Origin of the sequence: Shewanella intestini (assembly GCF_018221465.1) — a bacterium.
Taxonomy (GTDB): Bacteria; Pseudomonadota; Gammaproteobacteria; order Enterobacterales; family Shewanellaceae; genus Shewanella; species Shewanella intestini.
Map to the genome: position 1 here is coordinate 1 of NZ_JAAIKR010000005.1, position 199,776 is coordinate 199,776.

At 39.5% G+C, this 199,776-nt stretch carries 179 protein-coding genes, 4 tRNA genes and 1 pseudogene; 105 read left to right on the forward strand and 79 right to left on the reverse strand.

Annotated features, from left to right (window positions below; genetic code table 11):
• Window positions 1–291: 291 nt before the first annotated feature.
• The 3 genes from G3R48_RS07075 (at window position 292) to G3R48_RS07085 (ending at window position 1,793) form a co-directional block, all read left to right on the forward strand.
• Window positions 292–675: a hypothetical protein gene (locus G3R48_RS07075; RefSeq protein ID WP_153663859.1), complete on the forward strand. Its 384-nt coding sequence runs from the start codon at window positions 292–294 to the stop codon at window positions 673–675.
• A 93-nt stretch (window positions 676–768) separates the two neighbouring features.
• Window positions 769–1,074, forward strand: a complete 306-nt coding sequence (locus tag G3R48_RS07080; protein WP_153663857.1) for a hypothetical protein — start codon at window positions 769–771, stop codon at window positions 1,072–1,074.
• A 239-nt stretch (window positions 1,075–1,313) separates the two neighbouring features.
• The gene (locus G3R48_RS07085; protein ID WP_153663855.1) at window positions 1,314–1,793 is read left to right on the forward strand and encodes a CreA family protein; all 480 of its coding nucleotides are present in this window, start codon (window positions 1,314–1,316) and stop codon (window positions 1,791–1,793) included.
• Window positions 1,794–1,985: 192 nt separating this feature from the next.
• Here G3R48_RS07085 and G3R48_RS07090 read toward each other — a convergent pair whose 3' ends face one another.
• Both G3R48_RS07090 and G3R48_RS07095 read right to left on the reverse strand, forming a co-directional pair.
• Window positions 1,986–3,185, reverse strand: a complete 1,200-nt coding sequence (locus G3R48_RS07090) for a cystathionine beta-lyase (RefSeq protein WP_153663853.1) — start codon at window positions 3,183–3,185, stop codon at window positions 1,986–1,988.
• A gap of 93 nt (window positions 3,186–3,278) precedes the next feature.
• Complete coding sequence (locus G3R48_RS07095) at window positions 3,279–3,485, reverse strand: histidine kinase (RefSeq protein ID WP_153663851.1); 207 nt, start codon at window positions 3,483–3,485, stop codon at window positions 3,279–3,281.
• A gap of 308 nt (window positions 3,486–3,793) precedes the next feature.
• Here G3R48_RS07095 and G3R48_RS07100 point away from each other — a divergent pair, with 308 nt between their 5' ends.
• Window positions 3,794–4,030 carry an OmpA family protein gene (locus tag G3R48_RS07100; protein WP_380713657.1) on the forward strand — a complete coding sequence of 79 codons (237 nt, stop codon included), beginning with the start codon at window positions 3,794–3,796 and terminating at the stop codon, window positions 4,028–4,030.
• 239 nt (window positions 4,031–4,269) lie between these two features.
• On the opposite strand, the gene G3R48_RS07105 is transcribed toward G3R48_RS07100, so the two are convergent.
• The 3 genes from G3R48_RS07105 to G3R48_RS07115 form a co-directional block, all read right to left on the reverse strand.
• Window positions 4,270–5,295: a GGDEF domain-containing protein gene (locus G3R48_RS07105; protein ID WP_153663847.1), complete on the reverse strand. Its 1,026-nt coding sequence runs from the start codon at window positions 5,293–5,295 to the stop codon at window positions 4,270–4,272.
• Between the two features lie 364 nt (window positions 5,296–5,659).
• Window positions 5,660–6,553 (reverse strand): hypothetical protein, encoded by an 894-nt coding sequence (locus tag G3R48_RS07110; protein WP_153663845.1) that lies wholly within the window; start codon window positions 6,551–6,553, stop codon window positions 5,660–5,662.
• 430 nt (window positions 6,554–6,983) lie between these two features.
• Window positions 6,984–7,364: a diacylglycerol kinase gene (locus tag G3R48_RS07115; protein WP_153663843.1), complete on the reverse strand. Its 381-nt coding sequence runs from the start codon at window positions 7,362–7,364 to the stop codon at window positions 6,984–6,986.
• A 114-nt stretch (window positions 7,365–7,478) separates the two neighbouring features.
• Between G3R48_RS07115 and G3R48_RS07120 the strand changes: the two genes are divergently transcribed.
• Together G3R48_RS07120 and G3R48_RS07125 are read left to right on the forward strand one after the other, a co-directional pair.
• Window positions 7,479–8,294, forward strand: coding sequence for a DNA ligase (locus G3R48_RS07120; RefSeq protein ID WP_153663841.1), 816 nt, complete (start codon window positions 7,479–7,481; stop codon window positions 8,292–8,294).
• Between the two features lie 99 nt (window positions 8,295–8,393).
• Window positions 8,394–8,873: a low molecular weight protein-tyrosine-phosphatase gene (locus tag G3R48_RS07125; RefSeq protein WP_153663839.1), complete on the forward strand. Its 480-nt coding sequence runs from the start codon at window positions 8,394–8,396 to the stop codon at window positions 8,871–8,873.
• Between the two features lie 184 nt (window positions 8,874–9,057).
• On the opposite strand, the gene ylqF is transcribed toward G3R48_RS07125, so the two are convergent.
• Complete coding sequence (gene ylqF / locus G3R48_RS07130) at window positions 9,058–9,996, reverse strand: ribosome biogenesis GTPase YlqF (protein WP_153663837.1); 939 nt, start codon at window positions 9,994–9,996, stop codon at window positions 9,058–9,060.
• A gap of 360 nt (window positions 9,997–10,356) precedes the next feature.
• Here ylqF and G3R48_RS07135 point away from each other — a divergent pair, with 360 nt between their 5' ends.
• Entirely contained in the window at window positions 10,357–11,286 is a 930-nt protein-coding gene (locus G3R48_RS07135; RefSeq protein ID WP_153663835.1) for a bifunctional methionine sulfoxide reductase B/A protein, read from the forward strand.
• Between the two features lie 234 nt (window positions 11,287–11,520).
• On the opposite strand, the gene G3R48_RS07140 is transcribed toward G3R48_RS07135, so the two are convergent.
• Window positions 11,521–13,077 (reverse strand): SulP family inorganic anion transporter, encoded by a 1,557-nt coding sequence (locus G3R48_RS07140; protein WP_153663833.1) that lies wholly within the window; start codon window positions 13,075–13,077, stop codon window positions 11,521–11,523.
• A 219-nt stretch (window positions 13,078–13,296) separates the two neighbouring features.
• Window positions 13,297–16,566, reverse strand: a complete 3,270-nt coding sequence (gene rne / locus G3R48_RS07145) for a ribonuclease E (RefSeq protein ID WP_153663831.1) — start codon at window positions 16,564–16,566, stop codon at window positions 13,297–13,299.
• A 592-nt stretch (window positions 16,567–17,158) separates the two neighbouring features.
• Here rne and rluC point away from each other — a divergent pair.
• Together rluC and G3R48_RS07155 are read left to right on the forward strand one after the other, a co-directional pair.
• Entirely contained in the window at window positions 17,159–18,115 is a 957-nt protein-coding gene (gene rluC / locus G3R48_RS07150) for a 23S rRNA pseudouridine(955/2504/2580) synthase RluC (RefSeq protein ID WP_153663829.1), read from the forward strand.
• A 15-nt stretch (window positions 18,116–18,130) separates the two neighbouring features.
• Window positions 18,131–18,772: an HAD family hydrolase gene (locus G3R48_RS07155; protein ID WP_153663827.1), complete on the forward strand. Its 642-nt coding sequence runs from the start codon at window positions 18,131–18,133 to the stop codon at window positions 18,770–18,772.
• A gap of 298 nt (window positions 18,773–19,070) precedes the next feature.
• Here the strand turns inward: G3R48_RS07155 and G3R48_RS07160 are convergent, their stop codons facing one another.
• Window positions 19,071–19,682 carry a Maf family protein gene (locus G3R48_RS07160; RefSeq protein ID WP_153663825.1) on the reverse strand — a complete coding sequence of 204 codons (612 nt, stop codon included), beginning with the start codon at window positions 19,680–19,682 and terminating at the stop codon, window positions 19,071–19,073.
• Window positions 19,683–19,922: 240 nt separating this feature from the next.
• Here G3R48_RS07160 and yceD point away from each other — a divergent pair, with 240 nt between their 5' ends.
• The 10 genes from yceD to G3R48_RS07210 all read left to right on the forward strand — a co-directional run bounded on the left by yceD (window position 19,923) and on the right by G3R48_RS07210 (window position 27,615).
• Window positions 19,923–20,447, forward strand: coding sequence for a 23S rRNA accumulation protein YceD (yceD, locus tag G3R48_RS07165; protein WP_153663823.1), 525 nt, complete (start codon window positions 19,923–19,925; stop codon window positions 20,445–20,447).
• A 17-nt stretch (window positions 20,448–20,464) separates the two neighbouring features.
• The gene (gene rpmF / locus G3R48_RS07170; protein WP_153663821.1) at window positions 20,465–20,635 is read left to right on the forward strand and encodes a 50S ribosomal protein L32; all 171 of its coding nucleotides are present in this window, start codon (window positions 20,465–20,467) and stop codon (window positions 20,633–20,635) included.
• 15 nt (window positions 20,636–20,650) lie between these two features.
• Window positions 20,651–21,679 (forward strand): phosphate acyltransferase PlsX, encoded by a 1,029-nt coding sequence (plsX, locus tag G3R48_RS07175; RefSeq protein ID WP_153663819.1) that lies wholly within the window; start codon window positions 20,651–20,653, stop codon window positions 21,677–21,679.
• 9 nt (window positions 21,680–21,688) lie between these two features.
• Window positions 21,689–22,648, forward strand: a complete 960-nt coding sequence (locus G3R48_RS07180; protein ID WP_153663817.1) for a beta-ketoacyl-ACP synthase III — start codon at window positions 21,689–21,691, stop codon at window positions 22,646–22,648.
• Window positions 22,649–22,692: 44 nt separating this feature from the next.
• Window positions 22,693–23,619, forward strand: coding sequence for an ACP S-malonyltransferase (gene fabD, locus G3R48_RS07185; protein ID WP_153663815.1), 927 nt, complete (start codon window positions 22,693–22,695; stop codon window positions 23,617–23,619).
• A 10-nt stretch (window positions 23,620–23,629) separates the two neighbouring features.
• Window positions 23,630–24,370: a 3-oxoacyl-ACP reductase FabG gene (gene fabG / locus G3R48_RS07190; RefSeq protein WP_153663813.1), complete on the forward strand. Its 741-nt coding sequence runs from the start codon at window positions 23,630–23,632 to the stop codon at window positions 24,368–24,370.
• A gap of 160 nt (window positions 24,371–24,530) precedes the next feature.
• Window positions 24,531–24,764, forward strand: a complete 234-nt coding sequence (gene acpP, locus G3R48_RS07195) for an acyl carrier protein (RefSeq protein ID WP_011496723.1) — start codon at window positions 24,531–24,533, stop codon at window positions 24,762–24,764.
• 134 nt (window positions 24,765–24,898) lie between these two features.
• Window positions 24,899–26,140: a beta-ketoacyl-ACP synthase II gene (gene fabF, locus G3R48_RS07200; protein WP_153663811.1), complete on the forward strand. Its 1,242-nt coding sequence runs from the start codon at window positions 24,899–24,901 to the stop codon at window positions 26,138–26,140.
• Window positions 26,141–26,237: 97 nt separating this feature from the next.
• On the forward strand, window positions 26,238–26,726 hold the full coding sequence (locus G3R48_RS07205; RefSeq protein ID WP_153663809.1) for an acyl-CoA thioesterase: 489 nt from the start codon (window positions 26,238–26,240) through the stop codon (window positions 26,724–26,726).
• A 13-nt stretch (window positions 26,727–26,739) separates the two neighbouring features.
• Window positions 26,740–27,615: an NAD(P)-dependent oxidoreductase gene (locus tag G3R48_RS07210; protein WP_153663808.1), complete on the forward strand. Its 876-nt coding sequence runs from the start codon at window positions 26,740–26,742 to the stop codon at window positions 27,613–27,615.
• Window positions 27,616–27,747: 132 nt separating this feature from the next.
• On the opposite strand, the gene cdd is transcribed toward G3R48_RS07210, so the two are convergent.
• Window positions 27,748–28,638 (reverse strand): cytidine deaminase, encoded by an 891-nt coding sequence (gene cdd / locus G3R48_RS07215; RefSeq protein WP_153663807.1) that lies wholly within the window; start codon window positions 28,636–28,638, stop codon window positions 27,748–27,750.
• Window positions 28,639–28,667: 29 nt separating this feature from the next.
• Complete coding sequence (gene sbcB / locus G3R48_RS07220; RefSeq protein ID WP_153663805.1) at window positions 28,668–30,083, reverse strand: exodeoxyribonuclease I; 1,416 nt, start codon at window positions 30,081–30,083, stop codon at window positions 28,668–28,670.
• Between the two features lie 438 nt (window positions 30,084–30,521).
• Between sbcB and G3R48_RS07225 the strand changes: the two are divergent.
• Window positions 30,522–30,704: pseudogene (locus G3R48_RS07225) on the forward strand (hypothetical protein); the annotation flags it as partial.
• A gap of 262 nt (window positions 30,705–30,966) precedes the next feature.
• Here the strand turns inward: G3R48_RS07225 and G3R48_RS07230 are convergent.
• Together G3R48_RS07230 and G3R48_RS07235 are read right to left on the reverse strand one after the other, a co-directional pair.
• Window positions 30,967–32,235 carry a carbohydrate porin gene (locus G3R48_RS07230; protein ID WP_153663803.1) on the reverse strand — a complete coding sequence of 423 codons (1,269 nt, stop codon included), beginning with the start codon at window positions 32,233–32,235 and terminating at the stop codon, window positions 30,967–30,969.
• Window positions 32,236–32,324: 89 nt separating this feature from the next.
• Complete coding sequence (locus tag G3R48_RS07235) at window positions 32,325–32,915, reverse strand: YybH family protein (RefSeq protein WP_153663801.1); 591 nt, start codon at window positions 32,913–32,915, stop codon at window positions 32,325–32,327.
• 459 nt (window positions 32,916–33,374) lie between these two features.
• On the opposite strand from G3R48_RS07235, the gene G3R48_RS07240 reads away from it, so the two are divergent.
• From G3R48_RS07240 to G3R48_RS07270, 7 genes are all read left to right on the forward strand, one after another.
• Window positions 33,375–33,902, forward strand: coding sequence for a cytochrome c3 family protein (locus tag G3R48_RS07240; RefSeq protein ID WP_153663799.1), 528 nt, complete (start codon window positions 33,375–33,377; stop codon window positions 33,900–33,902).
• A gap of 180 nt (window positions 33,903–34,082) precedes the next feature.
• Complete coding sequence (locus G3R48_RS07245) at window positions 34,083–35,630, forward strand: FAD-dependent oxidoreductase (protein WP_194823872.1); 1,548 nt, start codon at window positions 34,083–34,085, stop codon at window positions 35,628–35,630.
• Between the two features lie 957 nt (window positions 35,631–36,587).
• A complete protein-coding gene (locus G3R48_RS07250; protein WP_153663795.1) occupies window positions 36,588–37,310 on the forward strand; it encodes a TetR/AcrR family transcriptional regulator in 723 nt (240 codons plus the stop codon).
• A 411-nt stretch (window positions 37,311–37,721) separates the two neighbouring features.
• The gene (locus G3R48_RS07255; RefSeq protein ID WP_194823871.1) at window positions 37,722–38,240 is read left to right on the forward strand and encodes a GNAT family N-acetyltransferase; all 519 of its coding nucleotides are present in this window, start codon (window positions 37,722–37,724) and stop codon (window positions 38,238–38,240) included.
• Window positions 38,241–38,495: 255 nt separating this feature from the next.
• Entirely contained in the window at window positions 38,496–39,332 is an 837-nt protein-coding gene (locus tag G3R48_RS07260; RefSeq protein WP_153663793.1) for a hypothetical protein, read from the forward strand.
• Window positions 39,333–39,342: 10 nt separating this feature from the next.
• Window positions 39,343–40,164, forward strand: coding sequence for a 23S rRNA (guanine(745)-N(1))-methyltransferase (gene rlmA, locus G3R48_RS07265; RefSeq protein WP_153663791.1), 822 nt, complete (start codon window positions 39,343–39,345; stop codon window positions 40,162–40,164).
• 259 nt (window positions 40,165–40,423) lie between these two features.
• Window positions 40,424–40,633 carry a cold-shock protein gene (locus tag G3R48_RS07270; protein ID WP_153663789.1) on the forward strand — a complete coding sequence of 70 codons (210 nt, stop codon included), beginning with the start codon at window positions 40,424–40,426 and terminating at the stop codon, window positions 40,631–40,633.
• Between the two features lie 45 nt (window positions 40,634–40,678).
• Here the strand turns inward: G3R48_RS07270 and G3R48_RS07275 are convergent, their stop codons facing one another.
• The 5 genes from G3R48_RS07275 to G3R48_RS07295 form a co-directional block, all read right to left on the reverse strand.
• Window positions 40,679–40,873, reverse strand: a complete 195-nt coding sequence (locus G3R48_RS07275) for a hypothetical protein (RefSeq protein ID WP_212593256.1) — start codon at window positions 40,871–40,873, stop codon at window positions 40,679–40,681.
• A 363-nt stretch (window positions 40,874–41,236) separates the two neighbouring features.
• Complete coding sequence (locus G3R48_RS07280; RefSeq protein ID WP_212593267.1) at window positions 41,237–42,139, reverse strand: ABC transporter ATP-binding protein; 903 nt, start codon at window positions 42,137–42,139, stop codon at window positions 41,237–41,239.
• Window positions 42,136–42,966: an ABC transporter permease subunit gene (locus tag G3R48_RS07285; RefSeq protein WP_153663783.1), complete on the reverse strand. Its 831-nt coding sequence runs from the start codon at window positions 42,964–42,966 to the stop codon at window positions 42,136–42,138. The genes G3R48_RS07280 and G3R48_RS07285 overlap by 4 nt, the downstream gene beginning before the upstream one ends.
• 36 nt (window positions 42,967–43,002) lie before the next feature.
• Window positions 43,003–43,656, reverse strand: a complete 654-nt coding sequence (locus G3R48_RS07290) for a YceH family protein (protein WP_153663781.1) — start codon at window positions 43,654–43,656, stop codon at window positions 43,003–43,005.
• A 92-nt stretch (window positions 43,657–43,748) separates the two neighbouring features.
• Window positions 43,749–44,579 carry a CvfB family protein gene (locus G3R48_RS07295; RefSeq protein WP_153663779.1) on the reverse strand — a complete coding sequence of 277 codons (831 nt, stop codon included), beginning with the start codon at window positions 44,577–44,579 and terminating at the stop codon, window positions 43,749–43,751.
• Window positions 44,580–45,004: 425 nt separating this feature from the next.
• Here G3R48_RS07295 and speA point away from each other — a divergent pair, with 425 nt between their 5' ends.
• From speA to G3R48_RS07335, 8 genes are all read left to right on the forward strand, one after another.
• Window positions 45,005–46,918, forward strand: coding sequence for a biosynthetic arginine decarboxylase (gene speA / locus G3R48_RS07300; protein WP_153663938.1), 1,914 nt, complete (start codon window positions 45,005–45,007; stop codon window positions 46,916–46,918).
• A gap of 55 nt (window positions 46,919–46,973) precedes the next feature.
• Entirely contained in the window at window positions 46,974–47,900 is a 927-nt protein-coding gene (locus G3R48_RS07305; RefSeq protein WP_153663764.1) for an adenosylmethionine decarboxylase, read from the forward strand.
• Between the two features lie 21 nt (window positions 47,901–47,921).
• Window positions 47,922–48,860, forward strand: a complete 939-nt coding sequence (gene speB / locus G3R48_RS07310) for an agmatinase (RefSeq protein ID WP_153663762.1) — start codon at window positions 47,922–47,924, stop codon at window positions 48,858–48,860.
• 90 nt (window positions 48,861–48,950) lie between these two features.
• Entirely contained in the window at window positions 48,951–49,589 is a 639-nt protein-coding gene (gene pdxH / locus G3R48_RS07315; RefSeq protein WP_153663760.1) for a pyridoxamine 5'-phosphate oxidase, read from the forward strand.
• A 10-nt stretch (window positions 49,590–49,599) separates the two neighbouring features.
• Window positions 49,600–50,055, forward strand: a complete 456-nt coding sequence (locus tag G3R48_RS07320) for a YaiI/YqxD family protein (RefSeq protein ID WP_153663758.1) — start codon at window positions 49,600–49,602, stop codon at window positions 50,053–50,055.
• A gap of 86 nt (window positions 50,056–50,141) precedes the next feature.
• The gene (locus G3R48_RS07325; RefSeq protein ID WP_228497396.1) at window positions 50,142–50,717 is read left to right on the forward strand and encodes a YceI family protein; all 576 of its coding nucleotides are present in this window, start codon (window positions 50,142–50,144) and stop codon (window positions 50,715–50,717) included.
• Window positions 50,718–50,803: 86 nt separating this feature from the next.
• Window positions 50,804–51,154: a DUF3802 family protein gene (locus tag G3R48_RS07330; protein WP_153663756.1), complete on the forward strand. Its 351-nt coding sequence runs from the start codon at window positions 50,804–50,806 to the stop codon at window positions 51,152–51,154.
• Between the two features lie 39 nt (window positions 51,155–51,193).
• On the forward strand, window positions 51,194–52,066 hold the full coding sequence (locus G3R48_RS07335) for a putative ATP-dependent zinc protease (protein WP_153663754.1): 873 nt from the start codon (window positions 51,194–51,196) through the stop codon (window positions 52,064–52,066).
• Between the two features lie 89 nt (window positions 52,067–52,155).
• Here G3R48_RS07335 and ilvN read toward each other — a convergent pair whose 3' ends face one another.
• The 3 genes from ilvN to G3R48_RS07350 all read right to left on the reverse strand — a co-directional run bounded on the left by ilvN (window position 52,156) and on the right by G3R48_RS07350 (window position 55,813).
• Window positions 52,156–52,650, reverse strand: coding sequence for an acetolactate synthase small subunit (gene ilvN / locus G3R48_RS07340; protein WP_153663752.1), 495 nt, complete (start codon window positions 52,648–52,650; stop codon window positions 52,156–52,158).
• Window positions 52,650–54,368 (reverse strand): acetolactate synthase 3 large subunit, encoded by a 1,719-nt coding sequence (locus G3R48_RS07345; protein WP_153663750.1) that lies wholly within the window; start codon window positions 54,366–54,368, stop codon window positions 52,650–52,652. Before G3R48_RS07345 ends, ilvN begins: the two co-directional genes overlap by 1 nt.
• Before the next feature lie 305 nt (window positions 54,369–54,673).
• Window positions 54,674–55,813 (reverse strand): multidrug effflux MFS transporter, encoded by a 1,140-nt coding sequence (locus tag G3R48_RS07350; RefSeq protein WP_153663934.1) that lies wholly within the window; start codon window positions 55,811–55,813, stop codon window positions 54,674–54,676.
• Window positions 55,814–56,218: 405 nt separating this feature from the next.
• Here G3R48_RS07350 and G3R48_RS07355 point away from each other — a divergent pair, with 405 nt between their 5' ends.
• Window positions 56,219–56,821, forward strand: coding sequence for a GNAT family N-acetyltransferase (locus G3R48_RS07355; protein ID WP_153663748.1), 603 nt, complete (start codon window positions 56,219–56,221; stop codon window positions 56,819–56,821).
• A 108-nt stretch (window positions 56,822–56,929) separates the two neighbouring features.
• Complete coding sequence (locus G3R48_RS07360; RefSeq protein ID WP_153663746.1) at window positions 56,930–57,325, forward strand: hypothetical protein; 396 nt, start codon at window positions 56,930–56,932, stop codon at window positions 57,323–57,325.
• Between the two features lie 102 nt (window positions 57,326–57,427).
• Here G3R48_RS07360 and G3R48_RS07365 read toward each other — a convergent pair whose 3' ends face one another.
• From G3R48_RS07365 to ppsR, 10 genes are all read right to left on the reverse strand, one after another.
• Window positions 57,428–57,652, reverse strand: a complete 225-nt coding sequence (locus G3R48_RS07365) for a YnbE family lipoprotein (RefSeq protein ID WP_153663744.1) — start codon at window positions 57,650–57,652, stop codon at window positions 57,428–57,430.
• A gap of 12 nt (window positions 57,653–57,664) precedes the next feature.
• On the reverse strand, window positions 57,665–60,922 hold the full coding sequence (locus tag G3R48_RS07370; protein ID WP_212593257.1) for an intermembrane phospholipid transport protein YdbH family protein: 3,258 nt from the start codon (window positions 60,920–60,922) through the stop codon (window positions 57,665–57,667).
• A 175-nt stretch (window positions 60,923–61,097) separates the two neighbouring features.
• Window positions 61,098–61,955, reverse strand: a complete 858-nt coding sequence (locus tag G3R48_RS07375) for a D-hexose-6-phosphate mutarotase (RefSeq protein WP_153663734.1) — start codon at window positions 61,953–61,955, stop codon at window positions 61,098–61,100.
• A 29-nt stretch (window positions 61,956–61,984) separates the two neighbouring features.
• On the reverse strand, window positions 61,985–62,593 hold the full coding sequence (locus G3R48_RS07380) for a DUF938 domain-containing protein (RefSeq protein WP_153663732.1): 609 nt from the start codon (window positions 62,591–62,593) through the stop codon (window positions 61,985–61,987).
• Window positions 62,594–62,595: 2 nt separating this feature from the next.
• Entirely contained in the window at window positions 62,596–63,255 is a 660-nt protein-coding gene (locus G3R48_RS07385) for a response regulator (protein WP_153663730.1), read from the reverse strand.
• A 274-nt stretch (window positions 63,256–63,529) separates the two neighbouring features.
• On the reverse strand, window positions 63,530–63,943 hold the full coding sequence (locus tag G3R48_RS07390) for an acyl-CoA thioesterase (RefSeq protein WP_153663728.1): 414 nt from the start codon (window positions 63,941–63,943) through the stop codon (window positions 63,530–63,532).
• Window positions 63,944–64,180: 237 nt separating this feature from the next.
• Window positions 64,181–64,900, reverse strand: coding sequence for an SIMPL domain-containing protein (locus G3R48_RS07395; protein ID WP_153663726.1), 720 nt, complete (start codon window positions 64,898–64,900; stop codon window positions 64,181–64,183).
• A 306-nt stretch (window positions 64,901–65,206) separates the two neighbouring features.
• On the reverse strand, window positions 65,207–65,521 hold the full coding sequence (gene sugE, locus G3R48_RS07400) for a quaternary ammonium compound efflux SMR transporter SugE (RefSeq protein WP_153663724.1): 315 nt from the start codon (window positions 65,519–65,521) through the stop codon (window positions 65,207–65,209).
• A gap of 166 nt (window positions 65,522–65,687) precedes the next feature.
• Window positions 65,688–66,752, reverse strand: a complete 1,065-nt coding sequence (locus G3R48_RS07405) for a 3-deoxy-7-phosphoheptulonate synthase (RefSeq protein ID WP_153663722.1) — start codon at window positions 66,750–66,752, stop codon at window positions 65,688–65,690.
• Window positions 66,753–66,983: 231 nt separating this feature from the next.
• Window positions 66,984–67,796: a posphoenolpyruvate synthetase regulatory kinase/phosphorylase PpsR gene (gene ppsR, locus G3R48_RS07410; protein ID WP_153663720.1), complete on the reverse strand. Its 813-nt coding sequence runs from the start codon at window positions 67,794–67,796 to the stop codon at window positions 66,984–66,986.
• Window positions 67,797–67,920: 124 nt separating this feature from the next.
• Here ppsR and ppsA point away from each other — a divergent pair, with 124 nt between their 5' ends.
• The 6 genes from ppsA to G3R48_RS07440 all read left to right on the forward strand — a co-directional run bounded on the left by ppsA (window position 67,921) and on the right by G3R48_RS07440 (window position 77,969).
• Window positions 67,921–70,290: a phosphoenolpyruvate synthase gene (ppsA, locus tag G3R48_RS07415; RefSeq protein WP_212593258.1), complete on the forward strand. Its 2,370-nt coding sequence runs from the start codon at window positions 67,921–67,923 to the stop codon at window positions 70,288–70,290.
• A gap of 556 nt (window positions 70,291–70,846) precedes the next feature.
• Complete coding sequence (locus G3R48_RS07420; RefSeq protein WP_153663718.1) at window positions 70,847–71,140, forward strand: hypothetical protein; 294 nt, start codon at window positions 70,847–70,849, stop codon at window positions 71,138–71,140.
• A gap of 61 nt (window positions 71,141–71,201) precedes the next feature.
• Window positions 71,202–73,277 (forward strand): TonB-dependent receptor domain-containing protein, encoded by a 2,076-nt coding sequence (locus tag G3R48_RS07425; protein ID WP_153663716.1) that lies wholly within the window; start codon window positions 71,202–71,204, stop codon window positions 73,275–73,277.
• 345 nt (window positions 73,278–73,622) lie between these two features.
• Complete coding sequence (ydiJ, locus tag G3R48_RS07430; protein WP_153663714.1) at window positions 73,623–76,688, forward strand: D-2-hydroxyglutarate dehydrogenase YdiJ; 3,066 nt, start codon at window positions 73,623–73,625, stop codon at window positions 76,686–76,688.
• A 224-nt stretch (window positions 76,689–76,912) separates the two neighbouring features.
• On the forward strand, window positions 76,913–77,398 hold the full coding sequence (locus G3R48_RS07435; RefSeq protein ID WP_228497394.1) for a DUF1285 domain-containing protein: 486 nt from the start codon (window positions 76,913–76,915) through the stop codon (window positions 77,396–77,398).
• Between the two features lie 148 nt (window positions 77,399–77,546).
• Window positions 77,547–77,969: a MarR family winged helix-turn-helix transcriptional regulator gene (locus tag G3R48_RS07440; protein ID WP_153663712.1), complete on the forward strand. Its 423-nt coding sequence runs from the start codon at window positions 77,547–77,549 to the stop codon at window positions 77,967–77,969.
• A 150-nt stretch (window positions 77,970–78,119) separates the two neighbouring features.
• On the opposite strand, the gene G3R48_RS07445 is transcribed toward G3R48_RS07440, so the two are convergent.
• The 3 genes from G3R48_RS07445 to G3R48_RS07455 all read right to left on the reverse strand — a co-directional run bounded on the left by G3R48_RS07445 (window position 78,120) and on the right by G3R48_RS07455 (window position 80,703).
• Complete coding sequence (locus G3R48_RS07445) at window positions 78,120–78,464, reverse strand: hypothetical protein (protein ID WP_153663710.1); 345 nt, start codon at window positions 78,462–78,464, stop codon at window positions 78,120–78,122.
• Window positions 78,465–78,971: 507 nt separating this feature from the next.
• Window positions 78,972–79,412, reverse strand: coding sequence for a CBS domain-containing protein (locus G3R48_RS07450; protein WP_153663708.1), 441 nt, complete (start codon window positions 79,410–79,412; stop codon window positions 78,972–78,974).
• Window positions 79,413–79,671: 259 nt separating this feature from the next.
• Window positions 79,672–80,703 carry a Leu/Phe/Val dehydrogenase gene (locus G3R48_RS07455; RefSeq protein ID WP_212593259.1) on the reverse strand — a complete coding sequence of 344 codons (1,032 nt, stop codon included), beginning with the start codon at window positions 80,701–80,703 and terminating at the stop codon, window positions 79,672–79,674.
• Window positions 80,704–80,967: 264 nt separating this feature from the next.
• On the opposite strand from G3R48_RS07455, the gene G3R48_RS07460 reads away from it, so the two are divergent.
• A complete protein-coding gene (locus G3R48_RS07460; protein WP_153663706.1) occupies window positions 80,968–81,408 on the forward strand; it encodes a DUF4826 family protein in 441 nt (146 codons plus the stop codon).
• An 86-nt stretch (window positions 81,409–81,494) separates the two neighbouring features.
• On the opposite strand, the gene G3R48_RS07465 is transcribed toward G3R48_RS07460, so the two are convergent.
• The 6 genes from G3R48_RS07465 to G3R48_RS07490 all read right to left on the reverse strand — a co-directional run bounded on the left by G3R48_RS07465 (window position 81,495) and on the right by G3R48_RS07490 (window position 87,212).
• On the reverse strand, window positions 81,495–82,628 hold the full coding sequence (locus tag G3R48_RS07465; RefSeq protein ID WP_153663704.1) for a cupin domain-containing protein: 1,134 nt from the start codon (window positions 82,626–82,628) through the stop codon (window positions 81,495–81,497).
• Between the two features lie 100 nt (window positions 82,629–82,728).
• Window positions 82,729–84,099, reverse strand: a complete 1,371-nt coding sequence (purB, locus tag G3R48_RS07470) for an adenylosuccinate lyase (RefSeq protein ID WP_153663702.1) — start codon at window positions 84,097–84,099, stop codon at window positions 82,729–82,731.
• Between the two features lie 37 nt (window positions 84,100–84,136).
• Window positions 84,137–84,772 (reverse strand): high frequency lysogenization protein HflD, encoded by a 636-nt coding sequence (gene hflD / locus G3R48_RS07475; RefSeq protein WP_153663700.1) that lies wholly within the window; start codon window positions 84,770–84,772, stop codon window positions 84,137–84,139.
• A gap of 2 nt (window positions 84,773–84,774) precedes the next feature.
• Complete coding sequence (gene mnmA, locus G3R48_RS07480; protein WP_153663698.1) at window positions 84,775–85,890, reverse strand: tRNA 2-thiouridine(34) synthase MnmA; 1,116 nt, start codon at window positions 85,888–85,890, stop codon at window positions 84,775–84,777.
• 165 nt (window positions 85,891–86,055) lie between these two features.
• Window positions 86,056–86,511: an NUDIX hydrolase gene (locus G3R48_RS07485; protein ID WP_153663696.1), complete on the reverse strand. Its 456-nt coding sequence runs from the start codon at window positions 86,509–86,511 to the stop codon at window positions 86,056–86,058.
• Window positions 86,512–86,528: 17 nt separating this feature from the next.
• Complete coding sequence (locus G3R48_RS07490; RefSeq protein WP_153663694.1) at window positions 86,529–87,212, reverse strand: pseudouridine synthase; 684 nt, start codon at window positions 87,210–87,212, stop codon at window positions 86,529–86,531.
• Window positions 87,213–87,797: 585 nt separating this feature from the next.
• On the opposite strand from G3R48_RS07490, the gene G3R48_RS07495 reads away from it, so the two are divergent.
• Window positions 87,798–90,023 (forward strand): NADP-dependent isocitrate dehydrogenase, encoded by a 2,226-nt coding sequence (locus G3R48_RS07495; RefSeq protein ID WP_153663692.1) that lies wholly within the window; start codon window positions 87,798–87,800, stop codon window positions 90,021–90,023.
• Window positions 90,024–90,350: 327 nt separating this feature from the next.
• Here the strand turns inward: G3R48_RS07495 and cspD are convergent, their stop codons facing one another.
• Window positions 90,351–90,557, reverse strand: coding sequence for a cold shock domain-containing protein CspD (gene cspD, locus G3R48_RS07500; RefSeq protein ID WP_153663690.1), 207 nt, complete (start codon window positions 90,555–90,557; stop codon window positions 90,351–90,353).
• Between the two features lie 195 nt (window positions 90,558–90,752).
• Here cspD and clpS point away from each other — a divergent pair, with 195 nt between their 5' ends.
• Both clpS and clpA read left to right on the forward strand, forming a co-directional pair.
• Window positions 90,753–91,061: an ATP-dependent Clp protease adapter ClpS gene (gene clpS / locus G3R48_RS07505; RefSeq protein ID WP_153663688.1), complete on the forward strand. Its 309-nt coding sequence runs from the start codon at window positions 90,753–90,755 to the stop codon at window positions 91,059–91,061.
• A gap of 47 nt (window positions 91,062–91,108) precedes the next feature.
• Window positions 91,109–93,367 (forward strand): ATP-dependent Clp protease ATP-binding subunit ClpA, encoded by a 2,259-nt coding sequence (gene clpA / locus G3R48_RS07510; protein WP_153663686.1) that lies wholly within the window; start codon window positions 91,109–91,111, stop codon window positions 93,365–93,367.
• Window positions 93,368–93,474: 107 nt separating this feature from the next.
• Here clpA and infA read toward each other — a convergent pair whose 3' ends face one another.
• The 3 genes from infA to aat form a co-directional block, all read right to left on the reverse strand.
• Window positions 93,475–93,693: a translation initiation factor IF-1 gene (gene infA, locus G3R48_RS07515; RefSeq protein WP_011496276.1), complete on the reverse strand. Its 219-nt coding sequence runs from the start codon at window positions 93,691–93,693 to the stop codon at window positions 93,475–93,477.
• An 89-nt stretch (window positions 93,694–93,782) separates the two neighbouring features.
• Window positions 93,783–94,535 (reverse strand): arginyltransferase, encoded by a 753-nt coding sequence (locus tag G3R48_RS07520; RefSeq protein ID WP_153663928.1) that lies wholly within the window; start codon window positions 94,533–94,535, stop codon window positions 93,783–93,785.
• Window positions 94,480–95,187 (reverse strand): leucyl/phenylalanyl-tRNA--protein transferase, encoded by a 708-nt coding sequence (aat, locus tag G3R48_RS07525; RefSeq protein ID WP_212593260.1) that lies wholly within the window; start codon window positions 95,185–95,187, stop codon window positions 94,480–94,482. Before aat ends, G3R48_RS07520 begins: the two co-directional genes overlap by 56 nt.
• A gap of 45 nt (window positions 95,188–95,232) precedes the next feature.
• Here aat and G3R48_RS07530 point away from each other — a divergent pair, with 45 nt between their 5' ends.
• The gene (locus G3R48_RS07530; RefSeq protein ID WP_153663684.1) at window positions 95,233–95,727 is read left to right on the forward strand and encodes an outer membrane lipoprotein; all 495 of its coding nucleotides are present in this window, start codon (window positions 95,233–95,235) and stop codon (window positions 95,725–95,727) included.
• Window positions 95,728–95,826: 99 nt separating this feature from the next.
• Here the strand turns inward: G3R48_RS07530 and G3R48_RS07535 are convergent, their stop codons facing one another.
• The gene (locus tag G3R48_RS07535; RefSeq protein ID WP_153663682.1) at window positions 95,827–96,183 is read right to left on the reverse strand and encodes a hypothetical protein; all 357 of its coding nucleotides are present in this window, start codon (window positions 96,181–96,183) and stop codon (window positions 95,827–95,829) included.
• A 186-nt stretch (window positions 96,184–96,369) separates the two neighbouring features.
• Here G3R48_RS07535 and G3R48_RS07540 point away from each other — a divergent pair, with 186 nt between their 5' ends.
• Window positions 96,370–97,128, forward strand: coding sequence for a Nif3-like dinuclear metal center hexameric protein (locus tag G3R48_RS07540; protein ID WP_153663680.1), 759 nt, complete (start codon window positions 96,370–96,372; stop codon window positions 97,126–97,128).
• Window positions 97,129–97,192: 64 nt separating this feature from the next.
• Here G3R48_RS07540 and metG read toward each other — a convergent pair whose 3' ends face one another.
• Complete coding sequence (gene metG, locus G3R48_RS07545; protein ID WP_153663678.1) at window positions 97,193–99,226, reverse strand: methionine--tRNA ligase; 2,034 nt, start codon at window positions 99,224–99,226, stop codon at window positions 97,193–97,195.
• A gap of 157 nt (window positions 99,227–99,383) precedes the next feature.
• Between metG and apbC the strand changes: the two genes are divergently transcribed.
• The 8 genes from apbC (at window position 99,384) to G3R48_RS07585 (ending at window position 106,070) form a co-directional block, all read left to right on the forward strand.
• Window positions 99,384–100,499 carry an iron-sulfur cluster carrier protein ApbC gene (apbC, locus tag G3R48_RS07550; protein ID WP_153663676.1) on the forward strand — a complete coding sequence of 372 codons (1,116 nt, stop codon included), beginning with the start codon at window positions 99,384–99,386 and terminating at the stop codon, window positions 100,497–100,499.
• Between the two features lie 9 nt (window positions 100,500–100,508).
• Entirely contained in the window at window positions 100,509–101,147 is a 639-nt protein-coding gene (udk, locus tag G3R48_RS07555; protein ID WP_153663674.1) for a uridine kinase, read from the forward strand.
• Window positions 101,148–101,236: 89 nt separating this feature from the next.
• A complete protein-coding gene (pabC, locus tag G3R48_RS07560; protein ID WP_153663672.1) occupies window positions 101,237–102,061 on the forward strand; it encodes an aminodeoxychorismate lyase in 825 nt (274 codons plus the stop codon).
• Between the two features lie 198 nt (window positions 102,062–102,259).
• Window positions 102,260–103,270, forward strand: a complete 1,011-nt coding sequence (gene mltG / locus G3R48_RS07565; RefSeq protein ID WP_153663924.1) for an endolytic transglycosylase MltG — start codon at window positions 102,260–102,262, stop codon at window positions 103,268–103,270.
• Window positions 103,267–103,899, forward strand: a complete 633-nt coding sequence (tmk, locus tag G3R48_RS07570; RefSeq protein ID WP_153663670.1) for a dTMP kinase — start codon at window positions 103,267–103,269, stop codon at window positions 103,897–103,899. The genes mltG and tmk overlap by 4 nt, the downstream gene beginning before the upstream one ends.
• A gap of 23 nt (window positions 103,900–103,922) precedes the next feature.
• Window positions 103,923–104,882, forward strand: a complete 960-nt coding sequence (gene holB / locus G3R48_RS07575) for a DNA polymerase III subunit delta' (RefSeq protein WP_153663668.1) — start codon at window positions 103,923–103,925, stop codon at window positions 104,880–104,882.
• A gap of 29 nt (window positions 104,883–104,911) precedes the next feature.
• On the forward strand, window positions 104,912–105,238 hold the full coding sequence (locus G3R48_RS07580) for a PilZ domain-containing protein (protein ID WP_153663666.1): 327 nt from the start codon (window positions 104,912–104,914) through the stop codon (window positions 105,236–105,238).
• A 43-nt stretch (window positions 105,239–105,281) separates the two neighbouring features.
• Window positions 105,282–106,070, forward strand: coding sequence for a TatD family hydrolase (locus G3R48_RS07585; protein WP_153663664.1), 789 nt, complete (start codon window positions 105,282–105,284; stop codon window positions 106,068–106,070).
• A 278-nt stretch (window positions 106,071–106,348) separates the two neighbouring features.
• On the opposite strand, the gene rsmF is transcribed toward G3R48_RS07585, so the two are convergent.
• Complete coding sequence (gene rsmF, locus G3R48_RS07590; protein WP_153663662.1) at window positions 106,349–107,800, reverse strand: 16S rRNA (cytosine(1407)-C(5))-methyltransferase RsmF; 1,452 nt, start codon at window positions 107,798–107,800, stop codon at window positions 106,349–106,351.
• 120 nt (window positions 107,801–107,920) lie between these two features.
• Between rsmF and G3R48_RS07595 the strand changes: the two genes are divergently transcribed.
• Window positions 107,921–109,147 (forward strand): nucleoside recognition domain-containing protein, encoded by a 1,227-nt coding sequence (locus tag G3R48_RS07595; RefSeq protein WP_212593261.1) that lies wholly within the window; start codon window positions 107,921–107,923, stop codon window positions 109,145–109,147.
• A 361-nt stretch (window positions 109,148–109,508) separates the two neighbouring features.
• Here G3R48_RS07595 and G3R48_RS07600 read toward each other — a convergent pair whose 3' ends face one another.
• Genes G3R48_RS07600 through G3R48_RS07610 form a run of 3 tightly spaced genes read right to left on the reverse strand, consistent with a single transcriptional unit; the run spans window position 109,509 to window position 113,419 of the window.
• Window positions 109,509–112,151, reverse strand: a complete 2,643-nt coding sequence (locus G3R48_RS07600; protein WP_153663660.1) for an MlaD family protein — start codon at window positions 112,149–112,151, stop codon at window positions 109,509–109,511.
• The gene (locus G3R48_RS07605) at window positions 112,138–112,800 is read right to left on the reverse strand and encodes a paraquat-inducible protein A (protein ID WP_153663658.1); all 663 of its coding nucleotides are present in this window, start codon (window positions 112,798–112,800) and stop codon (window positions 112,138–112,140) included. The genes G3R48_RS07600 and G3R48_RS07605 overlap by 14 nt, the downstream gene beginning before the upstream one ends.
• Window positions 112,793–113,419 (reverse strand): paraquat-inducible protein A, encoded by a 627-nt coding sequence (locus tag G3R48_RS07610; protein WP_153663656.1) that lies wholly within the window; start codon window positions 113,417–113,419, stop codon window positions 112,793–112,795. Before G3R48_RS07610 ends, G3R48_RS07605 begins: the two co-directional genes overlap by 8 nt.
• A 169-nt stretch (window positions 113,420–113,588) precedes the next feature.
• Here G3R48_RS07610 and G3R48_RS07615 point away from each other — a divergent pair, with 169 nt between their 5' ends.
• The 13 genes from G3R48_RS07615 (at window position 113,589) to G3R48_RS07675 (ending at window position 134,265) form a co-directional block, all read left to right on the forward strand.
• Entirely contained in the window at window positions 113,589–113,867 is a 279-nt protein-coding gene (locus G3R48_RS07615; protein ID WP_153663654.1) for a YebG family protein, read from the forward strand.
• Window positions 113,868–113,898: 31 nt separating this feature from the next.
• The gene (locus G3R48_RS07620; RefSeq protein WP_153663652.1) at window positions 113,899–114,357 is read left to right on the forward strand and encodes a GAF domain-containing protein; all 459 of its coding nucleotides are present in this window, start codon (window positions 113,899–113,901) and stop codon (window positions 114,355–114,357) included.
• A 252-nt stretch (window positions 114,358–114,609) separates the two neighbouring features.
• Window positions 114,610–115,242: an RNA chaperone ProQ gene (proQ, locus tag G3R48_RS07625; RefSeq protein WP_153663650.1), complete on the forward strand. Its 633-nt coding sequence runs from the start codon at window positions 114,610–114,612 to the stop codon at window positions 115,240–115,242.
• 19 nt (window positions 115,243–115,261) lie between these two features.
• The gene (gene prc / locus G3R48_RS07630) at window positions 115,262–117,310 is read left to right on the forward strand and encodes a carboxy terminal-processing peptidase (RefSeq protein ID WP_153663648.1); all 2,049 of its coding nucleotides are present in this window, start codon (window positions 115,262–115,264) and stop codon (window positions 117,308–117,310) included.
• A gap of 67 nt (window positions 117,311–117,377) precedes the next feature.
• Entirely contained in the window at window positions 117,378–119,939 is a 2,562-nt protein-coding gene (pepN, locus tag G3R48_RS07635) for an aminopeptidase N (protein ID WP_153663646.1), read from the forward strand.
• Between the two features lie 62 nt (window positions 119,940–120,001).
• Complete coding sequence (locus G3R48_RS07640; RefSeq protein WP_153663644.1) at window positions 120,002–120,217, forward strand: DUF2835 family protein; 216 nt, start codon at window positions 120,002–120,004, stop codon at window positions 120,215–120,217.
• Window positions 120,218–120,528: 311 nt separating this feature from the next.
• Window positions 120,529–122,565 carry a DUF1302 domain-containing protein gene (locus G3R48_RS07645; RefSeq protein WP_153663642.1) on the forward strand — a complete coding sequence of 679 codons (2,037 nt, stop codon included), beginning with the start codon at window positions 120,529–120,531 and terminating at the stop codon, window positions 122,563–122,565.
• Between the two features lie 14 nt (window positions 122,566–122,579).
• Complete coding sequence (locus G3R48_RS07650; RefSeq protein ID WP_153663640.1) at window positions 122,580–123,944, forward strand: DUF1329 domain-containing protein; 1,365 nt, start codon at window positions 122,580–122,582, stop codon at window positions 123,942–123,944.
• Window positions 123,945–124,000: 56 nt separating this feature from the next.
• Window positions 124,001–125,002: a YCF48-related protein gene (locus G3R48_RS07655; RefSeq protein ID WP_153663638.1), complete on the forward strand. Its 1,002-nt coding sequence runs from the start codon at window positions 124,001–124,003 to the stop codon at window positions 125,000–125,002.
• A 43-nt stretch (window positions 125,003–125,045) separates the two neighbouring features.
• Window positions 125,046–127,355: an efflux RND transporter permease subunit gene (locus G3R48_RS07660; protein ID WP_153663636.1), complete on the forward strand. Its 2,310-nt coding sequence runs from the start codon at window positions 125,046–125,048 to the stop codon at window positions 127,353–127,355.
• A gap of 278 nt (window positions 127,356–127,633) precedes the next feature.
• Window positions 127,634–132,478 carry an NAD-glutamate dehydrogenase gene (locus G3R48_RS07665; RefSeq protein ID WP_153663634.1) on the forward strand — a complete coding sequence of 1,615 codons (4,845 nt, stop codon included), beginning with the start codon at window positions 127,634–127,636 and terminating at the stop codon, window positions 132,476–132,478.
• A gap of 61 nt (window positions 132,479–132,539) precedes the next feature.
• Window positions 132,540–133,559 carry a quinone-dependent dihydroorotate dehydrogenase gene (pyrD, locus tag G3R48_RS07670; protein WP_153663633.1) on the forward strand — a complete coding sequence of 340 codons (1,020 nt, stop codon included), beginning with the start codon at window positions 132,540–132,542 and terminating at the stop codon, window positions 133,557–133,559.
• Between the two features lie 166 nt (window positions 133,560–133,725).
• Window positions 133,726–134,265 (forward strand): cell division protein ZapC, encoded by a 540-nt coding sequence (locus tag G3R48_RS07675; RefSeq protein ID WP_153663631.1) that lies wholly within the window; start codon window positions 133,726–133,728, stop codon window positions 134,263–134,265.
• A gap of 302 nt (window positions 134,266–134,567) precedes the next feature.
• Here the strand turns inward: G3R48_RS07675 and G3R48_RS07680 are convergent, their stop codons facing one another.
• On the reverse strand, window positions 134,568–134,882 hold the full coding sequence (locus tag G3R48_RS07680) for a hypothetical protein (protein WP_153663629.1): 315 nt from the start codon (window positions 134,880–134,882) through the stop codon (window positions 134,568–134,570).
• A gap of 122 nt (window positions 134,883–135,004) precedes the next feature.
• Between G3R48_RS07680 and G3R48_RS07685 the strand changes: the two genes are divergently transcribed.
• Window positions 135,005–135,499, forward strand: a complete 495-nt coding sequence (locus G3R48_RS07685) for a putative 4-hydroxy-4-methyl-2-oxoglutarate aldolase (protein WP_153663627.1) — start codon at window positions 135,005–135,007, stop codon at window positions 135,497–135,499.
• Window positions 135,500–135,532: 33 nt separating this feature from the next.
• A complete protein-coding gene (locus G3R48_RS07690) occupies window positions 135,533–137,368 on the forward strand; it encodes an AsmA family protein (RefSeq protein WP_153663625.1) in 1,836 nt (611 codons plus the stop codon).
• A 69-nt stretch (window positions 137,369–137,437) separates the two neighbouring features.
• Here the strand turns inward: G3R48_RS07690 and G3R48_RS07695 are convergent, their stop codons facing one another.
• The gene (locus G3R48_RS07695) at window positions 137,438–138,976 is read right to left on the reverse strand and encodes a lytic transglycosylase (RefSeq protein ID WP_153663623.1); all 1,539 of its coding nucleotides are present in this window, start codon (window positions 138,974–138,976) and stop codon (window positions 137,438–137,440) included.
• Between the two features lie 141 nt (window positions 138,977–139,117).
• Window positions 139,118–139,903, reverse strand: coding sequence for a hydroxyacylglutathione hydrolase (gene gloB, locus G3R48_RS07700; protein WP_153663621.1), 786 nt, complete (start codon window positions 139,901–139,903; stop codon window positions 139,118–139,120).
• A gap of 83 nt (window positions 139,904–139,986) precedes the next feature.
• Between gloB and G3R48_RS07705 the strand changes: the two genes are divergently transcribed.
• Window positions 139,987–140,739 (forward strand): methyltransferase domain-containing protein, encoded by a 753-nt coding sequence (locus tag G3R48_RS07705; protein WP_380713612.1) that lies wholly within the window; start codon window positions 139,987–139,989, stop codon window positions 140,737–140,739.
• Here G3R48_RS07705 and rnhA read toward each other — a convergent pair.
• Complete coding sequence (gene rnhA, locus G3R48_RS07710) at window positions 140,736–141,212, reverse strand: ribonuclease HI (RefSeq protein WP_153663619.1); 477 nt, start codon at window positions 141,210–141,212, stop codon at window positions 140,736–140,738. The two genes, G3R48_RS07705 and rnhA, sit on opposite strands and share 4 nt — an antisense overlap.
• A 74-nt stretch (window positions 141,213–141,286) precedes the next feature.
• Between rnhA and dnaQ the strand changes: the two genes are divergently transcribed.
• The 6 genes from dnaQ to G3R48_RS07740 all read left to right on the forward strand — a co-directional run bounded on the left by dnaQ (window position 141,287) and on the right by G3R48_RS07740 (window position 145,827).
• Window positions 141,287–142,015, forward strand: a complete 729-nt coding sequence (dnaQ, locus tag G3R48_RS07715) for a DNA polymerase III subunit epsilon (RefSeq protein ID WP_153663617.1) — start codon at window positions 141,287–141,289, stop codon at window positions 142,013–142,015.
• A gap of 10 nt (window positions 142,016–142,025) precedes the next feature.
• Entirely contained in the window at window positions 142,026–143,369 is a 1,344-nt protein-coding gene (locus G3R48_RS07720; RefSeq protein WP_246504615.1) for a TIGR03503 family protein, read from the forward strand.
• A gap of 102 nt (window positions 143,370–143,471) precedes the next feature.
• Window positions 143,472–143,548 (forward strand) — tRNA-Asp (locus tag G3R48_RS07725).
• 44 nt (window positions 143,549–143,592) lie between these two features.
• Window positions 143,593–143,669 (forward strand) — tRNA-Asp (locus G3R48_RS07730).
• A 659-nt stretch (window positions 143,670–144,328) separates the two neighbouring features.
• Entirely contained in the window at window positions 144,329–144,598 is a 270-nt protein-coding gene (locus G3R48_RS07735; protein ID WP_153663615.1) for a chemotaxis protein, read from the forward strand.
• Between the two features lie 2 nt (window positions 144,599–144,600).
• Entirely contained in the window at window positions 144,601–145,827 is a 1,227-nt protein-coding gene (locus G3R48_RS07740; RefSeq protein WP_153663613.1) for a putative metalloprotease CJM1_0395 family protein, read from the forward strand.
• A 149-nt stretch (window positions 145,828–145,976) separates the two neighbouring features.
• Here the strand turns inward: G3R48_RS07740 and G3R48_RS07745 are convergent, their stop codons facing one another.
• From G3R48_RS07745 to cmoA, 7 genes are read right to left on the reverse strand one after another with little or no spacing between them, the layout of a single operon-like run.
• The gene (locus G3R48_RS07745; protein WP_228497388.1) at window positions 145,977–147,074 is read right to left on the reverse strand and encodes a DUF3541 domain-containing protein; all 1,098 of its coding nucleotides are present in this window, start codon (window positions 147,072–147,074) and stop codon (window positions 145,977–145,979) included.
• Window positions 147,064–148,833, reverse strand: a complete 1,770-nt coding sequence (locus G3R48_RS07750; RefSeq protein WP_153663611.1) for a hypothetical protein — start codon at window positions 148,831–148,833, stop codon at window positions 147,064–147,066. Before G3R48_RS07750 ends, G3R48_RS07745 begins: the two co-directional genes overlap by 11 nt.
• Window positions 148,796–149,752: an alpha-L-glutamate ligase-like protein gene (locus tag G3R48_RS07755; protein WP_153663609.1), complete on the reverse strand. Its 957-nt coding sequence runs from the start codon at window positions 149,750–149,752 to the stop codon at window positions 148,796–148,798. The genes G3R48_RS07750 and G3R48_RS07755 overlap by 38 nt, the downstream gene beginning before the upstream one ends.
• Window positions 149,752–151,263 carry a UUP1 family membrane protein gene (locus G3R48_RS07760; protein WP_153663607.1) on the reverse strand — a complete coding sequence of 504 codons (1,512 nt, stop codon included), beginning with the start codon at window positions 151,261–151,263 and terminating at the stop codon, window positions 149,752–149,754. The genes G3R48_RS07755 and G3R48_RS07760 overlap by 1 nt, the downstream gene beginning before the upstream one ends.
• Before the next feature lie 28 nt (window positions 151,264–151,291).
• Window positions 151,292–152,026, reverse strand: a complete 735-nt coding sequence (locus tag G3R48_RS07765) for an ATP-dependent zinc protease family protein (protein WP_153663605.1) — start codon at window positions 152,024–152,026, stop codon at window positions 151,292–151,294.
• A gap of 8 nt (window positions 152,027–152,034) precedes the next feature.
• Window positions 152,035–153,027, reverse strand: coding sequence for a tRNA 5-methoxyuridine(34)/uridine 5-oxyacetic acid(34) synthase CmoB (cmoB, locus tag G3R48_RS07770; RefSeq protein WP_212593262.1), 993 nt, complete (start codon window positions 153,025–153,027; stop codon window positions 152,035–152,037).
• Window positions 153,024–153,755: a carboxy-S-adenosyl-L-methionine synthase CmoA gene (cmoA, locus tag G3R48_RS07775; protein WP_153663601.1), complete on the reverse strand. Its 732-nt coding sequence runs from the start codon at window positions 153,753–153,755 to the stop codon at window positions 153,024–153,026. The genes cmoB and cmoA overlap by 4 nt, the downstream gene beginning before the upstream one ends.
• Window positions 153,756–154,051: 296 nt before the next feature.
• Between cmoA and G3R48_RS07780 the strand changes: the two genes are divergently transcribed.
• The 6 genes from G3R48_RS07780 (at window position 154,052) to ruvB (ending at window position 162,106) form a co-directional block, all read left to right on the forward strand.
• Window positions 154,052–156,832, forward strand: coding sequence for a diguanylate cyclase domain-containing protein (locus G3R48_RS07780; protein WP_194823869.1), 2,781 nt, complete (start codon window positions 154,052–154,054; stop codon window positions 156,830–156,832).
• Between the two features lie 416 nt (window positions 156,833–157,248).
• Entirely contained in the window at window positions 157,249–159,024 is a 1,776-nt protein-coding gene (aspS, locus tag G3R48_RS07785) for an aspartate--tRNA ligase (protein ID WP_153663597.1), read from the forward strand.
• 164 nt (window positions 159,025–159,188) lie between these two features.
• Window positions 159,189–159,941 carry a YebC/PmpR family DNA-binding transcriptional regulator gene (locus G3R48_RS07790; RefSeq protein WP_153663595.1) on the forward strand — a complete coding sequence of 251 codons (753 nt, stop codon included), beginning with the start codon at window positions 159,189–159,191 and terminating at the stop codon, window positions 159,939–159,941.
• Window positions 159,942–159,947: 6 nt separating this feature from the next.
• On the forward strand, window positions 159,948–160,469 hold the full coding sequence (gene ruvC / locus G3R48_RS07795) for a crossover junction endodeoxyribonuclease RuvC (RefSeq protein WP_153663593.1): 522 nt from the start codon (window positions 159,948–159,950) through the stop codon (window positions 160,467–160,469).
• Window positions 160,466–161,083 (forward strand): Holliday junction branch migration protein RuvA, encoded by a 618-nt coding sequence (ruvA, locus tag G3R48_RS07800; RefSeq protein ID WP_153663591.1) that lies wholly within the window; start codon window positions 160,466–160,468, stop codon window positions 161,081–161,083. The genes ruvC and ruvA overlap by 4 nt, the downstream gene beginning before the upstream one ends.
• 18 nt (window positions 161,084–161,101) lie before the next feature.
• Entirely contained in the window at window positions 161,102–162,106 is a 1,005-nt protein-coding gene (gene ruvB, locus G3R48_RS07805) for a Holliday junction branch migration DNA helicase RuvB (RefSeq protein ID WP_153663589.1), read from the forward strand.
• A gap of 332 nt (window positions 162,107–162,438) precedes the next feature.
• Here the strand turns inward: ruvB and pyk are convergent, their stop codons facing one another.
• On the reverse strand, window positions 162,439–163,878 hold the full coding sequence (gene pyk / locus G3R48_RS07810) for a pyruvate kinase (RefSeq protein WP_153663587.1): 1,440 nt from the start codon (window positions 163,876–163,878) through the stop codon (window positions 162,439–162,441).
• A gap of 296 nt (window positions 163,879–164,174) precedes the next feature.
• Window positions 164,175–165,029 carry a MurR/RpiR family transcriptional regulator gene (locus tag G3R48_RS07815; RefSeq protein WP_153663585.1) on the reverse strand — a complete coding sequence of 285 codons (855 nt, stop codon included), beginning with the start codon at window positions 165,027–165,029 and terminating at the stop codon, window positions 164,175–164,177.
• A gap of 330 nt (window positions 165,030–165,359) precedes the next feature.
• Here G3R48_RS07815 and zwf point away from each other — a divergent pair, with 330 nt between their 5' ends.
• The 4 genes from zwf to G3R48_RS07835 are packed head-to-tail and all read left to right on the forward strand — an operon-like array spanning window position 165,360 to window position 170,033.
• Entirely contained in the window at window positions 165,360–166,829 is a 1,470-nt protein-coding gene (gene zwf, locus G3R48_RS07820) for a glucose-6-phosphate dehydrogenase (RefSeq protein WP_153663583.1), read from the forward strand.
• 8 nt (window positions 166,830–166,837) lie between these two features.
• A complete protein-coding gene (pgl, locus tag G3R48_RS07825) occupies window positions 166,838–167,536 on the forward strand; it encodes a 6-phosphogluconolactonase (RefSeq protein WP_153663581.1) in 699 nt (232 codons plus the stop codon).
• 12 nt (window positions 167,537–167,548) lie between these two features.
• On the forward strand, window positions 167,549–169,378 hold the full coding sequence (gene edd / locus G3R48_RS07830) for a phosphogluconate dehydratase (RefSeq protein WP_153663579.1): 1,830 nt from the start codon (window positions 167,549–167,551) through the stop codon (window positions 169,376–169,378).
• 13 nt (window positions 169,379–169,391) lie between these two features.
• A complete protein-coding gene (locus G3R48_RS07835; RefSeq protein WP_153663577.1) occupies window positions 169,392–170,033 on the forward strand; it encodes a bifunctional 4-hydroxy-2-oxoglutarate aldolase/2-dehydro-3-deoxy-phosphogluconate aldolase in 642 nt (213 codons plus the stop codon).
• Window positions 170,034–170,247: 214 nt separating this feature from the next.
• Here G3R48_RS07835 and G3R48_RS07840 read toward each other — a convergent pair whose 3' ends face one another.
• Window positions 170,248–171,564, reverse strand: a complete 1,317-nt coding sequence (locus G3R48_RS07840) for an anti-phage deoxyguanosine triphosphatase (RefSeq protein WP_246504620.1) — start codon at window positions 171,562–171,564, stop codon at window positions 170,248–170,250.
• A gap of 454 nt (window positions 171,565–172,018) precedes the next feature.
• On the opposite strand from G3R48_RS07840, the gene G3R48_RS17335 reads away from it, so the two are divergent.
• On the forward strand, window positions 172,019–172,147 hold the full coding sequence (locus G3R48_RS17335) for a hypothetical protein (RefSeq protein WP_281414535.1): 129 nt from the start codon (window positions 172,019–172,021) through the stop codon (window positions 172,145–172,147).
• Window positions 172,148–172,367: 220 nt separating this feature from the next.
• On the opposite strand, the gene G3R48_RS07845 is transcribed toward G3R48_RS17335, so the two are convergent.
• The 7 genes from G3R48_RS07845 to G3R48_RS07875 all read right to left on the reverse strand — a co-directional run bounded on the left by G3R48_RS07845 (window position 172,368) and on the right by G3R48_RS07875 (window position 177,646).
• Window positions 172,368–173,582 (reverse strand): pyridoxal phosphate-dependent aminotransferase, encoded by a 1,215-nt coding sequence (locus G3R48_RS07845; RefSeq protein ID WP_153663573.1) that lies wholly within the window; start codon window positions 173,580–173,582, stop codon window positions 172,368–172,370.
• A gap of 233 nt (window positions 173,583–173,815) precedes the next feature.
• The gene (gene efp / locus G3R48_RS07850; protein ID WP_153663571.1) at window positions 173,816–174,376 is read right to left on the reverse strand and encodes an elongation factor P; all 561 of its coding nucleotides are present in this window, start codon (window positions 174,374–174,376) and stop codon (window positions 173,816–173,818) included.
• Between the two features lie 42 nt (window positions 174,377–174,418).
• Complete coding sequence (gene earP / locus G3R48_RS07855; RefSeq protein ID WP_153663569.1) at window positions 174,419–175,606, reverse strand: elongation factor P maturation arginine rhamnosyltransferase EarP; 1,188 nt, start codon at window positions 175,604–175,606, stop codon at window positions 174,419–174,421.
• A gap of 75 nt (window positions 175,607–175,681) precedes the next feature.
• On the reverse strand, window positions 175,682–176,209 hold the full coding sequence (gene fldA / locus G3R48_RS07860) for a flavodoxin FldA (protein ID WP_153663567.1): 528 nt from the start codon (window positions 176,207–176,209) through the stop codon (window positions 175,682–175,684).
• Window positions 176,210–176,259: 50 nt separating this feature from the next.
• Window positions 176,260–176,532 (reverse strand): LexA regulated protein, encoded by a 273-nt coding sequence (gene ybfE / locus G3R48_RS07865; RefSeq protein ID WP_153663565.1) that lies wholly within the window; start codon window positions 176,530–176,532, stop codon window positions 176,260–176,262.
• Between the two features lie 7 nt (window positions 176,533–176,539).
• Window positions 176,540–176,761, reverse strand: coding sequence for a DUF2788 domain-containing protein (locus G3R48_RS07870; RefSeq protein ID WP_153663563.1), 222 nt, complete (start codon window positions 176,759–176,761; stop codon window positions 176,540–176,542).
• Window positions 176,762–176,857: 96 nt separating this feature from the next.
• On the reverse strand, window positions 176,858–177,646 hold the full coding sequence (locus G3R48_RS07875) for an alpha/beta fold hydrolase (RefSeq protein ID WP_153663561.1): 789 nt from the start codon (window positions 177,644–177,646) through the stop codon (window positions 176,858–176,860).
• A 252-nt stretch (window positions 177,647–177,898) separates the two neighbouring features.
• Between G3R48_RS07875 and seqA the strand changes: the two genes are divergently transcribed.
• Complete coding sequence (gene seqA / locus G3R48_RS07880; RefSeq protein ID WP_153663914.1) at window positions 177,899–178,564, forward strand: replication initiation negative regulator SeqA; 666 nt, start codon at window positions 177,899–177,901, stop codon at window positions 178,562–178,564.
• 14 nt (window positions 178,565–178,578) lie between these two features.
• Window positions 178,579–180,225, forward strand: coding sequence for a phosphoglucomutase (alpha-D-glucose-1,6-bisphosphate-dependent) (gene pgm / locus G3R48_RS07885; RefSeq protein ID WP_212593263.1), 1,647 nt, complete (start codon window positions 178,579–178,581; stop codon window positions 180,223–180,225).
• Between the two features lie 255 nt (window positions 180,226–180,480).
• Here pgm and G3R48_RS07890 read toward each other — a convergent pair.
• From G3R48_RS07890 to G3R48_RS07900, 3 genes are all read right to left on the reverse strand, one after another.
• A tRNA-Val gene (locus G3R48_RS07890) sits at window positions 180,481–180,557 on the reverse strand.
• Window positions 180,558–180,583: 26 nt separating this feature from the next.
• Window positions 180,584–180,660 (reverse strand) — tRNA-Val (locus G3R48_RS07895).
• Window positions 180,661–180,788: 128 nt separating this feature from the next.
• On the reverse strand, window positions 180,789–182,150 hold the full coding sequence (locus G3R48_RS07900) for an MATE family efflux transporter (RefSeq protein ID WP_153663559.1): 1,362 nt from the start codon (window positions 182,148–182,150) through the stop codon (window positions 180,789–180,791).
• Between the two features lie 26 nt (window positions 182,151–182,176).
• Between G3R48_RS07900 and G3R48_RS07905 the strand changes: the two genes are divergently transcribed.
• Entirely contained in the window at window positions 182,177–182,818 is a 642-nt protein-coding gene (locus tag G3R48_RS07905) for a riboflavin synthase subunit alpha (protein WP_153663557.1), read from the forward strand.
• On the opposite strand, the gene G3R48_RS07910 is transcribed toward G3R48_RS07905, so the two are convergent.
• Entirely contained in the window at window positions 182,815–183,015 is a 201-nt protein-coding gene (locus G3R48_RS07910) for a CPXCG motif-containing cysteine-rich protein (protein ID WP_153663555.1), read from the reverse strand. The two genes, G3R48_RS07905 and G3R48_RS07910, sit on opposite strands and share 4 nt — an antisense overlap.
• Before the next feature lie 656 nt (window positions 183,016–183,671).
• Here G3R48_RS07910 and thrS point away from each other — a divergent pair.
• From thrS to G3R48_RS07935, 5 genes are all read left to right on the forward strand, one after another.
• The gene (gene thrS, locus G3R48_RS07915; RefSeq protein WP_153663553.1) at window positions 183,672–185,600 is read left to right on the forward strand and encodes a threonine--tRNA ligase; all 1,929 of its coding nucleotides are present in this window, start codon (window positions 183,672–183,674) and stop codon (window positions 185,598–185,600) included.
• A gap of 3 nt (window positions 185,601–185,603) precedes the next feature.
• Window positions 185,604–186,146, forward strand: coding sequence for a translation initiation factor IF-3 (gene infC / locus G3R48_RS07920; RefSeq protein WP_323741262.1), 543 nt, complete (start codon window positions 185,604–185,606; stop codon window positions 186,144–186,146).
• An 88-nt stretch (window positions 186,147–186,234) separates the two neighbouring features.
• Window positions 186,235–186,429 carry a 50S ribosomal protein L35 gene (gene rpmI, locus G3R48_RS07925; protein WP_055023949.1) on the forward strand — a complete coding sequence of 65 codons (195 nt, stop codon included), beginning with the start codon at window positions 186,235–186,237 and terminating at the stop codon, window positions 186,427–186,429.
• An 18-nt stretch (window positions 186,430–186,447) separates the two neighbouring features.
• Window positions 186,448–186,807 (forward strand): 50S ribosomal protein L20, encoded by a 360-nt coding sequence (gene rplT, locus G3R48_RS07930; RefSeq protein WP_012155496.1) that lies wholly within the window; start codon window positions 186,448–186,450, stop codon window positions 186,805–186,807.
• 160 nt (window positions 186,808–186,967) lie between these two features.
• Window positions 186,968–187,504, forward strand: coding sequence for a GNAT family N-acetyltransferase (locus G3R48_RS07935; protein ID WP_281414537.1), 537 nt, complete (start codon window positions 186,968–186,970; stop codon window positions 187,502–187,504).
• A gap of 97 nt (window positions 187,505–187,601) precedes the next feature.
• Here G3R48_RS07935 and trxB read toward each other — a convergent pair whose 3' ends face one another.
• Together trxB and msrA are read right to left on the reverse strand one after the other, a co-directional pair.
• Window positions 187,602–188,552 carry a thioredoxin-disulfide reductase gene (trxB, locus tag G3R48_RS07940; protein WP_153663549.1) on the reverse strand — a complete coding sequence of 317 codons (951 nt, stop codon included), beginning with the start codon at window positions 188,550–188,552 and terminating at the stop codon, window positions 187,602–187,604.
• 228 nt (window positions 188,553–188,780) lie between these two features.
• A complete protein-coding gene (msrA, locus tag G3R48_RS07945) occupies window positions 188,781–189,260 on the reverse strand; it encodes a peptide-methionine (S)-S-oxide reductase MsrA (RefSeq protein WP_153663547.1) in 480 nt (159 codons plus the stop codon).
• A 166-nt stretch (window positions 189,261–189,426) separates the two neighbouring features.
• Here msrA and astE point away from each other — a divergent pair, with 166 nt between their 5' ends.
• From astE to nadA, 5 genes are all read left to right on the forward strand, one after another.
• Window positions 189,427–190,455, forward strand: coding sequence for a succinylglutamate desuccinylase (astE, locus tag G3R48_RS07950; RefSeq protein WP_212593264.1), 1,029 nt, complete (start codon window positions 189,427–189,429; stop codon window positions 190,453–190,455).
• Window positions 190,456–190,608: 153 nt separating this feature from the next.
• Complete coding sequence (locus G3R48_RS07955) at window positions 190,609–191,787, forward strand: thiamine pyrophosphate-dependent dehydrogenase E1 component subunit alpha (RefSeq protein WP_153663545.1); 1,179 nt, start codon at window positions 190,609–190,611, stop codon at window positions 191,785–191,787.
• Between the two features lie 2 nt (window positions 191,788–191,789).
• On the forward strand, window positions 191,790–192,767 hold the full coding sequence (locus tag G3R48_RS07960; protein WP_212593265.1) for a transketolase C-terminal domain-containing protein: 978 nt from the start codon (window positions 191,790–191,792) through the stop codon (window positions 192,765–192,767).
• 9 nt (window positions 192,768–192,776) lie between these two features.
• Complete coding sequence (locus tag G3R48_RS07965) at window positions 192,777–194,330, forward strand: dihydrolipoyllysine-residue acetyltransferase (protein WP_153663543.1); 1,554 nt, start codon at window positions 192,777–192,779, stop codon at window positions 194,328–194,330.
• A gap of 100 nt (window positions 194,331–194,430) precedes the next feature.
• Window positions 194,431–195,498 carry a quinolinate synthase NadA gene (gene nadA, locus G3R48_RS07970; RefSeq protein ID WP_153663541.1) on the forward strand — a complete coding sequence of 356 codons (1,068 nt, stop codon included), beginning with the start codon at window positions 194,431–194,433 and terminating at the stop codon, window positions 195,496–195,498.
• Between the two features lie 281 nt (window positions 195,499–195,779).
• Here nadA and gap read toward each other — a convergent pair whose 3' ends face one another.
• Together gap and G3R48_RS07980 are read right to left on the reverse strand one after the other, a co-directional pair.
• Window positions 195,780–196,790 carry a type I glyceraldehyde-3-phosphate dehydrogenase gene (gene gap / locus G3R48_RS07975; RefSeq protein ID WP_153663539.1) on the reverse strand — a complete coding sequence of 337 codons (1,011 nt, stop codon included), beginning with the start codon at window positions 196,788–196,790 and terminating at the stop codon, window positions 195,780–195,782.
• Between the two features lie 197 nt (window positions 196,791–196,987).
• Entirely contained in the window at window positions 196,988–197,824 is an 837-nt protein-coding gene (locus tag G3R48_RS07980) for a DUF2989 domain-containing protein (RefSeq protein ID WP_153663537.1), read from the reverse strand.
• A 202-nt stretch (window positions 197,825–198,026) separates the two neighbouring features.
• Here G3R48_RS07980 and G3R48_RS07985 point away from each other — a divergent pair, with 202 nt between their 5' ends.
• Complete coding sequence (locus tag G3R48_RS07985; protein WP_153663535.1) at window positions 198,027–199,460, forward strand: glyceraldehyde-3-phosphate dehydrogenase; 1,434 nt, start codon at window positions 198,027–198,029, stop codon at window positions 199,458–199,460.
• Window positions 199,461–199,776: the final 316 nt, after the last annotated feature.

Sequence of the window (199,776 nt, forward strand, 5' to 3'; positions counted from 1 at the left end):
TCTAAACTCACGAGGGTTTGTCTTGGTCTAGCCATCTTCAAATACCGTTTAATAAGGGTAAATAAAGCCTATTTCAGCGTTGAATATTTGACCAACTGGAATGGGTGGCCATATTATTCATTATTAAGTTAATTCTCAGATTGGTCTATTACAATTTGTTGTTTATTGCTGATCTCCATTTTTAGTTTATTTGACAAAACTATTATGGTTCTGGCTTCCAACTAACCCACGATGAAATGGAGAGCAGCACCTTGGTGGGGAGTCATTATGTCTATATGCCTAAGGATAGTTATGAACGAAACTGAAATATTGTGGAAGCAATACGATCAACATATCACTACGTACAAGTTCTACTTGGATATGCTGATCAAATTAATGACCATGTACTTTGCGGTATCAGGTGCAATGCTTTCGTTCTACTTTACTAAAACAGAAATATCGGACGCCAAGCTAGCGTTGTATTTACCATGGCTAATGAGCATTGGGCTCTTTGTCTTTTTCTCGGTAGGTGCGTACTTATCCACTATCACCCGTGAAGACGTCTTCAATATTAGAGATAAACTTGATTTAGAGGTTTCTCCTGAATTAGGTATCCTCACAATTCTATTGGGTATCTTTTCAGTTGTCACATTGCTGTGTGCTATAGGTCTTGGGTATGTGCTCTGGTTTCAGTAGGCATATAACAAAGCCATTAAAAACCGAGCTTACAGCGCTGGACTCGCAACAAGTTACTCGCCTTTTATGGCGGCGTTAAATTTTGGGAGAGATATGGCATTCGATCTATATATCAAGGATGAGAGGGCATCGATCGAACATTATGAGGAAGGAATGTTTGATCTCACTGCTCGGGATGAAAGTTTTCCTCAGCTAAACTTAATCTTTCAAAGGTTCTACGATGATCCACGTATTGAGCCTCATCAATCTAACGATCTCGTTCATGAGCTGATTGCGCTTAGATCAGAAGTTGTTTCTGAAAATGATTACAAATATATTGTGCAAGTTATCGACAGGTTGCTCCCTTTTTTCAGTAAGGCATATAAAACTGGTCAAGCAATTAATTGTTCAAGCGACTGAAAATAAGCATAAATTTAACAAGTGGCAGCAGAGCGGGGCGCTAATTACTATATTTCCATACTTTCTCTAACCCGAAACCCCTTCGAACAAGTGAATGCTCTAACAAGCTTTTGTCCAAAAGTGAGTTTGGAAGTGATCAATCTTTATTATGGTCGTACATTGATGATATGCGAAGATAGTTAGTGCAAGTAAAAGCATGAATATGCCAATCTCAAGGTAAATTTAAAAGGATAGAAATAATGAAATTAACCAAACTTACTGTTGCAGCAGTTTGTGCCATCGCATTTGGGCTAACAGGCTGCGGTGATGAAGTTGGCGATGTCAGCTTAGGTTTATTTACCACCAAAGATATTAAGCTTAACCAAATGAATGACCCTATTGTCACCGGAGTAACTTGTCATGTTGCCAGTATTGAAGCGAATTTAGATTTATCTGACCCATCAGATTCATCTATTTCATGTCGTCAAACCGGTGCAATTACCAAAGACATGATAGCGGCAATTGACAAAAGTAGTTCGGGTGAAGTGGTATTTAAAAAATCCAAAAGTATATTCTTTAAAACCATGAAAGTACGACGTATTTTTGATGCTGAAAATCAAACGTTAATGTATGTTTCTTACTCAACTAAAGAAACCTCAGGCAGCTATAAACACAGTTTATCAACAGTGCCATTGTGGGGAACACAGGCCTATATCGATAAAAAATCGGCTGTTAATTAATTCATCAATTAATGACTGATTAATGGTGGCATAACAGTATTGAAAGCGTAAAAAAGGCTTTGCTGTTTCAGCAAAGCCTTTTTTGTTGCTTAACCCTTTAACCATATAAGGTTTTCATTTGTGAGCGGGTAAAGCCATGACGTTAATTTAAATATTGTTACGGGCCATTGCTAAAACAGGCACAAATTCGTATTACTTCGTATTGGCGTTTAGCTTGGAATTAAAACGGGCAAATGCTTGCTCAAGATCTGCTATTAAATCATCGGTATCTTCTAAACCAATATGCAGGCGAATTAACGGCTTACTGCTATCCCAATGGGTTGCAGTGCGGATTTTATCTAAACCAAAATAACCCAAAACTAAACTTTCAAAGCCCCCCCATGAAAAACCCATTTTGAAATGTTTCATATCTTCAACAAAGGCTGTTACAGACGCTAAGTTGCCTTGTTTAAGCACAAACGAAAATAAACCATTACCGCTGATAAAGTCGCGTTCAAAAAATTCATGGCCAGGACAAGTGTCAAAAGCGGGGTGACGCACATGATCAACTTCAGGGCGATTAGCCAACCAATTAGCCACTTTTAAGGCATTTTTATTATGCTGAGCAAGACGAACCCCAAGGGTACGCAGGCCACGGTTAGCAAGGTAAACATCGTCAGGCGAGGTTGTTAATCCCATTAAGTAGCTGTGTTCACGTAAACGCGGCCAATGTGTCTCATTGGCGGTGGCAGTGCCAATCATGACATCAGAATGACCAACAATATATTTAGTCGCCGCCTGAATTGAAATATCTATTCCCATTTCAAATGGGCGGCAATTAATTGGTGATGCCCATGTGTTATCAAGCATGGTGATAATATTGTGCTGCTTTGCAATACGACAAATAGCGGGTACATCTTGAATTTCCATAGTGATAGAACCAGGAGACTCAAGGAAAATGACCTTGGTATTAGGGCGAATTAGCTTGCTGATGTCTGCGCCAATGAGAGGGTCATAATACGTGGTTTCTACGCCGTAACCGGCAAGTAATTTGTCACATAAATCTCGGGTTGGCTCGTAAACAGAGTCAACCATTAATAAGTGGTCGCCTTGAGATAAAAATGACAACAATGCCCCGCTGATTGCCCCCGCGCCAGATGGATACAGCGCAGTACCAAAGCCTCCTTCAAGCTCACTAATGGCTTGCTGAAATGCGAAGTGGGTTGGCGTACCTCGGCGACCATAAAACATTTCGCCATTGGTTTTGTTTTTAATGGCGTAGCGCATTTCATCCATGGTATTAAATACAACCGTAGAAGCTCGAAAAACAGGCGGATTAATGATGCCTTTGGTGTATTTTTTGTCTCGACCTGTGCTGACAATTTGGGTCGCTAATTGATCCTTGTTACTCATGGGCGGCGTGCTCCTGTTCTGTGAGTGCGCAAAAACTGCACGTTAATAATGCTATGAATGCGATAGGTTTTAGCTATCTTAACATCTAGATGGCTAAAATAAAGGTTTATCTGTTAACGGTAAGCTGACGCATAGTTCAACTCCAGATAAATTATCGATAATTACGTTTTCTGCTTTGATGTCGCCATCATGAAAACGATAAATTAGACGCGCAATATACAAACCTAAGCCTACATGTGGTTTAGTGCCGCTACTTTGTGAGCGAATAGATACCATAGATTCAAAGATTTGATTATCCATATTACTTGACAATGCCGGCGCTATATTGGCAAATCTGTTGGTGATAAGTCGCAGTTAACTTTGCAACAGACATTATTAACTGAGCAACAAACAAGGCTTGAACATAAAAGTGCCATTTATTTGCGATGCGAAAGAAAAATCAATCGTTAACAAAAATGACTGATGATTATGCTCAGGCTGAGCAATAATTAGTGGATATTAAAGCAACGCAACAGCAAATTTTAGATGAATTAAGTTTAGGTATGAACGTACAATTTAAAACTGGCTCAAGCTAAATAGAATCTATCTTTCAAGGTCAGTTAGATAATGTGGCTTATATGATGAATATCTCACCAGAATTAACCCTTGATTTAACAGGATATGCCGACAGAAGAGGTGATAGTGGCTATAACCAAGCTTTGTCTGAGCAACGCTTAGTTGAAGTTAAAAACTACATAGAATCTCAAGGAGTTCGCAATAGCGTTTACAAGGGCAAGCTTATGATGCCACAGCTGTACTCTATGAAGCACAGAATGTTGAAAGTGACTTTTTTGATCGCCGCGTGACCCTAAAACTTGGAGCAATACATGCTGCCATTGCCGCTAATTAACTTATGGCCGCAGTTAACAACTGATTTGAAATAAACTTATTGCACTAAAAAGAAGTGTCACTCACTGACAAAAGACGTATTTATATACAAGATGATGTTGAGGGTACGCGTGAGTAATTAGCTAGGAGAGGATGATTACTCACGCCTACAATAGTTCAATCATGCACTGTTGTAGGCGTTAATTTACCGTGTTTATCAGTTAGCAATTGGCATTACGCGATTACGGCCAAGCCTTTTAGCTTCATAAAGTAACTTATCTGCTGCGCTGATAACTTGGGCAACGCTTTCTTTGGGTTTTGCTTCGTATACCCCAAATGATGCGGTGATGGAATCAATGACTTTATCTGAGCGTCTATCTTTAACTGACAGTTTTTCAACCGCTCGGCGGATCCCTTCAGCAAGTTGTCTGGCAACTCTCAATGGGCAATTAGGCGAAATAATGGCAAATTCTTCGCCACCAATTCGATATAATTTTGCCCCATCTCTACAAGCTTCTTGTACGCGTTTAGCAACGGTTTTTAAGACTAAATCACCAAGTTGATGTCCAAAGGTGTCGTTGAAGTTTTTAAAATGATCGATATCAATCATGATTAAGCTGCAAGGCAATTGTTGGTGAGCAATCATGCTGTCAAAATCATCATCAAATGCGCGGCGGTTTAATACATTGGTCAGGCTGTCGAATAAGACGTCTTTTTCTGATTCAGCTAAGCGATTTTTTAGCGTTTCAATTTCGGTTTGCGCTTTAAGTAATTGCTCAGTAAAACTGACGGTACTTGAGCGAATATTGCTCGATTCTTTAACGATATTTCTCACTACAGCAATAATTTGATCTAATGAGAAGCCACTGGTTTCCAGTTCACTTAACTTAGAAAAGTCTTTATCAATGTTATCTTGGAAAACTTGGGTGTCAGCGTTGGTGTCTTTTAATGATTGGGATAACTCAACAATCATGGCATCTAAATTTTGGCGCATTGAGCGAACATCAACTTCAGCAGGGTCTGATACATGCTTACGAAACAACAATTCGCTAGTGATTGGCGAGTAACTTTGATTTTGTTTTATTGCTTGGTCAAGTTCTTGATTTAAAGCTGGGTTTTGCTCCCCGACATAGGCATACCATAAAGCATAATTTGTGGGGGTTGTAGGTATTTTATACTTAAGCATCAACGGGACGGCTTTTTTTAGGTTAGCAGCAGCAGTTTTAAGAAGTGTAATGGGCATTAATATTTCCACCTAGCATGTATGAAACACAAATACATAAAGCGATGCTTAAATATAGCAATTTATGTCGTATTTGCATGGTTGCGTTGAACAAATAGATACTTTCAAACGATGTAAAAAACGAATAATGACAGATTGTTAGTCTTTTTATCTTTTAAATATTGTTCATTTTAACGCTAAAAAATCAGCGTTAGGTAGCTGGTTAAGAATATAAATAAAAGCGTAGGTGACAAAGTGCGTAATAATTTAAGTGTTGTGCGCTATTATCAACGCGGCATAAACGCATCTGTTGTTTAAATAAGTGAGATAATTTGAAGCACAAGCCATGTGTTATGAGTAGAGCAATGAGTACATAAAACTAAGATTAAAACTCATACATTAGGCTGAACATTGGGCCAGTAAAACTGTAGTTTAAGTTATAATCTGCAATGTGGAAGTCATTGGTGTCGTAAGCGACTTTTTGAGCATAATCCACATCAACTTCGTAGTAATTATATCCCAGCGTTAAATACCAATTTTCACAAATCATTGCTTCTACCGAGGCGCGTATGTCAATTAAAGCGCCTTCAACATCATCGTAAGAAATTGCAAAGTATTGTGCGTGAGCGGCAAGTGTCCAATCAGTGAAAAATTCAAAACTGCCGTACACGCCAAAGTCTGGAAGTGGCGCGGTAATGCTTTCATCAATCACTTGTGGTGTTGCAACAATATCTGTGCAAGCTGAGCTAGCCATCAATTCTTGCCCACATAAACCAATTGTGCCTTCAAAAGCCGTTTTGATAAACATGGTATGCAAACCAATAGAAACGCCGACAGTAAAGTCGTCATCTTGAATAATGTCATAACCATAACCTATGCGCATGATATCGATATCTAAGGTTGTTTTTAACTGGGCGCCAGTTTCTACGATATAGGTTTTGTCATCATTAGGATTAGTAAATACCCAACTGTTCTCAATATAAGGGGTGTCTGCGGTGCGATGTAATGACTTCCAATCAGCATAAACATGGTGGCGGTCATTAAAGTGCCAGGAAAATTCAAAAAAGGGCAGGAATTGTTCTTCGTCTAAAAGTAAATCGTCTTCAAAATCTAATGGGTAAATCCCACCATTTGTCGGGTCGGTTACATTCATATATGAATCAGAGTTGGCGTAAAAAGCGCCAACTTTGATAGTGAATTTATCTTTGGCAGTCGTGCCTGCTTGTACGCATGTAGACAGCAAACATAAAGATAAAAATGTAATAACGGCTTTCAGCATGGTTTGTATTAGCTCATTTATTTTTATTGTTATCAGCAACGTGTTGTTGAATATTTATTAATCCCAATACTAATTGATCAAATGATTGTTAACTATGAGTAAAAATGCAACAACAAAGATACTAGCACTTTAGCGCTAAATGTGAAGTATTTGTTGTGCTTAAGTATGAGTTAAATCATCTTTTTACCTATTTATACTGACGGTTTAAGTTTGTCTGATTTCAAAGCTCGGCTGAGGCGCAAATCATAAGATAAAAAGCTGACACATTTTGATTTATTGACGCCCTATGGCAGCCATTGTAAGTAAGGATATCAATCCGTTTCATGGGATGGATTTTGGGGGGGATGTTAATTGTTTGTTGATAACCGCCGTGGGCGATAAGCGCAGCTAGAAGATAAATTATTTTACGTTGACAACGACTGCATGCTTCTTACAAATATGCGCTGACAAGTGGGAATAATATGCTCGCCCAAGTGATGCCGCAAACGATTAAACTGAGGAACACCGCAGCAGAGGCGGTATCTTTTGCTTGGCCACTTAATGGGTGCTGCTCACTACTAATCCTGTCGACGACAGCCTCAATTGCTGAGTTAATTAATTCAACAATTAATACTAACAATACCGTTAAGCACAGTAATATTTTCTCGACTACACTCACAGGCATTAACATAGCGAGGGGTAGCAAGATAAGCGCTAATACAGATTCTTGTCTGAACGCTGCTTCATTAATCCAAGCGGCTTTAATCCCGTTTAATGAAAAGCCTGTGGCCCGAATAATTCGTTTAATTCCAACGTTATTTACTGGCTTCATATTTAAATATTTTCAACTAAGTCGATGGCATAATGTATGCTCGCATTATGCCACCGTTTACATCTTATCAACAAGCAAGGAGTGCTGCAGATGAGGAACTGTATAAAAAATTTAATGACATTTTGCTGTGTGTTATTGCTAATCAGTGGTGGTTTAAGTGCTAAGCCGTTGCCGCTCCAATTAGCTAAACATTATCAAGATGGTATTGAAATTGAGCATTATTTGGTGAGTGAGAAACTTGATGGAGTAAGAGGTTACTGGGACACAAAACAGTTGCTTACCCGTAATGGCAATGTCATTGCTGCGCCAGCTTGGTTTATTGCGCAACTGCCAAATAAAGCGGTTGAAGGTGAATTATGGCTTGGTCGTGGCCAGTTTGAGGAAATTTCAGCATTAGTTAGAACCAAACAAAGCTCGCAAGAGCGATGGCGACAGGTAAAATTTATGCTCTTTGATGCGCCGAATATGCCACTGCCTTTTAAGTCTCGTTATCAATACTTGCAACAAATTAGTCAACACAGCCCCAATGTTAAGGCGATTACGCAGCGCCAATTTACTGATCGTGATGGTCTATTTGATTACTTTGATAAAGTAGTTGCACACGGCGGTGAAGGATTAATGCTGCATCATCAAGATGCACATTACAGCGTTGGACGCAGTCCTCATATTGTCAAATTGAAACCAAAATATGATGATGAAGCCAGAGTGATAGGTTACACCAAAGGCAAGGGGAAGTATGTCGGCAAAGTCGGGGCGTTGGTGGTAAAGCATGCCGACGGGAAAATTATTTTATTAGGTTCTGGTTTAACGGATGCTTTGCGGGAAAACCCTCCGCGTATTGGCCAGCTAATTACCTATGAATATTCAGGCTTAACTCAGTCAGGTATGCCAAGATTTGCCCGATTTAAACGCGTTAGAAACTCACTATAATGAACTTTGTCGTTGGTATTCAGAGTGTATCTAAAACTAAATGCGTTAGTATAAGGGTGCTGCATTATTAGTTATTCATAAGTATAAAAAGGAAGTTGTATGACAGCTGTTATCAACTCGGTATTATTTGTTTGTATGGGCAATATCTGCCGCTCTCCGACGGCTGAAGCCGTTTTTCGTCAACAAGCACAGCAGTTGAAATTGAATTTACGCATTGATTCAGCTGGGACAATTGCCTACCACCAAGGTAACCGCCCTGATCCGCGTGCTATTGCAGCGGGCCAGAAGCGGGGATTAAATTTTGATAATATGTTAGCCCGACAAATTGTTGCAGAAGACTTTGAACGCTTTGACCTTATTCTCGCGGCAGATAATGCCAATATGGCTGATTTAATAAAGCTGTGTCCTTCACATCAACAACATAAATTACAAATGATGTTGTCGTTTGCCGATACTGGAGAAAGTGAAGTTCCCGATCCTTATTACGGACAAGGCGATGGCTTTGAATATGTACTGGACTTATTAGAAACCAGTCTGAGTGAATTAGCTAAGCTCGAATGTATGGTAAAGCGGAAGTAAAGACAGACAATTAACTGATGAGTGCCTACCTAAAACGGTTAATTTAAGTCAACATTTTCATTCATAAATCCGGCGTAGTTGAAGCTGTCAACTCACGCCGGCATTAATATGCAGCGCTATCATTAATTTCAGCAAGCTGCTGACTTTAAAGTGCGTGCAGGACATTAGATTAAGCAATTATAAACTAACTGTGGCGTTTGCCTGAATGCTTTAATTTCTCTTGTGCTAATTTCTCTTGCTTGATGGCTTCTTTTGCCGCAAGTGCCTCAGCAACTTTCTGTTTCTCTGCTTCGGCCATTTTTGGGGTTTCTAAGGTGAGTAACCCAACTTTACCAGAGCGGTATTCGTGAAGCAGCAATTCAGACACTTTATGATAGTCAATGCGTCCACCTTGGCTTAACGCGCCGCGAGAACGACCAATAGCTTCTAGTAATTCTATGTCAGATTCTGGCAATGATTTTAATTTATAACGCGCCATAATTTCTTCAGGATAAGCCGTTAAAAAATAATCGGCAGCAAACATCGCCACATCATCGTATTCCATTGCGGTGTCTTTTATCGCGCCGGTGACTGCAAGGCGATAACTGCTGGCTTCATTGTCCACCTTTGGCCATAAAATACCTGGCGTGTCAGATAGCACAATCCCATTACGTAAGTTAATCCGTTGCTGGTTTTTAGTTACAGCGGGTTCATTACCGGTTTTGGCAATGACACGACCTGCCAAGGTATTGATAATGGTTGATTTACCCACATTAGGGATTCCCATAATCATGGTGCGAATATCTTTTTCAGTGACATCACGATGCGGAACTAATTTGCGGCATATATCAGGAATACGCTTAACCATTCCCGGTTGTAAAGTGGTGATAGCAGAAGCTTTTACTCCTTGTTCTTGTTCAAGGTATTCAATCCACTGTTCAGTAACCCCAGGGTCTGCTAAATCAGATTTGTTGAGTAATTTAATGCACGGGCGATCGCCACGTAGCTCTTTAATCATTGGATTTTCACTGCTATAAGGAATGCGCGCATCGAGCACTTCAATAACAAGATCGACTTGAGGCATTGCCTTTTCAATCTCTTTACGTGCTTTGTGCATGTGTCCTGGGAACCACTGAATAGCCATGATATTGCCTTTTTAATCACTCAAAAATCGAATGCGTATTCTACCTTGTTCAATGATTAAATACATAAAAAAAGCGCCTGATATGGCGATTTGTTGGTCTATAACGTTGATTTTATTTTAAGTTAAAATGACCGCTTTTGAAATACCTTCTTAGCAGTGTTTAATTTAATTTTGTATTAAACAACACCGCAGTCTGCTTTTCGGACGCTGCATAACAACCGCTACAGTAAATTATGTTACTCGCGTTTAATCACTTTATCTATTTTTAGCGTATTGGTTTTTTAGTGGTGAGTATTGGTAATATGATTACAATTAAAACATGCTTATATCAGCTTCAATGACGTTAAAGGGAAGTCGCCAATGAAAATACTGTCTGAATTTGAAAAGTTTGTCATTGAACAAAAGGGCACTGAGCGGCCGTATTCTGGGGAATATAACGACCATAATGCAGCAGGGGTTTATCATTGTAAAAAATGCGATGCACCGCTGTACTTAAGTGAGCATAAGTTTGTCGCACATTGCGGTTGGCCTGCGTTTGACAATGAAATTAATAGCGCAGTAACGCGTGTACCTGATCTTGATGGTTCACGAACTGAAATTACTTGTAGCCATTGTGATGCTCATTTAGGCCATGTCTTTGAAGGCGAGCAGCTTACCGTTAATAATATTAGGCATTGCGTTAACTCAATTTCGATGACATTTAAGGCGACGAAACAAGAGGTTAATGATGATGACCGCGCTGTGACATTAGCATTGGCCACCTTCGGCGGGGGGTGTTTTTGGTGCTTAGAAGCCGTTTTTAGTCAATTAAATGGTGTCGAGGCTGTGTCATCAGGTTATAGCGGCGGCAATGCAGATGATGCTAATTACCATGCTGTATGCCAGGGCATAACCGCTCATGTAGAGGTGGTACAAGTCAGCTTTGATGCGAGCATCATCACATATGAAACCTTATTAGCGGTATTCTTTAGTGCGCACGACCCAACCACACTAAACCGACAAGGCAACGATGTCGGCCCGCAATATCGCTCAGCCATTTTTGTACACGACCAACAACAAGCCGAAGCCGTGAAAACTTGTATTGATGCGTTAACTCAACAATGTGTTTTTGATACGCCAATTGTTACTCAAGTAACCGCTTATGAACGGTTTTATCCAGCAGAAGCAAATCATGACAATTACTATGCTAATAACCAACAGCAACCATATTGTCAATTTGTGGTGCGGCCAAAAGTGGACAAAATTAAGCAGTTGTTTGCCCAAGCATTAAAATCGCAAAGTGCAACTTAGATTACCTTATTGTTTCACGTTACTTGTTGATAATGGGATAAAAATTAAGGTGAATAAGTTGACTGCTATTGGTGTTAACCGTTTCATCCTACTGAGTTGAGAGTTGACCGTATCGAACAAGGGTAAGTGAAGTTAGCTGGTCATTAATTGCAAATGACACACTTACTAGCTTGAAATAAAACAGCGCGATGTTGAATCGCGCTGTTTAGGTTTATAGCTTAAGTAATAGCAATATTAATCAAGCTTATCATCTGCCACTTTGTAAGATGGATCTTCAATTAAATTAACTTCAACTAAATTACCCGCTTTGTGTAATAAGGCTTGGCAATCTTGGCTCAAGTGCCTTAAATGCAAGGTCTTTCCTGCATTAACATAACGTTCAGCTAAAGTATCTATCGCATCAAGGGCTGAGTGATCTGCCACTCGTGAGTTTTGAAAATCAATAATGACATCTTGTGGATCATCTTTTGCTGTGAATAGTTCTAAAAAACTCGCTGCTGAACCAAAGAATAACGGTCCATTTAATCGATAAATTTTCCAGCCATTTGCATCGACTGAAGTCTCCACATTAATGTGTTTCGCATGTTCCCACGCAAATACTAATGCAGATACAATAACACCCACAAATACGGCAAATGCTAAATCAGTAAACACAGTCACCGTCGTCACTAATACAATCACAAAAGCATCGTGTTTAGGTACTTTTCGCATCACTTTAAAGCTGGCCCATTCAAAAGTCCCTAATACAACAATAAACATCACACCGACAAGTGCCGCTAAAGGGATAATTTCAATGAATGCGGCGCCAAATAAAATAAAGGCTAATAGCGCTAATGCAGCAGTGATACCTGATAGACGCCCTCGACCACCAGAATTAATGTTGATCATTGATTGGCCAATCATTGCACAGCCACCCATTGCACCAAAGAAACCACTGGTAATGTTACCCACACCTTGGCCAACACATTCCTTATTACCTTTACCGCGGCTGTTGGTCATTTCATCAATAACCGTCAGCGTTAATAAAGACTCAATTAAGCCAACCGCTGCTAAAATGCAGGCATAAGGTAAAATGATATATAAGGTTTCAAAATTAAATGGCACACTCGGAATTGAGAATGAAGGTAATGTGCCTGCGATTGTGGCGGCTTCGTCACCACTCATGGTTTTAAGGAAATCTAATACATTGCGAGTGTCTAGGTCGAATCCCACGACAATGCCCGTTACCGTCAAAATTGCCACCAAAGAAGATGGAATTGCCGTGGTTAACTTAGGTAGAAAATGAATAATGGCCATTGTGAGTGCGATTAAACCCAACATAAGCATTAATGGTGTTGATTCCATCCAAACCATGTTGCCTGCACCATCCTTGACTTTAAATTGTCCAAGTTGTGCCAAGAAGATAACAATCGCTAAGCCATTCACAAAGCCTATCATCACCGGATAGGGCACGATTCGAATAAACTTACCGAGTTTACATACACCCGCTAAAATCTGAATCCCCCCAGCTAACACCACCGCGGCAAATAAATACTCAACACCATGTTCGACAACTAAAGACACCATGACAACAGCCATTGCCCCAGTTGCGCCAGAAATCATTCCAGGTCTGCCACCAATTAATGCGGTAATTAACCCCATAATAAAGGCGGCATATAATCCCACCATTGGTTCTACGTGGGCGACAAATGCAAAAGCCACAGCTTCGGGGATTAGGGCTAGTGCCACTGTTAATCCCGACAAAATATCGGCTTTGCTACTGCTTGTTTTATGGCGAAGGAGATCGAACATTGAACCTCTGAAATAATTTAATATATATTGTTGAAATTTGTGAGCATGTTAACAAAAAATCGCAAATCACTAAACATTTATTAAACAAATAAGTGTTGAAAAATGGAATATATATTTAGCAAAGTTAAACATGATTAAATGATTGTTGTTAATGTTTATCGGTTGGATCTAAGCCATAAAAAAGCCACGCATCGCGTGGCTTTTTTGCATTGCTAGCGGTTATTCGCCAGGGCGAACCATTCCTGAAGAGGCGCTATCAGCTTTTGCCGTTTTAGGCTTGCTGGCTTCTGTTGAGGCTGCATAAACTTTACCTTGTGGTGTTTGTTGCTGCTGGCGAACTTCAACTTTAGGCTTAGTTGTATCAGACCCCACCATTGAACCAAAGCGGCTTGCAGCTTTAGGCTTTGCAACTGCAGCTTTAACAGTAGCCTTAGGTTCAGTCGTGACTGTTGGCGCAACGGGTGGCATGATGGCAGCAGGTTTTGCCATAGGCGCAGATGCATTTGAACCTGAGCTTACTTGCTTAGGTTTGGCAGCACTAGTTGATGCTTGATTAGCCGTCGGTTTTTCTGCCTTTTCAATTGCCTTTTCTACTTTAGCAACCGGTGTGGCTTCTTGAACGGCTATTGGAGCTTCTTCTCGTGTTGGCTGAGGTTTAACTTCTGCTGTAACAGCTGCAACCTTCACTTCAGTTATCACTGCAGTTGGTGTTGGCTCAGTTGTCACTTCAGCTTTCACTGGCTCAGCTTCCATTGGTTCTGTTGTTGCAGTCGCATTGGCGGTTTCAGTTACTGGCGTTGTCGCTTGAACATCGCTAGTCGTTGCGGCCGCTTCTGTTGTGACAGAAACATTCGCTTCAGCATTTAACTGTTTTTCTAACTCATCAACGGGTGTGAAGACAGCAGCTTGGTTAGTATCATCGTCATCACGGCGACGACGTTGACCTGCAGCTCGAAGGTGGCGAGGGCTGCGGCGGCTACGACGTTGTCCTTCGCGTTTACCTTCTTCAGCACTATCAGCTTCATTTACTTGCGCTGCAGGAGCTGCTTCTGCTGTTTCAGGAGCGGAAACAACTTGCGGAGCTTCAACAACAACTTCTGGGGCGACATCTTCTTTCACAACACTGGCGGTTGCAGTCACTTCCATTGTCGGTGCTTCGGTTGTAGGTGTTACTGCAGCAGGAGTGACGGTTTCAACCGGTGCTTGTTCAATTTCAGCTGTGGTGACCGTTTCTTTAGTTTGAGCTGGTTTGCTTTGCTCTTGACGATCTTTGCGAGGCTGGCGACGACTACGAGCCGGTTTCGCTTCTGGGTTTTTCTTGTCTTTCACTGCTTCAGCATTAACAGGTTTCGCTGTTGCTTCGACCTGTACTTCTTCTGTAGCTAACGCGACATTTTGTTTTTCAGCAGTTTCGTTTTCAATACGCACTTTTCTGCGCATGTTACGACGTTGGCGACGTTCACGTGCAGCTTCTTGCTTCGGTGTTTTCTCAACGTTAGTGTCACGTTTATCTTTGTTGGTACGTGGCGCTTTGTCAGCAGATGGTTTAGCACGTTTTGCATTTTCATCTAAATCACGAGATGACTTGTTACGGTCATTGTTTTTATTGCGCGAGCGTGTGTCGGTTGAATCTTTAATAGATTCACCGTCATTACGTTTGCGTCGCTTATCATTACGGTTGTCTGGACGGTCATTACGGTCATTACGGTCATTACGGCGATTACGACGATTTTGTTGACCATTTTTTTGCTTGTTAGCTGCGTTGTCTTTTTTGCTTTGCTCTGTTGTTTCTTCCGTTGAGAAGAAAGAGCCGATAGCAGTGAAAATACGACTTAACAAACCAGGCTTTTCTGCAGTTGCTTTGGCAGCTGGTTTCGTTGTTGCTTCAAGCGCTTTTTTAGGTGCGCCGAAGCCTTTAATTGCAGGTTCAGGCGCAGCAACGCGTTCTAATTTGCGGGGCTCATATAAGGTTGAGGCGGGTTCTTCAACGCGTTTATAGCTGGTTTCAGAGACTTCATCATCAGTTTTACGTCGCACAACACGGTATTCAGGTGTCTCCATGTTTCTATCTGGAATAATATAGACTTCAACGTTGTGACGTTCTTCTGTAATGCGAATCGCTTTGCGTTTTTCATTAAGTAAGAATGCTGCAACATCAACAGGTACAACAGCTTCAATTTGCTTGGTGTTTTCTTTAATGGCTTCTTCTTCCATTAAACGCAAAATTGATAATGCAAGAGACTCTGTGCCTCTAATTGTGCCTTGTCCGTGACAACGTGGACATAAATGACCAGCAGACTCTTCAAGTGAAGGGCGTAAGCGTTGGCGAGACATTTCCATCAACCCAAAGCGCGATATGCGTCCAAGTTGGACACGAGCTCGGTCACTATGAACAGCATCGCGCATACGGTTTTCGACTTCACGCTGATGTCTTACTGGTGACATATCGATAAAGTCGATAACAACTAGACCACCTAAATCGCGAAGACGTAATTGACGGGCAATTTCATCTGCAGCTTCAAGGTTAGTATTTAATGCTGTTTCTTCAATATCTCCGCCTTTTGTTGCTCGGGCAGAGTTAATATCAATCGAAGTTAGCGCTTCTGTAGGGTCAATAACAATTGAGCCACCAGAAGGCAGACGCACTTCACGTTGGAATGCAGATTCAATTTGCGATTCAATTTGGAAGTGAGTAAATAAAGGGACTTCTGATTCATAGCGTTTAACTCGCTCGACAAAATCAGGACGTACTAAACCAATGTGTAGTTTCGCTTCTTCATAAATGCGCGGGTGATCTATTAAAATCTCTCCTACATCTCGGCGTAAATAATCGCGAATAGCGCGAACAATGACATTACTTTCTTGATGGATTAAGAATGGGGCTGGTTTGCTGCCAGCGGCTTCTAGAATGGCATCCCAATGACGTTGCAGAACTTTTAAGTCCCACTTTAATTCATTAGCTTCTTTACCTACACCTGCAGTACGAACAATTAAGCCCATACCGTGTGGGATTTCAAGTTCAGCCATTGCAGCTTTTAGTTCAGTGCGTTCATCGCCTTCAATACGGCGTGAAATTCCACCTGCACGCGGGTTATTTGGCATTAATACTAAATAAGAGCCCGCAAGAGAAATAAAGGTCGTAAGTGCTGCGCCTTTGTTGCCACGTTCTTCTTTATCAATTTGAACGATAACTTCTTGTCCTTCAGACACCACTTCCTTGATATTCGGGCGGCCTTGGAAAGAGTATCCTTTTGGAAAATACTCTCGAGCAATTTCTTTTAAAGGAAGAAAACCGTGGCGTTCAGCACCATAGTCAACAAATGCAGCTTCTAATGAAGGTTCTACGCGGGTAATTTTACCTTTGTAAATATTTGATTTCTTTTGTTCATGACCTGGGCTTTCAATATCTAGATCATAAAGTTGTTGCCCATCTACTAGGGCAACACGCAACTCTTCTGATTGAGTTGCATTGATTAACATGCGTTTCATGATGACATCATTCTTCTAATAATGGTCACCAAACAGTCGATTTTTTGCATTACGGGCCTGAATATGGGTAGAGCCTTCGCGGCTGGTATCAGGCGGTGAGGTGCGCATTGCTGTAAGACGCAGTCGCTGCGTGTCGCATCCTATTTATGGCTTATTTTTTAATTACTACAAAAACAAGGAATCCGTTTATCAACGAACCCCATAAATTAATTATCTATTCCGTGAATGCCCTAGTCGAATCGAGTTGTTTGATGACAAGCTAAAATATGGTTCGATTTGGGGCGACTTTAGCCAATAAAACCTAAGGAAAATTAGTGGTTACTTACGGTTTAACTGTAATAGCACAAAAGGCTATATCTAAATTTTTACAGTTTGCAAATCAATGGTTTGCTACCGACAAAGTAAACTTGTTTTATGGGTTATTCATCGCGAGGCGGGGGATTTGTGAACACTTTATCCACTGTTTATCCTTAACCTGAGCGCAAATATAACAACAAACATATAAATCAGCAATCAAAACTACCGATTCTTATTCTATCAATTAGTCTAAAAGATACGTTACAATGGCGCGGTAATCACAGTATGGCATATCATGAAAACAGAAATCACACCTAAAGTTCAGCTCGTCACCATCGATGAAGATCATTTTGAACAACGCATAGACAATTTTCTCCTAACTAAATTAAAAGGCGTGCCAAAGAGCATGATCTATCGAATTGTTCGTAAAGGCGAAGTTAGGGTTAATAAAAAACGCATAAAACCAGAATACAAACTGCAAATTGGCGATATCGTTAGAATTCCCCCGGTTAGAATGGCAGAAAAAGATTATCGTACTGCACCGTCACCAAAATTAGCCCAAGTGTCACAACTTGAAGAACGCATCATTCATGAAGATAAGCATATTATTGTTCTCAATAAACCTGCTGGTATTGCTGTGCATGGTGGCAGCGGGGTAAATTTTGGTGTGATTGAAGGCTTACGTTCATTACGACCACAACAGAAGTTTTTAGAGCTTGTTCATCGCCTTGACCGCGACACATCTGGTGTTTTACTGATAGCTAAAAAACGCAGTGCGTTAAAGCATTTGCATGAGCAATTGCGCAGCAAGACAATGCAAAAAGATTATCTGGCGTTAGTCCGTGGTGATTGGCAAGCAAAAGATAAAGTCGTTAAAGCACCTTTATTAAAAATCACCCTAAAATCGGGCGAGCGCATTGTAAGAGTGAATAAAGAAGGTAAAGAGTCTGAAACTCGCTTTAAAATTATGCAGCGTTACCAAGGAGCTACGCTAGTTAAAGCAAGTCCGGTTACTGGACGTACGCATCAAATACGTGTCCATACCCAATATACTGGCCATGCGATTGCTTGTGATGATAAATACAGTACCCAACAATTTGACGACAGCATGAAATCGATAGGTTTGAATCGGTTATTTTTGCATGCCGCAGAACTTAAATTTACTCATCCTGAAGATGACACCACTCGCATCGTAAAAGCGCCGTTAGATGACATATTGGTTGCCACATTAGATAAATTGAAAAAAGCGTAAATGAGGAAGCAAAAGATGAAGCAGTATAAGTTAGTTATTTTTGACTGGGATGGCACCTTAATGGATACCATCGGCAAAATAGTTGACTGTATGCAAAGTGTGGCGCTTGAGCTGAAACTGCCAATTCCGAGTGAGCTGCAAGTGCGTGATATTATCGGTTTATCGATTTTACCAGCAATGGAACAGCTGTTTCCTGATTTTGAAGATAATTATGATACGTTGCTTGCTGCATATAAAAATCATTATTTGCATCTTAATTTAACTCCTACGCCACTATTTGATGGTGTAGAGTCTTTATTAAATCAACTACAACAGTCGGGTAAAATTTTAGCTGTAGCAACAGGTAAACGCAGAGAAGGATTAGATCGCCTATTAAATGAAACGGGGTTCAGTAAATATTTTAGTGCGACGCGCTCTGCTGATGAAGCGGCATCTAAACCACATCCGTCGATGATCACATCTTTGTTAGCTCAATTAAACATTGCACCTGAACAGGCCATAATGATTGGTGACTCAAAGTTAGATATCGCAATGGCTAATAATGCTGGTGTCGATAGCATCGGTGTAACTTATGGCGCGCATAGTTTACAAGACTTATTGACGCAACACCCGACTGTCACGGTTGATAGCCCAGCTGAAATGCTAATGCACTTATAAACATTAGTCGTTTTGATAAATGAGCTGTGCTATTGCTGCTTTCATTAAATATTAACTTAGCTTTCAATCATTTTTGTTGATGATTAGCCGATGAATTATTCATCGGCTTTTTCGTTCTTAGCGTATGTTTGCGATGGGGCAGAAGAAGTGAGGTTAGAAGTGAGGTTATTAAAGCATTAATATGTTTGGCGCTTTATCGTTCTAATGTTGTCTCACATAGCTCCATTAAATCACCTTATTATAGATATACACTTTGCTCCCCTTACAACCAGTGACTTACCCGATAACGGCCACCAAGCTATAACACATTGACATCAAATTGTTTAAGCATTGTGATTAATTTGATTAACGGTAAACCAATGAGTGTATTTGGGTCATCTCCTTGTAGCTTTTCAAACAGTGCAATCCCTAAGCCTTCAGCTTTAAAGCTACCAGCACAATATAAAGGTTGCTCTAATTCAACATAACGGCAGATTTCTGCAGTAGTTAATTCTCTAAAGTGCACAGTAAAGGGGTCAATTAAACTCATTGCTTGTTGAGTTTGGCTATGGACAACACTTAAGCCAGTATAAAAAGTAATGGCTTTTCCTGAGGCTTGTTGCAGTTGTTTGATCGCTTTTTCAGCTGTGTGGGGTTTACCAATAATTTGATTATCGATCACGGCAACCTGATCAGAACCAATCACAATGGCAGGGGGACAAGCGACGGAATTTACATGTTCAGCTTGATATAAAGCGACGCCGGCTTTAGCTTTTTCTTGTGCTAGGCGTAATACCAATGATGATGCATTTTCATTTGTTAGTGGCGTTTCATCAATATTGGGCGAAATACACTCAAAAGGTAACTGTAATTTTTGCAATATCTGCTGACGGTAAACAGAGGTTGAAGCCAAGATGATTTTGGTTGTCATTGTGGGTGTTTCAAGTATTTAGATATTTATGCCTATAATAAGTCAAAATTAGGTTTAAATGCAGTAAATTTAGTCGGATCGCGCTTGTGATCGCTAACGGTCACAGGTAAAATTTCGCTTCGTTCAATTTTTATGTTGGCGTTTTAGTAAATCATTCAATATCACGGGTTAAGCAATTAACCACAATTTGAATAAATTTTCTTTGACTCTAGCGTTTTCAAACTATAATATGCGCGCCTTATGCAAACAGTAAAGATACCAGTATCAATTGATCCTATTCGAGCTTCGACCAGCGGTCTTCGTTATGAAGGCACTGTGCCTAGTAAACAGAATAAGCGATTAAACGAATTATGTGCTGGCGATTGTTCCGATGTGACAGTGTCATTAGAATGTGGCGTCGATATTCAGGGGATAGTCTACCTTAAGGGGAAGGCTGTGACGGAGCTCACTCTGCTATGTCAACGTTGCATGACACCATATACCACAAAGGTTACGGTCGAGTTCTCTTTTAGTCCGTGTAAGACTAAAGAAGAAATCGATGAGCTCCCGGATGCGTATGAGCCGATTGAGTGCAATGAAATTGGTGAAGTTCGTCTACATCAGTTGATTGAAGATGAATTGATAATCGCTATGCCAATTATTCCTATGCATCAGAATGCTGATTGCAATTTAGGAACAAGTGACATAGCTGTAGGCGAAATCGAGCCCTCTCAAGAGGAGCGTCCAAATCCGTTTGCAGTGTTAGAAAAACTGAAGAGCAAGTAATCTAGGAGACAAGTCAAATGGCTGTACAACAGAATAAAAAATCACGTTCAAAGCGCGGCATGCGCCGTTCACATGATGCATTGGGTACTGCTCAATTATCAGTAGACGCGACTAGCGGTGAATTACATCTACGTCACAATGTGACTGCTGATGGTTTTTACCGCGGTAAAAAGGTTATTAATAAGTAATTTGTTGCTAATCTTATGAAAAATCTGACGCTTGCGTTAGATGCGATGGGGGGCGATCATGGCCCCTACATCACAGTGCCTGCCGCCGTGCAGGCATTAAAATCTCATCCTAATCTCCACTTTATTTTGGTTGGTGATAAAACCGAAATAAATCGTTACTTATCTGCACATACCGAAGACTTTCTTCATCGCATTGAAATTGTTCACACTACCGAAGTCGTAGCAATGAACGATCGGCCTATCCATGCGCTGCGATTTAAAAAGAATAGTTCAATGCGTTTAGCCTTAGAACTTGTCAAAGATGGCCGTGCTCAAGCATGTGTTAGTGCCGGAAACACCGGTGCTTTAATGGCAATGTCAAAGGTCATTTTAAAAACGCTTCCCGGTATTGACCGCCCTGCATTGGTTTCTTGTTTACCAGCGGTGACTGGCGAACCTGTTTATTTACTTGATTTAGGTGCTAACGTCGCCTGCGACTCAGAAACGTTATTTCAGTTTGCAGTTATGGGGTCGGTATTATGTGAAGCCATTCACCAAAAAGCACACCCTAAAGTCGCTTTACTCAATGTCGGTATTGAAGAGAATAAAGGCAATGGTCAAGTACAAGAAGCAGGGCAGATACTGCAACACACCGATCAAATTAACTATGTTGGATTTGTTGAAGGTGATGAACTCTATACCGGAAAAGTAGATGTTATTGTTTGCGACGGTTTTGTCGGTAATATCACTTTAAAAACTTCTGAAGGTATAGCCAAATTATTGGTTCATCAATTAAAAACTGGCCTTAAAGATGGCTTTGTTGTTCGTTTATTATCCAAACTCATCGCGCCTCGCATTCAAAATGTCCTCAGTAAGATGAACCCCGACCACTATAACGGTGCAAGTCTGATAGGATTGCGCGGAATAGTAGTAAAGAGTCATGGAAACGCCGACGAAGCTGCATTTTTGCAAGCCATTAACTTAGCAGCCACAGAAGCGAAACGTCGCCTACCAGAAATGATCAATGATCGTCTGGAGTCGATTCTTTTAGACATCAATAGCTGATCCTTAATTATGCACACTAAAATTCTCGGAACAGGCAGTTATCTGCCGGTACAAGTACGTACCAATCAAGATCTTGAAAAAATGGTCGAAACAACTGATCAATGGATCGTTGAACGCACGGGTATATCTGAACGTCGTATTGCTGCTGCAGATGAGTCAGTGTCAACGATGGGATATCAAGCGGCGTTAAAAGCCATCGAAATGGCCGGTATTGAGCCTGAAGAACTTGATATGATTGTGTGCGGAACCACGAGCGCACCCAATGCTTTTCCTGCTGCGGCATGTGAAATACAAGCAATGTTGGGCATCAAAAATATTCCTGCATTTGACATAGCTGCCGCTTGTTCAGGCTTTGTTTATGCATTATCTGTTGCCGATCAGTTCGTTAAAACGGGTAACGCAAAAAAGATCCTCGTTATTGGTGCAGATGTATTGTCGCGTTTATGTGAACCAGAGGACCGTACAACCGTAATCTTATTTGGTGACGGTGCGGGAGCCGCTGTTATTGGGGCAAGCTCAACACCTGGTATTATCAATACCCATATTTATGCCGATGGCAGCCATGCTGACTTACTTAAATGCGGATTCCCGCCTCGCGCTAACCAAAGCTCTGAAGCGGTGGGTTATATGACGATGAAAGGCAACGATGTATTTAAAGTCGCGGTCACGCAACTCTCTAATGTTGTGACTGAAACCTTGTCAATTAATAAGATTGATAAGTCAGAAATTGATTGGTTAGTGCCGCATCAAGCAAACTTTAGAATCATTAAAGCAACCGCGAAAAAGCTCGACATGAGTCTAGATAAAGTTGTGTTAACGTTAGCTAAACATGGAAATACCTCTGCAGCATCAGTGCCTATTGCATTAGATGAAGCCGTGAGAGATGGGCGTATTAAACGTGGGCAATTGTTATTACTAGAAGCCTTTGGTGCAGGTTTTGCCTGGGGCAGTGCATTAGTTAGATTTTAAATTTAAAAGCATTTGTAGAATAAGAATAAATAGGTAATAAACACATGGAAAAATTAGCATTTGTTTTCCCAGGTCAAGGTTCTCAAGCTGTGGGTATGTTGGCAGAGCTTGCTCAGTCTCAACCACTGGTGAGTGCCACATTTGACCAAGCAAGCCAAGTATTGGGTTATGACTTATGGGCATTAGTGGAACATGGCCCTGTAGAAGCGTTAAACCAAACAGATAAAACACAACCTGCATTGTTGACAGCAAGTGTTGCTATTTGGCGTGCTTATACCGCAATGAATAAAACCATGCCTTCGGTACTCGCTGGGCATAGTCTTGGTGAATATTCAGCGTTAGTTTGTGCAGGTGTCATCAAGTTCGCTGATGCCGTCAAACTTGTTGAGCTGCGCGGTCAATTAATGCAACAAGCTGTTCCAGCGGGCACTGGTGCAATGTACGCCATTATCGGTCTTGATAATGAAGCAATCGCTACAGCGTGTGAAAGTGCGGCGCAAGGTGATGTTGTCAGCCCTGTTAACTTTAACAGTCCAGGACAAGTTGTTATTGCCGGTGAAAAAAATGCAGTAGAGCGCGCCGCTCAAGCGTGTAAAGACGCTGGCGCTAAAATGGCAGTTGCGTTACCTGTTAGCGTGCCTTCTCATTGTGCACTAATGAAGCCCGCTGCAGATAAACTAGCACTTGCATTAGCTGATATTGAATTTTCAACACCACAAATTCCCGTAATCAACAACGTTGACGTTGAAATTGTTACAGATACTCAGGCCATTAAAGCTGCATTGGTTCGCCAATTATATTGCCCTGTACGCTGGAGTGAAACCGTGGCGCTAATGGCACAACAAGGTGTCACTCAAATGGCTGAATGTGGTCCAGGTAAAGTCTTAGCTGGCCTTGCAAAAAGAATAGATAAATCGATTAAAGCTAAGCCTGTAAATGATGATGCTTCATTTGCAGCATTAACTGAATAAAGGAATACACATGTTATTGTCTCTTGAAGGCAAAATTGCACTGGTAACCGGTGCAAGCCGCGGTATTGGCCGTGCAATTGCTGAAACGTTACAAAATGCTGGTGCAACAGTTATTGGTACTGCGACGAGTGAAAAGGGTGCGCAAGCCATTCAACAGTATCTTGGTGATACTGGGTTTGGTTTAGTACTCAATGTCACACAGAGTGAGTCTGTTAAAGATTTATATGCTCAGATCAAAGACAAAGCGGGTGAAGTTGATATTCTAGTCAACAACGCAGGTATTACTCGCGATAACTTAATGATGCGTATGAAAGACGATGAGTGGCAAGATATCATCGACACTAATTTAACCTCATTATTTAAGTTGTCTAAACCGGTAATGCGCCCTATGATGAAAAAGCGTCATGGCCGTATTATCAGTATTGGTTCTGTGGTCGGAACGATGGGCAATGCTGGTCAAGTAAACTACTCGGCAGCAAAAGCTGGTTTGATAGGTTTTACTAAGTCGCTTGCAAGAGAAGTTGCTTCTCGTCATATTACAGTCAATGCTATTGCGCCCGGCTTTATTCAGACTGATATGACAGATGAGCTGACACCAGAGCAGCAACAGGCTATTATGTCGCAAGTACCTATGGAAAGGTTAGGACAAGCGCAAGAAATTGCCAACGCAGTATTATTTTTAGCATCTGATTCCGCTTCTTACATTACAGGGGAAACCTTGCATGTAAATGGCGGTATGTATATGGTTTAAAGCGATTGGCAGTTAAATGCCAAATTTTTTGAGTAACTAGTAACATTAAATGTTTGAAATTGTGGTTAGACCACAAAATCTATACTTGCAATGTTATCTAAATCTAATAAACTACTCGCAATCTTACGCAAGTGCGTAATTTGAATAGGAAAGAGAACTAATGAGCAACATCGAAGAACGTGTAAAGAAAATCATCATCGAGCAACTAGGTGTTAAAGAAGAAGACGTTAAATCAGCAGCTTCTTTCGTGGACGATTTAGGTGCAGATTCTCTAGACACCGTGGAATTGGTTATGGCTCTTGAAGAAGAGTTTGACACTGAAATCCCTGATGAAGAAGCTGAAAAGATCACGACTGTTCAAGCAGCGATCGATTACGTTTCTAAAAATCAGTAATCACGAATTTACAAAAACAGGCGGCATTATTGCCGCCTGTTTTTGTTTAAGCTAAATAAAAAACCGCTAATGTAATATTCACTGCTTATTTTCTTCCATTATATTACGTTGGTTACAATCTTAAGGTAATTAACATGTCTAAACGTCGCGTCGTTATTACTGGTTTGGGACTCATTACACCTGTCGGTAATGATGTTGAAACTTCTTGGAATGCATTGCTTGCTGGTAAAAGTGGAATTGAAGCGATTACCAAGTTTGATGCCAGCGAATTTACCACTCGCTTTAGCGGCTCAGTAAAGCAATTTGATGTTGAACAGTATCTAACTAAAAAAGATGCACGTAAAATGGATTTATTTATCCAATATGGCGTTGCAGCAAGTATTCAAGCAATGACCGATTCAGGTCTTGATATGGACAGCCTTGACCCACGCCGTGTGGGTACTGCAATGGGTGCTGGTATGGGGGGGATGCACTTAATCGAGCAAAACCACAGCGCACTTATTAAAGGCGGGCCACGTAAAGTTTCTCCATTTTTTGTTCCAAGCACCATTATTAATATGATAGCAGGCCATGTGTCGATTAAATACGGCATGACAGGCCCTAACTTTGCAGTGACAACTGCGTGTACCACTGGGGTGCACAATATCGGTTTTGCGGCACGTACCATTGCTTATGGTGACGCTGATGTCATGGTTGCAGGTGGTGCTGAAGATGTAACAAGTCCATTAGGTGTGGGAGGCTTTGCTTCAGCAAAAGCCTTATCAACGCGTAATGATGATCCACAAGCGGCAAGTCGCCCTTGGGATAAAGACCGTGACGGTTTTGTCATTGGTGACGGTGCAGGCATGATGGTCGTAGAAGAATATGAACATGCAAAAGCTCGCGGCGCTAAAATTTATGCAGAATTAGTTGGCTTTGGTATGAGTGGTGATGCATTTCATATGACATCGCCTCCAGCAGACGGAGCCGGTGCTGCAGCTGCAATGGAAAATGCCATTAACGATGCTGGTATTACTAAAGAAGCAGTGGGGTATATTAATGCTCACGGTACTTCAACTCCAGCAGGTGATAAAGCAGAAACAGCAGCAGTTAAGTCCGTTTTTGATGAGCATGCATATAAGCTTTTAGTGAGCTCTACAAAATCTATGACGGGTCATTTATTAGGCGCAGCTGGTGCAGTTGAAGCCATTATTACTGTACTTGCATTGCGTGACCAACACGTTCCACCAACAATTAACTTAGATAATCCTGATGAAGGCTGCGATTTAGATTTTGTCGCACATAAATCGCGTCAACATGCGTTTGACTATGCTTTATGTAATTCATTTGGCTTTGGTGGAACTAACGGGTCATTATTATTTAAAAAACTAGATTAATGGTTTAATCAACTTTCTTAAAAAAGCGCTATTTAGCGCTTTTTTTGTTTTCAGTCTCAGTGTATCGTGCATAAATACCTGATAAATGGAGTCGATTATGGCTGGTACACAACGAGAACTCACATTACGCTTTTTAGCTGAACCTGCCGACGTTAATTTTGGTGGTAAAGTACACGGCGGCGCAGTGATGAAATGGATTGATTTAGCGGCCTATGCGACTGCTGCTGGTTGGAGTGGTAAGTATTGTATTACAGCCTATGCGGGCGGAATTAGATTTGTAAAACCGATTCACGTTGGCAATATTGTCGAAGTCACCGGCAAAGTGATTTATACCGGCTCAACATCAATGCATGTTGCGATTGATGTTAAGGCTGGCGACCCTAAAGACGACGCTCGACAATTAACCACGCATTGTATTGTTATCATGGTGGCGGTTGATGATGAAGGTAAACCCACGCCGATACCTGAATGGCAGCCAACAACAAAAGAAGATATTCATTTACGCGATACTGCGCTTAGATTGATGGAAATGCGCAAAAAAATCGGTGCAGAAATGGAAGCACATGTTAAACCACAAATTGATTAATAAAGGGGAATCCATGGCAAAAGTAGCATTTATTGGGCTAGGGGTAATGGGCTACCCAATGGCAGGTTTTTTACAAAATAATGGCCATGAAGTGACTGTTTTTAATCGAACTCAATCAAAAGCGCTGCAATGGGTGAAGCAATATGGCGGCGAGTCAGCTGTGACACCGAAAGCGGCAGCAACGGGCAAAGACATCGTATTTACTTGTGTGGGTAATGATGATGATTTACGTCAAGTGGTGGTTGGTGATGACGGTGTTATCCACTCAATGAGCGCGGGAAGTATTTTAGTTGACCATACTACAGCCTCTGCCGATGTCGCGCGTGAATTAGCTGCAACCTTACAGCTCTCGGGCGTGCATTTTATGGATGCGCCTATTTCTGGTGGTCAAGCAGGTGCTGAAAATGGCGTCTTAACGGTGATGATGGGTGGCAGTGAACAAGACTTTAATGCGGTGAAACCTGTCATTAGCGTTTATAGCCGCTGCGCGCAATTGCTTGGGGATGTGGGCGCGGGTCAATTAACCAAAATGGTTAATCAAATTTGTATTGCTGGCGCGGTGCAAGGGTTGGCAGAAGGACTTCATTTTGCCAGAAGTGCAGGGCTTGATGGCCCTAAAGTAGTGGATGTTATCAGTAAAGGAGCTGCGCAAAGCTGGCAAATGGAAAACCGTTATCAAACCATGTGGGACGGTGAGTATGACTTTGGTTTTGCAATTGATTGGATGCGTAAAGATTTAGGCATTGCACTAACAGAAGCGCGAAAAAATGGCAGTCATTTACCTATTACCGCCTTAGTTGATCAGTTTTATTCAGAATTGCAATCAATGGATGCTAACCGATGGGACACTTCAAGCCTATTAGCAAGACTTGAAAAAACGCGCAAATAGCGCTTTGCGTTAAATAAAGTCGCCAGCCTATAACTGGGGCCAATAGATAATAAAAAAGACAGCTTAGCTGTCTTTTTTGGTTAAATTCAATTAAACCGGAGAGAAAGGATTTTTAGCAACAAGTCACTATGGTTATTCAGGGGTTAACTGCAAATGTTCAAGCTCAATTGCACAAACAGCATTAAGCGCATTTTTCGCCGCGAGTAAATTACTGACTTTACCCGCTGCTGATTCAACTAATAGCGCGCGTTTTATGTCTGTGTAATCATAATTGTGGCGCAGTAAGCTACTAAAAGCCATTTGCATAGGCTGCATTGAAGGGTTGAAGGCAGCGTTTTCTGCATAACGACCACTGATCAATGTGTCATCATGCATTTGTAGCACAACGGCTGAGTAATTTTGGGTATAAGGCGCGTAGCTTAAACAAAGCTGCTTAACCGCTTCTTGGCATAAACTGTCATCAGCTTGTACTGTAAATGGCTGTGAATGTTGGGTGAGTAATGGCTCACTGACTTGTAGATCGCTTGGGCCAAATGCGTAAGGTAAATAATGCGACAATGCTTGGGTGTCTTGTCCGGGCAAATGTACCTTTATCTGTTGGCCATCCACTAATTCATTCATGAATTGACGGCAATGACCACAAGGACTGAAGTTAACCACAATATCAACAATTCGCTGCTCACCCATTAACCAAGCATGGCCAATAGCGCTTTGTTCAGCATGTACCGTATGGAATAGCGCTTCTGCAGGCAGCTCTAAATTCGCTCCCATGTAAATATCACCGGTTTCGCCAACGGCGATTGCGCCAACATAAAACTCACTGAGTTTAGGGCTCGCCAATGCCGCAGCAATAGGTAATAACTCAATTAACAGCTGCGATTCAGCTAAGTTGGTTTGCTTGATTAATGCTTGCTTGGCTTGTGCACTTATGAAACCAGAAAAAGACCCCTTTAGAAGCGGCGTAATGGCCGCAGATAAGGTATCAGAAAGCTGTGACAGTGCATGAATAAATCTGGGTTGCATCTGCAATTCCTTGTTTTGTTTAAGCGACATTATAACGACTGCAAATATTGATAAAGTGCTTTAAGCAGTTTTTGTTTATGTTCATTTTGACTGGTTTGTTCAACTAAGTTTTCAAGGTTAATCACATAATCAGGGTCTGATAAGCGCTGTTGACAAAATTCGCGCCATTTTAATGATTCTGACTCAGATAGTGTTTCAGGGTAATTTCGTGCTCGAAAACGAAATAACATTTCATTTATGCGTTCATCTTCAAATTGTAAATCAATTGCCGCAAGGTGCTCTGGAGATGTCTGTCTAATAATGTCCATTTTGGCTTTATCAGCATGACTAAAGAAACCGCCACTATAAAGCATTAAATCAGGGTCGGTAATTGCAGGTCTGTCAGACTCTAATTCAAATACGGCATTGAGTTTTTCGCGTATTTCAGGGTGCTGCTTTAATAATTTATATTGCGAACGAGCAAAGTTAATATCAAAACCAATTCGTTCACACACACTATCGTCAAGCAGTTTTGGTGAACCAATAAATGGGCATTTATTAGCGTGGATAAGCTTAATGGCGATAGGTAATTCTGAATCGCTTAAATCTGCTTTTTTAGTATACATCCGCGCGGATATTTCATCAGCTGATAGCGTTAATAACGGCGATAAATCCATGGCTAAATTCACGCATATTATCGCATTCTTATTCGTTGGATGATAAGCCACAGGCGCAATTAAGGTTGTGCAGCCTTGGAGTGAGCTAATTTTACTGCTCACGTGTACCAACGGTTGCATTTTTAATACATCAATTTGTGCTGTGACAGCTTGTTTGCGGCGTAAATTAAAGTAGTAATCAAACAACTTAGGTTGTTTTTGTTTGATTAATTTTGCCATTGCAATGGTGGCGTAAACATCTGACATGGCGTCATGCGCTTTTTCATGACTTAGGCCATTTGCTTGGGTTAATAATTCTAATTTAAAGCTGGGTTTACCTTCTTCATTTACTGGCCAATTAATACCATCTGGCCTAAATGCATAACAAGCACGGACTAAATCGATAATATCCCAACGCGAATTACCTTGTTGCCATTCACGTGCATAAGGATCAATAAAATTACGGTAAAAACCATACCGACTGACTTCATCATCAAAGCGTAAGGAGTTATAGCCGGCTACGCAGGTATTAGGCTCACTAAACAACTCATTAATATACTGCATGAATTGAGCTTCAGGGATGCCTTTTAAATTAGCTAATTGTGGGGTGATACCGGTGATTAGAATCGCTTCTGGTGAAGGCAAATAATCAGGTGCAACTTTACAGTAAAACGTTTCAGGCTGACCAATGATGTTGAGGTCTAGATCGGTACGAATACCAGCAAATTGTGATGCTCTATCTTTAGCCGGAGTGGCACCAAAGGTTTCATAATCGTGCCAGAAGATCGTTGGCTGTTTTATTTGATTCATATTCGTATTTATTTTTCCAGAATACTACGCGGTTATTGGGTTTTAGCTCTGTTTAGTGTCCAGTTGGTCTCGGTTTGATTTAGATATGATTGTTATCGTTAATCATTACTGCGCACACTAGTGTGTGCATGCAAAAATGAGGTGTGTACATAAAGTATGGGTATAACTAATTCTCAATTAACAAAACTTCTTAATAAAATACATGATAAGCCTTTTGAGCTTTTAGATCGAGATTCTTTAGAAATCAGAGCCTCTGCAAAAGGTAAGATTGCCTAGCGGTATCACTTTAGGAACAATGGGAAATTTGACTGAGTAATTCTAGGTTTCTGCAAACTTGTACTCGACCCAAATGACTCAATTGTTAAAGGCGCTCAAGGTATGAATGTGGGCAAACAAACTATGGGTAAATGGGTTCGACAATTAAGAGTTGAACATCACTTTATAGAAGCAAAGAATGAAATTACATGATACATAATTGGATATAATTGTCAGTTTCGCCTGCACCAATATAATGGGGGGCTGTCGCCCAATGAATCAGAGCGATTTTACTGGTTAAACGCTAAGATCGTGGCCAATATTTTTTGTCCACGACAAAGCAAACGTGCATGCTGTGTTGGCTGATGTATTGAGCTGAAGTAAGTTGTTGTCAATATATTTTAAATAGTGAACGTTATTTGATTTGATGAGTGTCGCACTTGACAATTAAATTTGGTAATTCGTCGTTTAATCGTCATTACTAAGATAATTACACTGTTTTTTGTTGGGACGTTATATCACAGCGTAAGTGATGGGGTATGGGGGATGGGTAAAATGACAATGTGTCAACTGACTAGAAATAACAAAAGCCACTTTTGCTAATAAAAGTGGCTTTTGATTAATGTCTTTAGAACATCACAGTGTAACGTACAGTCGTGATGAAGTTAGATGAAACAAGGTTTTTTTCAGGTAATGGGATATTTGCAGATGTACCACCATCTGTAAACATTGGATTTTTAATATATGAAAGAATGACAGAAAGGTTGTCATATCGACTTAAATTATATTTATAAAAACCTTCCAAAAGTTGTTCATTTTTATCACTCACGCTTTGGAATATTTTGGCAGGTTTTGAGTAAGAGTAACCTAAACCAATTGTATCTTGTGCGCGATTAAATATATGAGCAGGGGCAAGGAAACCGGCTGTTATTGCAAAATCTGCTTTTGAATATCTAGCTACGCCTAGTCGACTGAAAAGTTTTATACCATTTGATATTTCATAGTCGCCTTGAATCCCAAGTCCTTGAGTGCGGTTGGTCGTTTTCCCCGTTGGGTTACGATCATCTTGGAAATAGAAACTCTTATTTATATCATATAATGTGAACTTAACTGCAGCACTCCCTTCACCAGTTCTTTTGTTTCCATAAGCAAATTCGATTGCTTTCCAGAGATCACCTTTATATAAGTTTTTATAACCTGGGCCTGTATTAAAGTTACCTGAAGCATCTGTCGCAACAAAACGGACATAATTAAGTTTGTCTTTTGTAAAATTATAGGTATATGACACGCCTACGCCAGGGTAAGGGGGCTGTAACCATGTTGATCCAGATAATTGAAAACTCATGAAGTTAAAGAACTGATGTCCACCACTCCAGCCAACAACTTCAATAGTGGGATCCATACGGCCAACTTTTAATGAGTTATTACCGTAATCTAAGGTAAAGTAAACTTGTTTTAACTGACTTTTCCAACGTTGATCTAGGGTGCCTGATAGCGGATCCGTTAAGGATGATGTAGAACTGCCTGAAAGGTAACCAGTATATTCGCCATTAATTGAAATATTTAAATCGTCATTGTGATAAAAATCCCAGCCGCCTAACCCGACAAATTGAGTGGTGAAGGCTTCATCACTCATTTCTGGACTAACTGGAAAGTGACGATACATTTTTTTAGACGATTTTTGATAAAAAGAACTTACAATACCGCCAAAATGAATCCCATAATTTTTTTGTAAATCAGGTTTTATGCTGCCGATACTGGTTAAAGCGCTATGATAGAAATTTTCATCTGATTGCGTGTTATTTTCGTTCGCTTCTACGCTTGTTGAGCTCACTAAGGAACCAAAGCTACAGAGTGTAAATAACATGGGCGCCAAACGTTTGTATTTAGTTTGCATTTTATTATTGCCTTTATTCTTATAGCAGATAGAAGATATTGAAGTGAATAGGTTTAGTATTCACTTCATATATTTTGTTAGTGTTTAAACTAATCTAAATCAATATGTTGTCTGCCTGTATCTGGGTAACCCATTGGGCCTGCAAGCTTCCCATGCCATAAAGAAAAGTGTTCATGTACAATTTTCCAAGAACCTTCAGATTGCATCCAAATAAAAGATAAACGCATCGCGCTATCAATTAACTCTCCACTTGTTAATCTTGTTTTATTGTCAATAATAAGTGTTGTTAGCACAATGTCATCTGAAAGTCGTACAGAATGAACATCCCTAGTTAAAAACTTTTGCTTGTCTACAACACCATTAAATATTTTACCTAGCCAAACTTTGTAATTATCCCAGCCTTTATGGAATGGGCCATCTGCATCTGCGAATCTTAATTCAGGGTCTTGGTTATAATAAGACTTAACTTTATTAATGTTCATTTTACCAAAGCCGTTAGCGACTAGGTCAATGACCATGCTTTTAAAAAAATCTTGTTGTTTTTTATCTAAACTAAAGTCATGTTTTAACTGGCTAGCAACATTTATAGGTTTTGTGACTGGCTTTGCGTATGAACCAAAGCTAACAAAACTAACGCTGGTGAAAACTGCAGCAAGTAAAATCTTATTTATACATTTCATAATAACCTCTTATATTGTTTAAATTTGATAGAGTGGATATGTTTACTAGAGTGTTTAATTTGTTTTAACCTCCGAAATTAAAATAAATTAAAATAAATTAAAATAATTGTTAATTAGCCGTTAAACTTGGTACTAAGTCATAGATGTCATGTTTTGCAATCAATTAATCAATTAATCAATTAATCAATTAATCAACTAATCACATTATCGTGTCAGCTATTTCGTTTTGGCTTATTGTGTGAAGGATTGTCTAATAAGAATCGAGGGTAAACTTAGGCTTGGGTCACTCTATTGAGGTAATAATATTACTGAAAATAAAAAATATGCTTAGTAATATTATTACAGGGTATTTGTGATGCTTGTGGTTTTATCTTATATTTTTTTTGATAGACTTATTTTCGAACTCAGTATTCGTACGTTTAATTTATATTGGCGTATATTATTTATTTGGTCGTATATATGAAAAATAACATTGTTAAAATATCCGTTGTATCCCTTATTTTATTATTGTGTTTAGCCTGTATAGTTATTTTTGTTGTTCCTACTTTGTCAGGTAATAATAACGGAATAGCTAAATGTTCAAATTTATCCAATTTTGCAAATAGTTTTGCTGATAAGACGCTATTAGTTGGCCAGCATCAAATAGCGGTTAACGGTAAATGTGAAGCATGCCACGCAGATAAAGACAATTCAGAGAGTCTTTTTGCTTCTTGCCCAACAAAAAATGAAGTACCCAAAGTGTCACGAGATAATTGTTTATCTTGTCATAATGACCCATCTAAAGTTAAAGAAGTTTTCTCTGTCACAGTCGATAAAATCAAATTTGTTGATGGTGATAAAGTCTTTAAGTTACATGATAATCACACTGGCGAAAAAGAATGTGCTAGTTGCCATAAAGGGCACGGCAAGTCTTATGTGTTGTGTGCTGAATGTCATAACGCTAAATGGATCATGGATTTAAAAAAGAAAGGTTGGGCTATTGAGTAGGTAACGCTACTTAGTGAGTTCAATTGTCATGTCAGTAATTAAATACATTTATTAGGTGATTTTATGTCAAATATACACAAAGACGTTGCCGACAATTCACGTCGTTTATTTCTCAAAGCCGGTGTTGTAACTGGGGCAACTAGTTTAAGTGCGGTAGCGTTATCTGCATGTAATCCTGCAATGAAAGATTGCCCAACAACTGAAGTTGGTGAAAAAGGAGCTAAAAAATGGAGCTGGGAAACAGTACCTGCGCCCATTCCAGAATCTAAAATTGTCAAAACAATCAAATCTGAAATTGTAGTGATTGGAGCAGGTATCGCTGGATTAGCTGCTGCAGCGCGTGCTAGTGAATTGGGCGGAAAAGTTGCCGTTGTGGAAAAACACACTGATGTACGCATCTGTGGTCTAATGTTTGGTGCGACTAATTCTAAATTAATGCAAAAAAATAATATTAAGTGTGACAAGGAACAAGTCGTTGTTGACTGGCTTAAAACATGTGGCGACCGCCCACAAGAAGAGTTAGTCAGACTATATGTTGATAGAAGTCCAGAAGTTATTGACTGGTTGATTGAAAAAGCAGAAGGGCATGGTTGTCCGGTGCATTTATACAACGGTCAATATAAAGGTAAGAATCACTTTGAACATATGGGAACACATATTTTTGAATACAACTTCTTCCCAGGCCAAGGTATTAACCATGCTCCGGGATGGATGCTAAAAATGCAATGTGAAGAGGCTAAAGATGTAGACTTTTATTTTGAAAATCACGTTGAACAACTCCTTAAAAAAGATGGCAAAATTATTGGTTGTGTTGCTAAGACTAAAGAAGGCTATGTTAAATATTTAGGTAGTAAAGGTGTACTTTTAGCCACAGGTGATATTTCCCATGATCGCGAGATGCTTGAGTGTTTTGCGCCTGTAGGCTTATTGCCTAAAAAAGTCATTTACCCACCAAAACCATTGAATACGGGTGATGGACATAAAATGGGTTTTTGGGTTGGTGCACAACCTGATTTAGGTGATTGGCCAACGATGTTGCACCCATTAGCTTATAGCTGGCAACAGTTTGGTTTTATTCATGTCAATACCCAGGGTAATCGTTTCATGAATGAGGATACTTGGATTCAAGCAAAATCGATTAAAATCTTAACTCAACCAGGCAATAAAGATTACGCTTTCACCGTTTTTGATAGTAATTGGAAAGAACAACTTGCTAGGACAATTCCTGTTGGGGGGGGGCAATTTTGGGATGGTATGGAGAGAAATATCACTCAGGAATGGACTCCTGATCTCGATGTAAAACGATTGGAAAATGACATTGAATCAGGTATTGCGTTTAAGGCTGATACATTAGAAGAGCTAGCAGATCTTATTGGTGTCGACAAAAAAATATTCTCGAGCACAATTAAACGTTATAACGAACTTAGTGACGCTGGAGTTGATAGCGACTATGGCAAAAACCCTATTATGTTGAATAGTATCAAAGAAGGTCCATTTTATGCGACTAAACATGGTCCTGCGTTACTTGCCGTCACTGGTGGCCTGTTAGTAAATAATAAAATTCAAGTTCTTGATGAAAATCATCAGCCAATACCTGGACTTTATGCAGCAGGTAATGTTTCTGGTGGACGTTATGGCGTTGACTATCCTGTCACAATCAATGGTACAAGTTTGATGACCGCAACGATGTGGGGCTATATTGCTTCTGAAACAATGCTAAACGCTTAATAGCATGGATGATAAGCCCAATAACTTTCCTATTGGGCTTTTTTTATTTTAATTTAGATGACGATTTATTGTTTTTTTCAATTAAATCATTGCTAATGTTATGCCAGTGATTACTGGTATAAGTATTCCTTAATTCAACTCACCAGTGCGATATTTGTCAAACCAAATAATCATCATTGTTTGATTAAAAATATCTAATGCTAAATTGAGCACGAAACATTTTTTATCTCGATGTTTACTTCTTAAGAATATAAATACAATACCAGCAGCTATCTACGTCCCTAATTCTGTTCGTTTTTTTATGTGCTGGTGCAATAAGCCGTCATCATTCTCATTTGCACTATACTGACAAGAGCGTTATGGATGAGCAAAATATACCTTTGCTTCTATAGCTTGTAGTATCACACTTATTACATGGGTAATCTGTTCTTGGGATCCGTTTTTTTCTATCAATAAATTATTACATTTCACTCGTTAAGATAATAGCCTCTTTTTATAGCTAGACTTGCTCGTCATCACTCTAGAGAATAGTTAATTGATGAGATTTTAAAGGACATGCAATGTCAGCAATTGAAACCCACCCTCTAAAGGGCTGAAGTCTGATAACTTCTGCCTTTAGTTAACTGCAGATAACTTATTACCATACCATTTTATTTTGGGCGGAAAAGCAAACGAGGTTAACCAGTTAACAACTTCTTTACCGCGCTAAATTGTCGTCGTTCTGATATTCATTTAGGTTATATATATTTGTTATTTTTTATATTATTAATATAGGATATATTGATTTTAATACGTTGTTAACCTTACTTTTGTTTTTGCTGTCAAATGTGTTTTTCTCATGACCAACCGTTTGTTGTATATCAAAAGTATGACGGAGGTTACAAATTTAAGTTTAGCATTTTACACCATTGCTAAAAAGAATATAATTTTTTTGCCTTATATGTTGATGTGGTTACTATGCAAATTGATAAATTAAACTCTATTTTAAATAGTGCGGAAGCCTTAATATTAAAACAAGGTATTATGTCATTTAAAATATCAGAATTGGCAAAATTAGCAAAATGCTCTAATGCAACACTGTATTCTGAATTTAACAATAAAGAAGAGATTGTTTACACTCTTTACTTAAGGGCAACAAAAAATAAGGTAAAAAGAATAACTAACATTGTCGAGATGGATGGTGTTAGTAATAAGGATAAAATCATTATCATTAGTATGCTTGATATTTTCCAGTCTTTTGTTAAAACACTAAACTTATCAATCCTAAGTAATCTTCCTAATAATGAAAATTTATCAATAACAACGAAAGGAAGTTGCGTGAAGGAGTTTTATAAGCTGAAAGAGATTTATGATAAATTATGGCGGGAAGCGATTGATAATAAAGAATTATTAAGTACTAAAGAAGATGTTATCGCGTTAAGTTATGAGCTAATTATATATCATAAAGGTGTGATTGAATTTATAAATGATTATAACTTAAATAAAATCGGATGGAATATGACACCTGAAATGTTCTTTGAATATATAGTGAAAAAAATAAATTCTTTAGATTGGGTTGATCATTCAACAATAGATTATCAATCAACGTGTAGTTTAATGCATAATGAATTATTGACCAGCTCATTTCATAAAACTAAAAACTCAAACGAGAATGTTTTTGAGTCAGAAATGGATATATAGTTGGAAAAAATACTGCATCTTCGACTTATTTAGTCAACAAAGCAGTTTGACCGTTTTAACACATAGAAGGCATCTTTCGATGCCTTCTATGTGTAATGTGGCATGTCTTGTGATTAACGCCACTGTTTCAATATCTAGCTCAGTGTCTGTGTTTTCTTTTTTGAACAATATCGCCGCCCATTGTGATCACAATGTCCTACCCACCAACATATACTCAACGTTCTACCATGTCTGAGCGCTCATTTATTGATGCTGCTTATATTAATGATAAGTAACAAGTTTAACTCACATTTTTGTTTGAGGTGATAAAGAATCAAACATGGTATTGGCCCCCATTGCTTTGAATTAGGTTTGTATTAGTCACTTAGAGATGGTATCAAAAACGGTCTATGAACAAGGAAAGAGCAGAGCATGAAAATTGATACGAATAGATTAAACATGGTTCAAATCATTGCTAAAAATTGGGCTTTTTATCAATCAATAAACCGTGACCCCGATGTTATTAGCTTATGTTTTGATGAACCCTCATTGGAGGAAATTAAGGCAAGTTTTGAATCGCGTCTGCCAGTCTGGGACAAGGCTTCTGAACAATGGCTGTGCTTGACTATTACGTTGAATGAAACTGATGAAATGATCGGTATTACAGGTTTTCGTGTACAAAATGGTATTGCTGAAGTTGGGTTTATGATTCAACCTAAATATCATGGGTTAGGGTATGGAACTGAATCGCTAAAAGCTTTGATTAAGTGGGCATACGAAAACCATGGGATACAATGTTTTAATGCGGTTGTCACTGAGGGCAACATTGGGTCAGAGAAGGTGCTAATAAAATGTGGCTTTTCACTCAAAGATGTTATCCCAAATAGCTATAACATTGGTGGTAAATTGTATGCAGATCATATTTACCAATACCAAAAAATTACTTTATAACAAAGCCGATAAATGACATTGATAGTTGATAATTTACGCTAACCAAACTTTTAATGCTACCTGCTACTTTAATTGCTGCCCGTTCGCTAAACTTTCCCTAATGCCATTAATCTGCTTCATTAACATGTTCTGTCTATTTAACTGCAAGGTCAAAATAAGAATAAATAAAGTATTTATCATCAACAGTCGCTTATTTGAGTGACCTTGGTAATTTTGAGCGTTACAATTATCGGCTTAGCAAAATAAGGCGGCTTCATGAATCGACATACACATACATTGCCGAAATTATTCGAGTTGCATAACCATTGCAAGCTTGTCATTTCTATTGCACCACAGCTTGATGATTTAGCTATGTTAGCTCAAATCGGTAACCCATTTTTAGAACTAATTGTTAATGATATCAGTTGCGGCCAAGCTAAATTATTAATTAAACAAGCACCAATAGTGGATGTTGAATTGGTGTCGCATGAAGCAAACCGCGCCAGTATGTTAAAGCAAAATGGTGATGATTCTGACAACATCATCACGAGGACGTTAGGCCAAGGCTTTCGCCTTTATGCTAAATTAGGCTCCGATCCGCGCAATCAAATAAGTGCATTAAAGCAGGGGATTACATTATCAATTGTTGTTAATGAAACACTTGAGCTTAGCAATAACAGCGACGCTAAATTTCAATGGATTGCATTAGAGCATGACTTTAGGCAGCAAAAAGACATTGATGTGTTAACTAAAGCCCATGCCATTATTGCCAGAGGCTTTGCCGCTGAGCAAACCTCTAACGCTCTTGCGCTGCAAATTACTGAACTTGAACAAGTGCGCAGGGAAATCAACACCCTGTTAAAGCAGCAACAAGGCTGCGCTTATCAAAATTTATATGAGGAAATGGATAAACTTGATCATTTACTCCACAATAAACGCCAATGGTTATTTAGGGTTTACCAACAGTCACTTGAAAGAAATAACCTGCAACACTCAGCAAATCAACATCCTGTAGATATTGAAGCATTGCAACATAAGTTGGATTGCTATGCTTTATTGTCGCCTAAAAGTGTGGTTGATATGGTTGAAAACCTATCTGAAGAATTTAATTAATTGAGGCTCCATGTCTTATATCTGTCCAATATGCTCATTGCCACTGACGTTATCGCAAACTTCGTGGGGCTGTGAAAACCGACACCAATTTGATCAGGCAAAAGAAGGTTACGTTAACCTATTGCCTGTTCAAAAGAAGAAAACTAAAGACCCAGGTGATAGTAAAGAAATGATGATGGCCAGAAGAGGCTTTTTATCACAAGGGTTTTATCAGCAGCTAAGCGACCGTGTTAATCAATTAGCGCTGACCTACATTAAACCGCAAATGAATGTGTTAGATATCGGTTGTGGTGAAGGTTATTACACGCACCGATTAACAGACGTGATTAGTCAGCAAGCTGATATCAATATTTATGGGATTGATATTTCCAAAGCGGCGGTTCGTTATGGTGCTAAACGTTACCCTAAGATAAATTTTAGTGTTGCAAGTGTGTTTGAAATGCCTTTTGCCGATAACAGCTTTGATATGGCGATTAGAATTTATGCGCCATCAAAACCACAAGAGTTACAAAGGGTGATGAAAGATAACGGCATTATTATTACGGTGTCACCTGGGCCTAAACATCATTACGCATTAAAAGAAATCATTTACGATAAGCCTAAGCTTCACCCTGAAGACAAATTATTGATAGAAGGCTTTGATTACCTACACCAAGAAAATTTGTGTTACCAGCTCCAGTTAACGGATAAACAAGACCTTGAAAACTTTTTAAATATGACTCCTTATGCTTGGAAGTTGTCAGATTTTCAAAAGCAAAGGCTGATAGAAAAAGGGCTTAACTGTGAACTGGATTTTAAAATTGAAATCCATAAAAGAGAGGCTCAATGTTAGCAGTACGCTGCTCTGTTTACCGATTAATTTTTGAGGTTAAATTTATGTTCAAAAGCTGGGAAAAAACTTTATTGATATAGGTTTATGTATGTTGACTTATGCTGAGAATGGTTTATAGTCATCTCAGCTTGAAGGTTGGGCTTATAGTTATGTGTTTCAATACGACCAGTTTCGTCCTGTAACATAAGTAATAGTAATACCGGCATTTTCAGCTTTACCGCCGTTAAGGCTTTTAAAATATATTTACAGGATTTATATCATGTCTCAAGTAACTGGTGTTGTTAAGTGGTTCAACTCTGACAAAGGTTTCGGATTTATCGAGCAAGAGTCTGGTCCAGACGTATTTGTTCACTTCCGCGCAATCGTTGCAGACGGTTTCAAAACTCTTGACGAAGGTCAGAAAGTTTCTTTCACTGTGACTCAAGGTCAAAAAGGTCCTCAAGCTGAAAACGTTTCTGTTGTTAGCTAATTAATTGCTAGCTTAAGCTAGTAATTAGGACTAAGAAGCTGTGGTTTATACCGCAGCTTTTTTATATCTGAAATTTGAGGTTATTGTAATATTCTGCCAAACCAAACCAAACCAAACCAAACCAAACCAAACCAAACCAAACCAAACCAAACCAAACCAAACCAAACCAAACCAAACCAAACCAAACCAATCCAAACCAATCCAAACCAATCCAAACCAATCCAAACCAATCCAAACCAAATCAAGCTAAACCAAATCAAGCTAAACCAATCCAAACCAAATCAAGCTAAACCAAACCAAATTATTGCTCTTATTTGTACTAGCTCTTACTTGTGTCAATCCATTAAGAGTATTTGGGCACTCACTCATGTTGGTATTTTATGTGTAATCACAACCCCTTAAAAATTAATGCCGCTAAACTTAATTGATACTCAGTTCATTACCCCTAATTAAGTCTATCTCGGTGTTTTTACTTTGACGTTAATCCATAGTAGAGCAACTCAGTTGCCGTACTTTTAGTGCTGTTTGTTTAGTAATGGTATTAATTTAAGGTATAAAAAACTGACTATGAATAGTCAGTTTTAATTAAACCCAATGTCCAGCTTAGTTAGAAAATAACGTATCTTCTAAGGTTCTGCCTTTGAGGATTGATTTATATTGCCATTGATTTTGTTCAAATAAATCTAATAATGCGCGTTCAATATAGTAGGGCAATGACTTGTTATGCTCAATGAGTAATTGATCGTGGCTTATCGGTTTCACATTAATAACCGAGTCAATCGCACCTATTGTAGATTGTAGTTGCTCAAAATCTGCTTGTTGTAGTGTCAAAGTGATGTATTCAGTCGATTGCTCTGATTGCATCGAGACTGACTGTTGCAATTGACCACTTTCTAAATAAAGCACAGTATCACAAAGTTTTTCCAACTCGTCTAAATTGTGTGAACTAATTATAAAGGTGCTATTAATAGACTGATTTTGAACAATTTCACGGATCTTTTTGGCGTTTGCCGGATCTAACCCCGCGGTCGGTTCATCTAATAAAACCACCTCAGGTTGTCCAATTAGCGCTTGCGCTATTGCCACTCGTTTACTCATTCCATGGCTTAAACTTATGGGCTTTAAATTGGCTGCTTCGGTCATATCGACTAACTCAAGCACACGTTTAGTTTCAATTTTTGCTGCTTTGGCGGTCATACCTTGTAACTGGGCAAAAAAGCTTAACTGAGTAATAATACTAAAGTTAGGATCGAGTAATGCATCTTGCGGCAGAGCGGCCACACGGCCTTGTAATTCGCGGCTGCCAGGTTGTTGACCTAGGATGTTAACTTTGCCTTTGCTTGGCAAAATATAGCCGCACAAAATACTAAACAGGGTGGTTTTACCTGCACCATTAGGGCCAACAAGCGCAATAGGTGTGCCAGCTTCTAGCGTGAAACTCACCTCATTTAAGGCTTTTTTATCACCAAAATTTTTGGTTAAATTCTGACATGAAATCAACATTATAGGGCACTCCTTTGGATGATGACTTTGCCAAGGAACAGCAGAATAATGGTTTGGATAATAGGAATAGGCGCAAAAGTTAACGCACTTAATCCTAGAGAGTTAATCATGCTAGAAATTTGCGAACCAGGCAGTATGTAATGTAAAAATGCGAGGTTTGGATATTGGGTATTAATAATGGAAATAATGATTGAGGTGATTGTCCATAAAACAATGGCAAACGTACTGGCTTGACGTGCAGTTTTTGCAATAAGCGAGAACACCGCCATCACGGCCACATAAGGCAGCAGCACAATAATCAAATTAATCAGCATAAAAAAAGCGGCTGACATTGAAGGCAACAGCAAGCTACTGTCACGCGTTAACACCAAAAAGAAAGTGGCTAATAGCGCAATAATAATCAGTACTGCTTGAATAAGCATTTGGCCAATAAAGCGACCGAAAAATAACTGTTCACGTGAGACTCTTAATGTTAAAAAACGAAATGTACCTCGTTGTTTATCTGAACAAAATTGATCGGCGCTAATAAATAAACTAAACATTGGAAACACATATAATGCAATACACCAGAGTACGGCATATTCAGCAACAGGTGCGGCAAATAATTGATTAAAGGTTTCAGGGCCCGCTAAGTTATTGACTAATTCTTTGAAAGAAGGGTTCATCAATAAACTAGATGCTCTTTCAACAGGGAATAAGATGATTAATGCCCAAACTAATGTAAATGCCGCTAGGGCAAACATACCACCGCGGTTAATAAATCGTTTAGTCATTTCAAATTGGGTTATTAAGCCAATTTGTCGCATTGTGGATGGTATGTTGTGATCCATTGATTATCCTAATGTTTGAATAGATAGCAGTGAAGCTTATTTAAGTAATGACTCAAGCTCATCAATTCGCTTGCTCAATTCGACAACAGTTAACTCTAATTGTTCTAAACGCGATGTTTGTGATATTTGCTCACTCACTTCATCGCTCAAAGTAATCTCATTGCCACTTAACACATTTTCTATTTGTTCGTGTGTGCTAAATAGTTGCATATATTGATGATCGCGACGATTGGGCTGCTTGGCCAGTTGTGCGATGAGTGGTTTATTCCGTTTTGATAATGACACCAGTTCTGACTCAACTTGTAACGGCGTTTCAAAAGGGTACATTCTTTGGCAGCGCTGTTTAAGCTCACCAGGTGTTTGTGGGCCGCGTAACATTAATACACAGATTAATGCCAATTGTTCTGCGCTAAATTGATTTTCACTAAACTCGGTATTGCAAAACCGATGTTGGTATTTTACAACTCTTGAGCCAAAACCTGATTGTTCACTGATAAGCCTTAACTTGTTTAATGACGCTATCGTGTCTAATACTTCTTGTTCCGTTAAGCTCAGTACAGGTTCACGACTACTTTTTTGGTTACATGCGAGTGTCAGCGCATTTAGTGATAGTGGGTACTGTTCGGGAGTGGTGACTTCTTTTTCTAATAAACAACCTAGCACCCGGGTTTGCAGCGAATTTAGTTCCATATCGTTCTCATTATAAAAAAACAGCTTGCCACTGTTATAACAGAGGCAAGCTGTTTATCAAAGATTTACAGGACTAATGTAAACGCTTGTGACTATTTTAGATAAATACCGTCAGGTTTGATGACTATATCACCCGATTTAAACAAGCCGCCAATCGACTTTTTAAAGGCTTTTTTGCTCATACTTAACTGCTCATAAATAATATCAGCATTGGTTTTATCATTTAGTGGTAAAAAACCTTGTGCTTTATTTAGCTTGTTCATAATTAAATTAGCATGCTTATCAAGCTCTGTTTTAGAGCCTTTTTGTAGAACCAGATCAATTTTACCGTCGCTACGAACTTGTTTGATAAAGCCAGTTAATTTTTGTCCTAAACGTAACTTTCTAAAGACTTCATTTTTGTAAATGACGCCCCAATGCTGATTATTCACAATGGCTTTATAACCAAGATCAGTTTGTCCGCCAATGATTAATGAGACTTCTTCGCCTTGTTGATAATGTGGCTCCGTTTTATCAAGGAACTTATCGATTTTATTTGAGGCAACAATGCGGTCATCGACATGGTTTGTGTGGATATAAACTAAATATGAAAAACCTTCTTCTGCAGGACGTTTTTGTTCACCAAAAGGTAAAAAGAGATCTTTATCTAATCCCCAGTCTAAAAAAGCACCAACATGGTTGGTCGCAACCGCTTTTAAAAAAGCAAACTCACCAACTTGTGCCAATGATTTTTGCGTAGTCGCAATGACGACATCGTCAGAGTCTAGATATAGAAATACATCTACTTTACTACCGACTTCGCAATTATCAGGGACATATTTTTTAGGCAAAAGAATTTGGCCTAACTCGTCTGCATTAAGGTAAACCCCAAAACTGACCTCTTTAACCACTTCAAGGGGGTAGCGCTTTCCAATCTGGATCATATTTAACTCTATTTTTACTGACGTTCATTACCGAATTAGCGCCAATTATACACGCCTTTACCTATTTCACCCTGATTAAGTGTGGTTATCGCTATAATTATTATCCGAGATGATTAATGCGATGATAAAAGTGGTTTATTCCACAAGCATTTGAGTGTTTTTACTTGCAACAACTTGATGCTCTAAGGTAAATTGCGCCGTTTTGTTTTAAGTTATTTTCAATGCGAAGCATTGATGTTGGTTGGCTTTAAATAAAAGGCATAATCCAATGGACAAAATTAAACCCGCTTGAATAAAAACTATTAATGATAGGCGTTAAATAATGACAAGCTTTTGGTTTAAGGCGCATCTATATCTTGAAATAAACCCTAAAATACCGCAGTGTTGTTGGTAATGAATTTGGCATGTTAAATCGGAAAAAAACAATGGCAGACTGGTCAATTGAAGATGCTCGTGCATCGTATAATGTTACTCATTGGAGCCAAAATTTTTTTGGTATTTGCGAAAACGGTGAAGTAACAGTCTCACCTGATTTACAAAATCCACAATATAAAATTGGTCTTAACGAATTAGCCAAAGATATGGTTAAAGCTGGGGTGTCGTTACCTGTTTTGGTTCGTTTCCCACAAATTTTACATTATCGAGTTGAAAGCCTTTGCGAAGCCTTTAATGAAGCGATAAAAAAATACGAATATGAAAATCAATATTTGTTGGTTTATCCGATTAAAGTTAACCAGCAACAAACGGTTGTAGAAGAAATCCTCGCGAGCCAAAAGTCAAAAGAAGTGCCCCAGCTTGGTCTTGAAGCTGGCAGTAAACCTGAATTAATGGCTGTTTTAGCGATGGCGCAAAAAGCCAGTTCAGTTATTGTTTGTAACGGTTATAAAGATAAAGAATATGTTCGCCTTGCATTAATTGGTGAAAAGCTTGGGCATAAGGTTTATATCGTTCTCGAAAAAATGTCAGAACTTAAACTGGTATTGGAAGAGGCAAAAAATTTAGGTGTAACTCCACGCTTAGGGCTGCGAGCGCGTTTAGCGTTTCAAGGTAAAGGCAATTGGCAAGCCAGCGGTGGCGAAAAATCTAAATTTGGTTTGTCTGCTGCGCAAGTGCTTAATGTTGTTGAACAACTTAGCAAAGCCGGTATGCTCGATTCATTGCAATTATTGCATTTCCACTTAGGTTCGCAGATTGCCAATATTCGCGACATCCGGCAAGGCGTGAGTGAAGCGGGACGTTTTTATTGTGAATTACGTCAATTAGGCGCTCAAATTGATTGTTTTGACGTTGGCGGTGGTTTAGCTGTTGATTATGATGGCACTCGCAGTCAAAGTCGCAATTCAATGAACTACGGCTTAGTTGAGTATGCAAATAATATTGTCAATGTGATGACTGACTTATGTAACGAGTACCAACAGCCAATGCCGTTGATTATTTCTGAGTCTGGACGGCATTTAACGGCGCATCATGCGGTGCTTATTACCGATGTGATCGGTACAGAGGCTTATAAACCCGAAGAGATCACTCCGCCAGAAGAAGACTCTCCGCAGTTACTGCACAATATGTGGCAGTCATGGGATGAAGTAAAAGGGCGTTTAGATCAACGCGCGTTAATTGAAGTTTATCATGATACTCAAAATGACATTGCCGAGGCTAACTCACTGTTTGCTTTAGGTCAGTTGAGCTTAATGCAGCGCGCTTGGGCTGAGCAAACCAATTTGCGGGTTTGCTATGAACTTAAAGGACTGCTGAGTAATAATAATCGCTTTCACAGACCCGTCATTGATGAGTTAAATACCAAGTTGGCTGACAAGTTTTTTGTTAACTTTTCATTGTTTCAATCGTTACCCGATGCCTGGGGAATTGACCAAGTGTTCCCTGTGTTGCCATTAACAGGCTTAGATAAAGCGCCAGAGCGCCGTGCGGTGATGCTTGATATTACCTGTGATTCTGACGGTATTGTCGATCAATATGTTGACGGCCAAGGCATTGAAACAACTTTACCTGTGCCTGCGTGGAGCGCTGAAAGCCCGTATTTAATTGGCTTTTTTATGGTGGGGGCTTATCAAGAAATTTTAGGTGATATCCATAACTTATTTGGCGACACCAATTCTGCCGTTGTGCGTTTGGATGATCAAGGTTTAGCAAACATTGAGTCAGTATTAGAAGGGGATACTGTTGCCGATGTATTACGTTATGTAAACCTCGATGCCGTTGATTTCATGCGAACTTACGAAGAGTTAGTCAACAAGCACATTGTTGAACATGAACGCGCCTCTATTTTAGAAGAGTTGCAGTTAGGTTTGAAAGGTTACACCTATTTAGAAGACTTTTCTTAATTAAAACAACCCTCTTGTAGTCAACACATTCGTTAGTAGTGTCAATTGGAAAAGCATGTTTTTTGAAGGCTCAGAAAAAAAGTTCGAAGTGCATATTAACCCTGCACATGGTTCATTACGTTGTTTACTCTCTGATGTTAAGCAGCAGTTAGTCGCTCAGGCCGGGGCAGATATTCTGTCATCGATAAAGAGTGAGCATTGTGAAGCATATGTATTGAGTGAGTCGAGTTTATTTATTTGGGATAATAAACTTATCATGCTGACTTGTGGGCAATCAACGCTGATTGAATCGGCTTTGTTTTGTATCGAAACCATTGGTGTCGAACATATAACTGCTTTTAGTTATCAGCGTAAAAATGAATGTTTTGCGCAGTTGCAACCCAGTACATTTTTAGATGACGTTAAGCGGTTAAATCAGCTTATTGCTGGGCAAGCACGGCGCATTGGCAAGCTTGATGGTCATCATCATTATGTTTTTAGTGCAAACCACAATTTCACGCCGACTGCTGTAGATAATACGACAGAGTTGATGATGTACCATATATCTGGGCCGACAGCTGATTACTTAGCAGGAAGTGAACAACATATACCAACGATAAATCAGCAACTTAACCTCAGGAGGTTATTTGCTGATTTTACGCTAGATCAATATGCGTTTAAGCCATACGGGTATTCGGTAAATGGTATTTTTGAGCAATATTATTTTACAATCCACATTACACCGCAGCCGCATAATTCATATGTCAGTTTAGAAACGAATCTTGACCTAAAAAATAATCATGTTATTAGTGAATTACTTGCTATTTTGCAGCCAAGTCATTGGGATTTTGTTGGGTTTAATCGACAATTGCCCATCACCTTAAGCCAAGCACAATACTGCACTGCGCAAGCATTGATAGACACAGAGCAAGGTTACACTATTGAAGTGAAACAATTTCAAGCTCACCAAACAGAAACATTGACGATTGAACACTTGAATTAAGCAATCGCATTTGGAGATACCATGACAACTTTTGCAGAAAAACCTGATTATTCTTTATATTCCAATGCGTTTGGGTATTTACGTCAGCCATTAGACTTTAACCCGTTAGCCTCAAATGCTGATGTTGTTGTAATGGGGTTACCATTTGATATGGCCACAACAGGGCGCTCTGGTGGACGTATGGGACCTGATGCTATTCGTCGTGCATCAGTTAATTTAGCGTGGGAAGACACCCGTTGGCCTTGGCATTTTAAACTTAGCGAAACCATTAAAGTAGTTGATGCAGGAGATCTCGTATTTAATTGCGGCGATCAAGCCGACTTTACTGGTCGACTAGAGGCCTTCGCGACAAAAATTGTTGAATCTGATAAAGCATTATTAAGCTTTGGTGGTGACCATTTTGTTACCTTGCCTTTATTAAGGGCGCACCATAAAAAGTATGGAAAAATGGCTTTGCTTCACTTTGATGCCCATACTGACACGTACAGCGAAGGCAGTAAATATGATCACGGTACGATGTTTTACCATGCGCCAAATGAAGGCTTAATTGATGTAGAGCATTCAATTCAAATAGGTATCCGCACTGAGTACAACCCTAAAGGTCATGGCTTTAAAGTCATCGATGCAGCAACGGCGAATGAGTTAACTGCTGATAATATCGTTGAACAAATTAAACACCGTGTGGGGAATATGCCACTATATGTCACTTTTGATATCGATTGTTTAGACCCCGCTTATGCGCCCGGTACTGGCACTCCGGTATGTGGTGGTTTAACAAGTGATAAAGCCATGAAAATTATTCGTGGCTTACAAGGGCTCAATATTGTTGGGATGGATGTCGTTGAAGTTGCGCCTTCTTATGATCACGCTGATGTCACCGCACTCGCTGCAGCAACGCTAGGACTAGACATGCTGCACGCATGGGCGGTGGGCAAGCAATTAGCACCAACGCAGGATTAACCTGTCAGTAAGTTGATAATTTTATAAAAGCAAAACGTGCTTCAATGTGAAACAGTTAACACTGGCCATGTTTGCTATTAAGGAAACCCGATGACTGATATCAGTGATATTCGCCGTGAATACTCAAAAGGTGGTTTGCGACGTGAGAATTTGCCAGATAACCCGATGGCATTATTTAAACAATGGTTAGAACAAGCGAAAGAGGCAAATTTAACTGACCCGACGGCGATGAGTGTTGCAACGGTTGATGAACAAGGTCAGCCATTTCAACGTATTGTTTTACTCAAGCAATTTAGTGATAAAGGGTTTGTGTTTTTCACCAACCTTGAAAGCAGAAAGTCTCAGCATATTGCCCTAAATAGCCGTGTAAGCTTGTTATTTCCTTGGAATAGCCTTGAGCGCCAAGTTGGCGTGACGGGGGTTGCGAAACCTTTGTCTATGCTAGAAGTTAGCCGTTATTTCATGTCGCGCCCTAAAGACAGTCAAATCGCAGCTTGGGTATCAAAACAGTCCAGTAAAATTAGCGCTAGACAAGCTCTAGTAGGCAAATTCAATGAAATGAAAGCCAAATTTGCGGAAGGTGAAGTGCCTTTACCTAAATTTTGGGGCGGTTATTTAGTTGAACCACAAAGCATTGAGTTTTGGCAAGGTGGTGAGAGCCGATTACACGACCGATTTATATATCAACAACAACTCGGCAATTGGCAAATCGACCGATTAGCTCCGTAGCAGGAAATACATGCAAAAACCAATGATCTGGGTCGACGCAGACGCATGCCCAAACCCAGTAAAAGAGATGTTATTTCGTGCCAGTGAGCGAAAAAGTATTCAATTGCGCTTAGTGGCCAACCAATTAATCAGTTATCCGCCTTCGCCTTTTATTAAGGCTATTCGAGTGAGTAGCGGTTTTGATGAAGCTGATAATTATATTGTTGAACACGTTAATCCAAATGATTTGGTGATTACTGCCGATATTCCTTTAGCGGCTGAGGCTGTTGAAAAGGGCGCGTTAGTGGTTAACCCCCGGGGAATGGTCTATACCCCAGCCAATATAAAGCAAACATTAACTATGCGTGATTTTATGGAAGAAATGCGCAGTAGTGGGGTGCAAACGCAAGGGCCTAATAAGTTTTCTCAAGCAGATAAACATGCATTTGCTAAAGCGCTTGATCAATGGTTGGCGAAGCTCAGCTAACGCATTGTGTCATAAAGGAGATATTTAGCTATACTCACTTATTAAGGTATGGCTAAATGATGATTACATTGAAAAGGACTTATATAATGAACAAATCACTGATTTTATTACCAATGTGTTTAATGGCCTTTGCCGCTAACAGTGCTGACTGGTCAATTAACAACACCCTTTCCAAAGTCAGCTTTATTTCAACCAAAAAAGTGAATATCGCCGAGGTACATTCATTTAACGCTGTGTCTGGGACATTATCCTCAAAAGGCGAATTTGAACTGACTATTCCACTCAATACAGTTTCTACTGGCATTGAAATTCGCAATCAACGAATGCAAACCATGCTATTTGAAGTGAACAAATTCCCACAACTTGTTCTTAAAGCTAAAGTGAATCCACAGTTGATTGATAGTCTGTCGCAGGGGGAAACCTTAATTACTCAAGTTAACGCCAATATTAACCTTCATGGAATACAAGCTGATAAAGAAATTAATGTTGTCGTTACTAAGTTATCTGACTCTCAAATGCAAGTCACCAGCTTCCAACCCATCATTGTTAATGCCAATGACTTTGGTTTAGCAAAAGGTATTGAAAAACTGCAACAAGTTGCCGGTTTAAGTAGTATCAGCTTGGCGGTGCCAGTTTCCTTTGTGTTATCATTGTCTAAGTAAAAACGGCAGTTAATTATTCAATAAAGATTTCTTTTTTGGTGGGCATAAACAAGGCTTTATGTCCTTTGATAGGTGTGGGAGTACAAATGGTTACTGATAAAGACGGGTATGTTCATTTAGTTCAATATTTAACTGAGCATCTTGGACTTTTCGAGTCGACTGGTATGAGTGCAGATTCAACAGATACTGTTATGGAGTTATTTGAAGAACAGCTTTCAGCGCAAATAATCATGGTTTGTGGACAAAACCCACAATTGTCATTTGCCCAGCGTAACATGGTCATTAGAGAAATTGATGCCATTGTCTATGACTTAGAAGAAATTTTAGGCTCTATTGGCAATCACCGAGCCACCGCACAGCAAAGTATTTTTGTCACTGAGTTTTCAGGTTTAATCAAAAACTTATTTGACCAAGAAATTGATCGCTTGTTAAATTAACCCTTCTGTGAACATATTTTCACCATTATAGGGAAAGCCATGTATTACCGTTCTATTTTGATGTTGTTATGTTTTTTAGTGCCGTTTTCATCACAAGCTAAACAAACGCTTAAATCAGTTGAGAAAATGTGTGTAGTGGGGTCTGGTTTATGTTATGCCGCCAGAATGGATACCGGAGCTAGTCACTCCTCGCTCAATGCTACTGATATTACCATTGTGGGCAAAGCTCATAAAAAAATGAGTAAGAATATTGGTAAAATGGTGCGCTTTACTACATTTGATGAGCAAGGTCGCTCAACGAACATGGAAGCTAAGATTATTGATACCTCAACGGTAAAGAACTCTCAAGGTACTGAGAGCCGTTATACTGTTGAACTTGAAATCAGCTTTCATCACAAACAACAAAAAGTGAAAGTAAACCTACGTGACCGTTCGCATATGGATTATAAATTGCTAATTGGCCGTAGTTTCTTAAAGAAACACTATTTAGTTGATGTGTCTGATAAAAAAATTATTGGACCAACGGCTAAGTTATCAATTGTAGAGTCAGGTTTGTTATTTAATACTCGTATTGATACCGGCGCTGTCGAGAATTCACTCCATGCTGTCAATATCAAAATAGATAATGAAGACAAGCTTGATATGGAAAATAATATCGGCAAAATGGTGACTTTTGTCACTGAAAATGAAAAGGGCATTAAAGCGACGGTAAGAACAAGGATTAGTAACACCTCATTGATTCGAAATGCACAAGGCAGTGAAATTCGTTATATGGTGAAGTTGAATGTTGGCGAACCTGGTAGTGAATTTCTTGTTGACGTCAATTTGCGTGACCGAACTAAAATGTCAAATAAACTATTGATTGGTCGTAACTGGTTACAAGGACATTATATTGTGGATGTTGATTTGTAATATGGATTGATTACATCTATTGAAAGCCGAATTAAAAAGCCGCATCAGCGGCTTTTTTAGTAAAACGGTTAAAAGGTCTTGGGAAAATATTAAGCTTTCATGGCTTTTTCACCGCGAGACAGCCCAACAATCCCTGAGCGTGACACCTCAACCACTTTAGTGACTTCGGCTAAATTACTGATAAATGCGTCAACCTTTTCAGCGGTGCCAACCATTTGTATGGTGTACAAATGCGATGTCACATCTACAATTTGACCTCTAAAAATATCGGCTGTTCGTTTCACTTCTTCACGCAGTAAACCTTGTGCTTTCACTTTCACTAGCGCAATTTCTCTTTCAATATATGCGCCGTCAGTGATATTGGTGACTTTGAGAATATCGATCAGTTTATGAAGTTGCTTTTCTATTTGTTCAAGTACATTAGCGTCAGCTTTAACAGTAATGTTAAGGCGTGACAATGTCAGGTCTTCTGTTGGCGCAACGGTTAAGTTTTCAATGTTATAACCACGCTGAGAAAATAGCCCAACAACTCGAGATAATGCGCCAGGTTGGTTTTCAAGTAATACTGAGATAATTCGACGCATTAGCTTTTCTCCGTTTTGCTTAGCCACATTTCATTCATTGCACCGCCTCTAATTAGCATTGGGTAAACATGTTCTGTTTCATCAACACTGATATCGACAAACACTAATTTATCTTTCATTGCTAATGCTTGGGTGAGTTTTGCTTCTAATTCGTTTGGATCGCTAATAGTCATACCAACATGACCATAAGCTTCGGCAATTTTGGCGAAATTAGGGACTGAGTCCATGTATGAGTGCGAATGACGACCAGAATAAATCATGTCTTGCCACTGTTTAACCATGCCTAAAAAACGGTTATTTAAGTTGATGATTTTGACCGGTGTGTCGTATTGCAATGCCGTTGAGAGCTCTTGAATGTTCATTTGAATAGAGCCGTCACCAGTAATACAGACCACGGTTTCATCAGGAAATGCCATTTTCACACCCATTGCCGCAGGTAGGCCAAAGCCCATGGTGCCGAGGCCGCCGGAGTTAATCCAACGTCTTGGTTTATCAAATGGATAATATAACGCAGCAAACATTTGGTGTTGACCAACATCAGATGACACGTATGCATCACCGCTAGTGAGTTTATGTAATGTTTCGATGACCTGTTGCGGTTTGATGCGCTCTGAATTGCGGTCAAACTCTAAACATTGCTTGCTGCGCCATTGGGCAATTTGTTGCCACCACTGAGTCAGTGCTTCAGTGTCGTTGTGTTTATCTGAAGCATTTAATAAATCCAGCATGTTGTTTAAAATATTTTTAGCACAACCAACAATCGGAATGTCTACCCGCACTGTTTTTGAAATGGAGGCAGGATCGATATCAATATGTAAAATCTTGGCATTAGGGCAGTACTTTTCAACATTGTTGGTAGTGCGGTCGTCAAAGCGTACACCGATACCGAAAATTAAATCACAATGATGCATTGCCATGTTGGCTTCATATAATCCATGCATACCTAACATACCGAGACATTGTTTATGTGTGCCAGGAAATGCTCCTAAACCCATTAAGGTATTAATTACTGGAATATTAAGGGTTTCTGCAAGGGATAAAATCTGTTGATCACATTCTGAAATAATCGCGCCACCACCCACATAGAGTACGGGTTTTTTAGCTTGTAAAAGGGCATCTAACCCCCGTTTTATTTGGCCTTTGTGTCCCGTAGTTGTTGGATTATAAGAGCGTAATTTTACTGCTTCAGGATAGACATAATCGTGGAGAATATCGGAGTTTAAACAATCTTTTGGTAAGTCAATTACCACCGGCCCGGGACGCCCAGAAGCGGCAATATAAAATGCTTTTTTTATAATGGCTGGGATATCAGTGGCATTGGTAACTAAAAAACTGTGCTTAACCACCGGGCGAGAAATACCAATCATGTCACATTCTTGGAATGCATCATTACCAATTAGGTTACTCGGTACTTGTCCTGATAGTACAACAAGTGGAATTGAGTCCATATATGCAGTAGCAATACCGGTTATTGCGTTAGTGGCACCTGGGCCTGAGGTGACAAGTACAACACCCACTTTCCCCGTGGAGCGAGCATAGCCATCAGCCATATGAACAGCAGCTTGTTCATGTCTAACTAGTACATGTTCAACGCCTGCCATTTTGTGAAGTGAATCGTAAATATCGAGGACGGATCCTCCTGGGTAACCAAAGATATGACTGACGCCCTCATCAATCAAAGAGCGCACAACCATACTTGCACCAGAAAGCTTTTCCATAAAATCATCCTTTGTAGTTACCGTATGGTAAACAGTATCTCGAATACAACGACGGTAATCGTTTGAATTAAAAGAGCGAATGGTAATTCACTCTATTCGTTAAACTTAGCTACTTTTTAGCCAGTTCAATATTCATACTATGTAAATTAAAATTTACTGCAATAGGTAATATTAAAATATTTGTAAAGTTGAATTTTTTTCAACTCTCGACTTTGTAGAAAAGTTAGGCTAGGAAGGCGTGGACTCATTGACAAAATTGTCAATGAATCGGAATTAACAATGAGTAGTTATGAGGGAGAGGGTTATTAACGTGTTTTTCGTCGTTGCAATAGTTGACAAACAAGGACTAATAAAACGGCGATAAACATAAGCATTGAAAATGGCAGAGCATTTCCGGTATAGAATAAGGCTAATAAAGGGCCTGCTAATGCGCCAAAACCAAAACGAAGCGTACCGATGACGGCGGTGGCGGTACCGGTTTCTTGTTTAAATTTCATCAAAACAATAGCATCAGCATTGACGGACATAATCCCTAATGAGCCCATTAACGGGATAAGCATTAATACCGTAAAGTGATAGCTTAATTGTAGCCAGTTTGCCACTAAGAGTCCTAAAGCAAACACGGTTCCACAAAATGTTGCTACAACTAACATACGTTTAGAGCCATATCGGCCCACAATGCGAGAATTAAGGATATTTGCTAGCATTAATGCGCCGACATTAGAGCTAAATAAAATCGCGAAGTATTCTTTACTTAAGTTAAACACTTCCATATAAACGAAAGGTGCTGCGGTTAAATAGCAAAAAAAAGCAAAAGATGTCAGTACGCCACTTGCAAGATTAAGCTTGACTCCCCGGCGAGAAAATACGGTGTAATAAGCTTTTAAGAAAGAATGTGTACTGCGACTTTGTTGATTGTCGCTGGGCATTTTAAGTTTTGCGCACACGAAAATCAGTAAACAAAAGGCATACACCGACTGAATAATAAAGATGATATGCCAATTGCCCAACCCTAAAATTAAACTGCCGACACTTGGTGCAATTAACGGGGCTAACATCATGATTAAACTGACATAAGACATGCCTTTTGCCGTATTGTTGCCATAAACTTCTTTGATATAACCTGGCACAACTACCGTTGCGCCAGCACCAATAAAAGCTTGAATAAAGCGCAAAGTGAGAAAGGCTTCAATCGATTGCGTCATCGCAATACAAGCACTAGTGAGAGAGAATCCAAGTAATCCCATTAAAACTAATGGCCGGCGACCAAACTTATCAGCCAATGGGCCAAAAGTTAACATTCCACAAGCATATCCAGCCAAATAGACACTTAACGATTGCTGTACAGTGGTCATGCTAGTGTCAAAGCTATCAGCAAGCATCGACATTGCAGGTAAATACATATCAATAGCAAGTGGGGTGATAGCAACAATCGCAGCCAGCATGGGGATCAATAATATCAAGTTAGGGACAAAAGGGGCATGTTGGGTGCTTTTTATTGGGGAGTGGGTGCTCAATACTGCCTCATTATCACATGTTTTAAGGTTATTATTTTACCATGTGTATGCATTGATTAGGTTGTTAAATTATAAAAAGTCTAATTTAGGTAGCCTTGATGTTGATGCCGATAAGTAATAACGATAACAAATCGTTATGTATTTTAATAAACCGTTAATCTGCGGGTAGGAAGCCTCCTTGCCGTGATGTTTATTGTGCGAGTAAGTGTTAATCACTGCAAATGTGTCGATATGTAAAAACCATCATGTTTTATGGGATGATAAATTGTGATTTAACTCACACTAAGATATTGTAATGTGTCGTGAGTCATTAAAAATGAAAAGGAGTTTTATTTGCCTCAGATTGATCCAAGTTTGTGCTTAAATGGGGACTTAGTGATCCTTGAGCCTTTGAGTTTAGACCATGTTGCAGCTTTAACTTTAGCGGCAAGTGATGGCCGACTTTGGGAGTTATGGGTGACCAATGTGCCAGATAAGTCAGGCATGAAGCAGTATGTTAAGGATGCAATAGCCAGTGAACAACGCGGTGAAACCTTAGCATTTGCCGTCAGAGATAAAGTGTCAGGTAATGTGGTTGGTTCAACACGGATATGTCACTGGGATCAAGCTAATCGCCGCTTAGAAATTGGCTACACATGGTATGCCAAACAGGCACAACGAACCGGTATTAATACCCAAGTAAAACAGTTGTTATTAACTTATGCGTTTAATAACTTAGATTGCATTGCTGTTGAATTTAGAACGCATTGGCATAATAAAGCTTCTCGCACGGCCATTTTACGATTAGGCGCAAAACAAGACGGTGTTTTGCGACATCATAAAATTCAAAAAGATGGCACGATACGCGACACCGTTGTGTATTCAATTATTGCCAGTGAATGGCCGCAAGTAGAACAACATTTAAAGCAACTACAATTACAATATGTATCTGCCTAATATTTTCCGTTAACAATACTGCTCAGATTAAGTCCATTGTAGGTCGTCATTGAGACTGTAATTAATACGTAATGGACATAAATCAGCTAGCAACAACAAGGAGTGATGATGAAATTAAGGATTTTTGCACTGGTATTTGGCATAGGAAGTAGTTTTGCTTTGCAGGCCCAAGATAAAGCTGTTGAAGGTTTTACTGCAGAGTTAATTGAATGTGCGTCATATTATCAAATCAGCTCCGATGCGATTGCTGGCATGAATGCGCCGCAAATGCAGGCCGTTGGTCAACGATTAGCAGCATCAGCTGATACCGCAATTGAAATTAGCTCACAATATATGTCAAAAGAAGCACTGACAAAGGCGTTGCACACTCAAAAGCAGGCGCATATGGAAAAAATTGCCAATGCTAACGTAGGCGTGCTGATGCGTGAATATAAAGAAAGCTGCAAGAAGATTGTCGATAACCCACAAAAAAGGCTCGATTACTGGGTGATGTCAACAATGTAAAGCTGTGGTGATTAATTTAAGCCTTTATCTAATCGTTTTTCTTGTGGTTTACTGTAAATTACCCTCAAAAAGAGACTAAATTTTTTAGTCTCTTTTTTGTTGTTAATGTGTATTCGTTTCGACTAGATCTGACACTTCACTTGCCTCTTTTTTAACTTCGCTAGGAACAATCAGTGCAGAGGTTTTCTGGTCGACGTTAATAGAAATTTGATGATCTATTTTTACATTTAAATTAATTTCAATGGGTTGTTCTGGTGGCGCTAGATTAACCGTAGGCGTACAGGCTGTGAGCAATAGTGTCACCACGCTTATAAAGTAAGGTTTCATTGTCTTTCCTATCTATTGGTTTCGTTGCAAATGATTGTCTATTTGCTGCTCTAGCATTTGCGGTACTTGAATACTTTGGTACAGATGATAAAGGTTTTCTTGATGTTGATATTGAAGGTGGATTGGCCGTGAAATATCATCGGCTGTGCCTTTAATCGCCAGTTTCCATATGGCGTTCCCCTGTTGTGTCATGTCAAAACTGCCAGATAAGTGTTGATACGATAATTTTTCAAGTGCTTTCATTGGCGTTTCTAATTGTTGATGAATTCGAATGGTTTCATCAATTGCCGCATTCGGGTGAATACTTAATATTCCACCTGATTGACGCGCGGCTATTTTGCCACCAGAGATTGAAAGCTTACCTTGATCCAATTGCGCGGGTAACACGCCATCAAAAATGCCGGTTAAACTGACATTGGTTAATGGCTGCTGCTTAAGTAAAGATTCGGCTTTAATGCCTTGCACAATAATATAGCCTGCAGAGTTATCATGTAATTTAATATTGGCATCAGGAATTAAAAATGTCCCACCTAAAAATTTTCCGCTTGCAGCGATGTTTACATCGGATTGACTTAGTCCTGTTAACTGTTGCAGCCAATTAGTAGCAGGCGTTTGGCTGTCTTTGGTTAAGTTGATATCGGCATTGAGGTTAAAGTCATCAATATCGATACCTAAATGGGTGTGCTCAACAGTAAACTGGGTGTCTAAACATTGCAGCTGACTCACAGCCTTGAAATGCTGAGATTGTAGTGGGTTACGTGATAACCAATCAAATTGACAATTTGCATTAAGTTGGCCGCCTTGAAAGTAAAAAGGCGCAAAGTTGATGGTTGCGGAATCAATTTTCTGGGCAAGCAATAACTGTAATTGGCTGTCATTATCGTGTTGTGTCACGGCAAAATTTGCTTCTACTTCATATTGTCCTGAGACACTATCTGATTCAAAAAATGGCTTGGGTATTAATGTATTGAGTGTGGTGGCAATTGGGGCGCTTAACTTCCATTGTCCTGCAACTGTCGGGTTACGATGAATATTAACCCAATGACGTGACGTTGGAGCTATGTTATCTATTTGCCATTGTTCAGTGGAGTGCCAAACGTTATTGGTTGTCATTATGTGTTGTCTAAGTTTGATATCAGCAATGTAGATGAGTGGCGTAAGTTTGTTGCCAAGTTGATTATTAATACTGAGCTGTTGCAGATGCCATTTAAGCTCAGTATCAGTTGAGAATATTGAACCAGCAAGCATGGCGCTATGTTGCTGCGGGTGGCTAATAGATAATTGTTGTATATGGTAAAACCGACTTTGTTGTTCTGCAGAGATATGCTGCATATTGATTTCATTTAAAGAAAGTTTTAATGCTGGCAAAGTAAACGCATGAGCCGCATGTTTAGTGGTGGGATTTAATGTAAGTTGATGTGACCAATTAGCACCAAACCCCAAGTCGACGGATTTTACGTTGGCTGACATTGCAGCGTTATTTAAGCCAACTTTTTCTGCACTAATGTAGCTGTTATCGAGCAAGGCAATCTTTAGTACATGAGGTGTTAATTTAGGGGCGAGTGGTTCAGAATGCATTGCTGATTTTTGCAACATCGAATTATCAGAAACTAGCTGGTTTTCAATATGTTTAGTTGGTAACTGAAGTGGTTGATTCCATGCGATGCTCCCAAATAAGCCACCATCGAGACGTTCAAGTTGAGATAAGTGTAGCTGTTCATTGTTTGTTTGTTGCTTTCGCCCTAAAAGTGAGTTGATAAATCCCTTAATAACCGAGTTTTGCGCTAACTGATGCAATGAGAAATCTATATCAAAGCGAGAGTGTAATGTTGGCGCTAACGCATTTGTTGAACGCTGACGACTTGTTGCGTGTAAATCCGATACTTTAACAGTGACTTGCTGATTGTTGTCATCTGTAAATTTAACCGAGGCATTGTTAATGAACAGGTCACTTAAGCGCTCAGTTAATGGTGATTTGTTGGTCATGTTCGGGCCGTAAGCCCATTGGTTGAATGTAAGTGTTGATGTCTGCAGTTGTGCGCGGCTAAAAAACTCACTGAATAACGGCCCTAATGTAGTGGTTAGTTTGATTGAATCTTTAAGTGACGGTGAAAGAGCATCTTGTAGTAGTGCCGAAAAAGCTTGAGTCTTCATTGATATATTAATGGGTGCTAGTTTGAGCTGTAAATTTGCCTCAGGCTTGACTGCACTGGTGTTTTTCATTTTATTTGGGCGAATTAATGGCTGAAAACGTGACAAAGTCGTCAACATAATGGGCGTTTTGGCATTGAGTATTATGTTGTTTGAATTGTGCTTTTCAGATTGATATGGGCTAGCAGTGATACCTTTTAAATTTAGGCTATTTAAAGCCATATTGTCGTCGGTTAGCGTCTTGGTGCTCGAAGTGACAAAAACGTGTTGGTCTGATGTAAGTGTGACTGAACTCAGGCGCAGTTGACTCAAGCTAGATTGGCTCATCAGATGTTGGCTTTGAGCTTTATAGTCCAGTTGGGTGGTAAAATTACCCGTTAATTTCGCATCAGGAATATGTGTATGAATAAATGTGCTAAAAGTACGAAGTGGACTATAGATATGTTTGATTTTTGCAGTAATGGGCACTGTTAGATGTTGTTTTGAATAGGCATCTAGATAGTGTTCAACAGCCGTTATATGCCCGATCAAATGGCTTAAGTCATAGTTTATATTTAATTGAGCAGTTTGTTCCCCGCTATTTAACTCACCACTGAAATCAATTAATGGCTGCTGATTCAGTTGCAAATGAGCACTAAAGCGACCTTGAAATTGATGATGCACATTTTTGGCCGCTAGCGTCATTGTTGGAGCGTTTTCTACTGTGGGAAGACGTAAGTAAAACTGACCAATATTGATGCTGGGTAACTGCATCGCAGCGTCGAAAAGTGCGTTTATTGTGAGAGTCGCTGTTGTTGATTGAGGCGCGGGGGGCTGTGATGGATTATCAATATTTAAATAGATTTGATCTGCACTTATGTTGTCAATGTTCTTCATTCCAAGCTGAGTGTTTAGCAACATTGAAAAACCGTCAACAAGGTCGATTTTTAATTCTTGAATAGCCATTATATGCTGCTGATATTGAATGACTAACCTTGGAATATGTAGCTGGTTTAATGTGAGTTTCTCAGAATCAAAATTGAGCACTTTTATTTGGTAGGGCTCAAGTAAAGTATTGATGATTTTTACCGTGACATTACCAGATGTTGAGTCCGTGCTAGATTTTGGCTGCAGGTACAAAAAAGTTGCCATAGCTAAAAAGCAAACACAAAGCATTACTATTATGCGGGTTTTAACCATGGTCGCTATTTAGTCTCATTGTTAACGATGTTCTCTTGTTAAACTCATAGTGACAACTGTTAATGGCTACATATTGGCATGTAAAATTGATATTTTACACAAATACCTGTGCAGATTAATTCACTTCATCTTGCCAAAAAATTTCAGTAATAAGCGTATGTGAATCACCCGGTTGTAATAACACTTTATCATCTAGGACATTGGCGGCTTCTAAGCAAAGCATTGATAAATAGTCGTTGTCATTAAAACGAGACAGTCGCTGTGATTTAGCAATCCACGGATTCCAGAGCACGGCAGAGTGACTGTTGTCGCGATTAACAATGATATTACCTTCAGGGGTACTAATGATTTGCTGAGGTTGTAAATTGGTATACACCCGATCAGTTTCTTTAGTGAAAGCCACTTGATTATGTGGTTGTTTAAATGGCCCTTGGCCAAACTCAATATATTGTGAGCCCGCTAATCCATCCACTTGGGTATTGTGAATATCAGAGGTTGGGAAATAGGTGTGTAACGCTTGAGTCAATTGCACTGGGTAATCGGCATTATTGGTATTGACCAAGCTAACCTTTAAACGTGTACCTAATTCAAAAACGACTTTAAGTTGAGTGTCATGTGGCCAATATTGTTTATCGGCATGGTTAATAGGCAAAGACAATGTAATGATCGCTAATTGATTTTGCATATTCACCGAGGAAAGTGACCAGGTTCGAGTGCGAGCAAAACCATGTTGTGGAAAGTCTGCTATTTCACTTTGGCCAAACCATGGCCAACAAATTGGGATACCGCCTCTAATTCCGTTACCTACTTGATAATCATCAGCCGCAGAGACCCAAAGTAAAGGCGATTGCCCTTTTGGCTGGAATTGATCGATTTGTGCCCCTTGAAGAAAAATACGTGCTTGGCAAAGCTCGGTATCAACTTCAACATATTGAAGCCCATTGGCCATGCTCTTAGTGGTGACTGAGCCCATTGTGTGTTCCTTAAATAACTGTGTTGAATTTAACTAATACGATAAAATTTAAGTAATTGATTATTCGCCGGCATTGAAATATCTTCAACAAGCTCAAAGCCTTGTTTGAGCGCAAGTTCAGATATCCATTCAATATCACGTATGCCACTACCTGAATATTGCTGCTGTAACCACAGCTCAAAATTTGCATTTGATGGGCTTGTAAATTGGTCATTATATTTAAAAGGCCCATAAATGATCAGCTGAGATATTGTTGAGCTTAAATGTTGCCCAATGCGCTTAAAAAACACTTCAACAATGGGCTTAGGCATAATATGTAAGGTATTAGCGGTAAATACAGTGTCAATCATATTTAGCACTGTTGGCCAAGGTTTGTTGACATCAAGCTCAATAGCCGTCGATAAATTATTAAGTTGCGCTTGATGAATACGGGTATTTAGATGCGGTAAATGGACGAGTTGATCACTGGGTTGCCAGCTTAGGTGAGGCAAATTCTGGCTGAAATAGACGCAGTGTTGACCGGTGCCACTGCCAATTTCGAGTACCCCATGCTTATCTTTGAGCCAAGGCGTAATTGTATCAAGGATAGGTTGTTTATTATTTTCACATGCTTGAGAAAACGGAAGTTGGCTGCCCATAATTATAAATCTACCTTTTCCATTTCTAGTTGTTGCAGTGCAATTACCGCTTGAGTACGGTTTCTTACAGCCAGCTTTCTAAAAATTGCAGTTGCATGGGCTTTAATTGTGGCTTCTGACACCCCAAAATCATAAGCAATTTGTTTATTAAGTAAGCCTTCAGCAAACATTTTCAACACGCGATATTGCTGCGGTGTTAATTCGGATAAGCGCGATGCAATTTGTTCTGCTTGTGTCTCATCAATTTCGACTAATTGGGTATTGTCTGGTAACCAAATATCCCCTAAAAGCACCGTGTTTAGTGCTTCCCCTAAAGCATCCATGGAGGCCGATTTAGGAATAAAGCCGCTGCTACCGTAATGAATGGCGCGGCTAATAGTATTGATATCTTCATGCGCCGAGATAACCACGACTGGGATTTCAGGGTGATGATTACGAAGGTGAATTAATGTGGAATAACCATGAGAACCAGGCATTTGCAGGTCAAGCAGAATTAAATCACAATGTATTTGCCGGTCATCAATTATGTGTTGCAGTGCGTCGGCACTGTCAGCCTCAAACCAAGATGTATTAACAAAACTTGGTGTAAGCGCTTGTCGTAATGCATTTCTAAATAATGGGTGATCGTCTGCAATGATAATATTCAAATTTTCGAGCTTCATGGCTATTTTATTCTTTGGGCACGTGAAGGTTATCCCAATGTAACAAATGGCATGTGGACATTCTATTGCTATTGTACGATATCATATAAATTGATTAATTATTCAGCGCAAATTAGACTTAGGTCTAATGCTCTGTCGTACATGAATGTCGATGATATTTATACAAAAAAACAGCTATTTTATTAGGTTAATTATGAGGGAACACCGTTGCTGTTAGTAAATGGGGCACTGAGTTTAAACTCAAGTGTGTGCATGGTTCCATTGACGCTTAACATCACAATACGGTTGTCGGTTTTCGGTGCTCATCGATGGCAACTAACGTAAATACACCACGAATAGCGTGCTCTCGGTGTTCTGTATACATGTCTTCGAGGTAAATGTTAACTTCAACTTTAAGCGAAGTATTACCCACACTGACAACACGTGCGATTAATTCTGCAAGATGACCTGCAGGAATGGCTTTTTTAAAGTCAATGCGGTCTGAACTGACCGTGACTAATGTTTTACGGCAAAATCGAGTTGCCGCAATAAAGGCTGTTTCGTCCATCCAAGCAAGGGCATCTCCACCAAATAACGTGTTGTGGTGGTTGGTGTTAGATGGAAATATTGCTTTGAAAACTCGAGCTTCTGACGCATTGATGCGTTGTTTAATTACATCATCACTTAATTTTGAACCGTTTGCTGGCATGGTTGAACCTAATATTGGTGATAGGCGAGTTTGCGTGCATTATACGTGCTAAAGCGGTTATGTAATAGCGGTAAAACGTGACCTAAAATGACTTTAAGGATAGGTAAATTAGCGTATTACATATGAATGTTGAGGGCAAAGAGGGTGATTAAAATTATGCTAACACGTAAGATGTTTTAATGGATATTTCCCCGGTACATGGACTAAGCTGCACCGGGGACGGGATAATGGCACTAACTAATCAGCTAAGTAATATTCAATGGTTGAAACCACCCGTACTTTTTTGATGTAAGGTGTGGTTTGGTCGCGATTGTAAATGCTGAACTGACCTTGGGTCGCGCGTTTTATTTTACCTAAACGACTGTCAGAATCTTTAGCAAATTTTTGCGCAACTAAACGCGCATTTTTAGTTGCTTGCTCAATCATCTCCGGTTTTATTTGGTTTAACTGACTAAAAATATATTCAGTTTTTAAATCGTAATTGGCCGTGGTAAATACAATACCTTGTTTGCCCAGTAGCGATAAATTTTTCATTGCCGCGCGAGCTTTATCTATTTGTTTTGAATAGACAGTGACAACTTCAAATGCAGTATAACGAAACTCAACATTTCCTTGAGAACCATATTGCTGTGCTAGCTTATCAGTGACAGTTGGCGCAGCCATGCTGATTTCCGACTCTGCTATTCCTTGATCAAGTAAGAACTGTTTTACCAATTTACTCTGGCTTTCTAATTGCGAATAAATGGCATCAAGGTCGTTACTGGCAGCACTAAATTGAATCGGCCAAATAACAATGTCGGCTGGATATTCATTTTCAGCCAGGCCTTTTACCGTGACGGTTCGGTCTAATGCTTTTACATCAGTGGCCGTTTGTTGGATTTGGTAGCCAAAGACCGTAATAGCTGCAAAAAATAAGCAACCTAGAATGGTCGCGCTTGTTTTAGATGATGGATTCATAGTCGTCCTATTCATTAATATGGGGTTATTTTTTGGGGCTGAAATGATGTTATAAAAAAGCGAATCAATGATAGATTGATATTATGTCAATTTCCCTTAACTTTCACTGTGTGATTAAAAACGCTATTTGTAAAACTTACCTCGCTAGGCGCTTTATGTCACTCAATCTTATCAATGCGCTAATCGTTCACTTTTAACCTCGTGCTTATCATTCACTTTTAACTTCGTGCTTATCATTTTGCTTATGTAAAAGGCGCATAATGTTGCCAATTAACCTGAGTGCAGGTATTGACTATGGGTCAGGTTTTAATGTGATATTTTGAGTCCCACAATACCGATAATGATCAAACTCAAACTAACGATTTTTAATGGTGAAATAGACTCATTTAACACCATGATGCCAAAAATACTTGTCCCTAAAATGCCGATCCCAACCCAAATTATATAAGCAATACTTAATGGAATGGCGCGCATAGCAAAAGCCAACAGCGAAAAACTGATCGCTAACGCGCTAAGTGTAATGATAGTGGGGGAAAGTTTAGTAAATCCGTGGGTATATTTAAGGCCAATAGCCCAAATGACCTCCAATAATCCAGCGATTAACAGTGCAGCCCAATACATAGTGACCTTCAAGTCTTAATTGGGTCGTCCCATTAGTATTAACGAAGTGAGGTCGTCCTCATATCGCTGGTTTAAGCAGTCAATTTAAAGCGCTAAAGAATTAAATTATATTTAAACAATCAATCCTAAGCAAAGGATTGATTGTTTAAATAATAATGTTGGTTGTTTATTTAGCAAGCTTGTCCATTCTGTGCCTTGATGCTGTTGCAAGTTGGCGTAATAGTGTTTCTGAGTCATCCCAGTGTAAACAGGCATCGGTGATACTTTGGCCATAAGTTAATGGCTGACCGGCAACGACTTTTTGGTTGCCTTCAACGATGAAACTTTCAGCCATTATGCCGGCAATACTGGTGCAGCCTGCTTGCATTTGTTCAATGATACTATCGGCAACATTAAGTTGATTTTTATGTTTTTTCTGACTATTGCCGTGGCTAAAGTCGACAACCATACGCTGAGTGACACCGACTTTTTCAAGTTGAGCACGTACAGTTTGAATATCTTGGGCACTATAATTAGGTTGTTTACCACCACGTAAAATAATATGTCCATATGGATTACCGTGAGTTCGGTAAACAGCCATAGCGCCATCTTTATCGGGGGAGTAAAAAATATGCGGTGCTTGAGCCGCTCTAACTGCGTCAACAGCAATATTAATATTGCCGTCAGTACCATTTTTAAAACCAACTGGGCAAGACAGAGCCGATGCCATTTCACGGTGAATTTGACTTTCTGTGGTACGCGCACCAATTGCGCCCCAAGTAATCAAGTCGGCAATATATTGACCATTGACCATGTCTAAAAATTCAGTCGCGATTGGCAATTTTAATTCAGTAATTTGCTGTAATAAATGACGTGCTAAGCGTAAGCCTTTATTTGGACTGAAACTGCCGTCTAAATCAGGGTCTGAAATGAGGCCTTTCCAACCAACAATTGTGCGAGGTTTTTCGAAATATACACGCATTAAAATACATAAATCGTCTTTTAATTCATGGTGTAATTTTGCAAGGCGTTCAGCATAATCTAACGCGGCTTTTGTGTCATGAATTGAGCAAGGACCAATGATTACTAATAAGCGCTGATCTTTACCTGAAATAATCGCTTCAACTTCATGACGTTGCTGAACTAAATAATCTGCAGCATCTTGGGTTAATGGATATTCTGATTCAAGTTGTGCGGGTGAAATCACTTTCGATAAAAGCGATGTACGTAGTTCGTCTGTCTTAGTGGTCATTCAAAGTACCGATAGAAATAGGGTGATGGGTTACCATCAAATTACGTAAGATTATAACGAATAAGTAATCGTTAAACACGGCTAAAAGTCGATAATTAGCTAGATTTGATTAAATTTAATTAAGATTTATTCAATCTATTACACTTTTTAGGTAAAGCAACCAACTCATATACTTACAGGTTAAGTTGGTTGCGATGATTCACTCACTACGATTCGCCGAAGTCAGTATATTTAGAACATGTGACGCTTAAGTCCGGTTTTATCCAAAATTTTAGCTGCAATTTCTTCAACAGAATGATTGGTTGCATTAACAAATGGAATTTTTTCTTTCTTAAATAGCATTTCGACTTCTTTAACCTCTATTCGGCATTGTCGCAATGATGAATATCGACTGTTCTCAAGTCTACTTTGACGTATTTCATGCAAGCGTTGTGGATCAATGGTTAAACCAAACAGTTTAGATTTATTTTTTTTCAGCTCAGATGGGAGCTTAAGGTTGTCCATGTCATCTTCAGTAAAAGGGTAGTTTGCTGCCTTTATTCCAAACTGCATAGATAGATACAAACTCGACGGGGTTTTACCACAACGAGAAACACCTAATAAGATGATATCGGCTTTGTCCATATTTTTCATTGTTTGGCCATCGTCGTTATCTAAGGTGTAATTAATGGCATCAATCCTATTTTCGTATGATTCTTTCGCTTTACCATGTGTGCGGTTGATCACAGGTTGAGCTTTTACTCCCAGTTGTTGTTCTAGTGGCGAAACAAAGGTGTTCAAAAAGTCGTAATCAAGGGCCTCGCTGGCGAAGATAATGTCTCTAATTTCCGCATTTACGATGGAATGAAACACGATAGGGCGCACTTGTGTTGTAATAAAACAATCATTAATTTGCTGTTTAACTTTCTCAGCTTTCTCAATTGCGTCAATAAATGGAATTGTAAGTGCCTCAAATTCAATAGGAAATTGTGAAAGTACGGCGTGACCAAATATTTCTGCAGTAATCGCTGTTCCGTCTGAAATATAAAAAACTTTTGGTGTCATTTCGGCCTCTTGTAGTAATAAAATTACAAATAAAATTATACATTTACGGGTGTGGTGAGGGAGTGTAGAATGCCGCTGCCCTCGTGTGAAGGGGCCATTGAAATAAACTTGTGGAGAGATAACTGTGCAGCAATACATACTCTGGTATCAAGAATTAGGCATGGGCGATGTAAACAAGGTTGGCGGTAAGAACGCTTCTCTTGGTGAAATGATCAGTAACCTGTCAAATGCCGGTGTTCAAGTCCCTGGTGGATTTGCAACTACTTCTCATGCGTTTAATGAGTTTCTAGAGCAAAGTGGTGTTAACCAGAAGATTTTCGACATTCTAGCAACCTTAGATGTTGATGACGTAAATGAACTAGCGAAAGTTGGTGCACAGATCAGACAATGGGTTATCGAAACCCCATTCCAACCAGAATTCGAAGCCGCTATTCGTGAAGCTTACAATAAACTGTCAAGTGAAACATTAGATGCTTCTTTTGCCGTGCGTTCGTCAGCGACCGCTGAAGATATGCCAGATGCCTCTTTTGCTGGCCAACAAGAAACATTCTTAAACGTTAAAGGTTATGAATCCGTTTTATTGGCGGTTAAGCATGTATTTGCTTCATTATTTAATGACCGTGCGATTTCTTATCGTGTTCACCAGGGTTATGAGCATCAAGGTGTTGCATTATCTGCTGGTATCCAACGTATGGTACGTTCGGATAAATCTGCTTCTGGTGTCATGTTCACAATGGACACGGAGTCAGGTAATAACGACGTTGTATTTATCACTTCATCATTTGGTCTTGGTGAAATGGTTGTCCAGGGCGCGGTTAACCCTGATGAATTTTATGTTCACAAACCAATTTTAGCGCAAGGGCACCAAGCCGTTGTGCGTCGTAATATTGGTAGCAAACTGATTCAAATGGTTTATTCAAGCGATGAAGCGCATGGTAAGCAAGTTAAAATTGAAGATGTTGCTGCTGATAAGAGTAAACAATTCTCTATCAACGATGACGAAGTCATGGAGCTTGCAAAGCAAGCATGTGTGATTGAGAAACATTATGGTCGTCCAATGGACATTGAATGGGCCAAAGATGGTAATGACGGCAAACTGTATATTGTTCAGGCTCGTCCTGAAACAGTTCGAAGCCGTGAAGATGTCCAATTAATTGAACGTTATCACCTTAAAACAAAAGGCGATGTTGTCGCTGAAGGTCGTGCGATTGGTCATAAAATTGGATCAGGTGTCGCAAAAGTGCTTTCATCAATCGCTGATATGGATCAAATCGAGCCCGGCGATGTACTGGTTACTGATATGACTGACCCAGATTGGGAACCTATCATGAAGCGTGCAAGTGCAATTGTTACCAACCGTGGTGGCCGAACTTGTCACGCTGCAATTATCGCGCGTGAATTAGGTGTTCCTGCTGTTGTGGGGTGTGGCGATGTGACTGACCATATTAGCAATGGTCAATTAGTGACGGTTTCTTGTTCTGAAGGCGACACAGGTTTTATCTACGAAGGTAAACAAGAGTTTGATGTGGTGACTAACCGTGTTGACACGTTGCCTGAACTGCCAATGAAAGTGATGATGAACGTGGGTAACCCTGACAGAGCATTTGACTTTGCCCGTTTACCAAACAAAGGCGTTGGTTTAGCTCGTCTTGAGTTCATTATTAATCGCATGATCGGTATTCATCCTAAAGCGTTACTTGAATTTGATGCGCAACCGGCAGAGTTACAAGCTGAGATCCAAGACATGATCGCAGGTTATGATTCTCCAGTTGAATATTATGTTGCTCGTCTTGTTGAAGGCGTTGCGTCAATTGCTAGTGCGTTCTACCCTAAGAAAGTTATTGTTCGTATGTCAGACTTTAAGTCTAACGAATACGCAAACTTAGTTGGTGGTGATCGCTACGAACCTGAAGAAGAAAACCCAATGTTGGGATTTCGCGGTGCAAGTCGTTATATTTCAGAGGCGTTTCGTGACTGTTTTGCGCTTGAGTGTGAAGCAATCAAACGTGTTCGTAATGACATGGGCTTGAAGAACGTTGAAATCATGATCCCATTCGTGCGTACGGTTGAAGAAGCTCGACAAGTTATTGAGTTACTAAAAGAGCAAGGACTTGAACGTGGAGTTGATGGTCTGCGTGTGATTATGATGTGTGAATTACCATCTAATGCACTCCTTGCTGACCAATTCTTAGAATATTTTGATGGTTTCTCTATTGGTTCTAACGATTTAACTCAGCTTACTTTAGGGCTTGATCGCGACTCAGGTATTATTAGTCACTTATTTGATGAACGTAATGAAGCGGTAAAAGTACTTCTATCAATGGCAATTAAAGCGGCAAAAGCTAAAGGCGCTTATGTGGGGATCTGTGGTCAAGGCCCATCAGACCATGCAGACTTTGCACAATGGTTAGTTGAACAAGGTATTGATACTGTATCATTAAATCCTGATACCGTGATTGATACTTGGTTATATCTTGCTAAAGAGCACGCATAACTCAAGCCATTCTAGGTAGCTTGTAATAAACAAGGCTACTATATAAAAAACCGCATTTATGCGGTTTTTTTATGCCTGTGATTTAATCAATCTGATGACGGTTTATCCGTTGGTATGCATCTCAAAAAACTTGATGAAGCGCGCAAGCGAAGGCATAAATTTTATCAAGATAAGCCCTAACGTGATTGACTAAATTAATTAGCTCTGATTGTAGCGGCTCTTTTAATAAGAAAAATGAGCATCATGAGAAAAGACATCATTTAGTGGTTTTAATTTGATTTTTAATTTTTTAATAACGACACCAAGTTAAAAATGTCACAGTAAAAGTTGTGACCTCGAGCACGAAATCACCCGAAAACGGTCAATTTAGTGTCTCTATGTTATCCAAAATAAGCGAAAACGGGATACATTAATTGTTAAATGTTGCATAATGTATCGTTTATTGCGGTTTATAACATTCGTTTGGTCGGTGTTTTATTTAACTACCGCGATAAGTAAATTAGCCATGGCGCTTATCCATTTTATATTTTAATCCATTAACGATTGGGGGGAGAACATGCAAAAAAACACTCTTCACCAATTAAGAAACGCTGGATTAATGTTGTTCGGTTTGTGGTTGATTGTTTTACAATCTATCACGTTATCTCACGCCGCCGAACATGCACTTGAAGCTGATCATTCACATTGTTTATACAGCAATGTGTACCATGTACAAAGTGCAGGAAGCATCTCTAATGCTGCTCCAATCACTCAGTTTTTACTGACAGAAGTCACCCCTCCAAAGCAGATTTACTTACAACCTCTTTTAATTTGGCAACGTAACTTACAAGTGCGTGCTCCGCCATTTTAGATTTAGCAATTGACACATTTATTTATTTTATTATTTGCTTACTCTAGTAAAGGAAAGTTGTATGAAACTTACACTATCATGTGTAGCGCTAGCTGTTGCTAGCACAATGAACCCAGTCATGGCTGCGCAAGCTGCCACTCAATCAAACAATAACACTGCTGATCAAAATAACATTGAAAGAATTGTTGTTACAGCATCTCCTTTTGTGCGTTCAAGTATGGAAAGCACAACACCAGTGAGTGTGATGACTGAAGATCAATTAAAGCTAAATATTGAACCAACATTAGGTGACACGCTTGAGAAATTACCTGGTGTTCAAGCATCGCACTTTGGTGCTGGTGCAAGTCGTCCAATTATCCGTGGCATGGACGGCCCACGTGTGGTTGTTTTAGAAAACGGTTTATCAGTAGGTGATGCATCAACCGTTTCTGCCGATCACGCAGTGACCTCTGAAGCAGGAACAGCCCAACAAGTTGAAATCCTTCGTGGTCCAGGCTCACTACTTTATGGTAATGCTGCGATTGGTGGTGTTGTTAACGTGGTAAATAACCGTGTTCATGAACAATCTGTCGACGAATTAAGCGGAAATTTTGGCAGTCATTATGTTTCAGGTAGTGATGGCCGCACTGTAAATGGTGAATTGAATGGTGGTAATGGCGCATTCAACTGGCATGTTGATGGTACACATCGTCGTACAGGTGACTATGATATTCCAGGTAACGCTGTTAAAGGCTTAAGTCACACGAATGGTAGTGTTGAAAATAGCCAAGTCACACTTGACGATTTTGCTGGTAGTGTTGGTTATACTGGCGATGATAGCTTTGTAAGTGTGTCTGGCTCACGTACTAAATCTAACTACGGTATTCCAAGCAAAGGCGTCATTGGTGATCCTGCTATAACCATTGATTTAGAAAAACAAGCGTGGCAATTTCACGCGGGCAAAGCGAACCCTTTTGCTGGTGTGAGTAAAATTCGCTTAGATGTAGGTTACACCGATTACCAACATGGCGAACAAGAAGATGGCGATGCAGATACTTTCTTCTTTAATAAACAAACCGAAGCACGTTTAAGTGTGAATAACACCGCTTGGGCTGGCTGGGAAGGGGTTGTGGGCTTACACGCTATACATAGAGATTTCTCTGTGCAAGGCGAAGAAGCATTAACACCTAACTCTATTACTGACACGTTAGCTGCCTTTATTGTACAAGAACACCAATTTGGCGATTTTCGCGTGCAATTAGGTGGTCGAGTTGAACATTATGACCTAGATCCAGAATCAATGAGCCTAGAAGAACAAGGACCTGCTTATCAACCAGAAGCGGTAACGGATAACAATGTGACGTTATCAGCGGGTACTGTTTGGGACTTCACTGAAGGGTATAACTTAGGTGTGTCACTTGAACGTGCTGAACGTTCAGCTACAGCAGAAGAGCTATACAGTTATGGCGAACATGATGCGACTCAAAGTTTTGAATTAGGCGCATTGTTTGATATTAACAATGGGGTAGTAACACCTAAAACTGAAGCAACAGAAAAAGAAATCGCTAATAACCTTGATATTACATTACGTAAATTAGATGGTGCATGGACGGGTTCTTTAAGCGCTGCATACAATCGAGTTAATAACTTCTTCTATGAAAAAGACACCGGTTTAAGCGCTGCTGATATCGGCGGTGATGATGCTGATTTACCTGTGTATCAATTTACCCAAGGTGATGCAGAATTATATTCATTAGAAGCTCAAGCTAACATTGCGTTTAATGACACTTGGTCTTTAGACTTATTAAGTGACTTTACGCGCGGTAAATTAGTCGATGGTGGCAATATTCCACGTATTGCGCCATTAAGAGCGGGTACAACACTTAACTTTGACCAACAAGATTGGCATGCTGAGCTAGGTGTAATGGGTTATGCAAAACAAAGTAAAACCGCTGAGAATGAAACCGAAACAGCAGGTTATGCATTAGTACATACAGCGGTAACTTATCACCTAACCACAGATGCAGGTGATTTGATGCTTTACGTGAAAGGTAATAACTTACTTGATCAAGATGCAAGGCCTCATACTTCATTACTTAAAGACTACTCACCATTAATGGGTAGAAGCGTTATGGTTGGTGTTAACTACGATTTCTAATACTTAGGTATCAATAATTATCTGCTAAAAGGCGAAGTGACTCACTTCGCCTTTTTTATTTGCTGTTTTATTATCAATTAACAAAGTAAGAAAATACACACATACTGCGGGTTTGTTGATCATGTATCGAAAACAGGCTTACTGAGTAGATGACTCATTAAGCGTTACGAGATAACACTGATACTTACTGGTTGAAATGAATGTCAATTGAACAATAGGTGATTCTTCTTAAAATTAACGCTTGAACGCAAGTGAATTATTTACATTCATTTAGAAAAATATCCGCTTTTTAGTCACAATTTTTTGTTTATAATGATAAACATAAATCGATAACTATAAAGTGCCATGCTACCTTTACTTTCACACCAACAAACACTGCAACCTGTCTATATTGCTTATTTAGATGCGCTCTCACAAAGTGCTTTTGAAGGCGATATTGATACGCGATATAGTGCCAGAATGGTGCAGGCAACGGATAACTCTGTTTATCAATTTTTACCACAAGCCGTTGTTTATCCTGCTCACCAACAAGATGTTGAACTATTACTTGCATTAGCTAACACCGATAAATTCAAGCAGGTTACGTTCAGCGCTAGAGGTGGTGGGACTGGGACAAATGGTCAGTCACTCACTCACGGCTTAATTATTGATATGTCGCGCCACATGACTAATGTGCTTGAAGTGAATGTCGAACAAGGCTGGGTGAAAGTTGAAGCGGGTGTCGTTAAAGATGCCCTGAATGATGTGTTGCGTCCCCATGGTTATTTCTTTAGTCCCGATTTATCGACATCTAATCGCGCCACCATTGGCGGAATGATTAATACCGACGCATCTGGTGCTGGCTCATTGGTATACGGTAAAACATCGGATCATGTCTTAGGACTCACGAGTGTATTGATTGATGGCAGTGTGTTAGCGTCTGCGCCAATGATTGATAGCAAGATTTCTCAACTTGATAACAGCCTAGCAAGTCAATTGATCCAGAATGTGGCTCAGGTTTGTCAGCAAAAAAGACAAACTATTTTGAGTCAATTTCCAAAATTGAACCGTTTTTTAACGGGATATGACTTAAAGCATGTGTGGAATGACCAACTCAATCAATTTGATATTTCACGAATTCTTACTGGCTCAGAGGGCACGCTTGCCGTTATCACACAAGCTAAGTTAAATATTACGCCATTGCCGCAATCGAGAGTGATGGTCAATATTAAATATGACTCGTTCGAGTCTGCACTCCGGCACGCGCCATCGTTAGTCGTAGCCAATGCGACAGTCGTTGAAACCATCGACTCTAAAGTGCTCAATCTTGCCCGTGAAGACATCATTTGGCACTCGGTGTCGGAATTTATTACTGATGTGCCTAATAAAGTGATTGAAGGGCTTAATATGGTTGAGTTTGCCGGTGACGAGCAAACGGTGAACCAAAAAGTTGCCATGTTACAGCAACAACTAACAGAGCAACTTACAGCACAACAATTTGGGCTAGTTGGCTTTCAATCCACAGCAGATACAAACAGCATTACCCAAATTTATGCCATGCGCAAGAAAGCAGTTGGGTTACTGGGCGCGGTAAAAGGGACTCGTAAACCACTAGCATTTGCAGAAGATACTGCTGTACCGCCTGAAAACTTGGCAGACTTTATCATGGATTTTAGGGCATTACTTGATAGGCATCATTTGCAATATGGCATGTTTGGTCATGTCGATGCTGGCGTGTTACATGTTAGGCCTGCACTAGATATGTGCGATCCACAAGATGAAGCATTACTTAAAAGCCTATCAGACCAAGTGGCTAAGCTTACCTTGAAATACGGTGGTTTAATGTGGGGTGAGCATGGAAAAGGAGTACGCGGCGAATACGGTGTTGATGTTTTTGGCGCACAATTGTATGGCGTGTTACAGCAAATTAAAGGCTGGTTTGACCCAGATAACCGTTTAAATCCAGGCAAGTTAGTCACACCACCTGATTTTGGTGAACTGCAATTTAATGTAGACAGTATTAAGCGCGGCACATTTGATCGCCAAATTCCGGTGAATGTCAAAGCTGCATTTCCTGATGTGATGGATTGTAACGGCAATGGATTGTGTTTTAACTACAGTCCAAATTCACCAATGTGTCCATCATTTAAGGTGACAGGTGACAGAATTCAATCCCCTAAAGGGCGAGCTGGCCTAATGCGTGAATGGCTTCGCTTGCTTGAGTCAGAAGGCGTTGATGTGTCACAGCTTGTGCAATCAAAACCGTTAGGCATTATGCAGCGCCTGCAAAATACCATTAATAGTAAACGCGATTATGATTACTCACATGAAGTGATGGCGTCATTAAAGGGATGTTTAGCCTGTAAAGCCTGCTCAAGTCAGTGCCCTGTAAAAGTCGACGTTCCCAAGTTTCGTGCGCAATTTTTTAATATTTATTACAAACGTTACATGAGACCTGCAAAAGATTATTTAGTGGGTGGAATTGAAGATGGTTTACCCTTGATGGCGAGTATGCCTAAACTGATGAATTTTGCTTCTCAAAATCGGTTAAGCCAATGGGTGATTAAGAAAACCATTGGGTATGTTGACTCACCGAAGTTATCTGTACCAACATTAAAACAACGGTTAGATGGTCACGCTAGCCGAGGTTATGACTTAGAGGCATTGCAAGCTTTATCGACAACTGAACGCTCGCAACATGTATTGGTGGTGCAAGATCCTTTTAATAGCTTTTATGATGCCGGTTTGGTGTATCGCTTTATACAATTAATTGAAAAATTAGGTTACAACCCCGTATTACTACCTTATAAGCCCAACGGGAAGCCTGCACATATAAAAGGCTTTTTAGATAAATTTGCCAATATGGCAAAAGACAGTGCTGACTTTTTCAACCAATTACATCAATTAAATATGCCATTGGTGGGGTTAGACCCTGCATTAGTGTTGTGTTATCGCGACGAATATAAAGAAGTATTAGCAGAGCAGAGGGGGGATTTTAACGTATTGTTGTCTAATGAGTGGTTAACTCAAGTACTTTCTCAGGATAAATCGCCAGTCAGTAGAGCATGTGGGCTGAGCAACTTAAAAAAACCGCCCCAATATACTTGGTTTAGCCATTGTACTGAATCAACGGCGAAACCCACGACAGCGAAAGAGTGGCAAACTATCTTTAACTATTTTGGCGCTGAGTTTAAAAGTATCAACATTGGTTGTTGTGGTATGGCAGGGACTTATGGCCATGAAGTTGACAATTTAGCGCGTTCAAAAGCCTTGTATGACATGTCATGGAAAAATCAAATTAAGCAATATGCAGACAAAGGCCACCTATTAGTATCAGGTTATTCTTGTCGTAGTCAGGTTAACCGCTTTGATGGTTTTAAACCTAAACATCCGATTGAAGCGTTGTTAACCTTAATCGATTCAAGTAACTAATAAGGCTTTGCACTGACACGGAACTAGCGGTTAAGTTTTAAATGGGCTATTTATTAATGCGCTATTTAATCTGAGGTGGTTTTCAAAGGTTGGAAGAGGTATTGCGAATGACATAGCTGATGCTGTTTACTCAATAGCGCGATATAACAATATCAACCAGTTTAAGGTAAGGGTGTTATTTATCGCAAGGTACTAGGCTGACTATATTCATGGAATTAAAGTAGATGCAAACTGACGATACAAAAGCCATTGAACAGCTTAATACCACTATGGGTGAAGTGCCTTTATGTTCAGGCGATGTAGTATTTCACATTTTGGATAATGGCGACTGGCTTTACCAACAAAGTCCGTTACCAACAAAGTTTGCTAAATTATTTGCCAGCATTTTGCATCGAAACAACAAAGAATATTCTCTCATCACGCCCGTCGAGAAAGTCAAAGTAGACGTTGCAGAGCATGCTTTTTTACTGGTGGATTATACGGTTGAGTCAACTGTTCTCACCACAGCACATACATTAGTTCGACAAGGTAATGGCGATAATCAACAATCGATAGTATTTGAATCATCAATTGGGAGTCAATTCACTGTGTTTAAGGCCGATGTTATGGTGTGCGAGCAATCTATTGTAGTGAAACTGCCTCGGGGATTAACCGCAAAATTGAATCGCAATTGTTACTATCGGTATATCGATGAGATGTTATCTGACTAAAAATCACATTTTTAACGTATAAACTGATATGGTTAATTGACCTTGGTCATTTTGCTCATGCAGTAGTTTTCGTGTCTTACATGTCATGTTGTCCTTGGTGAATCAGTTTATTGTTATTTTATGGGAACACCTCAACTAAGGAGGCGCTATGAAGCGTTATGAAAGCCTCAACTATCTAATTTCGCATTTAAATATCTCTTTGCAACAACAACTTGATGAACGTTTGAAACGTTACCAATTAGACATTAAATTGTGGCCGGTTTTATTCGCTTTGTGGGAAAAGGAAGGACGGAGTCAAACTGAGCTATCGAAATGCTGTGATGTTGCCAACTACACCATGACACGTTTACTTGACCAACTGCAGGTTCAAGGGTTAATCACCCGTCATCAAGAAGCTGATAACCGCCGTGCTTTTCAAATATTCCTAACGGATGATGCCAAAGCGCTTGAACAAGACTTAGTAACAGAAGCTGAGTGGGTTAATCAACAATCGATGGCGTTGTTAACAGCACAAGAGCAACATCAACTTGTCACATTATTAAATAAAATCAATGGCTTTAAGCATAGTTAGTACAATCGATTTTAATGCTGCCGTTTGGCGGTTTTATAAAAGATAATTTATGCATTGCAGCTAACTACTTATTGCTAGCTTAATAAAGACGAAAAAGGTCAAATTTATTCACTCAAGATTAGTTATGGTCAACTCAAATAGCGGCTAAACTCACATTAAATACAATATTCCGATTAAGCTTAACGAACATAATAAGCTGCCTATCTCTAAATAACGTTTACTTTCTAATAAATGCTTTTTACCTTCTTTTAACGTTATCATCAGTTTTTCTTGGTTATATACTCGACAAGTGAGTAAGTTAGATTTAGCATCAATAAATAATTGTAGTTTACATAATTTGCCATTTCTAAGGGCAACGTTATGAATGCTAAACGCGCCAAAATTAAATTTACGTGAAACCAACTTACCATTTAAAAATACTGATTCTAATCCGCACCAGTTGCTGATTTTGAGAACGATAAGATTATGATTTATACGATAATTAAATGTAATCATTTCTAAACCTTCGCATTTTTTTAGCTCAATCGGTAACTAATTTTGGTTGAAATTAACTAAAGTACAAGCAACCAAAATGATATTTTTTGTATGTTGTTGCTAAGACAAGTAATTTATATTTTTGTCTATTTCCCTTGAAAAATAACGCTAAATCATCTTCTCTATCATTATTAATGGTCTAAATGATAATCTGAATTATTACCATTTATATTGAGGCGTTAAATCTTAATTAATCCAGTCATATGTGTTTAATGTATTCGTATCAAAATTGGTGGCGAACTGAGGAGGAAGTGATTAAATATTGGTAAAAGGGAAATTGTAACTCCATTCGGTTGATATTCTATGAGCGGCAGGGTGTTAGCAAAAGCCTATCTCAGTTTTTAAACTATTTCTGTACATAATCTGACAGCAATTAACGCCAGAACTAACTTACGATAGTTAACAAAATAAAATTAAAAAAGAATGAGTGCATTATGACAAGTACTTATTTAACGTAATTGAACAGAGTTAAGCAGTTGCAATCGCTAAGTTTTTGTAGGCAATTAATACATCCTTCCATGTGATTATTCCTGTGACTTGGTTATTTTCTATAACAGGTAAACAGTCAATGTTGTTTGCAAGGATCAATTCACTGGCTTGAATTAAATTTTGATCGGCTGAAATGGTTTGTGGGAAATGTTTCATCACTTGATGAACCCGCTTATTTAAGGTCTCAGTGTCGCGAGTATACTCAGCTGCTGTACCAATTCTTGGGCTAAGTGCAGCAAGGTATTCACGATATGAGAGCACGCCGACTAAGGTATCTGCATCTAACACTATCAAATGGTGAAATGAAACATGATCAAAAATGTTTTTAACTTCTACCAGGCGATCATCCATTGCAATAGTGACAACTGGTGTTGTCATAATGTCAGCAACTTTGATGTTTATTGCATTGTGCGAATTCATATCAATCACCTAAAAAGTTAATCATCTTGACACCATTTAAGCATAGAATGAATATTACTCAATAGGCATCTGATTTAATTGCGTTAAATAATGCTAGCGTTACTTAACATTACCTAGTGCGATTGGCGAGACAGAAACACCGAAATGCGTTTACACGGTTGACGAAGTCGCACCCAAATTGGCAAATAAAAAGAGGCCATTTGGCCTCTTAATGCATACGCTTTGTAAATTTAGTGAGCTAATAAATGGCAAAAATTAATTATTTTGCTGCATCAATTATTTTTTTAGCCATTTCATCTGCTACATCGGCAGTCGTGCGGTTTTGTGCATCTGCCTGGGCAAAGATTTCAGTTAACGTGTGGTAAATATTTTCTACTTTAGCTGTGGATTTCGCTTTATCGTAGTCATCATCAAATGAAACATTAATGATGCCGCCAGCATTAATGACATAATCAGGGGCATATAATACACCGAGTTCTTTGAGCATTTCTCCATGTCGCGTTTCTGCAAGTTGATTATTTGCACATCCCGCAACAATTGTCGCTTTTAATAACGGAATTGTTGTGTCATTTATCGTCGCGCCAAGCGCACAAGGTGCATATACATCAACATCTTGTTGATAAATATCATTAGGTGCAACAACGGTTGCGCCAAACTCTGCCTCAACTTTATCAAGTGATTGCTGGTGGATATCTGTAACGATCAAATTAACACCAGCTTCATGTAAATGCTTACATAAGTAATATCCAACATGGCCAACGCCTTGAACAGATACTGTCATCCCTTCAAGGCTATCAATACCGCGCTGATGTTTGATAGCGGCTTTGATGCCCAAGTAAGTACCTAAAGCAGTAAACGGAGAAGGGTCACCTGATTTGCCTTCTAAGCCAGCCACAAAATCAGTTTCTCTATTGGCAATCATAATATCAGCGGTTGATACCCCAACATCTTCAGCTGAGAAATATGTTCCACCTAAATTATTAATAAAGCGGCCAAAGGCAAGGAAAAGTGCTTCACGGTCAGTGGTTTTTGGATCCGCTAAAATAACTGCTTTTCCGCCACCCATACTTAATCCAGCTAATGCATTTTTATAGGTCATTCCACGAGACAAGCGCAGCACATCTGTTAATGCTGCCTCATCAGAATCATAATTCCACATTCTACAACCACCTACAGCTGGCCCAAGGTTGGTATTATGAACTGCGATAATCGCTTTTAACCCACTTTGTTTATCATGACAGAACACGACATTTTCGTGTTCGTCGAACGAGACATGATTAAATACCGTCACGTGCTATCTCCGCTTGCGATAAAATTCTGTTAGCGCGATGCTAACACCTACTTGTTATATTTATTGCAGCACGATAGCATTTAGCCATATGCTCAACAAAGTTTGTTAGGGTTATTTTTGTGATCTATCTGGCAATTTTGCTTGCCACATTACGTAAACGTAAGGTTAATGTGTCGATTGCAAAATAATGACAATAATAATATTCATGATCAGTAAAAGTGCTCTGCTGTATTTTTACCATATAACAATAATATAGGATGTATTATGACGGAAGAAGTAGTTGAAATGACCGCCGAGCAAGCTAAACAACAAGATGCGCAGAGGGAGCAATGGGTAAGGGAGCATTTCCAAAAAGCCAATCAGTTTTTGGCCCAAAAGGGGGTGATCCCAACCAAAGTACATAATGAAGAAAGCCGTTACTTAGCCCCTTATTTAGCCATTTGGAAAATGGAAGCAAAACTCCCTAAAAAACAAACATTTTGGGTCATGACTGGGGATTTACCTTCAGATCATGTTGATGTAAAAGTGGCAGCAACAGCACGCGATGCATTACGTCATTTTTCTATGATGTGGCAGTTAAAAGCTGAAAACCTTCACAATTCAGGCTTAACAAAGGATAAAACCCAATTAGAGTTCGCTAACTTGTTGGTGTCACGCGCTGAAAGTTTGTATCAATTACAAAGCGACGATAAATTGTGGGGCTAAGACTCACGCTGCACTGTGATAGGGCGTGTTAGAGAGCATTAAATAAAGGCACCTTGGTGCCTTTATTGGTTTGAACGTTAACACCACTATTCACTCAAATAGTAGTAACCTTGCTTGAGCATTGAGACAAAATAGTCAACACAATCAATGGATTGGCTTATCAAGTCAGTTGCTTGCTGAGCAGTAAAGCTCACTTGTTGTGTTAATGTGTTCAATATATCAGTTTGAGAATTAGGCATTGTCATCATCTCACCATTAACAAACAATCTAGATTGATTATCGCCTTCTAAACACAATACTTTTAACCCGCCAATACGTAATAACTGTGCACCATGTTCTAATGCATCGATTAATGTTTCGGCGTCCATTTCTGCATCGATTTCACAAACATCTAATTCAAAGCGATTTTTACTGAGTAATTTTCCCAACATTGTTTGATAAGCTTGTGGATCATTGGCCAGTGAAGCTAATAACGCCATAATACCTTGTTGATGCGACGTTGGTACTACACCGGCCATTTCAGGTTCTTGTGTTGATGTGAATCGTTGTTGACCTTCATTGTTATCAATAAAATAGTCTGCTAATTCGGTTAACACTTCTTGTTGACTTGGTGCTCTAAAGCCCATTGAGTAACTGATAGCTGTGGTTAATGTTTCACCGCAATGTGGAAAGCCTGGTGGAATATATAAAATGTCACCGGTTTCTAAAATGTCATCAATGATAGGTACGAAATCTTCAATTAATGGCGAATTTGGATTATTGTCACGTTGCTGATACTGACCTAAGTCACCAACGCGCCAGCGACGACGGCCTTCACCTTGAATGATAAAGACATCATAATTATCGATATGCGGCCCTACACCACCGTTAGGGGTTGCAAAAGACACCATTAAGTCATCAAAACGCCAATCTGGAATAAATCTAAAGGCTTCAACCATGGGTTGAGATTCAGGATACCAATGATTTACAGCTTGGACGAGTAATTGCCAATGTTGTTCACCGTATTGGCTGTAATCTTCAAATGGCCCATGAATGACATCCCATCCTTCAGGTTTAGTTACCACGATACGTGATGAAACTTCTTCTTCAAAAGCAAGACCTGCTAATTCGTCTGCGCTAATTGGGTCTTGAAAATTTTTGAAAGCACCTTTTAATATGACCGGCTTTTTTTGCCAAGTAGTTTTTAAAAATTCTGCTTTATCAAACGTTAACTGGTACATATTTGCTCTCAAATGGATGAAATAAATTGCGTTAAGAAATAAAAAAGCGATGCCGTAACTAAGGTTAGGGCACCGCTGTTTACTTTGTTATTGAACGAACCTATATAAGGTCGTCAACAAATGCTTCAGCACGGCCAATATAATTTGCCGGTGTCATCAGTTTTAGCTCTGTTTTAACGTGCTCTGGCAGTGCTAGGCCATCAATAAATGTGGCTAGTTGCTCACCATTAATGCGTTTACCACGCGTGAGTTCTTTTAACTTCTCGTATGGCTTTTCAATACCGTAACGACGCATAACAGTTTGAACAGGTTCTGCTAATACTTCCCAGTTACCGTCTAACTCATTAAGTAATTGTGCTTGGTTAACTTCTAACTTACTGATGCCTTTTAATGTTGCTTGATAAGCAATTAAAGAGTGCGCCATACCTACGCCTAAGTTACGCAGTACAGTTGAGTCAGTTAAGTCACGTTGCCAGCGAGAGACTGGCAGTTTAGCCGCTAAGTGCTGCATTAAGGCGTTAGCAATGCCTAAGTTGCCTTCTGAGTTTTCAAAGTCAATTGGGTTAACTTTATGCGGCATGGTTGAAGAACCAATTTCACCGTCAACGGTACGTTGTTTGAAGTGGCCTAATGCAATGTAGCCCCAAATATCACGATCAAAATCAATTAAGATGGTATTGAAACGGGCGATAGCATCAAACAACTCAGCAATGTAATCATGTGGCTCAATTTGAGTTGTGTATGGGTTCCAGGTAATACCTAGGCTGGTTACAAAACGTTGAGACAGTTCATGCCAGTTCACTTCAGGGTATGCAGACAAGTGAGCGTTGTAATTGCCCACTGCACCATTGATTTTACCCATGATTTCTACAGCGTTAATTTGCTTTACTTGACGCTCAAGACGAACTGCCACGTTAGCCATTTCTTTACCTAGTGTTGAAGGTGAAGCTGGTTGACCATGGGTACGAGACATCATTGGTACAGATTTGTTGTCGCGGGCAAGTTGCTTAATGCCATCAACAATTTGTTGGCAATAAGGCACTAATACTTGCGTACGCGCTTCAGTCAGCATTAAAGCATGTGATAGGTTGTTGATATCTTCAGAAGTACATGCAAAGTGAACGAATTCATCAATGGCAACTAACTCAGCATTATCTGCAATTTGTTCTTTAATAAAGTACTCAACGGCTTTTACGTCGTGGTTAGTGGTGCTTTCAATGGCTTTAACTCTTAGTGCATCTTGTTCAGAAAAGTTATCTTTAATGCTGTCTAAAAGTGTTAATGCTTCCTCGCTAAATGGAGGGACTTCTTCAATCTCTGGGCAACTTGATAACAGCTTCAACCAGTTAATTTCAACTTGAACTCGGTATTTGGTTAAACCGAATTCGCTGAAAATCTCTCGTAAAGAGGCGGTTTTACTACCGTAACGACCGTCTACTGGAGAGATAGCTGTTAGTGCGGAAAGATCCATTGTAAGCTCCTTGATGAACTTTTGTAGTAGGGTGATATTAGTGATTATTTTGGATTTTTTTGGCCATTTCAAATATGGCTCTTCGAGCGAAAACTAAGTGACGACGTTTGCCGCCAAGTTGTCGCCATAATACGGCACTTCGCATTGCAGCAAGGAGCAACGCTCTAATTTTATGCTGCACATGGGTTTGTTTTAAAAATGCAGGATTACCTGAAATTTGTAATTTAGGGCCTAACGCGCTGATGATGTCACTGTAGATACTAGCGAAATTAGACAACACTTGTTCGTCAGTAATCTCAAAGTGATGCAATTGGCGGTGTACTTGATTAATTCGTTCACCTAGCATGCCTAAGCCGTCAGCAGAGCGCGTTAGTTTACGCTCAAGTGCTAAAATACCGACTAAATAGCGCGTGGTTTCAACATCTTTATTATTGCCATCGCCTAATTGATTTTGAATAAGTTGATAGCCTTTATTCAACATGGCTTGGTCGGGGTATATATCTGCGATCGAATCTGGGTCGGTCACGATGATGGTTTTTAAGCTGGCCGCTAATGCATCCGTGTCGCTTTCGCCATGGCGGGCAAGATATTGTACTTGCCCAATTGCATGCAAAATACCTGCAAATGCCATGGTTCGCTCAAATAAATTTGTGTCAGAGGCGTTCTTGCCCATGATTATCCTCTAATTAAACTGTCAATGATCCCGCCACCTAAACAGACTTCGCCATCATAAAATACGGCAGATTGACCGGGTGTTACAGCTGCAACAGGTTGCTCAAAAGTAACCTTGATCGTGTCATCATTTTGGTATTGTATTTGGCAAATTACATCTTGCTGACGATAACGGGTTTTTACGGTGATATTGCTGTTGTCAGCAGGTCCTTGCTTATCAACCCAGTGTAATTGGTTAACAATCATGCCATGTGACATTAAGCGAGGGTGGTTACCGCCTTGTGCAACAATAAGAATATTATTAATCAGATCTTTTTCAACCACGTACCATGGATCTTCATTGGCATTTTTAAGTCCGCCAATACCAAGTCCTTTACGTTGGCCTAACGTGTGGTACATCAAACCTTGGTGAGTACCGATAACGTCACCTTCACTGGTTTGAATATCACCCGGTTGCGCTGGTAAATAGGTACCTAAGAAATCGGTGAATTTACGCTCACCAATAAAACAAATACCAGTGCTGTCCTTTTTATCATGAGTGATTAAACCCATTTCTTTGGCAATTTCACGCACTTGGTATTTTTCTAGCTCACCTACAGGGAATAAGCTTTTTGCGACCTGTTGATGGTTTAGCGTATATAAAAAATAACTTTGATCTTTATTGCTATCAACACCACGAAGCATTTGCGTGCTGCCATCAGCGTTGTTACGACGGCGAACATAATGTCCCATGGCGATATAATCAGCATCCAGAATTTCATCTGCAAATTCTAAAAATGCTTTAAATTTGATTTCTTTATTGCACATGATGTCAGGGTTAGGCGTTCTGCCTGCTTTATATTCAGCAAGGAAATGTTCGAAAACATTATCCCAATATTCAGCGGCGAAATTAACCGTGTGCAATTTAATACCTAGCTTGTCGCAAACTGCTTGCGCATCTTTTAAATCTTCTGCGGCTAGGCAGTATTCATCGGTATCGTCTTCTTCCCAGTTTTTCATAAAAAGGCCTTCTACCTGATAGCCTTGCTGCATGAGCAAGTATGCTGATACAGATGAATCTACACCGCCGGACATACCGACAATGACCTTTTTATCTTGATTGGTAGTAGTTGAAGTCATATTTCCAGAACCGTTGAATTACAAAAAGTAAGTGCATCAAATAGCGGTTGTTGAATTAAGGTCAATGCTGCTATTTCTGCGGCGCGTATTCTACCACGCATTATGACTGTCGGCTATGATTGAGAAAGTGGATTGAGTTTTTGCAAATTATGGTTAACAACTTGTTTAAAAACAGCGGCTATCTAGGGTAGATAAAGGCAATAAAGCTCTCGCTGAATTAAAGTAATCATTGATTGAATTCAACACTAATGGGCTTCTTAATTGGCCATTAAGCGCCTTAATTTGGTCTAAATTAAGCCAGTGAAGATGCTTTATCACCGGGTCAATGGGAGTCGATTTTACCATTGATGTTAATTCTGCAACAAATGTGAACCTAATAAATGCCGTATTGTCAGTTGCTGTAAACTGATAAATTTTGAGTAAACCACTTAGTTCAACGGTTAAACCCGTCTCTTCTTTTACTTCGCGTAAACAGGCTTGCACCAATGTTTCATTGGCTTCTAAATGACCCGCAGGCTGATTAAAGCGAGGTTTATTATTGATTAACTCTTCAACTAATAAAAAATGGCCATCGCAGTGGATAACACATGCCACTGTGGTATTGGGTTTATAGCGCTGCAATGACAATCCTCTTTGAGTTATTTACGCGGTAAATTAATTAATTGATATTGGCCATTATCGATATCGTCTAATTGCCATTGGCCAATTTTATACCTAATTAAACGCAATGTAGGATAACCAACATGAGCGGTCATTCTTCTTACCTGACGGTTACGACCTTCACATATTTGAATTTCAAGCCAGGTGGTTGGAATTGACTTACGCTCTCGTACTGCTGGCACCCTTGGCCAAATAGTGGGTGTAGGTATTATTTTTACTTTAGCTGGCAGTGTAGGACCATCTTTTAATTCAACACCATTAATTAATGCATTGATTGCTGCGGTGTCTGGTTCACCTTCCACCTGCACCCAATAGCCTTTGAAAGTTTTCTTATTGGGTTGAGTAATTTGAGCCTGAAGTTTACCGTCATTGGTGAGTAACAATAAACCTTCGCTGTCGCGGTCTAATCGACCAGCAGCATAAACCTCTGGGACATCAATAAAGTCTTTTAATGTTTGTCTGCCTGCCTCATCGGTAAATTGACATAAAACATCAAAAGGCTTATTAAAAAGTACAATTTTGGGGTCTCGGACTGGGGTCTTAGGCTTGGATTTTTTATACGTAACTCTTGAACTGTCACTGCGTTGAAAAGCATTTTTACCATTAGCTGGAGGACGTTTTGTTGGGTGTTTAGAAAATGAACGCTTAACTTTAGCTGACATATTAATAGAGAAAAGAGTGACTGAAGTGACATAGTAGCAGAATTAAATGGATAATTAAAAATCAGCAAGCTGTGACAACACCACAGCTTGATAAGTCATCCACAAATTGATATTTCACTATGATCTACTTCTGCCGAATTTAGTATTTAAACAAACTCATTCCCCCCCTCCAGTTACAAGTAAGTACAAATTTGGTTAAAATTACTTACCAATTTTAAGTCCAGTAAAAACAAATAATTACGATCTGTATTGATGTTATTATCGCCAAACTTGTAAAAAATGTGGGTTGTAAACTCGCTTAATGTAATGTTTTGGGTATATTATGTTGCCAATAAAATGTGATCTGTACCTAATTTTTACCCATCCTCTAGTGACTTATTTGTTGCGTCATTTTAGGGCTGGAAATGATAAAGCACTCAGGAATAGGGATGTCACATCGTCGCTTAGCCCATGGCATAAAAACGTACCTGGCTTAAGCATCATGTTTTTGATTCTATTGTTGAGGTGTTCTTACATTGCTCGAAGAAGCGATGAGTAAACATAATTATTCTAAAAAATTATTATATAAATAATGTAGGAATCAACATGAAAGATAACGCTCCAACGATCATCTATACCGAAACTGACGAAGCACCCGCATTGGCAACTTTGTCTTTACTCCCTATCATTCGTAAATTTACTCAAGCAGCTGATGTAAAAGTTGAAACGCGTGATATTTCTTTATCAGGCCGCGTGATCGCAAACTTTCCAGAACAGTTGACTGAAACTCAAAAGATAACCGATGCATTGACTGAACTTGGTCAACTCGCAAAAACACCGCAAGCCAATATTATTAAACTGCCAAACATTAGTGCGTCGATTCCACAATTAAAAGCCTGTATTGCTGAATTGCAATCTAGCGGTTATCAAGTACCTAATTATCCTGATGAGCCTAAAAATGACGTTGAGAAAGAAGTTAAATCGCGTTATGACAAAATTAAAGGCAGTGCGGTAAACCCAGTTCTGCGTGAAGGTAACTCTGATCGCCGCGCGCCATTATCGGTTAAAAATTATGCCAAGAAAAACCCACATTCAATGGGCAAATGGGCTGCGGATTCAAAATCTCACGTTGCACACATGTCCGAAGGTGACTTTTATGGCAGTGAACAGTCCGTTACCTTATCTGCGCCAGATGTCGTCAATGTCATTTTGACGCAACAAAATGGTCAACAAACGATACTAAAGAGCGACTTAGCATTGCACTCTGGTGAAGTGATTGACACCGCAGTGATGAGCAACAAAGCATTAATAGAATTTTATAGCCGTGAAATTGCCGCTGCTAAATCAGAAGATGTTTTATTGTCGTTGCACTTAAAAGCCACCATGATGAAAGTGTCTGATCCAATATTGTTTGGTCATGCTGTAAAAGTGTTCTTTAAAGATGTGTTTACTAAGCATCAGGCGCTGTTTGATGAATTAGGCGTTGATGTCAACAATGGCTTTGGTGACGTGTATGCAAAAATTAATACATTGGCTGATGCACAGCGTGAAGAAATAGAAGCTGATATTGCAGCCGTTTATGCTAGTCGTCCTGCATTAGCAATGGTTGATTCAGACAAAGGCATCACTAATTTACATGTTCCTAGTGATATTATTATTGATGCTTCAATGCCTGCTGCTATTCGTTCTTCCGGTAAAATGTGGGGCCCAGATGGGCAACTTAAAGACACCAAAGCGATGATCCCAGATCGCTGTTATGCTGGTGTTTACCAAGAGACTATCGCATTTTGTAAAACCCACGGTGCATTTGACCCAACCACAATGGGCAGTGTTCCTAATGTCGGCTTAATGGCACAAAAAGCTGAAGAATATGGCTCGCATGATAAAACATTTGAAATCCCTGCAGCTGGCACTGTGACAGTTGTCAATCAAGCGGGCCAAGTGTTGATGAGTCATGACGTTGAAGCTAATGATATTTACCGCATGTGTCAGGTTAAAGACGCGCCAATTAAGGATTGGGTAAAACTTGCAGTTAAGCGTTCACGTTTAAGCAATACTCCAGCAGTATTTTGGTTAGACAGCAAGCGTGCTCATGATGCCCAATTAATTAAAAAAGTTGAACAATATTTACCTGAACATGACACCAATGGATTAGATATTCGCGTATTGTCACCTGTTGACGCTACCCGTTTTACGCTTGAGCGTATTATTAAAGGCGAAGATACTATTTCTGTAACAGGTAATGTTTTACGTGATTACTTAACAGATTTATTCCCTATTTTAGAGTTAGGCACCAGTGCCAAAATGCTTTCTATTGTTCCGTTAATGAATGGTGGCGGCTTATTTGAAACCGGTGCTGGTGGTAGTGCACCAAAGCATGTTCAACAAGTTGAGAAAGAAAACCACCTGCGTTGGGATTCATTAGGTGAATTTCTTGCACTAGCGGCATCTTTAGAACACTTAAGTCAAACTGCAGGCGTTGCAAAAGCACAAGTGCTAGCTGATACGCTTGATACTGCAATTGGACAGTTCCTTGATTGCAATAAGTCACCATCTCGACGTGTCGGCGAAATCGATAACCGAGGTAGTCATTTCTACTTAGCACTCTATTGGGCGCAAGCATTAGCACTGCAACAAGCAGACAATGACTTAGCCAAAGAGTTTGGCATGCTTGCAGAGTCTTTAGCATCAAACGAACAGGCCATTTTGGCGCAATTAAATGACGCGCAAGGGCCAAGTGTCGATTTAGGTGGATACTATCGTCTTGATGCGACAAAAGCGGTCAATGCAATGCGCCCAAGTGCATTATTAAATACACTGTTAGACGCTTGAGTTAGACGCTTGAGTTAGACGCTTGAGTTAGACGCTTGAGTTAGACGCTTGAGTTAGACGCTTGAGTTAGACGCTTGAGTTAGACGCTTGAGTTAGACGCTTGAGTTAGACGCTGAAATGCCCAACTTAGGTTGGGCTGTTTAACAACAGTTCTAGGGCTCATCATTGACGCAATAATTTCAGTAGGGATGTCTTTTTTCATTACTGCTGTTGATTGAATATGTGAATGTTTAACTAGTTTGTGTGAAAAATGAGCATAAAAAAAGACAGGGATTACACTCCCTGTCTTTTTGTTTTATAGTTTCATCAACAATCGTATTAAATATACTAAATTGTTGGTGAAATGGCTGAAGCGTGCATCCCTTTGGGGCCTTGCTCCACTTCAAAAGAAACTGGTTGACCCGCTTTTAACGTGCGGTAACCTTCCATCTCGATTGTTGAATAATGTGCAAAAACATCTTCGCCACCTTGATCTGGGCAAATAAACCCGAATCCTTTGGCGTTGTTGAACCACTTAACAGTTCCGCTTGCCATACTTCCACTTCCTTCTGTTGTCTACTTACCAGTAAGATAGTAAAACTTATAATCTAGCGGTCTCATTTCGCCGCCTGTCAAACAGAATGAAATTTGTACGAAAAGAAGTCAAGTGTAAATTAACAATTTATCAACATTTAATTAATTTAATATTATCAAGTGGTATGTCACTAAACGAGAGGCTAGTATTAACTCATGGCAAAAATAGGTAGTGTAGAACACACGAAAGAAACGGTTGGCACGGATCTTCAACCTCCTAGTATGTATAAAGTTGTTTTAAATAATGACGATTACACACCAATGGATTTTGTCGTGGAAGTACTTCAACGATTTTTTAATAAAAATGAACAACAAGCCACAGACATTATGTTAGCAATTCATCATAAAGGTAAGGGATTGTGTGGTGTATACCCATTTGGAATAGCTGAAACAAAAGTGATACAAGTCAATGAGTGTGCTAAACAAAACCAACATCCATTATTGTGCTCGTTAGAAAAAGCGTAACAATTAAACAAACTCTATGCCATCGTGATTAATTATTGGGGGTGCTTATGCTGAATAAAGATCTTGAGGTGACCTTAAACCTTGCTTTTCAGCAAGCAAGAGATTCACGTCATGAATACATGACCGTTGAACATTTATTATTAGCATTGATAGACAATCCAGCCGCATATGAAGCGCTTATTGCTTGTGGGGCAGACATTAATAAACTGCGCGATGAAGTTGCAACGTTTATTGAACAAACAACACCATTAATTGCCGAGCCTGTTGAAGACAAAGAAACACAACCCACGCTGGGTTTTCAACGTGTTTTACAACGCGCAGTGTTTCACGTGCAATCGTCTGGTAGAAATGAAGTCAATGGCGCCAATGTGTTAGTTGCCATTTTTAGTGAACAAGAATCTCAAGCGGTATACCTACTGCGTCGCTGTGACATCACTCGTTTAGATGTGGTGAATTATATTTCCCATGGTTTTGCCAAAGATGAGCAAGTGAATGACGGCAGCGATGGTGAAATAAATGAAGACTCGGCCGAAACGGCTGAAACTCGCACCATGTTAGAGCAGTTTGCTGCTGATCTGAATAAAATGGCCACTGAGGGTAACATTGATCCATTAATTGGTCGTGATGAAGAAGTTGAGCGGGCTATTCAAACCTTATGTCGACGCCGTAAAAACAATCCGCTACTTGTCGGTGAGGCGGGGGTAGGCAAAACAGCTATTGCAGAAGGGTTAGCGTATCGAATCGTTAATAACCAAGTTCCAGATGTGATGACAAAAGCGCAAGTTTTCTCACTAGATATGGGCGCGTTATTAGCCGGCACTAAATATCGTGGCGATTTTGAAAAACGCTTTAAAAGTTTATTAAAAGAACTGTCAGCAAATGAACATGCCATTCTTTTTATTGATGAAATCCACACTATTATCGGTGCTGGTGCAGCATCTGGCGGTGTCATGGATGCCTCTAATTTACTGAAGCCGTTATTATCCAGTGGACAACTTCGTTGTATGGGATCGACCACCTTTCAAGAATATCAAAGTATCTTTGAAAAAGACCGTGCATTAGCAAGGCGCTTTCAAAAAATTGATATTAATGAGCCCAGTGTGGCTGAAACAACCAAGATTCTCATGGGCTTAAAATCAAAATACGAAGAGCATCATGGTGTACGTTATACCCAAGCAGCAATCAGCTGTGCTGCAAGTTTGTCTGACAAACACATTAACGATCGCCATTTACCAGATAAAGCCATTGACGTCATTGATGAAGCTGGCGCACGCATGGTAATGATGCCGCAAAGCAAACGCAAAAAGACCATTGGTCAAAATGAAATTGAACAAATCATTGCTAAGCTAGCGCGTATACCAGAAAAGTCGGTGTCATCTACCGACAAAGATTTACTTAAAAACCTTGAACGTAATCTTAAAATGGTGGTGTTTGGGCAAGATAAAGCCATTGAGAGCCTAAGCTCGGCAATACGTTTGTCTCGCAGTGGATTAGGCACTGACAAAAAGCCTGTTGGTAGCTTCTTGTTTGCAGGGCCAACGGGTGTGGGTAAAACAGAGGTGACTAATCAACTGGCGGCATGTTTAAACCTTAAACTTATCCGTTTTGACATGTCTGAGTATATGGAGCGCCACACTGTTTCTCGTTTAATCGGCGCGCCTCCAGGATACGTAGGCTACGACCAAGGTGGACTATTAACTGATGCGGTAATTAAGAACCCACATTGTGTGATATTACTGGATGAAATAGAAAAAGCTCACCCTGATGTTTATAACTTACTTCTTCAAGTAATGGATCACGGTACTTTGACCGACAATAATGGTCGTAAAGCTGATTTTCGTCATGTTACCTTAGTGATGACCACTAATGCAGGGGTACAAGAGACGGTTCGTAAGTCTATTGGCTTTAGGCAGCAAGATCATACTCAAGATGCCATGGCTGAAATTAATAAGGTTTTCTCACCAGAGTTTCGTAATCGCTTAGATTCTATTGTGTGGTTTAATCATTTAGACATGACGGTTATTGCAAAAGTGGTTGATAAGTTCTTAGTTGAACTACAAGCGCAGCTAGATGATAAACGCGTCACTTTAGATGTTAGTGATGAGGCAAGAACATTATTAGCTGAGAAAGGCTATGACAAAGCCATGGGCGCGCGTCCGATGAGCCGTATTGTCACTGAACTGATCAAGCGACCTTTAGCTGACGAAATTCTGTTTGGTAAACTTGAGTCAGGTGGGGTAGCAGTGATTGATGTTGTAAATAACGAAATCAATATCGATTGCCAGCAATCCGAGAAAGTGTCTTAATTAGGTTTCAAATGAAATAAAAAGCCACTCACTGAGTGGCTTTATTTTTTGGACGCGCATTAACAAAAAAACCGACATGACGTCGGTTTTTATAATAAGGCTATCGATTAACGAGCACGGAAGACAATGCGTCCTTTAGATAAATCGTAAGGAGTCAACTGAACAGTGACTTTGTCACCCGTTAGAATACGGATGTAGTTTTTGCGCATCTTGCCAGAGATGTGGGCTATCACCACATGTCCATTTTCAAGCTCAACGCGGAACATTGTATTTGGCAAGGTCTCAAGGATAGTGCCCTGCATTTCAATGTTGTCTTCTTTAGCCATTAATTAGTTATCCCATTAGCCTTTAAATATAAAAATCGGGCGTATCATGCCGTAAATTCTACAGTCTGTAAAGACTAGAATGCAGAAAGTCAGCTAAGTTGTTGATGAATTTGCCAACCTGATGCAGTTAATAACTGATATGGACGATATTGTCTTTTATAACGCATCTTTATATTGTCATCTATTTGGTAACCTAAATAGACAAATTGCTTGCCCATCTCCTTAGCAAGTTCACACTGCAGTAAGATCATCAGTGATCCTAATGAGTTTTTTTCATAATCAGGGTCAAAATAACTGTATATTGCCGACAAGCTATTTGGCAGCATATCCGTTACCGCGACACCAATGAGTTTTTCACCGTCAAACAGTTCAATAAAAGTGGGTTCTAGCCAGTCACAATCAAGAAACTCATTATATTGCTGACTTGTTGGCGGAAACATCGGGCCGTCGTTATGGCGCTGGTTAATATAACGGCAATATAAAGGGAAGTGATGTTCGCTTGCTTGATGACTTACTTGCCAGTGAATATGTTGATTTGCTTTTAGGGTTCTTTTTTGGCGTTTAGAAGGGATGAAATCTAATGCTGGCACCCTTATTGATACACATTGTTGGCATGCACCGCAATGTGGTTTATATATTGCGTTACCGTTACGGCGAAAGCCCATGGCCAACAGTTGCTCAAACAAATGATCATTTAACTGGTTTTCTTGTATCACTAAAAGCCGTTCTTGATTACCTGGAATATAACTACACTCAAAGGTTTTAGTCACGGCAACATTTAAGGTGTTAGAGCTCAAGGGGTATTTCTCCTTGTTGCCACATAGATTGTGGCATAACAGCATTTCTATTTTGTTGTAAATGATGAATAAATTCATTTCTAGTGATTGCTTTTGCACCAAGACTCACTAAATGTGAATTCATAAGCTGGGCATCAATCAAGGTGAATTGATGATTGTAAAGCCAGTGATTTAATGCGGTAAATGCCCCTTTTGAAGCGTTAGTTTGAGTGTGAAACATCGATTCACCACAAAATACATTACCAACAGCAATGCCATAAAGTCCGCCAATCAGCTCGCCCAAGTGCCACACTTCCACACTATGGGCTTTACCTAAATGATGCAAATTAATATAGGCCTGCTCAATTTCATTGGTTATCCAAGTTCCATCTTGCGTTTTCCTTGGACTAGCGCAGCCTTTAATCACTTGTTCAAAAGCACTATTGACGGTGTAGGTCCAATCTTGCTTCTTTAAAAATTTAGCCAAGCTACGACTTGCAGGTGTTAACGTTGGGGTAAACACCGCTCTTGGATCTGGGCTCCACCATAGAATAGGGTCGTCGTCATTAAACCAAGGAAAGATACCGCAATAATAAGCCTGTAGTAGCTGTTTTGGTGCTAGGCATCCTCCTACAGCAAGTAGCCCATTAGGTTCAGTAAGGGCGTGTTGTGGGTCAGGAAAGTCATCAAATGGATTTAAATAAGACAGAGAGTTCACAAGTGCGTATATTTAGAAGTAACCATGATGATAATTTAGCGGAAAATGCTTATGTTTCATATAAAGAAAAAACAAATCACGGCGATATTAAGCACTATTTTAATTGTAATGAGTGTAATGACACCCGCTCAAGCTAAGTATGATCGTAATACCGCACAACAAGTTGAAAAGGTTACTTTTGGCACAGTAGAGTCAGTTAAACATGTGACTGAGCAACAATTAATAGAAGATCAGAACCAAGGTTGGCGCACTTTTGGTGGTGCATTAATTGGTGGGCTTATTGGTAATCAATTTGGTGGTGGTCATGGGCGCAATGTCGCGACAGTGCTTGGCGCAATTGCAGGAGGGGCAATGGCAAGACAGTATCATCAATCGCCACAGTATATTGAGTATAAAATTATTGAATTGATGATAAAAAATGATGATGGCACCCAAGTCATGGTGATTCAAGATGAAGATCCATCAATGGCCTTTAATGCTGGAGATGATGTCCGGGTTGTCTATTTAAAAGGTTATGTACGAGTTGACCTTGCGATGTAAATTAGCTGCAATATTGGAATTTTCATGGCAAAACAAAAAAGGAGCATAATGCTCCTTTTTTGTTGTAACAATAAGCTGACTTATGTTGTGGTGTTAAAATTAAAAACCACGAGGCAAAGTGTTATTGCCTTTTTTAGCCAGTTTAGCACGCCATAACTCTTTAGGGGTTAGACCCGCGTTTTGTGGGGTCAGTGCCGTGGTTACTTTTTTAACAGGTGCTTTAGCAGCCGCCTTTTTAGCTGGTTTTGCAGCTTGCGCTTTAGGCGAAGCAGATGCTGAAGCACCATTGGCTCCAAATTCAGCTAACATCGTTTCAAGTTCACTGAAACGAACAGATTTTCCACCATCAATTTTATACCAACTACCAGATTGCTCGATTGATACCGCTTGTCCTGATTGCTTCTCTAGCGCAGCAGACAACGCGCTGATGACTTCTTCTTTGCTTAGTGCAGTCATATTATATATAACCTATTAGTTTTATCGTTAATTTAAGGTTGCGGCTAATTCTAATGGGGAATGGACTAAAAAGTCCAATTTGATGCTAAAAAGTGATGTTTTTAGGCTTAAAATGCACCATTGTCTAATGCAAGCCCGACTATGCTCACGTACAATATTAAAAAAATCATCTACAAAGATCCATTTATGACAATTTCTTCTAAAGCACTGGCCTTGTACCTCAATGACTTTTTACAAGTAGGGCAATATAAAGACTATGCACCCAACGGATTGCAGGTTGAAGGTAAAGCTGAAATTAACCGTATAGTGACAGGTGTGACCGCTTGCCAAGGGTTGATTGAAAAAGCAATTGTACTGAAAGCCGACGCTATTTTGGTGCATCATGGTTTTTTTTGGAAAAATGAACCAGAAGTGATTACAGGCATGAAATACAAGCGTATAAGTCGTTTAATTAAACATGATATAAACCTGTTTGGTTATCACTTACCGTTAGATGGCCATGAAACCCTGGGTAACAACGTCCAACTTGCAAAGCAGCTCGGCATTGAAGATGTTGAAATTTGCGTCAATGTGTCACAAAATTTGTTATGGCAAGGTAAGCTTAATTCGCCCTTATCAGGAGAGCAATTAACCAACTTGTTAACCGAAAAGCTTGCCCATAAGCCATTACATATTGAGGGTGGTGAAGATAAAATCTCAACACTTGCTTGGTGTACAGGTGGTGCACAAGATTATATTGATATTGCTGCGCAACTTGGCGTAGATGCCTTTATCAGTGGGGAAGTATCCGAGCGCACATTCCATAATGCAACGGAGCAAGGGATTCATTATTTTGCTGCTGGGCATCATGCAACCGAGCGTTTTGGAATTCAGGCCCTGGGTGAGCACCTCGCACAAAAATTTGGTATTGAGCACCAATTTGTAGATATTTATAATCCAGTTTAAGTATATTGCATCGATAGCAATAAAAAAGGCAGCTTTGGCTGCCTTTTTTAATTAACATATCAAATTACATGACACGCATACCGGGTTTAGCGCCAGCATGTGGCTCTAATATCCAGATATCTTTGCCACCTGGGCCTGCTGCTAATACCATGCCTTCAGATTCACCAAACTTCATTTTACGCGGCGCAAGGTTGGCAACCATAACGGTGTGCTTTCCGATAAGATCTTCAGGAGCATAAGCTGATTTAATACCAGCAAACACTTGGCGAGTTTCACTGCCTAAATCTAGCTCTAAACGAAGCAGTTTGTTGGCTTTTTCAATGTGTTCCGCTTTAGCAATTAACGCAATGCGTAAATCAATTTTAGCAAAATCATCAAAGTTAATTTGTTCAGCGATAGGCTCTTTTTCAAGTTCAGACTTTTCAACGACAGGCTTTACTTGAGCAGGTTGTAAGTTCTCTGTTGAGTCAGAAATAATGGCTTCAATGCTTTTCATTTCAATGCGCTGCATTAACGCTTTAAATTTAGCGATTTCATGTCCACCTAGTGCTTGGGATAAGTTGTCCCAAGTTAGTTCTAACTGCAAGAAAGTTTCAACGCTTTGCGCTAATTGCGGTAGAACAGGTTTCAAGTAAGTCACTAGAATACGGAACAAATTAAGTGCGTTACTGCATACTTGATGCGCTTGTGCTTGTTTTGCTTCATCTTTAACTAGTTGCCATGGGGCTTGCTCTGCAACATAGGCATTGGCTAAATCAGCTAACGCCATAATTTCACGCATTGCCTTACCAAATTCGCGTGTTTCATATAATTGCGCAATGGTATCTTGTTTAGCTAAAAATGCTTCGGTGAGCGTTTTGTCTTCAATGGTGGCCAATTTTCCATCAAAACGCTTACTAATAAAACCTGCAGTACGTGAAGCAAGGTTGACTAACTTACCGACTAAATCTGAGTTAACACGCTGGGCGAAATCTTCTAGGTTTAAATCTAAGTCATCAACGCGGTTATTTAATTTTGCCGCGTAGTAATAACGTAGGTATTCAGGGTTGAGATTATCCAAATAGGTACGCGCTTTAATAAACGTGCCTTTCGATTTAGACATTTTAGCGCCGTTTACCGTGACGTAACCGTGGGCAAAAATACCGGTTGGTTTGCGAATTCCTGCGCCATCTAATACCGCAGGCCAAAACAAGCCATGAAAGTTAACAATATCTTTACCAATGAAGTGATATAGCTCAGCTTTTGAATTAAGGCTCCAAAAATCATCAAAATTAATGTCATCGCGGCGATCACATAAGTTTTTAAACGAACCCATATAGCCAATAGGTGCATCTAACCAAACGTAGAAGAACTTGCCTGGTTGATCGGGTATCTCAAAACCGAAATACGGCGCATCGCGTGAGATGTCCCATTGTTGCAAGCCTTGCTCAAACCACTCTTTTAATTTATTGGCAATTTCAGGTTGCATTGAACCAGATGACAGCCATTCACCTAGCATGGTTTCAAATGCAGGCAAGTCAAAGAAGAAATGCTCACTGTCTTTCATAACAGGTGTGGCGCCTGATACTGCTGAGTATGGATTAAGTAAATCAGTGGTACTGTAAGTTGCGCCACAATTATCACAGTTATCGCCGTATTGGTCTTCGCTCTTACATTTAGGGCAAGTACCTTTGACAAAGCGGTCTGGTAAAAACATTTCTTTTTCAGGGTCAAAAAGCTGTGAAATGGTTTTGGTTTTTATATATCCAGAGTCACGCAGTTTTAAATAGATGTCACTGGCTAACTCGCGGTTTTCAGGGCAATGGGTGCTATGAAAATTGTCAAATTGAATATGAAAATCAGCAAAATCTTGTTGATGCTCTTGTTGAACTTGGGCAATCATTTCTTCTGGGGTAATACCTAATTGCTGCGCTTTAAGCATAATAGGTGTGCCGTGTGCATCATCTGCACATATATAATGGCATTCATGGCCACGTAACTTTTGGTAACGAGACCAAATATCAGTCTGAATATATTCAAGCATGTGTCCTAGGTGAATAGGACCATTTGCATAAGGGAGGGCGCTGGTAACCAAAATTTTACGTTTTGAATTCGTCATTTTGTCTCTACATCGATTCACTTCAAAAATATTGCCAAGATACTAACCGATTAGCGCCACTTTTTCATTATTTGAAGCGACAAAATCGACAATAAACAGCTAAACCTAATTGAAGTTCTGATACAATTAGACAAAATTAATCTGAGGAGTCACACTTTTGTCTAATGCGCAAACAGATTATCAGTTATCTGATGAATTATTACCCCAAGTACTTTCCATTCTCGATAATTACCAAGATCCTTATTTATTAAAAGGATTAGTCACCGCAGGTTGTGTAAGCAAGTTAGCAATTGAAGGCAAGCGTTTACAGCTTGGATTAGTTTATCCTTATCCATGTATGACCCAATATCGTGATACTGTCATGGCAGTGACTAATAAATTGGCCGTTTTGGATGCAATTGATGAAGTTGAGTGTGAAATTGATTTTCAGCCTCACACTTATTCAGCAATTACCTCTGTTCCCCCAATCCCAAATGTTAAGCAAGTCATTGCCGTTGCGTCAGGTAAAGGTGGCGTTGGTAAATCAACAACTGCAGTGAATTTAGCACTTGCTTTAAAAGCTGAAGGGGCTGAAGTGGGGGTTTTAGATGCTGATATCTATGGTCCATCTATTCCATTAATGCTTGGTATTGAAAATTTCAGACCACAATCGCCTGACGGCAAAATGATGACTGCAGCGAGTGCACATGGTATTGCAGCGCAATCAATTGGTTTTATGTTAGCCGATGATGAAGCTGCTGTATGGCGTGGGCCAATGGCAGCAGGTGCATTAGCCCAGTTGTTAAATGAAACCCAGTGGCCAGAACTGGATTACTTAGTCATAGATATGCCACCTGGAACTGGGGATATCCAATTGACGTTATCGCAAAAATTCCCGGTTAGTGGTGCCGTTATTGTGACGACTCCGCAGGATATTGCTTTAGCGGATGCCAAAAAAGGCATTAGCATGTTCAATAAAGTCAGTATTCCTGTCATGGGAATTATTGAAAACATGAGTTTTCATTTGTGTCCTGAGTGTGGCCATAAAGAACATCCTTTTGGGACTCATGGTGGCAGTAAAATAGCTGAAAAATACAACGTGCCATTATTAGGTGCGTTACCGTTAAATATTGCTATTCGCGAATCAATGGATGTGGGCGCACCATGTGTGGTAAGCGAACCTGACAGTGAAGTCGCTGATATTTATCGTTCTATAGCACGCAAATTAGGTGCAGAACTTGCGCTACAACAAGTTCAATCAAGTGTTTCAATCAGTATTTCAGACGACGAATAAAGGTTAGGTATGAATTCACAGCAATGTGTCATTATTGGGATTGCTGGCGCGTCTGCGTCTGGCAAAAGTTTAATTGCGAACACAATTTTACATGAATTATGTCGTGATTTAGGAACCAATCAAATTGGTGTCATCAATGAAGATGCATATTATCGCGATCAAAGTCATTTGAGCATGGAAGAGCGTGTCAAAACCAATTATGACCACCCAAAGGCGCTCGACCATGAGTTATTAGCGACGCACTTAGCGGCGCTAAAAAGCGGTAACGCGGTGGATATTCCAACCTACAGTTATACCGAACACACACGGATGCCAAAAACGCAGCAAATGAGCGTCAAACGCGTCATTATTCTTGAGGGTATCTTGCTGTTAACCGATCCTAAACTACGTAAGCTAATGGATGCGAGTGTGTTTATGGATACACCATTAGATATTTGCTTTTTAAGACGATTACAACGTGATGTGCAAGAACGTGGACGCACAATGGCGTCAGTAATCAGTCAATATAAAGCCACAGTTAGGCCAATGTTTTTGCAATTTATTGAGCCGTCTAAACAATATGCAGATATTATTGTGCCTCGTGGGGGAAAAAATCGGATCGCGATTGATATTTTAAAAGCACGTATGCAGCATTTGCTGGCAAAATAACTGTAATTGTATGGTTAATCGCAATGAAAAGAGTCGTTATGCAATTAACGACTCTTTTATTATCTACTTTAAATTGAGATAAATGATTGATGGATAATGTTTGGGTTACGCCAAAACTGGATACTGCGATCAGTCCTTTTGATCGTGGGTTAACCTATGGTGACGGCCTGTTTGCCACTATGCGAAGCCATAATGGCGTGATTTTATTTTTAGATACTCATTTTTCTCGATTACAACAAGGTGCGAGAAGACTGGGATTTTACTGGCATCCAGATAGGCAATTTTTAACTAAATTAACTGAAGTGGCAAAGTTAAATCCAAATCATTGTATTAAGTTACTGATTACAAAAGGAGTGGGGGGACGCGGTTATGCCTCCCCTAACATGAGTAAACCTACCAGTGTATTAAGTGTATCAACAATCCCCAGTCATTATGCTCAATGGCAGCGACAAGGCATTTCTTTATCTGTGTCACCGGTTCAATTAGCGACTCAACCATTACTCGCAGGTATAAAGCATTTAAACCGTCTCGAACAAGTGTTGATAAAGTCGCAACCATTAGCCGAAAATGCAGATGATTGGCTTGTTCTTGATATACACAATCGAGTGATCGGTGCTTCAATGGCGAATATTTTTGCCGTTTTTGGCAACAATATTTGTACGCCGTCGATGTCTTATGCCGGGATTAGCGGGGTGACGCGAGGAAAAATTATTGAACAGCTACTCGACATGGGGTTTAACGTAGATGTTTGCAATATAACACTACTTGATATAGCCAATGCAGACGCCGTATTTATGTCCAATAGTTTATTACATGTAGTGGATGTATTAAATATTGATCAATTGCCGTTTACGCCTTGGTCTAAAAGCGAAGCGTTAAGATGTGAATTACTAAAAAGCGATAAAAATCAGTAAGTCATTTAAATTATTTCAATAGTTAAGGTTATAATTGTTTAAATCTATTGAAGTTAATTGCTCTATCGGCTTCAGTCTTACAAAGACAACAAAGACAACAAAGACAACAAAGACAACAAAGACAACAAAGACAACAAAGACAACAAAGACAACAAAGACAACAAAGACAACAAAGACAACAAAGACAACAAACCCTATATGACTAAATTATTTTTAAAAATTTTCACAGCACTAATTTCTATCATCACCATTACGCTTATTGTCGGTTATTGGTTTATGCAGCAACTACTTATTTACCCACAGCAGCATGTAAATTTAACGAGTTCAACAACAATAACAGTGGCACGCGGTAATACTGCGATAGGTATTGTGCATAAGCTTGAAAAACAGGGCTTAATTTCAGATGCTTGGAAATTTAAATATTTAGTTAAAATCGAGCCTCAATGGGCACAAATTAAAACAGGTCTTTATGACGTATTTCCGTCAGACACACTGGCAGATGTTTTACAACGGATTAATCGTGGAGAAGAGAAGTCTTTTGCGTTGACATTAATTGAAGGTAAAACCATAAAAGAGTGGCTGCACACGCTATCAACAACACCACAGCTTAGTTTTAGTGACGATGTGTTTAATCAAATATTGATTGAAAACGGCGATGACTCGGGTTTACCAGAAGGTAAATTCTTGCCAGAAACCTATCATTATCACGCGGGTGATACTGCAAAAGCGGTGTTGTCACGTAGTTATAAGATGATGCAACAAGACTTGCAACAAGCATGGCAAAACCGTGATGCGGATTTACGCTTAAAATCACCCTATGAACTGCTTATTATTGCATCTATTATTGAAAAAGAAACCAGCCAAGCGACTGAGCGCAATTGGGTCGCCGCGGTGTTTAATAATCGCCTTAAAAAAGGTATGCGTTTACAAACTGACCCAACGGTTATATATGGTATGGGTGAGCGCTATAAAGGCAATATCACCCGTAAAGATTTACGCGAAAAGACTGCGTTTAATACATATAGAATTAATGGTTTACCGCCGACGCCAATCGCGGCGCCGAGTAAAGCGTCACTGTTTGCGGCTGCAAACCCCGCTAAAGTAGATTATTTATATTTTGTATCTCGAAATGACGGCACGCATGTATTTTCAACTAATTTACGTGATCATAATAACGCGGTTAACAAGTATCAGAGAAACCAAAAATGAGCGTTGGAAAATTTATTGTTATTGAAGGGTTGGAAGGTGCGGGAAAGTCGTCTGCAATTGCCTTAGTCAAAAAAATTATAACTGAGCATACCGAGGCTGAGCCAGTATGTACCCGCGAGCCTGGCGGCACGCCACTGGCTGAAAAAATACGTGACTTAGTCAAAGTCGCTGACGATAGCGATCCATTGTGTGATGAAGCCGAGTGTTTACTTTTTTATGCAGCGCGTACTCAGTTAGTGGCGAATGTCATTAAGCCTGCTTTGGCTAAAGGGCAATGGGTATTGGGCGATCGCCATAACTTATCTTCATTAGCTTATCAAGGTGGTGGACGGGGGTTAATGACGCTAGTTAAATCGATTAGCGATATTAGCCTAAATGGGTTTAAACCTGACTTAACATTGTACTTGGATATTGACCCTCGCATCGGACTGACACGTGCCGCTGCAAGAGGTGAACTTGATCGAATAGAAACACAAAAAATCGCATTTTTTGATAGAGCAAGAGAAACGTTTTTATCGTTTGCAGATAATGATGAATCCATTATCATGATTGATGCCTCTGCGCCAATAGAACAAGTTAATCAAGCAATTACTGAGCAACTGGCTAAGCACTTAAGCCGTTTAAAATAATTATCTTTAAGTAGGACGACTTGATGCAAAATGCGTATCAGCTCGAACAATTGCCATGGCTTACTGGTGTTTATCACCGTTTTAACGAACAAGTTGTCGCCAAGTCATACAGCCATGCTTCGTTGCTAAATATTAGCCGTGCAATGGGTGGAGAACTGTTGGCAAACACAATGGCTAAAGATGTATTGTGTGACAATATTTCTCAACATGGAGCCTGTGGTCAATGTAAAAATTGCTTATTGATTTCTGCTGGAAATCATCCTGATTTACATACTATTGTGCCAGACGGTCATCAAATTAAAGTTGATCAAATTAGGCAACTTTGTCAGCAATTAACCCAAACAGCCCAGCAAGGTGGCAGAAGGGTTGCGTTAATTTTTAGCGCGGAAAAACTCAATTTAGCAGCAGCAAATGCGCTGTTAAAAACCTTGGAAGAACCTGGTAAAGACACGTTATTAGTTTTGCAGGTGAATCATGGCGGAAGATTATTACCCACCATTACTAGTCGCTGTCAAAACATGGCGTTTACCGCGCCTAGTCGGCAAGCTATTCAGCAATGGTTAATTAGTCAATCTATTGCTTTACCGGTTAACTCACAACAAAAAGCGGTAGATGTAACTTGGTGCTTGAGTGTCGTAGGTGGACCGTTAGAGTTAGCGAAAAGCTTGCAAAATGGTCATTATCAGCGGCTATTAAATTATCGCCAAGATTGGATCAAGAGCGTAAATGAAGGTTTTTTAAGTGGCAGTTTACTGAGTCTTTCAGAAGACCAAATAATTGATGCTCTTAATGTTTTTTATTTGTTCTTACGACAATATATGTTAAAAGATAAAAAGACATCTCCGTTTATTCAAGCTAACATTGTAAAGCTGGCGGGCGAAGTCATGCATATGTGCCAAAAGCTTTCAAATATGCCCAGCGTCAATACAGCCGCGTTATGCCAGCAATATGTATTATCCTTTAGACAACTTGCTTTGTCTTAACTGTTTAATTTGGAGTTATTCAACTCACTATGGTCGATTTAGTAGTTAACTACGATACATTACATCAACTTTACCGTGCTTATATGCCATTCATTAAGCCAGCCGGGTTGTTTGTTGCCACCACTGAAAGCCATTTTTTAGGGCAAGAACTGACTATTTCATATCGTTTACCGGGCGCTTTACAATCAAGTGAATTTCAAGGTACGGTTGTGTGGATTAACCCATTAGGTGCATCAGGTGGACGTCCTGCCGGTATTGGTTTAAAAATTAATACAGAAGCAGAGAGTCATAAACATCATATAGAAAAGCTGTTATCACATGAGTTAGCTTCTGGTGATTTGACCTGCACTATGTAGGTCGGTATCCTCTGCGCATTATCCCTTTTTTTGAACTATTCACATGTTAATTGATTCTCATTGTCACCTTGACAGGCTTAATGCTGCACCCGATCAAGCAAGCCTTAATCAAATAATGGCCCAAGCAAAGTCACAGGGAGTGGATTATCTTCTTTGCGTGAATGTCCGTCAGCAAGGCTTTGAGGCTATGCGAGATAAGGTTGCCAATTTTGATAATGTCTTTTTATCATCTGGTGTACACCCATTAGATGTGCAAGAAGGGTTAGACGTTGAGCAAATACGCAGTTATGCAAGCGATCCTAAAGTGGTTGCTATTGGTGAAACTGGGCTTGATTATTTTTATGCAAATGAGACTAAAACGCTACAACAACAGTGTTTTGAACAACAAATTCAACTTGCTGTGGAAGTGAAAAAACCACTCATTGTCCATACTCGAGATGCCCGTGAAGATACCATTAATCGTTTAAAGCAAGGCCATGCAGACAAAGTGGGTGGGGTGCTTCATTGCTTTACTGAAAACTGGGAAATGGCAAAAGCAGCGATTGATTTAGGGTTTTATATATCAGTTTCAGGCATTGTTACTTTTAAAAACGCGGGTGAATTACGTTCAGTTATCCGAAAAGTGCCTAAAGAGAGATTGTTGGTTGAGACTGATTCGCCTTATTTGGCACCGGTGCCTCATCGTGGTAAAGAAAACCAACCTGCTTATGTCCGCGATGTCGCTGAGTTTGTTGCGCAATTACGCGGTGAAAGCTATCAAGATTTGGCACAATATACTTCAGCTAATTTCTTTAATTTATTCACGCAAGCAGCGGTAATTGCCAATAAGTAAGATTTAGTTTGATATTTTAATGCGGACGCAGAATGTGTGCTTGTGTTTGTTAACACCGAGCGCATTTTTTTGGATAAAAAAAGACCCAAAACTATCCAATTGTTCTGGGTCTAGGGGAATGGCTCTTCATAGAGCCGTGCGCTAGCTGGATAAAGTGTGTTAGTCACACCCAAACGAGTTGGTTAAATTATAGCCAACTTGTAATGGTTTGCTTATTTTTTACTATGGATAATCTGTTTAATTAACAGGCTGAAGCTAAGCGTTTGAAAGTTAGCTCCTTACATACATGCGTTATCATTAACTAATTCTCTTGGTAAACCATTTTTTAGTCGATGTCCAAGGTATTTGACCATCCCGAGCGTGGCACCACTGTGTAATACACGCATTTCTCCATGAACTTGCGCTTGTAAATAGTGTTGTTGCTCAATAGATAAATCAGTTACGGCAATATCTCGACCCTTTAAGAAGTTGACTGCTGAGTTGGCATCTAATTCAATACTGGGTTCACCAGTAAAATTATCTGTCGTGAGAGCGATAAGCGCTTCATGCTTAATTTTGAAGCCTTTTTTTAGTATGTCAGCTAATTTTATCCCAATACGTTGGTAACGCATTTTGCCGATTAATGGCATTATCGATTGTGGGAACAACCAACATTCTTTATCGCGTACCTTAATTTGGCTATTTTGGGGTAAGCTAATTTGATATTGCTTCAATAAATAGTGGCTTAATATCTGTAAGTCTTTTGCTGGAATATCAGTGAATGGAAATACTTTTTGTGGTTTTGGCTGTTTTTTAAGACGCGCAACTGAAGCAAGCTTTTTAATTTTAGCGACAAAGAAGCCTTCACTATCGTACGTTTGTGGCCACACGTGTAAAAAGCCTTCAGGGGTGCATGCTTTATCTGCGCCATTGAATAATTTGTCTAAGGGTACAAACTCGACTTCATTAGGGTATTGTTGTTTTAAAAATTGACATATTTGTTGGTTTTCTAACTGACTTAATGTGCAGGTTGAATACACCATCTCAGCGCCGGGTTTTAACGCGAGGAAAGCAGAAGTAATTAACTCCTGTTGTGTTTCAGCAATAGCGATAACATCTTCTAACTGCCAATTTTTTAATGCGTTGCTATCTTTGCGGATAGTACCTTCACCGCCACAAGGTGCATCAAGTAAAATTGCATCAAACTGTTCATACATGTATTCACCAAACACTCGGCCGTCAAAGTGGGTCAAGGCAGTATTATATACGCCCATTCGCAACATATTTGCATGCAAAACTTTGACCCGGCTTGATGAATATTCGTTTGCAACTAAAAGCCCGTTGTTTTGCATCATGGCTGCCATTTGGGTTGACTTTGAACCAGGGGCTGACGCGACATCTAAAATCGTTGGATGAGTGAGGCTAAGATTATCGAATAGTGCTATTGGCGGTAACATTGAACTGGCTTCTTGGACATAAAATAGCCCTTGAATATGTTCAATTAAATTGCCAATGACAGGTTCTTGCTCAAAGGTCACCCAAAATCCGTCGTTACACCATGGTATCGCTTCAAAATGCCAACCTTTAGGCTGCATTAGTGCTTGGAAGTCGGTGGCGGATATTTTTAACGTGTTAACCCTAATCGATTTTCGTAATGGTTTGAGGCAATAATCAATAAATTCATCTAAATGAAGCCCATTGGGCAGCTCTTGTTGAATATGTTTGATAAAATTAGGGTTTATTTGTGCCATGCTATTTCACGCCATAGAATTGATCATACGATCATAACTTAAAAAGTGGCGTTTATCTGTATCTCAGCGTTCGCATCGTGACAAATACTCTATTTTATATGGCTTTTTATTGGGGCGAATGTGTTAAATCGAGTCTGGTTAATCTTCTTTGTGGTCGCACTTGTGGCTATTATTTGTCAACTATTGGGCGGCAATGCGCAGGTATTGTCCGACAGTGTTAATGGCTTATTTAGTAGTGCGAAATTAGCTGCTGAAATTTCATTAGGGTTGATTGGTGTGCTCGCTTTATGGATGGGCTTAATGCAAGTGGGTGAAAAAGCCGGAGTCGTCGGCTTTTTTGCGAAACTGTTTGAGCCTTTGCTGAGCAAATTAATGCCAGAAGTGCCTCGTGGACATGCCGCTTATGGCAGTATGAGTATGAATATTACTGCAAACATGCTTGGGCTTGATAATGCCGCTACGCCGCTGGGGCTTAAAGCGATGAGAGATTTGCAATCATTAAACCCGACCAAAGCTGTTGCTACCAATGCACAAATTCTGTTTTTGGTGTTAAACACTTCCTCAGTAACCTTAGTCCCAGTGACGGTATTTTTATATCGTGCTCAACAAGGGGCGACTAATCCGGCCGATGTATTTTTGCCTATTTTAATTGCAACGAGTTGTTCCACGTTAGCGGGTTTATTGATTGTCGCTTTGGTGCAACGTATCTCGTTACTAAACACAGTGGTAATGGCTTATGGATTGGTGGTGTTATCTGTTATTTGTGCAGGTATTTGGTCGTTAATCGGTTTATCTGCGCAGGCTATTGGTAATGTTTCTACTATTATGGGCAATGGGGTGTTACTCGTGCTCATTTTCAGTTTTATATTAGTTGCAGGCATGCGCAAAGTAGCGATTTATGATGAGTTTATCGTTGGCGCGAAACAAGGCTTTGAACAAGCTGTGCAATTAATTCCCTATTTATTAGCCATGCTGGTGGCAATCGGCTTGTTAAGAAACTCAGGCGCGCTTGATTATGCATTGCAATTGTTAAGCGCAGCGGTGGCCACAATGGGTGTTGATAATCGCTTCATCGATGCAATGCCAACGGCATTTATGAAACCTTTTAGTGGCTCTGGTGCACGAGCGATGATGCTTGAAACAATGGAGCATAATGGTGTTGATTCTTTTGCTGGTCGGTTAGCGGCTGTTTTACAAGGCAGTACAGAAACAACCTTTTATGTGCTTGCTGTTTATTTCGGCTCAGTAGGAATTAAGCACGGGAGACATGCGCTAGGGTGCGGCTTAGCCGCTGACATTGCAGGTATTTTAGCGGCAATTAGTGTGTGCTATTGGTTTTATGGTTAAGAAGATATTTTGCCACATTAGCGCTTATTAATGATAATAAAAATCATGTTATTCCAGCTATAAATTAGGTCTATAGTTTATAAACATAGGCTCGAACAATCGAGTTGAGATTAAGATGATTATTTTACTCGATATCACATTATTGCGGACTTCTTGGCGTTGAATATTACTGAAGACTTGTTGTATAGAAACGGCTGCGCTTTTAAAGTGTCTCAATTATCCATTTTTTCAGCGGATGCGAAATGTCTGACTAAGAGTTGATAGTTACTTTGAAATAATGCAGCTAAAACATCATATTGCTGAGTAAAATGGTGACAACATCCACCATTTTACTTGCGTAATATAATTAGTTTAAGGCAAATTATTCGTTTTGTATTGGTTCCCAAGAACGCCACTTCTTATCCATTTTGTCATGCAGAATAAATCGTGAACCATTTTCTAAGCTATTATCTGGGGTAGTTTTCTCCTCAGTGATAACCGAAATACCACCTGATATGAGGCTTTCTAATGAACCAGTTTCAATTTGCGCACCTGAGAACAATCCGACCTCAAGCTTAATTCCTGATGCATCCCAGAACTCACTGGTTTGGTTGATTAAGGACGAATATTGCTTAAGTATGTGGCCTAAAATTTCAACTTTAGTCCCCGCTTTATTCAGTCTATAACCGTCAATCTTACCAATGCTAACACCACGATAAAAAATGGGGGTACCTTGTTTGATTGAGCCTAATTGCTTATTTTCTAGGACTAAACTAAGGACATCCTTTGGTTGCTGAACGTCAAATAGAGATTCATGTTCTACCGTGAATGCATGCTGAACTTGTTCAGCCGTTCCTGGCGTTGCACTAATATAAGGGCCCGTTAATAAGGTTTCAGGTGCTTTAATACCCGCTAATGAAATACTGGCGTCGACGATATAAAACTTACTGTCAGTTTTAGTAAAATGATCTGCATATTGACCATATAAATAGGCCGTTGCTTGGGTATTGTGAAGGTCTTGGGTTAATTTTACATGCTTAATAAAGCCTATTTTGTAGCCTTGATAACGGATAGGGCTGTTGTCGGTTAGTCTTACCGAAGTTGGTAAGGTTAGCTTAACCAGCTGTGCCTGTTTCATTGCTAGTGTTTTATTAGCAAATAAGGTAGTACTAGCTTTATTAATGACATTGGTTTGGTTAATTAATCCAAGTGAAATGCTGCCTTTAATGACCCCAGCTAATGGCGCGACATTAATATCGACCCCAGCAAGTGAAGCATTGATATTGACGGTATCGTTACGCCAAAAAACGGTATTAGTGTTCAGTAATGATTTGTATTTAGGATCAATTAATAAGCTAAATTCAAATGAATCATTTGCTGATGACCAATCAATACTTGCAACATGGCCAATGGCCATTTTTTTATAATAAATAGGTGCATTAACCGATAAACCTGCACCATCTGGTGCTGTTAATAGCACTTTTTGCATATTATTTCGTTTTGCATTTTCTAGTGCTTCATTCATTGAATTGAATAAGGGTAACGTGTCAGTTGCACCGATAAGTGGATTATTAGGGGCTCGTATTAAACTTATTGCCCCATTCATTAATGTGTTTAAGTCACGGGTTTTAACTGAAATTCCATCGAGTGATGCATTTATATCAAGGGCTGATTCATGGATGAAATAGCTGCCTTTAGTCAATAAACTTTTATATTCAGGGTAGATTTCAATTTGGTAATTCACTTGTTCTAAATCAGCTGAGAGCCCAACATGAGTAACATTACCTATCGGTAATTGTTTATATCTAACTTGTGCTTGCTCACTGATACCTGTGTTGATATCCGAGGTGAGTGTTAAACTCAGTTTAGCGGCTTTTAATAAATCAGGTGCATGTGAAGCCAGTTTGTATTCCTTTGGTAAGGCCGAAGTGGATGAGCCTGGTAATACATTGATGACTGCGCCAGTAACAAGCCTTGATAAGTGGTTAACTTTGGTAAACGATACTTGTGCCCCTTCGAGCCAAAATTGACTATCGGCAGTCAATAAATCGCGATATTGGTGGGTAAGTTTAGCAATGACTTTGATATCAGCGTCCGCTAGCTTTAAAGAGTCCACTTCACCAATCTGTATACCGCGATAGATGATTTTAGTTCCTTTACTGACGTTATCAGCGCTATCGACACTTAAAGTAAACTCAACACCGGCTATGGCACTTTCTTTGCTATCAAATAACCTAAAGGTGTCGCCACTGTTTGCATTGGTCGCACTGTCACTTGAGTCAAAACTAATTCCGCCTGCAATAATGGAAGCCAAGCTTTCTGTATTAACACTTAAGCCAGATAATGAGGCATCTACTTTGACCCCTGACACATTCCAAAAGCGGGAATCTTGCTTAACTAATTTGGTGTATTGATCTTCAACAAACACATTAATTTCAATTTGTTTATTGTCTTTTAAACGATAACTGACAACATCTCCAACCGGCACTTGGCGATAAAATAACGGCGAGCCAACATCGATTGAACCCAGTTTATCTGTGATTAACGTAAGTACCATGCCGCGGGAACCTGGCTCTAATGCTGGCGCGGAATTTTTGGCAACAAAGTACGAGCTTGAACGGGCTTTTTTACCTGGTTGTATCGCAATATAATTACCTGAGAATATCGTATCAAGACCTTCTACGCCGGTAATACTAGCTTTGGGTTTTACTAACCAAAATTGAGTGTTTTGATTCAAAAAAGGCTCTGAACGATAGTCCATTAATACTTGTACATTGACGCCTTGTAAGTCTTTATCAAGACTGATATCTGTAACCTTACCGACTACTAATCCTTGGAATTTTACTAAGGTTTTACCTTGTTCCATACCGTTGGCATTAGGAAAGTGAATGGTAATCTCTACACCTGATTCTTTGATGCTCTTTATTCCCAACCAAGATCCTAAAACCAATGCGATTATGGGCAATAACCAAATAGGAGAGAAAAGTTTCTTTTTGACGATTTTGGGTGGTTCACTTTGAGTCATGTTCGGTTTCCATACGGTCCCAGAGTAAGCGCGTGTCAAGCACTTTCGCTGCTAATTGCGTTAATAAAATAACCAAGGCAAAAGCTGTTGCCGCAGGGGCGGGCTTTGCATCAAGAAGTTGTCCCATGTTGACAAGGGCAACGGTAATAGAAATTACAAATAAATCTAGCATCGACCAGCGGCCAATCCATTCAATAACATGAAAACCCACCATGAGTTTTTTCTTGGAAACTGGCAAGTTAAAACTGATAGCGGTTAAATATATGGCCAATCCGATAATTTTTAACCAAGGAACTAGCACACTGGCGGTAAAAACAATAATCGCAATCGGGATCATGTCTGTCTTAACTAAATGAACCGTGCCACTGAAAATGGTATCGTTAGTGACAACACCGCGATTGGTTATCAAAGTAATAGGGTAGATATTGGCTAAAATTAATAGCGCAAATGCAGTGATTAATAAGGCCCAACTTTGTTGCACGCTTGCATAATTACGCGTAGCTAAGGTTGAATGGCAACGCGTACAATGAGAATGACTTACATAATTGACTTTGCGGCACACCTTACAAAAACACAGTCCCAAGGAGATACCTGTATAAAGTGGTTTTGCGTCAGTTACCGCTATTGGTGACAACACTTGTTTAGTCATCAAGTAAACTCCACATGTGTTCTAAATTATACTCGCGCTGCAAAAAAATCATCACTATAAAAAGCATGGTGAAACAAAAGGTTCCCATGCCCATGTGTACATCTGAAAAATCAGATAGCTGAAATGCCGAGACCAAAAAACTCAAAACATAAATTTCAAGCATGGTTAATTGGCTTAGCAATTCCTGTCTTTTTAATAAAAGGGTATATATTTGTCGCCAAAAAGGATTCTGCAAACCAAGTTTGGCAATACATACCTGTATGAAAATTGATGAAATCAATAATAGAGGCGCTATAACCGCTGATATAGCAACAGCAAGACCCACTATCCAATAACCCTCCTGTGCTACAGCTATTGCTGCGTGCATTGCAGTGGTATTTCGAATACTGCCGAAAAAATGAATTTCTATAACCGACAAGGTATTAGCGGGAAGGAACAATAAGATAGCGGCAATACATAACGCAAGCATGCCGTTGATAGAACAATAAGGAGTATCATAAAGTGCGGTATGACAACGCGGGCACAATGCTCTAACTCGCGAAGGCAAGGCTCGCTTTTGTACCACAAGATCGCAAGAGCGACATAACACTTGGCATTGGCTTACTTCAGTTTCAGTCATGTAGACTAAATACCCTTATGTATCAATTGCAAATGAGTCATCGACCATACTTTTTCTGCATTGTCGTGAATTAAAAAATAAATAATACCAGAATAATCAGAATACTTGCATCATAAGTTAATTGTATGACATCCTACTTACTGTATATAAAAACAGTAACGGAGGAATCATGGCTGTTATCACAAAATTCGTCGTGGTGAGAGAAGGGGAAGAGAAAATGACCTTCACAACAAAAAAAGAAGCCGATGCGTACGATAAGATGCTCGATATTTCAGATAATCTTATTCCTTTTATAGAAAAAGCAGACATTGGTTTACAAGAAGTCGATTGTGAAAAGTTAGCTTTTTACCTTGCACAAAATAAAGATGAATTAGCTAATTTGCTAAAAGGTGTAATAAAAGGTACAACAGCTTCAGCGCCAAAAAAGAAAAAAGTTAAACAAGATTAAATAGGATAAGACTGATTAGTCGCAAAAATAAATGAAAAATGAATTTTATGATGTGTTAGATCGCCAAGTCACGGCACTTTTTACTGGAGAAGACGATCTTGTTTGTGCAATGGCCAATTTTTCTGCGCTATTAAACGATCAACTAGATGACATTAATTGGGTTGGTTTTTACCAAGTTAAAAACAATCAATTAGTTTTAGGCCCGTTTCAGGGTAAATTAGCCTGTACTCGAATTCCATTAGGTAAAGGTGTCTGTGGCACTGCTGCATCAACCAATACCACACAACGGGTTGCAGATGTCCATCAATTTGCTGGCCATATCGCTTGTGATGCGGCGAGCAATTCTGAGATTGTTATTCCGTTTGTTCGTAATAATGAAGTCATTGCCGTGCTCGATATCGACAGTCCAATTTTCGATAGGTTTGACCAAGATGATCAAAAAGGCCTCGAAAAAATGGTTAAGTCGCTTGAATTTGTTTTATTTGGTTAGTTTGCGACCAATATGAGTGAATTGAAGGTCGCAATCGTCGCCATGACCATTATAATAACGCGCTAATTGATGGCTGCTCATCTGAGTCGCTAGGTTAATTAATATTTTTGTTAAGGTTTGTTTCATATGCTTTTGCAAAATATAATATAGTGCTAATTTGTAGGTTAAGTGCGTTGTGCATTTAATGAAAGATGAACGACTCTTGGTTTTTTGAACCATACTTGAGTCCCCTTTATTAACGTGGAAGTAATGATGGAATCAACAGAAAAGTTGACCGACACAAACGCTATTTTGGCGTATTTATACGAAACCTTTCCTTTATGTTTTATAAAAGAAGGTGAAACAAAACCATTAAAAATTGGTTTGTTTCAAGATTTAGCTGAACGGTTAGCTGATGATTCAAAAGTCAGTAAAACACAATTGCGCGTTGCTTTACGCCGTTACACCAGCAGCTGGCGATACCTGAAGGGGATTAAAGCCGGGGTTCAACGTGTTGATTTAGATGGCATCGAATGTGGAGAGCTTGAGCAAGAACATATTGAGCATGCTAAGACTACACTTAAAGAAAGCCAAGAAAAAGCCAAAGCTAAGCGTCAAGCTCAAGCACCTAAAAAAGAGGCTAAGCGTACTCCTCGTGCTGAAAATAAACGTGCTGTTAATAAGCGCGTGCCAGCTAAAAAAGATCGTCCAACTAAAACACCTGCACCAGTATCGAATTTCGTGCAAGCAAACATGTCTGATTTATCGCCGAACAAACGTGTAAACGTTAAATTAGGTGCAGCACCTGTTGCAGGTGTCATTATTGATATTAAGAAAGAAGATGTTCAGGTTCAACTGGATTCAGGATTAACGATTAAAGTTAAAGTTGAACACATATTGTTATAATTGAAGGAGTAACTTATTGATGCGAAAACTTACCTTGGCTGCGTCAATTGCCAGTTTATTTGTCGGATTTTCGGCGTGGGCAATTTCACCAACGATTCAAATCAATGAGTTACCTAAGTTAGCGCAAGAGCCGCAACATAAGGTCGCGAGTAAACGTGTTACTAACCGTTTTACTCGTGCTCATTATCATCGTTTCGATTTAGATGATGCATTTTCACAAAAGATCTATACGCGTTTTTTAGAGCAATTGGATTACCGCAAGAATATTCTTACCCAAGCTGATGTAGATACTTTTGAGCAGTACTCAACCCACTTTGATGATATGTTGAAGCAAGGCGAGATGGGGCCTGCTTACAAAATGTATGCGCTAGTACAAAAACGTCGTTATGAACGTTTTGTTTTTGCCTTGTCACTGCTTGATAATGAATTCGACTTTGCAAAAGTTGGCGACAAATATCAATTCGATCGTAAAGAAGCCCGCTGGCCAAAAGACGAAGCTGAACTCAACGAGCTTTGGCGTCAACGCGTTAAATATGATGCGCTTAATTTAAAGTTAACAGGTAAAAAATGGCCTGAAATTACTGAAATTTTAGGTAAACGTTATAACAATGCCATCAAGCGTTTGAGTCAAACAGAAAGTGAAGATGTATTCCAAAGTGTAATGAATGCCTTTGCTAGAACGGTTGAACCTCATACAAGTTATTTGTCACCGCGAAATGCTGAACGTTTCCAAATGGAAATGAATCTAAGCCTAGAAGGCATTGGTGCTGTTTTACAAATGACCGATGATTATACTGTCATTAAGAGTTTGGTTGCTGGTGGTCCAGCAGCAAGCAGTGAAAAACTCTCTCCAGAAGATAAAATTGTCGGTGTCGGTCAAAAAGGTGAAGAAGTCGTTGACGTTATTGGCTGGCGTTTAGATGATGTTGTAGACCTAATTAAAGGTCCTAAAGGCAGTGAAGTGGTGTTAGAAATCTTACCTAAAAAAGGTGGAGCAAATGCCAAGACATTTACAGTTACCATTAAACGCGACAAAATTCGTCTAGAAGATCGTGCTGCTACCTCAAAAGTTATCGAGCCTACAACGGGTGAATATGCCAATAGAAAAGTGGGCGTGATTAATATTCCAAGTTTCTACATGAATTTATCTGTTGATGTAAACAAAGAAATAACCAAACTTAAACAACAAAATGTTGAAGGAATTGTTATTGATTTACGTGGAAATGGTGGTGGCGCATTAACGGAAGCAACCCTACTAACTGGATTATTTATTGATGCAGGCCCTGTTGTTCAGATTAGAGATGCTAATGGTCGTGTAACCCAAAACCGTGATAATGATGGGGTAAGTGCTTATTCAGGTCCTTTGACTATTATGGTTGATCGTCACAGTGCTTCCGCATCAGAAATTTTTGCTGCAGCGTTACAAGATTATGACCGTGCATTAATTGTTGGTGAATCAAGCTTTGGTAAAGGGACTGTACAGCAACATAAAAGCTTAGGCCGTATTTATGACATGTACAAAAAGCCAATTGGACATGTGCAATATACCATTGCCAAATTCTATCGTATCAACGGCGGTAGCACTCAAATAAAAGGGGTGACACCAGATATTGGCTTCCCAAGTGCACTAGAGCCAGGTGAATATGGTGAATCAGAGCAGAAAAATGCACTTCCTTGGGATAAAGTGCCAGCCGCGCAATATGGGGTATTAGGGAATATACAACCTACACTTATCAAAACGTTAACGCATAAACATGACATGCGAATTAAGAACAATGTCGAGTTTGGTTACATTAACGATGATATTGTAGAGTTTAAAAAACATCATAATGATAAAACGATTTCTCTTGTTGAATCAGAACGCATTGCTTCTCGTGAAGATGATGATAATCGTGCCTTAAATCGTGAAAATGAGCGTAGAGCGCGTAAAAATCTGCCTGCAGTGAAGTCATTAGATGATGTAGAAGATGTTAAGGCAGAGGATTTACCCGATCCGTTCCTAGATGAAACTGCATTAATCACCCTAGATATGGTTGATGCAAAACGGATAGCCAAACAAGCAAAATAAATATTACACAAATCTAAAAACGCGCGTAAAGCGCGTTTTTTAATGAAACAACAAACAAGGGTGCGTTATGACGCAATTACAAGCTAAGCATTTAAAAGATTATCAATCTCCTGTTTTTACGATTACAGACATCGACCTCGACTTTATTCTTGATGCTGAAAACACCAAAGTGACCGCGATTAGTCAGGTTAAACGTTTAAAATCTTCAACTAAATTAGTGCTCGATGGTGACAAATTATCACTACATAGTGTACTAATTGATGGAAAAGTGGCTAAATACCAGCAAACTGATACACAATTAATTGTTGAAACCGGTGAGCTCACCGATTTCAGTTTAACGGTTGTGACCTTATTAGATCCTGAGGCAAACTCAAGCCTTGAAGGTTTATATATGTCAGATGGCGCTTATTGCACCCAATGTGAAGCTGAAGGCTTTAGGCGGATCACTTATTTCTTAGACCGCCCTGATGTGTTAGCTAAATATCAAGTACGTGTTGAAGCTGATAAAACGACTTTTCCTTTCTTGCTCAGTAATGGTAACAAAGTCGACCAAGGAGATATGCCAAGATCTGGTCGTCACTTTGTGAAATGGCAAGACCCTTTCCCTAAACCAAGCTACTTATTCGCGCTTGTCGCAGGTGATTTTGATGTACTTGATGACACATTTGTTACCAAGTCAAATCGCAGTGTAAGTTTGCAAGTTTTTGTAGATAAGGGAAATTTACATAAAGCTGACCATGCAATGGCATCGCTTAAAAAGTCGATGAAGTGGGATGAAGATCGTTTTGGTTTAGAGTATGACCTGGACATCTATATGATTGTCGCCGTAGACTTTTTCAATATGGGCGCAATGGAAAATAAAGGCTTAAATGTATTTAATACCAAATATGTGTTAGCTGATAAAGCCAGTGCAACGGATGATGATTACCATGGGATTGAATCAGTTGTTGGTCATGAATATTTTCATAACTGGACGGGAAATCGTGTCACTTGTCGAGATTGGTTCCAATTAAGTTTGAAAGAAGGGTTAACAGTATTTCGTGATCAAGAGTTTAGTTCTGATGTAGGTTCTCGTGCTGTTAATCGAATTAATGCAATTAAAGTATTAAAAAATCAACAGTTTGCTGAAGATTCAGGCCCAATGGCTCATCCAATTCGTCCTGAATCTGTTATAGAAATGAATAATTTTTATACGGTTACGGTGTACGATAAAGGTGCGGAAGTGATCCGTATGATGCACAGCATTGTTGGGGAAGCCGGTTTCCAAGCCGGGATGCGTTGTTACTTTGAACGTCATGATGGCCAGGCGGTTACGTGCGATGATTTTGTAGATGCAATGTCATCTGCTTCGGGTAAAGATTTAACCCAATTCAAGCGTTGGTATAGCCAAGCAGGAACACCTGAGTTAACAGTGTCAGAACAATTTAATGCGCAAGATAATCGCTACGAATTAACTGTTAAACAACAAGTTATTGCTCAAGGTAAAAGGGGCGCGCCGTTACACATCCCATTTAGTTTAGAGCTATTGGATGCTGAGGGTAATAGCATTTACAACAACATTTTGGATGTAACACAGTCTGAACAAACATTTAGTTTTAGTGATGTTCAAAGCAAGCCCATCGCTTCGTTACTTCAGGATTTTTCAGCACCAGTCAAACTGAGTTTTGAGTTTACAACAGACCATTTAATTCACTTAATGCGCTTTGCAACGAGTGAAGTGGCGCGTTGGGAAGCATCTGTGCAATTAGTTAGCCATGCTATTTGGAAAAATGTAGAACATCTTCAAAACAACAGTACTATGCGTGTTGATCCAAGAGTTGTTGATGCATTTAAAGGTATGATACTTAACCCAGAACTGGACAAAGCCTTATTAGCTGAAGTGTTAACTATTCCAAGTATGTCTGCGTTGATTGAACAAGTTGATATTGTAGACTTGGATAATTTACTTCATGCTCGTGCTTTTGTGATTGAACATGTTGCAACGGAATGTGAAGATGAATTACTTGCACGTTATCGTGAATTATCATCACAAGATTCTTCTGCGGCAAGAGCAATGAAAAATGCCTGTTTAGGTTTGCTTGCATTAACGTCTGATGATGTGGATGGTTTGATAGAAGCTCAGTATCAACAAGCAACTAATATGACAGATGCACTTGGTGCTCTAAAAGCGGCAGTCAATGCAAAAAGTCAATGTATGCAAACGTTGTTAGCGCAGTTTGAAACACGCTGGCAAGATACACCTTTAGTTATGGATAAATGGTTTACTCTGCAAGCATCGATTAATGATGACAATGTAATTGATAATATTACTGCTTTAACTAATCATAATAGCTTCAGCTTTACTAATCCAAACAGAGTGCGCTCGTTGATTGGCATGTTTGCAGCGAATAACATTGCTCAATTCCATAAAGCAGATGGTTCTGGTTATCAGTATTTAACTAAAATTCTAGTTAAAATGAATGAGACTAATCCACAAGTTGCTGCGCGCATGATTACTTCGTTAATTCAATTCGGCAAATTTGACCCTGCAAGACAAGCATTAATGAAACAACAATTAGTTAAGTTACAATCATTACCAAACTTATCTAAAGACTTATTTGAAAAAGTAAATAAAGCACTAGAAATGTAGCGCTTATTTATAACGGCATAGGCACGATATATCATATATCGTGCCTTTTTATCGAGATGATTATGCAGTTTTATTTCACTTGCCAAATCAGTTATGACAAGTATCTCTATTACTATAAAGGTTATGCAGATAAAATTGAAGTCAGAGACATTACTGGCCAGTATCTGCACGTTAATGCTAAGTATTTTAAACCTTACTTAACTCGTAACGGTATTAATGGCCAATTCAGATTATTAGTTGATGCTAAAGGTAATTTTATCTCCTTAGATAAGGTGTAGAGTAATTACTTCAAACGTATGATTGAACAGGCCTATTATCCTAACAAGCAATATTCAAGTATAACCCTATGATTAGGTTGCTTTTCCCTTTAACTTTTACCCTCCCAAATCCTGTCAATATTTTATTTTCAAATAAACGCTTGTTTAAATAGCAGCATTTTATCTAATCCCTCTAATTTTATTAAACATTTTCTTTGTTTTTCACCTTGCCCACAGATGTTAAATGCTGTAACAATGGTGTTACCTGTAAGCTAACAAGATGTTAGTCAAATTCTTATAACAACAGATCCGGCAGGTTACGGAGATAAAAAATGAACAAAATGAAGAAAAGATTTAATAAGTCGGCACTTGCTTTGGGGGTGGTGTCGGCACTGTGCCTAGGAATGAGTTCATCTGTTTCAGCGGTGTCATTTAACTGGGGAGAAGTCGATGGAACTTTTGATTCAACTTGGACGTTAGGTGCTAGTTGGCGAGTGAGTGAACGTGATTGGGCTGGGCAAATTGGTAAGGTTAATCAACCGCAATTTGACTGGACTGGTTATTCAGCCTTTGGCGACACTAAATATACTTCTGCTCAAATTTGGTCACAAGATGGATCTTATTCCAGCAATAACGATTTAAGTAACCTGTTATATTCTCAAGGTGATAGAACATCAGAAATCTTTAAAGGATTACATGAGCTTTCACTGCAATACAAAAATTATGGCCTTTTTGTTCGTGGGATGTATTTTTACGACCGCAAACTTAATGATGGTACGTATGATTTCAATGACCCATTAACTGGAAGTACTTACGATCCTTGTGCTGATGATCAAGCGTCAGAAGTTCAGTGTAAAGATGTGCGTTTGTTAGATGCATTTGTTTACGCTAATTGGGACTTCAATGATGGTAATAACCCACTAACGGTTCGTGTGGGTAATCAAGTGGTTTCATGGGGAGAAAGTACATTAATCGCACACGGTATTGGTGTCATTAACCCGGTAGATTTAAATATTTTAAATGCACCAGGTGCAGAATTAAAAGAAGCATTTAGACCACAAGGTATGGTTTGGGCGTCCTTAGGTGTTACTGACAATTTAAACGTTGAAGCTTTTTACCAATATGACTGGCAACAAGTTTGGGTACCAACACCAGGTTCAATTTTTGCTACCAATGACTTTGCTGGTTTTGGTGGATATGGACAAAATGCCCAGTTAGGCTTTAATTCCAATCCAGATATTAATTTGGATTTTTTAATGGATGAATATGCAAATCTTTATCAAATGGCAGCGGCAACAGGATTTGATGCCAGTTTAGCGCCATTAATGACCGCTTATTCAACAAAAGTTGCCTTAGTACAAGATTCACAAGATGCGCCTGATGATGGCCAATATGGTCTTAAACTTGGTTATTATTCACCTGAACTTGGTGAAACTGAGTTTGGCTTATATTACATGAATTATCACAGTCGCAGACCCCTGATCAGTGGTACCGCATCTGACTTTACCAGCGATGCTATTGCTGCAGATTATGCATTGTTGGCACAAAGCGGTGGAGAGATCACCCGTGAAATGATGCTGAATATGCAAACATTTACTAAAGCGCAAATTGTTTACCCTGAAGATATTCAATTGTTAGGGGCGAGTTTCAACACATTAGTGGGTGATACTTCTGTTGCTGGTGAAGTTGCTCATCGTATTGATGAACCGCTGCAAATTGACGATGTTGAATTATTATTTGCCGCTATGCCACAGCAGTTAGCCAATGCCGGCTTACGTCCAGATCTCGATGGCATTTCGCAAATGGACGTTGTTGCCCCAGGTTCTACTGTTGATGGCTTTATTACTCGTGATACCACTCAAGCACAAATGACAGTAACGCATCTATTTGGCCCAACATTAGGTATGGATAACCTAGTCATGTTAGCTGAAGTTGGTGGTGTTTGGATCCACGACATGCCGGGCTTTGATGAATTACGTTTAAGCGGTCCGGGTACTGCGCGCTCTGGTGGAAATCCAGATATGCCTGGCATTATTGATGCTTTACACAATGGCCCTGAAACAAATCCATTTCCTACCGATTTTGCTTGGGGTTATCGTCTGGTTGCTAAAGCTGACTTTAATAACCTAATGGCGGGAATGAACATGTCTCCACGAATGATCTTTTCTCATGACGTAGACGGTATCACCCCTGATCCGTTGTTTTTGTTTACTGAAGGACGCAAGTCATTGGCACTGGGTGTGAACTTTGATTACCAAAATCGTTGGGGATTTGATTTTTCATATAACAGTTTCTTTGGTGGTGTCGGCACAACCAACGCGATGTCGGATAGAGACTATGTTTCATTCAACGTCAAATTTTCAATATAAAAAGGACAATAATAATGAAAAAACTGACGATTATTTCGACTGCAATTGTTTTGGCTCTGGGAGTTTCAATAGCCCATGCAAAAGTGTCTGAAGCAGAAGCGGCAAAATTAGGTACAACTTTAACCCCACTTGGTGGTGAACTTGCGGCTAATGCTGATGGTTCAATTCCAGCTTGGAATGGCGGAATTACTCAGCCTGTTGCTGGTTATGAGAAAGGCATGCACCATCCAGATCCTTTTACAAGCGATCCGGTGCTATTTACCATTACAAATACCAATAAAGCACAATATCAATCATTTTTAACACCTGGGCAAATTAAGCTATTTGAGCTTTACCCTGATACTTACAAAATGAATGTGTATCAAACTAGACGTACTGCGTCAGTGCCGCAATATGTTTATGATGCCACTAAAGTGAATGCGGTAAATGCTGAGTTAATTTCACAAGGTAACGGCATTAGTGGTGCGACTATTGGGGTACCATTTCCTATCCCCGCTAACGGTTTAGAAGCTATTTGGAATCATATTTTACGTTTCCGTGGTGTTGATGTTGAAACTCATCGTAGCCAAGCTGCACCGACTGCATCAGGTTCGTACACCTTAGTTGAAAATTCTGAGCAAATTCGTTTTGAGTATTCTCGGCCAGAAATTACCTTGGATAAGCTTAAAGACAGCAATACATTATTTTATTTTAAACAAGTTGTCACTCAGCCGGCACGTCTTGCTGGTACTGCGTTATTAGTTAAAGAAACAATGGATCAACAAGCTTTGCCGAGGCAAGCATGGACCTATAACACTGGCCAACGCCGTGTTCGTAAAGCGCCAAACGTTGCTTTTGATACGCCAGGTACAGTATCTGATGGCCTAAGAACCACTGATGATTTTGATATGTTTAACGGTTCACCTATGCGTTATAACTGGGAGCTAGTCGGGAAGAAAGAAATCTATATTCCATACAACGACTATAAACTTCATTCAGATAAACTCAGTTATAAAAATATTTTAACCCCTGGACACATTAATCCTGAATACGGCCGCTGGGAAAAGCACCGTGTTTGGGAAGTGAAAGCAACACTTAAAGACGGAATGCGTCATATCTATAAAACTCGTGTGTTTTATATTGATGAAGATTCTTGGCAAGTGTCTTTAGCTGAAATGTACGATAACCGTGACGAGCTTTATCGTGTTGCAACTGCACATAGTATTAACTATTACGAAGTGCCGACCCATTGGAGTACGCTTGAGGTATTTCATGATTTGCAATCTCGTCGCTATTTAGCAATGGGGTTAGATAACGAAGGGCGTATGTATAATTTTGACGCTAAGTTATCAAGCCGTAACTTTACCCCTGACGCACTGCGTCGTGCTGGTATTCGTTAAACGTTCAAATCAGGGGCACACATTCGTGTGCCCCGATGACTGTAAAGGAAGTTTGTATGTCGTTTAGCATACTTCGCAGCGCAGTATTGGTTGTTGTGGCAAGTTTTGCTGCTACAGCGCATGCTGAAAAAAATGTGTTAGCTGCACAAATTCAACCACTTGCTCAGACCTCATTAATTCTTGATATTACCGCGACTAATAACAGTATGGTTGCTGTTGGTGAACGAGGACATGTTTTAGTTAATCAAGGTCAATGGCAACAAGTCGCCACTCCTGTTAGTGCTCAATTGACCAAAGTTTTTTTCCTTAATGATAAATTAGGCTGGGCTGTTGGCCATGATGCAACCATTATCCATACCCAAGATGGTGGTATGACATGGTCGATACAGATGCAGTCATTTGATATAGAAAAACCATTTCTTGATGTGCATTTTTTTAATCCACAGCATGGTATAGCGGTTGGGGCATACGGCTTATTTTATCGCACCTATGATGGTGGTCAGTTATGGCAGCCAGAGTTTCATCAAGAGTTACTCTTTGAAGAAGATGTTTCTTATCTAGCAGAGTTAAAGCTTGAAGATATTGCATTATATGAGTCGGAAAAAGCCGCTCTGTTACCACATTTCAATCGCGTGATTGCGTTATCTGGACAGCGCTTATTATTAGTGGGCGAACTCGGCCTTGTCAGTTATTCAACTGATTTGGGTAATACATTCATTAAAACTGATTTTGGATATGAAGGGTCAATGTTTTCCGCAATTGAACATCAAAACCAAGTCTATGTTATGGGGCTTCGCGGGCATGTTTTTAAGTCTGACTTATCTTTAAGTCGTTGGACTAAAATAGATCTTCCTGTTGAATCGTCAATAAATAATGCATTTATCACCCCAGATAATGAATTAATGTTCGTTGGTAATGCGGGTGTGGTGTTGCAGCTTAAAAATGACAACATTGAAATTGTCACCCGCCGTCAAGGGGAGAACATCGTCGCCGTGACTGCCAACCCAAAAGGACAGATTTGGTTTGGTGGAACAAAAGGATTATTCCAATTGCCATAGGGCAACATGGATGTGGATATAACAACAATAATAGGTCTTCACGATGTTAGATAAACTCGTTAATGGATTTGAGACCCACTTATTCCGAAATAGAATTTGGGTTATTTTGTCATTTATTTTAATGACAGTGTTTTTGGGCTATCAAGCCAGTCAATTGAAAATGGATGCTGCATTCAGTAAAAACATCCCGTTAAATCATCAATACATGCAAACCTATACGAAACATCAGAAAAATTTTGGTGGCGCAAACAGTATTATTGTGGTGGTTGAAGATACTAGCGGTAATATTTTCAATGCAAACTTTTTCGATGTACTTAAGAATGTTCATGATCAGTTATTTTTTATTCCTGGTGTTGAACGTTCACAAGTTAAATCGCTTTTTTCTCCTTCAACTCGATTCACTGAAGTTGTCGAAGATGGTTTTGCTGGCGGCCCTGTTATTCCAGCAGATTTCACTACTGATGATTATGGTTTAGGTGTTGTTCGCGATAACATTGAAAAAGCGGGCATTGTCGGACGATTAATCGCAACTAACTATTCTTCAGCAATGGTTTCTGCGCAATTAATGGAATTTGATCCACAAACAGGTGAACCACTCGATACCATTGCTTTTGCTGATCAATTAGAAGAGCAAATTCGTGGACAGTTTGAAAATGGCAACATAAAAATTCATATTATTGGCTTTGCTAAAATGGCTGGTGATGTTGCCGAAGGCGCCAAAGGCGTGGTGTTTTTTTTCCTTATTGCCATCGCAATCACCGCGGTAATGGTATATCTCTTTTCTAAGTCATTGACGTTAACTGTGTTGCCGTTAGTGTGTAGTTTAATGGCGGTTATTTGGCAGTTGGGTTTATTGACCGTTGTTGGTTATGGTTTAGACCCTATGTCTATTTTAATCCCATTTTTAGTGTTTGCTATTGGGGTTAGTCACGGGGTGCAAATGATCAATGGCGTGCGTTCGCGTGTGCTCGCTGGTCAATTGACAAAATCTGCAGCTGCTAGTGCATTTAGAAGTTTATTAATTCCCGGTGGCGTTGCGTTGTTGTCAGATACGGTTGGTTTCTTAACCTTATTGGCAATTGATATCGGCATTATTCGTGAACTCGCTATTTCAGCATCGTTAGGTGTAGCCGTCATCATTTTAACCAACCTCATTTTGCTGCCATTAGTTATTTCATATACAGATTTGTCTAAATTAGAGCCCAATGAGCAAACAAAACAAAAGATTGAAAAATTGTGGTTAAAGCTGTCAATGTTTGCGACGCCGAAATACGCTGTTTGGGTATTAATTTGTACAACGCTGTTATATTTGTTCGGCTACCAACAATCTGCAAATATGAAAATAGGCGATTTACAAGGGGGAGCCCCCGCACTGCATCAAGATTCACGCTATAACCTAGATACCTTTTACATCACAAACAATTATTCAATTACCACTGATGTTATGTCGGTAATTGTGGAAGCTACACCAGAAGCATGTACTTATCACAGCGTTTTAGAAACCATTGATGAGTTTGAGTGGCAAGTGGCCAATACACCAGGAGTGGAATCAACCGCCAGTTTAGCCTCAGTCGCAAAACGCGTAAATGCAGGCTTTAATGAAGGAAATCCTAAGTGGCAAGTGCTGCCACGTACAACGGCCAGTTTAGTGCAAGCGGTAGGAAGGGTGCCAACCACCTCTGGTTTATTAAATGGTAATTGTTCGGTTATGCCGGTGTATTTATTCTTAAAAGACCATAAAGCTGAAACCATTGAAGTGGTTATTGATAAAGTTAAGCAAGTTGCGCAGCAACTTAATACACCTGATATTCAGTTTAAGTTGGCATCGGGCCCTGTTGGTGTCATGGCGGCAACGAATGAGGCGGTCAGTGAAGCGCAGCTGCCAATGATGATTTATGTCTATGGCGCGGTGTTTGTATTATGTCTAATTAGCTTTAGATCATTAAAAGCCACCGTTGCTGTGATTATTCCGTTGTATGTTGTTTCAACCTTAGCGCAAGCATTGATGACATGGTTAAATATAGGCTTAGCTGTGAGTACATTACCTGTAATAGCGCTTGGGGTGGGGATTGGTGTTGATTACGGGATTTATATTCTCTCAACCATGTCTGGTAAGTTAACAAATGGAATGGCGGTACAACAAGCTTATTACGAAGCGTTAGTTGAGCGTGGCAGTGCGGTTATCTTTACTGGACTGACATTAGCAATTGGTGTCAGTACTTGGTTTTTTTCTGCACTAAAATTCCAAATGGACATGGGGATACTGTTAACATTTATGTTTTTAGTAAATATGTTAGGTGCAATTATTATTCTACCAGCGCTTTCAGCCATATTTTGGCCTAAGCGGAAGTAATACAACATTTTTTAGGTAAAAAGAGAAGTTAAGCTTCTCTTTTTTTTTGCATATAAAGTCTGTTTATTCGATTAGATTTTCTCTGACTTGGTATATCGCCATTTAAAACAATGTAAATTGCTGTTTATTGGTTAAAATTTTTCTCGATAAAGCAGCTATTTAGTAATAAACTTTGAGCTAAGTCTCATCGAGCGGTTGTTTAACTGCTGTTGAGTCACAAGTGAAGCATTCAAAATAATGATAAGAGCGCTGCCATAGACGCTTAAGGAATCTGCAACATGGCTTTGAAAGATGCAATGCCTTCTGTACTACTGGAAAATGTAGTCACGTTAATTCACGCAAAAATCCCTAATTCACAAGCTAAACAAGTGGAGCAATTTGCTACCTGCCTTTATGCGCATATGTCAAAAGATGACCTTCATGCCCGTAATGACAGTGATTTATACGGCGCTGTTGTTAGCCTTTGGAATGCGTTAAACAAAACGCAAACCGATCAAACTCATATTCGGGTTTTCAATCCCAGCCAAGCTAAACACGGTTGGCAATCAACCCACAGTATTATTGAAGTTATACAGCCAGATATGCCATTTTTGGTCGACTCTTTATCGATGGCATTCAATCGTATGGGTATCACATCGCATATGATGTTACATACGCCGCTTAATGTGCAACGTAAAGACCATTTGGTTGAAAAAGTGTCGTACATTAATGATGTTAAAGATAAAGGCGAAAATGTTGCTGTGTTCTTGGTTGAAATTGATCGTCAAAATAGCGAAGTCGACATTAAAACCATAGAACAAGAAATTCAGTCAGTGCTTGATGATGTTTCTGCATCAGTAAATGATTGGCAAAAGTTATCAGACAAAATGTCTGCAACCATCAAAGATTTACCTTTACGTCCTTTTGCCGGCCCACAAGCAGAGTTGAATGAAGCCGTAGATTTTCTACAATATCTGAATAATCATCACTTTACATTATTGGGTTATCGTTACTATGACTTAAATAAAGTTGAAGGTGACGTTGAGTTGGTTCCTAATATGCAAACCAGCTTAGGTCTGATGAATAAGACGCATTCTGCGGTGGGAGAAAAGGGACTATTACTTTCTTCTTTATCTGCCAGTGCTCGTAAAGAAGCCTTAGATAGCAGCTTACTTGTGCTGACTAAAAGCTCAACTAAAAGCCGAGTTCATCGTCCCGCTTACATTGATTACATTGGGGTTAAACGGTTTGACGATCAAGGTAATGTTGTTGGCGAAGACCGTTTCATTGGTTTATATGCATCAAATTTATACAACCGTAGTCCTCGTGAAATTCCATTACTCGCTCAAAAAGTTGACCGTGTTTTACAATTATCTGGCCTAACGCCACGCTCGCACGACTACAAAGCTTTGATGAATATTCTTGAAAACCTGCCACGAGATGAGCTTATTCAAGCAAAAGTGGAAGAGTTGTCTTCAGTCGCTCACGGTGTACTGGAAATGCAAGATCGTGACAAATTAAAGTTATTTGTCCGTAAAGATGGATTTGGGCGTTTCTTTTCTTGTTTAGTTTATGTTTCTAAGGATCGTTACAACACCAAATTAAGACAAGATACTCAACGTATTCTAGCCCGTCACTTTAATAGCACTGAAGAAGTAGAATTTACCACCTACTTTTCTGAGTCGACTCTGGCTCGTACTCACTACATCATTAAAGTTGATAATAATAATATGGATGTCGATGTGGCTGCAATTGAACAAAACTTAACGGAAGCGGCGCGTTCTTGGCAAGATAAACTCAATACGGCTTTGTTAAATGCCGTAGGTGAGCAACAAGGCACTAGCTTAACAAAACGTTATTTTACTGCGTTCCCACAAAGCTATAAAGATGACGTATTACCAAGTTCGGCAGTGGTTGATATTCAGCACCTAGAAGCGCTAGATGATGAACACAAACTGGGGATGTTGTTTTATCAACCTCAAGAAACGGCATTAAACGATAATAAAGTACGTTTAAAGTTATTTCATAAAGATGAGCCAATTCATCTATCAGATGTCTTGCCAATGCTGGAAAACTTTGGTCTTAGAGTCATTAATGAACGTCCGTACGAGATCAAAACAGGTGATGATAAAACCTTCTGGGTTCTCGACTTTTTGATGACCGTTCAAAATGCAGCTTCAGATGATTTAGCCGATAGCCAAGACAGATTCCAAGATGCACTGTCACAGGTTTGGCAAAAAACATTAGAAGATGACGGCTTTAACCGCATGGTGTTGTCAACAGGGCTTAATGGTCGTGAGGTGTCTATTTTACGTGCGTATGCTAAATATATGCGTCAAATAGATGCAACCTTTAGTCAGTCGTATATTGAAGAAACGTTTACACGATACCCAAAACTTGCTGATTTATTAGTTAAAATGTTCATCCGCAAGTTTAATCCTAAGCTTAAAACCCGCACCTTAGGTAAGTTTGTTGAGCAAATTGACAAACAACTTGATGAGGTATCAAGTCTTGATGATGACCGTATTATTCGTCGTTATTTAGACTTAATAAATGCCACCTTAAGAACCAACTTCTATCAAACATTAGCGGCTGGTCAATGTAAGCCATATATTTCATTTAAGTTCTCTCCAGAACTTATTCCAGAAATGCCTAAGCCGTTGCCTAAGTTTGAAATATTTGTGTATTCGCCAAGAGTCGAAGGTGTGCATTTACGCGGCGGTAAAGTTGCACGTGGTGGGTTACGTTGGTCAGATCGCCGTGAAGACTTTAGAACCGAAGTCTTGGGCTTAGTAAAAGCACAACAAGTTAAAAATACTGTGATTGTGCCTGTTGGTGCGAAAGGCGGCTTTGTGTGTAAACAGTTGCCAACAGAAGGGGGAAGAGAGGCATTCTTTAATGAAGGCCAAGCTTGTTACCGATTATTTATCCGTGGTTTACTTGATATTTCAGACAATATTTTAAATGGTGAAGTTATACCACCGCAAGATGTTGTTCGCCATGACGAAGACGATGCGTATTTAGTTGTTGCAGCAGATAAAGGCACCGCCACCTTCTCTGATATTGCTAATTCCATTGCCATTGAATATGGTTTTTGGCTAGGTGATGCATTTGCATCAGGTGGTAGTAATGGTTATGACCACAAGAAAATGGGCATTACAGCCAAAGGCGCTTGGGAATCGGTTAAACGTCATTTCTTAGAAATAGGTATAGATTGTCAAACAACCGATTTTACCTGTTTGGCTATCGGTGATATGGCGGGGGATGTATTTGGTAATGGCATGTTGTTATCTAAGCACACTAAATTAGTTGCTGCTTTTAACCATATGCATATTTTCATTGACCCAACACCAGACGTCGCAAAAAGTTATGTTGAGCGTCAACGATTATTTGATTTACCACGCAGTAGCTGGGAAGACTATAACAACGAACTTATTTCAAAGGGCGGCGGGGTATTCAAACGCTCAGCAAAGTCAATCAAGTTAACTTTGCAAATGAAACGCATGCTAGATAGCGATGCTGACTCAATGACACCTAATGAACTGTTAAGTCAATTACTTAAAATGCAGGTTGACTTAATATGGAATGGCGGCATTGGTACTTATGTTAAATCTAGCAAAGAAACGCACGCAGAAGTGGGCGACCGTGCTAATGATATGCTGCGAGTAAATGGTTCTGAAGTACGTGCTCGTATCATTGGTGAAGGCGGAAACTTAGGTTGCACCCAGTTAGGGCGCATCGAATATGCGGCTAATGGTGGTCGCATGAACACCGACTTTGTTGATAATGTTGGCGGCGTTGATTGTTCCGATAACGAAGTGAATATTAAGATTTTCCTAAATACTTTAGTTGCCGATGGTGAATTAACGGTTAAGCAACGTAATCAGTTACTCGAGGATATGACTGATGAAGTTGGCGATATCGTGCTTAAAGATTGTAAAGATCAGGCCCGTACAATTTCTGTCACCCAAGTACACGGTGTATCGCAACTAAAGGAGCAAATTCGTTTTATTCATTATCTTGAAAAAGAAGGTAAATTAGACCGCGCATTAGAGTTTTTGCCAACAGAAGATGATCTTGCTGAACGTCTTTCAAATGGTAAAACGCTCACTCGTCCTGAATTATGTGTGTTAGTGGCTTACGCAAAAATGGTACTTAAAGAGCAATTGGTGACTGAACAAATCACTGAGGATGCATTTTTAAGTAAATTGTTAGTTGAGTATTTCCCGCAGCAATTGCAAAGCAAATACGCTGAAAAAATGAGTGGTCATCCACTACGTGGCGAAATTATTGCGACTTCATTAGCGAATGAACTGGTCAACGATATGGGCTTTAACTTTGTGCAACGTATGCAGGATGAGACTGGTGCCACAGTCGCTGATGCTGCAATCAGTTACACTATGGCCCGAGAAGTTTTTGAGCTCGATTTACTAACCAAATCAATCACAGACTTAAGTGGTAAAGTATCTGCAATTGTTCAAGCAGAAATGCTGCATCAATTGCGCCGAAATATGCGTCGAGCATGCCGATGGTTTATTCGTCATCGTAATCGCGCCCATAATATTGAACAAACAGTGGCTTTCTTTAAACCGGTCTTTGATCAATTAAAAGGCAGTGTTGATCAATATATGATTGCGGCAGAAGTATCGGCTATTAATCTGGAAGTCAGTGCGCTGACTAAAGAGCATGTTCCAGTTGAAGTGGCTAATGTTGTCGCTAAAATGAGTACTTTGTTTTCAGCACTAGATATTGCGCAAATTGCCCAGCTTGAAAATAAATCATTAGAACTTGTTTCGGAAACCTACTTTAAACTTGGCGCTAAAGTTGAACTACATTGGTTCTTAGAACAAATTAGTGCTCAACCTGTTTCTAACCATTGGCAAGCACTTGCAAGAGCGGCTTTTCGTGAAGAGTTAGATTGGCAACAAAGAGCATTAAGTTCAGCTGTACTTAGAACCTGCACTGATAGCTGTGATGCCGATACAGTAATCAATGAGTGGATAACAAACAATGAAACCCTACTTGCTCGTTGGTATCATATGTTAGCCGATTTCAAAGTTTCTCAAACACATGAATTTGCTAAGTTCTCAGTTGCTTTACGTGAATTAAACTTGTTGATACTCCATTGTGAAGGTCAACAATAATTCTTTATAATATTAAGAACCCTAGCATTTGCTAGGGTTTTTTTTAGGTCTAGGAGAAGACATGTTTTACAAGCTCGCACAAAAAGTAATGTTTCAGATGGATCCTGAAATAGCGCACAATATCGCGATTGGAAGTTTAAAAATGACGGGAAACAATCCACTAAATTGTTTCTACCGTCAAAATATTAAATCAGCACCAGTTGAATGCATGGGTATCACTTTTCCTAATCCTGTCGGATTAGCTGCGGGTTTAGATAAAGACGGCGAATCGATGGATGCTTTTCATGCCATGGGTTTTGGTCATATTGAAGTTGGAACTGTGACACCTCGTCCGCAACCGGGTAATGATCAACCCCGTTTGTTCCGCTTAAAGCCTGCCAAAGGCATAATTAACCGTATGGGTTTTAACAATAAAGGGGTTGATAATTTAGTTCGTAATCTTATTGCTAAAAAGTCTGATATTTTAGTCGGTGTGAATATAGGCAAAAACCGTGATACACCAGTAGAGCAGGGTAAAGATGACTACCTAATTTGCATGGATAAGGTATATCAACATGCAGCCTATATAGCCGTTAATATCTCTTCACCAAATACGCCTGGTTTACGCACATTGCAATATGGTGAATTGCTTGATGAATTACTGAGTGCCATTAAACAAAAACAAACTGAACTTGCTGCCAAGCATAATAAGTATGTACCTATTGCATTAAAAATTGCACCGGACTTAACAACAGAAGAAATCCGAAGCATTGCAACCTCATTGAAAAAGAATAATTTTGATGCAGCAATTGCCACCAATACCACATTAAGCCGTGATAACGTTCAAGGGTTAAAGAATGCCGAAGAAACGGGTGGATTAAGTGGCAAGCCGTTAACCGAACTGTCAACTAAGGTGATTAAACAATTAGCCGATTACCTTGATGATGCAATGCCAATTATTGGTGTTGGTGGGATTAATAGCGCTAAAGATGCACAAGATAAATTTGATGCGGGTTCTACTATGGTTCAAATTTACTCTGGGTTTATTTACCAAGGTCCGCAATTAGTCAAAGCGATCGTAGATAACTGCCAAATAAAGTAAGCAATTGATCTTAATCTCTGATCAAAAATCATGCCGCGATCTAAAAAACGATCTTTAGATCGCGCTAAGATTATGATTAATAGCTTATTTTTTTATTAAATATTTTGAAATTGTTTGAAATATCGTCTAATATGTTTGTATATTCAATGCATAGGTGACGCTAGCGATGTTAATAATGCCTAATACGGACTGGCAATGGGAATTTAATGAAGAGCATAAACAGCTCAGTATTTCATTAGGTTCTGACATGGCGTTTTTAACACCCTACAAAAGTAAACTGCTTATTCCTGATGCGCTTGCTTCGTCAGAGTTTACTGTTGAACATGCAAAATATTACATCTCGTTATTAGAATGGTTACCTAATGCGCTTCGTATGTCCGATGCCGCCATTGTTCAAACTGCGCTTAACGCCACAGCTGCAAATTTTCTACTAAAACCACAAATGCCAAAATCTTGGTTTTTTGAAACCAGTTCTGAGTGTGTTTACAGTGAGGTAGGGAAGTTGTTTAATTTAATCTGTAATGGGCAACGAGTATTAGTGCTGGTTGTGGAAAATAGCCTCCAAGCATCTACCGTGTTGTTACTTTCACAATCGTGTCAGCTTAATGGAACTAAACAATTAGTCCAATTTGATACCATTAAAGTAATGCACGATCGTTTACAACCACTTAAAAGACAGTTATCAAAACAAGTTGTCGCTGCTTAGTTGTTCCGTCTCTTGATTGGTGTGCGTGTCATCGCTTTTGCTCAAAAAGCATCGTCATTTATTCTTTGTCACAAAAATCATGAATGGGGTTAAACGGTCCTATCTTTTGTTTGTTAAATTATATTCTCACGCATTTTATTAGCAGTAATATTTATCATCTCTAATGTATCTATCATTATAAATGGCCTTTTAAACGGGAGATAATTCAATCTAAAAAGAAACTATTAACAAATTTATCTAGATATTCTAAGAATATTAGGTAATTTGCAGCATTATTTACGGTAATAACAATATGTGGGGGGTTATTTTTTTAATTGCCACATTATATTGATAACTTCTTGATAACTGATTTTGTAACTTCGCGATAAATTAATTACTTTAGTTTTAAACGTCTGAATCAATTCTTGTTTTCTCATATCCTCTTGCATTTCAGTCACCATTTCATCGACGGCGGCTTGCAAAACTTGCATACGTTTAAAACTGTAACCTAAACCTGATAAATACTCTTTCATTTGTTTGATGTTTCTGGCTTGATCAAGACTACCCGTGGTTTTGTTTTCGTAATTTAGTTCATCAAATGCATGAATTATATCGTTTAAATCGATTTTTTTATCCATTATACGTCCATATGTGCTGTTTTAACTTTATTAGTTAAATAAAAAGTAAAAGTGAATAGAAAGTTGGTTGCTGATATTGTTTAATATCAATAATTAACCATCTTATAAGGCAAGGAGCAAAGATGCTAGATTTACTACCTGATTTATTTGATCAATATGCAGATGATTTACAATTAGTATCACTACATTGGCAATCATTTGGGCTGAAAAGTGTCTTTCACGGTCAAGTGGTGACAGTCAGTTGCTTTGAGGATAACTCCAAAGTAAAACAACTGCTTGCATCGCCAGGTAAAGGTAGAGTGCTTGTTGTTGATGGTAAAGGGTCAATGAATAAAGCATTATTGGGTGACTTGATTGCCAAAAGCGCAATTGATAATCAATGGGAAGGTATAATTATACGCGGCTGTATAAGAGACGTAGCAACAATTAATACTTTGAATTTAGGTGTTAAAGCTTTAGGGACGCACCCAATCAAAACCGAGAAATTTGACAAAGGCTCAGTGAATATTGCCTTGAAAATTGGACAAGTAACAATCACACCCGAAATGTACATTTATGCCGATCTTAATGGCGTTGCAGTTAGTCATAAAGCGCTAGATATAACAAATTTGAGCTAAAATTGAATTAACTCACAACACAAGGATGATGTAATGAAAGTAATTAAGTGGTTTTTAGCTGCAGCACTATTGGTGGTGGTGAGTGTCGTGGTATTCATCACCCAATTTTTTGATCTAAATGATTATAAGCCGCAAATAATTGATGCCGTTAAGCAACAAACAGGCAGAAATATGCAAATCAACCAAGATTTAAGTTGGAGTTTTTTCCCAACTATTGGGATTAATTTGGGTGGCATAGTGTTAGCAAACCCTGAGACGGTTAAACCAACTGACATGGTTAAAGTCAATAAGGTCGTTGCTAGTGTGGCTTTTATGCCGCTTTTAAGCCAAAAGATTGAAGTTAAAGAGCTTACCCTCGATGGCTTAGTCGTTAATATTGTCAATCGTAATGATGGAACTACGAGTTTTGATGGGCTGACTCAAACTAATAAAAACCAGCATACTGCCCCAACTGATAACAAACCAACCAAGACTAATTTTGAGTTATCAAATATTTACATTGGTGGAATTAATATCACTAATACTCAAATTAATTTGTTTGATGAAAGAACTGACACTCAACAAAGTTTCAATTTATCATCGCTAACTGTCGGTGAGTTTGCATTAGGACAAAAAGCGGATTTTTCTTTTGAATTTAATGCATCTCTTCCTGAAATGCAGGTCACTTCAGTCGGTAATGGTGAGCTATTAGTAGATCAACGCGCTGAGATCATTAATATCAATAATCTTAAGATAGAAAAAACCGTTACAGGGCCTAAATTACCAAATCAAAAAGTGACTGCCCAAGTGTTAAGCAACTTGAGTGTTAATACTAAGCAACAACAACTCACGTTACATTTAACCGCGTTAGACATCGATGCAATAAGTGGTAAAGGCGATATAGCTGTTAATTATGGTAATAGCATACCTGCGATTGATATCAACTTAGCCTTTAATGATATTGATGTTAATCCTTATTTGCAGTCGGCAGAAAAGTCTAACAGTACTCAACAAACGCCTACATCGAATTCAGCAAGTAAAATTGAACCTGATTTAAGCGTATTAAAAACCGTTGATGTGGATGTTAAATTAACTGCTAAGTCGATTAAAGCCGACAAGCTGGTTACGCAAAACTGGGATATGGTCGCTTCAGTCAAGAAAGGGGTGTTGAAATTAACCCAGTTAAATGCCGACATTTATCAAGGCCGTTTAACCACTTCGGCATTACTTGATGGCAGAACAAAAGTGCCGAGTTATCAATTTGACGTTAACCTTGATGGCGTGCAGTTTAGGCCGCTTTTGACCGATGCCTCAGAAATAGACATGTTGTCGGGTAAAGCTAAATTTGCAGTAAAGGGCAAAGGCAGTAGTTTGATTGTGGATAACATAAAAAAAACACTCAATGCAGATGGCAATTTTACCATTGCAGATGGCAGCTTATATGGGGTTAATATTCCTCAAATGATTAGAAACGCCAAACAAACGCTGACAGGTAAAGGGGCTAGCAATGATAATTCACAAGAATTAAAAACAGACTTCACCAGTTTGACTGGTTCATTTAATTTGAACAATGCGGTAGTTAGTAATCCCGATTTGGCGATGGCATCACCCTTATTACGAATAAGTGGTAAGGGAACTGCCAATATCGATTCACAAACCATAGAATATGCGTTGACGACACGTGTTGTGGGCTCGTTGTCAGGACAAACTGAGCAAACGGATGACTCGTTAGCGGGTATTGATATTCCATTAACCATAACTGGAACTTTTGCAGAGCCTAAATTTGGCTTAGATACCGATGCCTTGTTTAAGGCTAAATTAAAGCAAGAAACCGACAAAGCAAAAGATAAACTTAAAGACAGCTTATTGAAAAAGTTAGGTGGTTTTTAATTTTTAAGAGAACAATTGACAAATAAAAATCAGACTCAAATGAGTCTGATTTTTTTATTGTAGGAAAAATTAACTGTTGGTTAATCTTAACGTTAAGGTTTGGCCAGGTTGGATGTATTTTTTATTTTCTAATCCATTCCACTTAATTAAATTTTGAACGGTTACCTTGTATTTGTTGGCAATCCTATTAAGTGAATCACCAGATTTAACTTGGTATTGCAAAATTTTGCTGTTGTTATCTTGGTTTGGATAGACAACTAAGCTTCTACCAATCGATAACGCTTGATCTTTGTGTAAATTGTTCCATTGAGTCAGTTGTGCAACTCGAATATCAAATCGACGTGCAATCTTCCACAAAGAGTCACCTGAACGTACTTTATAGGTCACTTTGCGTTTGACATCATTGTGCTCAAGTGTGTGCTTTGCGGTTAATGCAACATTGTTAATATTGAGCATTTCACCATTTGAAGCAACCGGAATAATTAAATGCTTTCCTGCAATAATGTTGTTATTTTTTAAGCCATTGTTACTGCGAATAATGCTGGAAGTGATATTAAATTGTTTTGCAATTACGCTAAGACTGTCGCCAGGTTGAATTTGATAGCGTAACCAATTAATTCTTTCAGCTGGATCAAGTTGTTCTAATTTCCTTTTAAAACCGGCAACTTTATCGCTGGGTAATAATAATTGATGTGGCCCTGAAGGAGGTGTTGCCCAGCTTTTTAGACCTGCATTAAGTTTTTTGATGTCGTTAACCGATACATCGGCTAAGTCTGCGGCGAGGTTTAAATCTAGCTGACTTCCAATATCAACCACTTTTATACTAGGCTGATTAATAATGGGATACAGATGTTGACCATTATTGTTGGCATGCTTAATTACATCAGCTAAAGCGAGCAGTTGTGGTACATACCGTGAAGTTTCGCGCGGTAATGACAACGACCAAAAATCAACAGGTTTGCCTTTAGCTTTATTACGTTTTATGGCATTAAACACACGACCTTCGCCAGTATTATATGCTGCTACAGCATATAACCAGTTGTGTCCCATTTTGGCGTATAAATATTCTAATAAATCGAGTGCTGCATTCGTTGAAGCTATTACGTCACGTCTGCCGTCGTACCACCAATCTGAGCGCACACCAAAGGTTTTGGCGGTTGGCGCGGTTAATTGCCATAACCCAGAAGCATGCATGCCTGAATATGCATGGGTATCAAATGCACTTTCAATGATAGGTAGTAAAGCAATCTCAAGAGGTAAGCCACGACGCTCTACTTCTTCAACAATATAATGCATATAAGGCGCAGCACGCTGAGACACTATTTCAAGATGCTTAGGGTTGTTTAAATACCATTGACGGTATTGATTAACTAATTTTTTATCAGGTACAGCTAAATGAAATCCATTTGCCATACGCTGCCAAACATCAGTGACTTCAGCAACATGTTGTTGAACCGCTTCAACATTATCTGCTTGAAGAGAAGTCGATTTGACACTAATTACGGCTGCATTGGTTTTAGTTGTTGTAGTATCAGGGCTTGTAGTGAGGCTTTGACAGCCACTAATCGCAAATAAACTTCCTAAAACAAGAGTCGATCTAAGTTTCATTAAACAAACAATCCTTGGGTCACTGAGTAACGCATTTGGTATATAAAATTGCATTACATATTTGTTAATTGGCGCAGCATTGTAGAGGATTTTTGTTCTAAAGTCTTTTCCATTGATGTATGACTAGTTCGCATTTGTGGATTAAAAGCTATCTTTTAATAACCGCAGTTGAGTAAATACCTCGAGCTTATCAACATTTTGCTTTACTTGTGTTAGCTGTAAGCAGTGCTGAATGTGTTGATTATCTGTGCGCAAAAACGGGTTTATTTGTTTTTCTAGTCCTATCGTTGATGGAAGGGTGGAAATACCTTGTTGGCGCAAGCCAGTTACGCGTTGCTGATAATCAACAAGTGCATTGTTCAATGGGTCAATATGCAGGGCAAAATCAAGGTTTGCTTGTGTGTACTCATGGGCACAATACACTTGTGTATTATCATCAAGTGAAGCTAATCGCTGCAAACTCTGATGCATCTGCAGTGCATTGCCTTCAAACAAACGCCCGCAACCACCACTAAATAGCGTATCACCACAAAATAGTTTGTCTTCTATGTGGTAACAAATGTGATCCAGAGTATGACCTGGGGTTTTGTATGCCTTAATGATGAGATCTATTCCTGTTAAGTGGATTTGTTTAGTGTCATTATCATTAAATGAAATAGGGAAAGAAATATTGGCAATATTGTTGTTATCAGGCCCATAAACATGTAACTGCTGTCGGTGCAATCGGCACAACTCATTAATGCCACCTGTATGGTCGTGATGATGATGCGTGATTAAAATGCCTGTTAATGTTAGGTGCGGGTGCTTAGCAAGGTATGTTGTTACGGCTTGCGCATCTCCAGGGTCGACAACATAAGCCAACTTATTGTGCTCGATTAGCCAGATATAGTTATCATTAAATGCAGGTATGGTATGTATTGTTAGCATATTTTTGGATTTTAATTGGTGATACCTTAGAGTAACGTAACCGAACAAAAATATCAGTATTTGCGAAGAAAGGGAGGTTGTTAGTGCCGGATAAACCGAATCATTGGCAACAATTTCATGATGGTGAAATGATTAAAAACGCCATTGAACGACAACTAAAACCATGGTGGCCACGTGTCTTTGGTTACCACTTACTTAAACTCGGTGCGCTTAGCGCACAAGTTTCAAGTTTGCATTGTAGTGTATCCCGTCATTACAGCATGTTCGATAGCAACTGCGATAACCATCTTCCTGATGCACATGCTGACCTGCATCATTTACCTGTTAACACTAAATCAATTGATTCATTGTTAAGTGTGTTTAACTTAGAATATGAAACCGATCCCTATCAAGTTCTTCGAGAAATGGATCGTGTATTAATTAGTGGTGGTTATTTGTTTTTAATCGGCTTTAATCCAGTGAGTCCATTATTTTTAGGTAAGTTACTACCTAAATGTCAAACTCAATTACCTTGGTGTGGGCAGTTTTTTATGCCTTCTAGAATTAAAGATTGGCTTGGTTTGTTAGGTTATCAAATCCAAAGTGATGAACGCTTTATGTTTGATTCATTACTCACTAAAAGACCTAATATGCTGCGAATGCAAGATAAATTGCAGCATTGGTTGCCTAATGTCGGTGGCGTATATTTAATTGTTGCTAAAAAAGTTGATATTCCGCTTAGCCGAATAAGACAAAATCAAGAGCAAAAAACAACGCCTTGGGCCACAGCACCAAGTGCGGGTAGAAATGTAAATTATGAGCAATTAAATAAACACGATAGGAAAACAATAGATTAAGATTGGGCTTGATAGCCTTCATCTATGGTTTTAGGTTTTGCTTCTGCTGCATCACGGGCTAATTTATCACAGCGTTCATTTTCTGTATGGCCAGAGTGACCTTTAACCCAATGCCAGTCGATAGCATGTGCTGCAATTGCTTTATCAAGTCTTTGCCATAAATCAACGTTTTTGACATTTTGTTTGGCCTTGGTTTGCCAGCCATTTTTCTTCCAACCGTGAATCCAGGAGGTGATTCCTTGCCGCATATATTGGCTGTCTGAGGTGAGGGTAATTTTGCAAGGTTCAAATAGTGCTTCAAGTGCCACGATAGGAGCCAACAGCTCCATACGATTATTGGTCGTTAAATTGAAACCACCAGCAAGTTCTTTTACGTGATGCCTGTATTTCATCACCACTCCAAATCCACCAGGCCCTGGGTTGCCCAAGCATGAACCATCAGTAAAAATATGAACATGTTTAAGTTGGTTCATCAAATTGATACCATAGACTAAAAATGAAATTATACTTTTTTTCAAATCATTTTGTTAATTGAGATCCCCCATTAATGAATATTATTTCCAGTGCAAGTCGTCAGATCATTCTTGATACTGAAACCACAGGCATGAATCAGGCTGGTGGCCCAGTATATATTGGCCATCGAATTATCGAAATTGGTTGTGTTGAGGTGATTAACCGTAAACTGACCGGACGCACTTATCATCAATACGTCAACCCTGGTCAATTAATTGATGAAGAAGCAATTCAAGTCCACGGAATTACTGACGAACGTGTTGCTAATGAACCTCGTTTTCATCAAATTGCGCAAGATTTTATCGATTTTATTGATGGCGCAGAAATTGTTGCACATAACGCGAGTTTCGACGTCAGCTTTATGGATCACGAATTTTCTAAGCTACAACCGAAAGGGCCTGTCACTAAAGACATTTGTTCGATTTTAGACAGTTTAGCTATAGCTAAACAATTGCACCCGGGGCAAAAAAATAACCTCGATGCATTATGTAAACGTTATGGCATAGATAATTCACGTCGTACTTATCATGGCGCATTACTCGACGCTGAAATTTTAGCTGATGTGTATTTGTTCATGACTGGCGGGCAAATAAAATTCAATTTATCCAGAGACAAAGCGGGGCAAGATAACGGGGTTGTAAGTAAACTAGATACATCAGGATTAAATCTTAAAGTGATCGCTGCATCGGCCGATGAATTAATATCACATGAACAAAGACTTGATCTGGTTGCTAAGTCTGGAAAATGTCTCTGGCGGGGTTAATCCAAATATAATGTCATTGTCTCTATCTTCATTTTTTAAGCCTCGAATACTGGCTTGCATTTTTTATGGGGTATTTTGCATTCACTTGTTATTAGTCAATGTTGCCCAAGCCTCAACAAAAAAGATGGTAAATACCGCATCAACTGCAGCTGAATTACAAAATCGCTTTAGAATTGATTTTATGGTCGATAGCATGACTTTGGTAATACAACGTCAATTTGGTTCTGCACCTGTCGTAGTTGTGTTACCTGATGGCTCAAAATGGTATTCATCTCGTCATCCCAAAAATGTTAAATGGGTAGATGGTGTTTCAGGAGACATGATTTACATTGAAAAACCAATGCCGGGACCATGGCAATTACTTGGGCAAATAGTACCTGGTTCTGAAATTAAAAAAGTGTCAAAAATGAAAATTGAGGTTGAGCCGTTTCCTCAGCCATTGTTTAAGGGAGAGCGTTTAAAAGTTCATGCTAAATTGATTGGCGATGACAAAATGATCACCATTCCCGGTTTACGTTATATGGTTGAATGGACGACTCGGTTGGTTAGTATGCACAAAAGTGACGACGATAATTATGCCACAGGGATTGTCATTGCCGGTAAGTATCAAGATAACGGGGAAGGGCTTGATGAGCGCCCAGATGACGGCGTTTTTACTGGTGAAACGAACTTAGACCAACCTACAGGTGATTATAAATTACAGGTTACTGCTCGTAATAACATTTTTACCCGCGACTTTACCATGCCATTTACGCTTTCAAAGCAACCAATCAACGCTAAGGTGATACCCTCTGAAGATGCGCAATCTGGACAATGGACGTTAGAATTGTCCATTACCGATGCTGTAAAACTGGCAGAAACGCATTTTCATTTTCAAATGATAGGCCCTGCTGGACTCAATCTACCGATCTCAGTACTAGATATGACTGATACCACCATGAGAGTGGCTTTACCCAAAGTGGTGGAATACGGCAGCTACCGCATTAAAGGCAATGCAGTTAGTACTACTGATAAAGGTAGAGAAATCTATATTGATTTACATGAAATGTTTTTTAATTACTTACGACCACCAGAGCCGCCTCCGTCGGCGGAAGAACTTGCAGCTAAAGCAGCAGCAAAAGCCGCAATTGCTGAAGAAAAAGCCCGGAAAAATGCAATTTTTTGGATAATAACTGTTAATGTTAGTATGTTATTACTGGGTCTTATTTTATTGGTTATTTGGCGTAAAAAGCAAAGCTTGTCTAAAGCATTAGCTGTTGCTGAATTAAAAATGGCGCAAGAAAAAAATCAAAATAGCAGTAATAGAAAAGATGATTTAGATGATATTGATCTTTCTATTCCTGACGATAATTAATATTTATTTAAAATTGAACAAAAAATAGCTAAACGACTTAAATATAATCAAAAAATAGTTGACGATGTGTAGCGACAACTTTATTATTTATCGCACTTGAGTGGAGCGGTAGTTCAGTTGGTTAGAATACCGGCCTGTCACGCCGGGGGTCGCGGGTTCGAGTCCCGTCCGCTCCGCCAATCAGGTGAATAATATTAACAAATAGTCGATATTAAAAGAATTTGGAGCGGTAGTTCAGTTGGTTAGAATACCGGCCTGTCACGCCGGGGGTCGCGGGTTCGAGTCCCGTCCGCTCCGCCAAAAAATTAAGCCCTTGTTATAATGCAAGGGCTTTTTTGTTGCAATTTTTTGCTGTTGAATTACAAAGAAACAGTATTTTGATTTTTCATTAATTTGGAACAATTAATATAAGTGCCATTAGTTAACATGGCTAAACCTGCTAAACCTGCTAAACCTGCTAAACCCTATCAATTATTTCTAATATCCTAATTAAGTTATTTCAGAAAGTAGATGTGTTATCAATCCCCGAAAAATGACTACCTTGTAATTAAAGGTTTGGGAATACCATTAACGGAACAAGATAAATGGATTCTCAATAGGGTCGATACTATATCCAATAGACAAACAAAATCATCAACGTTTATTAATCGATTACTCACTTTTGTTTGTAGAGGGGCTGAATTAGGTCAAAAAGTAGATAATAATATAATATTCTCATTAGGGTAACTAATGTGAATTGGTGAAATTAGCCAGGAGGTTACTCTGCAGCTAATTCGTAGTTAGATCAGTTCTATACGTGTGCCAATGGCTCAGTTTATTTCTGAAATAAAATGCCAAGGTTATCAACCGTTTTAAGGATTGAGTGTCTGCACGGTAGCGTTGCTGTACAAATAGGAGGTTTTGAGTAATAATTGTACGAATAAAAGTGTTCACGTTTAACACAAATTGGAGTGAAAATTATGCAAATCCCATCGGCTTCAGTGTCTGGGTCACAAGCATTACAAAGTGCGCAACAAGGACTTGCTCAAGCAACTACCGCTGTTGCTCAGCCCGATCCTAGACCTATTGAACAAGACAGTGTGACATTAAGTAGTCAAGCAGTTTCTCAAACCGATACCAACACCGCATTGATTTCAGCAATAGAGTCAGAGCAACAAGGTGAAGCAGCAACTAGAGTCCTTGAAGCAAGCAATGAAACTATTGGCAGTGTGATTGATATTTCGGTGTAATCATGAATACGTTAATCGCGAGTCAACATCATATTGAGCGACACTCTCACTCAGTATCGAATTTGGCTCATGCTAACGTGTCAACCCCACAACAGCAAGCTTCATCAACCAATCCTACTTCCACTCTAAATAACACTGCTAATTTACACTCAGCTGTTGAAACTGTTAATCAACGTCCTGTTTCTGATGCCAGATCAACGCATGCTAATGTTGATCGTCATGGTATTCATCCATCACAATTATTTAAACCCAACACCTTATCATCACAACCAAATACTGAGCAGCCAACAGGCTCGTTTGATGTTAGCGGTCAAACGGGTGTGGACTCTAGATTACAAGAGAATAGGTTAAATCCATTACAAAGTATTGGGTTAACTAATCTAAGGGGCGGGGCATCAGATATTACAGGTTTAATCAATGTCGTAGCCACACAAACAGCAAATTCTACTGATTCTGCATTTGTTGAAACTACGCAGGAAAATCACGATATTGAAATTTTCAAGCGCCAATCCATTATTGAAAATGACGCTGATAACGCTGTTTTAGTTGCAGAAGATTCCGATTCTGCTACCAGTAATGGTCAAGCAAGAAATGATGACAGCAACAATCAGCAGCAAGTAGAGCAACAACAAGCAGAGTTACAACAACAAGCAGAGTTACAGGTTATTAAAGAGTTATCGCAACGGGATGCTGAAGTTCGCCAACATGAAAAGGCACACGCAGCCGCTGGTGGACAACATGCTGGTCATCCTAGTTATGAATATGAACAAGGACCTGATGGCAGACGTTATGCGGTAGAAGGGGAAGTGCAAATAGATGTATCGCCTATTGCAGGTGATCATCAAGCCACAATCGATAAAATGCAGCAAGTACATTCTGCGGCATTAGCGCCAGTACAACCATCTCTTGCCGATATTAAAGTAGCGGCGCAAGCTTTACAGCAATTAAATGATGCCAAACAAGCTTTATCAGAAGAACGTCAACAACGAGTGTCAGGCAACGACCAATCTGCAAGAATTAATGAATTAGGGCAGATATTTAGTACAGCCGCTGATGATAATCCATCTCAACTTAATCCATATAAGCTAGAAGAATCAAACAAACAAACGTTATATCCTTATTCACCAAGTCTTGCATCTCGCGATGGCAACGATGTTGCCTATGTTGAGCTTGCCAGTTCAGTCTCTAGAGCGACACTTGCCTACCAAGAAACCGCCGCAATTAAATAACGTTTAAGTGGTTTGAACTAACAACGCGAATAGATTTGAGTAAAAAAAACACAGTTAATTATTTATATTTGCCATGTACTTTAAGTATTTGATAATAATTCACCTACACAAGTAGGTGGATTATTTGGTTTATTAATTATTTTTGTTAATTACTTTGGACTAACAGTCATTGGCAAGTTTTTTTGGATAGATTTTATTTCATTGAGATAAGGACCTGGGTGTAAGGTTTCTGGCCATTTAAGCAACATCATGGCGAGAATATTTCTATGTTCACCGGTAGCGAGGTGTGCTTTACCACTAGGTGAAAGTAACATGCGGTGTGTTGGTGAGTATACCTTGAGCAAATGCTGCTTTACTTTCTCAACAACAGGATTATCAGCATTACCTGTTATTTGAAAACTAATCCCAACTTCGGTAATAATATCTTCGGTGGTGTCTGTTAAAATCCGGTCAATGTTCTTTTCGAAGTAACTCAAAATCCATTGAAACTCTTTTTCGTCGACATAATGTTGATAATAACCACTGGCTGCAAAAATGAAGTGGGTCATACCATATATTTTATTTTTGTATTGCGCCTTGGATAATTTAGCATCAGCGGAGTTGGGATAGGTTGAATTAAATGCTTGGGTATAGGGTTGGCGTAAATCAGTTATCCCCATTTGTTTCGCCCAATAAACATAGTTTACTAATTGAGCCGCCCATGACCTTATCATATCAGGATCAGTGTATGCGGTTTTTAAGTCAGACTGTTTGAGTGCGGCTTGCATTTTATTATGACAAGGGCCAATAAATCCGACTTCATCGATACGACTGGCATATCGTAATACCACATCATTAAGTAATACAAAGTCAGGGTATTTCTCTGTGGCAACTCTTCTTGCCTTTGCCCGAGGTCCTTTGCCTAAATTATCACGCAATATTTGTCCTTGTTTTGCAACAAAGTCTTTATTATCCAGTTGACATGCATAAAAGTTTTGTCGCTCTGAGACGGTAATTAAATCTACTAGCACGCCATTAGCATATTCAGTGTCACCGGTCATACGAAATTGACGTAAAGCATAATGTCCTTGAACACGTGGTGGAAGCGTATAGAGTTTAGTTTCTAGATGTTGCTTAATCTGTTGATACATACTTGACTCAGTGACAGAGTTCGTTGACGTTAGCGTCTTCGCATAACAAGTGATGGGGAGCAAAAACAAAATCCCAATAACGGCTGTGATAGTCTTTGTTACTCGTTTAATTTGCATTTGCAATTCTCCTTATTAACGTATTCGTGTCCGTTTTTCCATGCAGTAGTACTGATAATTGTTGAGATACACTTTTGCCTGAGGAATTAATAATCAACAAATCGAAAATTTGTTGATTCGTTAATCCTCGACGATGTTGCTTGGTGATAAGCGTTGCTAAAGCTTGTTGCCATTGGGGCAATATAATTAACGCTCTTTGTGAGGCTAGTGAGCCAAATGTAAACAAACTTTCGCTAGCATCAATCCATTTTTCACCGAAAATATCGTAAAAGCTATCAGCCATAGCTTGTTGAAACTGTTGATACTCTGGTGATTGCCAATCTAGACGTTTTAGTGAATAAAACTCGATCGCTAACTGTGCACGATAAAGCTGCCAACTTTGTTTAAACTGTCGTGTTTGTTTATATATACCGCTGTCGTTATATAGCCTAGTATTGTGATGTAAGTAACTCTCTAACCATAACTTTCCAATACCAAAGCTCAGTTGTGATTGTTCCTGAACACTTGTGGTATATAACCAATGCGCTTGTGCCAGTGATGTCATCGACTGGCTTAACAGTGAGATAAATTTACGTTGGTTTGTCCCAGTGAGCTCTTTTGTCGGTAATGAGATTACCCATTGACCATATTGTTGACCTATGATGGTTTTCCTAATGAGTGAGCCTTGTGGTTTGGTGATGTTGTCATTGATAAACACATCTAATTGACCAAGTAATCGACTTTTATGCCAAATACGATAAACAAAGGGCTGCGCTAACTCAAAATGGCTTTGTCTATTTTGTTTGTGTTCATCTGTTGGGATAAGCTCAAACCTTAAACCTATTTCGGTTAAGGCATCGATTGCCGATAACACAAATGCATGCGAATCGATATTCACTGGGTTGTGCAGGTGAGGGCTATTGGCTTTATTTTGATGTAGTGCACTTGCCATGTTCCAGGGGGTAACAGTCTGTTCTGTTGATAAATGTTGGCTTTTGGCATTAATAAAAGCTAATGCTTGTTGCTTGGTGAGAGATATTTTTGCAAGTTGTAAATCAGTATCGTTTTGAAAACCACTTTTTTTAGCATCATGGTTAAAGTGATCCCACAAGTATTCTAACGAAGCTAAATTATCCTGCTTTGTCCTTAATTGATATTGTAACCAAACAGGTTTCCTACAACGCGATAATGGCTGAAACATGAGATAACGTGCGACGTCCTGTGTTGTACTTAAACGTGCTTTATTGTTTAACTGACAAGCAATATCATTAATTTTAATTATCGCTTTATATTGTTTAAATGCCTGTTGATAAATGGTTTGTGCGACTAGTCGTGAAGATTTTTGTTGCACTTGTTGTTGAGTTAACCTTTGTTTCAATAAAGTGTTTGCAGCATTTTGATACCGCAACGGCACTTGAGACAACACAGGTGATTTTAGAAAATCTGCATGGGTATTAATTAGTTGATTCAATGAATCTGATATGTGTATTTGGCATTGTAATAACAATTGACGTTGCTGCGAGGATAGATTCAAACTGCGATAATAAAGCAGCCGATCTTTTAAATTATTTAAACCTAATAAGTGTTGATCAAATTGGGTTAATTTGAGTTGGTAAACACTTGGGGTGTATGTTTTTTGCGTTGAAAAATGATGACCATTTATCTTTGGCGCATAAGTGATACATTGATGGCTAAACAAATCAATCGGGTTGGCCGCAGCATGGAACGCTACGGCCAAAGGACTAAAAGCGAGGAGTGCTAGAAAAATGTTTTTTAGCATATGCTACACGTTCAGTGATTGACATGGATGGTCCGGTCATGGCCTCAATATGTTTTAGACGCGGAATAATACCTTTTCCGTTAGCAATTTGAATTGCCAACCCGGGGCGGGCATTTAACTCTAATAGTAGTGGCCCACGGTTTTTGTCTAGTACCATATCAGTACCTAAATAACCTAATTCACACATTTCATAAGCACTTGATGCCGTGTGAAGTAGCGTTTCCCAATTAGGTACTTGTATTTTGCTGAGCTCAAACTGAGTGTCAGGATGTTCTAGTACGGGTAAGTCAAACTGCACGGCATGTAAACTTTTGCCTGTGGCAATATCTAACCCAACGCCAACAGCGCCTTGGTGTAAATTAGCTTTTCCATCAGATGCAGCAGTAGAGCAGCGTAGCATGCCCATTACTGGAAAGCCTTTAAAGATAATCAAGCGAATGTCAGGTACGCCTTCATAGCTAAAACCATCGAAAACAGGGTCAAATTCAATTAACCCTTCTACAATACCCACATCGGGCTTGCCCCCAAGAGAGAAAAGTCCACTGAGTATGTTTGATACATGTCGATAAATTTCAGAATGGGTGACTTCATGACCGTTAGGTTTGTAGTAACAGCCATTTTCTACCTTTGTTATGACCAAGATACCTTTACCGCCAGAGCCTTTAGCTGGTTTAATCACAAAACCAGAACGATTCTCAACCATGGCTGGTATTGATTCAATTTGATGTTGTTCATTAACAACACCAATTAAATCGGGTACGGCGATATCATTGGCTAATGCTAATTGCTTAGTTACTAGCTTATCGTCAACTCGTTTATAAAATTTACGCGGATTATAACGACCTATATAACTAATATTCCGCTGGTTCATATTCATAACGCCATTACGACGTAATTCCCAAGGCCAGGCAAATTTCATTATTTGTCTCCAGCTAATGGTTGAAAGCGTTTAAGTTCAGTGAGGCGATAACCCGTATATTGGCCCATGACGAGCACCACAGACAAAATCACTAAATGGATTCCTAAGAAGTTAAAGACCCAATGCTGAACGAGGGCGCTGCTCATTGCAAGGTAGGCGAGTGTTGCCACGAATAAGCTGCCACCACCGCTGATAAAGACTTGTTTAGGGCCTTCCTCTTCCCATAAAATTGACATTCTTTCAATTGTCCAAGCCAGAATGATCATAGGGAAGAATGTAATGGTTAACCCTTCACTTAAACCTAACTTGAAGGAAATCAAGGTGAAGAATCCGATGATAAATATCACCACAATAATCACCGCCGATATTCGGGATATCAATAATAGGTTAAGTGAGGATAAATAAGAACGGATCATTAAGCCACATGCTACGATTAATAAAAAGCCAATTAAACCCGTTAATAATGTGGTCTGAATAAAGGCGAGGGCAATCAGAACCGGCATAAAAGTACCTGAGGTTTTTATGCCAATAATCACCCTTAAAAATACAACGACCAATACACCAATAGGAATAAGCAAAATTCCTTTAAACAAACTCTGCTCTTCAAGTGGTAATTGGTACAGAGAAAAGTCCCAATCGTCTTGTGCATTCATCATCATATCAATTGATGTGGATAACGCAGGGCGAGTGTCCTGAAGCATTGAGAAGTTGACTTGTGAGTTGGTACCGCCAACTACATCCAATACCGAGTTACCATTACTTTCCCATAATAGGGTGGTATCAGAACGGCCTTGACGATTATTGTTTACGTCAAATAATAACCATTCGCCTTCTTGATAAACTTGTACTAGTTGGTGCAGTTGTTGTCGGCGACGTTGATCTTCAAGTTCTAATCCATTGACGATCCTTGCCGGAATACTTTTACTGTTAAGCATTCTGACAAATAAGTCAGTAGGGGAATTTGACGCTAATAATAACGACATATTTTGACTTTGATTTACGTCATTTATCATTGCCATTAATTGCTGTGCAAAAGAAGCATTTGAAGCGCTTATTGCCCAAACTTCATCGACAATTTGCTTAGCAGCAGAGCGTTCTGTTACTGGCCATTGGTATGGTTCATCAATGACTGGTTGCTCTGACTGCTTTATCGTCAAATTACCTGTTGGTACAAGCGTGACGCGGTAATAAAGCGATTGTGGACCATCCGCATCGCGAATAGACCAAACGGCGCGACGTTGGCCATCAACGTCAGTAATATTTAAACCGTAACCCGGTGATGAAGCATTCTCGACTAAAATGTCGAATGCGGGATCATTAGGCAAGGTGAAGTCGGCCTCTGCTGGTTGAGAATGGCCGTTAAAACTGACTTTAGCGTCTATTGCCCAGCTATGAACTTGTTCACCAGGTAAAAAAGGAATGTTATGTTCTAATCCTCGGTAAATACTGGTGCTAATACCCGCAATAAATAACAGTGCGACTAATATGTAAAAAGGTTTACGTGAATGCATGTAAGTGCCTATTTAGTTGTTATTTTTATTATTTTTTACCATGAATAAAACGTTGTCCGACATCAACAACAGCAATATCTTTCATAAACTTACGTCCAAGCAGTAATGGATAATCCAAATGGCTGCGATCGGTTAAGTTTAAATCGGTTTCAGCGGCATATTTACCAATTTTAAGGTGGGCATGGATGACTGGGCGACGATCCTCTTGAGAGTCAGCGTCTTGTTTGATTCTAACAATTCGCTCTACTTTGTATTCAAAGGTATTTCCAGGTTGTTTTTCACCATTGGTCATCACATCAAAACGAACCCATTGTGTACCATTGCGTTCAAATAGCACAATATTACGTGCATCTAGAGAAGACGATTCAGCACCAGTATCTATTCGAGTTGCAAAGCTTGCTTTAACTTCATCAACAAATACATTTTCAACTTCACCTAAAACAAACTTATCGCCAATGATTGATTCTGGGCATGTTTTTTCAACTGGCGCAGGAATAATGGCGGCTTTTTCTGATTTCTCAACGGCTGATTTAACTCGTTGATTTAAAGCATGTACTTCTTCGGTTAATGCTAAAACCTCAGCACTGGGTTTTTCGCATTGAGTCGTGAACGCATCAATAATTGCAGTTTGAGTTGACGCTAAGTTTGCACTTAATTGTGCATTTGTGAGTCCAGGCTCTAGCTGCGTTTTAGGCACTGTAGTTGAACTACAAGCTGAAATTAACGAGACAGAGATGGCAATGGCCAGCACATGCTTTAACATAAAAAGTCCTATTTTAATTCTAAATTGGGTTGGCTCTTTGTTGCTATGATTGTTGCTCGTTTAGGAGCAGGGTAACCTTCTACCGTTAAACTAATGTCATTAGGGTCAAGGTAATCGACTAAAGATTCGTTTTTCATCCATTGTGTCGTGCGCTGTTCTGCTAATGAAGTCGTATCAATATCGACGCATTTAACATCTATAAATTCACATTTTTGTAACCATAACACGAGTGCATCTACAGATGGAATAAACCAGACGTTATTCATTTTTCCATAACGATCAATAGGTACCAGAACATCGTCTGCCCCACCATCGATAACTAGGGTTTCTAGAATCAATTCTCCGCCGGTTCTTAATTGATCTCTTAGTTGCATTAAATGATCAATTGGTGAACGACGGTGATAAAGCACACCCATTGAAAAAACGGTATCAAATGCGTCAAGTGGTGGCAGTTCTTCGATACCTAAAGGAAGCAGGTGTACAGGCAAATCTTTTCCGGCAATTCGTTTAACCGCTTCAAATTGGCATAAAAAAAGTGGTGATGGGTCAACACCTACGACACGTTTTGCTCCTTCTCCGTACATGCGCCACATATGGTAACCACTTCCACAGCCCACATCTAATACCGTTCTATTCTCAAGCGAAGAAATATGCGGTTTGACGCGGTCCCATTTCCAATCACTGCGCCATTCAGTATCGATTTCGACACCGTGAATACTAAATGGGCCTTTGCGCCAAGGTTGAAACAAGCCAAGTAAGTTAGCTAATTTTTCTTGTTGACCAGCAGATAGTTGCTCACCACTACCAATTATGACACTGTCTTTAAAGTTGATGGTATTAGGCGTCGGATAGTTAAGTTTATTAAGCACTTTTTCCCACTTGGGTAATGTGCCGTGTTTATGACTGCGTTGCCATTTGCCCAATATAGAAGGAAGATCTTCTAACCAATGTTGTAGGTTAGAGTCGGCAATTTGTTGGTAAAACGAACTAAAATTAATCACTTGATAGCCACCATAGAGCAAAAATTAAAACATTGAAACCACACGCTAACATGACCAAAACCGCATTCATTTAAGCGATCTTTATGTGCAGGTAGGGTATCGGTTAGCATGACATTTTCTAACGCGCTGCGTTTTTGGCTGATTTCTAATTCGCTGTAACCATTTGCTCGTTTAAAGTCTAAATGGTGTTTGTCGAGAATATGTTGAATGGTGTCATCTTCAAAACGCAGCTTTTCTGAAATGACAATTGCGCCGCCAGGGTTTAATCCTTGATAGATTTTTTTGATTAATGCGTCTCTGTCATGTACGGGTAAAAACTGTAAGGTGAAATTTAATATCACCAATGACGCATTAGCTATTTCAATATCACGAATATCAGCGCAAATTAAATTTACAGTTGTATCACTTTTAAACGCGGCAATGTTTTCATGACAGCGATTGATCATCGACTCGCTATTATCAACAGCAAAGATTTGGCATTGCTTACCTTCAATATTACGGCGTACAGATAAAGTTGCGGCGCCAAGTGAACTGCCTAAATCATAAATATTGGTATGAGGTTTCACAAAATCATTGGCAAAATCACCAATGGTTTGAATTATTTGTCCATAACCCGGCACTGAACGTCGGATCATATCGTTAAATACACCTGCTACTCGTTGATCAAATTTAAAGTCATCAATATTATCGTTTTGAGTTGCATAAATGGTGTCTAAATTAGTGTTCATTTGTCGCCACATCCAAAAATTGTAGGTATATTCTAGCTAATCCATAAATGAAGCGGCAAGTAGAAGCGAGATTAAATAACAAAATTTTCAGTAAATTAAGCACTTTGTTATTAACTGCTTTATATTTGATAAAAATATTTCAATTAATGTATCGATGTGTATTTTTTTTAAAGCTGATACCATCTGTACAAGATAATAAAATTGATTTTGTTATCCTTTGTCAATCCAACAATGTTAGTTAGGGAAAACTATTGAAAACAGTTGGTTGTATAATGCTATTTGGCATCTATTTTCTAATGTCATTTTTTGCATATTCACATGTCGCCTTACCCAACAATGAAAAAGTATCCTATACCATTGTGATGGGAAAAAAGGCATTTCCATATCAGTATGTAGATGAGCAAGGCCACCCTAGTGGTGTACTTGTCGATTTGTGGCGTGAATGGGCCGAAGTGACTCACAGTGAAGTCATCTTTAAACCGATGATGTGGCAACAAGCATTAGAATATAGCGCAAAACATCAACATGTTATTCATGCGGGCCTAGCTCAAAGCCCTAGTCGTTTGCAACGTTATACATTCGCTGAACCGATTAGCTCCTTTTCAAGTTATCTATACTTACATAAATCTATTGCCGATAAATCTCAAATTTCACAATTGTTGCCTTATCAAATTGGTGTTGTTCAGGGACAAATTCATCAAGAGTCTTTGCTTGCTATTGAACCGCAATTAAGCATTAAATCTTATCCTAATCAAAAAGCTTTACTTGATGCAGTTGCGTTAGGCAAGATTATGATTTTTGTTGCAACCGATGGTTTTCAACGTTTGTTAAATAACAATAATAAAATAAGCCGAGATTATTCAGCGTCCCAACGATTACCAATTGAGAAACTCGCACTTGCACCTGCAATTAGCCACACAAACCTAGAATTATTGGCAACAATAAATAGTGGGTTTAAAATGATCTCGGATGATGTTTATCGTCAAATTGAACGGCGTTGGTTGGGTTTTCATAGTAAAGATAAGGGTATTTTAATTGCAATGCAGACCAACGTGGAACCGTTTGCTGATATTGGTGTTGATGGCTTGCCACAGGGATTATTAGTTGATTTATGGAAATTATGGTCTCAAAAAACGTCAATTGATATCGATTTTGTGACTGGTAATATGCAAAGCAGTGTGTCGTTAATCAAACGTCAACTTGCCGATGTACACATTGGGTTTCCTGAAAGCCAACAAATGCGCTCCGGACTTAAACAAGCCTGGAAAGTGTTATCAATAAAAAGTCGCTTATTTAGCCTAAATCAAAATCTCATTACCAGTAGTCAATTTTCCGAAGGATTTCGTATTGGTGCTTTTCCCACATCGCCTTATATTTCACAACTTAAAGCGGCTTTTCCTTATGCTCAAATACACTATTTCAACGATATTGAATCCATGGTTCAAGCAAATCGCATGGATGAAATAGACGGGTTTATCGCCTCTGCAGCTATGACGTCACATTATTTATTGACACACAAGTTGTGGCCAGATTTTACCCAATATCAAGAGATCGCGTTTTCGACCGATCTTTATAGTCTAACCCGGGTTAACGACAACGAGTTAGCAGCGACAATAAAAGCAGGCTTTGCACTTATATCAGACCAAGAGCTATTTGAACTTGAACAGAAATGGTTAATTAACCCTGCTGATAGGCAGCAGATAAATAGAATTAAACAGATTTCACTGACCAATACTCAACGACAATATTTAAATAGTTTAGGTGCAATAAAGTTAGGTTATGTAGCGAATTGGGCGCCAATGGAGTTTACCGGTAATAATGGGGAATTTTTAGGGATAAATGCAGAAATAAAAAATCATTTAATGCAGCAACTTGATATCAGTATTATTCCCGTTGCTTATGCTAATTTTAGTGATCTATTAGCTGATTTAAATGTGGGACGAATTCAAATGGTGGCAAGCATAGCGCGTACCCCACAACGAGAAGCACACTTAACCTTCAGTAAACCATATTGGCCAGCCCCTTGGGGGGTCATGACTCACCTTACACAAGCTCCTGTTTTTAATGTCAATCAGTTGGCTAGTCAACGTATTGCAATCATTAAAGGCTATGATTTAACGACGCAACTAACAACCCAATTTCCTACAATAAACGTTATTGAAGTCGACAATGTTGAAGCTGGAATTGCGCATATGATAAATGGTGATGCTGACATGTTCATTGATAAGGTTGCCACGCTTGCAAATGTCCTTCAAACCAATAAATACCCAAGCCTTGAATTGTCACTGCTTGCGGATCTATCAGATACACAAAGCCAACTGGCAGTATTTAATGGCGTTGCACCAATGATGCCGATGATTAATCGTTCTTTAGCAACGATATCAGATGCTGACAAAAGTAACATGTATCAAAAATGGATCACCGTTGATATAAAAAAAAATATGGCAACATATCAACGTTGGGTGAAAATATTAATGGCGGGTTTGTTGGCATTATCTAGTATTGCCATCGTAATTATTTTATCTAATCGGCGTTTAAATATTGAAGTAAGAAAGCGCAAAACGGCTGAAAATCAATTATTGCAACTTGCTCACTTTGACCCTGTTACTCAACTAGCCAATAGAACCTTATTAGATACTCGCTTACACCAAGCAATTAACCAACATCAATTAAATGGTCAACAATTTGCGTTAATGTTTATCGATCTTGATGGCTTTAAAGCTGTAAATGATGTACACGGGCATCAGGTTGGTGATCGATTGCTAAAAGAAGTAGGAAAAATTTTGTTAAGAGAAGTATCACGTTCAGATACCGTTGGCAGATTTGGCGGTGATGAATTTGTCATATTACTCAACACTATTCCTTCTAAAGAAGCAGTGAGTATAGTCTCACGACATATATTACAATCGCTTAATGCGCTAAAACATATAGAGCATCAGAGTGTGGTGATATCAGCGAGTATTGGAATTGGGATCTACCCAGAGGATGGAGTAACCGCACAAGATTTATTAAACAAATCGGATCATTTGATGTATCAAGCTAAAAAGTTTGGTGGCCATCAGCATAAATTGAGTTAATTAAGCAATACAGATAAAGAAGATGTGGTTTTTTTGGTTTATTAAGTTGCTTGAGATGAAATAACATTGATTAATCATTACTTCTCCACGAAGGAGAAATGCTGCGTGAAGCACATATTCATATCAAATTGGTAGAATACGAACGCATCGCGTTTTAGGCAGCATACCTTGTCACCAATAACGCATTTAACAATAACTATTAGTCCTATCTAATTGTCAGCACAATCGACACCGCCCATACTGACGCCTTTTTAAGCGCTTAGAAGTAAAAAAACACCATTAGCTGGTTTATTTTCAAAATCTACAAGATACTGCATAGTTAGACATTGGTCTGTATTGTATTTGCAGTATATAATGTCACGTTTTTAACCATATTATGTTCCAAACACCCGCTTGTGGATAAAGGATAGAGTTCAATGCGCAGTCATTATTGTGGAGACATTAACACGTCTCATCTTGGTCAAGAAGTTACCTTAGTCGGTTGGGTCAACCGTAGTCGTGATTTAGGTGGCGTGGTCTTTTTAGATTTACGCGATCGCGAAGGGCTAATTCAAGTTGTCTATGATCCAGATTTAAAAGAGGTGTTTGACATTGCAAGCACACTGCGTAGTGAATTTTGTGTACAAGTAACCGGTCTTGTTCGTGCTCGCCCTGACAGCCAAATCAATTCACAAATGAAAACGGGTGAAATTGAAATTCTTGGTAAAGGCTTAACCATTATCAATGCATCAGCGCCATTGCCGTTAAGCATGGATAATCATCAAAATAATAACGAAGAACAACGTCTTAAGTATCGTTATTTAGACCTACGTCGCCCTGAAATGGCTGAGCGGTTAATTTTCCGCTCAAAAGTAACCAGTGCCGTTCGTCGTTTTCTTGATGACAGCGGGTTTTTAGATATTGAAACGCCAATTTTGACCAAAGCGACGCCAGAAGGTGCGCGTGATTATCTAGTACCAAGCCGTACTTATAAAGGGCAATTTTTTGCACTGCCACAATCACCACAGTTATTTAAACAACTGTTGATGATGTCAGGTTTTGATAAGTACTATCAAATCGTAAAATGCTTCCGTGATGAAGATTTACGTGCCGATCGTCAACCAGAATTTACCCAAATTGATATAGAAACGTCATTCATGTCTTCAGCGCAAGTGATGGCAAAAACCGAAGAAATGGTTCGCGGCTTATTTAAAGACTTACTTAATGTTGATTTAGGTGAGTTTCCGCGTATGGCTTACTCTGAAGCAATGGCTCGTTTCGGTTCAGATAAACCAGACTTACGTAACCCATTAGAATTAGTTGATGTGGCAGATTTAGTTAAAGACGTTGAATTTGCCGTATTTAGTGGTCCAGCAAACGATCCCGAAGGTCGTGTTGCTGCATTACGCATTCCAACAGGGGCTTCGTTATCACGTAAACAAATTGACAATTACACTAAGTATGTCGGTATTTACGGTGCTAAAGGCCTAGCATGGATGAAGGTTAATGACCTTGATGCTGGTATGGAAGGCATTCAATCACCGGTGCTTAAATTCTTAAATGAAGACATCGTTAAGCAAATTCTAACGCGTACGAATGCCCAAACTGGTGATATTATTTTGTTTGGTGCCGACAATGAAACTGTCGTAGCAGAGGCAATGGGTGCATTACGTCTTAAAGCAGGTGAAGACTTTGAATTGTTACAAGGACAATGGAAACCGCTTTGGGTTGTTGACTTCCCAATGTTTGAAAAAATTAATGGTGGATTCCACGCTGTACATCATCCATTTACAGCGCCGCGTAATGTCACACCAGAACAGCTTGCTGCCGATCCTGCTGGCACAGTGTCTGATGCCTACGACATGGTATTAAACGGTTGTGAATTAGGCGGTGGCTCAGTGCGTATTCATAATGCACAAATGCAGTCTACTGTTTTCAATATTCTTGGGATTGATGAGAAAGAAGCCAATGAAAAATTTGGTTTCTTACTTGAAGCACTGCGTTACGGTACTCCACCACACGCAGGTTTAGCGTTCGGTTTAGACCGCATTATCATGTTGATGACAGGTGCAAGTTCTATCCGTGATGTGATGGCATTCCCTAAAACAACAACCGCAGCGTGTCCATTGACCAATGCACCAGGTTTTGCAAATCCACAACAATTAGTTGAACTAGGTGTTGCAGTGATTGAAAAGCCTCTAACAGCTGAGTAACTTGCAGCTCGTTTAACTGTTTTTGAGCACACATCTGACCTTGTTTAGATGTGTGCTTTTTTATAGATTATTGATAAGAATTTAAGTTGTCATAATGATGTTTGGTTATTTTTATATTAGCAACTAAATCGGATTAAATAAGTACAACATTGTGGAGAACAGACATGGCAGGTCACAGTAAATGGGACAATATAAAACATCGTAAAGCGGCTCAAGACGCTAAACGTGGCAAGCTTTTCAGTAAGTTTATCCGTGAATTAACTGTTTCTGCTCGCGAAGGGGGTTCTGATCCGGATGCAAATCCTCGTTTACGTGCCGCTATTGATAAAGCCTTGTCTAACAATATGACTCGCGATACTGTCGAACGAGCAGTAAAACGTGGCGCGGGTGAATTAGATGGACAACACTTAGACACGATTATTTATGAAGGTTACGGCCCGGGCGGAACGGCGGTGATGGTTGAAACCATGACCGATAATAAAAATAGAACCGTGTCAGGTGTACGTAATGCCTTTAGTAAATCAGGTGGCAATTTAGGCACAGATGGCTCAGTGGCTTATATGTTCACCAAAATGGGTGTTATTTCTTACAATGCTGACGTTGATGAAGACGAACTAATGGATGCAGCGCTTGAAGCGGGCGCAGAAGATGTGATTACTCATGAAAATGGCGTATTTGACGTGTTTACCACACCAGATGCATTTGGTAGCGTGAAAGATGCTCTTGATGGCGGCGGTTTTGAGTCAATCAACGCCGAAGTCACCATGATTGCTGGCACAAAAGCTGAACTAGATGCTGACACCGCCGCAAAATTTATGCGCTTGATTGACAACCTTGAAGATCATGATGATGTGCAAGAAGTCTATCATAATGCAGACATCTCGGATGAAGTGATGCTTATATTGAGTGAAGCATAAATATTCATGGCGATCATTTTAGGAATAGATCCAGGTTCTCGTATTACTGGTTACGGTGTGATTGATTGCCAAGGCAGGCAACAACGTTATTTAGGTAGCGGTTGTATTAGAACGTCAGGCGATGACTTAGCACCGCGTTTACAACAAATTTTTGTTGGAGTGTCAGAAATAATCCGTCAGTATAACCCAGAGTTATTTGCCATTGAACGGGTTTTTATGGCAAAAAATGCAGACTCCGCCCTAAAACTTGGCCAAGCGCGTGGTGCCGCAATTGTTGCGGCAACCAATGCCGGCTTGGATGTTGCTGAATACAGTGCCACCCAAATTAAATCTGCAGTTGTAGGAACTGGGCGAGCACAGAAAGCCCAAGTCCAACATATGATTAAACAAATTTTAAAACTGCCTGCGTCACCACAAGCTGATGCCGCCGATGCCTTAGCTGTTGCAGTTTGTCATTATCATACTTGTCAGAGCCTTGCCTCAATGGGCGGCAAAGCTTCAAGCAGAACTTACGGAAGATATAAATGATAGGTCGATTAACGGGGTTACTTGTAGAAAAGCAAGCACCTGAAATAGTACTAGATGTCAACGGCGTGGGTTATGAATTACAAGTGCCAATGACAAGCTTTTATGAATTACCTGAATTAGAGCAGCGTGCCACATTATTTACTCACTTTGTGGTTCGTGAAGATGCGCAATTGTTATATGGCTTTATCACCAAACAAGAGCGCGCACTATTTCGGTTATTGATTAAAACCAACGGTGTTGGACCTAAGCTTGCGTTGACAATTTTATCTGGCATGAACGCGGCTGAATTTGTCAGCTGTGTGGAACGTGATGATATTGCAACGTTAGTTAAATTGCCGGGAGTGGGTAAGAAAACTGCTGAGCGCTTGGTGGTTGAAATGCGCGATAAGCTGAAAAGTTTGCTTGAAGCATCGGCTGGTGGCGAGCACGAATTTATGCTCAAAACTAATTATACTCCCGCACCAGTTGCAGATAGTGCAGAAGAAGATGCCATTGCAGCCTTACTTGCATTAGGTTACAAACCTGCACAAGCCAGTAAAGCCGTCACCGGAGCATTTCATGATGGAATGAACTCTGAGCAATTGATCAAAGCTTCTCTTAAGTCAATGCTGTAACAAAAAGGGAGTGTCGACATGATTGAAGCAGATCGCTTAATTGAGCCGCAATTACAATCTCAAGATGAATCAATTGACAGGGCAATGCGCCCTAAATTACTAGATGAATATACTGGGCAAGACGATTCTCGTGCGCAATTAAAAATCTTTATTGAGGCTGCTAAAAAACGCCAAGAAGCACTCGATCACATGCTGATTTTTGGCCCTCCTGGTTTAGGTAAAACCACATTAGCGATGATTGTTGCTAATGAAATGGGAGTAAATATAAAGTCGACTTCAGGGCCAGTACTGGAAAAAGCAGGGGATTTAGCAGCATTGCTGACTAACCTTGAAGAAGGCGATGTGTTATTTATTGATGAAATTCATCGACTCAGTCCAGTCGTTGAAGAGATCCTTTATCCAGCGATGGAAGATTACCAACTTGATATCATGATTGGTGAAGGGCCTGCTGCGCGCTCTATTAAACTTGATTTACCACCATTTACGCTTATTGGCGCAACGACTCGCGCTGGTGCATTAACCTCACCACTGCGGGCACGGTTCGGTATTCCATTGCGTCTTGAGTTTTATAATGTCAAAGACTTAACCACTATTGTTGCTCGCTCTGCCAACGTAATGGAGTTACCAACAGAGGCCGAAGGGTGTGTTGAAATTGCCAGGCGCGCTCGTGGAACCCCGCGGATCGCAAACCGTTTATTACGCCGTGTAAGAGATTATGCAGAAGTAAAACATGATGGTGTGATTAGCAAAGATGTCGCTGAACAAGCCCTAGATTTACTCGATGTTGATATGCAAGGTTTTGATTATCTGGATAGAAAACTATTGCTTGCGATCATAGATAAATTTATGGGCGGCCCAGTGGGCTTAGATAATTTAGCTGCAGCCATTGGTGAAGATAGAGAAACCATTGAAGATGTACTAGAGCCATTTTTAATTCAACAAGGTTTTATTCAACGTACGCCAAGAGGGCGGATTGCTACCCAGCGAGCCTATGAGCATTTTAATTTGATTAAACCTGAATAATGCACTGATTTTTTACGACTATGTCGCAATCAAAATGATGTCGGCAAAGAGGCTTAATTAATGATACTCAGTTAACTATCCAAAGCAGACTTTATTCATCAATGCGCAATTTGCTGCATTGACTTACTTTAATAGTAAAACAGCTTAACGCTGATGTTTAGGTGTAGGATAGTTAACAAGTATTGCTACTTAACAGCTTCAAACAACGGATTTATGGCCAGTTAAATTTAGTCACTAACAGATACAAAAATGCCAAGCTAAGTGCTTGGCATTTTTTTAATCATTAAAGCTATAAAGTTACATTAAAAATATAGATTTAATGCAAAGTGCGATTAAGCAACAACTAATACTTTACAAGTATTGGTGCCACCGACAGTTTCCATCGCATCACCTTTGGTCATTAATACCATGTCACCAGACTTCAAGTAGCCAGCTTCAACCATAGCATTTAATGCGGTTTTAGCTAATTCATCAGCACGAACGGTAGTAGAATCAAAATGCATTGGTTGTACACCGCGGTATAATGCCATTTTCGCTAATGTTTTCTCATGACGAGATAATGCGAAGATAGGTAATGCTGAGCTAATTCGAGACATTAAGATTGGTGTGCCGCCAGACTCAGTTAATGAAATAATCGCTTTTACACCTTCAAGGTGGTTAGCTGCATACATAGTAGATAAAGCAATTGTTTCTTCAATTGAAGAGAAGCTTTGATCCATACGGTGTTTAGATACTTTAACACGTGGATGTGCTTCAGCGCCCAAACAAACATTAGCCATTGCTTTAACAGTTTCTTCAGGGAAATCACCAGCAGCTGTTTCAGCTGATAACATCACCGCATCTGTCCCATCTAATACCGCGTTTGCAACATCCATCACTTCTGCACGCGTTGGCATTGGGCTGGTTATCATTGACTCCATCATTTGAGTCGCTGTGATAACTGCTTTATTTAATTGACGAGCACGTAGAATAAGTTGTTTTTGCACTGCAACTAATGCCGCGTCACCAATTTCAACACCTAAATCACCGCGCGCAACCATCACAACATCACACGCATTGATGACATCGTCCATTGCTTCATCAGACTCAATAGCTTCTGCACGTTCAACTTTAGCGACAATCAATGCTTTGCTTCCCGCTTCTTCTGCTAGCGAGCGAGCGAGATCTAAATCTGCGCCAGTGCGTGGGAAAGAAACCGCTAAATAATCAACATTAATCATGGCCGCTGTTTTAATGTCTGCACGATCTTTTTCTGTTAATGCAGGAGCGGTTAGACCACCACCTTGTTTGTTTATGCCTTTATTGTTTGATAAAGGACCAGCAACAATCACTGAGGTAAATACTTTATTGCCTTCAACACGTTCAACACGTAATTGAACACGACCGTCATCAAGCATTAAAATATCGCCGATAACCACATCTCTTGGTAGTTCTTTATAATCAATACCTACTTGCTGTTGATTACCTTCTCCTTTACCAAGATCAGCATCTAAGATGAATTCATCACCTATACTAAGGTGTATTTTTTTATTGTCTTTGAACGTCGACACACGAATTTTAGGACCTTGTAGATCTCCTAAAATAGCAACATGTTTGCCAAGTTCTTTAGCAATATTACGAACATCAGTAGCACGTTGTAGATGATCTTCTGGTGTGCCATGTGAAAAGTTCATACGAACAACATTTGCGCCAGCAATGATTATTTTACGTAGATTGTCATCGCGATCTGTTGCAGGGCCGAGTGTAGTAACGATTTTTGTTCTGCGGAACATGTGATACTCCGTTAATGATAATTAAAAATAAGATTTAAAAGTACAGCTACTAACTTGGTACTTCTAAGATAGATTTATAATAACAGAGATTTTTAAAAATGTAGTAAAATTACATACAGAAACACGGATATTAATGTAGATTTTTTGTGACTTATCACGAATTATCAACATAAAAAAGACCGAACGCCCAGAGTCGTTCAGCCTTTAATCAATTGTTAACACAATTTATCCACTTCAGTCTGTAAATAAAATTACCATTTTCGTTTTAAAAACAATCAAATGACTCATATCCTTGACTAAATTGTAAGATCTTTATTTACTCGAGACTCTTTTAAGACTTCTTTGACACGTTTTAAATTGTCTCTAAAGCGTGGGCCGCGGCGAAGGGTAAAACCCGTTGCCAGTACATCAACAGTGACTAATTGTGCAAGTCGTGAAGCCATCGGTAAATATAAGTCAGTGTCTTCTGGTACTTCCATCGTAACAGGTAATGTACACTCTAATGACAATGGCGAGTGGCGAGCGGTTATACCAATGACAGCAGCACCATTGTCACGTGCTATTTTAGCAATTTCTATCAGTGATTTTGTGCGACCGGTATGTGAAATCAACACCACGACATCGCCTTCATTACAATTAATGCAGCTCATACGTTGCATCAATACATCATCGAAACAAATTACAGGTACATTAAAGCGAAAGAATTTGTTTTGTGCATCATGAGCAACAGAAGCCGATGCTCCTAACCCAAAGAAGGAAATGGTCTTTGCTTGAGTTAAAACATCGACAGCTTTATTAATGGCGGCAGGATCGAGACTTTGACGGGCGGTGTCTAGGGAAGCCATTGAAGATTCGAATATTTTTGTTGTGTAAGAATCAGGAGAATCATCTTCTTCTACATGGCGACTGACATAAGGCGTACCATTAGCAAGACTTTGTGCTAAATGTAACTTAAAATCAGGAAAACCCTTTGTATCGAGGCGACGGCAAAAGCGGTTTACTGTGGGTTCACTGACATCAGCCATTTTAGCCAAAGTTGCAATACTTGAATGAATGGCGGTTTGTGGGGAGGCCAAAATAACTTCTGCAACTTTTCGCTCTGACTTACTAAACTGAGTCAGGCTTTTTTGTACCTTTTCGAGGGTATTCATAAGTATGTATCCGCTAAAATAGTGACTAATTAATTATTATTTTGAGTTTTAAAACGAAAGATAACAAAAATTTAGTTGTTAATTTACTTAATATTCGACGTCAATAAAAAATTATTTTGTCGTAAAACGATCAAATTACAACTACGTAATAGAGTATATATAAAAATCATACCAGATTTTAAGGGGATATGACCAGTTTCATGACAATGGTTAAAAAGAAAAATATAGATGCAATCATCACTATCTGTTGTTATATTACAACAAAATGTGGTTTTATTCACCAAGAGATAACAGGTGTAAACGAAAGACATTAATGGAGAACTTTGAACTATGAGTAAGTCATTAGGTGCTAAAGCATGCGATTTTGTACTATTTGGTACAAAAGGAGATTTGGCAAGACGTAAACTGTTACCTTCTTTATATCAACTAGATAAAGCTAATCTTCTAGATAAAGAAACCAAAATTATTGGTGTTGCAAAAAACGCATTTACTGCTGAGGAATTCATTGCCTTAGTCACAAAAGCATTAAATACATTTGTGAAAGAACCGCTTTGTGATGATACAGTTGCGCGTTTTTTGAGCCGCTGTCATTATATCGGCACAAATTTTACCGAGGCAGAAGGTTATGCTGCGTTTCATGAGTTATTAGAGCCTAATAAACGTGTGATGGTGAATTACTTCGCTACACCGCCTTCGATATTTGGTCATATCTGTCGTTGTTTACATGCACAAGATTTAATTAAACCAGACACGCGTGTTGTACTTGAAAAGCCCATTGGTACAGATCTGGAATCTTCACACGTGATCAACGACCAAGTTGCTGAGTTCTTTACCGAAAAGCAGGTTTATCGCATTGACCATTACTTAGGAAAAGAAACCGTTCAAAACTTGATTGCATTGCGGTTTGCCAACTCACTATTTTCATCTAAGTGGGACAACCGTACTATCGACCATGTACAGATTTCTGTTGCAGAAGAAGTGGGCATTGAAGGGCGTTGGGGCTACTTTGATGGTGCAGGTCAAATGCGAGACATGATCCAAAACCATTTATTACAAGTGTTAACTTTGGTTGCAATGGATCCACCAGTTAATTTGGATGCTGACAGCATTCGAGATGAAAAAGTTAAAGTACTTAAATCATTGCGGCCTATTAATCAGACCAATGTGTTTGAAAATACCGTTCGCGGACAATACTCTTCAGGCTACTTAAAAGGCTCGCCTGTTCCAGGTTATCTAGAAGAAGAAGGCGCAAATGTTCACTCCAATACTGAAACGTTTGTCGCGCTTCGTGTTGATATTGATAACTGGCGTTGGGCAGGCGTGCCTTTTTATATTCGCAGCGGCAAGCGTATGCCATTTAAAAGTTCTGAAATCATCGTTCACTTTAAAAACCCACCACATAATTTATATAGCAGCAGCTATCGTAACTTGCCGCCTAACAAATTAACCATTCGTTTGCAGCCCCATGAAGGTGTTGAAATTCAAATGATGAATAAGGTGCCAGGGCTTGAACAGCAACAGCGCTTACAAACCACTAAATTGGATTTAAGTTTTTCCGATACTTTCAAAAATGATCGCATTGCAGATGCGTACGAACGTCTACTCCTTGAAGCCATGTTAGGTAATCAAGCGTTATTTGTTCGCCGTGATGAAGTTGAGCAAGCTTGGACTTGGGTTGACGGCATTATTCAATCTTGGGAAAAAAGTGGTGATCAACCAAAATCTTACCCTGCTGGAACATGGGGCCCGGTAGCGTCGGTTGCTCTGATCACAAAAGATGGGCGTTCGTGGGACGAATAGGAACTGACATGATTAAAGAATCCGTGTTTAAACAGTTTGCATCACCCGCTTTATTAGAAGCCACGTTGGCCGATAAAATTGCAATCCAATTACAAGAAGCTGTTGATAGTCGAGGCCGAGCAAGTTTAATCGTTTCTGGTGGTTCTACACCATTGAAACTATTTCACCTCCTTAGTCAAAAAAGTATTGATTGGAGTGATATCTACATAACTTTAGCAGATGAACGTTGGCTTGACGCTTGTGAAAAAGATTCAAACGAAAGATTAGTTAGAGAGAATCTTTTGCAAAACCGCGCTGTTAATGCCAAGTTTCGTGGCTTAAAAAATATGTTTGCTACCCCTGAAGAGGGCGTGGATATGACCACAGAATTATTAGCCAATTTCCCGCGCCCGTTTGATGTTGTTATTTTAGGAATGGGCACTGACGGCCATACTTGTTCCTGGTTTCCGTGCAGTAAAGAGCTAGAACAAGCATTAACAACTAAAGATTTATGCGCTGCGGTTAATCCCACCACAGCGCCGCATCCAAGAATCACGCTTTCTAAAGATGCAATTTTAACAAGTCGACAAATTTATTTGCACCTTGTTGGCGCATCAAAACTGTCTGTATATCACCAAGCTTTAGCTGGTGATGATCAAAATAAAATGCCTATTAGAGCGGTACTGAGCCAACGTCAAACGCCGGTTGATGTGTTCTATAGTGCATAAGGAGTAAAAGTTATGAATTCAGTAGTTCAAGAAGTCACTGATCGCATTATTGCTCGTAGTCAACAATCACGAGCCGCCTATTTAAGCGCGTTACAAGATGCCAAAGCAAAAGGGGTGCATCGAAGCGCGTTAAGCTGCGGTAATTTAGCTCACGGTTTTGCTTCTTGTCAGCCAGTAGAGAAAGAATCATTACGCCAGTTTACTAAAGCCAATATAGGTATTGTGACTGCGTTTAATGACATGTTATCAGCGCACCAGCCGTATGAAACATATCCTGAACTGCTGAAACAAGCTTGTGCGGAGGTCGGCAGTGTTGCTCAAGTTGCAGCTGGCGTACCCGCGATGTGTGATGGTGTCACTCAAGGGCAAACGGGGATGGAATTGTCACTGTTAAGCCGTGAAGTGATCGCCATGGCGACCGCGGTAGGTTTGTCGCACAACATGTTTGATGGCGCGTTGTTACTAGGTATTTGCGACAAAATTGTGCCAGGTTTATTAATAGGGGCATTAAGTTTTGGCCATTTGCCCATGTTGTTTGTGCCTGCCGGCCCGATGAAATCAGGTATACCTAATAAGGAGAAAGCACGTATACGCCAGCTTTTTGCTCAAGGCAAAATTGGTCGTGAGGAGCTTTTAAAAGCAGAATCGGCATCGTATCACAGTGCTGGCACATGTACTTTTTATGGCACAGCTAATTCTAACCAGCTGCTGCTTGAAGTGATGGGGTTACAGCTTCCAGGCTCTTCATTTGTCAATCCTGATGATCCACTGCGCGAAGCATTAAATAAAATGGCGGCTAAGCAGGTTTGTCGTTTAACCGCGCTGGGGACTCAATACACCCCGATTGGTGAAGTTGTCAATGAAAAATCCATTGTCAATGGTATTGTCGCGTTACTCGCAACTGGTGGTTCTACTAACTTGACTATGCACGTTGTTGCGGCAGCGAGAGCTGCTGGCATTATTGTAAACTGGGATGATTTTTCAGACCTTTCTGATGCTGTGCCGTTACTTGCACGTGTATATCCAAACGGTCATGCAGATATAAATCATTTTCATGCCGCCGGTGGTATGGCGCTATTAATTAAAGAATTACTTGATGGCGGTTTGTTGCATGAAGACGTGCAGACTGTTGCAGGTAACGGCCTTCGCCGTTATACCCAAGAACCGAAACTTCTTGATGGCGAACTACAATGGGTAGATGGCCCTAATCATAGCCTAGATACTGAAGTATTAACGCATTTTGCTACGCCATTCCAAGCTAATGGTGGGTTGAAGTTAATGAAAGGCAATTTAGGCCGCGCAGTAATTAAAGTCTCTGCTGTTAAAGAGGATAACCGTTTTGTTGAATCGCCGGCAGTGGTGATTGACGATCAAAACAAGCTAGATGCTTTATTCAAAGACGGCCAATTAGATAGAGACTGTGTGGTCGTTGTTAAAGGTCAAGGTCCTAAAGCTAATGGTATGCCTGAATTACATAAACTCACGCCATATCTTGGTACTTTACAAGATAAGGGGTTTAAAGTGGCATTAGTGACAGACGGCAGAATGTCTGGTGCGTCAGGTAAAGTCCCTGCGGCTATTCATTTAACACCTGAAGCAAGTTGCGGTGGACTAATTGGTAAAATTCAAGATGGCGACTTAATCCGTGTTGATGCCTTAACCGGCGAATTAAGCCTGCTTGTTGATGAGCAAGAGTTAAACGAACGTGTTACGCAACCGCTCGATCTTTCAAGTAATAGTGTTGGAATGGGGCGTGAGCTCTTTAGTGCATTGCGCAGTAACTTTAGTAGCCCAGAAACTGGTGCTCGCAGTACTAACAGCATTGATGAGCAATTAGTTTAAGGAAGTTAATTTAATGTCAAATACGAATTGGATGACACAACCGGCTGATATTTTCAAACGTAGCCCTATTGTACCAGTCATGGTGATTGAAGATTTAGATGATGCAGTACCTTTGGCAAAAGCCTTAGTAGCAGGTGGGATTAGTGTTTTAGAAGTGACATTACGCACCCCTTGTGCATTAGCGGCAATTGCTAAAATTGTGCAAGAAGTGCCAGAAGCTATTGTTGGAGCAGGTACTATTTTAAATGAAGCACAATTACAGCAAGCGATTGATGCGGGATCTCAATTTATTATTACTCCAGGTTCAACTGTTGATATTCTTCATGCAGCAAAAAAAGGTCAAGTACCTTTAATACCTGGTGTGGCCAGTATTTCTGAGGTAATGGTGGGTATGGAATTAGGTTATACCCATTTTAAATTTTTCCCAGCAGAAGCTTCAGGTGGGGTGAATGCCCTTAAATCGTTTGCTGGCCCATTGGCTGACATACGCTTTTGTCCTACTGGTGGTATTGGCCCTAGCAGTTATCAAGCGTATTTAGCGTTAAGCAATGTTGACTGTATTGGGGGGAGCTGGATTGCACCAACCGATGCGGTTAAAGCTAAAGACTGGTCGCGTATTACTCAACTATGCCAACAAGCATTGGCGGCACTATAAACATTTCGTACCACATAAAAGGCCGACATCACGTCGGCTTTTTTGTCTCTGCAGCATAATAAGTGGCGTTATTTTTAGCATTGATGTGTAAGCTGCCCATTCTGACTCTTGCTTGGGTATAATTGGTCCTTTTTAAGTAACAATTTCGCTACTAATGACCGCATTCAAGTGGATGTAGTGCTTCTTGCTTTGTTGCTGCGTCAACGTTGGGTTGTTATCTATCTAGCGAGATATCGACTAAGCCCATATTCTTACTCGAGAATAGCTGTTGGTGTAATTTCGAAGCAAACCCATCGGTCATACCAGAAATATAATCTGCAATTACACGCATACCACTATTGTTTTCCGTCTGCGCGGTTTGCCAACGTACTTGGGTATTTTGGGGTAACAATCTCAGTGGATCGCAAGCAAATGCTTCAAATAATTCCATCACGATTTGTTGCCCTTTAAATTCTAGCATTTGGACTTCAGGCTTTTTTATGACAAAGCGATACACAAATTGCTTCAACACCTCTAATGTTTGTGCAAACTCCGCTTCTAAAACTGCGTTATAACGCAGCAGTAAGTCTGTAAAAGCCGTATTTTGTTTTATGCTGATTGCAGTAACAAAACCATTGACCAATGTCCCAATTGCATCTTTTCGTAAATGATGTTCATTAGAAAATAATTTATCGCCAATACGATTTATTTCATAAATTAGCCAAGGGTCGGTGAGCTTGGCTAATGGTTCAACAACATACTGTTGCCACTGCGACAGGCTAACAATGCCCATTACAATTGCATCTTCAAGATCATGAACGGCATAGGCAATATCGTCAGCAAGTTCCATGACTGAACAGTCTAGCGACTTATTTTGGGTTTTAAGGTGTGGATAATGTGGGATAGTGCTACTTGGCGCAGATGTCTGCAATAACTGTTTATCAGTGTCATTTAGTGTAGCTAATACCCAATCTAGTATTGATTGGTCATCATCGTACACGCCTTTGACAGATTGCCATTGTGATGGTTGTAATTGCCTAAAGTTAGTAATGTCTGGATGTGGTGTTTTAATCAATAAAGATGAAAAAGTGGCGGGGTACTTTAATACGCCAAGTAATGTACGGCGAGTTAAATTCATACCCCAATGGGTTGTGTAAGGTTCTAGGCGAGCTAAAATTCTAAATGTTTGGCCGTTACCTTCAAATCCACCATGATGACGCATCATATAGTTCAATGCGACTTCTCCACCGTGCCCAAAAGGTGGGTGGCCAATATCATGTGCTAAGCATAATGCTTCAATTAAACTGTTCGATTTTAATAATGGGGCGAGGTCTGGATGCTTTCGCTTTAGTTGCGCGCTAATGCCATTGCCTATTTGTGAGACTTCTAATGAATGAGTTAATCGAGTACGATAAAAATCGTTCATGCCGACACCTAATACTTGAGTTTTGGCCTGTAGGCGCCTGAATGCGGCTGAATGAAGAATACGTGCTCGGTCGCGTTGGAACGGACTACGGTGATCATGTCTCCTTAGTTTATCTTCACCATGCATGCGCTCATTCCAGCTCGGCGTTGAATCGCTAATACCTTGAGTGACGTTAAGTTGCTCAGAATTAAATTGGGTCACTGACATAATGTTAAACCTTATAACTAACTCATGATAATTAACTCATGGATTTGAGTGGGGGCGAAGAACACACGATACATTTATTTATCATAACCTTAGCTGGCCCTCAGTGCCTATAGGCTTTACTAAATATTCACCGTAAGTCGGTTGTTTGTTACATACAAACAGCTTGCAAGCATTATCGAAACTGAGTGCAGATTAATATTACGGGTAATCATGTAACACTTGCTTTTGGCAGCTATTTTTGTGTGATGAAATTATTCGATGGGTATTTTGTATACATTAGATGAGTTTTTCTCGGGTATATATTTTACAATTATCTATTTATAACCTAGATTTTAAACTTTGTGATGTTAATAGATGAAAATTTTTCAAAGCAATGTTTGTTAATATCAAATGCCTGTTAGACAGCTTAGACAGCTTAGACAGCTTAGACAGCTTAGACAGCTTAGACAGCTTAGACAGCTTAGACAGCTTAGACAGCTTAGACAGCTTAGACAGCTTATAGAATATAGAATATAGAATATAGAATAAGGATAACGAAAAAAACTTGGTTTGTGTTTAATGGGCAGAATTGACTAATAAATTTTCCTTATTGATATGATGTTTAATCTGACATAAATGGAAGGAAAAAGAGACTTACGCTAAGTATTTAACTTAAAAAATTAACCATCAACGTATACGGTAATGGTTAATGTTTCAAATGCTGTTGAATGTCACGCTAAGGTTTATTGACGATAACTATCTAAAAACTCACCAAATTGAGTCAATGCTTTATGTAAATCTTCTTTGTGCGGAAGAAACACCACACGAAGGTGATCTGGCTCCGGCCAATTAAAAGCAGTCCCTTGAACTAATAAGATTTTTTGGTTCTTGAGTAAATCTAACACTAAGCGTTCATCATCATGGAGGTTAAACTTTTTAGCGTCTAATTTGGGGAAGGCATACATAGCGCCTTTCGGCTTTTTTACACTCACGCCATCAATACTATTTAATACGTCATAACAAACATCACGTTGAAGTGCTAAACGCCCTTGTGGAAGTATTAACTCATTAATGCTTTGATATCCACCTAACGCAGTTTGTATTGCATGTTGGTTAGGTACATTGGAGCATAGACGCATTGATGCCAGCATATCTAAACCTTCAATGTAATTAGTGGCAGATTTCAAATTTCCGCTTAGAACCATCCAACCAACACGAAAGCCGGCCACGCGGTAAGCTTTAGAAAGACCATTAAAAGTGACCGTTAAAATGTCATCTGATAAAGCCGCTGCATGGGTATGCTCAGCCTCGTCATATAAAATTTTGTCGTATATTTCATCGGCAAATAAAATAATGTCGTGCTGTCTACAAAGCTCAATGACTTCTAACAGCAACGCTTTACTATAAACAGCCCCCGTTGGGTTATTGGGATTAATGATGACAATGCCCCGGGTGCGTGGGGTAATTTTATTTTTAATGTCCGCTAAATCAGGGAACCAATCAGACTCTTCATCGCAGCGGTAATGTACCGCCTTGCCACCGGCTAAATTGGCCGCTGCAGTCCACAACGGGTAGTCAGGAGAAGGGATAAGCACTTCATCTGAAGTATTTAATAACCCCTGCAATGCCATACAAATGAGTTCAGACACTCCATTACCGATATAGACATCTTCAATATCAATACCATGAATGCCATGAGATTGATAATGCTGCACAATGGCTTTACGGGCTGAAAATAACCCTTTTGATTCACAATAACCTTGGGCACTGGGTAAGTTTAAAATGACATCTCTGACAATTTCTTCTGGTGCTTCAAAACCAAAAGGTGCGGGATTGCCGATATTGAGTTTTAAAATACGGTGACCTTCATCTTCCAATTTTCGGGCTTCTTTATGAACAGGGCCACGAATGTCATAACAAACGGAATCAAGCTTATTGGATTTTATAATAGGGCGCATTTTTGTCTCGATACATCAACAGATTAGTCAATGACAATATCGGATAATCGGAGAAATCGAAAGGGATAATTAAATATTTTCAAGCAAGTGGGCTATTGGCCATACTCAGGTATTGCTCGGGTTAGCAAACACCCATTATTGGACTTTTTGTGCGCTAATACATGATTTTATAACATAAAAAATGCCAGCAATGATGGCTGGCATTTTTACTGCAATTAATGCAATGAAATAGATTACACGCGCTTTTTAAACTCACCAGTGCGAGTATCAATTTCAATCATGTCACCATTTTTTACAAACTCAGCAACAGTCACGGTTCCGCCGCCGGTAATGGTAGCAGGTTTCATTACTTTACCTGACGTATCACCACGTGCAGCAGGTTCTGTGTAAGTGACTTCACGTACGATGGTAATCGGTAATTCTACTGAAATTGCTTTACCTTCGTAGAAGGTTACACTGCAAACATCTTCCATACCGTCAACAATATATGCTGCTGCATCACCTAGGTTTTCAGCTTCTACGTCATATTGGTTGTACTCAGAATCCATAAATACATACATTGGATCAGCATAGTAAGAGTAAGTACAATCTAGACGTTCAAGGATGATATCTTCCATTTTGTCTTCCCCTTTGAAGGTAGACTCTGTGGTTGAATCTTGTAAAACATGTTTAAGCTTAAGCTTTACAATTGCCGCGTTACGACCAGAACGAGTGGTTTCAGTTTTTAGTACAACCCATGGGCTGCCATCTAACATGATCACGTTACCAGGACGGAGTTCATGAGCAGTTTTCATTACTGTAATTCCTATATTTAGGTTTTGTTTTCGTGCCGTATATTAACGACTTTTGATGAATTGGACTAGTCGTGAAGTTAGATCTGTTTCATTTATTGCGGATTGTGCCCAATTTTGAGCCAAATCTTGCAATGATTGTTGCTGCAAATCTAACTCATGCAGTCGTTGAGTGCATTTTTCACGTTCACCTTCATTAAATGCAGTAACCAAGTTTCGATAACTTACAGCTAATGCTGGTGGCCATTGTTGACAATATTTATCCAAAAATGCATTAAGTTTTTCAAAATGATAGTCATCTTCTTGAGGATAAATATGCCAAATGAAAGGTTTCCCGGCCCATTGAGCACGCAAAAAAGAGTCTTCACCGCGCACAATATTGATATCACAACTCCAAAGCAGTTGGTCATAACCTTGCTGATCGGTCATGGGCAGTACATGCACAATGGCGTTTTGATAATGATATTGACTTCCAGGTTGTACTTGGCTCAACTTTAGATCAAATGCACAATCTAAAAGTGGCAATAAGGTAAATAAACTGCGCCCTTTAGGTACAAGAAAATGAACCTTTGTGTCGTTTTGCGCAAAGTGATTAAGCAAGCTTTCAAGGGCAGGGGTTTCGTAACTAAACACACTAATGACAATATCGTCATCATCGATATTAGTTAAACCCAATTGGGTAAACAACAGCTGCTTTTTGTTTTCAGTTTGCCACTGTGTGACCATCTTAGAAATAGGCTGCTCACGTAGTAAACCACCGGTATTGTCAGTGAAACCAGGAAAGTAAAACCATTTCTTTAAGCCGTTAGCCTGAAGAGAAGGTAAGCCGTGGCAACCATCGACCCATGTTTCTGCTGATAAATATTCTAAATTAAGCCATATAGGTTGAGACAACTGTTTATCTTTAAGGGTAATTAGTGAATTAATAACTGTTGAAGGTAATTCACAAGCAAAAGCTTCAATAAGTACCTGACCAGGTTCAAACGCAATTATATTGGTATTATTCCAATGAATTATTTTAATGCCATTAAAATATTGTACCGGCAAATTTGGATTCAGTGAGGGTAAAATATGCCCAAAGCTATGTAGATCATCTACCCACAAAACCACTGATATTTGATGCTCATCAACCAGCTGCTTTGCTAAACGCCATGTCACCCCAATGTCACCATAATTGTCCACCACTACACAGAAAATATCCCAGTGTGGTTTCAGGTGTCGCTGTGTATTCATAACTACCCAAGAATTTGTTGTAACAAAAAAAAGCGGCCTAAGCCGCTTTTAATTCTTTATAAATATGCTGTTTGACTAACCTTCAAGTTCAGCCAAGCACATTTCTTCGTAAACTTGTTTAACCCATGCGTCAACACGCTCTTCGGTTAATTCGGGTTGACGGTCTTCATCGATACCTAAACCGATGAAATGTTTGTCATCAACAAGGGCTTTTGAAGCTTCAAATTCATAACCTTCAGTTGGCCAGTGGCCAATGATGATGCCACCTTTAGCTTCAACAATATCACCTACCATGCCCATGGCATCAAGGAAATACTCAGCATAGTCTTCTTGGTCTCCACAACCAAAAATACCAATTAATTTATCAGTAAAATCAATTTGCTCTAGATCAGGGAAGAAATCATCCCAGTCACATTGTGCTTCACCGTAGTACCATGTCGGGATACCAAAAAGCAGCATGTCGAACTCTGCAATTTGTTCTTTAGTACTTTTGGCGATGTCTTTTACATCTACCATCGATTTACCCAGTTTTTTCTGGATCATTTTGGCGACGGCTTCGGTGTTACCAGTGTCGCTACCGAAAAAAAGACCTACAGTTGCCATTGTCTATCCTTTAAATTTCTATTTCGCTCAAAGCGAGTCTGTAAAACGAATCAGTTGTCGATTTGCTGCTGTAAAATACACTCGATTAACTGGCTTCGACTGATGTTACTGGCCAAAGCTTGTTGGTTCAAGGCATCGTATAAATCTTGTGACACCTTTAACTCTATTCGCTTTAAACCGTTAGCGCGGTCACGCTGAATTTGATTTCTTTTATTGATCTTTAATTGCTGATCACGTGAAAGAGGATTGCTTCTCGGTCTTCCTCTGCGTTTCTCTGTGGCAAAAAGGTCAATTGTTGTTCTGTCTGTTGTTTCTTTTGCCATGTCACTTTTAACCGATCCCTGAGGTTTCCCAGGTCATTTGAATGATACCTTTAGCAATAAAACCGGCACATCCAAGAAATAATACTAACCATACAATGTTTCGGCCAAATTTAGGTACATTCCCTTGTTTAAGCACATCGCGTATTGCCATGCCTATAAAGAAAAAGATAGCAGCAAAAAACAAATTTAAACCTAGAGTTTCAAGTTGTTCCATATATTGATGCAACATCTATTTACCTTACTTCAACCGTTATATGGAGAAAAAGAGGCGCGAATATAACATATTGAATGGCGCTCTGCTATGTATCATCAATAAAAAGGTCAATTAAGGATGTGAATTTTTTAGTAAGAATTCTTTAACTAAACGGTTAAATATTTCGGGCTTTTGCGCATGCAACCAATGTCCAGTGCCATTGAGCGTTTTCGCTGATATGTGAGGAAACTGAGCAATAATTTCATCCCGATGCTCATGAGTGACATAATCAGAATCAGCGCCGCGGATAATCAAGCACGCGTTAGTATACGGTTTCCATTGCTCACCTTTAGATATTAGTTTAAATGGCCAATCAATAAGTTGTTGATAGGCATTAAATAAGCCATTTAAGTTCATCTTCCACGTGAAGCCTGCCGTTTGCCTTTGAAGGTTCTTTAATAAAAATTGTGCTGTTGCGCTGTCCACATTCTGCTGAACTAAGTGTGCTAATGCCGTTTGACGAGTCGTGGTTGAATCAAGCTTTAGGCTCATTAATGCATGAAATACGGTATCATGGCGCGGTTTGTAAGTGACTGGTGCGATGTCAGCAATCACGATCGTATTTACCCGTTGTGGGTAAAGCAAGGCTACAGCCATTGCGACTTTACCACCCATAGAGTGACCTACAAGAGAAAAATGTTGTAAATTGAGGTTGTCACAAAGGGTAATGATTGATTTTGCCAAGGAAAAATAATCCATCTGTGAAACGTGTTCACTTTCACCATGATTGGGAAGGTCAACTCGCGTTACACGAAAGGAGTCCTGTAACGAATTGGCTAAATTTTTAAGGTTATCAATATTTCCAAACAGTCCGTGAATAAGTATTACAGGCTCACCTTGGCCATGCGTTACGTGGTTCATGTTTTTCTACGCGATGAAATGATGCTCAGATTGTGATCTAAAGCGAAATTTGAATCAAGGTTGTCGCTTATCTTAAGCATTAATTGAATGAAAAATATCCAAATTGATATTTAATTTCAAAAGCTTGAGGTATTCGTTTAATTTAGACTTTATAAACTTTGATGGTTTCCTTAAACTAATCTAATTGTAGATCGTTGCGATCAAAATTTTCTGATTTCTTATTTACCCCTAAGGCCAATGGACATGACTGAGATGAAATACATTGAAATTGATGAAGAACTTTACCGCTTTATTGCCAGTAAAACAGAACGCATTGGCGAAAGTGCCTCAGATATCCTTCGTCGCTTATTAGGGTTGTCAATTGAAGATATCGAGCAAGGCACATCTGTACACATTAGTCAGCCAAGTTTAGAAACCAAACCGCTTTCTGATGATGCTCAAAATGCCCTGTTTAATAAGGCAAAAGAAGCAGTAGAAAAATTAGTTAGTACCAAACATATTGCCGCCGATGTCGTCGATGAAAATGCGGAGTCTATAATAGAAACACCGACAGCATCGAATGCACTTTCTACTGGCCTTAATGGTAAATTTGAGTCTATTGTTAATCAACATATGCTTGAACAGCAAAAAGGCGCTGTTGGCCGTTTTATGTTGTTATTACAAAACTTAGCTGAATTTGCCGGCAATAATTTTGAGCAAGTTCTGCAAGTGCAAGGAAAAGGGCGTTTGTACTTTGCACGCTCTAAACAAGAGTTATTAGATGCCAGCAAAACAGCTAACCCGAAACAAATTGAAAATGTGCAGTTTTGGGTTACCACTAACAATAACACTGCAAAAAAACAAAATATTTTAAAAGAAGTTTTACTGCAATTAGGTTGTGATGAAACCATTGCCGGTTCAATTGTTGAATTTATTTAACCAGGAGTAAGATTGTGGCATTGCATAAACGCGCGGGAACATTGGCAACCCAACAAGACTTAACTAACATTCCCAAGTTGATGAGTTGGTATTATCGTAATATTCCTAGTGCTGAGATTGCTGCTCAATCAGTGTCATTTGGTACTTCAGGCCATCGTGGAAGTGCGCTTAATGCTAGTTTTAATCAAAACCACATTTGGGCAATAACCCAAGCTGTTGTTGATTACCGCCATGCAAACAATATTACTGGGCCAATAATTGTTGGTTTTGACACACATGCCTTATCTTATGCCGCTTATTTGTCGGTGTTAGAAGTGTTATGTGCCAATCAGGTTCAAGTACTTGTTCAAGTCAATGAAGGCTATACGCCAACACCGGTTGTTTCACAAGCGATTATATCGTCGAACCAAGTTTCACCAGCCAATTTAACGGATGGTTTAATTATTACTCCGTCGCATAATCCTCCGCAAGATGGCGGCATAAAATATAATGCGCCACATGGCGGTCCTGCAGAAGCCCACATTACTGAGCAAATTCAGCAAAGCGCCAATAATTATCTAAGAGCACAGTTACAAGGTGTTAAAAAGGTCAATGCAAGCCTTGCGCTAACATCACATTGGATCAACGAAGTCGATTTTATCGAGCCCTATGTTGATGCACTAGCACAGGTTATTGATTTTGAGTCGATTGCTAAAGCTAATTTAAAAATTGGCGTTGACCCACTTGGTGGCAGCGGTATTCATTATTGGAAAGTTATTGCCAAGAAGTACGGGTTAAACATTACCTTAGTAAATAATAATGTTGATCCGACTTTTAGCTTTATGACGTTAGATAAAGACGGCAAGATTCGTATGGACTGTTCATCGCCTTATGCTATGCAAGGCTTGTTAGCCCATAAGGACAAATTTGATATTTGCCTTGCAAATGATCCTGATTACGATCGCCACGGCATTGTATGCCAGCAAACTGGCTTGATGAACCCAAATCATTTTCTAGCTGTTGCAATTGATTATTTATGTGAAAACCGCCCGCATTGGCCTCAAAATATCGGTATAGGTAAAACGCTAGTTTCTAGTGCCATGATTGATAAAGTTTGCCAAAAGCACCAACGTCAGTGCGTTGAAGTGCCGGTTGGTTTTAAATGGTTTGTTGATGGATTGGCGCAAAGTACATTAGCTTTTGGCGGCGAAGAGAGCGCTGGCGCGGCATTTTTAAAACAAGATGCCTCAACATGGTGCACCGACAAAGATGGTTTTATTTTAGCGTTGTTAGCGGCGGAGATAATTGCTAAAACAGGTGATACACCCGCGAAAAGATACCAAGCACTTGAAGCTCAATTTGGGCAATGTTTTTATCAGCGGATCGACAGTCCAATCAATGCCAGGAAGAAACAAAAGTTTGCCCAGTTAAACCAACAAAGTTTTACCAATCAATACCTTGCTGGCGATTTAATCACGGCTGTTCTTTCTCATGCTCCGGGTAACAATGCAGCGATTGGCGGTATTAAAGTTACTACTGAACACGGCTGGTTTGCAGCACGGCCATCAGGCACTGAACCTTTATTTAAACTCTATGCAGAAAGCATGAAGAGTGAAGCGCACCTACAAACATTGATTAAAGAGGCGCAAGTCATGATTGATACAGCGTTAAAGCAAGCATAGGGACTCGCTTAACAACTTGCTCAATGATTTCAAATCAATAAGCTACAGTGATTCTGTTAAATAAATCAGACATAAACCGAACATGAAAATGTTCGGTTTTTTTGTACATGGCAATTGTCTTAATTACAAGGTAATTGCTAGCCGAAATTTCAGGGGGATTACCCAGGCAACAATGAAAACGTAATAGGGAAGGTAAGTGATAGATACAAAAAAACCAGCTTTCGCTGGCTACAATTTTTAATATTATTTAAAAATTGGTACAACCGAGTGGATTCGAACCACCGACCCCTACCATGTCAAGGTAGTGCTCTAACCAACTGAGCTACGGTTGTATATATGGGTATGCGCTTTAAAGGATTGGTACAACCGAGTGGATTCGAACCACCGACCCCTACCATGTCAAGGTAGTGCTCTAACCAACTGAGCTACGGTTGTATTGTATAACTACGTTTCCCTTCAAAGCGGTGGCTATATTAAGTGGCTTATAGTATCCATGCAAGCAAAAATATAGAATTTTTTACCAAGCGCGCAATAGATGCACAATTTGCATTAACAATAAGCACTTATTCAATTAACTCATAACGAGACAAGTTGTTTTGGATGTAAATAAGCCTACCTGCGAACAAAATTGCTGCAGTTGTTAAACCAGCAATTAAGCCAATCCAAAAACCATGCGCCCCCATAGGTGCTGTTAACCAATCTGTGTATGCAAGCGTATAGCCTAAACTCATGCCAATAAACCAGTAAGAAAAAAGCGAGATATAAAATGCACTTTTAGTGTCTTTATAACCCCTTAGCGCCCCAGAGGTGACCACTTGTATACTATCGGATATTTGATATAAACCCGCTAATAGCATCAAACTTCCAGCTAGATTAATGACATCTTGATTGTCATTATAAAGGAGGGCGATTTCATGCCTAAATAGTACCGTGATCACCGCGGTAACTAATGCTAATAAAAGTGCGATAATTAACCCCACTTTGGCAACTAACGCTGAAGTTTCCGGCTGTTCTTTTCCTAAGTAATATCCAACCCTAATAGAAACTGCAATACCAATAGATAAAGGTAGCATGAACACAATGGATGAGAAATTCATCGCAATTTGATGCGATGCAACCACTTCAGAGCCTAATGGTGCAATAAATAACGCGATAACGGCAAATAAGCTCACTTCAAAAAATAGTGCTAAAGCTACCGGTAAACCTAATTTAGTCATGCGCCACATTTTGATTAACTTTGGCTTAAATATTCGTTTAAAAGGTTGTAATTGCTTAAATGTTTTATCAATAAACATGTAAATGAACATCGAAATAAACATTGCCCAAAAAACCAATGCCGTCGCGATACCGCAACCCGCACCACCTAATGCTGGCATGCCAAATTTACCGTATATAAAAATATAATTAGCTGGAATATTCACTGCTAAACCAACAAAGCCAATAATCATTGGCGGCATAGTATGTGATATGCCTTCACTACAACCTCTTAAGACTTGATATAATAAAAAGGCAGGTGCTCCCCAAAGTAAATAGTGCACATAACCTGTTGTCAGCAAATATAGCTGGGGTTCAAGAACCATAAAGTTTAAAATGAAACTTGAGCTGGCTAAAAACAACATCACTGCAATTGCGCCGATAATTGCTATATATGCTGCTTGAAACATGAGAGGAGGAATGGCTGACATTTTATTTGCGCCATGGTGTTCACTAAATACTGGGGTAAAAACCAGTAAAATGCCTTGGATAAATAAGATAGCAGGTAGCCATAAACTTGTACCAACTGCCACCGCGGCCATATCTACAGCGCTTACTCGGCCTGCCATCACAGTGTCGATAAACCCCATCATGGTTTGGGTGACTTGTGCAACAAGAACCGGAAGGGCCAGCTGAGTGAGTTTTTTGGCTTGGTAGCCTGCGTTATTCATTTAAAACCTTATAAAAGAGAAAAACTATGTTTACTGGTATTGTTCAAGCCACATGTAAAGTGATTAACATTGAAACTAAAGCAGGCTTAAAAACATTTGAAGTTGCACTAACGCCTGAGTTAACTGAAGGCCTAGTCGTTGGTGCCAGTGTTGCAAACAATGGTGTTTGTTTAACCGTGACACAGATGCGCGATAATATCGTTCTTTTTGATGTGATGGAAGAAACTTTAACGGTAAGTAACTTAGGTGATCTCGTTGCTGGAGACTGGGTTAACATCGAACGTTCGTTGAAATATGGCACTGAAATTGGTGGACATATTTTATCTGGGCACATACATACACAAGCGAATGTTATTGAAATTAGTCACACCGATCAGCATTACAATATTCACTTAGGTGTTGAGAAAAAATGGATGGATTATATTTTCTATAAAGGTTTTATTGGGATCAACGGCTGCAGTTTAACTGTCGGAGAAGTCACTAAAGACAGCTTTTGGTTACATTTGATTCCTGAAACTTTGCACATTACTAACTTATCTGACCTCAAAGTTAATGGTCATGTGAATATTGAAATTGATAGCCAAACGCAAGTGATAGTCGATACTGTTGCAAAAATTATGGCTAAACAACAGGCTCAAACACTAGATTTATCAAAACAAGCTGACTAATAGACTTGTTCATCATCTGAATCAATATGTAATTCAACTGTATTGCGGGCTTCATCTATATGAGTTCGCATATGAATTGGATTACAACATACTCTACAATCATCGTAATATTCTTGATCGCCTAGACTGGTATCAATATTAATGTGTTGATGATGCCCACAATGGGGACAGCTGATCACTTTATTGAGTAAATTCATCACAAACTCCTTTATTCATTAATCAATAAATCTTGATTTAAATATAGTGGTTTTTATTAGGAATGAGATCACCCAATGGCATGATTTATTCAATGGTATGCCATTTGGAAATAGTGTTATCGCATTGCTACTGCGAGTGAATTTTATTTGTCTCATTTTTAAAGGTAAAATGGTTATCTTAATTGAACTTAAATTGCATTCTTAAGCTGTAATTTGAGTTAATCCTCAGTTATTCAGCTATATACAGCATCCATACTTAATTTATCTTATGCTGGTTATAACTGATCACCATCTAATCGATACTAAAGATTTTAGTGTGTAACATAGCAACCATGGCATGAAGAGGCGACCCGCTAAACTGTCGGTGTTTTAAAACGTCATCATTATTTTTTCTGACCTTAAACTCATTTAGAACTACCACCAAAGCTTCATTAAGCTGCTTACTTAGCTATTAATTTACTCATTTATTGCTGCAAACTGTTTTTATGTACGTTGTAGCTTGCTAGTCAGTCTTTGTTTCCCGTAAAATAACCTATCTTCATTAAATGATTTTAACTCTAGTAATGTTTTAACTTTGTTGAAGACAATTCCATTTTTGGATTAACTCATATACCAAGTGGCTCTTCGTGTGGGTCACCACTGGATAAGGAAATTTCATGCCTATTATTACCTTGCCGGACGGCAGCAAGCGCGAGTTTGCCAACCCTGTTTCTACTCTTGATGTTGCATCTGATATCGGCCCTGGTTTAGCCAAAGCTTGTATTGCTGGCCGTGTTAACGGTGAATTAAAAGATGCTTGCGATATCATTTCTACTGATTCAGACCTGTCAATTATTACGGCAAAAGATGAAGAGGGTGTAGAAATCCTTCGTCATTCATGTGCACATTTATTGGGTCATGCTATTAAGCAACTTTGGCCACAAACAAAAATGGCGATTGGCCCTGTAATTGATAACGGCTTTTATTATGATATCGACTTAGATCATAAATTGACCCAAGAAGATATTGATGCACTTGAAAAGCGCATGACTCAACTCGCTAAAACCAATTATGCAGTTGATAAGCAAGTTGTGTCCTGGCAAGAAGCTCGCGATGTTTTTGAAGCGCGTGGAGAAGAATATAAAATTCAAATTCTTGATGAAAATATCAGCACGGATTCAACGCCAGCGTTATATCACCACGAAGAATACACTGATATGTGTCGTGGACCGCATGTACCAAACATGAAATTCTGTCAGAACTTTAAACTGATGAATGTTGCTGGTGCCTACTGGCGCGGTAATTCTGACAATAAAATGCTGCAACGTATTTACGGCACAGCATGGGCAGATAAAAAACAACTTAAAGCTCACCTTAACCGTTTAGAAGAAGCGGCTAAACGTGACCATCGTAAAATTGGTAAAGAATTAGATTTGTTCCATTGGCAGCAAGAAGCACCTGGAATGGTGTTTTGGCATGCAAATGGTTGGAGCCTATTTAAAGATCTTGAATCCTTCATGCGTGGCCAACTTGATAAGTACCGTTACGAAGAGGTTCGTGCCCCACTTATTCTTGATGTCGGTATGTGGGAAAAATCAGGCCATTGGGATAAATATGGCGATATGATTTTCTCAACCGAGTCTGAGAAGCGTACCTATGCAGTGAAACCAATGAACTGCCCTGGTCATTTACAGATTTTCAATCAGGGTCTTAAATCATATCGTGACTTGCCTTACCGTATGGCTGAGTTTGGTTTGGTTCACCGTAACGAGCCATCAGGTTCTTTGCATGGTTTAATGCGTGTGCGTTCATTTACGCAAGATGATGCTCATGTATTTTGTACCGAAGAGCAAATCCAGCAAGAAGTTAGTGCATGTATTGAGATGGTATTTGATACCTATAAAACATTTGGTTTTGAAGATATTGAAATTAAATTATCAACTCGTCCAGAACAACGCGTTGGAAGTGATGAGGTTTGGGATAAATCTGAACAAGCATTGGCTGATGCGCTTCAAGCAAATGGTTTGAAATATGCGATACAAGAAGGTGAAGGTGCTTTCTATGGTCCTAAAATTGAATTTACCTTACATGACTGTTTAGGTCGTGAATGGCAATGCGGAACGATTCAACTTGATTTCTCAATGCCGGGTCGTTTAGGTGCAAGTTATATTGGGGAAGATGGCGAACGTCATATACCTGTTATGATCCACCGTGCAATTTTAGGTTCTCTTGAACGCTTCATCGGTATTTTGATTGAAGAATATGCGGGTAAATTCCCAACTTGGTTAGCACCACAACAAGTTGTTGTTATGAATATTACCGATAAACAGTCAGAATATGTTGACGAAGTTGTTAATTTCTTCAAAGAACAAGGCATTCGTGCATCTTTTGACTTGAGGAATGAGAAAATAGGCTTTAAAATACGCGAACACACTCTAAGACGTGTGCCTTATTTATTGGTCGTTGGTGATCAAGAAATGGAAAATAAGGAAATCGCGGTGCGTACACGTGATGGTGTCGATTTAGGTAAAATGAAGTTAGAAGACTTCGCTACCAAGATACGTCAACAAATTTCGCTCCGTAGTCTCAAATTGTTGGAGGAATAGGTCATAAAGATCAAGAGAGCAGCAGGGCGACAGCAAGCCCCTAATCGAATCAATGAAGAAATCACCGATGTACCTGAAGTACGTCTTTCAGGTTTAGATGGTGAAGCCATTGGTATTGTTAGTATAAGAGAAGCTCAAAATTTAGCTGATGAAGCTGGTGTTGATTTAGTAGAAATTAGCCCGAATGCTGAGCCTCCAGTCTGTCGCATAATGGACTACGGTAAGTTCCTATTTGATAAAGCAAAAGCTTTGAAGGAACAAAAGAAGAAGCAGAAACAGGTCCAGGTTAAGGAAATTAAGTTCCGCCCTGGCACTGACGAAAACGACTATCAGGTAAAACTACGCAACCTGATTCGTTTTCTAGAAGATGGTGACAAAGCGAAAATCACGCTGCGTTTCCGTGGTCGCGAAATGGCACACCAAAGCTTAGGTATGGCTCTTTTGAACCGTATCAAAGCAGATTTGGAAGAATATGCGGTTGTTGAATCTTTCCCGAAAATGGAAGGCCGACAAGCAATTATGGTGTTAGCACCTAAAAAGAAATAGTAGGGCAACCCATTAAAAGTAGCAAAGCCTCTTTGAGGTCTTTGCTCGCCTTACGTTTTATTAATGTCCCAATGCGGAGTTTTAGCAAATGCCTAAAATGAAAACAGACAAGGGTGTTCAAAAACGCTTCAGAAAAACCGCTAATGGTTTCAAGCGTAAACAAGCACACTTACGTCACATCTTGACCAAGAAGAGCACTAAGCGTAAACGTCACTTACGTGCTAAATGTTTAGTTGCAAAGTCTGATGTGCCAGCAATCGCACGTCAACTTCCATACGCTTAATTAAAGGAGTAAAGAACAATGCCTAGAGTTAAGCGTGGTGTAACCGCTCGTGCTCGTCACAAGAAAGTACTTAAATTAGCTAAAGGTTATTATGGCGCTCGTAGCCGTACTTACCGTGTTGCTGTTCAAGCAGTAACTAAAGCTGGTCAATATGCTTACCGTGACCGTCGTCAAAAGAAACGTCAATTCCGTCAACTTTGGATTGCACGTATCAATGCGGCTTCTCGTCAAAATGGTCTGTCTTACAGCCGTTTCATTAACGGTCTGAAAAAGGCGTCTATCGAAATCGATCGTAAGATTTTGGCAGACATCGCTGTATTCGACAAAGTTGTATTTGCAACTTTAGTTGAAAAAGCAAAAGACGCGTTAGCTAAGTAATTAGTTTACGAGTTTAAAAAGGGAACCTTCGGGTTCCTTTTTTTATGTAAAAAATTCGTCTTAATACTTTATTTGTACAATTAATATGATAGGTTAAAATTTAACCTACTGTATTTAGGATATATTAATGAATGTCCCCCGGCAGTTTAAAATCGAATTAATGAGCCTAAATGATACCTCATTCATGTTGGAACTCGACAGTGACCCTCTCGTTATGCGTTACATTAATGGAGGACAACCTTCATCAGTAGAAGATATTTTTCAGCGTTTTATTCCGCGTTACCGTCAGTATTTAAATCCAGAAAAAGGTTGGGGATTATGGGGGATTACAGCAAATAAACACCCATTAAATCAAGTAAACTTACATGATCAATTTTTAGGATGGATTTTAATTAGACCGATGGGCTTTTTTACTGATTCTCCAAATTTTACTAATATTGAAATTGGTTGGCGATTTAAACGCATTGCATGGGGTAAGGGTATCGCCACTGCAATGGCAGCGAATGTTATTGATATTGTTGCGGAGCGAAACTTGCTGGTTAACGAAGTTAGCGCAATTGCAGTACCAGAAAATACTGGCTCAATAGCGGTTATGAAACGATTAGGTATGTGCTTAGTTAAAGAGACGGTGGATGTTGAAGATAATCAGATCAACGTGGTGGTTTATTCAAAAGTAATAAAAAAGCCAATCAAATGATTGGCTTCTCGTTGTCGCTGGCTAATATATCGATAAACGCGGTTATATCAACTTAGATTTTAATCGTGCCGTATTACCATTAAGTAGACAATAACGTCTATTGATCGTCTAAATATCTTTCAGCATCAAGTGCGGCCATGCAGCCTGTACCTGCAGAGGTAATTGCTTGGCGATAATGTTGGTCCATCACATCACCACAAGCATAAACGCCCTCGATGCTTGCTTGAGTTGCATTACCCTCAAGGCCACTATTCACTTTAATGTAGCCGTTATTCATTGCTAACTGTCCATCAAAAATAGTTGTGTTAGGGGAGTGACCAATTGCTACAAATACACCCGCGACGTCTAATTCGGTCACACTGCCATCTTTGGTACTTTTCATATTCAGACCCGTTACACCCATATTATCGCCAACCACTTCATCAAGAGTTTGATCTAAATGTAAGATGATATTGCCATTTTCTACTTTATCCATCAGGCGCTTAATTAAAATCTTTTCAGAGCGAAAACTGTCACGACGATGAATTAGATGCACTTCAGATGCAATGTTACTTAAATAAAGCGCTTCCTCAACAGCAGTATTACCGCCACCAATTACAGCAACTTTTTGGTTGCGATAAAAGAAACCATCACAAGTCGCGCAAGCTGATACGCCGCGTCCCATAAATGCTTCTTCAGAAGGTAACCCTAGGTATTTAGCCGATGCACCTGTTGCAATGATCAATGCATCACATGTGTATTCGCCATTATCACCTTTCAATTTAAATGGGCGTTCAGTGAGGGTGACTTCATTGATGTGTTCAAAAAGAATTTCAGTCTCAAATCGCTCAGCATGCTTTTGCATACGTTCCATTAATCCAGGACCAGTTAAACCTTCAGCATCACCTGGCCAGTTTTCAACTTCGGTCGTGGTAGTTAATTGACCACCTTGTTGCATCCCGGTAATCATTACTGGATTCAAATTTGCGCGTGCAGCATATACAGCCGCCGTATAACCTGCTGGGCCAGAACCTAAAATTAGCAGATTAATGTGACGAGATTCAGACATTATTATTCTCTCCAATTGATGCAAATAGCATATTTTGATGGATTGTATGGAATTTAATAGACAGGGTAAAGTAAAGAACGATGGAGTTTTCAGATTAAGCTAATCTATTTTGTAAACATATGTCAGCACAATAGGGGGGGGAGCTTAAAGTGATTGCCATTCGTTAGATACTGTAATCAAACCTGGGTGACGAATGTCATCGTCACCAAACGTTGTTTGGACATATCATTAAAAGCTGATATGGCAGCTCGGTAAGTTGTTTTTAGCTAAATACTGCTGATGGTATTCTTCAGCACGATAGAATGTCTGCGCGGCAACAATTTGGGTAACGATAGGCTTACCTTGCCATTTATTACTGGCGATTAAATTATTTTTGCTCTCATTTGCTTGCTGTTGTTGTTCTACGTTGCAGTAAAAAATGGTGCTTCGATATTGTTCGCCAATATCATCGCCTTGTTGATTAAGTGTGGTCGGATTATGGTTTGACCAAAAAATATCAAGCAATGTTTCAAAACTAACAATTGCTGGGTCAAATTCAACTCTCACGACTTCTGCATGGCCGGTACTTCCTTGTTTAACTTGCTCGTAAGTCGCTTCGCCATCCCTACCGCCCATATAGCCACAAGTCGCGTTGGTGACACCGTTAACCTCGCGAAAGAAATATTCAACGCCCCAAAAACAACCTGCACCAAATGTCGCTACTGCCATACAAAACCTTTTAGATGGATAGATACTTAGAAGTTTAGATGGCTAAAGCTAATCAATCTTATCATTAAAATCAAGTAAATTAGACAAAATTATAGGTCAATAACCCAAGTTGTTAATGGCTATGATAGAATTTGCGCGTCAAAAAACACCTTCAAGGAGAATAAGAGTGTTAGCACAAACAATACCAAACAATGACTTTTTGGCTTATACCTTAAGCCAAACAAAACAAATACAGCCACCACAAACTTTCGATTTACCTAATGGCATAGCGGTCGATGTGTTAGATAACGGCGTGATAAGTTTTACCCCACTAAATTATACAAAAGACATCATTCTTTCATGCGCTATTCATGGAAATGAAACTGCGCCTATTGAGATCTGCAATCAATTAATTGATGATATTTTATCGCTTAAAATCGAATTAAAGCAGCGAGTGATGTTTATTATCGGTAACCCAGAAGCCATATTAAACAAATCACGCTTTATCGATGAAAATTTGAATCGCTTATTTAGTGGTGCACATTCAAAAGGTCAAGGATTAACAAATAAAGAAAGGCATCGTGCAAAAGCGTTAGAAGCTCATGTGGCTCTTTTTTTTGCAAAGAACGATAATAAACAGCGTATTCATTATGACCTGCACACAGCGATAAAACCGTCTAAGCATGAAAAATTTGCAATTTACCCATATCGACCAGGCCGCAGTTATAGCGCTGAACAAATAGTGTTATTAGGGCTATGTGGTGTGAATACCATTTTGTACCACCATGAGCCAACCACGACATTTAGTTATTACTCATCAAATAAATTCAATGCAGATGCGTTTACCGTTGAACTGGGTAAGGTGATGCCATTTGGTGAAAATGATATGCAAAAGTTTGCGGCAACCCAAACAACGCTAACAACACTCTTGTCTGAGACTAATTTACCTCAAATCCCGTTTGATCCTACCCACTTTAATTTATATAAAGTCGCCCGTTCTATTAATAAACATCATGATGATTTCGAATTTAATTTCTCGCATTCCACAGAAAATTTTACTCAGTTTACTCAAGGAGAGCTTTTAGCCACTGAAGGCGGTCAACAAATACGTATAGAACATGATATAGAAGCCATTGTATTTCCAAATGCCAATGTTCCTGTCGGTCAACGCACAGTATTATGTTTAATTCCTGCGCCCAATGAAGATGTCACGTAAAATAAGGCAATCGTAAAAAAAATTATACATACATTATTAGACTTAAATACGAATCGAAACTCAGCTACTATTGCTAGGTAGTTTACGTTAACGTAATGTTTGTCCGCATATTATAAATCAGGTAATTACTTACCCAAAAAACAAGAGCATTCTATGAGCAACGCAACCATGAATAATGACACAGTGCATCGTGTCAGCTTCTTAGATAAAGCGTCATTGCACATTCCTATCTTGCGTATCTTGCAAGCTGATGGCACGACTTATGAACAGGCTATCTTACCCAATATCGATCAAGCCTTAGCCGAAAAAATTCACGATACATGTGTATTTACCCGAGTGCTTGATGAAAGAATGCTCGGCGCACAAAGACAAGGTCGTATCAGTTTTTACATGACTTGTACTGGTGAAGAAGCTTCTATTATTGGTAGTACAGCAGCATTAGATGACGGTGATGTGATTTTAGCGCAATATCGCGAACACGCTTCTTTACGCTACAGAGGTTTTACAACTGAACAATTTATGAATCAAATGTTCAGTAATGAAAAAGATTTCGGCAAAGGCCGACAAATGCCAATCCATTACGGCAGTAAAGAATTAAATTACCAAACAATTTCATCGCCTTTAGCGACTCAAATACCTCAAGCAACCGGTGTGGCTTATGGCTTAAAACTGCAAGGAAAACGCAATGTCGCCATATGTTACTTTGGTGAAGGCGCGGCCTCAGAAGGTGACTTTCACGCCGGTTTAAACATGGCAGCAGTTTTAAAATCACCGACTATTTTCTTTTGTCGTAATAATGGTTATGCCATTTCAACGCCAACTGAAGAACAATACGCTGGTAATGGTATTGCCAGTCGTGGGGTGGGTTACGGCATGCATACCATCAGAGTTGACGGTAATGATATGTTGGCAGTGTTAGCTGCAACCCAACAAGCTCGTGCATATGCGCTTGAGCATAATGCGCCAGTATTAATAGAAGCAATGTCATACCGCCTAGGTGCGCATTCATCATCAGACGATCCATCAGGGTATCGCTCAAAAGAAGAAGAAGAAAAGTGGCAGCAACACGATCCTGTTAAGCGCTTTAAACTTTGGATGATTAATAAAGGTTGGATGGACGAAGCAACAGATGCACAACTTCATGAAAAATACCGTGAAGAAGTGTTATCTGCCGTTAAAGTGGCTGAGAAGCTCCCCGCACCACATATCGATGGCATTATTGAAGATGTATTTGATAAGCCAACACCGATATTAAAAAAACAACTAAAAGAACTTAAAGAGCATATTAATAAATACCCAAATGCTTATCCGAAAAGTGCAGGGAGACTATAACCGTGGCTCAAATGAATATGTTACACGCCATTAATGAGGCGTTATCCATTGAGATGGAAAAAAACCAACGGATGGTCGTGTTTGGTGAAGATGTGGGCCATTTTGGCGGAGTTTTCCGTGCAACTTCAGGTTTACAAGAAAAGTTTGGTCGTGACCGCTGCTTCAATACACCATTAACAGAACAAGGTATTGCTGGTTTTGCCAATGGCCTTGCATCAAATGGAATGACTGCTGTCGCTGAAATTCAATTTGCCGATTATATCTTTCCAGCATTTGACCAAATCGTTAATGAGTCAGCCAAATTTCGTTATCGTAGCGGCAATTTATTTGATGTTGGCGGCTTAACTTATCGCACCCCTTATGGTGGCGGTATTGCAGGGGGTCATTATCACTCTCAATCGCCTGAAGCGTATTTCACACAAACGCCTGGGGTGAAAGTGGTTGTGCCACGCAATCCTGAACAAGCTAAAGGCTTGTTGCTTGCAGCAATTCGCGACCCAAACCCAGTTATTTTCTTTGAGCCTAAGCGTCTATATCGCGCATCAGTGGGTGAAGTGCCAGAAGGCGATTACGAGATTGAACTTGGTAAAGCTGAAGTGGTAAAGCAAGGAACCGATATCACCGTTTTAGCTTGGGGCGCACAAATGGAAATTGTCGAGAAAGCGTGTAAAACAGCTGAAGCTGACGGTATTTCGTGCGAAATTATTGATTTACGCTCCTTGGCACCGTGGGATGTTGATACCGTTGCGGCATCAGTTAAGAAAACTGGACGTTTATTGATAAACCATGAAGCACCGTTAACAGGTGGCTTTGCTGGTGAAATTGCAGCGACTATTCAACAAGAATGTTTCTTATACCTTGAATCACCTATTAATCGTGTATGTGGTTTAGATACGCCGTATCCACTGATCCACGAGAAAGAATATATGCCAGATGAGCACAAAACGTATGAAGCAATTAAAGCAACTGTAACTTTCTAGGAGTTGGCAATGATTAAAGATTTTATTTTGCCAGACATTGGTGAAGGTGTTGTTGAATGTGAATTAGTCGATTGGTTAGTCAGTGAAGGGGATGTCGTTGAAGAAGATCAACCGATTGCTGACGTGATGACGGATAAAGCCTTAGTACAAATTCCAGCACCACATGCAGGTGTGATTACTAAACTTTATTACGCTAAAGGTGACATTGCGATAGTGCATCAACCGCTTTACGCAGTTGATGTATCGCAAAGCTCTGGCGGTGTTGTCGCAGATGAACAAGCTAATACTAGCCAAGGCGTTACTGAAACCATTTCCCAAATCAATAACGTCACTGAAGATTTCTTGTTGCCGGATATTGGCGAAGGCATTGTAGAATGCGAATTAGTTGAATGGTTAGTCAATGAAGGCGAAATGGTTGAAGAAGACCAACCTATTGCTGATGTGATGACCGATAAAGCTCTGGTTCAAATCCCTGCGATAAAAGCCGGTAAACTGGTCAAACATTATTATCGAAAAGGGCAACTCGCGAAAGTTCATGCACCTTTGTTTGCCATTGAAGTACAGGCAGAAGTCACCACCACGGTTGTAGAAAAAACTTCAGTTTCAGCTCCACAAATTGAACCGGTCTCGACAGAAACAGTTGCCCAAGGAAAAGCGCTAGCAAGCCCAGCAGTGAGGCGTTTAGCCCGAAGCCTTGATATAAACATTGCTGATGTAAAAGGTTCAGGTAAAGCTGGCCGTGTTTATAAAGAAGACATTACCCGCCATCAACAAGGTAATCATCAGCAACATGTTAAAGACAACGCTACGGTCAATCCAACGTCAGCTATTGCACCACATGCGACGATGATTGATGCTGTAGATCGTATTGAGTCAATTAAAGGTGTTAAAGCAGTAATGGCTAAAATGATGGTTGAGTCTGTATCGACCATTCCACATTTTACTTATTGCGAAGAGTTTGATTTAACGCAGCTGGTAGCACTGCGTGCGGATATGAAAGCACGTTATTCTACCGATGAAGTAAAACTCACCATGATGCCATTCTTTATGAAGGCGATGTCATTAGCGATTAATGAATATCCTATTTTGAACACCCAAGTTAATGCCGATTGCACTGAGCTTACTTACAAAGCCAGCCATAATATTGGCATGGCAGTGGACTCTAAAGTAGGTTTATTAGTACCAAATGTTAAAGATGTCCAAAACAAATCTATTTTAGATATTGCTGCTGACATTACACGTTTAACTAATGATGCAAGAAGTGGCCGAGTAAAACCTGCTGATCTCAAAGCAGGCACCATTACCATCTCTAACATTGGCGCCTTAGGTGGCACAGTGGCAACGCCAATTATCAATAAACCTGAAGTGGCGATTGTGGCTTTAGGCAAACTGCAAGTGTTACCAAGGTTTAACGATAAAGGTGAAGTCGAAGCTCGAAAAATTATGCAAGTCAGCTGGTCAGGCGATCATCGCGTGATTGATGGTGGCACTATTGCTCGTTTTTGCAACTTGTGGAAACACTATTTAGAACAGCCACAAGAAATGCTGATGGCAATGCGCTAAGTAACCTAAAACAATTTATAAAAGGACGCAGATGCGTCCTTTTGTTTTTTGTAAGCTTTACGTATAATTTAGCCAATTTTTATCTTAATCAGGAAGCCTTATGAGTCTGTCGGCACCTAAAATTGACGTAATCAATTATCCTTTCCCTGCAAAACCGGCCATATTATCTGACGATGAAAAATCTTATTATAAAGCGCGGATAAAGCAATTATTAAAAGAACAAAATGCTGTACTTGTTGCTCATTATTATACCGACCCTGAAATTCAAGCATTAGCTGAAGAAACAGGAGGCTGTGTTTCAGACTCATTAGAAATGGCACGTTTTGGCCGTGATCATCCCGCTGATAAACTCATTGTCGCCGGCGTGAAATTTATGGGTGAAACCGCTAAAATTCTTAGTCCAGAGAAAACTGTTTACATGCCAACATTGGATGCAACCTGTTCATTAGACCTTGGCTGCCCGATTGAGCAATTTAGTGAATTTTGCGATGCACACCCTGACCATACCGTTGTTGTTTATGCCAATACTTCAGCAGCAGTGAAAGCCCGTGCCGATTGGGTTGTTACATCAAGCATCGCTCTAGAAATTGTTGAACATTTAGATTCACAAGGTAAAAAAATTATATGGGGACCTGATCGTCATTTAGGATCTTATATAGCAAAACAAACTGGCGCTGAAATGCTCATGTGGCAGGGGGATTGTATTGTTCATGATGAATTTAAGGCAAAGGCGTTAAAAGAATTAAAACAACAAAATCCTAACGCAGCCATTCTTGTACATCCTGAATCTCCTGCTAATGTGGTCGCTATTGCAGATGCCGTAGGCTCAACTAGTCAGCTGATAAAAGCTGCGCAATCAATGGATAATGACACCTTTATTGTGGCTACAGACAAAGGCATTTTTTATAAAATGCAACAAGCTGCACCGGGCAAGACATTAATTGAAGCCCCCACTGGCGGCAATGGTGCTACATGTCGTAGTTGTGCACACTGCCCTTGGATGGCAATGAATGGTTTGCAAGCTATTTATACTTCACTGACAGCACGAGATAAGCAAAACCATGAAGTCTTTGTTAATGAACAGCTGAGATTAGCGGCTTTAAAACCGTTAACCCGTATGTTAGATTTTGCCAAAGACTTAAATATGAAAGTTAAAGGTAATGCATAAACTATTCGTTAGGTTTAGGTTTAGGTTTAGGTTTAGGTTTAGGTTTAGGTTTAGGTTTAGGTTTAGGTTTAGGTTTAGGTTTAGGTTTAGGTTTAGGTTTAGGTTTAGCAAAAATATTTTCACACCAATCACGAGTTTATAGATTTAACCTAGTGGTTTGTGACACCAACAATAAAGCCACCTTAATAAGGTGGCTTTATTTACTCTAAAAAAAGGGTGATATGGAAAAAATAAAAAACCTCGCAAAAGCGAGGTTTTTATTGGCACTAATAACAATGCATTTATTTAGCTGTCATTAACGCAACTGTATTATCTAACATGCGGTTACTGAAACCCCATTCGTTATCATACCAAGCCATCACTTTAACTAAACGACCATTTACACGTGTTTGTGTCGCATCAAAATTTGAAGAGTAGGCGTTGTGATTAAAGTCGATTGAAACAAGAGGTTCTACATTAATTGCCAATGCTTCATTTAATGGAGCGACTTTTGCAGCATCAGAAACAATTTGGTTAATTTCTTCAATGCTAGTATCACGACCGGCTACAAACGTTAAATCAACTAACGATACGTTTACCGTAGGAACACGAACCGCTAAACCGTCAAACTTACCCTGTAATTCAGGAACAACAAGTCCTACTGCAGCAGCTGCACCTGTTTTAGTTGGGATCATTGACATTGCTGCAGCACGAGCACGACGTAAGTCAGTATGGTAAACATCTGATAAGCGTTGATCATTAGTATAAGCATGAATAGTGGTCATAAGACCTGATTCAATCCCAATTGCATCATTTAACGGCTTTGCAAATGGTGCTAAACAGTTTGTGGTACATGATGCATTTGAAATCACTGTCATATCTGAAGTGATAACATCATTATTTACGCCATAAACAACAGTGGCATCAACATTTTTACCAGGAGCTGAGATGATCACTTTTTTAGCACCAGCGGCTAAATGTGGTTGAACAGCTTCTTTTGATGTGAATATACCAGTACATTCGTATACCACATCCACATTTAATTCTGCCCAAGGTAATTTAGAAGGGTCACGTTCTTGGAAGGTTAAAATCTTATCGCCATTGACATAAATTGCTTCATCGTCATTTTCTACTTTAGCGTTAAAGCGCCCATGAACTGAATCATATTTAGTTAAATGTGCATTAATCGATGCATCACCTAAATCGTTTAATGCAACGATTTCAATTGGGTAATCTTTTTCACTTTCATAAAGTGCACGTAATACATTTCTACCGATACGGCCATAACCGTTAATTGCAACACGGATAGTCATCGCATATCCCTCATAATTGAAAATAATTTGGTGGCTCATCCAACGCCTAGTAGTAAAATTACCAAATTGTACGTCATGGTCAAGCAAAAAAGCGTATTTTGGCGACATTTGGGCAATTAATTCGTATTTTTTTTACATAAATCAATTTTAATAATATTGAAACGTCAATAATAGCTGTAAATGTATACGATGTTTTATTAAATGTTTTTTAATTGTGTTGCGAGTTCAGATTGTGAGAAATGACCAGATTGTAATAAAGAAGCTAGCATTTTTGCTTTGGTGTTTAACGTTTCAGCTGTTTGTTTATTTCCATTAACAAGGCCCATTAACTGGTGATCATCTGCTTTATTATCAGTCATTAACAAATTGGTTTTAGTGAGTAAATAAGCCCATTGTAATTGCTGTTGTTGGTGAAATATTGACGCTAATCCTAATAACCAATTGGTATCAAAATTTTCCGGGTCATCCAATGAAAAGAGTTTCAGGTATAGCTTCTTCGCATCATTTGGCGAGTAACGAACATAATAAGTCGCTAGAGACGCTAACTGTTCTGGTTCGGTTATTTGATTGTTGCGATAGGCAGCCAAGACAATTTCTCTAGAAGCATCATCATTAAAGCGTGTCCAGCGGTAATAGGCTAAATACACATCTGTATCATTTTTAGTATATTCTTGCAGCTGCGCCAAAGTTTGAGTACTAATAGCATAGGCCCGTTCTCTGTCTTCTGTGCGATGGGTATTCATAACATGCTTAACCCCGGAGGCCATTTCCATGCACTGACTGTATTTCTCTAGGTAACGTAAAAGTAGATAGAGATCTTTTCCATGTGGCTTTTCAACGCTTAATAAATGATAACGATGACGAATTAAATCGCCTTTTTCGAATCGACACCAACTATCTTTGTGCAAATCGGCACAAAGTTCAGGATTATTTTTACAAATATAATCGCTATTTTGCGGTTTTTCACAACCAAATAGTCCGAAAATTAACCCCATCATTCCAATTGATGTAATTATTACAAATTTTTTGTTCAATTGCGCTTCTTACCTAGTTTTTTTCTAATTAAATTACAAGTTTACAAAATATTTCTTACTAGCGTAATAGGCCTATTTTCATTACAATGTCGCCGACCTAGCGGGGGGCTACCCTCAGCAATAAAAACATTATTGGTCTTTTCTTTTTGTTACTCAAACCTTTCTTCAATTAATGCAGAAAAGTGAGATAAAGGATCCCTACATGAGCGCAGATAAACATTTACAAAGCTGGCAAGAACGATTTGAAATGGCTGAAGCAATGCAACCATTGCTTGGTAAGCTATACCGCAACCAAGGTGTTGAAGTCACGGTATATGGCAAGCCGTTACTTAATGCATCAACTATTGATGTCATTAAAGCGCATCGTCTTGTACGACGCCATGTCGGTGAAAAACTGCGTCTGCGTGAGAGTTACCCATTTGTTGAAGCACTTAGCAAGCTTGCAGTTAAGCAATGTAAAGTTGATATTGGTAAATTAGCGGTAAATTACTGGAAAACCCATTCAGATGCCTCACAAGTTCAAGTGTATATGACCAAAGAGCTTGATCAAGCGATCAACTTTGGTGATGACACGCCAGCTCGTGATGTTGTTTTATACGGTTTTGGTCGTATCGGCCGTTTGTTAGCCCGTTTAATGATTGAGCGTACCGGTAAAAGTAACAAACTTTGCCTAAGAGCGATTGTGCTGCGTGGTGGTAAAAAAGGTGATTTAGAAAAACGTGCAAGTTTACTTCGCAGAGATTCTGTTCACGGACCCTTTAATGGTTCGATTGCTGTTGATGAACAGAACAATGCGCTTATTGCTAATGGTACGTTTATCCAAATTATTTACGCCAATTCACCCGATGAAGTTGATTATACCAAATACGGTATTAACGATGCTTTAGTCGTTGATAACACCGGTATCTGGAAAGATGAAGCGGGTCTTGGTTTACACCTTAAGAGTAAAGGGGCCAGCAAAGTACTATTAACCGCACCAGCAAAAGGTGAGATTAAAAACGTGGTTTATGGTGTTAATGAAAATGACATTCTAGACACGGATAATATTGTTTCTGCTGCAAGCTGTACTACCAATGCCATTACGCCAGTTCTAAAAGCGATTAATGATAAATTTGGTATTGAAAATGGTCACGTTGAGACTATTCATTCATATACTAACGATCAAAACTTGATCGACAACTACCATAAAGCTGATCGTCGCGGTCGCAGTGCACCATTGAATATGGTCATCACTGAAACAGGTGCCGCTAAAGCAGTGGCTAAAGCATACCCTGTGTTAGAAGGTAAGCTAACAGGTAACGCTATACGCGTACCAACACCGAATGTATCCATGGCCATTATCAGCCTTAACTTACATAACGAAACTAATCGTGATGAAGTTAATGATTACCTTAAATTTATGGCACTACAGTCTAAACTACAAAATCAAATCGATTTTACAGAGTCGACTGAAATTGTATCAAGCGATTTAGTTGGTTCTCGATATGCTGGTGTAGTTGATTCACAAGCCACCATTGCAGAAGGTAACCGTGCCATTTTATATGTATGGTATGATAATGAGTTTGGTTATAGCTGTCAGGTCGTGGGCGTTATGCAAAAAATGCTGGGGTTAACGACGCTATTAATGCCGGAGTAAAATCTTTTTTCTTCAGTGACATTACATGACTACGCTGATTAAAATAAGCGATATAAAAGCCTCTTTGGTCTTAAAGACAAAAGGGGCTTTCTAATACCATATCAATTTGATTATTAATAAAACATATCGAATAGATAACCATCGAACAGAATGGTTTTCGTGATTTTTATTACTTTGTTGATTGACAGATTTATTCAAATCAGTAAAATTCATTTCACTCAAGCAGCACGCTTAAGTAAATGAATTGCGACATTAGCTCAGTTGGTAGAGCGATACCTTGCCAAGGTATAGGTCATCGGTTCGAACCCGATATGTC

Coding starts and splice junctions, on each gene's coding strand:
- ybfE (WP_153663565.1), bottom strand. CDS start 176,532: ATGGCAAAAGAAACAACAGACAGAACAACAATTGACCTTTTTGCCACA.
- G3R48_RS07375 (WP_153663734.1), bottom strand. CDS start 61,955: ATGGGCTCAGTCACCACTAAGAGCATGGCCAATGGGCTTCAATATGTT.
- seqA (WP_153663914.1), top strand. CDS start 177,899: ATGAAATACATTGAAATTGATGAAGAACTTTACCGCTTTATTGCCAGT.
- proQ (WP_153663650.1), top strand. CDS start 114,610: ATGGAATCAACAGAAAAGTTGACCGACACAAACGCTATTTTGGCGTAT.
- nadA (WP_153663541.1), top strand. CDS start 194,431: ATGAGTCTGTCGGCACCTAAAATTGACGTAATCAATTATCCTTTCCCT.
- G3R48_RS07520 (WP_153663928.1), bottom strand. CDS start 94,535: ATGCTGTTATGCCACAATCTATGTGGCAACAAGGAGAAATACCCCTTG.
- infA (WP_011496276.1), bottom strand. CDS start 93,693: ATGGCTAAAGAAGACAACATTGAAATGCAGGGCACTATCCTTGAGACC.
- trxB (WP_153663549.1), bottom strand. CDS start 188,552: ATGTCTGAATCTCGTCACATTAATCTGCTAATTTTAGGTTCTGGCCCA.
- ylqF (WP_153663837.1), bottom strand. CDS start 9,996: ATGGCTATTCAGTGGTTCCCAGGACACATGCACAAAGCACGTAAAGAG.
- rne (WP_153663831.1), bottom strand. CDS start 16,566: ATGAAACGCATGTTAATCAATGCAACTCAATCAGAAGAGTTGCGTGTT.
- G3R48_RS07105 (WP_153663847.1), bottom strand. CDS start 5,295: ATGCCCATTACACTTCTTAAAACTGCTGCTGCTAACCTAAAAAAAGCC.
- G3R48_RS07160 (WP_153663825.1), bottom strand. CDS start 19,682: ATGACAACCAAAATCATCTTGGCTTCAACCTCTGTTTACCGTCAGCAG.
- mltG (WP_153663924.1), top strand. CDS start 102,260: ATGACTAAATTATTTTTAAAAATTTTCACAGCACTAATTTCTATCATC.
- G3R48_RS07490 (WP_153663694.1), bottom strand. CDS start 87,212: ATGTCAGCTAAAGTTAAGCGTTCATTTTCTAAACACCCAACAAAACGT.
- G3R48_RS07790 (WP_153663595.1), top strand. CDS start 159,189: ATGGCAGGTCACAGTAAATGGGACAATATAAAACATCGTAAAGCGGCT.
- G3R48_RS07740 (WP_153663613.1), top strand. CDS start 144,601: ATGAATACGTTAATCGCGAGTCAACATCATATTGAGCGACACTCTCAC.
- G3R48_RS07840 (WP_246504620.1), bottom strand. CDS start 171,564: ATGCATGGTGAAGATAAACTAAGGAGACATGATCACCGTAGTCCGTTC.
- cdd (WP_153663807.1), bottom strand. CDS start 28,638: ATGCAACCCAGATTTATTCATGCACTGTCACAGCTTTCTGATACCTTA.
- fabF (WP_153663811.1), top strand. CDS start 24,899: ATGTCTAAACGTCGCGTCGTTATTACTGGTTTGGGACTCATTACACCT.
- cspD (WP_153663690.1), bottom strand. CDS start 90,557: ATGGCAAGCGGAACTGTTAAGTGGTTCAACAACGCCAAAGGATTCGGG.
- G3R48_RS07420 (WP_153663718.1), top strand. CDS start 70,847: ATGCAAAAAAACACTCTTCACCAATTAAGAAACGCTGGATTAATGTTG.
- G3R48_RS07250 (WP_153663795.1), top strand. CDS start 36,588: ATGCAAATTGATAAATTAAACTCTATTTTAAATAGTGCGGAAGCCTTA.
- G3R48_RS07680 (WP_153663629.1), bottom strand. CDS start 134,882: ATGGATAAAAAAATCGATTTAAACGATATAATTCATGCATTTGATGAA.
- gap (WP_153663539.1), bottom strand. CDS start 196,790: ATGACTATCCGTGTTGCAATTAACGGTTATGGCCGTATCGGTAGAAAT.
- G3R48_RS07760 (WP_153663607.1), bottom strand. CDS start 151,263: ATGCATTCACGTAAACCTTTTTACATATTAGTCGCACTGTTATTTATT.
- G3R48_RS07125 (WP_153663839.1), top strand. CDS start 8,394: ATGACAGCTGTTATCAACTCGGTATTATTTGTTTGTATGGGCAATATC.
- G3R48_RS07350 (WP_153663934.1), bottom strand. CDS start 55,813: ATGCTGGCTGCGATTGTTGCTATCACCCCACTTGCTATTGATATGTAT.
- thrS (WP_153663553.1), top strand. CDS start 183,672: ATGCCTATTATTACCTTGCCGGACGGCAGCAAGCGCGAGTTTGCCAAC.
- fabD (WP_153663815.1), top strand. CDS start 22,693: ATGGAAAAATTAGCATTTGTTTTCCCAGGTCAAGGTTCTCAAGCTGTG.
- G3R48_RS07610 (WP_153663656.1), bottom strand. CDS start 113,419: ATGACTGAAACTGAAGTAAGCCAATGCCAAGTGTTATGTCGCTCTTGC.
- sugE (WP_153663724.1), bottom strand. CDS start 65,521: ATGTATTGGGCTGCACTGTTAATCGCTGGATTATTGGAGGTCATTTGG.
- edd (WP_153663579.1), top strand. CDS start 167,549: ATGAATTCAGTAGTTCAAGAAGTCACTGATCGCATTATTGCTCGTAGT.
- G3R48_RS07440 (WP_153663712.1), top strand. CDS start 77,547: ATGAAGCGTTATGAAAGCCTCAACTATCTAATTTCGCATTTAAATATC.
- speA (WP_153663938.1), top strand. CDS start 45,005: ATGGCAGACTGGTCAATTGAAGATGCTCGTGCATCGTATAATGTTACT.
- G3R48_RS07405 (WP_153663722.1), bottom strand. CDS start 66,752: ATGACCACTAAGACAGACGAACTACGTACATCGCTTTTATCGAAAGTG.
- G3R48_RS07620 (WP_153663652.1), top strand. CDS start 113,899: ATGAAAAATGAATTTTATGATGTGTTAGATCGCCAAGTCACGGCACTT.
- zwf (WP_153663583.1), top strand. CDS start 165,360: ATGAGTAAGTCATTAGGTGCTAAAGCATGCGATTTTGTACTATTTGGT.
- gloB (WP_153663621.1), bottom strand. CDS start 139,903: ATGCTAACAATACATACCATACCTGCATTTAATGATAACTATATCTGG.
- G3R48_RS07390 (WP_153663728.1), bottom strand. CDS start 63,943: ATGCCAGCAAACGGTTCAAAATTAAGTGATGATGTAATTAAACAACGC.
- hflD (WP_153663700.1), bottom strand. CDS start 84,772: ATGGGCAAGAACGCCTCTGACACAAATTTATTTGAGCGAACCATGGCA.
- G3R48_RS07095 (WP_153663851.1), bottom strand. CDS start 3,485: ATGGATAATCAAATCTTTGAATCTATGGTATCTATTCGCTCACAAAGT.
- ruvB (WP_153663589.1), top strand. CDS start 161,102: ATGATTGAAGCAGATCGCTTAATTGAGCCGCAATTACAATCTCAAGAT.
- G3R48_RS07780 (WP_194823869.1), top strand. CDS start 154,052: ATGTCATTTTTTGCATATTCACATGTCGCCTTACCCAACAATGAAAAA.
- yceD (WP_153663823.1), top strand. CDS start 19,923: ATGCAAACAGTAAAGATACCAGTATCAATTGATCCTATTCGAGCTTCG.
- holB (WP_153663668.1), top strand. CDS start 103,923: ATGCAAAATGCGTATCAGCTCGAACAATTGCCATGGCTTACTGGTGTT.
- pepN (WP_153663646.1), top strand. CDS start 117,378: ATGACGCAATTACAAGCTAAGCATTTAAAAGATTATCAATCTCCTGTT.
- G3R48_RS07765 (WP_153663605.1), bottom strand. CDS start 152,026: ATGTTAAAGCATGTGCTGGCCATTGCCATCTCTGTCTCGTTAATTTCA.
- plsX (WP_153663819.1), top strand. CDS start 20,651: ATGAAAAATCTGACGCTTGCGTTAGATGCGATGGGGGGCGATCATGGC.
- G3R48_RS07815 (WP_153663585.1), bottom strand. CDS start 165,029: ATGAATACCCTCGAAAAGGTACAAAAAAGCCTGACTCAGTTTAGTAAG.
- G3R48_RS07235 (WP_153663801.1), bottom strand. CDS start 32,915: ATGAAATGTATAAATAAGATTTTACTTGCTGCAGTTTTCACCAGCGTT.
- G3R48_RS07155 (WP_153663827.1), top strand. CDS start 18,131: ATGAAGCAGTATAAGTTAGTTATTTTTGACTGGGATGGCACCTTAATG.
- G3R48_RS07450 (WP_153663708.1), bottom strand. CDS start 79,412: ATGAATTCGCACAATGCAATAAACATCAAAGTTGCTGACATTATGACA.
- pdxH (WP_153663760.1), top strand. CDS start 48,951: ATGACTGATATCAGTGATATTCGCCGTGAATACTCAAAAGGTGGTTTG.
- G3R48_RS07465 (WP_153663704.1), bottom strand. CDS start 82,628: ATGTACCAGTTAACGTTTGATAAAGCAGAATTTTTAAAAACTACTTGG.
- ppsR (WP_153663720.1), bottom strand. CDS start 67,796: ATGACACCAAAAGTTTTTTATATTTCAGACGGAACAGCGATTACTGCA.
- G3R48_RS07285 (WP_153663783.1), bottom strand. CDS start 42,966: ATGGATCACAACATACCATCCACAATGCGACAAATTGGCTTAATAACC.
- aspS (WP_153663597.1), top strand. CDS start 157,249: ATGCGCAGTCATTATTGTGGAGACATTAACACGTCTCATCTTGGTCAA.
- G3R48_RS07720 (WP_246504615.1), top strand. CDS start 142,026: ATGTCATTGTCTCTATCTTCATTTTTTAAGCCTCGAATACTGGCTTGC.
- rpmI (WP_055023949.1), top strand. CDS start 186,235: ATGCCTAAAATGAAAACAGACAAGGGTGTTCAAAAACGCTTCAGAAAA.
- G3R48_RS07650 (WP_153663640.1), top strand. CDS start 122,580: ATGAAAAAACTGACGATTATTTCGACTGCAATTGTTTTGGCTCTGGGA.
- G3R48_RS07735 (WP_153663615.1), top strand. CDS start 144,329: ATGCAAATCCCATCGGCTTCAGTGTCTGGGTCACAAGCATTACAAAGT.
- msrA (WP_153663547.1), bottom strand. CDS start 189,260: ATGGCAGTAGCGACATTTGGTGCAGGTTGTTTTTGGGGCGTTGAATAT.
- mnmA (WP_153663698.1), bottom strand. CDS start 85,890: ATGACTTCAACTACTACCAATCAAGATAAAAAGGTCATTGTCGGTATG.
- rnhA (WP_153663619.1), bottom strand. CDS start 141,212: ATGAACCAACTTAAACATGTTCATATTTTTACTGATGGTTCATGCTTG.
- efp (WP_153663571.1), bottom strand. CDS start 174,376: ATGAAAACTGCTCATGAACTCCGTCCTGGTAACGTGATCATGTTAGAT.
- G3R48_RS07385 (WP_153663730.1), bottom strand. CDS start 63,255: ATGAAGCTCGAAAATTTGAATATTATCATTGCAGACGATCACCCATTA.
- G3R48_RS07075 (WP_153663859.1), top strand. CDS start 292: ATGAACGAAACTGAAATATTGTGGAAGCAATACGATCAACATATCACT.
- rpmF (WP_153663821.1), top strand. CDS start 20,465: ATGGCTGTACAACAGAATAAAAAATCACGTTCAAAGCGCGGCATGCGC.
- G3R48_RS17335 (WP_281414535.1), top strand. CDS start 172,019: ATGTTTGTTAATATCAAATGCCTGTTAGACAGCTTAGACAGCTTAGAC.
- G3R48_RS07695 (WP_153663623.1), bottom strand. CDS start 138,976: ATGAAACTTAGATCGACTCTTGTTTTAGGAAGTTTATTTGCGATTAGT.
- G3R48_RS07295 (WP_153663779.1), bottom strand. CDS start 44,579: ATGATCCAGATTGGAAAGCGCTACCCCCTTGAAGTGGTTAAAGAGGTC.
- G3R48_RS07260 (WP_153663793.1), top strand. CDS start 38,496: ATGAATCGACATACACATACATTGCCGAAATTATTCGAGTTGCATAAC.
- G3R48_RS07245 (WP_194823872.1), top strand. CDS start 34,083: ATGAAAGATTGCCCAACAACTGAAGTTGGTGAAAAAGGAGCTAAAAAA.
- G3R48_RS07460 (WP_153663706.1), top strand. CDS start 80,968: ATGACGGAAGAAGTAGTTGAAATGACCGCCGAGCAAGCTAAACAACAA.
- fabG (WP_153663813.1), top strand. CDS start 23,630: ATGTTATTGTCTCTTGAAGGCAAAATTGCACTGGTAACCGGTGCAAGC.
- acpP (WP_011496723.1), top strand. CDS start 24,531: ATGAGCAACATCGAAGAACGTGTAAAGAAAATCATCATCGAGCAACTA.
- clpS (WP_153663688.1), top strand. CDS start 90,753: ATGGCAAAAATAGGTAGTGTAGAACACACGAAAGAAACGGTTGGCACG.
- G3R48_RS07085 (WP_153663855.1), top strand. CDS start 1,314: ATGAAATTAACCAAACTTACTGTTGCAGCAGTTTGTGCCATCGCATTT.
- G3R48_RS07320 (WP_153663758.1), top strand. CDS start 49,600: ATGCAAAAACCAATGATCTGGGTCGACGCAGACGCATGCCCAAACCCA.
- G3R48_RS07335 (WP_153663754.1), top strand. CDS start 51,194: ATGTATTACCGTTCTATTTTGATGTTGTTATGTTTTTTAGTGCCGTTT.
- G3R48_RS07750 (WP_153663611.1), bottom strand. CDS start 148,833: ATGCTAAAAAACATTTTTCTAGCACTCCTCGCTTTTAGTCCTTTGGCC.
- tmk (WP_153663670.1), top strand. CDS start 103,267: ATGAGCGTTGGAAAATTTATTGTTATTGAAGGGTTGGAAGGTGCGGGA.
- G3R48_RS07270 (WP_153663789.1), top strand. CDS start 40,424: ATGTCTCAAGTAACTGGTGTTGTTAAGTGGTTCAACTCTGACAAAGGT.
- rsmF (WP_153663662.1), bottom strand. CDS start 107,800: ATGGCACAAATAAACCCTAATTTTATCAAACATATTCAACAAGAGCTG.
- pgl (WP_153663581.1), top strand. CDS start 166,838: ATGATTAAAGAATCCGTGTTTAAACAGTTTGCATCACCCGCTTTATTA.
- G3R48_RS07305 (WP_153663764.1), top strand. CDS start 46,974: ATGTTTTTTGAAGGCTCAGAAAAAAAGTTCGAAGTGCATATTAACCCT.
- G3R48_RS07380 (WP_153663732.1), bottom strand. CDS start 62,593: ATGGGCAGCCAACTTCCGTTTTCTCAAGCATGTGAAAATAATAAACAA.
- cmoA (WP_153663601.1), bottom strand. CDS start 153,755: ATGAACACTAATTTAGACACCATTTATGCAACTCAAAACGATAATATT.
- pabC (WP_153663672.1), top strand. CDS start 101,237: ATGGATAATGTTTGGGTTACGCCAAAACTGGATACTGCGATCAGTCCT.
- prc (WP_153663648.1), top strand. CDS start 115,262: ATGCGAAAACTTACCTTGGCTGCGTCAATTGCCAGTTTATTTGTCGGA.
- G3R48_RS07325 (WP_228497396.1), top strand. CDS start 50,142: ATGAACAAATCACTGATTTTATTACCAATGTGTTTAATGGCCTTTGCC.
- G3R48_RS07845 (WP_153663573.1), bottom strand. CDS start 173,582: ATGCGCCCTATTATAAAATCCAATAAGCTTGATTCCGTTTGTTATGAC.
- rplT (WP_012155496.1), top strand. CDS start 186,448: ATGCCTAGAGTTAAGCGTGGTGTAACCGCTCGTGCTCGTCACAAGAAA.
- earP (WP_153663569.1), bottom strand. CDS start 175,606: ATGAATACACAGCGACACCTGAAACCACACTGGGATATTTTCTGTGTA.
- G3R48_RS07435 (WP_228497394.1), top strand. CDS start 76,913: ATGCAAACTGACGATACAAAAGCCATTGAACAGCTTAATACCACTATG.
- G3R48_RS07900 (WP_153663559.1), bottom strand. CDS start 182,150: ATGAATAACGCAGGCTACCAAGCCAAAAAACTCACTCAGCTGGCCCTT.
- G3R48_RS07115 (WP_153663843.1), bottom strand. CDS start 7,364: ATGAAGCCAGTAAATAACGTTGGAATTAAACGAATTATTCGGGCCACA.
- G3R48_RS07985 (WP_153663535.1), top strand. CDS start 198,027: ATGAGCGCAGATAAACATTTACAAAGCTGGCAAGAACGATTTGAAATG.
- G3R48_RS07910 (WP_153663555.1), bottom strand. CDS start 183,015: ATGAATTTACTCAATAAAGTGATCAGCTGTCCCCATTGTGGGCATCAT.
- G3R48_RS07425 (WP_153663716.1), top strand. CDS start 71,202: ATGAAACTTACACTATCATGTGTAGCGCTAGCTGTTGCTAGCACAATG.
- G3R48_RS07345 (WP_153663750.1), bottom strand. CDS start 54,368: ATGGAAAAGCTTTCTGGTGCAAGTATGGTTGTGCGCTCTTTGATTGAT.
- dnaQ (WP_153663617.1), top strand. CDS start 141,287: ATGAATATTATTTCCAGTGCAAGTCGTCAGATCATTCTTGATACTGAA.
- G3R48_RS07745 (WP_228497388.1), bottom strand. CDS start 147,074: ATGCAAATTAAACGAGTAACAAAGACTATCACAGCCGTTATTGGGATT.
- G3R48_RS07640 (WP_153663644.1), top strand. CDS start 120,002: ATGCAGTTTTATTTCACTTGCCAAATCAGTTATGACAAGTATCTCTAT.
- rlmA (WP_153663791.1), top strand. CDS start 39,343: ATGTCTTATATCTGTCCAATATGCTCATTGCCACTGACGTTATCGCAA.
- G3R48_RS07935 (WP_281414537.1), top strand. CDS start 186,968: ATGAGCCTAAATGATACCTCATTCATGTTGGAACTCGACAGTGACCCT.
- G3R48_RS07180 (WP_153663817.1), top strand. CDS start 21,689: ATGCACACTAAAATTCTCGGAACAGGCAGTTATCTGCCGGTACAAGTA.
- G3R48_RS07660 (WP_153663636.1), top strand. CDS start 125,046: ATGTTAGATAAACTCGTTAATGGATTTGAGACCCACTTATTCCGAAAT.
- pyk (WP_153663587.1), bottom strand. CDS start 163,878: ATGTTCCGCAGAACAAAAATCGTTACTACACTCGGCCCTGCAACAGAT.
- G3R48_RS07535 (WP_153663682.1), bottom strand. CDS start 96,183: ATGACTGCACTAAGCAAAGAAGAAGTCATCAGCGCGTTGTCTGCTGCG.
- G3R48_RS07395 (WP_153663726.1), bottom strand. CDS start 64,900: ATGAATCCATCATCTAAAACAAGCGCGACCATTCTAGGTTGCTTATTT.
- G3R48_RS07905 (WP_153663557.1), top strand. CDS start 182,177: ATGTTTACTGGTATTGTTCAAGCCACATGTAAAGTGATTAACATTGAA.
- G3R48_RS07135 (WP_153663835.1), top strand. CDS start 10,357: ATGAAAATACTGTCTGAATTTGAAAAGTTTGTCATTGAACAAAAGGGC.
- G3R48_RS07675 (WP_153663631.1), top strand. CDS start 133,726: ATGTTAATAATGCCTAATACGGACTGGCAATGGGAATTTAATGAAGAG.
- ruvC (WP_153663593.1), top strand. CDS start 159,948: ATGGCGATCATTTTAGGAATAGATCCAGGTTCTCGTATTACTGGTTAC.
- clpA (WP_153663686.1), top strand. CDS start 91,109: ATGCTGAATAAAGATCTTGAGGTGACCTTAAACCTTGCTTTTCAGCAA.
- ilvN (WP_153663752.1), bottom strand. CDS start 52,650: ATGCGTCGAATTATCTCAGTATTACTTGAAAACCAACCTGGCGCATTA.
- pyrD (WP_153663633.1), top strand. CDS start 132,540: ATGTTTTACAAGCTCGCACAAAAAGTAATGTTTCAGATGGATCCTGAA.
- sbcB (WP_153663805.1), bottom strand. CDS start 30,083: ATGAATCAAATAAAACAGCCAACGATCTTCTGGCACGATTATGAAACC.
- G3R48_RS07615 (WP_153663654.1), top strand. CDS start 113,589: ATGGCTGTTATCACAAAATTCGTCGTGGTGAGAGAAGGGGAAGAGAAA.
- G3R48_RS07240 (WP_153663799.1), top strand. CDS start 33,375: ATGAAAAATAACATTGTTAAAATATCCGTTGTATCCCTTATTTTATTA.
- G3R48_RS07365 (WP_153663744.1), bottom strand. CDS start 57,652: ATGAAACCTTACTTTATAAGCGTGGTGACACTATTGCTCACAGCCTGT.
- G3R48_RS07090 (WP_153663853.1), bottom strand. CDS start 3,185: ATGAGTAACAAGGATCAATTAGCGACCCAAATTGTCAGCACAGGTCGA.
- G3R48_RS07330 (WP_153663756.1), top strand. CDS start 50,804: ATGGTTACTGATAAAGACGGGTATGTTCATTTAGTTCAATATTTAACT.
- metG (WP_153663678.1), bottom strand. CDS start 99,226: ATGACGAATTCAAAACGTAAAATTTTGGTTACCAGCGCCCTCCCTTAT.
- G3R48_RS07965 (WP_153663543.1), top strand. CDS start 192,777: ATGATTAAAGATTTTATTTTGCCAGACATTGGTGAAGGTGTTGTTGAA.
- G3R48_RS07875 (WP_153663561.1), bottom strand. CDS start 177,646: ATGAACCACGTAACGCATGGCCAAGGTGAGCCTGTAATACTTATTCAC.
- G3R48_RS07290 (WP_153663781.1), bottom strand. CDS start 43,656: ATGGAACTAAATTCGCTGCAAACCCGGGTGCTAGGTTGTTTATTAGAA.
- G3R48_RS07140 (WP_153663833.1), bottom strand. CDS start 13,077: ATGTTCGATCTCCTTCGCCATAAAACAAGCAGTAGCAAAGCCGATATT.
- G3R48_RS07655 (WP_153663638.1), top strand. CDS start 124,001: ATGTCGTTTAGCATACTTCGCAGCGCAGTATTGGTTGTTGTGGCAAGT.
- ruvA (WP_153663591.1), top strand. CDS start 160,466: ATGATAGGTCGATTAACGGGGTTACTTGTAGAAAAGCAAGCACCTGAA.
- G3R48_RS07665 (WP_153663634.1), top strand. CDS start 127,634: ATGGCTTTGAAAGATGCAATGCCTTCTGTACTACTGGAAAATGTAGTC.
- G3R48_RS07755 (WP_153663609.1), bottom strand. CDS start 149,752: ATGAAATTTGCCTGGCCTTGGGAATTACGTCGTAATGGCGTTATGAAT.
- udk (WP_153663674.1), top strand. CDS start 100,509: ATGAATTCACAGCAATGTGTCATTATTGGGATTGCTGGCGCGTCTGCG.
- rluC (WP_153663829.1), top strand. CDS start 17,159: ATGAAAACAGAAATCACACCTAAAGTTCAGCTCGTCACCATCGATGAA.
- G3R48_RS07540 (WP_153663680.1), top strand. CDS start 96,370: ATGACAATTTCTTCTAAAGCACTGGCCTTGTACCTCAATGACTTTTTA.
- G3R48_RS07690 (WP_153663625.1), top strand. CDS start 135,533: ATGAAAGTAATTAAGTGGTTTTTAGCTGCAGCACTATTGGTGGTGGTG.
- G3R48_RS07205 (WP_153663809.1), top strand. CDS start 26,238: ATGGCTGGTACACAACGAGAACTCACATTACGCTTTTTAGCTGAACCT.
- G3R48_RS07120 (WP_153663841.1), top strand. CDS start 7,479: ATGACATTTTGCTGTGTGTTATTGCTAATCAGTGGTGGTTTAAGTGCT.
- G3R48_RS07110 (WP_153663845.1), bottom strand. CDS start 6,553: ATGCTGAAAGCCGTTATTACATTTTTATCTTTATGTTTGCTGTCTACA.
- G3R48_RS07870 (WP_153663563.1), bottom strand. CDS start 176,761: ATGTTGCATCAATATATGGAACAACTTGAAACTCTAGGTTTAAATTTG.
- G3R48_RS07600 (WP_153663660.1), bottom strand. CDS start 112,151: ATGACTCAAAGTGAACCACCCAAAATCGTCAAAAAGAAACTTTTCTCT.
- G3R48_RS07955 (WP_153663545.1), top strand. CDS start 190,609: ATGAGCAACGCAACCATGAATAATGACACAGTGCATCGTGTCAGCTTC.
- G3R48_RS07645 (WP_153663642.1), top strand. CDS start 120,529: ATGAACAAAATGAAGAAAAGATTTAATAAGTCGGCACTTGCTTTGGGG.
- fldA (WP_153663567.1), bottom strand. CDS start 176,209: ATGGCAACTGTAGGTCTTTTTTTCGGTAGCGACACTGGTAACACCGAA.
- G3R48_RS07495 (WP_153663692.1), top strand. CDS start 87,798: ATGAAAGATAACGCTCCAACGATCATCTATACCGAAACTGACGAAGCA.
- G3R48_RS07080 (WP_153663857.1), top strand. CDS start 769: ATGGCATTCGATCTATATATCAAGGATGAGAGGGCATCGATCGAACAT.
- G3R48_RS07210 (WP_153663808.1), top strand. CDS start 26,740: ATGGCAAAAGTAGCATTTATTGGGCTAGGGGTAATGGGCTACCCAATG.
- G3R48_RS07255 (WP_194823871.1), top strand. CDS start 37,722: ATGAAAATTGATACGAATAGATTAAACATGGTTCAAATCATTGCTAAA.
- purB (WP_153663702.1), bottom strand. CDS start 84,099: ATGGATCTTTCCGCACTAACAGCTATCTCTCCAGTAGACGGTCGTTAC.
- ydiJ (WP_153663714.1), top strand. CDS start 73,623: ATGCTACCTTTACTTTCACACCAACAAACACTGCAACCTGTCTATATT.
- G3R48_RS07580 (WP_153663666.1), top strand. CDS start 104,912: ATGGTCGATTTAGTAGTTAACTACGATACATTACATCAACTTTACCGT.
- G3R48_RS07360 (WP_153663746.1), top strand. CDS start 56,930: ATGAAATTAAGGATTTTTGCACTGGTATTTGGCATAGGAAGTAGTTTT.
- G3R48_RS07530 (WP_153663684.1), top strand. CDS start 95,233: ATGCTTATGTTTCATATAAAGAAAAAACAAATCACGGCGATATTAAGC.
- G3R48_RS07585 (WP_153663664.1), top strand. CDS start 105,282: ATGTTAATTGATTCTCATTGTCACCTTGACAGGCTTAATGCTGCACCC.
- G3R48_RS07685 (WP_153663627.1), top strand. CDS start 135,005: ATGCTAGATTTACTACCTGATTTATTTGATCAATATGCAGATGATTTA.
- G3R48_RS07445 (WP_153663710.1), bottom strand. CDS start 78,464: ATGATTACATTTAATTATCGTATAAATCATAATCTTATCGTTCTCAAA.
- G3R48_RS07230 (WP_153663803.1), bottom strand. CDS start 32,235: ATGCAAACTAAATACAAACGTTTGGCGCCCATGTTATTTACACTCTGT.
- speB (WP_153663762.1), top strand. CDS start 47,922: ATGACAACTTTTGCAGAAAAACCTGATTATTCTTTATATTCCAATGCG.
- G3R48_RS07835 (WP_153663577.1), top strand. CDS start 169,392: ATGTCAAATACGAATTGGATGACACAACCGGCTGATATTTTCAAACGT.
- G3R48_RS07605 (WP_153663658.1), bottom strand. CDS start 112,800: ATGACTAAACAAGTGTTGTCACCAATAGCGGTAACTGACGCAAAACCA.